The 227,926-nt window shown below is 69.4% G+C and carries 212 protein-coding genes, 9 tRNA genes and 1 other RNA gene (2 of these 222 only partly in view); 139 read left to right on the forward strand and 83 right to left on the reverse strand.

Annotated features, from left to right (window positions below; all coding sequences use genetic code 11):
* Positions 1-143, reverse strand: the beginning of a protein-coding gene (locus ACXJ3V_RS01975; protein ID WP_457098574.1) for a trimeric intracellular cation channel family protein. 556 nt of this gene lie to the left of the window's left edge; only the first 143 of its 699 coding nucleotides appear in the window; its start codon is at positions 141-143; its stop codon lies beyond the left edge, outside the window.
* A gap of 68 nt (positions 144-211) precedes the next feature.
* Between ACXJ3V_RS01975 and recO the strand changes: the two genes are divergently transcribed.
* From recO to ACXJ3V_RS01995, 4 genes are read left to right on the forward strand one after another with little or no spacing between them, the layout of a single operon-like run.
* Positions 212-952, forward strand: a complete 741-nt coding sequence (recO, locus tag ACXJ3V_RS01980) for a DNA repair protein RecO (protein ID WP_457098575.1) — start codon at positions 212-214, stop codon at positions 950-952.
* On the forward strand, positions 949-1,770 hold the full coding sequence (locus tag ACXJ3V_RS01985; RefSeq protein ID WP_457098576.1) for an isoprenyl transferase: 822 nt from the start codon (positions 949-951) through the stop codon (positions 1,768-1,770). The genes recO and ACXJ3V_RS01985 overlap by 4 nt, the downstream gene beginning before the upstream one ends.
* A 6-nt stretch (positions 1,771-1,776) precedes the next feature.
* Positions 1,777-2,442 carry a hypothetical protein gene (locus ACXJ3V_RS01990; RefSeq protein ID WP_457098577.1) on the forward strand — a complete coding sequence of 222 codons (666 nt, stop codon included), beginning with the start codon at positions 1,777-1,779 and terminating at the stop codon, positions 2,440-2,442.
* Positions 2,443-2,449: 7 nt separating this feature from the next.
* A complete protein-coding gene (locus tag ACXJ3V_RS01995) occupies positions 2,450-3,130 on the forward strand; it encodes a DsbA family oxidoreductase (protein WP_457098578.1) in 681 nt (226 codons plus the stop codon).
* Between the two features lie 39 nt (positions 3,131-3,169).
* On the opposite strand, the gene ACXJ3V_RS02000 is transcribed toward ACXJ3V_RS01995, so the two are convergent.
* Positions 3,170-3,676, reverse strand: coding sequence for a glutathione peroxidase (locus ACXJ3V_RS02000; RefSeq protein ID WP_457098579.1), 507 nt, complete (start codon positions 3,674-3,676; stop codon positions 3,170-3,172).
* Between the two features lie 59 nt (positions 3,677-3,735).
* Here ACXJ3V_RS02000 and dusB point away from each other — a divergent pair, with 59 nt between their 5' ends.
* The 5 genes from dusB (at position 3,736) to ACXJ3V_RS02025 (ending at position 9,124) form a co-directional block, all read left to right on the forward strand.
* Positions 3,736-4,926 (forward strand): tRNA dihydrouridine synthase DusB, encoded by a 1,191-nt coding sequence (gene dusB, locus ACXJ3V_RS02005; protein ID WP_457098580.1) that lies wholly within the window; start codon positions 3,736-3,738, stop codon positions 4,924-4,926.
* 7 nt (positions 4,927-4,933) lie between these two features.
* Positions 4,934-6,307: a deoxyguanosinetriphosphate triphosphohydrolase gene (locus tag ACXJ3V_RS02010; RefSeq protein ID WP_457098851.1), complete on the forward strand. Its 1,374-nt coding sequence runs from the start codon at positions 4,934-4,936 to the stop codon at positions 6,305-6,307.
* Complete coding sequence (gene dnaG, locus ACXJ3V_RS02015; protein ID WP_457098581.1) at positions 6,307-8,160, forward strand: DNA primase; 1,854 nt, start codon at positions 6,307-6,309, stop codon at positions 8,158-8,160. Before ACXJ3V_RS02010 ends, dnaG begins: the two co-directional genes overlap by 1 nt.
* Before the next feature lie 49 nt (positions 8,161-8,209).
* Positions 8,210-8,995 carry an ATP-binding cassette domain-containing protein gene (locus tag ACXJ3V_RS02020; RefSeq protein WP_457098582.1) on the forward strand — a complete coding sequence of 262 codons (786 nt, stop codon included), beginning with the start codon at positions 8,210-8,212 and terminating at the stop codon, positions 8,993-8,995.
* Positions 8,996-9,051: 56 nt separating this feature from the next.
* A tRNA-Asn gene (locus tag ACXJ3V_RS02025) sits at positions 9,052-9,124 on the forward strand.
* 99 nt (positions 9,125-9,223) lie between these two features.
* Here ACXJ3V_RS02025 and def read toward each other — a convergent pair.
* Positions 9,224-9,790 carry a peptide deformylase gene (gene def / locus ACXJ3V_RS02030; protein WP_457098583.1) on the reverse strand — a complete coding sequence of 189 codons (567 nt, stop codon included), beginning with the start codon at positions 9,788-9,790 and terminating at the stop codon, positions 9,224-9,226.
* 45 nt (positions 9,791-9,835) lie between these two features.
* Here def and ACXJ3V_RS02035 point away from each other — a divergent pair, with 45 nt between their 5' ends.
* Entirely contained in the window at positions 9,836-10,858 is a 1,023-nt protein-coding gene (locus tag ACXJ3V_RS02035) for a DMT family transporter (protein ID WP_457098852.1), read from the forward strand.
* Between the two features lie 5 nt (positions 10,859-10,863).
* On the opposite strand, the gene ACXJ3V_RS02040 is transcribed toward ACXJ3V_RS02035, so the two are convergent.
* Positions 10,864-11,151 carry a hypothetical protein gene (locus ACXJ3V_RS02040; RefSeq protein ID WP_457098584.1) on the reverse strand — a complete coding sequence of 96 codons (288 nt, stop codon included), beginning with the start codon at positions 11,149-11,151 and terminating at the stop codon, positions 10,864-10,866.
* 91 nt (positions 11,152-11,242) lie between these two features.
* Between ACXJ3V_RS02040 and ACXJ3V_RS02045 the strand changes: the two genes are divergently transcribed.
* Both ACXJ3V_RS02045 and ACXJ3V_RS02050 read left to right on the forward strand, forming a co-directional pair.
* Positions 11,243-11,316, forward strand: a tRNA-Ile gene (locus ACXJ3V_RS02045).
* A gap of 122 nt (positions 11,317-11,438) precedes the next feature.
* Positions 11,439-11,942, forward strand: a complete 504-nt coding sequence (locus ACXJ3V_RS02050; protein WP_457098585.1) for a DUF3145 domain-containing protein — start codon at positions 11,439-11,441, stop codon at positions 11,940-11,942.
* Between the two features lie 202 nt (positions 11,943-12,144).
* Here the strand turns inward: ACXJ3V_RS02050 and ACXJ3V_RS02055 are convergent, their stop codons facing one another.
* From ACXJ3V_RS02055 to aceE, 6 genes are all read right to left on the reverse strand, one after another.
* Positions 12,145-13,383: a beta-ketoacyl-[acyl-carrier-protein] synthase family protein gene (locus tag ACXJ3V_RS02055; RefSeq protein WP_457098586.1), complete on the reverse strand. Its 1,239-nt coding sequence runs from the start codon at positions 13,381-13,383 to the stop codon at positions 12,145-12,147.
* A gap of 57 nt (positions 13,384-13,440) precedes the next feature.
* On the reverse strand, positions 13,441-13,689 hold the full coding sequence (locus ACXJ3V_RS02060; protein ID WP_457098587.1) for an acyl carrier protein: 249 nt from the start codon (positions 13,687-13,689) through the stop codon (positions 13,441-13,443).
* Positions 13,690-13,763: 74 nt separating this feature from the next.
* Positions 13,764-14,765, reverse strand: a complete 1,002-nt coding sequence (locus ACXJ3V_RS02065; RefSeq protein WP_457098588.1) for a beta-ketoacyl-ACP synthase III — start codon at positions 14,763-14,765, stop codon at positions 13,764-13,766.
* Positions 14,762-15,676, reverse strand: a complete 915-nt coding sequence (locus ACXJ3V_RS02070) for an ACP S-malonyltransferase (protein ID WP_457098589.1) — start codon at positions 15,674-15,676, stop codon at positions 14,762-14,764. The genes ACXJ3V_RS02065 and ACXJ3V_RS02070 overlap by 4 nt, the downstream gene beginning before the upstream one ends.
* Positions 15,677-15,761: 85 nt before the next feature.
* Positions 15,762-16,982 (reverse strand): PucR family transcriptional regulator, encoded by a 1,221-nt coding sequence (locus tag ACXJ3V_RS02075; protein WP_457098590.1) that lies wholly within the window; start codon positions 16,980-16,982, stop codon positions 15,762-15,764.
* A gap of 8 nt (positions 16,983-16,990) precedes the next feature.
* Entirely contained in the window at positions 16,991-19,720 is a 2,730-nt protein-coding gene (aceE, locus tag ACXJ3V_RS02080) for a pyruvate dehydrogenase (acetyl-transferring), homodimeric type (protein WP_457098591.1), read from the reverse strand.
* Positions 19,721-19,884: 164 nt separating this feature from the next.
* Here aceE and ACXJ3V_RS02085 point away from each other — a divergent pair.
* The 5 genes from ACXJ3V_RS02085 (at position 19,885) to rnpB (ending at position 23,252) form a co-directional block, all read left to right on the forward strand.
* Positions 19,885-19,957: transfer RNA gene (locus ACXJ3V_RS02085), tRNA-Val, on the forward strand.
* A gap of 1 nt (position 19,958) precedes the next feature.
* Positions 19,959-20,690, forward strand: a complete 732-nt coding sequence (locus tag ACXJ3V_RS02090) for a zinc ribbon domain-containing protein (RefSeq protein ID WP_457098592.1) — start codon at positions 19,959-19,961, stop codon at positions 20,688-20,690.
* A complete protein-coding gene (locus ACXJ3V_RS02095; RefSeq protein WP_457098593.1) occupies positions 20,687-21,130 on the forward strand; it encodes a reverse transcriptase-like protein in 444 nt (147 codons plus the stop codon). Before ACXJ3V_RS02090 ends, ACXJ3V_RS02095 begins: the two co-directional genes overlap by 4 nt.
* Entirely contained in the window at positions 21,114-22,844 is a 1,731-nt protein-coding gene (locus ACXJ3V_RS02100) for a bifunctional 3'-5' exonuclease/DNA polymerase (RefSeq protein WP_457098594.1), read from the forward strand. The genes ACXJ3V_RS02095 and ACXJ3V_RS02100 overlap by 17 nt, the downstream gene beginning before the upstream one ends.
* 45 nt (positions 22,845-22,889) lie before the next feature.
* An RNA gene (gene rnpB / locus ACXJ3V_RS02105) (RNase P RNA component class A) lies at positions 22,890-23,252 on the forward strand.
* 70 nt (positions 23,253-23,322) lie between these two features.
* Here the strand turns inward: rnpB and ACXJ3V_RS02110 are convergent.
* On the reverse strand, positions 23,323-23,562 hold the full coding sequence (locus ACXJ3V_RS02110; RefSeq protein ID WP_457098595.1) for a tyrosine-type recombinase/integrase: 240 nt from the start codon (positions 23,560-23,562) through the stop codon (positions 23,323-23,325).
* 123 nt (positions 23,563-23,685) lie between these two features.
* Between ACXJ3V_RS02110 and ACXJ3V_RS02115 the strand changes: the two genes are divergently transcribed.
* Positions 23,686-24,444 (forward strand): hypothetical protein, encoded by a 759-nt coding sequence (locus ACXJ3V_RS02115; RefSeq protein WP_457098596.1) that lies wholly within the window; start codon positions 23,686-23,688, stop codon positions 24,442-24,444.
* Between the two features lie 254 nt (positions 24,445-24,698).
* Positions 24,699-25,241, forward strand: a complete 543-nt coding sequence (locus ACXJ3V_RS02120) for a hypothetical protein (protein WP_457098597.1) — start codon at positions 24,699-24,701, stop codon at positions 25,239-25,241.
* A 31-nt stretch (positions 25,242-25,272) separates the two neighbouring features.
* On the opposite strand, the gene ppgK is transcribed toward ACXJ3V_RS02120, so the two are convergent.
* Positions 25,273-26,037 (reverse strand): polyphosphate--glucose phosphotransferase, encoded by a 765-nt coding sequence (gene ppgK / locus ACXJ3V_RS02125; protein WP_457098598.1) that lies wholly within the window; start codon positions 26,035-26,037, stop codon positions 25,273-25,275.
* Between the two features lie 66 nt (positions 26,038-26,103).
* On the opposite strand from ppgK, the gene ACXJ3V_RS02130 reads away from it, so the two are divergent.
* From ACXJ3V_RS02130 to ACXJ3V_RS02140, 3 genes are read left to right on the forward strand one after another with little or no spacing between them, the layout of a single operon-like run.
* On the forward strand, positions 26,104-26,334 hold the full coding sequence (locus tag ACXJ3V_RS02130) for an SPOR domain-containing protein (RefSeq protein WP_457098599.1): 231 nt from the start codon (positions 26,104-26,106) through the stop codon (positions 26,332-26,334).
* A gap of 29 nt (positions 26,335-26,363) precedes the next feature.
* On the forward strand, positions 26,364-27,701 hold the full coding sequence (gene glnA, locus ACXJ3V_RS02135; protein WP_457098600.1) for a type I glutamate--ammonia ligase: 1,338 nt from the start codon (positions 26,364-26,366) through the stop codon (positions 27,699-27,701).
* 11 nt (positions 27,702-27,712) lie between these two features.
* Positions 27,713-30,715, forward strand: a complete 3,003-nt coding sequence (locus ACXJ3V_RS02140) for a bifunctional [glutamine synthetase] adenylyltransferase/[glutamine synthetase]-adenylyl-L-tyrosine phosphorylase (protein WP_457098601.1) — start codon at positions 27,713-27,715, stop codon at positions 30,713-30,715.
* Here ACXJ3V_RS02140 and ACXJ3V_RS02145 read toward each other — a convergent pair.
* The gene (locus ACXJ3V_RS02145) at positions 30,706-32,229 is read right to left on the reverse strand and encodes a hypothetical protein (protein ID WP_457098602.1); all 1,524 of its coding nucleotides are present in this window, start codon (positions 32,227-32,229) and stop codon (positions 30,706-30,708) included. The genes ACXJ3V_RS02140 and ACXJ3V_RS02145 overlap by 10 nt on opposite strands.
* Positions 32,230-32,302: 73 nt before the next feature.
* Positions 32,303-33,727, reverse strand: a complete 1,425-nt coding sequence (glnA, locus tag ACXJ3V_RS02150; protein ID WP_457098603.1) for a type I glutamate--ammonia ligase — start codon at positions 33,725-33,727, stop codon at positions 32,303-32,305.
* A 132-nt stretch (positions 33,728-33,859) separates the two neighbouring features.
* Between glnA (ACXJ3V_RS02150) and ACXJ3V_RS02155 the strand changes: the two genes are divergently transcribed.
* Positions 33,860-34,261 (forward strand): RDD family protein, encoded by a 402-nt coding sequence (locus ACXJ3V_RS02155; protein ID WP_457098604.1) that lies wholly within the window; start codon positions 33,860-33,862, stop codon positions 34,259-34,261.
* A 12-nt stretch (positions 34,262-34,273) separates the two neighbouring features.
* On the opposite strand, the gene ACXJ3V_RS02160 is transcribed toward ACXJ3V_RS02155, so the two are convergent.
* Positions 34,274-34,984 (reverse strand): DUF4191 family protein, encoded by a 711-nt coding sequence (locus ACXJ3V_RS02160; protein ID WP_457098605.1) that lies wholly within the window; start codon positions 34,982-34,984, stop codon positions 34,274-34,276.
* 120 nt (positions 34,985-35,104) lie between these two features.
* Between ACXJ3V_RS02160 and ACXJ3V_RS02165 the strand changes: the two genes are divergently transcribed.
* The gene (locus ACXJ3V_RS02165; protein ID WP_457098606.1) at positions 35,105-36,403 is read left to right on the forward strand and encodes a hypothetical protein; all 1,299 of its coding nucleotides are present in this window, start codon (positions 35,105-35,107) and stop codon (positions 36,401-36,403) included.
* 9 nt (positions 36,404-36,412) lie between these two features.
* Here ACXJ3V_RS02165 and sucB read toward each other — a convergent pair whose 3' ends face one another.
* From sucB to ACXJ3V_RS02180, 3 genes are all read right to left on the reverse strand, one after another.
* Positions 36,413-38,179: a 2-oxoglutarate dehydrogenase, E2 component, dihydrolipoamide succinyltransferase gene (gene sucB, locus ACXJ3V_RS02170; RefSeq protein ID WP_457098607.1), complete on the reverse strand. Its 1,767-nt coding sequence runs from the start codon at positions 38,177-38,179 to the stop codon at positions 36,413-36,415.
* A 65-nt stretch (positions 38,180-38,244) separates the two neighbouring features.
* Complete coding sequence (gene lpdA / locus ACXJ3V_RS02175; RefSeq protein WP_457098608.1) at positions 38,245-39,618, reverse strand: dihydrolipoyl dehydrogenase; 1,374 nt, start codon at positions 39,616-39,618, stop codon at positions 38,245-38,247.
* A complete protein-coding gene (locus ACXJ3V_RS02180) occupies positions 39,618-41,093 on the reverse strand; it encodes a leucyl aminopeptidase (protein ID WP_457098609.1) in 1,476 nt (491 codons plus the stop codon). Before ACXJ3V_RS02180 ends, lpdA begins: the two co-directional genes overlap by 1 nt.
* A 150-nt stretch (positions 41,094-41,243) precedes the next feature.
* Here ACXJ3V_RS02180 and ACXJ3V_RS02185 point away from each other — a divergent pair, with 150 nt between their 5' ends.
* From ACXJ3V_RS02185 to ACXJ3V_RS02195, 3 genes are all read left to right on the forward strand, one after another.
* Entirely contained in the window at positions 41,244-42,167 is a 924-nt protein-coding gene (locus tag ACXJ3V_RS02185) for a proteasome assembly chaperone family protein (protein ID WP_457098610.1), read from the forward strand.
* A 211-nt stretch (positions 42,168-42,378) separates the two neighbouring features.
* A complete protein-coding gene (locus ACXJ3V_RS02190) occupies positions 42,379-43,773 on the forward strand; it encodes an RNA polymerase sigma factor (RefSeq protein ID WP_457098611.1) in 1,395 nt (464 codons plus the stop codon).
* The gene (locus tag ACXJ3V_RS02195) at positions 43,770-44,468 is read left to right on the forward strand and encodes a coenzyme F420-0:L-glutamate ligase (RefSeq protein ID WP_457098612.1); all 699 of its coding nucleotides are present in this window, start codon (positions 43,770-43,772) and stop codon (positions 44,466-44,468) included. Before ACXJ3V_RS02190 ends, ACXJ3V_RS02195 begins: the two co-directional genes overlap by 4 nt.
* A gap of 59 nt (positions 44,469-44,527) precedes the next feature.
* Here the strand turns inward: ACXJ3V_RS02195 and ACXJ3V_RS02200 are convergent, their stop codons facing one another.
* Positions 44,528-45,550 (reverse strand): sugar-transfer associated ATP-grasp domain-containing protein, encoded by a 1,023-nt coding sequence (locus tag ACXJ3V_RS02200; protein WP_457098613.1) that lies wholly within the window; start codon positions 45,548-45,550, stop codon positions 44,528-44,530.
* Positions 45,551-45,595: 45 nt separating this feature from the next.
* Between ACXJ3V_RS02200 and ACXJ3V_RS02205 the strand changes: the two genes are divergently transcribed.
* Positions 45,596-46,336: an alanine racemase C-terminal domain-containing protein gene (locus tag ACXJ3V_RS02205; protein ID WP_457098614.1), complete on the forward strand. Its 741-nt coding sequence runs from the start codon at positions 45,596-45,598 to the stop codon at positions 46,334-46,336.
* Positions 46,333-47,373, forward strand: coding sequence for an alanine racemase (locus ACXJ3V_RS02210; RefSeq protein WP_457098615.1), 1,041 nt, complete (start codon positions 46,333-46,335; stop codon positions 47,371-47,373). Before ACXJ3V_RS02205 ends, ACXJ3V_RS02210 begins: the two co-directional genes overlap by 4 nt.
* Before the next feature lie 7 nt (positions 47,374-47,380).
* Here ACXJ3V_RS02210 and ACXJ3V_RS02215 read toward each other — a convergent pair whose 3' ends face one another.
* Positions 47,381-47,605, reverse strand: a complete 225-nt coding sequence (locus ACXJ3V_RS02215; protein WP_457098616.1) for a DUF7455 domain-containing protein — start codon at positions 47,603-47,605, stop codon at positions 47,381-47,383.
* 185 nt (positions 47,606-47,790) lie between these two features.
* On the opposite strand from ACXJ3V_RS02215, the gene ACXJ3V_RS02220 reads away from it, so the two are divergent.
* The gene (locus tag ACXJ3V_RS02220; RefSeq protein ID WP_457098617.1) at positions 47,791-49,893 is read left to right on the forward strand and encodes a DNA gyrase/topoisomerase IV subunit B; all 2,103 of its coding nucleotides are present in this window, start codon (positions 47,791-47,793) and stop codon (positions 49,891-49,893) included.
* 29 nt (positions 49,894-49,922) lie between these two features.
* Here the strand turns inward: ACXJ3V_RS02220 and ACXJ3V_RS02225 are convergent, their stop codons facing one another.
* A complete protein-coding gene (locus ACXJ3V_RS02225; RefSeq protein WP_457098618.1) occupies positions 49,923-52,373 on the reverse strand; it encodes a DNA gyrase/topoisomerase IV subunit A in 2,451 nt (816 codons plus the stop codon).
* An 84-nt stretch (positions 52,374-52,457) separates the two neighbouring features.
* On the opposite strand from ACXJ3V_RS02225, the gene ACXJ3V_RS02230 reads away from it, so the two are divergent.
* Positions 52,458-53,585 (forward strand): alkaline phosphatase family protein, encoded by a 1,128-nt coding sequence (locus tag ACXJ3V_RS02230; protein WP_457098619.1) that lies wholly within the window; start codon positions 52,458-52,460, stop codon positions 53,583-53,585.
* Here ACXJ3V_RS02230 and sepH read toward each other — a convergent pair.
* The gene (gene sepH / locus ACXJ3V_RS02235) at positions 53,582-54,625 is read right to left on the reverse strand and encodes a septation protein SepH (RefSeq protein ID WP_457098620.1); all 1,044 of its coding nucleotides are present in this window, start codon (positions 54,623-54,625) and stop codon (positions 53,582-53,584) included. The two genes, ACXJ3V_RS02230 and sepH, sit on opposite strands and share 4 nt — an antisense overlap.
* Before the next feature lie 216 nt (positions 54,626-54,841).
* Between sepH and ACXJ3V_RS02240 the strand changes: the two genes are divergently transcribed.
* On the forward strand, positions 54,842-55,135 hold the full coding sequence (locus tag ACXJ3V_RS02240) for a DUF4193 domain-containing protein (protein WP_457098621.1): 294 nt from the start codon (positions 54,842-54,844) through the stop codon (positions 55,133-55,135).
* Here ACXJ3V_RS02240 and ACXJ3V_RS02245 read toward each other — a convergent pair.
* Positions 55,110-55,613 carry a DUF3093 domain-containing protein gene (locus ACXJ3V_RS02245; protein WP_457098622.1) on the reverse strand — a complete coding sequence of 168 codons (504 nt, stop codon included), beginning with the start codon at positions 55,611-55,613 and terminating at the stop codon, positions 55,110-55,112. The genes ACXJ3V_RS02240 and ACXJ3V_RS02245 overlap by 26 nt on opposite strands.
* A gap of 12 nt (positions 55,614-55,625) precedes the next feature.
* Here ACXJ3V_RS02245 and dut point away from each other — a divergent pair, with 12 nt between their 5' ends.
* The 5 genes from dut (at position 55,626) to dxs (ending at position 62,439) form a co-directional block, all read left to right on the forward strand.
* The gene (gene dut / locus ACXJ3V_RS02250) at positions 55,626-56,078 is read left to right on the forward strand and encodes a dUTP diphosphatase (protein ID WP_457098623.1); all 453 of its coding nucleotides are present in this window, start codon (positions 55,626-55,628) and stop codon (positions 56,076-56,078) included.
* Positions 56,075-56,680, forward strand: coding sequence for a DUF3710 domain-containing protein (locus ACXJ3V_RS02255; protein WP_457098624.1), 606 nt, complete (start codon positions 56,075-56,077; stop codon positions 56,678-56,680). The genes dut and ACXJ3V_RS02255 overlap by 4 nt, the downstream gene beginning before the upstream one ends.
* The gene (locus tag ACXJ3V_RS02260; RefSeq protein WP_457098625.1) at positions 56,677-57,423 is read left to right on the forward strand and encodes a DUF3159 domain-containing protein; all 747 of its coding nucleotides are present in this window, start codon (positions 56,677-56,679) and stop codon (positions 57,421-57,423) included. The genes ACXJ3V_RS02255 and ACXJ3V_RS02260 overlap by 4 nt, the downstream gene beginning before the upstream one ends.
* A gap of 139 nt (positions 57,424-57,562) precedes the next feature.
* A complete protein-coding gene (gene acnA, locus ACXJ3V_RS02265) occupies positions 57,563-60,391 on the forward strand; it encodes an aconitate hydratase AcnA (protein WP_457098626.1) in 2,829 nt (942 codons plus the stop codon).
* 98 nt (positions 60,392-60,489) lie between these two features.
* Positions 60,490-62,439: a 1-deoxy-D-xylulose-5-phosphate synthase gene (gene dxs, locus ACXJ3V_RS02270; RefSeq protein WP_457098627.1), complete on the forward strand. Its 1,950-nt coding sequence runs from the start codon at positions 60,490-60,492 to the stop codon at positions 62,437-62,439.
* Positions 62,440-62,599: 160 nt separating this feature from the next.
* Here dxs and ACXJ3V_RS02275 read toward each other — a convergent pair whose 3' ends face one another.
* The 4 genes from ACXJ3V_RS02275 to ACXJ3V_RS02290 form a co-directional block, all read right to left on the reverse strand.
* Positions 62,600-64,759 (reverse strand): 3-hydroxyacyl-CoA dehydrogenase NAD-binding domain-containing protein, encoded by a 2,160-nt coding sequence (locus tag ACXJ3V_RS02275; protein ID WP_457098853.1) that lies wholly within the window; start codon positions 64,757-64,759, stop codon positions 62,600-62,602.
* An 11-nt stretch (positions 64,760-64,770) separates the two neighbouring features.
* Positions 64,771-65,997 (reverse strand): thiolase family protein, encoded by a 1,227-nt coding sequence (locus ACXJ3V_RS02280; protein WP_457098628.1) that lies wholly within the window; start codon positions 65,995-65,997, stop codon positions 64,771-64,773.
* Positions 65,998-66,069: 72 nt separating this feature from the next.
* Positions 66,070-67,269, reverse strand: coding sequence for an HRDC domain-containing protein (locus ACXJ3V_RS02285; protein ID WP_457098629.1), 1,200 nt, complete (start codon positions 67,267-67,269; stop codon positions 66,070-66,072).
* A complete protein-coding gene (locus tag ACXJ3V_RS02290; protein ID WP_457098630.1) occupies positions 67,262-67,852 on the reverse strand; it encodes a DUF3000 family protein in 591 nt (196 codons plus the stop codon). Before ACXJ3V_RS02290 ends, ACXJ3V_RS02285 begins: the two co-directional genes overlap by 8 nt.
* Positions 67,853-67,877: 25 nt before the next feature.
* On the opposite strand from ACXJ3V_RS02290, the gene ACXJ3V_RS02295 reads away from it, so the two are divergent.
* Positions 67,878-69,101, forward strand: a complete 1,224-nt coding sequence (locus ACXJ3V_RS02295; RefSeq protein ID WP_457098631.1) for an alpha/beta hydrolase family protein — start codon at positions 67,878-67,880, stop codon at positions 69,099-69,101.
* On the opposite strand, the gene ACXJ3V_RS02300 is transcribed toward ACXJ3V_RS02295, so the two are convergent.
* From ACXJ3V_RS02300 to ACXJ3V_RS02310, 3 genes are read right to left on the reverse strand one after another with little or no spacing between them, the layout of a single operon-like run.
* Positions 69,070-69,786: a dihydrofolate reductase family protein gene (locus ACXJ3V_RS02300; protein ID WP_457098632.1), complete on the reverse strand. Its 717-nt coding sequence runs from the start codon at positions 69,784-69,786 to the stop codon at positions 69,070-69,072. The genes ACXJ3V_RS02295 and ACXJ3V_RS02300 overlap by 32 nt on opposite strands.
* Complete coding sequence (locus ACXJ3V_RS02305; RefSeq protein WP_457098633.1) at positions 69,783-70,235, reverse strand: SufE family protein; 453 nt, start codon at positions 70,233-70,235, stop codon at positions 69,783-69,785. The genes ACXJ3V_RS02300 and ACXJ3V_RS02305 overlap by 4 nt, the downstream gene beginning before the upstream one ends.
* Positions 70,236-70,275: 40 nt before the next feature.
* Positions 70,276-71,181 carry a sulfurtransferase gene (locus ACXJ3V_RS02310; protein ID WP_457098634.1) on the reverse strand — a complete coding sequence of 302 codons (906 nt, stop codon included), beginning with the start codon at positions 71,179-71,181 and terminating at the stop codon, positions 70,276-70,278.
* Between the two features lie 118 nt (positions 71,182-71,299).
* Between ACXJ3V_RS02310 and zapE the strand changes: the two genes are divergently transcribed.
* From zapE to ACXJ3V_RS02325, 3 genes are all read left to right on the forward strand, one after another.
* Positions 71,300-72,328 carry a cell division protein ZapE gene (zapE, locus tag ACXJ3V_RS02315; RefSeq protein WP_457098635.1) on the forward strand — a complete coding sequence of 343 codons (1,029 nt, stop codon included), beginning with the start codon at positions 71,300-71,302 and terminating at the stop codon, positions 72,326-72,328.
* A gap of 170 nt (positions 72,329-72,498) precedes the next feature.
* Positions 72,499-73,773, forward strand: coding sequence for an ammonium transporter (locus tag ACXJ3V_RS02320; RefSeq protein WP_457098636.1), 1,275 nt, complete (start codon positions 72,499-72,501; stop codon positions 73,771-73,773).
* 114 nt (positions 73,774-73,887) lie between these two features.
* On the forward strand, positions 73,888-74,412 hold the full coding sequence (locus tag ACXJ3V_RS02325; protein WP_457098637.1) for a type II toxin-antitoxin system PemK/MazF family toxin: 525 nt from the start codon (positions 73,888-73,890) through the stop codon (positions 74,410-74,412).
* A 39-nt stretch (positions 74,413-74,451) separates the two neighbouring features.
* Here ACXJ3V_RS02325 and ACXJ3V_RS02330 read toward each other — a convergent pair.
* Positions 74,452-74,524 (reverse strand) — tRNA-Val (locus ACXJ3V_RS02330).
* Between the two features lie 148 nt (positions 74,525-74,672).
* Here ACXJ3V_RS02330 and ACXJ3V_RS02335 point away from each other — a divergent pair.
* From ACXJ3V_RS02335 to ACXJ3V_RS02385, 11 genes are all read left to right on the forward strand, one after another.
* A tRNA-Gly gene (locus ACXJ3V_RS02335) sits at positions 74,673-74,745 on the forward strand.
* Positions 74,746-74,812: 67 nt separating this feature from the next.
* Positions 74,813-74,886, forward strand: a tRNA-Cys gene (locus ACXJ3V_RS02340).
* 26 nt (positions 74,887-74,912) lie between these two features.
* Positions 74,913-74,984: transfer RNA gene (locus ACXJ3V_RS02345), tRNA-Val, on the forward strand.
* 159 nt (positions 74,985-75,143) lie between these two features.
* Positions 75,144-77,477 carry a glycoside hydrolase family 5 protein gene (locus ACXJ3V_RS02350; RefSeq protein ID WP_457098638.1) on the forward strand — a complete coding sequence of 778 codons (2,334 nt, stop codon included), beginning with the start codon at positions 75,144-75,146 and terminating at the stop codon, positions 77,475-77,477.
* A gap of 14 nt (positions 77,478-77,491) precedes the next feature.
* On the forward strand, positions 77,492-78,157 hold the full coding sequence (locus tag ACXJ3V_RS02355; protein ID WP_457098639.1) for a DNA alkylation repair protein: 666 nt from the start codon (positions 77,492-77,494) through the stop codon (positions 78,155-78,157).
* A gap of 99 nt (positions 78,158-78,256) precedes the next feature.
* Positions 78,257-80,299 (forward strand): threonine--tRNA ligase, encoded by a 2,043-nt coding sequence (gene thrS, locus ACXJ3V_RS02360; protein ID WP_457098640.1) that lies wholly within the window; start codon positions 78,257-78,259, stop codon positions 80,297-80,299.
* 63 nt (positions 80,300-80,362) lie between these two features.
* Positions 80,363-80,905: an HIT family protein gene (locus ACXJ3V_RS02365; protein ID WP_457098641.1), complete on the forward strand. Its 543-nt coding sequence runs from the start codon at positions 80,363-80,365 to the stop codon at positions 80,903-80,905.
* Positions 80,906-80,981: 76 nt separating this feature from the next.
* Positions 80,982-81,905, forward strand: coding sequence for a pyridoxal 5'-phosphate synthase lyase subunit PdxS (gene pdxS, locus ACXJ3V_RS02370; RefSeq protein ID WP_457098642.1), 924 nt, complete (start codon positions 80,982-80,984; stop codon positions 81,903-81,905).
* Between the two features lie 11 nt (positions 81,906-81,916).
* Positions 81,917-82,513: a pyridoxal 5'-phosphate synthase glutaminase subunit PdxT gene (pdxT, locus tag ACXJ3V_RS02375; protein WP_457098643.1), complete on the forward strand. Its 597-nt coding sequence runs from the start codon at positions 81,917-81,919 to the stop codon at positions 82,511-82,513.
* A gap of 33 nt (positions 82,514-82,546) precedes the next feature.
* A complete protein-coding gene (locus ACXJ3V_RS02380) occupies positions 82,547-83,068 on the forward strand; it encodes a hypothetical protein (protein ID WP_457098644.1) in 522 nt (173 codons plus the stop codon).
* A 1-nt stretch (position 83,069) separates the two neighbouring features.
* The gene (locus tag ACXJ3V_RS02385; protein ID WP_457098645.1) at positions 83,070-83,606 is read left to right on the forward strand and encodes a DUF1697 domain-containing protein; all 537 of its coding nucleotides are present in this window, start codon (positions 83,070-83,072) and stop codon (positions 83,604-83,606) included.
* 9 nt (positions 83,607-83,615) lie between these two features.
* Here ACXJ3V_RS02385 and ACXJ3V_RS02390 read toward each other — a convergent pair whose 3' ends face one another.
* Positions 83,616-84,986: a pyridoxal phosphate-dependent decarboxylase family protein gene (locus ACXJ3V_RS02390; protein ID WP_457098646.1), complete on the reverse strand. Its 1,371-nt coding sequence runs from the start codon at positions 84,984-84,986 to the stop codon at positions 83,616-83,618.
* 126 nt (positions 84,987-85,112) lie between these two features.
* Between ACXJ3V_RS02390 and ACXJ3V_RS02395 the strand changes: the two genes are divergently transcribed.
* The 8 genes from ACXJ3V_RS02395 (at position 85,113) to ACXJ3V_RS02430 (ending at position 93,812) form a co-directional block, all read left to right on the forward strand.
* Positions 85,113-85,871 (forward strand): YebC/PmpR family DNA-binding transcriptional regulator, encoded by a 759-nt coding sequence (locus ACXJ3V_RS02395; protein ID WP_457098647.1) that lies wholly within the window; start codon positions 85,113-85,115, stop codon positions 85,869-85,871.
* Between the two features lie 62 nt (positions 85,872-85,933).
* Positions 85,934-86,494, forward strand: a complete 561-nt coding sequence (gene ruvC / locus ACXJ3V_RS02400) for a crossover junction endodeoxyribonuclease RuvC (protein WP_457098648.1) — start codon at positions 85,934-85,936, stop codon at positions 86,492-86,494.
* Between the two features lie 54 nt (positions 86,495-86,548).
* Positions 86,549-87,169 carry a Holliday junction branch migration protein RuvA gene (gene ruvA / locus ACXJ3V_RS02405; RefSeq protein ID WP_457098649.1) on the forward strand — a complete coding sequence of 207 codons (621 nt, stop codon included), beginning with the start codon at positions 86,549-86,551 and terminating at the stop codon, positions 87,167-87,169.
* Positions 87,162-88,193, forward strand: coding sequence for a Holliday junction branch migration DNA helicase RuvB (gene ruvB / locus ACXJ3V_RS02410; RefSeq protein WP_457098650.1), 1,032 nt, complete (start codon positions 87,162-87,164; stop codon positions 88,191-88,193). The genes ruvA and ruvB overlap by 8 nt, the downstream gene beginning before the upstream one ends.
* A gap of 87 nt (positions 88,194-88,280) precedes the next feature.
* Entirely contained in the window at positions 88,281-88,700 is a 420-nt protein-coding gene (locus ACXJ3V_RS02415; protein ID WP_457098651.1) for a preprotein translocase subunit YajC, read from the forward strand.
* Between the two features lie 35 nt (positions 88,701-88,735).
* Positions 88,736-90,487, forward strand: coding sequence for a protein translocase subunit SecD (gene secD, locus ACXJ3V_RS02420; protein WP_457098652.1), 1,752 nt, complete (start codon positions 88,736-88,738; stop codon positions 90,485-90,487).
* A complete protein-coding gene (secF, locus tag ACXJ3V_RS02425; protein WP_457098653.1) occupies positions 90,487-91,476 on the forward strand; it encodes a protein translocase subunit SecF in 990 nt (329 codons plus the stop codon). The genes secD and secF overlap by 1 nt, the downstream gene beginning before the upstream one ends.
* A gap of 59 nt (positions 91,477-91,535) precedes the next feature.
* On the forward strand, positions 91,536-93,812 hold the full coding sequence (locus tag ACXJ3V_RS02430; RefSeq protein WP_457098654.1) for a RelA/SpoT family protein: 2,277 nt from the start codon (positions 91,536-91,538) through the stop codon (positions 93,810-93,812).
* On the opposite strand, the gene ACXJ3V_RS02435 is transcribed toward ACXJ3V_RS02430, so the two are convergent.
* The 3 genes from ACXJ3V_RS02435 to ACXJ3V_RS02445 all read right to left on the reverse strand — a co-directional run bounded on the left by ACXJ3V_RS02435 (position 93,791) and on the right by ACXJ3V_RS02445 (position 96,222).
* The gene (locus tag ACXJ3V_RS02435) at positions 93,791-94,354 is read right to left on the reverse strand and encodes a type IV toxin-antitoxin system AbiEi family antitoxin (RefSeq protein ID WP_457098655.1); all 564 of its coding nucleotides are present in this window, start codon (positions 94,352-94,354) and stop codon (positions 93,791-93,793) included. The two genes, ACXJ3V_RS02430 and ACXJ3V_RS02435, sit on opposite strands and share 22 nt — an antisense overlap.
* 96 nt (positions 94,355-94,450) lie before the next feature.
* Positions 94,451-95,716 (reverse strand): DUF349 domain-containing protein, encoded by a 1,266-nt coding sequence (locus ACXJ3V_RS02440; RefSeq protein WP_457098656.1) that lies wholly within the window; start codon positions 95,714-95,716, stop codon positions 94,451-94,453.
* An 80-nt stretch (positions 95,717-95,796) separates the two neighbouring features.
* Positions 95,797-96,222, reverse strand: coding sequence for a dioxygenase (locus ACXJ3V_RS02445; protein ID WP_457098657.1), 426 nt, complete (start codon positions 96,220-96,222; stop codon positions 95,797-95,799).
* A gap of 52 nt (positions 96,223-96,274) precedes the next feature.
* Here ACXJ3V_RS02445 and ACXJ3V_RS02450 point away from each other — a divergent pair, with 52 nt between their 5' ends.
* The 13 genes from ACXJ3V_RS02450 to ACXJ3V_RS02510 all read left to right on the forward strand — a co-directional run bounded on the left by ACXJ3V_RS02450 (position 96,275) and on the right by ACXJ3V_RS02510 (position 108,852).
* A complete protein-coding gene (locus tag ACXJ3V_RS02450; RefSeq protein WP_457098854.1) occupies positions 96,275-97,564 on the forward strand; it encodes a replication-associated recombination protein A in 1,290 nt (429 codons plus the stop codon).
* 51 nt (positions 97,565-97,615) lie between these two features.
* Positions 97,616-98,083 (forward strand): NUDIX hydrolase, encoded by a 468-nt coding sequence (locus ACXJ3V_RS02455; protein WP_457098658.1) that lies wholly within the window; start codon positions 97,616-97,618, stop codon positions 98,081-98,083.
* Between the two features lie 161 nt (positions 98,084-98,244).
* Positions 98,245-98,874 carry a 30S ribosomal protein S4 gene (gene rpsD / locus ACXJ3V_RS02460; protein WP_457098659.1) on the forward strand — a complete coding sequence of 210 codons (630 nt, stop codon included), beginning with the start codon at positions 98,245-98,247 and terminating at the stop codon, positions 98,872-98,874.
* Positions 98,875-98,977: 103 nt separating this feature from the next.
* Positions 98,978-99,349 (forward strand): ATPase, encoded by a 372-nt coding sequence (locus ACXJ3V_RS02465; protein ID WP_457098660.1) that lies wholly within the window; start codon positions 98,978-98,980, stop codon positions 99,347-99,349.
* 63 nt (positions 99,350-99,412) lie between these two features.
* Positions 99,413-102,073, forward strand: a complete 2,661-nt coding sequence (gene alaS, locus ACXJ3V_RS02470; protein WP_457098661.1) for an alanine--tRNA ligase — start codon at positions 99,413-99,415, stop codon at positions 102,071-102,073.
* A complete protein-coding gene (ruvX, locus tag ACXJ3V_RS02475; RefSeq protein WP_457098662.1) occupies positions 102,070-102,543 on the forward strand; it encodes a Holliday junction resolvase RuvX in 474 nt (157 codons plus the stop codon). The genes alaS and ruvX overlap by 4 nt, the downstream gene beginning before the upstream one ends.
* Positions 102,544-102,545: 2 nt before the next feature.
* The gene (gene mltG, locus ACXJ3V_RS02480) at positions 102,546-104,171 is read left to right on the forward strand and encodes an endolytic transglycosylase MltG (RefSeq protein ID WP_457098663.1); all 1,626 of its coding nucleotides are present in this window, start codon (positions 102,546-102,548) and stop codon (positions 104,169-104,171) included.
* The gene (locus tag ACXJ3V_RS02485; protein ID WP_457098664.1) at positions 104,152-104,997 is read left to right on the forward strand and encodes a shikimate dehydrogenase; all 846 of its coding nucleotides are present in this window, start codon (positions 104,152-104,154) and stop codon (positions 104,995-104,997) included. Before mltG ends, ACXJ3V_RS02485 begins: the two co-directional genes overlap by 20 nt.
* Positions 104,998-105,001: 4 nt before the next feature.
* A complete protein-coding gene (gene aroC, locus ACXJ3V_RS02490; RefSeq protein ID WP_457098665.1) occupies positions 105,002-106,219 on the forward strand; it encodes a chorismate synthase in 1,218 nt (405 codons plus the stop codon).
* Complete coding sequence (locus ACXJ3V_RS02495; RefSeq protein ID WP_457098666.1) at positions 106,216-106,734, forward strand: shikimate kinase; 519 nt, start codon at positions 106,216-106,218, stop codon at positions 106,732-106,734. The genes aroC and ACXJ3V_RS02495 overlap by 4 nt, the downstream gene beginning before the upstream one ends.
* The gene (gene aroB / locus ACXJ3V_RS02500; protein WP_457098667.1) at positions 106,731-107,807 is read left to right on the forward strand and encodes a 3-dehydroquinate synthase; all 1,077 of its coding nucleotides are present in this window, start codon (positions 106,731-106,733) and stop codon (positions 107,805-107,807) included. Before ACXJ3V_RS02495 ends, aroB begins: the two co-directional genes overlap by 4 nt.
* On the forward strand, positions 107,804-108,352 hold the full coding sequence (locus ACXJ3V_RS02505; protein ID WP_457098668.1) for a GNAT family N-acetyltransferase: 549 nt from the start codon (positions 107,804-107,806) through the stop codon (positions 108,350-108,352). Before aroB ends, ACXJ3V_RS02505 begins: the two co-directional genes overlap by 4 nt.
* A 41-nt stretch (positions 108,353-108,393) precedes the next feature.
* Positions 108,394-108,852 carry a type II 3-dehydroquinate dehydratase gene (locus ACXJ3V_RS02510; protein ID WP_457098669.1) on the forward strand — a complete coding sequence of 153 codons (459 nt, stop codon included), beginning with the start codon at positions 108,394-108,396 and terminating at the stop codon, positions 108,850-108,852.
* On the opposite strand, the gene ACXJ3V_RS02515 is transcribed toward ACXJ3V_RS02510, so the two are convergent.
* Positions 108,830-110,368 (reverse strand): MDR family MFS transporter, encoded by a 1,539-nt coding sequence (locus ACXJ3V_RS02515; RefSeq protein ID WP_457098670.1) that lies wholly within the window; start codon positions 110,366-110,368, stop codon positions 108,830-108,832. The two genes, ACXJ3V_RS02510 and ACXJ3V_RS02515, sit on opposite strands and share 23 nt — an antisense overlap.
* A 71-nt stretch (positions 110,369-110,439) precedes the next feature.
* Between ACXJ3V_RS02515 and ACXJ3V_RS02520 the strand changes: the two genes are divergently transcribed.
* From ACXJ3V_RS02520 to ACXJ3V_RS02605, 18 genes are all read left to right on the forward strand, one after another.
* On the forward strand, positions 110,440-111,039 hold the full coding sequence (locus tag ACXJ3V_RS02520) for a TetR/AcrR family transcriptional regulator (protein ID WP_457098671.1): 600 nt from the start codon (positions 110,440-110,442) through the stop codon (positions 111,037-111,039).
* A 105-nt stretch (positions 111,040-111,144) separates the two neighbouring features.
* Positions 111,145-111,705: an elongation factor P gene (efp, locus tag ACXJ3V_RS02525; RefSeq protein ID WP_457098672.1), complete on the forward strand. Its 561-nt coding sequence runs from the start codon at positions 111,145-111,147 to the stop codon at positions 111,703-111,705.
* A gap of 13 nt (positions 111,706-111,718) precedes the next feature.
* Positions 111,719-112,129 carry a transcription antitermination factor NusB gene (gene nusB, locus ACXJ3V_RS02530; protein WP_457098673.1) on the forward strand — a complete coding sequence of 137 codons (411 nt, stop codon included), beginning with the start codon at positions 111,719-111,721 and terminating at the stop codon, positions 112,127-112,129.
* A 43-nt stretch (positions 112,130-112,172) separates the two neighbouring features.
* On the forward strand, positions 112,173-115,445 hold the full coding sequence (locus tag ACXJ3V_RS02535) for a DEAD/DEAH box helicase (RefSeq protein ID WP_457098674.1): 3,273 nt from the start codon (positions 112,173-112,175) through the stop codon (positions 115,443-115,445).
* A gap of 81 nt (positions 115,446-115,526) precedes the next feature.
* Positions 115,527-117,101, forward strand: coding sequence for a Rieske 2Fe-2S domain-containing protein (locus tag ACXJ3V_RS02540; RefSeq protein ID WP_457098675.1), 1,575 nt, complete (start codon positions 115,527-115,529; stop codon positions 117,099-117,101).
* A gap of 69 nt (positions 117,102-117,170) precedes the next feature.
* Positions 117,171-117,716 carry a bifunctional pyr operon transcriptional regulator/uracil phosphoribosyltransferase PyrR gene (pyrR, locus tag ACXJ3V_RS02545; RefSeq protein ID WP_457098676.1) on the forward strand — a complete coding sequence of 182 codons (546 nt, stop codon included), beginning with the start codon at positions 117,171-117,173 and terminating at the stop codon, positions 117,714-117,716.
* Positions 117,713-118,675, forward strand: a complete 963-nt coding sequence (locus ACXJ3V_RS02550; RefSeq protein WP_457098677.1) for an aspartate carbamoyltransferase catalytic subunit — start codon at positions 117,713-117,715, stop codon at positions 118,673-118,675. The genes pyrR and ACXJ3V_RS02550 overlap by 4 nt, the downstream gene beginning before the upstream one ends.
* Positions 118,672-119,982 carry a dihydroorotase gene (locus tag ACXJ3V_RS02555; RefSeq protein ID WP_457098678.1) on the forward strand — a complete coding sequence of 437 codons (1,311 nt, stop codon included), beginning with the start codon at positions 118,672-118,674 and terminating at the stop codon, positions 119,980-119,982. Before ACXJ3V_RS02550 ends, ACXJ3V_RS02555 begins: the two co-directional genes overlap by 4 nt.
* Complete coding sequence (locus ACXJ3V_RS02560) at positions 119,979-120,506, forward strand: PH-like domain-containing protein (RefSeq protein ID WP_457098679.1); 528 nt, start codon at positions 119,979-119,981, stop codon at positions 120,504-120,506. The genes ACXJ3V_RS02555 and ACXJ3V_RS02560 overlap by 4 nt, the downstream gene beginning before the upstream one ends.
* Positions 120,503-121,660: a glutamine-hydrolyzing carbamoyl-phosphate synthase small subunit gene (gene carA / locus ACXJ3V_RS02565; RefSeq protein WP_457098680.1), complete on the forward strand. Its 1,158-nt coding sequence runs from the start codon at positions 120,503-120,505 to the stop codon at positions 121,658-121,660. Before ACXJ3V_RS02560 ends, carA begins: the two co-directional genes overlap by 4 nt.
* Positions 121,660-124,962, forward strand: coding sequence for a carbamoyl-phosphate synthase large subunit (gene carB, locus ACXJ3V_RS02570; RefSeq protein WP_457098681.1), 3,303 nt, complete (start codon positions 121,660-121,662; stop codon positions 124,960-124,962). The genes carA and carB overlap by 1 nt, the downstream gene beginning before the upstream one ends.
* Positions 124,959-125,804 (forward strand): orotidine-5'-phosphate decarboxylase, encoded by an 846-nt coding sequence (gene pyrF / locus ACXJ3V_RS02575; RefSeq protein ID WP_457098682.1) that lies wholly within the window; start codon positions 124,959-124,961, stop codon positions 125,802-125,804. Before carB ends, pyrF begins: the two co-directional genes overlap by 4 nt.
* Positions 125,797-126,720: a guanylate kinase gene (gene gmk / locus ACXJ3V_RS02580; RefSeq protein ID WP_457098683.1), complete on the forward strand. Its 924-nt coding sequence runs from the start codon at positions 125,797-125,799 to the stop codon at positions 126,718-126,720. The genes pyrF and gmk overlap by 8 nt, the downstream gene beginning before the upstream one ends.
* A gap of 66 nt (positions 126,721-126,786) precedes the next feature.
* The gene (gene rpoZ, locus ACXJ3V_RS02585; protein WP_457098684.1) at positions 126,787-127,044 is read left to right on the forward strand and encodes a DNA-directed RNA polymerase subunit omega; all 258 of its coding nucleotides are present in this window, start codon (positions 126,787-126,789) and stop codon (positions 127,042-127,044) included.
* 117 nt (positions 127,045-127,161) lie between these two features.
* Entirely contained in the window at positions 127,162-128,355 is a 1,194-nt protein-coding gene (gene metK, locus ACXJ3V_RS02590) for a methionine adenosyltransferase (RefSeq protein ID WP_457098685.1), read from the forward strand.
* Between the two features lie 16 nt (positions 128,356-128,371).
* Positions 128,372-130,336 (forward strand): primosomal protein N' family DNA-binding protein, encoded by a 1,965-nt coding sequence (locus ACXJ3V_RS02595; RefSeq protein ID WP_457098686.1) that lies wholly within the window; start codon positions 128,372-128,374, stop codon positions 130,334-130,336.
* 8 nt (positions 130,337-130,344) lie between these two features.
* Positions 130,345-131,268, forward strand: coding sequence for a methionyl-tRNA formyltransferase (fmt, locus tag ACXJ3V_RS02600; RefSeq protein WP_457098687.1), 924 nt, complete (start codon positions 130,345-130,347; stop codon positions 131,266-131,268).
* A complete protein-coding gene (locus tag ACXJ3V_RS02605; protein WP_457098688.1) occupies positions 131,265-132,629 on the forward strand; it encodes an RsmB/NOP family class I SAM-dependent RNA methyltransferase in 1,365 nt (454 codons plus the stop codon). The genes fmt and ACXJ3V_RS02605 overlap by 4 nt, the downstream gene beginning before the upstream one ends.
* 9 nt (positions 132,630-132,638) lie before the next feature.
* Here the strand turns inward: ACXJ3V_RS02605 and glsA are convergent, their stop codons facing one another.
* Positions 132,639-133,811 (reverse strand): glutaminase A, encoded by a 1,173-nt coding sequence (glsA, locus tag ACXJ3V_RS02610; RefSeq protein WP_457098689.1) that lies wholly within the window; start codon positions 133,809-133,811, stop codon positions 132,639-132,641.
* A 20-nt stretch (positions 133,812-133,831) separates the two neighbouring features.
* Between glsA and rpe the strand changes: the two genes are divergently transcribed.
* From rpe to ACXJ3V_RS02685, 15 genes are all read left to right on the forward strand, one after another.
* Positions 133,832-134,521: a ribulose-phosphate 3-epimerase gene (gene rpe / locus ACXJ3V_RS02615; RefSeq protein ID WP_457098690.1), complete on the forward strand. Its 690-nt coding sequence runs from the start codon at positions 133,832-133,834 to the stop codon at positions 134,519-134,521.
* A gap of 47 nt (positions 134,522-134,568) precedes the next feature.
* Positions 134,569-134,832: a phosphoribosyl-ATP diphosphatase gene (locus tag ACXJ3V_RS02620; RefSeq protein ID WP_457098691.1), complete on the forward strand. Its 264-nt coding sequence runs from the start codon at positions 134,569-134,571 to the stop codon at positions 134,830-134,832.
* Between the two features lie 49 nt (positions 134,833-134,881).
* A complete protein-coding gene (gene hisG, locus ACXJ3V_RS02625) occupies positions 134,882-135,724 on the forward strand; it encodes an ATP phosphoribosyltransferase (protein WP_457098692.1) in 843 nt (280 codons plus the stop codon).
* Positions 135,724-136,518 (forward strand): imidazole glycerol phosphate synthase subunit HisF, encoded by a 795-nt coding sequence (gene hisF / locus ACXJ3V_RS02630; RefSeq protein WP_457098693.1) that lies wholly within the window; start codon positions 135,724-135,726, stop codon positions 136,516-136,518. The genes hisG and hisF overlap by 1 nt, the downstream gene beginning before the upstream one ends.
* Complete coding sequence (gene hisI, locus ACXJ3V_RS02635) at positions 136,515-136,874, forward strand: phosphoribosyl-AMP cyclohydrolase (protein ID WP_457098694.1); 360 nt, start codon at positions 136,515-136,517, stop codon at positions 136,872-136,874. Before hisF ends, hisI begins: the two co-directional genes overlap by 4 nt.
* Positions 136,871-137,470, forward strand: a complete 600-nt coding sequence (locus tag ACXJ3V_RS02640) for a Trp biosynthesis-associated membrane protein (protein WP_457098695.1) — start codon at positions 136,871-136,873, stop codon at positions 137,468-137,470. Before hisI ends, ACXJ3V_RS02640 begins: the two co-directional genes overlap by 4 nt.
* A gap of 32 nt (positions 137,471-137,502) precedes the next feature.
* The gene (locus ACXJ3V_RS02645; RefSeq protein ID WP_457098696.1) at positions 137,503-137,733 is read left to right on the forward strand and encodes a DUF6704 family protein; all 231 of its coding nucleotides are present in this window, start codon (positions 137,503-137,505) and stop codon (positions 137,731-137,733) included.
* Between the two features lie 2 nt (positions 137,734-137,735).
* Positions 137,736-138,539: an indole-3-glycerol phosphate synthase TrpC gene (gene trpC, locus ACXJ3V_RS02650; RefSeq protein WP_457098697.1), complete on the forward strand. Its 804-nt coding sequence runs from the start codon at positions 137,736-137,738 to the stop codon at positions 138,537-138,539.
* A 53-nt stretch (positions 138,540-138,592) separates the two neighbouring features.
* Entirely contained in the window at positions 138,593-139,747 is a 1,155-nt protein-coding gene (gene trpB / locus ACXJ3V_RS02655) for a tryptophan synthase subunit beta (protein ID WP_457098855.1), read from the forward strand.
* Positions 139,744-140,556 carry a tryptophan synthase subunit alpha gene (gene trpA, locus ACXJ3V_RS02660; RefSeq protein WP_457098698.1) on the forward strand — a complete coding sequence of 271 codons (813 nt, stop codon included), beginning with the start codon at positions 139,744-139,746 and terminating at the stop codon, positions 140,554-140,556. The genes trpB and trpA overlap by 4 nt, the downstream gene beginning before the upstream one ends.
* Positions 140,557-140,607: 51 nt before the next feature.
* The gene (lgt, locus tag ACXJ3V_RS02665) at positions 140,608-141,591 is read left to right on the forward strand and encodes a prolipoprotein diacylglyceryl transferase (RefSeq protein WP_457098699.1); all 984 of its coding nucleotides are present in this window, start codon (positions 140,608-140,610) and stop codon (positions 141,589-141,591) included.
* A gap of 54 nt (positions 141,592-141,645) precedes the next feature.
* A complete protein-coding gene (gltB, locus tag ACXJ3V_RS02670; RefSeq protein ID WP_457098700.1) occupies positions 141,646-146,232 on the forward strand; it encodes a glutamate synthase large subunit in 4,587 nt (1,528 codons plus the stop codon).
* The gene (locus tag ACXJ3V_RS02675; RefSeq protein WP_457098701.1) at positions 146,225-147,691 is read left to right on the forward strand and encodes a glutamate synthase subunit beta; all 1,467 of its coding nucleotides are present in this window, start codon (positions 146,225-146,227) and stop codon (positions 147,689-147,691) included. Before gltB ends, ACXJ3V_RS02675 begins: the two co-directional genes overlap by 8 nt.
* Positions 147,692-147,744: 53 nt before the next feature.
* Positions 147,745-149,187 carry a pyruvate kinase gene (gene pyk, locus ACXJ3V_RS02680; protein WP_457098702.1) on the forward strand — a complete coding sequence of 481 codons (1,443 nt, stop codon included), beginning with the start codon at positions 147,745-147,747 and terminating at the stop codon, positions 149,185-149,187.
* Between the two features lie 94 nt (positions 149,188-149,281).
* Complete coding sequence (locus ACXJ3V_RS02685) at positions 149,282-149,653, forward strand: PLDc N-terminal domain-containing protein (RefSeq protein ID WP_457098703.1); 372 nt, start codon at positions 149,282-149,284, stop codon at positions 149,651-149,653.
* 62 nt (positions 149,654-149,715) lie between these two features.
* On the opposite strand, the gene ACXJ3V_RS02690 is transcribed toward ACXJ3V_RS02685, so the two are convergent.
* Positions 149,716-149,798, reverse strand: a tRNA-Leu gene (locus ACXJ3V_RS02690).
* A 40-nt stretch (positions 149,799-149,838) separates the two neighbouring features.
* On the opposite strand from ACXJ3V_RS02690, the gene ACXJ3V_RS02695 reads away from it, so the two are divergent.
* A complete protein-coding gene (locus tag ACXJ3V_RS02695; protein WP_457098704.1) occupies positions 149,839-150,453 on the forward strand; it encodes an ANTAR domain-containing response regulator in 615 nt (204 codons plus the stop codon).
* A gap of 51 nt (positions 150,454-150,504) precedes the next feature.
* Here the strand turns inward: ACXJ3V_RS02695 and ACXJ3V_RS02700 are convergent, their stop codons facing one another.
* Positions 150,505-150,936 (reverse strand): hotdog fold thioesterase, encoded by a 432-nt coding sequence (locus tag ACXJ3V_RS02700; RefSeq protein ID WP_457098705.1) that lies wholly within the window; start codon positions 150,934-150,936, stop codon positions 150,505-150,507.
* A 51-nt stretch (positions 150,937-150,987) separates the two neighbouring features.
* Between ACXJ3V_RS02700 and polA the strand changes: the two genes are divergently transcribed.
* From polA to ACXJ3V_RS02715, 3 genes are read left to right on the forward strand one after another with little or no spacing between them, the layout of a single operon-like run.
* Positions 150,988-153,627 (forward strand): DNA polymerase I, encoded by a 2,640-nt coding sequence (gene polA, locus ACXJ3V_RS02705; RefSeq protein WP_457098706.1) that lies wholly within the window; start codon positions 150,988-150,990, stop codon positions 153,625-153,627.
* Between the two features lie 45 nt (positions 153,628-153,672).
* A complete protein-coding gene (locus ACXJ3V_RS02710; RefSeq protein ID WP_457098707.1) occupies positions 153,673-155,358 on the forward strand; it encodes a DUF885 domain-containing protein in 1,686 nt (561 codons plus the stop codon).
* A gap of 13 nt (positions 155,359-155,371) precedes the next feature.
* On the forward strand, positions 155,372-156,073 hold the full coding sequence (locus ACXJ3V_RS02715) for a hypothetical protein (protein WP_457098708.1): 702 nt from the start codon (positions 155,372-155,374) through the stop codon (positions 156,071-156,073).
* Between the two features lie 7 nt (positions 156,074-156,080).
* Here ACXJ3V_RS02715 and ACXJ3V_RS02720 read toward each other — a convergent pair whose 3' ends face one another.
* Positions 156,081-156,722: a phosphoribosyltransferase gene (locus tag ACXJ3V_RS02720; protein ID WP_457098709.1), complete on the reverse strand. Its 642-nt coding sequence runs from the start codon at positions 156,720-156,722 to the stop codon at positions 156,081-156,083.
* 84 nt (positions 156,723-156,806) lie between these two features.
* On the opposite strand from ACXJ3V_RS02720, the gene ACXJ3V_RS02725 reads away from it, so the two are divergent.
* Positions 156,807-157,850 (forward strand): LLM class flavin-dependent oxidoreductase, encoded by a 1,044-nt coding sequence (locus tag ACXJ3V_RS02725; RefSeq protein WP_457098710.1) that lies wholly within the window; start codon positions 156,807-156,809, stop codon positions 157,848-157,850.
* A 31-nt stretch (positions 157,851-157,881) separates the two neighbouring features.
* Positions 157,882-158,646: an SGNH/GDSL hydrolase family protein gene (locus tag ACXJ3V_RS02730; RefSeq protein WP_457098711.1), complete on the forward strand. Its 765-nt coding sequence runs from the start codon at positions 157,882-157,884 to the stop codon at positions 158,644-158,646.
* Positions 158,647-158,675: 29 nt separating this feature from the next.
* On the opposite strand, the gene ACXJ3V_RS02735 is transcribed toward ACXJ3V_RS02730, so the two are convergent.
* A complete protein-coding gene (locus ACXJ3V_RS02735) occupies positions 158,676-159,236 on the reverse strand; it encodes a dihydrofolate reductase family protein (protein ID WP_457098712.1) in 561 nt (186 codons plus the stop codon).
* A 104-nt stretch (positions 159,237-159,340) separates the two neighbouring features.
* On the opposite strand from ACXJ3V_RS02735, the gene ACXJ3V_RS02740 reads away from it, so the two are divergent.
* From ACXJ3V_RS02740 to ACXJ3V_RS02765, 6 genes are all read left to right on the forward strand, one after another.
* A complete protein-coding gene (locus ACXJ3V_RS02740; RefSeq protein WP_457098713.1) occupies positions 159,341-159,715 on the forward strand; it encodes an ArsR/SmtB family transcription factor in 375 nt (124 codons plus the stop codon).
* The gene (locus ACXJ3V_RS02745; protein ID WP_457098714.1) at positions 159,708-160,154 is read left to right on the forward strand and encodes an SRPBCC family protein; all 447 of its coding nucleotides are present in this window, start codon (positions 159,708-159,710) and stop codon (positions 160,152-160,154) included. The genes ACXJ3V_RS02740 and ACXJ3V_RS02745 overlap by 8 nt, the downstream gene beginning before the upstream one ends.
* 102 nt (positions 160,155-160,256) lie before the next feature.
* Positions 160,257-160,520: a DUF6458 family protein gene (locus ACXJ3V_RS02750; RefSeq protein WP_457098715.1), complete on the forward strand. Its 264-nt coding sequence runs from the start codon at positions 160,257-160,259 to the stop codon at positions 160,518-160,520.
* 187 nt (positions 160,521-160,707) lie between these two features.
* Entirely contained in the window at positions 160,708-161,442 is a 735-nt protein-coding gene (locus ACXJ3V_RS02755; protein WP_457098716.1) for a hypothetical protein, read from the forward strand.
* 44 nt (positions 161,443-161,486) lie between these two features.
* Positions 161,487-161,732, forward strand: coding sequence for a type II toxin-antitoxin system Phd/YefM family antitoxin (locus ACXJ3V_RS02760; RefSeq protein WP_457098717.1), 246 nt, complete (start codon positions 161,487-161,489; stop codon positions 161,730-161,732).
* Positions 161,729-161,986 carry a type II toxin-antitoxin system RelE family toxin gene (locus ACXJ3V_RS02765; protein WP_457098718.1) on the forward strand — a complete coding sequence of 86 codons (258 nt, stop codon included), beginning with the start codon at positions 161,729-161,731 and terminating at the stop codon, positions 161,984-161,986. Before ACXJ3V_RS02760 ends, ACXJ3V_RS02765 begins: the two co-directional genes overlap by 4 nt.
* 80 nt (positions 161,987-162,066) lie before the next feature.
* Here ACXJ3V_RS02765 and ACXJ3V_RS02770 read toward each other — a convergent pair whose 3' ends face one another.
* From ACXJ3V_RS02770 to ACXJ3V_RS02785, 4 genes are read right to left on the reverse strand one after another with little or no spacing between them, the layout of a single operon-like run.
* Entirely contained in the window at positions 162,067-162,801 is a 735-nt protein-coding gene (locus ACXJ3V_RS02770) for a phosphotransferase (protein ID WP_457098719.1), read from the reverse strand.
* Positions 162,798-163,073 (reverse strand): DUF6510 family protein, encoded by a 276-nt coding sequence (locus ACXJ3V_RS02775; protein WP_457098720.1) that lies wholly within the window; start codon positions 163,071-163,073, stop codon positions 162,798-162,800. The genes ACXJ3V_RS02770 and ACXJ3V_RS02775 overlap by 4 nt, the downstream gene beginning before the upstream one ends.
* Positions 163,073-163,810 (reverse strand): FAD-binding oxidoreductase, encoded by a 738-nt coding sequence (locus ACXJ3V_RS02780; protein WP_457098721.1) that lies wholly within the window; start codon positions 163,808-163,810, stop codon positions 163,073-163,075. The genes ACXJ3V_RS02775 and ACXJ3V_RS02780 overlap by 1 nt, the downstream gene beginning before the upstream one ends.
* The gene (locus tag ACXJ3V_RS02785; RefSeq protein ID WP_457098722.1) at positions 163,807-164,400 is read right to left on the reverse strand and encodes a sulfite oxidase-like oxidoreductase; all 594 of its coding nucleotides are present in this window, start codon (positions 164,398-164,400) and stop codon (positions 163,807-163,809) included. The genes ACXJ3V_RS02780 and ACXJ3V_RS02785 overlap by 4 nt, the downstream gene beginning before the upstream one ends.
* Before the next feature lie 137 nt (positions 164,401-164,537).
* On the opposite strand from ACXJ3V_RS02785, the gene ACXJ3V_RS02790 reads away from it, so the two are divergent.
* Together ACXJ3V_RS02790 and ACXJ3V_RS02795 are read left to right on the forward strand one after the other, a co-directional pair.
* On the forward strand, positions 164,538-165,458 hold the full coding sequence (locus ACXJ3V_RS02790; protein WP_457098723.1) for an AEC family transporter: 921 nt from the start codon (positions 164,538-164,540) through the stop codon (positions 165,456-165,458).
* Between the two features lie 108 nt (positions 165,459-165,566).
* Entirely contained in the window at positions 165,567-166,127 is a 561-nt protein-coding gene (locus ACXJ3V_RS02795; RefSeq protein ID WP_457098724.1) for an HdeD family acid-resistance protein, read from the forward strand.
* 58 nt (positions 166,128-166,185) lie between these two features.
* Here ACXJ3V_RS02795 and ACXJ3V_RS02800 read toward each other — a convergent pair whose 3' ends face one another.
* Both ACXJ3V_RS02800 and ACXJ3V_RS02805 read right to left on the reverse strand, forming a co-directional pair.
* Positions 166,186-168,162, reverse strand: coding sequence for a S9 family peptidase (locus ACXJ3V_RS02800; RefSeq protein ID WP_457098725.1), 1,977 nt, complete (start codon positions 168,160-168,162; stop codon positions 166,186-166,188).
* Positions 168,163-168,165: 3 nt separating this feature from the next.
* The gene (locus ACXJ3V_RS02805; RefSeq protein ID WP_457098726.1) at positions 168,166-168,939 is read right to left on the reverse strand and encodes an SDR family oxidoreductase; all 774 of its coding nucleotides are present in this window, start codon (positions 168,937-168,939) and stop codon (positions 168,166-168,168) included.
* A gap of 153 nt (positions 168,940-169,092) precedes the next feature.
* On the opposite strand from ACXJ3V_RS02805, the gene ACXJ3V_RS02810 reads away from it, so the two are divergent.
* The 4 genes from ACXJ3V_RS02810 (at position 169,093) to ACXJ3V_RS02825 (ending at position 171,824) form a co-directional block, all read left to right on the forward strand.
* The gene (locus tag ACXJ3V_RS02810) at positions 169,093-169,566 is read left to right on the forward strand and encodes an NfeD family protein (protein ID WP_457098727.1); all 474 of its coding nucleotides are present in this window, start codon (positions 169,093-169,095) and stop codon (positions 169,564-169,566) included.
* On the forward strand, positions 169,563-170,528 hold the full coding sequence (locus tag ACXJ3V_RS02815) for an SPFH domain-containing protein (RefSeq protein WP_457098728.1): 966 nt from the start codon (positions 169,563-169,565) through the stop codon (positions 170,526-170,528). Before ACXJ3V_RS02810 ends, ACXJ3V_RS02815 begins: the two co-directional genes overlap by 4 nt.
* Positions 170,525-171,301 carry a glycerophosphodiester phosphodiesterase family protein gene (locus ACXJ3V_RS02820; protein WP_457098729.1) on the forward strand — a complete coding sequence of 259 codons (777 nt, stop codon included), beginning with the start codon at positions 170,525-170,527 and terminating at the stop codon, positions 171,299-171,301. Before ACXJ3V_RS02815 ends, ACXJ3V_RS02820 begins: the two co-directional genes overlap by 4 nt.
* A 130-nt stretch (positions 171,302-171,431) precedes the next feature.
* Complete coding sequence (locus ACXJ3V_RS02825; protein ID WP_457098730.1) at positions 171,432-171,824, forward strand: RNA polymerase-binding protein RbpA; 393 nt, start codon at positions 171,432-171,434, stop codon at positions 171,822-171,824.
* A 6-nt stretch (positions 171,825-171,830) separates the two neighbouring features.
* On the opposite strand, the gene lnt is transcribed toward ACXJ3V_RS02825, so the two are convergent.
* From lnt to ACXJ3V_RS02870, 9 genes are all read right to left on the reverse strand, one after another.
* A complete protein-coding gene (gene lnt / locus ACXJ3V_RS02830; RefSeq protein ID WP_457098731.1) occupies positions 171,831-173,438 on the reverse strand; it encodes an apolipoprotein N-acyltransferase in 1,608 nt (535 codons plus the stop codon).
* A gap of 9 nt (positions 173,439-173,447) precedes the next feature.
* A complete protein-coding gene (locus tag ACXJ3V_RS02835) occupies positions 173,448-175,955 on the reverse strand; it encodes a DEAD/DEAH box helicase (RefSeq protein ID WP_457098732.1) in 2,508 nt (835 codons plus the stop codon).
* Entirely contained in the window at positions 175,952-176,710 is a 759-nt protein-coding gene (gene tatC, locus ACXJ3V_RS02840; protein WP_457098856.1) for a twin-arginine translocase subunit TatC, read from the reverse strand. Before tatC ends, ACXJ3V_RS02835 begins: the two co-directional genes overlap by 4 nt.
* Before the next feature lie 65 nt (positions 176,711-176,775).
* On the reverse strand, positions 176,776-177,039 hold the full coding sequence (gene tatA, locus ACXJ3V_RS02845) for a Sec-independent protein translocase subunit TatA (RefSeq protein WP_457098733.1): 264 nt from the start codon (positions 177,037-177,039) through the stop codon (positions 176,776-176,778).
* Between the two features lie 78 nt (positions 177,040-177,117).
* Positions 177,118-178,080, reverse strand: a complete 963-nt coding sequence (locus tag ACXJ3V_RS02850) for a helix-turn-helix transcriptional regulator (protein WP_457098734.1) — start codon at positions 178,078-178,080, stop codon at positions 177,118-177,120.
* On the reverse strand, positions 178,077-179,072 hold the full coding sequence (locus tag ACXJ3V_RS02855; RefSeq protein ID WP_457098735.1) for a helix-turn-helix transcriptional regulator: 996 nt from the start codon (positions 179,070-179,072) through the stop codon (positions 178,077-178,079). Before ACXJ3V_RS02855 ends, ACXJ3V_RS02850 begins: the two co-directional genes overlap by 4 nt.
* A 34-nt stretch (positions 179,073-179,106) precedes the next feature.
* Positions 179,107-180,045, reverse strand: coding sequence for an FKBP-type peptidyl-prolyl cis-trans isomerase (locus tag ACXJ3V_RS02860; RefSeq protein ID WP_457098736.1), 939 nt, complete (start codon positions 180,043-180,045; stop codon positions 179,107-179,109).
* A 9-nt stretch (positions 180,046-180,054) separates the two neighbouring features.
* Complete coding sequence (locus tag ACXJ3V_RS02865; protein ID WP_457098737.1) at positions 180,055-181,065, reverse strand: tRNA (adenine-N1)-methyltransferase; 1,011 nt, start codon at positions 181,063-181,065, stop codon at positions 180,055-180,057.
* Positions 181,062-181,757 carry an HAD family hydrolase gene (locus tag ACXJ3V_RS02870; RefSeq protein ID WP_457098738.1) on the reverse strand — a complete coding sequence of 232 codons (696 nt, stop codon included), beginning with the start codon at positions 181,755-181,757 and terminating at the stop codon, positions 181,062-181,064. The genes ACXJ3V_RS02865 and ACXJ3V_RS02870 overlap by 4 nt, the downstream gene beginning before the upstream one ends.
* Positions 181,758-181,857: 100 nt before the next feature.
* Here ACXJ3V_RS02870 and ACXJ3V_RS02875 point away from each other — a divergent pair, with 100 nt between their 5' ends.
* On the forward strand, positions 181,858-182,721 hold the full coding sequence (locus ACXJ3V_RS02875; protein WP_457098739.1) for a PAC2 family protein: 864 nt from the start codon (positions 181,858-181,860) through the stop codon (positions 182,719-182,721).
* 58 nt (positions 182,722-182,779) lie between these two features.
* Here ACXJ3V_RS02875 and ACXJ3V_RS02880 read toward each other — a convergent pair whose 3' ends face one another.
* Entirely contained in the window at positions 182,780-183,607 is an 828-nt protein-coding gene (locus tag ACXJ3V_RS02880; RefSeq protein WP_457098740.1) for an undecaprenyl-diphosphate phosphatase, read from the reverse strand.
* Between the two features lie 9 nt (positions 183,608-183,616).
* Positions 183,617-184,918, reverse strand: coding sequence for a M20/M25/M40 family metallo-hydrolase (locus ACXJ3V_RS02885; RefSeq protein WP_457098741.1), 1,302 nt, complete (start codon positions 184,916-184,918; stop codon positions 183,617-183,619).
* Positions 184,919-185,068: 150 nt separating this feature from the next.
* Here ACXJ3V_RS02885 and ACXJ3V_RS02890 point away from each other — a divergent pair.
* A tRNA-Leu gene (locus ACXJ3V_RS02890) sits at positions 185,069-185,153 on the forward strand.
* A 67-nt stretch (positions 185,154-185,220) separates the two neighbouring features.
* Here ACXJ3V_RS02890 and ACXJ3V_RS02895 read toward each other — a convergent pair.
* Together ACXJ3V_RS02895 and ACXJ3V_RS02900 are read right to left on the reverse strand one after the other, a co-directional pair.
* Positions 185,221-186,309: a VIT1/CCC1 transporter family protein gene (locus tag ACXJ3V_RS02895; RefSeq protein ID WP_457098742.1), complete on the reverse strand. Its 1,089-nt coding sequence runs from the start codon at positions 186,307-186,309 to the stop codon at positions 185,221-185,223.
* Between the two features lie 183 nt (positions 186,310-186,492).
* The gene (locus ACXJ3V_RS02900; RefSeq protein ID WP_457098743.1) at positions 186,493-188,373 is read right to left on the reverse strand and encodes a DEAD/DEAH box helicase; all 1,881 of its coding nucleotides are present in this window, start codon (positions 188,371-188,373) and stop codon (positions 186,493-186,495) included.
* A gap of 132 nt (positions 188,374-188,505) precedes the next feature.
* Here ACXJ3V_RS02900 and ACXJ3V_RS02905 point away from each other — a divergent pair, with 132 nt between their 5' ends.
* Entirely contained in the window at positions 188,506-189,366 is an 861-nt protein-coding gene (locus ACXJ3V_RS02905; protein WP_457098744.1) for an SGNH/GDSL hydrolase family protein, read from the forward strand.
* A gap of 3 nt (positions 189,367-189,369) precedes the next feature.
* Here the strand turns inward: ACXJ3V_RS02905 and ACXJ3V_RS02910 are convergent, their stop codons facing one another.
* The gene (locus ACXJ3V_RS02910; RefSeq protein WP_457098745.1) at positions 189,370-190,179 is read right to left on the reverse strand and encodes a TrmH family RNA methyltransferase; all 810 of its coding nucleotides are present in this window, start codon (positions 190,177-190,179) and stop codon (positions 189,370-189,372) included.
* A gap of 74 nt (positions 190,180-190,253) precedes the next feature.
* On the opposite strand from ACXJ3V_RS02910, the gene ACXJ3V_RS02915 reads away from it, so the two are divergent.
* Genes ACXJ3V_RS02915 through ACXJ3V_RS02925 form a run of 3 tightly spaced genes read left to right on the forward strand, consistent with a single transcriptional unit; the run spans position 190,254 to position 192,163 of the window.
* A complete protein-coding gene (locus ACXJ3V_RS02915) occupies positions 190,254-191,117 on the forward strand; it encodes a Sir2 family NAD-dependent protein deacetylase (RefSeq protein ID WP_457098746.1) in 864 nt (287 codons plus the stop codon).
* A gap of 58 nt (positions 191,118-191,175) precedes the next feature.
* Positions 191,176-191,781 (forward strand): histidine phosphatase family protein, encoded by a 606-nt coding sequence (locus tag ACXJ3V_RS02920; RefSeq protein WP_457098747.1) that lies wholly within the window; start codon positions 191,176-191,178, stop codon positions 191,779-191,781.
* A gap of 7 nt (positions 191,782-191,788) precedes the next feature.
* On the forward strand, positions 191,789-192,163 hold the full coding sequence (locus tag ACXJ3V_RS02925; protein WP_457098748.1) for an iron chaperone: 375 nt from the start codon (positions 191,789-191,791) through the stop codon (positions 192,161-192,163).
* Between the two features lie 12 nt (positions 192,164-192,175).
* Here ACXJ3V_RS02925 and ACXJ3V_RS02930 read toward each other — a convergent pair whose 3' ends face one another.
* From ACXJ3V_RS02930 to ACXJ3V_RS02950, 5 genes are read right to left on the reverse strand one after another with little or no spacing between them, the layout of a single operon-like run.
* Positions 192,176-192,988, reverse strand: coding sequence for an HpcH/HpaI aldolase/citrate lyase family protein (locus tag ACXJ3V_RS02930; RefSeq protein ID WP_457098749.1), 813 nt, complete (start codon positions 192,986-192,988; stop codon positions 192,176-192,178).
* Entirely contained in the window at positions 192,985-193,533 is a 549-nt protein-coding gene (locus ACXJ3V_RS02935; RefSeq protein WP_457098750.1) for a MaoC family dehydratase, read from the reverse strand. Before ACXJ3V_RS02935 ends, ACXJ3V_RS02930 begins: the two co-directional genes overlap by 4 nt.
* Before the next feature lie 10 nt (positions 193,534-193,543).
* Entirely contained in the window at positions 193,544-194,698 is a 1,155-nt protein-coding gene (locus tag ACXJ3V_RS02940; RefSeq protein WP_457098751.1) for an acyl-CoA dehydrogenase family protein, read from the reverse strand.
* 18 nt (positions 194,699-194,716) lie between these two features.
* Positions 194,717-196,777, reverse strand: a complete 2,061-nt coding sequence (locus ACXJ3V_RS02945; RefSeq protein WP_457098752.1) for an ATP-binding protein — start codon at positions 196,775-196,777, stop codon at positions 194,717-194,719.
* Positions 196,778-196,782: 5 nt separating this feature from the next.
* Positions 196,783-198,387, reverse strand: a complete 1,605-nt coding sequence (locus ACXJ3V_RS02950) for a carboxyl transferase domain-containing protein (protein WP_457098753.1) — start codon at positions 198,385-198,387, stop codon at positions 196,783-196,785.
* A gap of 114 nt (positions 198,388-198,501) precedes the next feature.
* Between ACXJ3V_RS02950 and ACXJ3V_RS02955 the strand changes: the two genes are divergently transcribed.
* A complete protein-coding gene (locus ACXJ3V_RS02955; RefSeq protein ID WP_457098754.1) occupies positions 198,502-199,098 on the forward strand; it encodes an SACE_7040 family transcriptional regulator in 597 nt (198 codons plus the stop codon).
* A gap of 39 nt (positions 199,099-199,137) precedes the next feature.
* Here the strand turns inward: ACXJ3V_RS02955 and ACXJ3V_RS02960 are convergent, their stop codons facing one another.
* Genes ACXJ3V_RS02960 through pdhA form a run of 3 tightly spaced genes read right to left on the reverse strand, consistent with a single transcriptional unit; the run spans position 199,138 to position 202,672 of the window.
* Positions 199,138-200,547, reverse strand: coding sequence for a dihydrolipoamide acetyltransferase family protein (locus ACXJ3V_RS02960; RefSeq protein ID WP_457098755.1), 1,410 nt, complete (start codon positions 200,545-200,547; stop codon positions 199,138-199,140).
* Complete coding sequence (locus ACXJ3V_RS02965) at positions 200,544-201,554, reverse strand: alpha-ketoacid dehydrogenase subunit beta (RefSeq protein WP_457098756.1); 1,011 nt, start codon at positions 201,552-201,554, stop codon at positions 200,544-200,546. The genes ACXJ3V_RS02960 and ACXJ3V_RS02965 overlap by 4 nt, the downstream gene beginning before the upstream one ends.
* A 2-nt stretch (positions 201,555-201,556) precedes the next feature.
* Entirely contained in the window at positions 201,557-202,672 is a 1,116-nt protein-coding gene (gene pdhA / locus ACXJ3V_RS02970; RefSeq protein WP_457098757.1) for a pyruvate dehydrogenase (acetyl-transferring) E1 component subunit alpha, read from the reverse strand.
* A gap of 177 nt (positions 202,673-202,849) precedes the next feature.
* On the opposite strand from pdhA, the gene ACXJ3V_RS02975 reads away from it, so the two are divergent.
* The gene (locus ACXJ3V_RS02975) at positions 202,850-203,323 is read left to right on the forward strand and encodes an Lrp/AsnC family transcriptional regulator (protein WP_457098758.1); all 474 of its coding nucleotides are present in this window, start codon (positions 202,850-202,852) and stop codon (positions 203,321-203,323) included.
* Here the strand turns inward: ACXJ3V_RS02975 and ACXJ3V_RS02980 are convergent.
* Positions 203,295-204,287, reverse strand: a complete 993-nt coding sequence (locus ACXJ3V_RS02980; RefSeq protein ID WP_457098759.1) for a DMT family transporter — start codon at positions 204,285-204,287, stop codon at positions 203,295-203,297. The genes ACXJ3V_RS02975 and ACXJ3V_RS02980 overlap by 29 nt on opposite strands.
* 75 nt (positions 204,288-204,362) lie before the next feature.
* Between ACXJ3V_RS02980 and ACXJ3V_RS02985 the strand changes: the two genes are divergently transcribed.
* A complete protein-coding gene (locus ACXJ3V_RS02985) occupies positions 204,363-204,917 on the forward strand; it encodes a CGNR zinc finger domain-containing protein (protein ID WP_457098760.1) in 555 nt (184 codons plus the stop codon).
* Here ACXJ3V_RS02985 and ACXJ3V_RS02990 read toward each other — a convergent pair.
* The gene (locus tag ACXJ3V_RS02990; protein WP_457098761.1) at positions 204,877-205,776 is read right to left on the reverse strand and encodes an alpha/beta fold hydrolase; all 900 of its coding nucleotides are present in this window, start codon (positions 205,774-205,776) and stop codon (positions 204,877-204,879) included. The two genes, ACXJ3V_RS02985 and ACXJ3V_RS02990, sit on opposite strands and share 41 nt — an antisense overlap.
* A 60-nt stretch (positions 205,777-205,836) precedes the next feature.
* Here ACXJ3V_RS02990 and ACXJ3V_RS02995 point away from each other — a divergent pair, with 60 nt between their 5' ends.
* Entirely contained in the window at positions 205,837-206,568 is a 732-nt protein-coding gene (locus ACXJ3V_RS02995; protein ID WP_457098762.1) for an exonuclease domain-containing protein, read from the forward strand.
* A gap of 119 nt (positions 206,569-206,687) precedes the next feature.
* On the opposite strand, the gene ACXJ3V_RS03000 is transcribed toward ACXJ3V_RS02995, so the two are convergent.
* From ACXJ3V_RS03000 to ACXJ3V_RS03010, 3 genes are all read right to left on the reverse strand, one after another.
* Positions 206,688-207,788, reverse strand: a complete 1,101-nt coding sequence (locus ACXJ3V_RS03000) for a branched-chain amino acid aminotransferase (protein ID WP_457098763.1) — start codon at positions 207,786-207,788, stop codon at positions 206,688-206,690.
* Between the two features lie 98 nt (positions 207,789-207,886).
* Positions 207,887-208,951, reverse strand: a complete 1,065-nt coding sequence (locus ACXJ3V_RS03005; RefSeq protein ID WP_457098764.1) for a 3-isopropylmalate dehydrogenase — start codon at positions 208,949-208,951, stop codon at positions 207,887-207,889.
* A 44-nt stretch (positions 208,952-208,995) separates the two neighbouring features.
* Positions 208,996-210,537, reverse strand: a complete 1,542-nt coding sequence (locus tag ACXJ3V_RS03010; RefSeq protein WP_457098765.1) for an MFS transporter — start codon at positions 210,535-210,537, stop codon at positions 208,996-208,998.
* A 67-nt stretch (positions 210,538-210,604) separates the two neighbouring features.
* On the opposite strand from ACXJ3V_RS03010, the gene ACXJ3V_RS03015 reads away from it, so the two are divergent.
* Positions 210,605-211,150 carry a TetR/AcrR family transcriptional regulator gene (locus tag ACXJ3V_RS03015; RefSeq protein ID WP_457098766.1) on the forward strand — a complete coding sequence of 182 codons (546 nt, stop codon included), beginning with the start codon at positions 210,605-210,607 and terminating at the stop codon, positions 211,148-211,150.
* A gap of 30 nt (positions 211,151-211,180) precedes the next feature.
* Here ACXJ3V_RS03015 and ACXJ3V_RS03020 read toward each other — a convergent pair whose 3' ends face one another.
* Both ACXJ3V_RS03020 and serA read right to left on the reverse strand, forming a co-directional pair.
* Positions 211,181-211,813: a hypothetical protein gene (locus tag ACXJ3V_RS03020; protein ID WP_457098767.1), complete on the reverse strand. Its 633-nt coding sequence runs from the start codon at positions 211,811-211,813 to the stop codon at positions 211,181-211,183.
* 39 nt (positions 211,814-211,852) lie between these two features.
* A complete protein-coding gene (gene serA / locus ACXJ3V_RS03025) occupies positions 211,853-213,469 on the reverse strand; it encodes a phosphoglycerate dehydrogenase (RefSeq protein WP_457098768.1) in 1,617 nt (538 codons plus the stop codon).
* Between the two features lie 368 nt (positions 213,470-213,837).
* Here serA and ACXJ3V_RS03030 point away from each other — a divergent pair, with 368 nt between their 5' ends.
* Entirely contained in the window at positions 213,838-214,911 is a 1,074-nt protein-coding gene (locus ACXJ3V_RS03030) for a TolB family protein (RefSeq protein ID WP_457098769.1), read from the forward strand.
* 26 nt (positions 214,912-214,937) lie between these two features.
* On the opposite strand, the gene ACXJ3V_RS03035 is transcribed toward ACXJ3V_RS03030, so the two are convergent.
* From ACXJ3V_RS03035 to ACXJ3V_RS03055, 5 genes are all read right to left on the reverse strand, one after another.
* Positions 214,938-215,780 (reverse strand): peptidoglycan-binding domain-containing protein, encoded by an 843-nt coding sequence (locus ACXJ3V_RS03035; protein ID WP_457098770.1) that lies wholly within the window; start codon positions 215,778-215,780, stop codon positions 214,938-214,940.
* Between the two features lie 81 nt (positions 215,781-215,861).
* The gene (locus ACXJ3V_RS03040; protein ID WP_457098771.1) at positions 215,862-216,212 is read right to left on the reverse strand and encodes a bacitracin resistance protein; all 351 of its coding nucleotides are present in this window, start codon (positions 216,210-216,212) and stop codon (positions 215,862-215,864) included.
* The gene (locus ACXJ3V_RS03045) at positions 216,209-216,691 is read right to left on the reverse strand and encodes a DNA polymerase III subunit gamma/tau (protein ID WP_457098772.1); all 483 of its coding nucleotides are present in this window, start codon (positions 216,689-216,691) and stop codon (positions 216,209-216,211) included. The genes ACXJ3V_RS03040 and ACXJ3V_RS03045 overlap by 4 nt, the downstream gene beginning before the upstream one ends.
* Positions 216,692-216,785: 94 nt before the next feature.
* Positions 216,786-217,253: a hypothetical protein gene (locus ACXJ3V_RS03050; RefSeq protein ID WP_457098773.1), complete on the reverse strand. Its 468-nt coding sequence runs from the start codon at positions 217,251-217,253 to the stop codon at positions 216,786-216,788.
* Between the two features lie 82 nt (positions 217,254-217,335).
* Entirely contained in the window at positions 217,336-217,539 is a 204-nt protein-coding gene (locus ACXJ3V_RS03055; RefSeq protein WP_457098774.1) for a hypothetical protein, read from the reverse strand.
* Positions 217,540-217,659: 120 nt separating this feature from the next.
* On the opposite strand from ACXJ3V_RS03055, the gene ACXJ3V_RS03060 reads away from it, so the two are divergent.
* Positions 217,660-219,042 (forward strand): pyridine nucleotide-disulfide oxidoreductase, encoded by a 1,383-nt coding sequence (locus ACXJ3V_RS03060; RefSeq protein ID WP_457098775.1) that lies wholly within the window; start codon positions 217,660-217,662, stop codon positions 219,040-219,042.
* Between the two features lie 51 nt (positions 219,043-219,093).
* Here ACXJ3V_RS03060 and ACXJ3V_RS03065 read toward each other — a convergent pair whose 3' ends face one another.
* Entirely contained in the window at positions 219,094-219,282 is a 189-nt protein-coding gene (locus ACXJ3V_RS03065) for a hypothetical protein (RefSeq protein ID WP_457098776.1), read from the reverse strand.
* 154 nt (positions 219,283-219,436) lie between these two features.
* On the opposite strand from ACXJ3V_RS03065, the gene ACXJ3V_RS03070 reads away from it, so the two are divergent.
* Entirely contained in the window at positions 219,437-223,660 is a 4,224-nt protein-coding gene (locus ACXJ3V_RS03070) for an nSTAND1 domain-containing NTPase (RefSeq protein ID WP_457098777.1), read from the forward strand.
* A gap of 48 nt (positions 223,661-223,708) precedes the next feature.
* On the opposite strand, the gene ACXJ3V_RS03075 is transcribed toward ACXJ3V_RS03070, so the two are convergent.
* A complete protein-coding gene (locus tag ACXJ3V_RS03075) occupies positions 223,709-224,029 on the reverse strand; it encodes a hypothetical protein (RefSeq protein WP_457098778.1) in 321 nt (106 codons plus the stop codon).
* A gap of 152 nt (positions 224,030-224,181) precedes the next feature.
* On the opposite strand from ACXJ3V_RS03075, the gene ACXJ3V_RS03080 reads away from it, so the two are divergent.
* Positions 224,182-227,926, forward strand: the 5' portion of a protein-coding gene (locus tag ACXJ3V_RS03080; RefSeq protein WP_457098779.1) for an nSTAND1 domain-containing NTPase. Its footprint extends 410 nt past the window's final position; only the first 3,745 of its 4,155 coding nucleotides appear in the window; it begins with the start codon at positions 224,182-224,184; its stop codon lies beyond the right edge, outside the window.

The raw sequence follows: 227,926 nt of genomic DNA on the forward strand, positions 1-227,926 counted from the left end.
ACGATGCCGATGATGGCGACGCCGAGCAGATCGAGCCGGCGTTCCCCCTGGAACCCGGAGGCGAACAGCGCCCCCTGAATGCCGCCGAGTCCCACGGCTACCAGGTCGGCCCAGAGCGGAATCGAGAAGAGCGGCTCGGTCACACGACCATTGTGGATGCCGACCCGCGCCGCGAGCACCGGGGCGCGCGCCCGACCGCGATAATGGATCCGTGCCCACCTACCGCGATGAGATCGTGGTCCTTCGCACCCACAAACTGGGCGAGGCGGATCGCATCGTCACGATGCTGTCGCGGTCCCACGGCAAGCTCCGCGCGGTGGCCAAGGGCGTCCGGCGCACCTCTTCGCGGTTCGGCGCCCGGCTCGAGCCCTTCATGGTCGCCGATGTGCAGCTCTACCAGGGCCGGTCGCTTGACATCGTGCAGCAGGCGGAGTCGATCGGCGCCTATGGCGCCGAGATCGCCGTGCACTACGACCGCTACACCTCGGCGAGCGCCATGGTGGAGGCCGCCGACCGCCTGAACGAGGCGGAGGCGACGCCGAACCAGTACCTGCTGCTCGTCGGCGGGCTACGGGCGCTGTCGCTCGGCGAGCATGCGTCGCGCAGCATCCTCGACTCCTACCTGCTGCGCGCGATGGCGCTCTCCGGGTGGGCGCCGTCGCTGTCGGAGTGCGCGCGGTGCGGCGCACCCGGTCCGCACGACTCCTTCGTCGCGCAGCTCGGCGGTCTGGTGTGCCGCGACTGCGCTCCCATGGGCGCTGCCCGCGTGGACGCCGAGACCGTCTCGCTCCTGCGCGCGCTCATGTCCGGCACGTGGGAAGAGGTGGACGGCGCATCGGAACATGCCACGGCCGCGGCATCCGGTCTCGTCGCCGCCTATACGCAATGGCACCTCGAGCGCGGCATCCGCTCGCTCGACCACGTCGAGTACCTCCCCTGGGTGGCGCGATGACCCCGAAGCCGTACACGCACCGCGATGCCGTGCCGTACCGCCCGATCGACTGGACCGGTCAGCAGCCCCCGGCGTTTCCGCGCGGGGGAGTGCCCGGTCACGTCGCCATCGTGATGGACGGCAACGGGCGCTGGGCCAACCGCAAGGGGCTCACGCGCATCGAGGGGCACCGGGCGGGAGAGGCGGCACTCCTCGACGTCGTCGCCGGGGCGATCCAGGCCGGGGTGAAGCACCTCTCGGTCTATGCCTTCTCGACCGAGAACTGGTCGCGCTCACCCGACGAAGTGCGCTTCCTGATGGGCTTCAACCGCGACGTGCTGCACCGGCGGCGCGACCAGCTCAACGAGTGGGGGGTGCGCATCCGCTGGGCCGGCCGCAAGCCGCGCCTGTGGGGCTCGGTGATCCGCGAACTGCAGTACGCCGAGCAGCTCACCGCGTCCAACAGCGTGCTGACCCTCACGATGTGCGTCAACTACGGCGGCCGGGTCGAGCTCGTCGACGCGGTGCGGTCGATCGCCGACGACGTCGCGTCGGGGCGGATCCGCCCCAGCGCGGTCAGCGAGAAGCTGATCCAGCGGCGCCTCTACATCCCGGACATGCCCGATGTGGACCTGTTCGTGCGGTCGAGCGGTGAGCAGCGCACCTCGAACTTTCTGCTCTGGGAGTCCGCCTATGCCGAGTTCGTCTTCCTCGACACGCTCTGGCCCGACTTCGGCCGCGTCGAGCTTTGGCGTGCGATCGAGCTCTACCTCGATCGCGATCGGCGCTTCGGCGGCGCGGTGGACCAGCCCGATCAGCCAGAGCTCCCGGCACTGTAGGCGACGATGACGCGTACCCGGACTGAGTTCGGCGCGCGGGCGCCGCGGTCGCTGCGTCTGCGACGGGAATCGTGGGGCTTCGCCCTCGGCTCACTGTGCTTCGCGGTCGGAGCCATCCCGTGGTACTTCGCGGCGGTGGGTGCCGTGTGGGGCTCGGCGACGTTCTTCGTGGGTTCGCTCCTGTTCACGTCCGCGGGGCTCATCCAGCTGTTGCTCAGCGGCCGCCGGCCGCCTCGACAGGGCGGAACGCGTGCGGATGCCGCGGACTGGTGGTCGGCGGCCGTGCAGTTCGCCGGCACCCTGCTGTTCAACCTGAGCACCGGGATCGTCCTCATCGCTGCCCTGAACCAGCCGGCCGATCCGTTCACCGGGTGGAAGCCGGATGCCTGGGGCTCGGTCGCCTTCCTCGTCTCGAGTGCCTTCGCGATGGTGGCTGCCGCCCGCCGCCACGAACTCTGGGACCGGCTCGCGCGCACCTGGGCGGGCACGTGGCTCAACATGCTCGGATCGATCCTGTTCGGCGTCTCCGCGGTCGGCGCCTTCGTCCTTCCCTCCACGGGTGATCTCGTGAGCGAGACGTGGGCGAATCTCGGCACGTTCCTGGGCGCACTCTGCTTCTTCTTCGCCGCAGTGCTCGCCCGGCGGAATATCGAACCCGACCCGCGGAGTTGAACCCGACATGACCGACCCGATCAAGATCGACGTGTGGAGCGATATCGCCTGCCCGTGGTGTTTCATAGGCAAGCGCAATCTCGAGAAGGGGCTGGCCGAGGCATCCGCCGATGACGACGCGCCGCTCGTCGAGGTGACTTACCACTCCTACGAGCTGTCTCCCGACACTCCCGTCGACTTCGAGGGCGACGAATCCGCCTACCTTGCGAACCACAAGGGCATCTCTCCTGCCCAGGCCTCGCAGATGCTCGAACGCGTGACAGGCGTCGCGGCGGAGGCCGGCCTCGAGTGCCGGTTCGATCTGCTGAAGCACACGAACACGGTCAAGGCGCACGAGCTGCTGCACTTCGCGAAGCAGAACGGACGGCAGCTCGAACTCGTCGAGCGCTTGATGTCGGCGTACTTCACCGAAGGGCGCCACCTCGGACGTGAGGACGAACTGGTCGCCCTGGCGACGGATGTCGGACTCGACGCCGACGCCGCGCGCGAGGCGCTGAGCAGCGGGCGCTTCCTCGCCGATGTGCACGCCGATCAGGCGCAGGCGCGGGCCTACGGAATCAACGGGGTGCCGTTCTTCGTGATCGACGGACAGTACGGCGTCTCCGGTGCGCAGCCGCCCGAGGCGTTCACGCAGATCACCCGCCAGGTGTGGGCGGAGCACCGCGAAAACGCGGAGTCCGCGGCCTGATCGCCGGGTTTCGCGCCCCTTCGGGGGCGCGAATCGGCGTCAGCGGGCGAGGTGCGACTCGATCAGCGAGACGATCGCCTCGTCGTCGGGCTTGATCTGCGGCGAGAACCGGTGCACGTCGCCGTCGGGCGTCAGCACGAACTTCTCGAAGTTCCACGTGATCGGTCCCGTCACACCCTCCGGATTCGGGGCCGCAGTCAGTGCCGCGTACAGCGGGGCGGCGTCGTCGCCGTTCACCTCGATCTTGTCCTGGATCGGGAAGCTCACACCCCACGTGGTCGTGCAGTACTCGACGACCTCGTCGATCGAGCCGGGCTCCTGGCCGCCGAACTGGTTGCAGGGGAACCCGAGCACGGTGAACCCGCGATCGTCGTACGCCCGCTGCAGCGCCTCCAGCTGCGCGTACTGCGGGGTCAGTCCGCACTTCGACGCCACATTCACGACGAGCAGCACCCCATCGCCGAAATCGCCCAGGGTTCGGGTCTGCCCATCGGCGGTGTGGAACGGGATGTCGCGCAGCGCGATCTTCGTGGACTCAGTCGTCATCTGTCCAGGCTAAGGCCGCATTCAGGTGCCGGTCGCCTTGGATCTGGGAGAATGGTGAAGTGACCCCTACCCTCGCCCCGTCCCGCGCTCTGCGCATCGGACCGATCGAGCTCGACGCACCCGTCGTGCTCGCGCCGATGGCGGGGATCACGAACACCGCGTTCCGCCGCCTGTGCCGCGAATACGGCGCCGGGCTGTACGTGAGCGAGATGATCACGTCCCGTGCTCTCGTGGAGCGCAACGCGACGACGATGCGCCTGATCACCCATCACGAGTCCGAGACGCCTCGGTCGATCCAGCTCTACGGCGTCGACCCGACGACGGTCGCAGAGGCCGTGCGGATCCTGGTGGCCGAAGACCGAGCCGATCACATCGATCTGAACTTCGGATGCCCCGTCCCGAAGGTGACCCGCAAGGGCGGGGGAGCGGCACTTCCCTGGAAGCGCGAGCTCTTCCGCGACATCGTCACGGGCGCCGTCCGCGCCGCGGGAGACGTGCCGCTGACCATCAAGATGCGCAAGGGCATCGACGCCGACCACCTGACCTACCTCGAAGCCGGCCGCATCGCCGAAGACGCCGGCGTCGCCGCCGTCGCCCTGCACGCCCGCACCGCGGCGGAGTTCTACTCCGGGCAGGCGGACTGGTCGGCGATCGCCAAGCTCAAAGAGACCGTGACGTCTGTGCCCGTGCTGGGCAACGGCGACATCTGGTCCGCCGAAGACGCCGTGCGCATGATGGCCGAGACCGGCTGCGACGGCGTCGTCGTCGGGCGCGGCTGCCTCGGCCGGCCGTGGCTGTTCGGCGATCTCGCCCGCGCCCTCGGCGGCCCCCGGTCGTTGAGCGAGCGAAGCGAGACGAAACGCGCCGAAGCCTCCGTCGACGCCACCCTCGGCTTCGTCGCCGCGGCATTCCGCCGTCACGCGGAGCTGCTCGTCGAATTCCTCGAAGACGAAGCCCGCGGCTGCCGCGACATCCGCAAGCACGTCGCCTGGTACTTCAAGGGCTACCCGGTCGGCGGGGAGACGCGAGCCCAGCTCGCGACGGCCTCGAGCCTCGCCGAGATCGATGAGCTGCTGGCCACGATGGAGTGGGATGCCCCGTATCCCGGCGCTGCCGCCGAGGGCCAGCGCGGTCGCGCCGGCACGCCCAAGCGTCCGGCTCTGCCCGATGGGTGGCTGGATTCGCGCGAACTCGGGGCTGAGGCATCCTGCGCGCTCGCCGAAGCGGAACTCGACCACAGTGGCGGCTGACGGCGCTGTGGTGCCCGACGGATCGGGCGCGGTGGGGGTCGCAGCGGAGCGGCCGGAGGGGTACGACGAGACGGATGCCGAGCGCTTCCATCCCGAGCGCCATCGGTCGCTGCGCGATGACTTCGCGCGGGATCGCGCCCGGGTCCTCCATTCCGCGGCACTCCGGCGGCTCGCGGCCAAGACCCAGGTGCTGAGCCCGGCGAGCCCCGCGGACTTCGCCCGCAACCGCCTCACCCACTCCCTCGAGGTGGCCCAGGTCGGCCGGGAGCTGGCGACCGCGCTGCGGCTCGCCCCCGACGTCGTCGACACCGCGTGCCTCAGCCACGATCTCGGGCACCCCCCGTTCGGGCACAACGGCGAGCGCGCGCTGAACGACTGGGCAGAGGACTTCGGAGGCTTCGAGGGCAACGCCCAGACGCTCCGGATCCTCACCCGCCTCGAGCCCAAGGTCGTCGATGACTCGGGTGCGAGCTTCGGGCTCAACCTCACCAGGGCCAGCCTCGATGCCGCCTGCAAGTACCCCTGGACCTTCGAGCACCCCCTCCCCGATGCCGGCGGCCGGCTCAAGTTCGGCGTGTACCCCGACGACGAGGCGGTGTTCCGCTGGCTGCGCGCGGGCGCGCCGGGGCGCGTCAGGTGCATCGAGGCGCAGGTCATGGACCTCTCCGACGACATCGCCTACTCCGTCCACGACTTCGAGGACGCGGTGGTCAACGGCTATCTCGACCCGACCCGGCTGGCGGATGTGGCCGAGCACGACGCTCTGCTCACCGCGATCCAGGCGTGGGTCGGGTTCGACTTCGCCCGCGACGAGCTCGCCGACGCGCTGTACCGGCTCATGCGCCTCCCGGAATGGATCGCGTCGTTCAACGGGACGCGCGCCGATCACGCCCGCCTGAAGAACCTCACCTCCGACCTCATCGGGCGCTTCGCCCGCGCGGCGACCTCGGCCACCCGTGAGGCGTATGGTCTCTCCACCCTCACCCGGTACCGCGCGCACGTCATCGTGCCGAGGGTGGTCGAGGCCGAGATGGCGGTGCTCAAGGGCATCATCGGCGCGGTCGTGGTGTCGATCGAGGGCCGCAAGGCGCTCTATAAGGAGCAGCGGCGAGTGCTGCGGCGCCTCGCCTCGGCACTCTGGGAGAAGCCGGACGCGCTCGATGCGCTGTACGCCGAGGACTTCGCTGTGGCGACGACGGATGCCGCGCGCCGCCGTGTCGTCGTCGATCAGGTCGCGAGCCTGACCGACCAGCTGGCGATCGCGTGGCATGGCCGCCTCGTCGGCGAGATCGATGCGGCGTCGATCGGCGTGTGGGCACCCGGGGCGTCGCGTCCCGGCCACCTCGCGGCATCCGCCATCGCCATCCCGGAGAGGCACTGATGGCCGGGCGCATCCGGCAGGCCGACGTCGATGAGGTGAAGGCCCGCACGAACATCGCCGACATCATCGGCGAGCGGGTCGCCCTGAAATCCGCCGGGGTCGGCGCGATGAAGGGCCTGTGTCCCTTCCACGACGAGCGCAGTCCGAGCTTCAACGTGCGCGCGCAGGCAGGCTTTTACCACTGCTTCGGCTGCGGCGAGTCCGGCGATGTGTACTCCTTCCTCCGGGCGATGGACCACGTGTCCTTCACCGAGGCCGTGGAGCGGCTGGCCGGGCGGATCGGCTACACGCTGCACTACGAGGACGGCGGGGCCGCTCCCGAGAACACCGGTCGCACGCGGCTGTACGCCGCCAACGCGGCAGCGGCGGAGTTCTTCCGGTCGCAGCTGCCGACGGCAGAGGCCGACATCGCCCGCCGCTTCCTCGGGGAGCGCGGGTTCGACGCGGGCGCTGCCGCGCATTTCGGAGTCGGCTTCGCCCCCAAGGGCTGGTCGGCGATGCTCGACGCACTCACCGTGCAGGGCTTCACCCGGGACGAGCTCATCACCAGCGGGCTCGTCTCGCAGGGCCAGCGCGGCGTCTACGACCGCTTCCGCGGTCGCGTGGTCTGGCCGATCCGCGATGTCACCGGCCAGGTGATCGGCTTCGGCGCCCGCCGCCTGTTCGATGACGACAACGGGCCGAAGTACCTCAACACCCCCGAGACGCCGCTCTACAAGAAGGCGGGGGTGCTCTACGGGCTCGACCTCGCCAAGCGCGAGATCTCCCGAAGCCATCGGGTGGTCGTGGTCGAGGGGTACACCGACGTGATGGCCTGCCACCTGGCCGGCGTCACGACCGCCATCGCCACCTGCGGCACCGCCTTCGGCTCAGATCACATCACTGCGCTCCGCCGCGTCATGGGCGACGACTCGACGGCCGGCGAAGTGGTCTTCACCTTCGATCCGGATGCCGCGGGCCAGAAGGCCGCGATCCGCGCGTTCGCCGATGCCAAGCGGTTCAACGCCCAGACCTACGTGGCGGTCGGACCCGACGGGCTCGACCCCTGCGATCTCAGGCTGCGCCGCGGCGACGGCGCGGTCCGCACCATCGTGGACGAGAAGGTGCCGATGGTGGAGTTCGTGCTCGACCAGCGCATCACGGGCTTCGACCTCGCGTCAGTGGAGGGCCGCGTCGGCGCGCTGCGGTCCGCCGCTCCGGTCGTCGCCGAGCTGCGTGACCCGCTCCTGCAGCCGGAGTACGTGCGGGTGCTTGCGCGGCGACTCGGCATGGATACGGAGGATGTCCGGCGCGAGGTCGAACGCGCCGGTCGCGGCGCGCGGCACGCTCCCGAGGCCGCCGTCGAACCTGTCGGCGACGAGTCCGACGGCGCGCCGATCGTCCGCGTGACCATGCGATCGCTGCCTCGGACGGCCGAGGTCGCGCTCGAGCGCGACGCGCTGATGGGCTTCCTGCAGTTCGGGCATCGCCTCGACCCCGAGCTGCGCCGGCAGGCGGTCGACCTGCCGTTCCGGCATCCGGCCCTCGACGCCGTCCGAAGCGCCGTCGCGGCCGCCCCCGACATGGATCGGCCCGGATGGGCGGCGGACGCCGTGGGGACCGTGCGCGAGCCGTTCCGCTCGCTGGCTGCCGAACTGCTCACCTCGGACTTCCCGGCCCGCGACGACGATCACGCCGTCGCCTCGGCCTCCGATCTCGCCCGTCGCCTCATCGCCCGGATGGTTGATCAGGAGAAGAGCGAACTGCTCGGCGCGATCCAGCGCGTTCCTCCGAACTCCGACGAAGGACGACGCATCCGGATCCGCCTGCGCGAGCTCGACGCCCAGCGGCAGCGACTCGTCCTCGACAGCTGATCGCCGCGAGTCGCTGGCGTCAGGAAGGCGCGCACGGCAGGATGAGGGCATGTCCCGCCGTCGCGATGCCGATGTCGCCATCCGCGCCGTCGACCTCAGTGTCGCGCGCACCACCCGCGCCGCGAAGGATGTGCGCGTGGTCGACGGCGTGAGCTTCACGCTTCCGCATGCCGGGGCCCTCGCGATCATGGGGCCGACCGGTGCAGGCAAGTCGAGTCTCGCCACGATCCTCTCCGGTGTCGACGCTCCTGGGTTGGCCGTCGTCGGCGGTGACGCGTATGTGCTCGGCATCCCCGTCCGCCGGCCCGGCCGGGCGCAGCGGGAGCTCACCTACCTGACCGGCTACCTCGCCCAGTCCGCCGGCGCGACCCTGCCCGCCCGGATCACGGTGGGCGATGTGATCGGCGCGCCGATCACTTCACGCGACCACCGGGTCAATCGGCAGGCGCTTGCCGTGCGAGTGGCGACGCTGCTGGACGAACTCATGCTCCCGCTCGGAGCGGTCGCCAAGTATCCCTACGAACTGAGTGCCGGGATGCGTCAGCGTGTCGCCATGGCACGGGCACTGGTGCTGCAGCCACGCCTGCTGATCGCAGACGAGCCATTCGCGAATCTCGACCCCGAAGTGCGAATCGCGACGCGCGATGCCATCCTGCGTCGTCGCGATCGTGGGATGTCGGTGGTCGCGGTGACGAACGATCCCGAGGTCGTCCGCGACCTGGCGGCCGACGTGCTGGTCCTGCGGGCCGGGCACCCCATCGCCTACGGCGGCGCAACGCACGATCTGCTGTGGACACCGAGCGCCGAGGCAGACCGTCGGCTCATCGCGTCGTGAAGTGCCGTCGGGATTTGCTAAGATAGTCGGGTTGCCTTCGCGAAGCGGGGGCGCATTCCTCCATAGCTCAATTGGCAGAGCAATCGGCTGTTAACCGATAGGTTCTTGGTTCGAGTCCAAGTGGGGGAGCGAGAAATCCGCGTCATCTGCGCGGCTCTCAAATGAAGGCCCGGGCTTCCACCCCGGGCCTTTGCCTTTTCCTGCGGCTTTTGCGTCAGGCAGCGGCGGTCACGCCTCGATGTCGTCGATCCCGGGAGTCCAGGCCTGTCCCGGCCGCCCCCAGCCGCGCTTGCGCGCGATCTTCTGCACCGTCTTCCAATCGCCGTCGCTCAGCCGGTCGACGTACAGAATGCCGTCCAGATGATCGAATTCGTGCTGCATGATGCGCGCACGCCAGCCGTCGACCTCGATCCGCACGGCCTCGCCGTCGAGGTCCGTGCCGGTGACCTGCACCGCCTCGGACCGACGCAGCGGGAACCGCTCGCCGGGGAACGACAGGCAGCCCTCCGACTCGTCGTCCGGGTCGGGGTCGCCGGGCTCGAGCGGGCGCATCCACAGTTCTGGGTTGATCAGCACCCCGCGCCATGGCCGGCCTTCGTCGTCCTGATACGAGTAGGTGTAGATGCGCAATGCCACCCCGACCTGCGGGGCGGCGAGCCCCACGCCGGGCGCGGCATCCATCGTCTCGAACATGTCGGCGACGAGGGTGCGCACCTCCTCGGTGATGTCCCCGACCGGCACCGCCGGAGCGTGCAGGACGGGGTCTCCCATGATGCGAATCGGCAGAACGGCCACGCCTTGAGCCTACCGAGGGCTCACTGCGATTAGTGTCAAAGGGTGATCTGGGCGGCCGGGGTGACCCTCAACGACATGACCGATGGCCTCATCGGCTTCTTCAAGGACCCGGCGATTCTCTTCGGCATTCCGCTCGCGCTGCTCGGCGCGGTGTTCATGTCGTTCGGTGCGCAGTATCAGCACCGGGGAGTCGCCAAGGTCGCACGACTCAGCGGCGCATCGGGGGCGACCGGCCTGAGCCTCAGTCAGCTCGGCAGCCTGTTCCGGCGGCCATCGTGGGTGTCCGGCACAGTCATGCTCGGCCTGGCTATCGGCTGTCAGCTGGCCGCTCTCGCCTTCGCCCCCCTGATCATCGTCCAGCCGATCGGCGCCGTCTCGCTGGTGATCACCACCCTGCTCAACTCGCGGGTCACCGGCGTCAAGCCGACGAAGCAGTCGATCCGGGCGATCATCGCCTGTGTCGGCGGCATCTTCATCTTCGTGACGATCGCGGCCTTCTTCGCCGTTGAGAACCCGGTCACCGTCCGCGAGCTCGTCATCATCCTGTCCCTGCTGGGTGTGGTGCTCGTCGTGCTCGCCGGACTCTGGCTGTGGCTGCGCAAGCGCGGCCAGGCGCTGTTCTACATCGTCGCGTCGGGCGTCATCTACGGTTTCGTGGCCACTCTCGCGAAGGTGGTCATCGAGCGGGTCAAGGACGGCGCGTTCGAGTGGCTCACGCTGCTCTGCCTGATCGCCCTGATCGCCGCCGTCGCGATCGGCGCTTACTTCGTGCAGACGGCCTATGCGGTCGGCCCGCCGGATCTCGTGATCGCCGGCCTCACCGTCATCGACCCGATCGTCGCGGTCGCCATCGGACTCACCGTGCTGCAGGAGGCGGCCACGGCGCCGCCGTGGGCCTTCGTCGGCTTCGCCGTCGCCGGGCTGATCGCCATCTACGGCGTGGTCACTCTGGCGAAACACCATCCGATTCTCGAGATCGAGCGGGCCGAGGACGCCGCTGAGGCCGCCGCGGCAGCCGAGGCGAGCGAAACCGGCGGCGCGTCCACCGGGGATGTCACCGACGCTTGACGCGCTCAGTCCGCCCGGGGGGTGTCGATGACGATGCGCCCGTCCGTGAGGCGGCTCTTGTCGCCCGGTGCCGGCGAGGGCGCCGGCACCTCCACCTGGGCCTGCCAATCGGCATGCGCCTCCTCGGCGCTCGGACGCCAGACCGCGTCCATCCCGCCGCCCAATCCGGCCATGCCCCCGCCGCCCGCGAGCTGACGCCTGCGGTGGTCGCGCTTGATGGCCGGCGCGAAGGCGATCAGCACGACGACCGCGACCAGCGCGGCGACGAGGAGAGACCAGGCCCACACATCCACACCGATATTCTCGCATTCCGCTCCGCACAGCGCCTGCGAGGGTGAGGCCGACCACGTTGTAGGCTCGATTCGCGCCGTTTCGACAGTGCACGGGGCGGTGGCCAAGCTGGTCAAGGCAGCGGGCTCATAACCCGACGATCGTGGGTTCAAGTCCCACCCGCCCCACGGAATCACATCCTTGTGATTCGCCAGACCCTGGGCGATAATTGGCCCCAGCACAATCGAACACACGCCGGATCGCTCTGTCAGGTCGTTGGGGAAGACGCACCTAATGAAACGGAGAGACCATGGCGACACCACAGGCGCGTGGAGTGATCTACATTCACTCCGCGCCACGCGCGTTGTGCCCCCACCTGGAGTGGGCGGTCGGCCGCGCGCTGGGCCGCGCAGTGAACTTCGACTGGATCGACCAGCCGGTGCTGAGCGGCAGTCGTCGCGCCGAGTTCTACTGGGAGGCCCCGGCCGGAACCGGCGCAGCTCTCGCCACCGCGATCCGCGGCTGGGAGCACCTCCGCTTCGAAGTGAGCGAAGACCCGACGCCGCGCAGCGACGGCGGCCGGTGGATGCACACCCCGGGTCTCGGCATCCATTACGCGCAGACCGACACCGCGGGCAACATCGTGGTCGGCGAGGATCGGGTGCGCTACGCCCTCGAGGTCGCCGCCGGTGACGCGTTCGAGCTCCAGCGCGAGCTCGAGGTCGCGCTCGGCTCGGCCTGGGACCAGGAGCTCGAGCCGTTCCGGCATGCAAGCGACGAGGCACCGGTCGTCTGGCTTCACAAGGTCGGCTGACCGGATGCCGCGGCCGCGACATCCGATAACTCCATACTTGGGCGGCACGAGGCGCCATTACCGAATCTCGGAGAGTTAATTCCCGGGCGTCGGGACCGCGAATCGTCCGCCTGACACGACAGACGCCCCGGTCGGTCCCTGAGCTTGTCGAAGGGTCCCGGGGCGTCTTCGTGTGCGTCGACCGACTAGCGGCCGGTGGGTGTCAGATGGAGCGGAACGCGACGACGGCGTTGTGGCCGCCGAAGCCGAACGAGTTGCTGATCGCGAGCTGCGGGCCTCCGCCGAGCGGGATCGGCGAGCCCGAGATGCGCAGCGGGATGTTCGGATCCTGCGTCGAGAGGTTGATCGTCGGGGCAGCCTGACGCTCCTTGAGCGCGAGGAGCGTGAAGATCGCCTCGAGCGCGCCGGTGCCGCCGAGAAGATGACCGGTCGAGGCCTTCGTGGCCGAGACGGGGATCTCGTGGATGCGGTCTCCGAACACCGAGCGCAGCGCCTTGTACTCGGCGATGTCGCCGGTCGGCGTCGACGTCGCGTGCGCGTTGATGTGCGTCACGTCGTCTGGTGTCGCATCGGCCTGCTCGAGCGCCTGACGCACGGCGCGGGACGCGCCGAGGCCCTCGGGCTCGGGAGCGGTGATGTGGTACGAATCGGCGGTGACGCCGCCGCCCACGATCTCGCCGTAGATCTTCGCCCCACGGGCCTTGGCGTGCTCCTCGGTCTCGAGCACGAGGCACGCGGCGCCCTCGCCCATGACGAAGCCGTCACGATCGATGCTGTACGGGCGCGAGGCCGTCTCGGGGGAGTCGTTGCGCTTGGAGAGGGCCTGCATCGCGGCGAACGCGGCGATGGCGAGCGGGTGGATGGTGGCCTCGCATCCGCCGGTGATCACGACATCGGCGCGGCCCATCTGGAGGGTCTCGAACGCGTTGACGAGCGACTCGGTGCTCGAGGCGCACGCGGACGCCACAGTCCGCGCGTACGCGCGGGCGTTAAGGTGCATCGAGATCGCCGCGGCCGGCGCATTCGGCATGAGCATGGGGATGCTCATCGGCATGATGCGACGAGGGCCCTTCTCCTTGAGGACGTCCCAGCCGTTCAGCGTCGTCTGCAGGCCGCCGATGCCGGTGGCGAAGTCGACGGCGAGCCGCAAGGGGTCGACGTCGGGGGCGCCGGCGTCCTCCCAGGCCTCCTTCGCCGCCACGAGGGCGAACTGGGCGGAAGGATCGAGGCGATTCGCCACCGGGCGCTCCAGCACGGTGTTCGGCTGAACGACGGCCTCCGCGGCGAAGTGGACCGGAAGCTGGTACTTCTCGACCCAGTCGTATTCGAGCGCGTGGGTGCCCGAAACGCCCTGCAGCAATGCCGACCAGGTCTCGGGGGCGGTCCCACCGATAGGGGTGGTCGCGCCGATGCCGGTCACGACGATGCGCGGTTTGCTCATGTGATGGAGTCCTTGAGTGTTGCCGGTGGGGGCTCAGCGCCCCCACCGGGACAGCTGTTACGCCTGGTTCGACGAGATGTAGGTGACGGCATCGCCGACGGTCTTGAGGTTCTTGACCTCGTCGTCGGGAATCGTGACGCCGAACTTCTCCTCGGCGTTGACGACGATCGTCATCATCGAGATCGAGTCGATGTCGAGGTCGTCCGTGAAGGACTTCTCGAGCGCTACCTCGTCTGCCGAGATGCCCGTCTCATCGGTGACGAGCTCGGCGAGTCCTGCGAGGACCTCGTCGGTGCTGAATGCCATGGTTTTCTCCTGTTCTTCGGGGTTTTCACGCCCGGGGCGGGCCGTGTTCAAGTTTAGGGTTGCGCCGTGCGGCGTCAGGGAAGAACGACGACCTGCGCGCCGAACACCAGTCCGGCGCCGAAGCCGATCTGCAGGGCCAGTCCGCCGCTCAGCTCCGGGTGCTCCTCGAGCAGGCGATGCGCCGCGAGCGGGATCGATGCCGCCGAGGTGTTTCCGGTGGTCTCGATGTCGCGAGCGATGAGCACCGTCTCGGGAAGGTGCAGCTGCTTGGCGAATTCGTCGATGATCCGCATGTTCGCCTGGTGCGGAATGAAGGCGGCGAGATCGGATGCCTCGACCCCGGCGGCCTCGAGCGCCTGTCGGGCGACCTTCACCATCTCCCACACCGCCCAGCGGAACACCGTCGGCCCTTCTTGTCGAAGGGTCGGCCACGGCGCCTCACCGTCGCGGAACTGCGTCAGCGTCGCATCCATCCCGACGGCGTCGGCCTTCGATCCGTCCGAGCCCCACACGGTGGGGCCGATGCCGACGGTGTCGCTCGGGCCGATCACGACGGCGCCGGCGCCATCGCCGAGAAGGAACGAGATGCTCCGGTCGGTCGGGTCGACGATGTCGCTGAGCTTCTCCGCGCCGATGACGACGGCGTAGTGGGCCGCGCCACCGCGGATCAGCGCATCCGCCTGTGCGACGCCATAGGCGAAGCCGGCGCAGGCGGCGTTCAGATCGTACGCGGCCGCGGGGTTCGCACCGACTCGGTCCGCGACGATGGCGGCGACCGACGGGGACTGCTTCGGGTTGCTGATCGTGGCGACCAGCACCGCATCGATGAGGGCAGGGTCGACGCCGGAGCGTGCGATCGCCTCGGCTGCGGCATCCGTCGCGAGCTCGATCGCGGTCGTCTCCTTGTTCGCGCGCACACGCGTGATGATTCCGGTGCGCTTGCGGATCCACTCGTCGCTGGAGTCGATCGGGCCGACGAGATCGTCGTTGGGGACGTAGTTCTCGCCGCGGGCGGCGCCGTACGAATAGATCCGGGTGTGCGCAGGCCCCGTGGGCTGCACGAGCGCGGGAGTCATGCTGTTCCTCCGGTCAGAAGTGCCCCGGCGGCGACGAGGTCGTCCGGGGTCTTGACGGCGACCGCAGGCACACCGCGCAGGGCGCGCTTTGCGAGACCGACGAGTGTTCCGGCAGGGGCGAGTTCGATGATGCCGCTGACGCCCGCCTCGGCGAACGCGGCCATGCACAGATCCCAGCGCACCGGCGAGGCCACCTGCTCCACGAGCAGATCGCGGTAAGCGGCTCCGCTGGAGACCGTGGAGCCGTCGCTGTTGGTCCAGATCCGCCGCGCCGGGTCGTGGGGCTCGACCGCAGCGGCCGCCTGCCGCAGCGTCTCGACCGCCGGGGCCATGAAGTCGGTGTGGAAGGCGCCCGCCACCGCGAGCGGGATGACGCGCGTGCCGGGCGACGGCTCGGCCGCCAGTGCCTGCAGCGCGCCGAGCGCTCCGGCTGCGACGAGCTGGCCGCCGCCGTTGTAGTTCGCGGGGGTGAGTCCGAGCTGCTCGAGACGAGCGATCACGGTGGCCTGGTCGCCGCCGATCACGGCACTCATGCCGGACTCCTGCGCGCCGGCCGCCTCGGCCATCGCGCGGCCGCGGAGACCGACGAGGCGCAGGGCGTCCTCTTCGGAGAGGATGCCGGCGGCCGCGGCGGCGGCGAACTCGCCGACCGAGTGCCCGGCCACCCCGACGATGCTCTCGCGGTCCTCGAGCGCGTTCCAGGAGAGCAGGCTCGCTGCCACGATGAGCGGCTGGGCGACCTGGGTGTCACGGATGCGGTCGGCGTCCCACTCGGTGCCGGCGGCGACGAGGTCGACCCCGGCCCAGTCCGAGTACTGCTGCAGCCGCTGCGCGGCGCCCTCGCGTTCGAGCCACGGTGCGAGGAACCCGGGGGACTGAGAGCCCTGCCCGGGGAACACAGCGATGATCACCATTCCATCCTCCCAATGATCTGAGAGCGTCCTCTGGCGATGAGCGCACAGAAATCGCGCAATCCTTTGTGTGAGTCGGACACATTCATCCGTTTCCGCGGCGTCCGGCCGACGGCCGGCGTCGAGTGGACTCGGTGCCGATCGAGCCGAGGATGAGCGCGGTCTGCAGGATGAGGGCCTCGCGGGGGCCCGTCGCATCCCACCCGATTACCTCGGAGACCCGCTTGAGGCGGTATCGCACGGTGTTCGGATGCACGAAGAGCTCGCGCGCCGTCGCCTCGAGCGAGCGCCCGTTGTCGAGGTAGCTCCACAGCGTCGCGACGAGGTCTGCGCTATGAGCCTGCAGGGGCCGGTAGATGCGCTCCACGAGCGTCTGCTTCGCGAGCGGATCGCCGGCCAGCGCGCGCTCCGGGAGCAGATCGTCGGCCTCCACCGGTCGGGGAGCGTTGCGCCACCCCTTCGCCACCGCGAATCCGGCCAGCGCGGCGCGGGCGCTCTGGCTCGCCTCGACGAGTGCCGGCACGGGCGGGCCGAGCACGAGGTGGCCGCTGCCGAATCCGGGCTCGAGGCGCTTCGCGATCTCGGGGAAGGGGAGCTCGGAGGGCAGCTCTTCGCTGCGGGCGAGAAGTTCGGCACGGCCGATCACGAGGACGAGCCGCGAGCCCTGGACGCCGATCAGCACGTCGACGCCGAGCTTGCGCGCCGTGCGGCGCAGCTGATCGACGTCGAACTGCGGTGGCGTCGTGCCGACGAGCACCGACACCTCGCCATGACCGTGCCAGCCGAGCGCCGCGATCCGGCTCGGGAGCTCCTCGTCGGCTTCTCCGGTGAGGATCGAGTCCACCACGAGCGCTTCCAGCCGGGCATCCCAGAGGCCGCGCGTCTCGGCGGCGCGCGCGTACACATCGGCGGCCGCAAAGGCGACTTCCCGCGAATACAGCAGGATCGCCTCGCGGACGTGCTCGCCCTTGCTCGCCACCCGCTCCTCGGTCACTTCGACCGTCGCGCGGATCAGCTGGAGCGTCTGCTGCAGGCTGACGCTGCGCAGCAGTTCACGCGGGGCAGCGGCGAAGATGTCGGCGGCGATCCACGGTGTCGACTTGGGGTCGTCGTACCACTGGATGAACGCGGCGATGCCGGCCTGCGCCACGAGCCCGACGGCCGAGCGTCGCGCGGGCGGCATGTCGGAATACCACGGGAGCGTGTCGTCGAGGCGCTTGATCGTCGCCGTCGCGAGGTCTCCCGAGATCCTTCGCAGCCATGCGAGAGTCTCGGATTTGTCCATCGGAGTGGAGGTGACCGGCATCCTCCGCGTCAGCTCTCGCCGCCCGCGTTTCCGCTGGTGCCGGCGGACACGTCGTGCAGGCGGTAGCGGTCGATCGCCTGTGCCGCGAGTCCTCGGTCGACGACGCCGTCCTCGGCCAGGGCCTGGAGCGTCCGGACGACGACGGAGGGACCATCGATCTTGAAGAAGCGACGCGCGGCCGCCCGGGTGTCCGAGAAGCCGAAGCCCTCGGCGCCGAGCGTCGCGAACCGGTTCGGCACCCACGGGCGGATCTGGTCCTGCACGGCGTGCATGAAGTCGCTCACGGCGACGACCGGGCCCGCGGCATCCCGAAGCTTGTCGGTGATGTAGGCGGTGCGCGGCTCTTCCTGCGGGTGCAGGAAGTTGTGCTCGTCGACGGCGAGGCCGTCGCGGCGCAGCTCGGTCCAGGAGGTCACCGACCAGACATCGGCCTGCACACCCCAGTCGTCGCGCAGCAGCTTCTGCGCCTCGAGCGCCCACAGCACGCCGACGCCGGACGCCAGGAGCTGGGCACGCGGGCCGTCGCCCTCCGGAGCGGAGATGCGGTGGATGCCGCGCACGATGCCCTCGACGTCGACACCCTCGGGCTCGGCGGGCATCACGAGCGGCTCGTTGTAGACCGTGATGTAGTACATGACGTTCGGATCGGGGTGGTTGCCGCCGTACATGCGGTCGAGGCCCGACCGGACGATGTGCGCGATCTCGTAGCCGTATGCGGGGTCGTACGAGACCGTCGCGGGGTTCGTCGATGCGAGCAGGTGCGAGTGGCCGTCGGCGTGCTGCAGGCCCTCACCGGTCAGCGTCGTGCGTCCGGCGGTCGCGCCGACGATGAAGCCGCGCGCCATCTGGTCGCCGGCGGCCCACTGGGCGTCGCCGGTGCGCTGGAAGCCGAACATCGAATAGAACACGTAGACCGGGATGAGCGGCTCGCCGTGCGTCGAGTAGGCCGTGCCGGCTGCGGTGAACGCCGCGACGGCACCGGCCTCGTTGATGCCGACGTGGATGATCTGACCCTGCGGGCTCTCCTTGTAGGCGAGGAGCAGCTCGCGGTCGACCGACGTGTAGTTCTGGCCGTTGGGGTTGTAGATCTTGGCCGTCGGGAAGTACGCGTCCATGCCGAACGTGCGCGCCTCGTCCGGGATGATCGGCACGATGCGGTGGCCGAAGTCCTTGGCCCGCAGCAGATCCTTGAGCAGCCGGACGAACGCCATCGTCGTGGCGATCTCCTGGGTGCCGGACCCCTTCTTCGGGAGGGCGTACGCCTCATCGCCGGGGAGCGTGATCGGCACGTGGTGCGAGCGACGCTCCGGGAGGAACCCGCCGAGGGCACGGCGGCGCTCCACCATGTACTGGATCGTCTCGTCTTCCATGCCGGGGTGGTAGTAGGGCGGGGCGTAGGGGTTAGCCTCGAGCTGCGCGTCGCTGACCGGCACGCGCATGGAGTCGCGGAAGTGCTTGAGGTCGTCGAGCGTCATCTTCTTCATCTGGTGTGTCGCGTTGCGGCCCTCGAAGTGATGACCGAGGCCGTATCCCTTGATGGTCTTGGCGAGGATGACCGTGGGCTGGCCCTTGTGCTCCGCGGCATTCTTGTAGGCGGCGTACACCTTCTGGTAGTCCAGGCCGCCACGGCGCAGGTCGCCCCAGATCTGGTCGTCCGTGTAGTCCTTGACCAGGTTCGCGGTGCGCTCGTCGCGGGCGAAGAAGTGATCGCGGATGTACTTGCCGTCCTCCGCGCGGAACGTCTGGAAGTCGCCGTCCGGGGTGGTGTTCATCAGGTGCACGAGTGCGCCGTCGGTGTCCCTGGCGAGGAGCTCGTCCCAGCCACGACCCCAGACGACCTTGATGACATTCCAGCCGGCGCCGCGGAAGAAGCTCTCCAGCTCCTGGATGATCTTGCCGTTTCCGCGGACCGGGCCGTCGAGGCGCTGCAGGTTGCAGTTGACGATGAACGTGAGGTTGTCGAGGCCTTCGTTCGCGGCGACCTGCAGCTGGCCGCGGCTCTCCACCTCGTCCATCTCGCCGTCGCCGAGGAAGGCCCAGACGTGCGAGTCGGACACGTCCTTGATTCCGCGGTTCGTCAGGTACTTGTTCGACATCGCCTGGTAGATGGCGTTGATCGGGCCGAGCCCCATCGAGACGGTGGGGAACTGCCAGTACTCCGGCAGAAGCCGGGGGTGCGGGTAGGACGGGATGCCGAGCGGTGCCTTGGACTTCTCCTGGCGGAAGCCGTCGAGCTGGTCGCTGCTCAGGCGTCCCTCGAGGTAGGAGCGGGCGTAGATTCCGGGGGATGCGTGGCCCTGGACGAAGATCTGGTCGCCGCCCGACGGGTCGTCGAGGCCGCGGAAGAAGTGGTTGAAGCCGACTTCGTACAGCGAGGCGGATGACGCGTACGTCGAGATGTGGCCGCCGACCCCGATCCCGGGGCGCTGCGCACGGTGCACCGTGATCGCGGCGTTCCACCGGATCCAGCGGCGGTAGCGGCGCTCGATCTCCTCGTCACCGGGGAATTCCGGCTCGTTCTCCGGCGCGATGGTGTTGATGTAGTCCGTGGTCGGAACCTGGGGGACATTCAGCTGCAGCTCGTGGGAGGTCTGCAGCAGGCTCAGCATGATCTCGCGCCCGCGCCCGGACCCCTTTGCCTGAACGAGCTGCTGGAGGGACTCCTGCCACTCCGCGGTCTCTTCAGGGTCGCTGTCGAGTGGGCCCTGAGAATACGGATCCTGATCGTTGACAGTCACGGGGGACCTTTCGTCATCTGGCAGATCGTGCCAGGCATTCGGCTGCATGGTGTGGTCGGCTTTGTTCGCCATCAACAACACACCGCGCATAAGCCTACCCATGTCGGCGCACACGGGCCGGTGCCTCCGACCAGCCGGTCCCGCCTCGTAGACTGGGCGGGCCAGGGCCTCTAGCTCAGCTGGCAGAGCGCCACGTTTACACCGTGGATGTCGTCGGTTCGATCCCGGCGGGGCCCACGTGAACGCAACCCCCGCCGACCAGCGTCGCCTCCTCGAGGTCGCCGAGCTCGATGCCCGCATCCGCACCGCGGATGCGGCGCGCCGCAACCCGCCCCAGGCGGCGCGGGTGAACGAGCTCCTCGCTCGCCGGCAGCAGCTGTCGCCAGAGCTCTCCACCCGCCTGGGCGCCAGGGACGATCTGCGCCGCGAGCTGGCGCGCATCGAATCGGACGTCGAGATGGTCGACGCTCGCCGCACCAGAGACGCCGAGCGGCTGGCCACGTCGAGCAACACAAAGGAAGTGCAGGGGCTCGAGAGTGAGCTCGCCTCTCTCGCACGCCGCAAGAGCGACCTGGAGGATGCCGAGCTCGATCTCATGGACCGGCTCGAGCAGGCCGACGCCGCCGTGGCCGAGCAGGAGGCGCTTATCGCGGAGAACAACGACGAGGGTGCGCGGCTCAGCGCCGAGGGCAAGCGGGTTGTCGCGGAGGCCACCGCCGCCCACGACCAGGCTGCGCGCGATCGCGCCGCGGTGTCGGCGACCCTCCCGCCAGCGCTCCTCGCGCTGTACGACCGCGCGGCGGTCCGCAGCTCCGGAGCGGCCCTGCTGCGCCGCGGCACCTGCGAGGGCTGCAACATGGTGCTCGCCGGCACCGATCTGCAGGCGATCCGCCAGGCGGCGGACGATGCGATCCTCAACTGCCCGGAGTGCGGGTCGATCCTGGTCCGCACGGAGGAATCCGGCCTGTGAGCCGACGGTTCATCGTCGAGGCCGATGGCGGCTCTCGGGGAAACCCCGGCATCGCCGCCGGCGGCGCGGTGGTGCTCGACGAGGGCAGTGGCGAGCTCCTCGTCGAGGTCGGCACCTTCATGGGCATCGCCACGAACAACGTCGCCGAGTACAGCGGTCTGATCGCGGGGCTGGAAGCCGCCTTCGCGCGCGACCCCGAGGCATCCGTCCGCGTGCGCATGGATTCAAAGCTCGTGGTCGAGCAGCTGTCCGGCCGCTGGAAGATCAAGCACCCGGATATGCAGGTGCTCGCCCACCGCGCGCAGGGCGTCATCGCGGACCGCGAAGTCACGCTCGAGTGGATCCCGCGCGTGGAGAACGCGCGCGCCGACGCGGCCGCGAACGAATCGATGGATCGGTGCGAGAGCTTCCTGCGGGAGCACGATGGCGGAACGGCCTGAGCCCGCGACCTGGATCGCCCTCGGCCGCGCGGGCGGCGACGTCCTCGCCGCTGAGCTGGATGCCGACGGCGCCGAAAGGACGCGCACGCGAATTGCAGGGGCCGATCTCATCGCCTGGGTCGCGTCGCGCGAGGCAGGAAACGCCGCGCGATGGGTCTGGAACGACACGCCGAGCTGGTACCCCGACCTGCTCGCAGGAGGTGTGCGGGTCGAGCGCTGCCACGACCTGCGGCTCTGCCACGCGATCCTGAGGGATTCCGCGCTCGCCGGCGCCGCGGAGTTGCTGCGGAATGCGACGGAGTGGGATGCCGCGACCTCATCGCTCCCGGCGCGTGCGCCCGCATTGTTCGAACTGGACGACACATCGCTGCCCGACGGACCCCCGGTGGACCTGGACCGCGCGCTCCTCGAATTCGCGCGGCAGCGCGAAGCTCTGGCGTCCGCGGTAGAGCCGGTCCGGCTGCGGCTGCTGCTGGCGGCGGAATCCGCCGGAGCCCTCGTGGCCGAGGAGCTCCGCGCCGCCGGGCTGCCCTGGGATATCGCCGAGCACGATCGGCTGCTCGCCGACGTCCTCGGTGAGCGCCCCGATCCGGGCCGCCTGCCCGCCAAGCTCGAAGCGTCGGCGCAGCGCGTCCGCGAGGCCCTGGGGGATCCCACGGCGAGCCTGGACTCGCAGCCGAAGCTGCTGCGTTCGCTGCACCGGGTCGGAATCCTGGTCGAATCCACCAGCCGATGGGAGCTCGCCGAGCAGACCCACCCGGTGATCGAGCCGCTGCTCGAGTACAAGAAACTGTCCCGCCTGCTCTCGGCGAACGGGTGGAACTGGCTCGACGAGTGGATCGATCGGGGCAGGTTTCGTCCCGTCTACGTGCCGGCGGGGGTCATCACCGGCCGCTGGGCCTCGTCCGGCGGGGGCGCGCTCCAGCTGCCCCGGCAGCTGCGCACCGCGGTCCGCTCCGATCCGGGCTGGCGCCTCGTGGTCGCCGACGTGGCACAGCTCGAGCCGCGCGTGCTCGCCGCCATGGCGCGCGACGAGGCGCTCGCCGCGGCCGCGCGCGGCCGCGATCTGTACACCGGCATCGTGGACACCGGGGCGGTAGCCACCCGCGCCGAGGCGAAGATCGCGATGCTCGGCGCCATGTACGGGTCGACGACAGGCGACAGCGGGCGCCTCGTGCCTCGGCTCCGCCGCACCTTCCCGCGCGCGATGGCGATGGTCGACGACGCAGCCCGGATCGGCGAGGCGGGCGGGATCGTCACGACCTGGCTCGGGCGCAGCTCCCCGCCCCCCGATCTGCTCTGGCACGCCGCGCAGGCGCACGCGAGCGAGCCAGGCGCCTCGGGCGCCGATGAAGCGCGAGCCCGCCGGCGGGCGGGGGATCGCGGCCGGTTCACCCGCAACTTCATCGTCCAGGGCACGGCGGCGGAATGGGCGCTGGCATGGCTCGCCGACCTGCGCCTTCGGCTGGCGGCACTTCCGCCTGTTTCGCAGACGGATGCCGCGCCCCAGTCTGGCGCAGCGTTCGAGCGGTCGCCGCACCTGGCGTTCTTCCTCCACGACGAGATCATCGTGCACACGCCCGCCGCGTTCGCCGAACAGGTGGCCGCCGAGGTGCGCGCCTCCGCGGCATCCGCCGGTCGCCTGCTGTTCGGCGGCTTCCCGATCGACTTCCCGCTCGATCTGCGCATCGCGGAGTCGGCCGACAAGGTCTGACGCGCACCGCATCGTCAGGTGCGGCGGCTAGACTCGGCCCGCGAATGGGTCGGCTGGACGGCCGCGTGGCGGGGTTTCCCGCACCGAGGAACGTCCGGGCTCCATAGGGCAGGGCGGTGGGTAACACCCACCCGGAGTGATCCGCGAGACAGTGCCACAGAGAACAGACCGCCGCATCTTCGGATGCGGTAAGGGTGAAACGGCGGTGTAAGAGACCACCGGGGTCGCGGCGACGCGACTCGCAAGGTAAACCTCGCCCGGAGCAAGGCCAGACAGGGGATGATGACGCGGCCCGCCGAGTCCCCGGGTAGGCCGCTGGAGCGGCACGGCAACGTGTCGCCGAGATAGATGACCGTCGAAGGGGCTTTCGCCCCGGAACAGAACCCGGCGTACAGGCCGGCCCATTCGCCTTAGTACCTCTGACCTGGGATTTCTCTTCGGGACACCCGCTCCAGGACACGAGTGGGACACAGGACGGTCAGCGCACCGCGCCCAGGGCACCGCGCGATCCGCCAGCGAGCACGCTGTCCACGGCGTCCCGCGTGCGGTCCTCCGCGTCGTGCCACAGGTGCGAGTAGGTGTCCAGCGTCTCCGCGGCGCTCGCGTGACCGAGCCGGGCCTGCACCGTCCTGACGCTCTCGCCGTACCGGATCAGCAAGCTCGCGTAGTAGTGCCGCAGTGCATGCTGGTCCGCGCCTGCAGCGGGGCCGTGAAGCATGGGTCCCTTCGCGGCGCCGCACTCTCACCGCCCGTCCCGGCTCGTCCGAGGCGGGCGGTGTGCCGTCTGAGTGACAATCATTTCTCTAGCTACAGATGGGCCACTGATGCCAGGCTGTCGCCAATGAACCTCGCAGCCAAGATCACCTGGGGCTTGTCAGCCCTCACCGTCGTCGGACTAGCCGCGCTCGCGGCCCCGGCTGTCGCATCCACCGTCCAGGCAGTCACGCCGGTCGTCGAGACAGCTGCCGCCGCTGCAGTCGAGCCCGACCCCGAGCCGAAGACCGACCCGGTCGGCGAGAAGATGCTCGAAGAGCTGGGCGACGGCTACGTGTACGTCGGGAACGGGACTGCGATCCCGAAGAACAGTCCTGCCGGATGCGAGAACCCGGCCTGGCTTCACGAGTATCCGATGGGCGCGGGCCTTCACGGGGAGCTGGTGGACCGGGGCGCACGCGACCTCGCCGCGGGGACCGTGGGCCTGGACGACGAGGGCAGGGTCAAGACCTACACCGTCGCGCCCGGCGATGCGCTGTTCGCGATCGGTGACCGGTTCTGCATCGCGAACGCGCTGCAGATCGCGACGCTCAACCACACGCGGACGATCCAGCCCGGCGAAGTCCTGCTGCTGCACCCTGACAGCTCCATCCCGTGGATTCCGTACTTCAACCCGCACGACGCGCCTGCCGGTTACCAGCAGATCCCGTACCAGAACGCGATCGAAGCGATGAGCACCGCAGCCGCTGCGGGCGACGTCGACTCCATGCGCGCGATCTTCGAGGACCGCCTGTCGAGCCTGTTCCCGAACCCGGCCGACGCTGACGTGATCGCGAAGGCGCTCGACGCGGGCGACCTCGACGTTCTGCGCCAGATGTTCGCGTAACAGTCGCGAGGCTCTGACCAGGACACGAGTAGGACACAAGAAGTCACGCCAAGCCCCAAACGGCCAGCAATCGCCACGAGTTCGACGGGTGAGAAATAAGGCTCTGACCAGGGGATAACACACGAATCCCTCAACGACCCGCAACGGCCCGACACGCCGTGAGTTATACCCGGCGTACAGGCCGGCCCATTCGCTTATCTCCACGTGACCTGCCAGTTGGCCTCGAGTCGGTCGCCCTGAGTAGGTTGTCGATGATGAATCGCACAGCCAAGATCACGACCGGGGTAACCGTGGCCATTGTCGCCGTGGGGCTTGTCGCCCTCGCCGCTCCCATCGTCGTCCCGTTCCTGCCTGACCGCGTGCAGGTCGCGCTGGCCGGCACCGTCGAGCCGATAGATACCGTCCCCGGTACCGTGGACGACCTGTTCCGCGCGAACGGCCTCGGCGAGCACGAGGTGCTCGACTCCCACGTTTCGCACGCCGACGTCGAAGCGCTCTACGTCGCCTCCGCGAAGATCTGGCCGTGGACCCTCCCGACCGGCTTCATGTTCCCCGGCCGCCGCGGGGTCGCTGACACCCCCGGTCCCCATAACCGGGCGATGGGCCTGCAGGCCGCGTTCTCGAAATGGGCGATCGCGTCGCTCGACGAGGTGCGCTCCGGCGACCTCGGCGCTGCCGCCGGGGCGGACCGACTCAACGAGGTCGAGGCCGCGTACCGCGTCCTGTTCGACGCGGGCGTGCTCGGCGACAGCCACTTCATCGAGAACGCCGTCGACCCGCTGCGGACCGGCGACTAGGTGGTTCCCGCCGAGCAGCAGCTCGGTGTGGTCAGCCGAGCGCGAGGGCGGCAGCCCCGATGATGCCCGCGTTGTTGCGATGCACCGCGGGAACGATCGGAGTCCGCAGGTCAAGCAGCGGCAGGAACTGGTCGGCGTGCTTGGACACGCCGCCGCCCACGATGAACAGGTCGGGGCTGAACAGGAACTCGACGTGGCTGTAATACCACTGCAGACGTGCCGCCCACTCCTCCCAGCTCAGGTTCTCGCGTTCCATCGCCGAGTACGCGGCGAACGCCTCCGCGTCGGTCTCGGCACCGGCGCGCTGCAGGTGACCGAGCTCGGTATTCGGCACCAGCACGCCGTTGTAGAGCATCGCGGAGCCGATGCCGGTGCCCAGCGTGGTCAGGATCGTGAGCCCGTCGCGTCCGGCCGCCGCGCCGTAGCGCAGTTCGGCGACACCGGCCACGTCGGCGTCGTTCGCGAAGTGGATGTCGCGTCCGAGCCCCTTCGCGAAGAACTTCTCGGCTTTGAACCCGATCCAGTCCTTCGAGACGTTGGCCGCGGAGAGCGTGCGACCGCCCTTGACGATCGCGGGGAACGCGACCCCGAGCGGGACGTCGTGGTCGTCTGCGACGCCGAGCGCCTCCAGAACGGTGCGAACGGCCTCCAGGACGTCGCTCGGCTGCGCGCCGACGGGAGTCGGAACCTTGACCCGGTCGCTGGCGAGCACGCCGCCGACCAGGTCCACGATGCCGGCTTTGATGCCCGTGCCGCCGATGTCCACTCCGACTGCACGTTTCGCCTTGGAAGCCATGCCCTCAGCCTATCCAGCGGCACGCGGCCGGTCGGTAGGATCGAACGAGGATCGAAGGGGGCAGCAGTGTCGAGCGACAGCGAGAAGTACTGGTACAACCTGACGACGGGCAAGGTCGAGTTCGGATTCGTATCTCCGGCGGTCGATCGAGCGGGCCCGTTCGAGACGGCCGAGGAGGCTGCGAATGCTCCCTCGATCCTTCGCGAGCGCTCGCGGGCATGGGCGGAAGCCGATGCACGCGAGGATGACTGGGGGAGTTCCCCGCGCCCGGACGACGACGTCGACGGCGAAGACTGACCAGGCCGACTGGGCCCGGAGAGGATGCGATGGACAAGCAGCGTGACTTCGTACTGCGAACGATCGAGGAGCGGGGGGTCAAGTTCATCCGGCTCTGGTTCACCGACGTCGTCGGAACGCTGAAGTCTGTCGCGATCGCGCCGGCCGAGGTCGAGGGGGCTTTCAGCGAAGGCCTCGGCTTCGACGGGTCGGCGATCGAAGGACTCACCCGGTCATACGAGTCCGATCTGCTGGCCCACCCCGACCCGACGACGTTCCAGATCCTGCCCTGGCGGGGCGAGATCGACCCGACGGCGCGGATGTTCTGCGACATCACCACCCCGGACGAGCAGCCGGCGGTGGCGGACCCGCGGCACGTGCTCAAGCGCGCCCTCGCCAAGGCCGCCGACTCCGGGTTCACGTTCTACACGCACCCCGAGATCGAGTTCTATCTCCTCAAGTCGTCGTCGTTCGGCGCGGACGGTCCTGAGCCGGTGGATTCCGCCGGCTACTTCGACAACGTGCCAGGCGGCACCGCCCACGACTTCCGCAGGCGCTCGGTGCGCATGCTCGAGGATCTCGGCATCTCGGTCGAGTTCAGCCACCACGAGGGTGGTCCCGGCCAGAACGAGATCGACCTGCGCTACGCAGACGCCCTCGCGACCGCCGACAACATCATGACGTTCCGCACCGTCATCAAGGAGGTGGCGATCGAGCAGGGCGTCTATGCGACCTTCATGCCGAAGCCGCTGAGCGGCAAGCCCGGCAGCGGCATGCACACGCACATGTCGCTGTTCGAGGGCGACATGAACGCGTTCTACGAGGAGGGCGCGCAGTACCAGCTCTCCAAGGTCGGCCGTCAGTTCATCGCCGGACTGCTGCGGCACGCGAACGAGATCTCCGCGGTCACCAATCAGTTCGTGAACTCGTACAAGCGGCTCTGGGGCGGCGACGAAGCCCCGAGCTTCATCACGTGGGGTCATAACAACCGCTCGGCGCTGGTGCGAGTACCGCTCTACAAGCCCAGCAAGGGCCAGAGCTCGCGCGTCGAGTATCGCGCGCTCGACTCGGCTGCCAACCCGTACCTCGCCTACGCGCTTATGCTCGCGGCCGGACTCAAGGGCATCGAGGAGGGCTACGACCTTCCGCCCGAGGCCGAGGACAACGTCTGGTCGCTCACTGATTCGGAGCGGCGCGCGCTCGGCTACGCGCCGCTGCCCGCGAGTCTCGACCACGCCCTCGAGTACATGGAGGAGTCGGAGCTCGTCGCCGAGACGCTGGGGGAGCAGGTCTTCAACTACGTCCTGCTCAACAAGCGCAAGGAGTGGCAGGAGTATCGCACGCAGGTGACGCCCTTCGAGCTGAAGAGCAATCTCGAGATGCTCTGACCGGGCGCCCCATGGTGTCCTCGAACGAGCGCACGTCCGCCCTGACCGGGCTCGCCCGGATCGGCTTCAGCCAACTGGCGGATGCCGAGTCCGGCCTGGGCGAGCTCCAGGAGGCACTCGGGCTGCCTCGGGAGGCGTTCACGTCGGAGGCGGCCTCCGCAGCAGACCCGGATGCCGCCTTGACCGCCCTCGTCAGGATCGTGCGGCGGGACCCCGCTCCCGTCCGAGCTCTGCAGCGCGACCCGCAGGGGTGGCACGCCCTCTGGGCGCTGCTCGGGGCGTCGACGGGATTCGCAGACTTCTACCTGCGTCACCCGGATGAACTCGCGCATCTCGAAGGCGCCGGCCGAGCCCTTCCCGCCCCGGAAGAGCTGCGTGTCGGCCTCTTGGACTCGGTCGGAGCCGTGGACGGCTTCGCGGAGGAGGCCGGCGAAGCGGCGTGGGTCGCCCTGCGCACCCGCTACCGACGCCTGCTCGCGCGCATCGCCGCCTACGATCTGCTGAGCGCGGACCCGGTCGAGGAGGTCCCCGCGGTGGCGGCGATGCTCGCGGATGCCGCGGGCGCGGCCCTCGAGGCATCGCTGAGCGTGGCACGCACCCGCGTCAGCGGGGGAGCGGGCGGCGCGCTGTTCCCGCGGGAGCAGGTCGCACGGACCCAGCTCGCGGTAATCGGGATGGGCAAGACCGGTGCTCGCGAACTCAACTACGTGAGCGACGTCGATGTCATCTTCGTCGCGGGCGGCGACCCTGAACTCATCGATGAGATCGGCGAGAGCCGCGTCGTCGACATCGCGACCCGGCTCGCCGTGCAGCTGATGCGGGGAATCTCGTCCGTGGAGATCGAGCCGCCGCTCTGGGAGGTCGATGCCAACCTCCGACCGGAAGGCAAGCAGGGCGCGCTCGTGCGAACTCTCGCGTCGCACCTGTCGTATTACGACCGCTGGGCCAAGAGCTGGGAGTTCCAGGCGCTGCTGAAGGCCCGCCCGATCGCCGGAGACCTGGAGCTCGGCGAGGCGTACGTGGCCGCGGTCCAGCCCAAGATCTGGACGAGCGCGGCGCGGGAGAACTTCGTCGACAGCGTGCAGCGCATGCGCGAGCGGGTCACCGAGCACATTCCCGCCGGCGAGGTCGCCTACCAGATCAAGCTCGGCCCCGGCGGCATCCGTGACATCGAGTTCACCGTGCAGCTCCTTCAACTCGTCCACGGGCTGACAGATGACCAGATCCGCCAGCGTGGCACCCTCTCAGCGCTGGACGCCCTCGTCGCGGAAGGCTACATCGGCCGACCCGAGGCCGCCGCGTTCGCCCGCCATTACCGCGCCCTGAGGCTCCTCGAGCATCGGATGCAGCTGCGAAATCTGCGACGCACCCACCTGATGCCCTCCCGACCGGAGGAGCTGAGGACCCTTGCCCGCAGCACCCGGCTGGCCGACACCGGTGAGGCGCTGTGGGAGGTCTGGGAGTCGATCAAGCGCGAGGTCCGCGACATCCATGTCCGCCTCTTCTATCGCCCGCTCCTCTCGGCGGTCGCGGCGCTGCCTGCCGAGGAGCGTGCGCTCTCGCCCGGGCAGGCGCATGATCGGCTCGCCGCGATCGGGTTCGCCGACCCGGCTGGCGCCCTGCGCCACATCGCGTCGCTCACGAGCGGCCTGAGCCGCAAGGCGGCCATCCAGCGCCACCTGATGCCGGTCATGATCCGCTGGTTCGCGGACGGCGTCGACCCGGACTACGGGCTGCTTGCTTTCCGGCGCATCAGCGAGCGACTGGGCAGCACTCCGTGGTTCCTGCGGATGCTGCGGGACTCATCGGCGGGCGCGGAGAGTTTGACCCGCGTGCTGTCGGGGTCTCGCTACGTCGGCGAGCTCATGGAGTGGACCCCCGAGTCGGCCGCGTGGCTCGACGATGACGAGCTGCTGACACCGCGCTCCGGGCACGCGCTCCAGGAGGAGGCACGTGCCATCCAGACGCGCCATGCCACGATCGCGGACGCGATGCGCTCCGTGCGGGCGCTGCGGCGACGCGAACTCCTCCGCACCGCGATGGCCGCGCTGCTGGGCACGGTCAGCATCGAGCAGGTGGCGGAGTCGCTCACCACGATCACAGATGTCACGATCCAGGCGACGCTTCGGGCCGTGCGCCGCGAGGTGGTGCCCCCGGAAGATGCCGCGCTGGACTTCGCGGTCATCGCGATGGGCCGATTCGGCGGTCGGGAACTCGGCTTCGGCTCCGACGCCGATGTCCTCTACGTCTATCGGGCCAATGGCATCGAGCCGCAGCACGCCAACGAACTCGCCAACAAGATCGTGGCTGGCCTGCGCAAGCACTCCGAGGATCACCGCGTCCCGCTCGATCTTGACGCCGACCTGCGACCGGAGGGACGCAACGGCCCGATCGTGCGATCCCTCGACTCGTACGCGGAGTACTACGGCCGCTGGTCGCTGTCCTGGGAGGCGCAAGCGCTGCTGCGGGCGCGGGGTGTCGCGGGCAGCGTCAAACTGCTTCGGGCGTTCACCGAGCTCGCCGACCGGGTGCGGTATCCGGCGGCAGCAGACCCGCAGGGCGTGCGCGAGATCAAGCGAATCAAAGCCCGCGTCGAGAACGAGCGCCTTCCGCAGGGAGCGGACCCCGCGCGCCACCTGAAGCTCGGACCGGGCTCGCTCAGCGACGTCGAGTGGCTCGTGCAGCTGCTGCAGCTGCAGCACGCGCATGCCGTTCCCGCCATGCGCACGACCTCGACGATGACCGCGCTTCGTGCTGCGCAGGACGCCGGCCTCATTCCCGAGTCGGCCGGTGCTCGACTGGCGGCTGCGTGGCGCCTGGCCAGCCGGCTCAGGTCCGCCAATACCCTTCTGTCGGGGCAGACCAGCGACATCCTTCCCACCGACCGCCGCCGGCTCGATGGGATCGGCCGGCTCCTCGAGTACCCGCCGCGCTCGGCATCGCAGGTCGAGGAGGACTATCTCGGCGCGACGCGGCGGGCCCGCCGCGTGTTCGAGAAGCTCTTCTACGGGTGACTGTCGTCCCCCGCCGCAGACCACAGCGTGCGGACCAGTGCCTCCGGATCCGCCGCGGCGATGATGACCGAAAGCCATTCCCGGTCACCGTCGAGCACCTCGACCGAAGGATGCCGGTCGAGGTGCTCCTCGAACCGACCTCTGACGGGGTGGTGGGCGCCTTCCTCGTCGAAGACGAGCATGAACGACGAGCCCTCGCGCTGGACCGACGGCGGCGGCCACGTCAGGAGTTCCTCGGACGGCGGCTCTGACGGCTCATCGTCCGCGGCTGCGGCCACCGGAACGAGCTGAGGATGCTGTCCCGATACCCATGCGCGCATATCGTCGGACAGGCGCGGCCAGCGCGCCGTGAGATCGTCGAGCGCCTCTCGGGCAACGGGGTGGTCGCGGTATCGGATCAGAAGGTTCACGATGGCGCTGCCCCGGGGTGGCGATTGCGACATCCCGTGCCGAAGCCGGAGCAGCATGGCGAGGTGGGAGGCCGCATCAGGGAGGTCCTCCTCAGTGCCGCACTCACCCATGACAGTCTCGGCCATCTGCCGCAGCGGCGCGGAGTTCGACTCCAGAAACCGGCGCCACACCGGCCGTGCGTCGCCTGGCCAGTGGCGCGCGAGCAGGGCGAGGCCCGCCGCCCGAGTGTTCGCGTCGTCCGAGGAGATTGCGGCCTCAGAGGTGGCGCGCACCCGTGCCGTCGGCGCCGCGTTGCCGAGCGCCCGCAGCGCGGTGAGCGCTGCGTCGCCGCCGCGATCGGCCAGGTTGCACAGTGCGGCGGCGACGACGGCATCCAGGTGAGCTGGCAGCAGCGCAGTCAGCGCCGCGGCGCGCTCGGCGACGACGCCGCGGCGACCAAGCGCCGCCGCAATGCTCTCTGCCGGCACGTCGATCACGAGGCCGCCCAGGCGCGCCAGCTGCACGCGTTCGGCTGCGGCACCCACCAGCTTTTCGGCGACGCGATCGTCGCTGGAGATGGCCTCGTCGATCAGTCGCACCTCGGCGCCCGGTGTGTTGAAGGCGACGCACCGCACAGCGAACCACCACGCCGCGGCATCCGTGTCTCGAGTCGCCTGTGCCGTCCCCGCAGCGGCGAGACATCGGTCGAGGAGCGTCGGTCCAGCCAGACGCTCGACTCGGCGCCGATAGGGTCCCGTGTTGCCGTGGACGGCCCAGTCGTGGACGATACTGCGGAGCGCCCCGTCGGTGATCTCCGTGACGATGTCCGCCAACTCCAGGTCGGCGACCGCGATGCCCGCCTGATCCAGGACGTTCAGCGGGCGAAGGACGGCAGCGTCTCCGGGTTGGAATGTGGAGGCTATCCGCAGCAGTCGCGCGTCCGGGTGGACGGTCAGCTCCGTCCCCAGGCGCTCGGCCAGCACCTCACATGCCTGCGCTTCCTGGCCCGGATCGGCGAGAGCGAGGGAGAAGCGCCGCGGGGCGTTGGCGCCGATCTCTCGGAGCACCACCGGCAGGGCGGACTGCCGACCCGCCGGCCGGTCCTGTCTGTGGAACGGCCACATGCGGCCATGTTATCGACCGCGGTGAACGAAAGAAGGGCCCCGGTCGCCCGGGGCCCTTCTCCAGCGCGACGTATTACACGCCGAAGTACAGCTCGTATTCGAACGGGTGCGGGCGGGCCGCGATCGGCTTGATCTCGTTCTCGATCTTGTACTCGATCCACGTCTCGATGAGCTCGGGCGTGAAGACGCCGCCTTCGAGGAGGAAGGCGTGGTCGGCCGCGAGGGCGTCGAGCGAGTCGAGCAGCGAGTTCGGAACCTGCGGGATGTTCTTCGCCTCCTCGGGGGGAAGCTCGTAGAGGTCCTTGTCGACCGGCTCGTGCGGCTCGATGCGGTTCTTGATGCCGTCGAGACCGGCCATGAGCTGCGCCGCGAATGCGAGGTACGGGTTGCCCGAGGCATCCGGCGCGCGGAACTCGAGGCGCTTCGCCTTGGGGTTCGAGCCCGTGATCGGGATGCGGATGGCTGCCGAGCGGTTTCCGGCCGAGTAGACCAGGTTCACCGGCGCCTCATACCCCTTGACCAGGCGCTTGTACGAGTTGATCGTCGGGTTGGTGAACGCGAGCACCGCGGGAGCGTGCGCCAGCAGGCCGCCGATGTACCAGCGGGCGACGTCCGAGAGGCCGCCGTAGCCCTTCTCGTCGTAGAAGAGGGGCTTGCCGTCGAGCCACAGCGACTGGTGCACGTGCATGCCGGAGCCGTTGTCGCCGAACAGCGGCTTGGGCATGAAGGTCGCGACCTTGCCCCACTGCTCGGCAGTGTTCTTGACGATGTACTTGAACTTCAGGATGTCGTCGGCCGCGTGCAGCATCGTGTCGAAGCGGTAGTTGATCTCCTGCTGACCGCCCGTGCCCACCTCGTGGTGCGAGCGCTCGAGGATGAAGCCCGCCTCGATGAGGTTGAGCGTGATGTCGTCGCGGAGATCGGCCGTCTTGTCGACGGGGCTGACCGGGAAGTAGCCGCCCTTGAAGGGGGTCTTGTTCGCCAGGTTGCCGCCTTCTTCGACGCGACCGCTGTTCCAGGCGCCTTCTTCGGAGTCGACGAAGTAGAAGCTCGAGTTCTGCTTCACTTCGAAACGCACGTCGTCGAAGATGTAGAACTCCGCCTCGGGAGCGAAGAACGCAGTGTCGGCGATGCCGGTCGACGCGAGGTACTTCTCGGCCTTCTTGGCGACCTGACGCGGGTCCTTGTGGTAGATCTCGCCGTTGCGCGGGTTGTAGATGTCGAAGATCATGACGAGCGTCTTCGCCTCGCGGAACTGATCCAGGTACGCGGTCGACACGTCGGGGATGAGCTGCATGTCCGACTCGTGGATGTTCGCAAAGCCTCGGATCGAGGAGCCGTCGAACAGCTGGCCGACGGTGAAGAACTCCTCATCGACGGTCGAGGCGGGAATGTTGAAGTGCTGCTGAACACCAGGAAGATCCGTGAAGCGGATGTCGAGGAACTTGACGTCCTCGTCCTTGATGAACTTCAGCACCTCGGATGAATCTTTGAACATTAAGGCTCCAGAGGTAGGGCTTCGGGCAGTGCCGCCCGCCGTGGCGGTCTTGATGACCGTACCGAAAGGGCGTGTCCCGACAGTATCTCCCATGTTTCCGGGATGTTACTTGTGCGCGGATAGGCTGGTGCGGTGCCCGGAACCCAGCCAGAAAACGACTATGCGGGGCAGCGCCTCGGCCTCGCGCCCGCGGGTTCGGGCAGCATCGCGAAGCTCGGCCGCCGCGCCGCGGCGCTGGCGATCGACTGGGCCTGCGCCGTCCTGATCTCGATCGCGTTCTTCGACTACGATCCGCTCGCGACGACTGTCGTGTTCGCCATCGTGCAGATCCTCTTCATCCCCACGCTGGGCGGCAGCCCGGGACACCGGATCATGCGCCTGCGCGTCATCCGTCTCGGCGGCGGCTGGACCGGTCTGTGGCGGCCGATCGTGCGCACCGCACTGCTCGTGCTCGTGATCCCCGCCGTCATCTGGGACGCCGACAACCGTGGGCTGCACGACAAGGCCGCGGGCACGGTGCTGATCCGCGCCTGACCGGCCCGCGGGTCAGCGGGGTCGCGGCGCGCGTGCCTTCGTGGGATCGATGCCCTTGGGGATCGGCAGCGACGCCAGCGACTGCGACACGGAGTCGACCCGCTTGATGACCGCCGACTGGGTCGTCTTGTCGATCTTCTTCGGCAGCGCCTTGATGGTCGGGGCGAGCTTCGCGATCGTCACGTCGCCCTCGCCATGACCGATGTAGATGACCGTCACGGGCACGCCGGAGGCAACCCGCTGCACCTTCGAGCGCTCGTCGTTCACGAGGCGCGTCAAGCGCCCGCGGGCGCCTTCCGCGACGATCACGACCCCGCCTCGACCGACGACGCGGTACACGGCGTCCTGGGTCTTCGGGTTGACGCCCACCGGAGTGTCGTTCGCGGACCAGTTGCGCCCGAGCGAAGTCGAGAGGATGTGACCGGCTGCGCCGGGCATCCCGTCGATCTGCTTGTACATCGCCGAGGTCGACAGCCGGGTCATCGTCATGAGGGAGATGAGGATGCCGAGCATGACGCCGGTGATTCCCCAGATCGTGACGCTCCACCACGCGACGGGCGGGATCAGCAGACCCACGGCAACGCCGGCACCGATGCTGAGCACCAGGATTCCCGCGAGCAGCCAGGGGAGCCAGCGGTACGCCTTCTGCGTGTACGTGTAAAGGGTGCGCAGCTGACGGAAGAAGTTCGGTCGCTTCTCGGGTGCGTTGGTGCGGGCGGACATGCCTCCAGGATACCTTTCGGGCGGCTCCGCCCGTTCCTCCCCAGTGAGCGGGATCGCGGTTCCGTGCGCGGATGAGAAACCAGGGCGGTGCGCGGACTGCTCGCTTGCGACACTCGGCGGGTGTCGATCGAATCCCCCCTCGCGAGCTCCTACCGGATCCTCCGCTCCGTGGCGGCGCCCGCCGACTCGCCGTGGCCCGGCGTCCTCGCGAGTGCACCGGGCGCCGGCAGCGTCCTCCTCGTCGACGCGGAGCTGCTCCCTGACGATTGGCCGGGTTGGAGGGCGGCCCGCGATGGACACGTGCTCGGTCCGGCGGACATCGTCCGACGTGCGGACGGTCACGACGTAGCCCTGCCGGTCTGCACGGAGCGGCTCAGCGATTTCCTCATGCGCCGTGCGGCGACCCCGCTCAGCGCCGGTGAACGGCTCACGCTCGCGGTGAGCGTCGCGCGCGGCGCGCACGAGCTCGCCGCCGGCGGCGCGGATGCCGATTGCCCTGGGACGTGGTGGCTCACCGAGGGCGGTCAGCCCATGCTCGCTGCGCACGAAGGTGGGGAGTCGGCCGTACGCGGGTCGTCTGGCGTCCTCAGCGCCCTCCTCGATGGGGCGGGGAGGATGGCGGAGCCGATCGAGGAGCTCATCGCCGCGCTGACCGATCCCGCGCTGCTCGCCCACACGCTGCCGCGCATAGAGGAGCGGCTGTTCGGCTTGGCCGATCCCGAGCCGCTCGCCACGGCCGTCCTCGCGCCGCGCAGGGTTCGCGACCTCGACGGCCGCACACAAGATCTCCGTCCGGCGACGCCCGGCCACGCCGAGCGCACGGGGCTCGGGCAGACCCTCGCACGGCACATCGATGCGGACTTCGCCGACCTGCTTTCCCGCGTGACCACCGGACTGTGGCGCCGCGTGCAGTCTGCGCCGACGGGGCGGAGCAGACGACCGATCATCGTCTCGCTGTGCATCGCCGCTGCCGTCCTCGCGGCGGGGCTGATGTGGCCGGCGGGTGGCGAAGGACCGGCCACCGCCGAGGTGCCGGCCCATGCAGCGACGGATGCCGCGACCCTTGGCGCGACGGATGCCGCGACCCTTGGCGCGACGGAGACCCCGATCACGACGGCGCCTGCGCCGCTGGATCTTGCGGCCGTCACGTCCGACCTGCTCGCGGAGCGCATCGCGTGCGCCGGAGACGACGCCTGCCTCGCGGGCATTCTGGAGGATCCGTCTGCGGTCACCGCTGCAGGGGCGATCGACCTCCCGACCGATCAGCGCACGGTGACGCTGCTGGACGACTTCGGCGGGGCCGCCGTGCTGCGCGTCGAACCGGTCACCGCGGGTCCGGTCGCGCAGCTCGTCCTGGTGATCCGCACAGATGGAAAATGGCTGCTCCGCGATGTGCACGACATCGCGGAGCAGCCATAGTCAGTTCGGTCAGATGCCGAGATCGGCCTCGAACTGCGCGGCCTCGAGACGGGCCTTGACCGCACCGAGGAAGCGTGCCGCGTCGGCGCCGTCGATGATGCGGTGATCGTACGAGAGCGCGAGGTACACGTAGGAGCGCACCGAGATCGCATCCTTGCCATCGACCTGCACGACACCCGGCTTCTTGACCACGGCGCCGAGGCCGAGGATCGCCGACTGCGGCAGGAACACGATCGGGGTATCGAACAGCGCGCCGCGCGAGCCGGTGTTGGTCAGGGTGAACGTTCCGCCGGCCAGCTCATCGGGCTTCAGCTTGTTGTCCCGGGTGCGCGCAGCGAGATCGGCGATCTCGCGGGCGAACTGCGCGAGATTCTTGCCCCCAGCATCTTTCACAACCGGCGTGAGCAGGCCGCGCTCGGTGTCGACGGCGATCGAGATGTTCTCGCTCGCCGGGTAGACGATGTCGCTGCCGTCGACGGTGGCGTTGACGATCGGGAAGGCCTGGAGAGCCTCGACCGCCGCCACCGCGAAGAACGGCAGGAACGACAGCTTGTCGCCCGTCTTCGACTGGAAATCAGCCTTGACCTTGTCGCGGTACGAGGACAGCTTGGTCACATCGACCTCGACGACAGTCGTGAGCTGCGCGGTCGCCTGCATCGAGGCCACGGCGCGCTCCGCGATGACCTTTCGCAGTCGCGACATGGGCTGGGTGGTCCCGCGCAGCGGCGAGATCTCCACCGGCGCCGGTGCGGCGGGAGCGGGCGCCGCCTCGGCAGGGGCCGGAGCAGCGGCGGCTGCCGCCGCCTGCAGGACGTCTTCCTTGCGGATGCGGCCACCGACGCCGGTGCCGCTGACGGTGCTCAGGTCGACACCCTGCTGCTGCGCGAGGCGGCGCACCAGCGGAGTGACGTAAGAGACCGAGTCCGCGTCGTCGCCCAGTCCATGGGCGGACGGACCAGAGGCAGCGGGCGCTGCCGGCGCAGCCGGAGCGGCGGGGGCGGGTGCCGGGGCAGCAGCGGCCGGAGCCGGCGCGGGAGCGGCGGGTGCGGGAGCGGCGGGTGCCGGAGCGGGAGCGGCGGGTGCCGGAGCGGCGGGTGCCGGTGCCGCGGCCGGAGCCGGTGCGGGCGCTGCCGGAGCGGGCGTCGCGGCGGCATCGCCGATGCGAGCCAGTGCGGAGCCGACGGCGACCGTCTCGTCCTCCTGCACGAGGATCTCCTGGAGCACGCCGGCGAACGGCGAGGGGATCTCGGTGTCGACCTTGTCGGTCGAGATCTCCAGCAGCGCCTCATCGACGGCGACCTCGTCGCCGACGCTCTTGAGCCAGCGGGTGACCGTGCCCTCGGTGACGCTCTCGCCCAGTTCGGGCAGGAGCACCTCCTTGCCGCCGGCGGATGCCGCGGGGGCGGCCTGTGCTGCCGGCTCGGGCTGTGCGGCGGGGGCGGCCTGTTCGGCCGGCTCGGGCTGGGCCTCCGCGGGGGCCGCGGCCGGGGCGGCGGCTTCCTCAGCGGCGGGCGCGGGTGCCTCGGCAGGCGCCGCGGATCCATCGCCGATCTTGGCCAGAATGGCGCCGACCTCGACGGTCTCGTCCTCCTGGACGAGGATCTCCTCGATCACGCCGCTGATCGGCGAAGGGATCTCGGTGTCGACCTTGTCCGTGGAGATCTCGAGCAGCCCTTCGTCCGCCTGGACGGTGTCGCCGACCTTCTTGAGCCAGCGGGTGACCGTTCCCTCGGTGACGCTCTCGCCGAGCGCGGGGAGGACCACGGATGTGCTCATGGGTGTGTCTCCTTCGGAATGCAAATGTCGTGTCTAGCTTAGTGATGAGCTTCAGGGCTCGGGGATCACAGGGCGTGCAGGGGTTTGCCCGCGAGGGCGAGGAAAGCCTCGCCGAGCGCTTCGCTCTGGGTCGGGTGCGCGTGGACGAACGGGGCGATGTCTTCGGGGTGGGCCTCCCACGCGACGGCCAGCTGCCCCTCGGTGATGAGCTCGCCGACTCGATCGCCGATCAGGTGCACGCCCACGATGGGACCGTCCTTGACCCGCACTACCTTGACGATCCCGGAGGTGCCGAGGATCTCGCTTCGGCCGTTGCCGGCCAAGTTGTACTCGTAGGCGACGGTGTGCTCCGCGCCGTGCAGCGCCACCGCCTGCGGCTCGGTGAGTCCCACCGAGGCGAGCTCTGGGCTGCAGTAGGTCACGCGGGGGATCTGCGAATCGGGCACGACCACCGGCGTGCGGCCGGCGATCTCCTCGGCGACGAAGATGCCCTGCTGGAAGCCGCGGTGCGCCAACTGGAGGCCAGGGACGATGTCGCCCACCGCCCAGATGTGCGGGGCGCTGGTGCGCAGCCGCTCGTCAGTGACGACGAATCCTCGTTCGAGCCCGACGCCGGCGGCCTCGTAGCCGAGCCCGTTGGTGGCCGGCCCGCGGCCGACCGCGACGAGCAGATAGTCGGCCTCGAAGGTCTTGCCGTCCTCGAGGGTCACTGTGACGGCCTCGTCCGTCTGCGTCGCCGCGGCGAACCGCACGCCCAGCGAGAAGGCGATCCCGCGCTTGCGGAACGCACGCTCGAGGCCCTTGGACAGCGCGGGGTCCTCGGCGGGGGCGAGATGGGGGAGCGCCTCGATGATGGTGACCTCGGCGCCGAACGATCGCCAGACGCTCGCGAATTCGACACCGATGACCCCGCCGCCGAGCACGATGACCCGGGCGGGGATCTCGTCGAGTTCGAGCGCCTGCTCACTCGTGAGGATGCGGCCGCCGATGTCCAGCCCCGGGAGCGTCCGGCTGTACGAGCCCGTCGCGAGGACGACATCCGTCCCCACGTAGCGATCCTCGCCCACCCGCACGGCCAGCCCGGCCTCGAGTGCTCCCTCGCCGGTGACCGTGGTGATCCCGCGAGCCTTGACCAGCCCTTCGAGCCCGCGGAACTTCTTCGCGACGATGCCCTCGCGGTAGGCGCGCAGGCCGGCCGGGTCGATCGACTCGAACGTGGCGCGAACGCCGACGGATGCCGCGGACCGCGCGTTCTCGGCCACTTCGGCGGCGTGCAGCAGCGCCTTGGTGGGGATGCAGCCGCGATGCAGGCACGTTCCGCCGACCTTCTCCTTCTCGATCAGCGCGACGGTCTTGCCCAGTTCTGCGGCGCGCAGCGCGGCGGCGTACCCGCCGCTGCCGCCCCCGAGCACGACGAGATCGAAACGGTGGTCGACCATCAGACGGCCTGCCCCTCGGTGAAGCGGATCAGCGACCGCACGGTCGCCGCGGTCGGACCCTTGTCGGTGAATCCGAACGGGCCGCCCTTGTTCATGCCGACTCCGGCGATGTCCAGATGCACCCACGGAATGCGCGGCGCATCCGCATCGGCGGAGGTGCGGCCGACGAAGTGCCGGAGGAAAAGGCCGGCGAACAGCGATCCGCCGGCCGGATCGCCGATCTTCGCGTTCGCCAGGTCGGCGATGGGGGAGTCGAGGTCGTCGACCATGTGCGCGGGCAGCGGGAGCTGCCAGGCGAGCTCGCCCGTGTCGCGTGCCGCCTCCAGGTACGTCGCGACCGTGGCGTCGTCGCCCATGACCCCGGCGGTGCGGGTGCCCAGGGCGACCGTGATGGCGCCGGTGAGGGTGGCGACGTCCACGATGACATCGGGATGCTCGCGACTGGCCGCCACGAGGCCGTCGGCGAGCACCAGCCGACCCTCGGCATCCGTATTGAGGACTTCGACCGTCGTGCCGTCGAGCTGCCGGAGGACATCGCCCGGGCGGATCGCACGACCGGACGGCATGTTGTCCGCGATGCACAGCCACGCCGTGACGCGGACCAGGAGCCCGCGCTCGGCGATCGCCCGGAGCACCGCGAGAGCAGTCGCTGCGCCGCACATGTCGTACTTCATGCCGACCATTCCGGCCGCCGGCTTCAGCGAGAGGCCCCCGGTGTCGAACGTGATGCCCTTCCCGACGAGCGCCACGTGGCGCTCCGCACCGGCGGGGGCGTAGTCCAGGCGGACCAGCCGAGGGGGACGGTCCGACCCCTGCCCGACACCCAGGATGCCCCCGTAGCCGCCCTCGGCGAGGGCATGCTCGTCGAGCACCTCGACCTCAACGGGAAGCCCGGCGACCGCCTCGACGGCGCGCGCTGCGAAGTCCGCCGGTCCGAGCCACTCCGCCGGGGTGGAGACCAGATCCTTGACGAGTGCGGCGGCGGAGGCGGCGGAGGTTGCCGCGGCCAGCGCTGCGGGCTCGATCTCCGTCGCAGAGTGCACGATCACCGTGGTCGCCCGAGCCTTCGGCGCCTCCGACTTGTAGCCGCTGAAGCGGTAGCCGCCCAGGGCGGCGCCCTCCGCGGCGGCGAGGGAGAGTTCGGGCGTCGCGTCGACGACGGCGACCGACACTCTCGCGAACCCGGTCAGCAGCCGGATGCCGGCACCGACGGCGTCACGGACGGCTGCGGCATCCGGATCCGCGCCGGTGCCCACGACGGCGAGGGGGAGCGCTGTGCTCTCCGGCGCGTAGACGCGCTGGAACGACGACGCCGCACCGGTGAAGCCGGTGGAGAGGAGCGCTTCGCGCACTCCCGGCCAGTCGGCCAGCGCTGCGGGCGAATCGGAATCGAGGACCGGGAGCGCCAGCAGGATCGCGTCGGCGTCGGAGGATTGAATCGGGACGGTGCTGACTTCGAGGTCGGGAAACGACATGATCTCCATCCTAGGTTTCGATACGCGCCCCTTCGGGGATAACACCATGCCCGCCCCGTGGGGGCGCTACTCAACCCAACGGATACGGGTGTTCGCTGTGAGCGGGACGCCGGTGACCCGCCCGTCGGATGCGCCTCGTACCATGGAGGCATGCCATTGTCCGTGCCCCTCTTCGAGCGTGCCGTGTCGGCGCCGCCGGTACCTGCCGGGCTGCCCCTCGTAATGGCGCTTACGGGCTTCACGGACGCCGGCAGCGCCGTCAGCGGGGTTGTGGACTATCTGCGCGAAGAGCTCGATCCCACCCCGCTCGCCGTCTTCAGCAACGATGTGCTCCTCGACTATCGCGCGCGCCGGCCGGTCGTCTCCTTCGATCAGGACCACCTGACCGACTATCGGCCGCCCCGGCTCGAGCTGTCGCTCGCACACGACGCGCTCGGGCAGCCGTTCCTGGTGCTCGCCGGCTACGAGCCTGATTTCGCCTGGGACGCCTTCACGGCCGCGGTGATCGACTTCGCCACGTCCTACGCCGTCTCCACGATCACCTGGGTCCACGCCATCCCGATGCCGGTGCCGCATACCCGCCCGATCGGGACGACGGTCAGCGGCACCCGGGGGGATCTCACGAGACTTCATTCGGTGTGGCAGCCGCGGACCCAGGTTCCCGCGACCGCCGGCCACCTGCTGGAGTACCGACTCGCCGAGTCCGGCTTCGCCGTCGCCGGGTTCGTCCTGCTCGTGCCGCACTACCTGGGCGACACGGAGTACCCCGCGGCGACTCTTGCCGCGTTCGACAGCATCACCGTGGCGACCGGGCTGGTCTTCTCCGGCGACGACCTGCGCGACCAGAACCGCGAGTACCTCACCAAGGTGGACGAGCAGCTGTCGAACAGCGATGAGCTCGCGCGGATGCTCGTCGGCCTGGAAGAGCGCTACGACGCCTACATGGCCGGATCCACGCTCGCGACCCCGATCATCCACACCGGGGATCTGCCGAGCGCCGATGAACTCGCCGCAGAACTCGAGCGCTTCCTCGCGGGGCATCAGGCGGGCGACGAGGACAAGCGCGGGTCCTGAGCGGAATGCACGGGCCGCCTCGTGCGTTATCACTGATTCATCCCCTCAAGTCCGTTGTGCGCTGACGGATGTGAGATACTGGATGTTCTGACCCGTTGTCAACGTGGTCCTCGAGGCATCTCGTTGGGCTGCGGACTTGACAAGGGTCTTACTAGTGTCCGAAATCCGATCGGGGGGCGTGGGACACGCGCCCGCCGGCGAAAGGCGAAACGTGACCCCGAGCACGAAGACACCCCCCACCCTCGCGGAGGACACTGAGTCCGACGTGACCGGGCAGGCGGAGGTGACCGCCACGGCTGCGAAGCGTCCTACCAGGGCCGCGGCAGCCAAGAAGGCTCCGGCCAAGGCCCCGGCTAAGGCCCCCGCGAAGGCCCCCGCCTCGCGAGCCAAGAAGGCCGTTGCCGACGAGCCAGACGAAGACATCGAGATCGACGCCGAAGTCGAGCTCGAAGACGTCGAGATCGACGCCCCCGACGAGGACGACACCCCCGTGACCCGGCCCGCTGCGCGCGCCAAGGCAGTCGCCGCCGCTGAGAGCGACGCCGAGACGGAGGCCTCCGACGCCGAAGAGGACGACGACGACGAGGACGACAAGAAGCCATCGTTGAGCGAGCCGCTCCCGACCGGTGCGATCGTCATCTCGTCCTCCGACGACGAAGACGTCCCCGTCTACTCGACGATGATCACGGGTGCCACCGCTGACCCGGTCAAGGACTACCTGAAGCAGATCGGCAAGGTGCCGCTGCTGAACGCGGCCGAAGAGGTCGAGCTGGCGATGCGCATCGAGGCGGGTCTGTTCGCCGAAGAGAAGCTGTCGCACATGACGGCTGCCGAGAAGTCGAACCAGCTGGGCCTTGACCTGCAGTGGGTCGCTCGTGACGGGCAGCGCGCCAAGTCGCACCTGCTCGGCGCGAACCTGCGCCTCGTGGTCTCGCTCGCCAAGCGCTACACCGGTCGCGGCATGCAGTTCCTGGACCTCATCCAGGAGGGCAACCTCGGCCTCATCCGTGCCGTCGAGAAGTTCGACTACACCAAGGGCTTCAAGTTCTCGACCTACGCGACGTGGTGGATCCGTCAGGCGATCACCCGTGCCATGGCCGACCAGGCCCGCACCATCCGCATCCCCGTCCACATGGTCGAGGTCATCAACAAGCTCGCCCGCGTGCAGCGGCAGATGCTGCAGGACCTCGGTCGCGAACCTACGCCCGAGGAGCTCAGCCGCGAGCTCGACATGACCCCTGAGAAGGTCATCGAGGTGCAGAAGTACGGCCGCGAGCCGATCTCGCTGCACACTCCGCTCGGCGAGGACGGCGACAGCGAGTTCGGCGACCTCATCGAGGACACCGAGGCGGTCGTTCCGGCCGACGCGGTCGGGTTCACGATGCTCCAGCGCCAGCTCGAGTCCCTGCTCGACTCCCTCTCGGAGCGCGAAGCCGGCGTGATCCGCATGCGCTTCGGCCTCGGCGACGGGCAGCCCAAGACCCTCGACCAGATCGGCGACACGTTCGGCGTCACCCGCGAGCGGATCCGCCAGATCGAGTCCAAGACGATGGCCAAGCTCCGGCATCCGTCCCGCTCGCAGTCACTCCGGGACTACCTCGAATGACCGGCGAGGCCAACGCCGGCAAGGCGCTGACCGTAGACCTCGAAGGCACGACGTTCGCGCGCATCCCGATCAAGACGAGCGTCGTCATGCCCGGAGACGACCTGGACGCGTTCGTGCGCGAATACGCCCAGGACGTCATCCAGCCCGGTGACACGCTGTTCGTGACCGAGAAGATCGTCGCGATCACACAGGGACGCTCGTTCCCGATCGACTCGATCACGCCGCGCAAGCTCGCCTTCTTCCTGTCGAAGTACGTCGTGAAGACTCCGTACGGCATCGGCCTCGGCATGCCCGAGACGATGGAGATGGCGATCCGCGAGTGCGGCACGCTGCGGATCCTCTTCGCGGCCGCGGTCGCAGCGGTGACGAAGGCTTTCGGGCGCAAGGGCGACTTCTACCGGATCGCCGGCGACAAGGCCCGCGCGATCGATGGGCCCACGAGCGGCACGATCCCGCCCTACAACAAGGCAGTCGTGCTCGGGCCGGACCGTCCTCGCGAGGTTGCCCAGCGACTCAAGGCGCTCCTCGGCGGCAAGACCGAGGTCGCCGTCGTCGACATCAACGACATCGGCGGCAACATCCTCGGCTCCACGCTCGACAAGGCGGGGGAGCGGCGGCTCGTGGCGATCCTGAAGGACAACCCGCTCGGTCAGGGCCACCAGTCGACGCCGCTCGGCGTCGTGCGCCCGGCTTAGAACCAACTCCGAAAGGGCAGATTCGCGCCGCGCGAATCTGCCCTTTCGCGTTGCTGGACCTAGAAGCCGATCGCGGCGCGGTAGCGCGCCTTGTGCCCGGTGCGGATGCCGGTTGCGCTCGGCTTGTTCTCGTACACCCCGGCCGCCCAGTTGCCTTCGACGAGCACCGGCCCGTCGGGCGTCACGACGATGTCCCAGCCGACGTACTGGATCTGCGGCACGACCCGGGCGACCTGGTCGACGAACGCGACAACTTCGGCCATGAGCGGCAGCTGGAAGTCCGCGATCCGCACTCCGGACTCCGGGTGGAACTCGTGGATGTGGCCGTGCGAGTCGTAGCCCGCGCCGACGGAATGCCCGTCGTCATCGAGCATCGTGTAGAAGCCGCCGTAGGTCATCTGGTCGCTCACCGCGCCGCGACCGAATTTCTGCGCGACAGCGAGGATGTGCGTCTGCTCGCCGTCGAAGAAGGCCGTCACGCGGGTCGTGTTGACCGTTCCTGGGCACACGGCCGCGAGGTCGGCGTGCTGGACGATGACCTCCTCGATGAGCAGTTCGCCGCGCGTCAGCAGGCCGCGGTGGAAGGCATCCCAATCCTCGATTTCGGCCGCGTGGTAGCGGTGCACCCCGGTGCCGGCCTGTCCGACGGGCTCCTTAGTGACGATGGTGCCCTGGCGCTGCGCGAACGCGCGCACCGCGTCGGCATTGCCGTCTTCGACGACCATCCACTCGCGCCGCAGGTAGTCGGAGAACACCCGGTCGAACTCGACCTTGTCCTGGAAGAGCCCGCGGAACGCAGGGTCGTCGTACTTCTGCGACAGCTGGTTCGACACCGGGTGGGTCATGTACGTCGCACGCTCCGCGCGACCCAGGATCGCGAAGTCGTAGTCGATGTAGTCCTGGAAGCCCACGTTGCGCAGGCCGGCCTGCCAGAGCATGTCGACGACGATCGCCGGAGTCCACTTGCCGTGCTCGACCGACGCCTCCTTGGCACGCTCGAACACGGAGCCGACATCGATGCGACGGGCGCGTCCGGCGAGATAGCGAAGGCGGGGCGCGAGGCCGAGGCCCTGAGAAGGCATGCATGCTCCGGGGTGGGGGACGGGGTCCCGGATAGTCTAGATGGCGTGACTGCGGCGAACCCCGAGACGGCTGCCCCGGCGGCGCATGGGCGACGCAGCGCCCCCGCCGCACGGGTTTCGCGCCGCGCTGTCGCGGCCAACATCGCCCTCGCGATCGCCGGGCACACCGGCCCAGGTCCTCTCCTGGGGGAGGCGCGAGCGGATGCCTGGGGTCATGGCGCGGCGGAGACCATCGCCGCGCTGCACGCGGCCGGCGTCCGCGAGGTACGGGTGGACGCGTCCGCCATTGCGGCGCTCACCGACGCCGGATGCACCGGGCTGACCGTCTCCGGCGAGCCGAACGTCGACCCCGTCACCGTCTTCGGCCTGCCCGGCGGCGCTTCCGGCTCGCGGCCGGCCTTGCGTCTGGGCGGACGGGTGCTCTCGACGAAGCCGCTCCTGCGCGGCGAGGGGGTTTCCTACGGTTACCTGCACCGTGCGGTGGCGGACACCCGCATCGCGCTCATCACGGGCGGCTACGCCCAGGGCATCTCCCGCAGCCTCGGGGGGCGTGCCTCGGTCGTGATCGGCGGAGCGCGCCACCGCATCGTCGGAAGGGTGGCCATGGACGTCTGCGTCGTCGACATCGGCGCTGCGGACATTCCGAGGGGCGCCGAGGCGGTGTTCCTCGGCGACCCGGAAGCGGGCGCGCCGGGAATCGCCGAATGGGTGACCGCGACCGGCCTGAGCGCACCGGAGCTCGTGACGGTCGTCGGACAGCGATCCGTCCGGGGGTGGGCCCCGTGAGCGTCCTCACCGTCGACCTCGACGCGTTCTCGGCCAACCTGCGGACGATCGCCGCGCGCGTCGCTCCGGCGACCCACATGCTCGTCGTGAAGGACGATGCGTATGCGCACGGCCTCGTGCCGATCGTCCGGCGCGCCTGGCGCGACGGCGTCCGCTGGTTCGGCGCCTTCGATGTGAGCACGGGCCGCGCGGTGCGCGAGGAGCTCGGGCCCGATGCCCGGATCTTCGTGTGGGTGATCGGCACGCCCGAGGAGGCCGCATCGGCGGTCGCGGCTCGGCTCGACGTCGGTATCGGCGATGCCACGCTCCTCGAGGACGTGGCAGGAGCGGCGACGGATGCCTCGGCCACCGCGCGCGTGCACCTGAAGATCGACTCCGGGCTGCACCGCAACGGCGTGCGACCCGAGGAGTGGCCGGCGTTCGTGGCCCGCGCACGCGAGCTCGAGCAGGCGGGATCGATCGAAGTCGTCGGGGTGTGGAGCCACATCGCGGAGGCGTCCGACGACGACGATGATGCCGCCCGTACGGTGTTCGATGCGGCGTGCGATGCCGCGCACGCGGCAGGGCTCCGTCCCGCACAGCGGCACCTGGCGGCCAGCGCCGCTGCCTTCGCCCGACCTGAGTTCCGCTGCGACCTCGTCCGCGTCGGAGCGTTCGCCTACGGCATCCGTCCCGCGGACGGCCCGACCGATGCGGACCTGGGCATCCGGCCGATCGGCCGCCTCGAGACGGGGGTGGTCGCGGTCGGCGACGGCACAGCGACGATCGGCATCGGATCGCTCGACGGACTGCCCTCGCCGCTGGCCGGACTGGTCATGGTCTCGACTCCGCAGGGACGACGCCCACTCGTGGACGTCGGTCTCTATGCGAGCACGATCGGCGAATGGGGGGCGGCCCGCGTAGGCGACCTCGTCACGGTGTACGGCGACGCCGACTCAGGGGCGATGTCGGCGACGGACCTCGCCGAGACGATCGGCACCATCGGCGAGGAGATCGCGCTGCGAATCTCGCCGCTGGTGCCTCGGAACTACCGCTGACGTCGGATCAGGCCGATTCGAGCAGGCGAGCGGTCTCGTCGTGCCAGCTGGTGGCGATCGAGCGGAGCTTCTCTTCGTACTTGCGACCGTGGTGAGCGCAGAACAGCAGCTCGCTGCCGTTCACCTCAGCGGCGATGTAAGCCTGGGCGCCACAGGAGTCACAGCGATCGGCAGCGCTCAGACGGTGCTCGAGGACGACACCCGGCTCTGTCGGTGTGGATAGCGTGTTCATCTCTGTGCCCCCTCGGTTGTGCAGAACTCTCGTCAAGATAGAACTCCGTTGCGTGTACTAGATACAACCATGCCCATGTTTCGAGAATGCCGCGAACGGGTGACATTTCGCTGTGCGCGTACCGTGAGCCGTGCGAACGCGTGTCCACCGTGCGCTGTCCTGACCCCCGGATACGCTTGAGGATTGTGACCGCCGAGTACTCCGCTCATCATCTGCAGGTGCTGGAAGGCCTGGAGGCGGTCCGCAAGCGCCCGGGCATGTACATCGGCTCCACCGACTCCCGCGGCCTGATGCACTGTCTGTGGGAGATCATCGACAACTCCGTCGATGAGGCGCTCGGGGGCCACGGCTCCCGGATCGATGTCATCCTGCACACCGACGGCAGCGTCGAGGTGCGCGACAAGGCCCGCGGCATCCCCGTCGACATCGAGCCGCGCACCGGTCTGTCCGGCGTCGAGGTCGTCTTCACCAAGCTGCACGCCGGCGGCAAGTTCGGCGGGGGGTCGTACGCGGCCTCCGGCGGTCTGCACGGGGTCGGGGCATCCGTCGTGAACGCGCTCTCCGAGCGACTCGACGTCGAGGTCGACCGCAACGGCAAGACCTGGTCGATGTCGTTCCACCGCGGCGAGCCCGGTGTGTTCTCGAACGGATCGCCCGACTCCACCTTCACGCCGTTCGAGACGAAATCCGAGCTGCGCGTCACCGGGCGGGCCGCGAAGGGCGTCACGGGCACGCGCATCCGCTACTGGGCGGACCGGCAGATCTTCACGAAGGATGCCGCCTTCAACGTCGACGAGCTGGCGCAGCGCGCGCGGCAGACCGCCTTCCTCGTGCCCGGACTCGAGCTCGTCGTCCGCGACGAACGCCCTTCGACAAGCTCAGGGACCGCAGCGTCCGAGAGCGGCGAACCGCTCGACACGAGCTACCGGTTCGACGGCGGCATCTCGGAGTTCGTCGAGTTCCTGGCCCCCGACTCCGCGGTCACCGACACCTGGCGACTCACCGGCTCCGGCACCTTCACGGAGACGGTCCCGGTGCTGCAGCCGACCGGTGCGATGGTGCCGACCGAGGTCGAGCGCGAATGCCAGGTCGACATCGCCCTGCGCTGGGGAACCGGCTATGACACCGTCTCGCGCTCGTTCGTCAACATCATCGCGACGCCCAAGGGCGGCACACACCAGCAGGGCTTCGAGCAGGGCCTCATGAAGGTGCTGCGCGCCCAGGTCGACCAGAATGCGCGCCGCCTGAAGGTCGGCAACGACAAGCTCGAGAAGGACGACATCCTCGCCGGCATGACCGCCGTGCTCACGGTGCGCGTGCCCGAGCCGCAGTTCGAGGGCCAGACCAAGGAAGTGCTCGGCACCCCGGCGGTGCGCCAGATCGTGAACAACGTGCTCACGAAGGAGCTCACGGCGCGCTTCACCTCGCCCAAGCGCGACGACAAGAACCAGACCGCCCTGCTGCTCGACAAGGTCGTGGCCGAGATGAAGGCGCGCATCTCCGCGCGCACGCATAAAGAGACCCAGCGGCGCAAGAACGCGCTGGAGTCCTCGTCGCTTCCCGCGAAGCTCGTGGACTGCCGATCATCGGATGTCGCGCACTCCGAGCTCTTCATCGTCGAGGGCGACTCGGCTCTCGGCACCGCGAAGCTCGCGCGCAACAGCGAGTTCCAGGCGCTGCTGCCGATCCGCGGCAAGATCCTGAACGTGCAGAAGGCGTCGGTGAGCGACATGCTCTCCAACGCCGAGTGCGCATCGATCATCCAGGTGATCGGTGCCGGCTCCGGCCGCTCGTTCGATCTCGACGCGGCGCGCTACGGCAAGGTGATCCTGATGAGCGACGCCGACGTCGACGGCGCCCACATCCGCACGCTGCTGCTGACCCTCTTCTTCCGCTACATGCGGCCGCTCGTCGAGGCGGGCCGCGTGTTCGCCGCCGTTCCGCCGCTGCACCGGGTGATCGTCATGAACCCCGGCACCAAGCCGAACGAGACGATCTACACCTACAGCGAACCCGAGCTGCATACGCTCCTCGCGAAGGTCACCAAGTCCGGCCGGCGCTGGCACGAGCCCGTGCAGCGATACAAGGGCCTGGGCGAGATGGACGCGGATCAGCTCGCGACGACCACGATGGACCGGGGCGGTCGGCTGCTGCGCCGAGTGCGCCTCGAGGATGCCGAGGGCGCCGGCCGCGTCTTCGAGCTCCTGATGGGCAACGAGGTCGCGCCGCGCCGCGAGTTCATCGTCGAGTCCTCGCACCGCCTCTCGCGGGAAGCCATCGACGCGTAGCACCCCGCCCGCGGGGCTGCCGCGGCCGGTCAGGCGAGCGGGCGGCCGATTGAGCCGATGACCGCGTCGAGGAGCTGCCCCGACGCATCCCGTTTCGCCGTCGCGGCCGGCAGCGTGCGCGTCGAGCCGTCCGGTCCGACCGCGAGTGCGGGAGCTCGGCCGACCCAGGCCAGGGTGAGGCGGCTCTCGCCGCGCAGGAAGGTGTGCGCGCGCACGCCGCCCGTGGCGCGGCCCTTGGCCGGGAACTCCTCGAACCGCGATACCTTGACGCGTCCGGCATCCGTTCCAGGCAGCACGCCGTCGGCGCCGGAGATGGTGACGGCCACGAGATCCTCGCCCTCGGTCACCGCGAAGTGGATGACCGTCGCGCCTGCCGACAGGTTGACGCCCGCCATCCCGCCCGCCGGCGCGCCTTGCGGGCGCACGGCAGCGGCCGGGAAGCGCAGCAGCTGGGCGTCGCTGGTCACGAAGACGAGCTCAGAGCCGTCCGGAGCGGATGCCGCGCCCACGAGCGCATCGCCGGCCTTGAGTCCGATGATCTCCAGCTCAGGCCGCACCGCGAGCGCCGACGGCACGATGCGCTTGACCACGCCGTCGCGGGTGCCGAGGGCGACCGGCGCGTCGTCGTCGAACCGGATGATGCCGATCACACGCTCGTTCTTGTCCTGGATCCCGAGGTAGTCGCGCAGCACGACACCGGCACCGAGCTGCACCGACGCGGGGGGCACCGACGGGAGGTCGACAGGGGTGAACCGGAGCACTCGCCCCGCGGTGGTGACGGCGCCGAGATCGCCTCGGGTCGTCGAGGAGGCCGTGGCCAGGATCGCATCGTGCTTGCTGCGACGCGTCGCCGCGCTGAGCTCCTGCCCCTCGGTGAGGTCGACCCGCACCGCGCGGCCGGTGGTCGACAGCACCACGACGGTGGGGGAGTCCGCGATCTGCAGATCGGGGACGGGCGCACCACGGGTCGGGCGGGGTGTTGCGGGCTTGGCGTTCGTCAGCATCGTGCGCCGGGGCGTGCCGTGCGCGTCGGCGGCCGCTTCGAGCTCGCGGGCGACCTGCGCGCGGATGAGCGCTTCGCTGCCGAGCAGGGTCTGCAGCTCGGCGATCTCCGCCTTGAGCGCGTCGCGCTCGGTCTCGAGCTCGATGCGCGAGAACTTCGTCAGCCGCCGCAGGCGCAGCTCGAGGATGTACTCCGCCTGGACCTCGCTGAGGTCGAAGACCTCACGCAGGCGGGTGCGCGCCTGCTCGCTGTCGTCCGAGGTGCGGATGACCTGGATGACCTCGTCGATGTCGAGGATCGCGATGAGCAGGCCCTCGACGAGATGCAGCCGCTCTTCGCGCCGCGCGAGCCGGTAGCGGCTGCGCCGGGTGACCACCTGGATGCGGTGATCGAGGTAGACCCGCAGCAGCTCCTTGAGCCCCAGCGTCTGCGGCTGGCCTTCGACGAGTGCGACGTTGTTGATGCTGAACGAGTCCTCGAGGGGCGTCAGCCGATACAGCTGGTCGAGCACGGCCTGCGGGTCGAAGCCCGTCTTGATGCCGATGACCAGTCGCAGACCGTGATTGCGGTCGGTGAGATCGGTGACGTCGGCGATGCCGGTGAGGCGTTTGGCCTGTACCGCGTCCTTGATCTTCTCGATGATGCGCTCGGGGCCGACCTGATACGGCAGCTCGGTGACGACGAGGCCGGTGCGTCGGGGTCCGAGCGACTCGATCGCCACCTTGCCGCGCACCTTGAAGGCCCCGCGACCGCGGGTGTAGGCATCCTTCACACCCTCGAGGCCCAGCACGATCCCGCCGGACGGGAAGTCCGGACCCGGCACGAACTCCATCAGGTCGTCGACGGTCGCATCCGGGTTCTCGAGCAGATGGATCGCCGCCGCGACGACCTCGATGAGGTTGTGCGGGGCCATGTTCGTCGCCATGCCGACCGCGATGCCGGTGGCGCCGTTGACGAGCAGGTTCGGGTAGGCCGCGGGCAGCACGGCGGGCTGCTGGAACTGGCCGTCGTAGTTGGGGATGAAGTCGACGACATCTTCGTCGAGGTTCTCGGTGAGGGCGAGCGCCGCGGGCGCGAGCCGGGCCTCGGTGTACCGCGGCGCGGCCGGGCCGTCGTCGAGCGAGCCGAAGTTGCCGTGACCGTCCACCAGCGGCACGCGCAGCGAGAACGGCTGGGCCAAGCGCACCAGGGCGTCGTAGATCGGCGCGTCGCCGTGCGGGTGCAGCTTTCCCATGACCTCGCCGACGACGCGCGCGCTCTTCACGTGCCCGCGGTCGGGACGAAGGCCCATATCGGCCATCTGGTACAGGATGCGTCGCTGCACCGGCTTCAGCCCGTCACGAGCGTCCGGAAGCGCCCGGGAGTAGATCACCGAGTAGGCGTACTCGAGGAACGACCCCTGCATCTCGGTCGAGACGTCGACGTCTTCGATGCGCTCTTCGATGGGGGGAGTGGAGTCGGTGCGGGATGCGGGCATGGCAGTCGGGCCTCGGGTGACGACAGGCCGGCGTCGGAGATTCAGCCGGCGGGGGCCTCCCGCAGGTGTGCGAGACTGGCCCGGATGTCCCTCAGCCTACCCGCGGAGCCGTCCAGGGCCCGGAGCCTCACCCGTGTCGTCCCCGAGCTGATCGCGGCGCTCAACGGGCGTTCGGAGTGGTTCGCGCCGGCCACCAGCGCCGTGCTGTTCGTGGTCGACGGACTCGGCGCCCGCAACCTCGCCGCCCGCGCCGGACACGGCCGCTTCCTCGCCGCAGCGGGATCGAAGAAGGACACCGTACGCACGGTCTTCCCGTCCACGACGGCCGCCGCGCTGACGTCGCTGCTCACCGGGACCGACCCAGGCGTGCATGGCATCGTCGGCTATCGGGTGCGCATTCCCGGCACCGACTCCGCGCCGAACCAGCTGAAGGGCTGGGAGACCGACGGGCTCGACCCGCACGCATGGCAGCGCGCCCAGCCGCTCCTGGAGCGTGAGTCGCTCACCGGTCGGCCGTGCTTCGTCGTGTCCCGACGGGAGTATGTCGGCTCCGGGTTCACCGAGGCGACCCTCCGCGGGGCCACCCTCGTGTCCGCCGACACCATCGCCGAGCGTGCTGAGCTCGCCGCCGACATCGCGGCGCGGCATCCGGGCGCTCTCGTGTATCTGTACGCGCCTGAGCTGGACACGGCGGCGCATCGATACGGCTGGGAGTCCGATGAGTGGGCCTCAGCGCTGGAGACGGTGGATGCCGCGGCCCGCTCGCTCTCTCAGGCTCTCGGAGCGCGCATCGGGGCGGTCGTCACGGCCGACCACGGCATGGTCGACGTGCCACGCGTGAAGCACCTCCTGCTGAGCGACGGGGATGGGCTCACCGACGACGTGCGCATCTTCGGCGGGGAGCCGCGGATGCTGCACATCTACGCCGAGCCCGGCCGCGAGGGCGAGGTGCTCGAGGCGTGGCGCGCATCCGAATCCCATCGCTCCTGGGTGGTCTCACGCGACGAGGCGATCGCGGCGAATCTCTTCGGTGCGGTGGATGCCGGGATTCGCGAGCGCATCGGCGATGTCATCGTGGCTGCTCGGGCCGGCGTCGCCTACTACGACGATCGGCTCGCCGACAAGGCCGCGCAGCGGATGATCGGCCAGCACGGTTCGCTCACGGACGAGGAACGAACGGTGCCGCTCCTCCGCCTGGGCGCGTTCGCCTAATCGTCGCCGCGGGCTCCGAAGACGATCTCATCCCACGAGGGCATCGACGTGCGCCCCTTGCGACGACCGGCGACCTCTGCGACAGCAGGCTGCTCCATGCCGTAGTCGGCCTCGACCTCGAGTTCCCTGGACTGCTCGTCGTAGCCCGGTTCGAGGGCATCGAAAAGCGCCACTGGGGTCTGCCCGCGCGGCTGCGTCAGCTCTTCGACGCCGGGGAGCGGTTCACGCTGCCCGCGGCGGCGGCGCAGGGCCTCGAGGAGGTCTGCGGTCTCCGGGGAGGTGAAGTTCGGCTCGTCCGCGCGCTTGATCGCCGCCTGCTGCACAGCCTGGGTCGTCGGAGCGGGCATGTCGGGACGCTCGAGATCCGCTTCGGGGTCGGGCAGCCGGCGTGGGCCGAACGCGCCGCTGTCGAAGCGGGACTCGTCCTTCTGGGCCGTGGCGTCGAGAGCTCGAAGACGAGGGATGAGCCCGTCCGGGAGGGAACCCTGCCGGGAGAGCTGAATCGCGTCGGCGTTGAGCGGCGAGAGCGTCGACCGCCGAGGCTCGAATCCCCAGCGCGCATCGTGATCGATCTCGTTGGCGGTGAACTCGAGTTTGACGATCCAGCCGGTGGACTCTTTCCAGCTCGTCCAGCGCTCTCCGGAGGAGCCCGCCTCGGCGAGCTTCGACCGCACCGCGGTGCCGAAAGTCGGGTGGCTGTCGCCATCGAGGTCGACGCCGAGCAGCACAGGCACCGCAAGCGCCTGGCCGACGATGTGCTCGCGTTCGGCGAGCACCGGTCCTTCGAATCGCACGATGTCCTCGACGCGCGCACCGAGGAGGCTTGCGACCTCTTCGGCGGACAGGCCCGCACGGATGTGCGCCTGGATCTCGCGCGGACTCGGTCGTTCCGTGGCGCGATCGACGCCGTCGCGTTCTCGACGCACCTTGCGCAGCTCGGCGCGCAGCACGTCGTCGATGGGGAGCGAGAAGCGCTCGCCCGCCTCGGTCGCGAGTACGATCGCTTCGTCCTCGGTTCCGATCACTTTGAGCTGTTCCATGCGAACCGCCCTTCCCGATCCAGCCGTGTGGCCCCATGCTTACACAGCACGTCCGCGCCGACCGGGAATAACCCGGGCGCGCCGCGAGTTTCACGGGTCGCACGGTCAACATCGGACGAGAGCGCATTTGCCAAATGCGCCGAGGTCGTGCAAACTATCGCCCGCCCGCAAGGGCAGGTGACACCAGGATCTCCCGGAAGTAGAGACTTTTACGCAATGGCTACCGATTACGACGCCCCCCGCAAGACCGAAGACGACAGCGAGTCGATCGAGGCTCTCAAGGAGCGTGTTCCCGACAAGCTGTCGGGTGCGGTGGATGTCGAGGACGCCGACAACCCCTCGGGGTTCGAGCTTCCCGGCGCGGACCTCTCCGACCTCGAGCTCGACGTCGTCGTCCTCCCGCCGCAGGAAGACGAGTTCACCTGTGTGAACTGCTTCCTCGTGAAGCACCGCTCGCAGCTCGATCACGAGCGCAAGGACGGACCTATCTGCGCGGAGTGCGCGGCGTAGCAACGGACTGGGCCCGCCGCACCGCCGCCGCAAGGCGGTCGGGCGTGCGGGTCGACAGCGTCCACGCGGGCGTCGGATCGTCGGGATCGGTCACGGGAATCGTGACGAGACCGTCGATCCCGCCGCGGATCACGTGCCACGACCTCGGATCGAGGCCGACCCCGCGCCCTTGGCGCGCGTCGTCTCCGTCGAACGCCGTCGGCTCGCCCAGCAGCTCCACGGGGATGCGGGCTCGGCCGGCGCGAAGCGTGCCGTCCGCCACCGCGATGACGGGGGAGAGGCCGACCAGGAGTGCCACGGTGAGCACGCCGACCGTGATCCCGATGGCCAGCGAGAGCGTGTGATCGATGGGCACGAACACGAGTCCGGCCATGGGGGCGACGACCGCTGCACTGGCGAGAACCCAGAGCGACGGACTCAGTCGCTCGCGGTACCCGGTGCCGGCGATCGTGCCGTCGTTGCGCGCTGTCTTCTGCATTACCCTCGTTGAGTGACTGAAACCGTGGATGTCCTCATTATCGCGCCCGAGGCTCCCGTCTACGCCCACCCCGGCGACGCCGGCGCTGATCTCACCGCGGCCGAGGCGCTGCGTCTCGAGCCGGGCCAGCGTGCCCTCGTCGGCACGGGCGTGCGGATCGCGCTGCCCGATGGCCACGTCGCCTTCGTCGTACCGCGCAGCGGTCTGGCGACCAAGCACGGCATCACGATCGTGAACGCGCCTGGGACGGTCGACGCGGGCTACCGCGGCGAGATCAAGGTCACACTCTTGAACACGGATGCCGAGCACGCGTACGACATCGCCGTCGGCGATCGCATCGCACAGCTGATCGTCATGCCGGTGCCGAGGGCCCGCTTCATCCCGGTGGAGGAGCTGCCCGACAGCTCGCGGGGCGAAGGCGGATTCGGCTCGACCGGCTACCAGAAGGACGGAGCACAGTCATGACCGACGCCACTTCAGGGGGAGTGCCGGATCCGGACGAGAGCCCCGTCGCCCTCGACCGGGAGCAGGCCGGACCTTTCGACGAGTCGGAAGCGAATCCCGTCCGCCCCTACATCGACCTCGGCGGCATCAAGATCCTTCCCCGTGAGGGGCTCAACCTCCGCCTCGAGGTGGAGGAGCAGACCAAGCGCATCGTCGCGGTCGGCCTGGACTACGCCGGTTCGACCCTGCAGGTGCAGCCCTTCGCGGCACCCCGCACGACCGGTCTGTGGGACGAGACCCGAGATCAGATCCGCCAGCAGATCCGCCAGCAGGGCGGCCGCGTCGAGGAGCGGGAGGGCCCCCTGGGCGCCGAACTGCTCGCCGAGGTTCCGGTCGCCGGCGCGGACGGTTCCAGCGGCAAGCGGCTCGCCCGCTTCATCGGCGTCGACGGCCCGCGGTGGTTCCTGCGCGGAGTGATCGGCGGCGCCGCGACGGCGGACGTGGATGCCGCGGCTCAGGTCGAAGACCTGTTCCGGTCGATCGTGGTCGTGCGCGGCGGCTCGCCGATGCCGCCACGGGACCTCATCCCGCTGAAGATGCCGGCCACTCCGGGGACGGCGTGACCGACGACCCGAGCCGCGACGCCGGTTCGGACGCGGAAGCCACCCCGGCAGCCTCGGAGCTGATCGGCGCCGCGCTCGGCGGGGCGGCGCGGCGGGCCGGCCTGGATCCGGCATCCGAAGCGAGCACCGGCCACGTCGTATGGCGGTCGATGGGCGGTTGGCGCGGGGTGCTGGAGTCGGTGCTGCCGACCCTCGTCTTCGTCGTCACCTACACCGTCACGATCGACCCGGAGACCCACCAGGGCGACCTGTGGCTCGCCCTCATCCTCTCGGTCGGCCTCGCGGTGGTCTTCACCGCCATCCGTCTCATCATGCGCTCGCCCGCGAGCGCCGCCATCGGCGGGCTGATCGCAACGGGAGCGGCGGCCGGACTGGCACTGTGGACCGGTCGCGCGGCCGACAACTTCCTCTTCGGGCTCGTCACCAATGCGGTGTACGGCACGGCCTTCCTGGTCTCGGCGATCATCGGCTGGCCGCTCATCGGCCTCATCGGCGGATGGCTCATGGGCGAGGCGACCGCGTGGCGCGAAGACCGCCGCAAGCGCCGGGTCTACTTCTGGCTCACGATCGCCTGGGCGGGCCTGTTCTTCCTGCGCCTCGCCGTCGAGCTGCCGCTCTACCTCGCGAACGACGTCACGACGCTCGGAACCATGAAACTTATCCTGGGGCTGCCCCTCTTCGCGCCGCTCGTCGCGGTGACCTGGCTCGCGGTGCGGGCGCTCTATCCCCGCGCCAAGGACTGATACATTTATCTTGACATCAAGATAAATTCTCCCGTCGCGGATAAGGCCAGCCTCACTAGCCGAGGGTGCACCAGCGGGGGAAGATGGGGAAGGTCGGATCCGGAATCCGACCACTCCGCCGCCGACGAAGGAGACACGCGTGTCCACGGTTGACAGCTTCGGTGCCAAGAGCACCCTGACGGTCGGCAGCACCGACTACGAGATCTTCCGCATCGACAAGGTCGCGGGCTACGAGAAGCTGCCCTTCAGCCTCAAGGTCCTGCTCGAGAACCTGCTGCGCACCGAAGATGGCGCGAACGTCACGAAGGAGCAGATCGAGGCGCTCGGATCGTGGGATGCCGCGGCCGAGCCGAACACCGAGATCCAGTTCACGCCCGCCCGGGTCGTGATGCAGGACTTCACCGGCGTTCCCTGCATCGTCGACCTCGCCACCATGCGTGAAGCCGTCGCCGCACTGGGTGGCGACGCCACCAAGATCAACCCGCTCTCGCCGGCCGAGATGGTCATCGACCACTCCGTCATCGCCGACCTGTTCGGCACCGAGAACGCCCTCGAGCGCAACGTCGAGATCGAGTACGAGCGCAACGGCGAGCGCTACCAGTTCCTGCGCTGGGGCCAGACCGCGTTCAACGACTTCAAGGTCGTCCCCCCTGGAACGGGCATCGTCCACCAGGTCAACATCGAGCACCTCGCGAAGGTCATCTACGACCGGACCGTCGGCGGCGCGCTCCGCGCCTACCCCGACACCTGCGTCGGCACCGACTCGCACACCACGATGGTCAACGGACTCGGCGTGCTGGGCTGGGGCGTCGGCGGCATCGAGGCCGAGGCCGCCATGCTCGGCCAGCCCGTCTCGATGCTCATCCCGAAGGTCGTCGGCTTCAAGCTCTCCGGTGCGATCCCGACCGGCGTCACCGCGACCGATGTCGTGCTGACGATCACGGACATGTTGCGCAAGCACGGTGTGGTCGGCAAGTTCGTCGAGTTCTACGGCGAGGGCGTGGCATCCGTCCCGCTCGCCAACCGCGCCACCATCGGCAACATGAGCCCGGAGTTCGGCTCCACGGCGGCGATGTTCCCGATCGACAGCGTGACCGTCGACTACCTCCGCCTGACCGGCCGTGACGAGCAGCAGCTCGCGCTCGTCGAGGCGTACGCCAAGGAGCAGACGCTCTGGCACGACGCGTCGCGGGAGCCCGTGTTCAGCGAGTACATGGAGCTCGACCTCTCGACGGTCGTCCCGTCGATCGCCGGTCCGAAGCGCCCGCAGGACCGCATCGTGCTCTCGAACGCCAAGCAGCAGTTCGAGAGCGATCTCCTGAACTATGCGGAGGTCGACCACGACCTGGTCGATCTCGAAGGCTCCGAATCGTTCCCGGCATCCGACCCCCCGGGCAACTCGCCCGAGGAGGAGTACAGCCAGCACCAGCATCACCACCACAGCCATGCGCCGGCCACGGCGTCGAAGCCGACGCCGGTGACGCTGGCGGACGGCGAGAAGTTCGTGCTCGACCACGGCGCGGTCACGATCGCGGCGATCACCTCGTGCACCAACACGTCGAACCCCTCCGTCATGCTCGCCGCGGGCCTCCTCGCCCGCAACGCGGTGAAGAAGGGCCTGAAGGCCAAGCCGTGGGTCAAGACCACCCTCGCGCCGGGCTCCAAGGTCGTCACCGACTACTACGAGAAGGCCGGCCTCACCCAGGACCTCGAGGACCTCGGGTTCTACACGGTGGGCTACGGCTGCACCACGTGCATCGGCAACTCGGGACCCCTCATCGAGGAGGTCTCGGCGGCGATCAACGAGAACGACCTCGCCGTGACCGCCGTGCTCTCGGGCAACCGCAACTTCGAGGGCCGGATCAACCCGGACGTGAAGATGAACTACCTCGCCAGCCCGCCGCTCGTGATCGCGTACTCGCTCGCGGGCTCGATGAACTTCGACTTCGAGGTCGACGCGCTGGGCACCGACCAGGACGGCAACGACGTGTTCCTGCGGGACATCTGGCCCGACTCGGCCGAGGTGCAGGCGACGATCGACTCGTCGATCAACAAGGAGATGTTCACGCACCAGTACGCGAGCGTGTTCGAGGGCGACGAGCGGTGGCGCACGCTGCCGACGCCGACCGGCGACGTGTTCGAGTGGGACGACGCGTCCACCTATGTGCGCAAGCCCCCGTACTTCGACGGCATGACGATGGAGCTGACCCCGGTCGCCGATATCGCCGGTGCCCGCGTCATGGCCACGTTGCTGGACTCGGTCACCACCGACCACATCAGTCCGGCCGGCAACATCAAGGCAGACAGCCCCGCCGGTCAGTATCTGGCCGAGCACGGCGTCGACCGCAAGGACTTCAACTCGTACGGCTCGCGCCGTGGCAACCACGAGGTGATGATCCGCGGCACGTTCGCGAACATCCGCCTAAAGAACCAGCTGGTGCGCGCGGTCAACGACGGCGCCGAGGTCGAGGGTGGACTCACCCGCGACTTCACCCAGGCGGGCGGTCCGCAGTCGTTCATCTACGACGCGAGCCAGAACTACCAGGCTGCCGGCGTCCCGCTCGTGATCTTCGGCGGCAAGGAGTACGGCTCCGGCTCGTCGCGTGACTGGGCGGCGAAGGGAACGAGCCTGCTCGGCGTCAAGGCCGTCATCACCGAGAGCTTCGAGCGCATCCACCGCTCGAACCTCATCGGCATGGGCGTGGTGCCCTTGCAGTTCCCTGCGGGGGAGAGCTGGGCTTCGCTCGGCCTCGACGGCACCGAGATCGTCTCGATCGCCGGCCTCGAGGAGCTCAATGAGGGCGTCACGCCGAAGACCGTCACGGTCACGGCCGCCCCCAGCGAGTTCTCGGCGCCCGGCAAGGAGACTGTCGAGTTCGAGGCTGTCGTGCGAATCGACACGCCCGGCGAAGCGGACTACTACCGCAACGGGGGCATCCTCCAGTACGTCCTGCGCAGCCTGGTCTGAGCACACCAGCGAAGGGGCCGGGGGCATCCCCGGCCCCTTCACCATGCAACCGCCCAGGTAGACTGGGACGTGAATCGTCGGCGGGGAAGGGAGCAGGGATGTCGCTTCTCTCGTCGATCTCCGGCCCGCGCGACCTCGACGCGCTGTCGATCGAGCAGCTGACCCAGCTCTCCGGCGAGGTGCGCGAGTTCCTGATCGAGAACGTCGCGCGCACCGGTGGCCATCTCGGCCCCAACCTGGGCGTGGTCGAGCTGACGATCGCCCTGCACCGAGTGTTCGACTCGCCGAACGATCCCATCATCTTCGACACCGGGCACCAGTCGTACGTCCACAAGCTGCTCACGGGCCGCCAGGACTTCTCGCAGCTCCGTGCCCGCGGTGGCCTCGCCGGGTACCCGCAGCGCTCCGAGAGCCCGCACGACGTGGTCGAGTCATCGCACGCGTCGAGCTCACTGAGCTGGGCGGACGGAGTCTCGCGCGCGCTGATCCGCACGGGCCGGCGCGACCGCCACGTCGTCGCGGTGGTCGGCGACGGCGCCCTCACGGGCGGCATGACGTGGGAGGCGCTCAACAACATCTCCGATGACAACGATCGCAACCTCGTGATCGTCGTCAATGACAACGGCCGCTCGTACGCTCCGACGATCGGCGGCATGGCGCGGTATCTCAATCGGGTCCGCACCGCAGGCGGCTACGAGCTGCTGCGCCGAAACTCCGACACGCTGTTCGGCAAGTTCGGCCCTGCGGGACGCGCGATGTACCGCGGCGTCCGGGGTGGAACGCACGGCTTCCTCAGCCGCTTCACGAACAACGAAGCCCTCTACTCCAACCTCGACATCAAGTACCTCGGTCCGGTCGACGGCCACGACCTGCGCATGCTCATCGAGACGCTCGAGCTCGCCAAGGAGTATGGCGCTCCCGTCATCGTCCACGCCATCACCGAGAAGGGGAGGGGCTACGAGCCCGCTCTGCTCGATGAGGCCGACCAGTTCCACGCCGTCGGGCGCATCGACCCGGTGACCGGCGGCGCGCTCGGCGCCGCTGCCGGCACCTCCTGGACCGACGTCTTCGCCGAGGAGCTTCCGCTGATCGCGGAAGATCGCGACGACATCATCGCGATGACCGCGGCGATGCTCCGCCCGACCGGGCTGCTGCCCTTCTCCCAGCGCTTCCCCGACCGCGTCTACGACGTCGGCATCGCCGAACAGCACGCCGTCGCTTCGGCCGCCGGCCTGGCCTATGGCGGCCTGCATCCCGTCCTGGCGATTTATGCGACGTTCATGAACCGTGCCTTCGATCAGGTGCTGATGGATGTCGCGCTCCACCGTGCCGGCGTGACGTTCGTGCTCGATCGGGCCGGTGTGACCGGCCCGGATGGCCCGAGTCACCACGGCATCTGGGATCTGGCGATGCTGCAGCTCGTCCCGCACATCCGCATCGCCGTGCCCCGCGACGCGGAGCGGCTTCGCGAGGAGCTGCGCGAGGCCGTCGCGGTCGGCGACGCCCCCACGGTGATCCGCTTCCCCAAGGGCAGCGTCAGCCCCGACCTGCCCGCTGTGGAGCGCCTCGCAGACGGTGTGGACGTGCTCGTTCGTTCCGATGCGCAGGACGTCCTGATCGTGGGCATCGGCCCGATGGCGCACCTCGCCGTCGACGTCGCCGAGCGGCTGCGTGCGCAGGGCATCGGCGCGACCGTCGTCGACCCGCGCTGGGCCATTCCGGTGCAGCCGTCCATCGTGCAGCTCGCGGCATCCCATCGCCTCGTCATCACGATCGAGGACGGCATCCGAGTCGGCGGCATCGGCACACGCGTGCGTCAGGTGCTGCGCGAAGCCGGCGTCGACACCGCGGTGGACGAGCTCGGCGTGCCCGACGAGTTCATCGCCCACGCATCCCGGGAGCAGATCCTCGCGGATGCCGGACTGACGGCGGCGAAGATCGCCCAGGACGTCGTGGCTCAGGTACTCGGCACCCGCATCCCGGTGGCGCGGCCGACCACCAGCGAGCTGTCGACGCTGTCCGAATGGGCCGCGCGCCGCGACGGCTGACGCTGCCGGCGTCCCTGAGTGTCCCGGGCAGTCCGTGAGTGTCCCCGGCGGTCCCTGAGTCTCCCAGGCGGTCCCTGAATGTCCCAGGCGGTCCCTGAGCTTGTCGAAGGGCCGCCGGACGCTTCGACAAGCTCAGCGACCGGCGGCCCTTCGGGGGGACTCAGCGCGCGATGCCGCGGATCGGGGGATGGTGGAAGGTGTCGCCGGTCGCGCGCTCGGAGGCGCCCTCACGGTCGAGGTAGGGCGATGCCCCGCCGTCGATGAACGGCCACCCGGCACCGAGGATCAGGCAGAGGTCGATGTCCTCGACGGCGGGCACGACGCCCTCCTCGAGCATGATCGAGATCTCCTTCGCGAGACCGTCCTGCACGCGGTGCAGGATCTCCGTCTCCGACGCCGGCGATGAGCCGACGGCGCCCTTGAGCACCTTCTCAGCGGCCTTCGACCAGCCGGTGACGCGGCCGCTCTTGTCCTTCTCCACGACCTCGGTCAGCTCGGCGAGCTGGTGGAAGTTCTCCGATGCGAAGAACCGCTCGGGGAACGCGTGCGCCATCGTGTCCTGCACGTGGGCGGCGACCTTCCAGCCGACCAGATCGATGAGCTGGAACGGCGTCATCGGCAGCCCGATCGGCGCGAACGCCTTCTCGACGGTCAGCAGGGGAGTGCCTTCGTAGACCGCCCGCGCCGCTTCGCCCATGACCTTGGCGAGCAGCCGGTTCACGACGAAGCCCGGCGCGTCGGCCGTGAGCACGGCGTTCTTGCCGAGACCCCTCGCGACGACGAAGGCGGTCGAGAGCGCGGCATCCGTCGTCTGCGGCGTCTTGACGATCTCGATGAGCGGCATGACGGCGACCGGGTTGAAGAAGTGGAAGCCGACGAGACGCTCGGGGTGAGCGAGCTTCGCGCCGATCTCCTCGACCGACAGCGACGAGGTGTTGGTCGCGAGGATCGCGTCCTCGCGGATGATCCCCTCGATCTCGCCGAACACCTGCTGCTTGACGCCGACCTCTTCGAAGACGGCTTCGATGACGAAGTCGCAGTCCGCGTATTCGCTCTTGTCGGTCGTGCCGCGCACGAGGGCGCGGAGCCGGTTGGCCGCGTCAGCGTCCAGGCGCCCCTTGGCCTCGAGCGACCCGATCTCGTCGTGGATGTAGGCGAGGCCCTTGTCGACGCGGGCCTGGTCGAGGTCGGTGATCAGCACCGGCACCTGCAGCTTGCGGACGAACAGCAGCGCGAACTGGCTCGCCATCAGACCGGCGCCGATGATCCCGACCTTCGTGACCTTCGTCGCCAACGCCTTGTCGGGGGCGCCGACGGGCCGCTTCGCGCGCTTCTGCACGAGATCGAAGGCGTACATGGATGCCGCGAACTGATCGCCGGTCACGAGTGCGGCGAGGGCTTCGTCTTCACGCGCGAACCCTTCGGCCTTCGTGCCGCTCTTGGCCTTGTCGAGCAGCTCGAGCGCGGCGTACGGGGACTTGGGCATCGTGCCGATGCGGCTCTCGAGCATCGAACGGGCCATCTTGATCGCGATGGGCCACTTCGTGAGGCGCTCGATCTTGCCTGGTTCATTCCTGCGAACAACCCTCACGGAGCCGCTCAGCACCCCGTCGGCCCACTTCAGGGAGTCCTCGAGGTAGTTAGCCGCAGGGAAGATCGCGTCGAAGATGCCGAAGTCGAACGCCTGCTGCGGCTTGAGCATCCGGTTCTGCTTGAGCGGGTTCGAGATGACGACCTCGAGCGCATTCTCGATGCCGATGAGGTTCGGCAGCAGGTACGCGCCGCCCCAGCCCGGGATGATGCCGAGGAACACCTCGGGAAGCGCCACCGCCGCGGCCGAGGCATCCACCGTCCGATAGCTCGAGTTCAGGGCGATCTCGAGCCCGCCACCCAGTGCGAGTCCGTTCACGAAGGCGAACGACGGTACGCCGAGGCCCTCCAGCTTGCCGAACACGTGGTGGCCCAGCTGGGCGATCAGTCGGGCGTTGTCGGCCGAACCGAGGCGCGAGATGTCGCTGAGGTCGGCGCCGGCGGCCAGGATGTACTGCTTCCCGGTGATGCCGACGGCCTGGATCTCGCCAGCGGCCGCGCGCGCCTTGAGGATGTCCAGCGCCGCGCCGAGCTCTTTCAGGGTGGTCGGGCCCAGCGTGTTCGGCCTGGTGTGGTCGCGGCCGTTGTCGAGGGTGAGCAGCGCCAGGACCTTGCCGGAGGCGAGGCGGATGTCGCGCACGCGCGAGTGGGTGATGACCTCTCCCTCGGCGAGGGCGGCGAGGGGCGAGAAGTCGATGTCGGAGTACTGGTCCGCAGGGGTGTTGGTCATTGCGGGCGCGCTCACTTCTTCTTCTTGCCGTTGTAGTGGGGCTTCTTGCCGTTGTAGTGGGGGTTCTCCCAGATGACCGAGCCGCCCTGGCCGAGTCCGACGCACATCGCGGTGAGGCCGTAGCGGACGTCTGGGCGCTCGGCGAACTGCGCGGCGAGCTGGATCATGAGCCGCACGCCGGAGGCTGCGAGCGGGTGTCCGAGGGCGATGGCCCCACCCCACTGGTTGACGCGCGGATCGTCGTCGGCGATGCCGAAGTGGTCGAGCAGCGAGATGACCTGGATCGCGAAGGCCTCGTTGAGCTCGAACAGGCCGATGTCGTTGATCGTGAGGCCGGCCTTGGCCAGCGCCTTCTCGGTCGAGGGGATCGGTCCGATGCCCATGATCTCGGGCTGCACACCGGCGAAGGCGAACGACACAAGCCGCATCTTGGGCTTCAGCCCGAGCTCCTTGACGGCGCTGCTGCCGGCGAGGAGCGACATCGTCGCGCCGTCGGTGAGCGGGGACGACGTGCCCGCCGTCACCCGACCGTGCGGCCGGAATGGCGTCTTCAGAGCGGCGAGGTCGTCCATGGTGGTCTGCGGTCGGCGGCCCTCGTCCGCGGTCGCGAGACCCCACGCGCCCTCGGCATCTTTGATCGCGACGGGGACCAGGTCGGGCTGGAACTTGCCGTTGTCGTACGCCGCCTGCGCCTTGTGCTGGCTGAGCATGCCGAAGCGGTCGGAGCGCTCCTTGGTGAGGTGCGGGAAGCGGTCGAAGATGCGCTCGGCGGTCACGCCCATGTTGAGCGCCCCCGGGTCGACCATGCGCTCCGCGACGAAGCGGGGGTTGGGGTCGGCGTTGGTGCCGATCGGGTGATGCCCCATGTGCTCCACACCGCCGGCCAGGGCGATGTCGTACATGCCGACGCCGATGGATGCGGCCATCGTGGTGACGCTCGTCATCGCACCCGCGCACATGCGGTCGATCGCGAACCCGGGCACGGTCTGGGGGAGACCCGCGAGAATCGCCACGCTGCGGCCGAGGGTGAGTCCCTGATCGCCGGTCTGCGACGTCGCCGCGATGGCGACATCGTCGATGCGCTCCTTCGGCACGCCGGAATTGCGCTCCATGAGTCCGATGGTGGCCTTGACGGCCAGGTCATCCGATCGCGTGTTCCAATACATGCCCTTTTCGCCGGCGCGCCCGAACGGTGTGCGCGCGCCATCGACGAAGAAGACGTCCGAGATCTCGGCCACTCTGCCTCCAGAAGTTGTTGTGTCGAAAGCCTAGGAGGGCGGTGACAGGCCCCGGAATCGGGTGGCGGAAACCTACGACGGCGGTTCGAGCGCCTCCGGAACGGCTTGCACGGATTCGACAAACGCATCGGCGATCATCTGTGCAGTTTCCGCAATCTGCCAAGGGCGGGCGCCGAGGTCGGCGAGTGCCTGTCCGACCCCTTCCGCGGTCACGGGCTCAGGCGGACTCCACGCCACACGGCGCAGCAGCTCCGGCGTGAGCAGATTCTCGGTCGGCATCGCAAGCTGCTCCGCGTGCGCCTCGACGACGGGCCTCGCGGCCTTCAGCCGCTTGTCGGCGGCCGGGTTGCGGTCGGCCCACGCCCTCGGCGGCGGGAGGGAGTCGCCCCCGGTGCCGCGCTCCGGGGGAAGATCGGTCGCGGCGCGACCCTCCTCGAAGGCGGCCCACCAGCGATCCAGCTGGCTGCGGCTCGCGCGGCCGTTGAACTCCTTGACGCGGGCGAGATCCTGTTTGGTCGCGGGGTCGGCGAGCACCGCGGCCACGAGTGCACGGTCGGGCACCAGACGACCCGGTGCCACGTCCTCGGCGCGGGCGAAATCCTCCCGGGAGATCCACAGGGCACGCGCCACGGCCAGGGCTCGACGACCGCGCACCGTGTGCAGGCCGCTGAGCCGACGCCACGGGTCGGCGGGAACGGGTTTGGGGAGGCGGGTGCGGACCGCCTCGAACTCCTCGGCGGCGAAAGCCACCTTGCCCTGCTCGACCAGGTCGGCCGCCAGCACGTCACGGACGTCGATGAGGTGTTCGACATCGAGCGCGGCGTATTCGAGCCAGGCCTGCGGCAGGGGACGCGTCGACCAGTCGGATGCCGAGTGCGCTTTGGCGAGCGTGATGCCGAGAGTCTCCTCGACGACGGCCCCGAGGCCGACCCGCTCGCGTCCCAAGAGGCGCGACGCCAGCTCGGTGTCGAAGATCGACGGCGGCAGCAAACCGATCTCACGCAACGACGGGAGGTCCTGGCTCGCGGCGTGCAGCACCCACTCCACGTCGCCGATCGCGGCCTGAAGCGCGGTGAAATCGCCGATCGCCGGCGGGTCGAACAGGAAGCCGCCTGCCCCGCGCCGGAAGACCTGCACGAGGTACGCACGCTGGGAGTACCTGAAGCCCGAGGCGCGTTCGACATCCACCGCGACCGGACCGGAGCCGGCAGCCAGCAGCTCCGCGGCCGCGCGCAGCCCCTCGACGTCGTCGATGACCAGATATTCAGCCACGTGCGACCCTGCGTGAACCCAACACGGTGATCCCCTCCGACCCCGGCGGGAGACCCGCCAGCATGCAGACCAGTTCTGCCCAGGCCTGCACATGGGCGACGACGTCGCCCGATGGCGACCACGATGCCCGCAATTCGATCTGCGCGCCATCCCCTTCGGATGCCAGCGAGCCGAACCCCTTGGAAAGGGTCTTGGTCGCTGTTCCCGATGCAGCATCGTAGCCCGCGCCGCGGGAGGCGAGCGCGTCGACGAGCCACGACCACGCCACATCCGCCAGCAGCGGGTCCACCCCGATGTCGGGTTCTAGGGGCGCCTGGGCGAAGCAGACGATGCGCCACGGACCTCCCCACTGCGGTGGTTCGGCGGGGTCGTTGAGGAGGATGAACCGGCCGGTGCCGTATTCCGAATCGGCGCCCGAGGCGTCCGGACGAACGTCGGCGGCGAGGGCGAGGGCGAACGGCGCGAGGCCGGTCGGCGCGGGGATCTCACGCACCACGAGATCGTCGCGGAACTGCGTCTCCTTCACCAGCGCAGCGGCACGCTCGAAGGCGGCGGGTGCCGCCGGAGGAGGATGCTCAGCCACGCGGACAGACTAGAGTGAGGGCTCGATGGTCAATCCCAGGCGCGCCGAGGCCCGCGGCGCATCCGCCTCTCTCGAGGCGGGAATCCGGGCCGCGCTCGTCACGATCGGTTTCGGTCTGACCGGCGTGCTCGCCGTCTTGAGCGTCCTGTCGGTGCGGATCGCACGGAAGGTCGTGACGCCCGGCGGTCGCGTCTCCGACACGAAGATCGTGTCGCTCGACACCGCTGCTCAGACGATCACGCTGTCCCGTACACCCGACACCGCGCTGCCCGGGCGATACGGCCTCTTCACCGATGGCACCGCCTCGTATGTGAAGCTCGGCTCGGTGCTCGCTCAGGACGGCGACACGGTCAAGCGGAAGCTGCTCACGCACATCGGGGTCGACGCGAGCATCTCGTCGGAAGCCGCCTTCAGCGGCTGGTACTACGCCGATCCAGAGGAGCTGCAGCTTCCGTTCACCCCCGAGCTGATCGGCTCCGCCGTGGGTCCGTGCCCGGCCTGGCTCTTCCCGGCGGGAGACTCCAGTGACCTCTGGGTGATCCAGGTGCACGGCCGCGGTACGACCCGCAGCGAATGTCTCCGCGCCGTCCCGGTGTTCCACGCCCTCGGGATCACGACCCTGGTCGCGTCCTACCGCAACGACGGCGACGCCCCGCGCAGCCGAACGGGGACCTACGCACTCGGCGCGACGGAGTGGCGCGACATCGATGCCGCCGTGGGGTTCGCCCGGCGGCGGGGGGCGCGGCGGGTGATCCTCATGGGCTGGTCCATGGGCGGTGCCATCGTGCTGCAGGTCGCACTGAACTCGGCTCATCGCGACATCCTGGTCGGGCTGATCCTCGAGTCGCCCGTCATCGATTGGCGCGTGGTGCTCGACCATCAAGCGCGCCTGCTGAGGCTTCCCCACCTGGTCGCCGGCATGGCCATCGGCGCATTGCGGTCGGAGTGGGCAACCCCGGTGGTCCGCACCGGCGCGGCCATCCCTTTCGACCGGCTCGACGTGGTCGCGCGCGCCGCCGAGCTGCAGCATCCGATCCTCATCCTGCACAGCGACGACGACGGATTCGTGCCGTCGGATGCCTCGCACGACCTGGTCGTCGCGCGGCCGGACCTCGTCGAGATGCAGGTCTTCGACGTCGCCCGGCACACGAAGCTGTGGAACTACGACCAGGCGCGCTGGTCGACGAGCATCGGCTCCTGGCTGGAACGCCAGGGGATCACCGCCGTGCCCGCAGACGCAGATAGCTGAACCCGGCCTCGTCGACCAGCACGCCAGTCGGCTCGGTGTCCGGCCGCGCGTCCAGTCGCAGGAACGGCTGTGCGACCGGCTCGATCGACGGAGCGACAGTGATGCAGTATTCGTCGATCACGCCGGCTGCCGCGAACTGGGACGCCAGAGAAGGGCCGCCCTCGCACACGACCCGCCGAAGGCCGCGCTCGGCCAGTGCGGCGAGGATCGCCGAGGGCGACATCCGCTCGTCTCCCGGTACCGCCACGATCTGCACGCCATGCGACACCGCGTCGGCGCGGAGCGCGTCGGCTCGGGACGCCGGGCAGACGATCAGCACCCGATCGGGCGAGGCGCCCTCAGCCAGCGTGAGCCGGTGACCCTCGAGGTCTCCCGACGCGGTGACGATCGCGAGCCGGGTGCTGCGCGGGACGATGTAGCCCTCCGCGCGCACACTCTGCGCGCCCACCACGACGACATCGGCGGCCGCGCGGATCACGCCGAGGATGGTCCGGTCGGTGCGGCTGGTCAGTGTGTCGCTCGTACCGTCCGACCCGGACGCCGCCCCGGTCAGGCTCGTGATCATATTGAGCCGCACGTATGCCTCGTCGGCGCGCGCGTACCGATCGGCGAGCCACGCGCGGCCCGCCTCGGTCGCGACATCCTGGCGATCGAGTGTCGCCGGACGCACCTCGGTGACGATCATCGCGTCGGGGGAGTGGGCTGCTTGGCCCGAACCTGCCGCTTGGCCCTCAGCAGCATGCCGGTCATCCCCGAGATGCGCAGGGGGCTGACGGCACGGGTGAGGCCGATGCTCTGCGGGAAGTCGTCGGGGATGCCGAGCACCTCCGAGACGGTGAGGCCCGAGATGCCCTGGACGAGGATGCTCGCGAAGCCCCGGGTCGTCGGCGCCTCCCGAGGCGCCGTGGCGTGCATGGCGACCCGCCCGTCCGCGTCGACATCGATCACGATGTAGACGGGAGACTGGCACTCCACGACGCGTTCACACAGTTCCGGGTGGCCGTCGTACTCCGCCGGGATGGCCGGGAGCTCCTCGGAGAATTCCAGCAGGAGCTGCAGCCGGTCGGGCTCATCGAGCTCGAGGAAGTCGTCGCGGATGCCGGCGAGGGAGTCGGGAAGGTGTGATTCGGACATCACCTTCAGTTTCCCATGACCAGGAACCCGCCGGACGATGTCAGCGCTGAGCGGGAACCTCGCCGGGTGCGTCGCCGGTGACGATCGGCACCCGGACGGCGCTGCCCCACTCGGTCCACGATCCGTCGTAGTTGCGCACGTTCTCGAAGCCCAGCAGGTGCTGGAGGACGAACCAGGTGTGGCTGGAGCGCTCGCCGATCCGGCAGTACGCGACGATGCGGTCGCCGTCCTTCAGTCCGGCACCGTCACGGTAGACGGCGTCCAATTCCGCACGCGTCTTGAAGCCGCCGTCGTCTCCCACGGCCTTCGCCCAGGGCACGCTCTGCGCCGACGGGATGTGCCCGGCGCGCAAGGCGCCCTCTTCGGGGTAGGCGGGCGCCGAGGTGCGGGTGCCGTTGTACTCCTCGGGCGAGCGCACGTCGATGAGCGGATCGCCGAAGTGGGCGAGGACGTCATCCTTGTAGGCCCGCAGCCGCGAGTCATCGCGCTCCACCACCGGGTAGTCGGTGGTCGGGCGGACGGTGGGTTCCCTGGTGATGGGCCGGCCATCGGCGATCCACCGGTCGCGACCGCCGTCGAGCAGGCGCACGTCCTCGTGCCCGAAGAGCGAGAACACCCACAGTGCGTAGGCCGCCCACCAGTTGCTCTTGTCGCCGTAGATCACGACGGTGTCGTCCCGCGAGATGCCCTTCGCGCTGAGCAGCGCCGCGAAGCCTGCGCCGTCCACGTAGTCGCGCACGACGGGGTCGTTCAGCTCGGTGTGCCAATCGACCTTGACGGACCCCGGGATGTGGCCGGTCTCGTACAGCAGCACGTCTTCGTCTGACTCGACGACGACGAGGCCGGGTTCGCCCAGCCGGGCTTCGAGCCACTGCCCGGTGACGAGCCGTCCTGGATCGGCGTACTCGGCGAACTTGGCGGACGAGGTGTCGGTTTCGACAGGCATGAAGGCTCCTCGGGAAGGGCCGGCGGATGCGACGGCGTAGGGTTGAACCGGCCTCTTCGACCATAGATTCCCGGGCAGAGCGACGCACCGCCCTGGTAAGACAGCGACACAGGATCACATGACCTCCACGGCAGCCGGAATCGTGCACCTCACCGAGCGGGCGCCGGTGGTGACGGGGCTCGAGATGGTCGCCTCCCTCGTGCCGCCGCCGCAGTTCGATGACGCGACCTTCGAGTCTTATCGGGCGGATGCCGCGTTCCCGTCCCAGCAGGAGGCCAAGGACCTGCTCCTCGCGTTCGCCGGCGCGGGTGGCGCGGCGCCGAAGGGCGGGCTGTTCCGCCGGGCGAAGAAGGAGCCCGAGCTCAAGCCCGGGGTCTACCTCGACGGCGGCTTCGGCGTCGGCAAGACCCACCTGCTCGCGGCGATCTACCACGCGATGCCCGTGCGCCGGAAGTACTTCGGCTCCTTCATCGAGTACACCGCGCTCGTCGGCGCGCTCGGCTTCCAGAACACCGTGGAGCTCTTCCGCGGCGCGGACCTGCTGTGCATCGACGAGTTCGAGCTGGACGATCCGGGTGACACGATGGTCATGACCCGCCTGCTCGGCGAACTCGCCGCCGGCGGCACGCGCATGGCCGCGACATCCAACACTCCGCCCAATGCGCTCGGCGAGGGCCGGTTCGCGGCCCAGGACTTCCTGCGCGAGATCCACGCGATGGCGGCGAACTTCCAGACGCTCCGCATCGACGGCACCGACTACCGCCACCGCACCGTCGACGGTCACGCCAAGGTGCTCACCGATGACGAATACGAGCGGGCGATCTCGGATGCCGCGACCCGCGGTGTCATCTCGGACGACGCCTTCCCGACTTTCATCGCGCACCTCGCCCAGGTGCATCCGAGCCGCTACCTGCGCCTGATCGACGGTCTCACGGAGATCGGACTCCGCGATGCGGTCGAACTCGACGATCAGTCTGCGGCGCTCCGCTTCGTCGCCTTCATCGACCGTGCCTATGACGCGCAGCTTCCGATCCGGGCCACCGGGGTGCCGCTCGACCTCGTGTTCGCACCCGAGATGCTCACTGGGGGATACCGCAAGAAGTACCTCCGCGCCATCTCACGGCTGCTGGCCCTCACGCACGACTGAAGCCCATCTGCGCGGATGACTCGCGGCAGCGCGAAACGTGATGTTTACCGGACGGGCCTTCGCGTAACCAATGCGAAACACCACTTCGAACCGACGGTAACGGTGGCGGGTGAGACTGGGCGCACCCGACGCTGATTCACCTGCGTCCCTGCAGAGAGGTTCTCCCCGAGATGGATCAAGGCAACACCGCATTCCTTCTCCTATGCGCAGCGCTGGTGCTGCTCATGACACCTGGACTCGCGTTCTTCTACGGCGGCCTCGTCAAGGCCAAGAGCGTCATCAGCATGATGATGCTGAGCTTCGGCGCGATGGGACTCATCGGAGTCCTCTGGGTGCTCTACGGCTACGCGATCGCGTTCCCCAGCACCGCTGAAGGAACCATCCAGTCCCCCTGGACCATCGACCTCGGCGAGGTTGGCCTCACCAGCCTGCTCGAGACACCGGATGGCGCGGCCTATCCGCCGCTCGCCTTCGTCGCGTTCCAGGCCACCTTCGCCATCATCACCGTCGCGCTCGTCTCGGGCGCGATCGCCGACCGCGCCAAGTTCGGCTCGTGGATGATCTTCGCCACGATCTGGGCGACGATCGTCTACTTCCCGGTCGCGAGCTGGGTGTTCAACTTCGGCCTCGCCGAGGATGGCAGCTTCGCTTACGGCGGCTGGATCACCTACGGCCTCCAGGAATGGCTCGGTGCCGGAGCGATCGACTTCGCCGGCGGCACCGCGGTGCACATCAACGCCGGTGCTGCGGCCCTGGCCCTTGCGCTCGTCCTCGGCAAGCGCGTCGGGTTCCAGAAGGGCATCGCCGTTCCGCACAACCCGCCCTTCGTCCTCCTCGGCGCCGGCCTCCTGTGGTTCGGCTGGTTCGGCTTCAACGCCGGTTCCGAGCTCGCCGCCGACGGCACGGCTGCTCTCGCGTTCGTCAACACGATCGCAGCTCCCGCAGCGGCGCTCCTCGCGTGGCTCGTCGTCGAGAAGTTCAAGGACGGCAAGCCCACCTCGGTCGGCGCGGCGTCCGGTGCCGTCGCGGGTCTCGTCGCGATCACTCCGGCTTGTGCGTCGCTGACGCCCGGCTGGGCGATCGTCCTCGGCCTCATCGCGGGTGCCGTCTGCGCACTGGCGATCGAGCTCAAGTTCAAGTGGGGCTTCGACGACTCGCTCGACGTCGTGGGCATCCACCTCGTCGGCGGTCTCATCGGAACCCTGTTCATCGGGTTCTTCGCGACCAACGTCGGCCTGTTCACGGGTGGTGACGGCACGCAGCTGCTCGTCCAGGCGATCGCGGCCTTCTCGGTCCTGGCCTACTCGTTCATCCTCGCCTACGCCATCGGCTGGATCATCCAGAAGACGATCGGCTTCCGCGTGAAGAACGAGGACGAGATCGCCGGCATCGACACGGTCGTGCACGGCGAAGAGGGTTACGTCCTGCTCGACGCAAAGGCCTAGTCAGGCTTCGCACAGCAGCGGAGGGGGGTCGCGCAAGCGGCCCCCCTTTCGCGTGCCAGCCGCACTGTGGCGGCTGCTCACGGCGCATGATCCACCGGCCGATATCGTGACCCTGTGACGAAACGCCAGGGCATCCTCGCCCGCATCGCGGACTTCTTCTCTCCTGCTCCCCAGACCGTGCCTCGATCCACCGTCGCCACTCCGGACACCGCCGGCCGGGTCGGGGACACCGCGACGATCGAGGTCGCCTCGCCTGGACCCGCTGGGCTGACGATCACCTACGCACCGAAGACCGACGCCGATCCCGATGCGGGCGAGATCGTCTGGACCTGGGTCCCGTATACGGAGAACGACGGACGCGGCAAAGACCGTCCGGTGCTGGTCATCGGGCGTCAGGACGCGCAGCGCGTCTATGCGGTGCGACTGACCAGCAAGCCGCACGACGGCGACCACGACTTCCTGGCCCTGGGAACAGGCGCCTGGGACTCGCGGGGGCGACCCTCATGGGTCGACATCGAGCAGCTCTACAGCGTGCACGCCGCAGGCATGCGTCGCGAGGCATCCGCTCTCGATCTGAAGCGATTCGTGAAGATCGCCGACGCGCTGCACCGACGTTATGGCTGGGCAGTCGGCAACTGACGTCAGATCGTCGGGGGGAGTGACGCGCATGCGTCGGGGTGGGCGATACCGGACTCGAACCGATGACCTCTTCCGTGTGAAGGAAGCGCGCTACCAACTGCGCCAATCGCCCATGACCCTGCGGGGCCGAGTCACGATCTTACCGGATGCCGCGACCTCCCACGAATCCGCAAATCCGAGACACGCGCGGGCTGCCTGAGTTTGGCGCTTGTCGATTCGTCGGCTAAAGTCGTTCAAGTGCCCGGAGCGATTCGGGTCACGCGGATGTAGCGCAGTTGGTAGCGCATCACCTTGCCAAGGTGAGGGTCGCGAGTTCGAGTCTCGTCATCCGCTCGAGTGCGAAGATCGCCACACGGAGAAATCCGAAAGTCGATCACGACGCGTGGGTCGAACCACACACGGTGGCGTGGCCGAGCGGCTAGGCACCGGCCTGCAAAGCCGTTTACACGGGTTCGAATCCCGTCGCCACCTCCACTCCTTCAACTGAAAAGCCCTCACGGGCGCGATTGGCGCAGCGGTAGCGCGCTTCCCTGACACGGAAGAGGTCACTGGTTCGATCCCAGTATCGCGCACAGGAAAACCCCCGGAAATCCGGGGGTTTTTTCGTTTCGCCAGGTATCTGTCGATGGACCGCGCTGCCCCAGATAGAACCGAGCGGCGTTCGGTTTGACTTGCGACCCCTGATAACGGATGCTGTGCTGGCCCCCCGCACCTTGTCACGATGGAGTGTCATGAAGTCCGTCCGCCGCCCTGCCGTCGCGCTCGGCACCATGCTGGTCCTGGTCCTGATCCAGGCGATCGCCGACCCCACCGGACTGCTGGCCCTCGTCGGCTGGTCCGGGGCGATTCCGACGCTCGCTGTCGGCATCTGGCAGTTCGCGCCCTACGTGGTGTACCTGCCCGTCCTGCTGGGCGTCGTCTGGTGGGTGGCCGTCCGAGCGGGCGACCGGTACTGGACGCTCGTTGCCGGAGTGGTGCTCGCCGTACTGCTCGCGCAGGCTGCCGCGTGCCTGGTGATGTCGTGGGATCTCTCGGTCGCCGGCTGGGCAGCGGGCTATGTCACGGCCAAGGCGGTGCCGGCGGCGCTCATCGTCGCCGCGGTGACGCGCTGGTTCGGCGGCAAGAGTGAGCGAGTGCGCCGTGCGCCCGGCGCGATCTGGCTTCCGGCGGCCCTGTTCGCGGCGGTCACACCGCTCCTAGCCGGCCTGTGGTGGACCGGCGTCGTGTACGCACCTGGTGTTCCCGCTGCCCGGCCGGATCGCGGCATCCTTTCCGTCCTCGTGGCGATGGTGCTCATCGCCGTCGTGACCGCGCTCAGCCTGCGGTGGATGCGGGTTCGCGTGCCCGGTGTGCTCGGCGGATGGCTTGCGGCGCTCGTCGCGGGTGGAATCGTGGGCGTCGTCCAGGCGATCGTGGTCGTCGTGGTCGACGGGATCCAGAGCGACATCTGGCCGCTCATGGCCGCGTACATCGCCGTCGCCGACGGTCTCGCCTATGGCGCGTGCCTCGGCTGGATCGTCGGACTGACCGCAATCTTGGCGGATCGCATGCGCACACGTCGAGGCACCCGCGTGCTTCAGCTGGCAGCCGGGGTCGTCGCGGTGCTCGCGGTGACAGTCACGCTCATCGCCCCTGTGCCGGGAGCGGCCGCCACCCCGCAGGCACCCGCCGAAGACGTCCCGGTCGGCTTTCTGCGCGCTGACGACGATGTCATCGCCGACGGAAACGGCAACGAGGTGCTGCTGCGCGGCGTGAACGTGAATCAGCTCGTGGACTTCTACCGTCCCCGTGCCGACGTCGAGGACACCCGGCCGCTCACCGAGGACGACTTCGCCGCCATCGCCGAGCAGGGCTTCAACGTCGTGCGGCTGGGGCTTTCGTGGTCGGCGCTCGAGCCCGAGCGCGGCGAATTGGATCAGACCTACGTGGACCAGATCACCGAGGCTGTCGACTGGGCGAAGAAGTACGGGATCTACACCGTGCTCGACATGCACCAGGATGGCTGGTGGAACGAGGGCACGCCGGAGGGGACGCAATGCCGACCGGGCACCGACCCGATGTGGGGCTACGACGGCGCACCGGTGTGGGCGACTCGCACGGATGGGGCTCCGCGCTGCCAGTTCCAGGGCCGCGACATCTCACCGGCCGGTGACCGGGCGTTCCAGAACTTCTACTTCGACACCGACGGAGTTCAGGGTTCCCTCGTCGCGACCTGGGCGAAGCTCGCGGCGCTGTTCCACGACGAACCCGCCGTCGCCGGATACGACCTGCTGAACGAGCCCGGGTTCGGCGAGACCGCGCCGGTGACGACATCCTTCCTGCTCGGCCGCTTCTACGACCGGGCGATCGACGCGATCCGCGCCGAGGGCGCCCCGCAGATCGTCTTCATCGAGCCGAGCATCCTGTGGTCGGGGCTGGGGTTCGACAGCGGCCCCACACCCGGGTTCACCAGCGACACCAACCTCGTGTACTCGCCGCACATGTACGCCGAATCGATCACGATGGACCGCTCGCTCGGCTTGCCGCCGATCGTCTCGATGGAGCGCCAGTTCGAGCTGGCTACGCGCGCGGCGGACAGCTTCGGCATGCCGCTGTGGTCGGGCGAGTACGGCTACTGGGGTGACGACGCCGATCGCGTGCAGCGCCTCACTCGCTACGCCGACCTCGAGGACGAGTACATCCTCGGCAGCGCCTACTGGGTGTGGAAGCAGGCCTGTGGTGACCCGCAGGGCGGCATCAACGACATGACCGATTCGCTCATGCGCCAGGACTGCACCACCGGCGACGACGCGCCCGCCCGCGACGACCTGCTCGAGATCCTCAGCCGCGCCTACCCGCGCAGTGCCCCCGGGGTGCTCACGTCGCTCACCGCGGAGGGAGCGGATGTCGCGCTCTCCGGCACCACGGACGACGGGGGCTGCGGACTCGAGGTGTGGGTGCCCGGCTCGACGGAGCCGAACGTCGAGACCACCGGTGTCACCGAGGTCGAGACGACCAAGGTCGCGGGCGGCTGGAGCGTGACCGGCTGCGCCGAGGGCGACTACACCCTGTCCACGGACGGGTAGCAGGCGGCGTCGTCATGCCGGGGATCGTCGAGGTCGTCAGAGAGGCGCTGCGGGCAGCGGCGGATCCTGCGCGGGCGCCGGGCCAGCAGGCCTACATGAAGTCCGAGATGCCCTTCCTTGGCGTCACTCTTCCGGAGGTGCGACGCCTCGTCCGCTCGGCGGCTTCGCAGACAGCGGATGCCGCCATCCTGCGGGCCGCGGCATCCGAACTGTGGGATGACGCATCGCACCGCGAAGAGCGCTACGCGGGCATGCTGCTGCTCGGACTGCGCCCGACGAGAGCGCAGTGGGAGAACGTCACGCTGATTGAGTACATGGTGCGCACCGGCCGGTGGTGGGACATCACCGACGAGCTCGCCCATCGCCTCGCCGAACTGCATGACGTGCTGCCCCGCGAGACCGCCGACCTGGTGCGCCGCTGGAGCACGGATGCCGAGCTGTGGGTGCGGCGGATCGCGATCCTCTCCCAGCTGGGGCGCCGCGACCGCGTCGACCGCGAGCTGCTGGCCGGGCTCATCGAGCCGAATCGGCCCGACAGCGACTTCTTCATCCGGAAGGCGATCGGCTGGGCGCTCCGCGAGTACGCACGCGTAGATCCGGACTGGGTCCGCGACTACGTCGCCACACACGAGCTCAGCCCGCTGAGCCGTCGTGAAGCACTCAAACACCTGACGCCATGATGTGACGAAGGCTTCGCAGCCGCGCACGCAGGAGATCTGCATGTCCGCATGCCCCGCGGAGGATAGCCTGGAGGTCGAGCCAGCTTCTGGAGAGCCCCCTTGACTGACGCCCCCATCTCGTCGGATGTGTCCTATCCCGCCGACGGATTCGCCCTGTTCCCCGACCGATCCGTCATCGCTCTGCGCGTGAACGGCGAACTGAAAGACCTCGCGACGACTGTCGCCGCGACGGATGCCGTCGAACCGGTCACGATCGACAGCCCCGACGGTCTCGGCATCCTGCGCCACTCGACGGCGCACGTGCTCGCGCAGGCCGTCCAGCGGATCAATCCGCAGGCGAACCTCGGCATCGGCCCGCCGATCACCGACGGCTTCTACTACGACTTCGGCGTCGAACAGCCCTTCAGCACCGATGACCTCAAGGTGATCGACAAGGAGATGGCGCGCATCGTCCGGGAGGGCCAGCGCTTCGTGCGCCGGGTCGTCACCGACGAGCAGGCCCGTGCCGAGCTCGCCGCCGAGCCGTTCAAACTCGAGCTCATCGGTCTCAAGGGCCCTTCGACAGGCTCAGGGACCGACGGCGCAAGCTCAGCGACCGCAAAGGTCGAGGGCGCGTCTGTCGAGGTCGGCGCCGGCGAGCTGACGATCTACGACAACGTGAACCGCGATGGCGAGACGGTCTGGAAGGACCTCTGCCGCGGCCCGCACGTGCCCAGCACCCGCATGATCGGCAACGGCTGGGCGCTCACCCGCGTCGCCGGCGCCTACTGGCGGGGGAGTGAGAAGAACCCCCAGCTCCAGCGCATCTACGGCACCGCCTGGCCGACGAAAGACGAGCTGCGTGCCTACCAGCAGCGGCTCGAAGAGGCGGCGAAGCGCGATCACCGCAAGCTCGGGCGTGAACTCGACCTCTTCTCGTTCCCGGAGGAGATCGGCTCCGGCCTGTCGGTGTGGCACCCTCGCGGCGGGATCATCCGCGGCGAGATGGAGCAGCATGCTCGTCGGCGCCACATCTCCGGTGGCTACACCTACGTGTACACCCCGCACATCGCGAAGCGGGATCTGTTCCTGCAGTCGAACCACCTCGTGACGTACAAGGAGGGCATGTTCCCGCCGGTTCACCTCGACGAGGAGCGGGACGAGCACGGCGAGATCACCAAGCACGGCGTCGATTACTACCTGAAGCCGATGAACTGCCCGATGCACATCCTCATCTACAAGGAGCGCGCCCGCAGCTACCGCGACCTGCCGATGCGCCTCGCCGAGAACGGCACCGTCTACCGCAACGAGCTCTCCGGAGCGCTGCACGGCCTCACTCGCGTGCGGGGCTTCACGCAGGACGACTCGCACCTGTTCGTCACCCCCGAGCAGCTCGAAGGCGAGGCCACCCGCGTGCTCGACTTCGTCATCTCGATGCTGCGCGACTTCGGTCTCGAGGACTTCGAGCTCGAACTCTCGATGCGCGACGACGAGAAGGCGAAGTGGATCGGCAGCGACGAATTCTGGGAGTACTCGACGAACGCTCTCCGCAATGTGGCGATCGCCAGCGGCCTCAAGCTGACCGAAGTCCCGGGTGAGGCAGCCTTCTACGGGCCGAAGATCGACCTGAAGACGAAGGATGCGATCGGCCGCACGTGGCAGCTGTCCACCGTGCAGGTCGACCCCAACCTGCCCGAGCGGTTCGAGCTCGAGTACACCGATCGCGACGGCCAGAAAAAGCGGCCGATCATGATCCACCGTGCCCTCTTCGGCTCGATCGAGCGGTTCTTCGCGATCCTCCTCGAGCACTACGCAGGTGCATTCCCGGTGTGGCTGTCGCCCGTGCAGGTCGTCGGCATCCCGGTCGCCGAGGAATACGCGGACTACCTCGGCGCGGTCGTCGACCGGCTCAAGGCCGAGGGCGTGCGCGCCGAACTCGACCACAGCGACGATCGGATGCAGAAGAAGATCCGCACGCACACGACGCAGAAGGTGCCGCTGCAGCTCATCGCGGGGGAGCAGGACCGTGCCGGCGGAACCGTCTCGTTCCGCTTCCGCGACGGCACCCAGCAGAACGGCGTGCCGATCGACGAGGCCGTCGCGCGCATCCTCGGCGCGATCAGCACGCGTGCGCTGGTGGACACCGCGGAGGATCTGGCGTGACCCTTCGACAGGCTCAGGGACCAGTCGGCGCACAGGGACCGGTTGCGGCTCAGGGACCGGCAGGTGACTGACGACGCGGAGCTCATCTCCGCCGCCGAGCTGCCTGGTGTCCCCGACGAATTCCAGCGACTGTGGACCCCGCACCGGATGGCCTACATCCAGGCGGGACCGGAGCCGCTGCGCAAGACGTGCCCGTTCTGCGCAGCCCCTGGGCTATCCGACGAGGACGGCCTCATCGTGCATCGCGGCCGCACCGCCTACGTGCTGCTGAACCTCTTTCCGTACAACTCCGGCCACCTGCTGGTGTGCCCGTATCGCCATGTCGCGCTGTACGACGAGGCGACCACTGAGGAGGTCGCCGAGATCGCCGCGCTCACCCAGCGCGCGATGCAGGTCGTGCGAACGACATCGCACTGCGACGGCTTCAACATCGGCATGAACCAGGGCCAGGTCGCGGGTGCCGGCATCGAAGGCCACCTGCATCAGCACATCGTGCCGCGCTGGGCCACCGACGCGAACTTCTTCCCGATCATCGCGAAGACCAAGGCGCTTCCTCAGCTGCTGGGTGACGTGCGTCGAGCCATCGCCGACGCGTGGCAGGACTGAAACCCGGTCCAGTCGTCTCCCATCGGCCCGCCCGCACGGCGGGCGCGGCATCCGGCGCGAACTAGAATCGAGAGTTATGACCGACAGCACCTCCCGCAACCCCCAGTCCGGCTCCACCTCCGCCACGGGGTCCAGCCGGGTCAAGCGCGGCCTCGCCGAAATGCTCAAGGGCGGCGTCATCATGGACGTCGTGACCGTCGAGCAGGCGAAGATCGCCGAAGACGCCGGAGCGGTCGCCGTGATGGCCCTCGAGCGCGTGCCGGCCGACATCCGCGCGCAGGGCGGCGTCTCGCGGATGAGCGACCCCGACATGATCGACGGCATCATCGAGGCCGTCTCGATCCCGGTGATGGCGAAGGCCCGCATCGGGCACTTCGTCGAGGCGCAGGTGCTGCAGGAGCTCGGCGTCGACTACATCGACGAGTCCGAGGTGCTCTCTCCCGCCGACTACGTGAACCACATCGACAAGTGGGGCTTCACGGTCCCCTTCGTCTGCGGGGCGACCAACCTCGGCGAGGCGCTCCGCCGCATCAACGAGGGCGCGGCGATGATCCGCTCCAAGGGCGAGGCCGGCACCGGCGACGTCTCCGAGGCCACCAAGCACATCCGCAAGATCCTCGGCGAGATCAACGTGCTGCGTTCGCTCACGAAGGACGAGCTGTACGTCGCCGCCAAGGAGCTCCAGGCGCCCTACGACCTCGTCGCCGAGATCGCCGAGACCGGCAAGCTTCCCGTGGTGCTCTTCGTCGCCGGTGGCGTCGCGACGCCGGCGGATGCCGCGATGATGATGCAGCTCGGCGCGGACGGCGTGTTCGTCGGCTCCGGCATCTTCAAGTCGGGCAACCCGGCTGAGCGTGCCGCCGCGATCGTGAAGGCCACGACCTTCTACGACGACGCCAAGGTCATCGCCGACGTCTCACGGGGCCTGGGCGAGGCGATGGTCGGCATCAACGTCACCGACCTCGCCGCACCCCACCGCCTCGCCGAGCGCGGCTGGTAACCGCCCTGAGCATGTCGAGGCGGGTACACGTCGGCATCCTCGCCCTCCAGGGAGACGTGCGCGAGCACGCCCAGGTCCTTCGGGGACTCGGCGCCGAAGTCTCCCTGGTGCGGCGGCCGGCCGAATTGGCGGCCGTCGACGGCCTCGTGATCCCGGGCGGTGAGTCGAGCGTCATCGACAAGCTCGCTCGCGCGTTCGACATGCAGGCGCCCGTCCGGGCGGCGATCGCCGCGGGAATGCCGATGTACGGCACGTGCGCGGGGCTGATCATGCTCGCCGACCGCATCACCGGCGCGATCGACGGGCAGGAGACCTTCGGGGGCCTCGACGTCGTCGTCGCCCGCAACGCCTTCGGCAGCCAGATCGACTCGTTCGAGACGGAGGTGTCGGTCGACGGATTCGACGGCGCTCCGGTGCAGGCGACCTTCATCCGCGCACCCCTCGTCACCGAAGTGGGTCCGCGCGCGACGACGCTCGCCGCGCTTCCGGGGATCGGCGTCGTCGCCGTCGAGCAGGGGAGCCTCCTCGGCACGTCCTTCCACCCCGAGGTTTCCGGCGAGACGCGCTTCCACGAAAGATTCCTCGCCCGAGTCCGCGCGGCCGCGTGATCTGACGGCATAGACAGCGACTACATTTCACACATGGCGATCAACGAGTGGTGGGGCGAGCACCCGGAAGAGCGCTACTGGATGATCGCGCCGTCCCGCGGAATCGTGGGTGACGCCCTCAGCGCGCCGAAGGCCTCCGACGACCGGCGGTTCGAGTGGTCGCACGAACTCGTCGGGTTCACCGAGCCGGGCGACACGCTCTTCGTCTGGGACCGCACCCTTGCGACGCCTGGTATCGGCGCGTGGGGCCGGGTGCTCGGACCGATGGGCGAGAGTGTGCTGTCACGGCACGGAACCGCAATGCCGCACTGGCGGATGCCGGTCAGCGATGCGCTGCGCCTGGCCTCGCCGATCTCGCTGCGGTCGCTGCGGCGGATCGGCTCGGAGATCGTCGCCGTGCGGGATCAGATCGAGGCTACGACCGAGGGGCCGATCTACTTCCCGTTCATCGGGTCGGCGGAGACCCTCGCACCGGCGCCCGCCTACCTCACGAAGATGCCGCGCGACCTCGTCGCGCTGCTGTCGTCGCGGTTCGGCTTCGAATTCGCCCTCTGACATGACCCGCTGGGTCGCGCTCCTGCGCGGGGTGAACGTCGGCGGCATCACGATCCGCAGCGCCGATCTCGCCACGCTGTTCCGCGACTCGCTCGGCTTCGCCGAGGTGCGCACCTTCCTCGCGAGCGGCAACGTCAGGTTCGAGACGGACGCAGCCACCGGCGCCCGCGCGGCGCTCAAATCGTCGATCGAGACGGCGCTGCGCGAGCGATTCGGGTACGACGCGTGGATCGTGCTCGTCACCCTCGCCGAACTCGAGCGGGCGATCGCGAAGTTCCCGTTCGACGAGGCGGATGCTGCTCGCCAGCCCTGGGTGGTGTTCTGCGTGGACACGGCCACACGCGACGAGCTGGCCGAGGCCGCGGCATCCGTCGACCGTGCCATCGATCCTGTCGCACCCGGACCCGGTGTCGTGTACTGGAACCCGCCCAAGGGCTCGTCGACCGACACGGCGTTCGCGAAGGTGCTGGCCAAGGCCGCCTACAAGTCCCGCACCACCAACCGCAACCTGCGCACGCTGGTCAAGATCGCCGCGTGACCCGTGGCGTCAGCCGGCGCCGATCAGCCGACGGAACGCCTCCAGGGTCCGGTCGATGTCCGACGTCGTGGTCGCCCACGACGACATCGAGCAGCGCAGCACCGCGTGCCCCTGCCACTCCGCGCCGGTGAGCGCCGCCGTCCCCTCGGCGAGGATCGCGGCGCCGAGCTCGCGCGTCGCGGCGTCGTCGTCGAGCCGGAACATGACCTGGGTGTACGGGACGTCATTCACGACCGTCACGCCGTCGATCGCGCGCAGCCCAGCCGCCATCGCCAGGGCGTTGTCGTGCAGCCGTTCGACGAGGTCTGACACGCCCGTCCGGCCGAGGCTCCGCAGGGCCGCCCAGACCGGCACGCCGCGCGCCCGGCGGGAGAGCTCGGGCGTGACGTCCCACGGGTCGAGCCCGGTGTACATCAGGTAGTCCCCGCCGGTGCGGAACATCGCGATCGAGTCGGCGGGGTCGCGCACGATCGCCATGCCGCAGTCGTAGGGCACGTTGAGGGTCTTGTGCGCGTCGGTCGTCCACGAGTCGGCGGCCGCGACACCCGTGACGAGTGGGCGGAGGCGAGCGGATGCCGCGGCCCACAGCCCGAACGCACCGTCGATGTGCACCCACGCGTCGTGTGCGCGCGCGATCGGGATGAGCTCGTCGAACGGGTCGAACGCGCCGGTGTGCACCTCACCGGCCTGCAGGCACACGATCGTCGGGGAGGTCTCGGATCCTTCCAGCGCCGCCGCCAGCGCGGTCGGGATCATCCGACCCTGATCGTCGGCCGCGACGACGACCAGCTCCTGCGAGCCGATCCCGCAGAACCGCGCCCCACGGTCGATGGATGCGTGACGGTGCTCGCCGACGACCAGTCGCACGTGAGGTGCCTCGCGAAGCCCGCGCTCGGCGAGATCCCAGCCCACCCGGCGCAGCACCGCGTGCTGCGCGACGGCGAGGCAGACGAAGTTCGACACCTGCGCGCCGGTCACGAACCCCACCGAGGCGCCCGTCGGCAACCCGAGGAGCTCGCACAGCCACTGGCCGGCAACGCGTTCCAGCGCCACCGTGGCCGTGGTCATCGTGCTCGATCCGCTGTTCTGGTCCCAGGCGGACACCAGCCAATCCGCTCCGAGCGCCGCCGGAAGGGTCCCGCCGATCACGAATCCGAAGAACCGCCCGCCTGGGATCGCGACCAGGCCTGGGTCGGCACGCCTCGCGAGGTCGGCGACCAGCTGCGCGGCATCCGTCCCCGCCACAGGGAAAGGGCCACCGAACTCGGCGAGCATCTCGTCCAGGCTCGCTCGCGGCCATACCGGCCGATCGTCGAGGCCGGCGAAGAAGTCGGTGGCACCCCGGCGCGCTGCATCCAGCGCGCGCTCACGCTCATCCATGGGGCCAGTGTTCTCCCGGCCGCGCCCGGGCACAACAGACCGCATCGCACGAGGACGCGTGCAGCACGGTGCGTGCGGGCTCCCGCGCACCGGACGCTGCCGGATCGGCATCGTAGACTGGACTCCATGTCCGGCCACTCCAAGTGGGCGACGACGAAGCACAAGAAGGCCGTCATCGACGGGCGCCGTGCGAAGTCCTTCGCCAAGCTCATCAAGAACATCGAAGTCGCAGCCAAGATCGGCGGTGCCGATCTTGCTGGCAACCCCACCCTTCAGGATGCGGTTCAGAAGGCGAAGAAGACTTCGGTCCCGATCGACAACATCAACCGCGCCGTCAAGCGCGGCGCCGGCCTGACCGGCGAGTCGGTGGACTACCAGACGATCCTCTACGAGGGCTACGGTCCCAATGGCGTCGCCCTGCTGATCGAGTGCCTCACCGACAACCGCAACCGCGCGGCAGCCGAGGTGCGCACGGCCATGTCCCGCAACGGCGGTGCGATGGCCGACCCGGGCAGCGTGGCGTACAACTTCCAGCGCAAGGGCGTCATCGTCGTCGCCGGCGAGGGCACCAGCGAAGAGGACGTCATGCTCGCCGTCCTCGAGGCCGGTGCAGAGGAGATCGAGCCGCACGCCGTCGGCTACGAGGTCATCACCGATGCGTCCGACCTCGTGAAGGTGCGCTCCGCGCTGCAGGAGGCCGGGATCGACTACGAGTCTGCGGACGTCGAGTTCGTCCCGAGCCTCAAGGTCGAGATCGATGCCGACACCGCGCGCCGGATCTTCCGCCTGATCGATGCGCTCGAGGACAGCGACGACGTCCAGAACGTGTTCAGCAACTTCGACCTCAGCCCCGAGGTGCAGGCCGAGCTCGAGACCGAGGACTGACCAGCGGGCCCTCGCGGGCGCGCCTGGGCCTCGCTGCCCGCACCCGCGCTTAGCGTGGGGGAGTGGCATCCCTTCGCGTCCTCGGCGTCGACCCCGGGCTCACCCGCTGCGGCGTGGGCGTCGTCGACGTCGCCGGCAACCGCTCGGCCACGCTGGTGCACGTGGGCGTGATCCGCTCCGACCCGGCACTGCCGATCGAGCAGCGCCTCGCGCTGATCGCGGCCGGGATCCGCGACGTGCTGGCACGCCATCAGCCGGATGTCGTGGCCGTCGAGCGGGTCTTCGCGCAGCAGAACCGGCACTCCGTGATGGGCACCGCGCAGGCGAGCGGCATCGCCCTTCTGCTGGCCGCCGAGCACGGGCTTCCCGCCGCGACGCACACACCCTCCGAGGTCAAGGCGGCCGTCACGGGCTACGGCACCGCCGACAAGAGTCAGGTGCAGACCATGATCGCGCGCATCCTGCGGTTGGACGCCCCGCCCGAGCCCGCAGATGCCGCCGACGCCCTCGCGATCGCGCTCTGCCACGCGTGGCGCGGCGGGGGAGCAGCTACGGCTCCCGCGGCCGCGCTCACGCCTGCACAGCGGGCCTGGGCCGACGCAGAGCGGTCCGCGCGGCGCTGACACGCCTGCGTGTCGGTCGAACAAAACTGCGAACCGCCTCCGTAGGCTCGAACCATGATCTCGTCTGTCCACGGTCGCGTGGTGCACATCGACACCGACCTCCTCGTGGTGGAAGTCGGCGGCGTGGGACTCAGCGTCTCCGTCACCCCGCAGCTCTCCGCCGCGGCACACCTGGGCGACCAGCTGAGACTGCACACGACCCTCATCGTCCGCGAGGACGCCCTGTCGCTGTTCGGCTTCGACACCCGCGACGAGCTGGGCGTGTTCACCCAGCTGCTCGGCGTGACCGGCGTCGGCCCGCGGTCTGCGCTCGGCATCCTCTCGACCCTGACGGTCGGACAGATCGCCGCCGCGGTGACCGCGGACGACGACGCCCCGTTCCGCCGCGTGTCGGGCATCGGCCCGAAGACCGCGAAGCTCATTGTGGTCCAGCTGGCCGGCAAGCTCGCGCCGTCGCTCGCCACCGTGCCCACGCGACCGGATGCCGCGCCCGCTGTCTCGGCGCAGGTCACGCAGGCCCTCGTCGGGCTGGGCTGGTCGGAGCGGACCGCCGCCGAAGCCGTGGCATCCGTCGCCGATGACGCCTCTGAGACCGACCGCGCCTCGGTGCAGACGCTGCTGCGACTGACGCTGGCCATGCTCGGACCGGCCCGTCGGGAGCCCGCCGGTGGATGACTTCAGGGAGACCGGCGAGCCGGTCGACGAGGTGGAGCTCGCGATCGAGGGCGCACTGCGCCCCACCTCGCTCGCCGAGTTCGTCGGGCAGCAGAAGGTGCGGGGTCAGCTCCAGCTTCTGCTGGACGCGGCGCGCATCCAGCAGCGCTCACCCGACCACATCCTGCTGTCGGGTCCGCCAGGCCTCGGCAAGACGACGCTCGCCATGATCGTGGCGCATGAGAGCGGCCGGCCGCTCCGGATGTCGAGCGGTCCGGCGATCCAGCACGCCGGCGATCTCGCGGCGCTGCTGTCCAGCCTGACGCCGGGCGAGGTGCTCTTCATCGACGAGGTGCACCGCATGGCCCGCTCCGCCGAGGAGATGCTCTACCTCGCGATGGAGGACTTCCGGATCGACATCATGGTCGGGAAGGGCGCAGGGGCCACGAGCATTCCGCTCGACCTCGCTCCGTTCACCATGGTGGGCGCCACGACGCGATCCGGGATGCTCCCGAACCCGCTCCGCGACCGATTCGGGTTCACCGCGCACCTGGAGTACTACGAGCCGGAAGAGCTCGAGCGCGTCGTCGAGCGGTCTGCGGCGATGCTCGGCGTGGTCCTGCCGCCCGCGGCCCGATCCGAGATCGCCCGACGGTCACGCGGCACTCCGCGCATCGCCAACCGCCTGCTGCGCCGCGTGCGCGACTTCGTCGTCGTGCATGGCACATCGTCCGGCCACGCCGACATCGAGGCCGTGAGAGCCGCGCTGGAGCTCTACGACGTCGACCGGATCGGTCTCGACCGGCTCGACCGTGCGGTGCTGGACACCATCGTCCGCCGCTTCCGCGGCGGCCCGGTCGGCCTCAGTACGCTCGCCGTCTCGGTGGGCGAGGAAGCCGACACCATCGAGTCCGTGGTCGAGCCCTACCTGGTGCGCATCGGGTTCCTCGGCCGCACTCCGCGCGGCCGCGTCGCAACCGCAGCGGCGTACGCTCATCTGGGCGTTCCGCATGCCGAATCGGTGCTCCGATTCGATGACTTATAATCGCTGAAGGCTTTCGCCGACCCTCCCTCCTTACAAAGGCACCGCCGCCACTGGCGTGCGCCTCACCCGAAAGGTGCTCAGACCGCCATGGACTTCACCAAACTCCTCTCCGATTACGGACTGATCATCCTTCTGGTCGTGCTCCTCGTCTTCATGTTCTGGAGCTCGCGCCGCCGTCAGGCGAAGCAGAAGCTCGAGCAGGAGGCCAAGGCGCGTCAGACCGTGCCCGGGGCTGAGGTGCTGCTCCAGGGCGGCCTCTTCGGCACGATCGTCGAGTACGACCCGACCGATCTCGACAAGCCCGCGATCGTGGAGATCGCACCGGGCGTCGACATCAAGGTGCACAGCCAGGCCATCCTGCGCGTCGTGACCCCGGGCGAAGAGACGGTGCCTGGTGACGACTACCTCGGCTCCGAGTCCGCCGAGACCGAGCCCGAGACCGCGGCCGAGGCCGTGACCGACACGTCGGACCCGGACTCCGACGCGGACGCCAAGCCCAACGCCTGAACCTCGCCTTCGGGCACCCGAGAAAGCTGACCCTCGTGGCGACATCCTCCCCCGTCCGGCATGCCTGGCGTGCGCTGATCGGCCTTGCGGCCATCATCGCCGTCCTGTTCGGAATCAATGCGCTCGGCGTGTACGTGTTCCAGGCGTCCTCCTGGACGCCCGCACTCGCACTCGACCTCCAGGGCGGCACCCAGATCATCCTGGAGGCGCAGACCGCCGACGGCTCTGACCCGACGACCGACCAGATGAACCAGGCCGTCACGATCATCCGTCAGCGCGTCGACGCCTCGGGCGTCGGCGAGGCCGAGGTGACGACCGAGGGCGGCAAGAACATCGTCGTCCAGATCCCGGGCGAGGCAGACGACGAGACCCGCCAGCGCATCGAGGCATCCGCCCAGCTGCAGCTGCGCCCCGTGCTGTACGCCGGAGCGCCCGCGAACACGTTCGCCGGCGAGGATGGCAAGGAGACCCCGTACCCGACGCCCGACCCGACGCTGAATTCGACGCCCACCGCGGCACCGACCAATGCGAGCGACCCGGCGTGGATCACGGAGGCGCTGCAGGCGGAGTTCCTCGCCTACGACTGCGCGGATCCGGCGAACGATCCGGCGAGTGAGCCGACCGACGAGCCGCTGGTGACCTGCGACGTCACCGGAACGGTCAAGTACATCCTCGGTCCGGTCGAGCTCGACGGCTCCTCGATCTCGGACGCCAGCTACGGCCTCCAGCAGAACAACGGGCAATGGGCCGTCACCCTGAAGTTCGATGACGGCGGCACCACGACCTTCGGCGAGATCAGCCAGCGCCTGTACGGCCAAACGGCGCCGCTGAACCAGTTCGCGTTCGTCCTGGACGGGCTCGTGCTCTCGGCGCCCGCGATGCAGGGCGTCATCCTCGACGGTCAGCCGAGCATCACCGGCGACTTCACCCAGGTGACGGCGAAGACGCTCGCCGATCAGCTCAAGTACGGTGCTCTGCCGCTGAGCTTCGAGGTCGTCTCGGCGGACACGATCTCGGCGACCCTCGGCTCGCAGCAGCTCGCCATCGGCCTCATCGCGGGGCTCATCGGGCTCGCGCTGGTCGCGATCTACTCGATCATCGTCTACCGGGCGCTTGGCTTCGTGATCATCGCGTCGCTCGTGGTCATGGGCGTGCTGACCTACATCACGATCTGCATCCTGGCATGGCGCATGGGCTTCCGCCTGTCGCTTGCCGGTGTGGCCGGTCTGATCGTCTCGATCGGCTTCACGGCGGACTCGTTCATCGTGTACTTCGAGCGCATCCGAGACGAGCTCCGCGACGGCAAGTCGATCACCGGCGCCGTCGAGGACGGCTGGGGTCGCGCCAAGCGCACCATCTACATCTCGAAGTCGATCAACCTCCTCGCGGCCGTCGTGCTGTACATCCTCGCCGACGCCACGGTGAAGGGCTTCGCGTTCACGCTGGGACTCACGACCGTCATCGACGTGGTGATCTTCATCCTGTTCACCCACCCGGTGATGCAGCTGCTCGCCCGGACGAGGTTCTTCGGGTCGGGGCATCCGCTCTCCGGACTCGACCCGGATGCGCTCGGTGCGGTGTACCGCGGACGTGCGCAGTTCCGCGCCCCGGTCGCCGAGGCGAACACGCCCTCAGGCCGGCGCAATGCGAAGTCGCGCGGCGAGGCTGAGCGACGTCAGACGATCGCCGAGCGGAAACAGGCCCAGCTGTCCGGGGGAGACCCCGCCAAGACCAAGACCGCGGTCGCGGACAAACCGGGCACGCCCGGCACGGAGGGGGACGACTGATGCGCTCCATGAGTCAGATCGGCAACGACCTCTACACCGGAAAAACCTCGCTCCCGTTCGTCGGGCGGCGGAACCTGTGGTTCATCATCGCCGCGCTGCTGGTGCTCGGCTCGCTGCTGGTGCCGCTGTTCCGCCCCGTCCAGTTCTCGATCGAGTTCACCGGCGGATCGCAGTTCACGGTTTCGGGCGTCTCGACGACCGATCAATCCGTCGCGACGGATGCTGTGCACACCGTGGTGCCGGATGCCACGACCAAGGTCACCACGATCGGCACGGACACGATCCGCGTCCAGACCGACCAGATGAGCGCCGACGAGACGCGACAGGTGAGCGTGGCCCTCGCGGACGCGTACAACGTGGCCGAAAGCGAGGTCACGGCCTCGTTCATCGGTCCCAGTTGGGGGGCCGACGTCACCCGCCAGTCCCTGTGGGGCCTGGTGATCTTCCTCGCGCTGACCTTCCTGATCCTGGGCCTCTACTTCCGCACTTGGAAGATGTCCGCCGCGGCGATCATCGGCCTCGTGGACGTGCTCGTGATCACGATCGGCGTATACGCGCTCTTCGGCTTCGAGATCTCACCGGCGGCCGTGATCGGATTCCTCACGATCCTGTCGTACGCGCTGTATGACACCACTGTCGTCTTCGACAAGATCCGCGAGAACACCAGCGAGGACGGCGAGATCTCCGGTCGCACCTTCGGCGAGTCCGTCAACCTGGCGGTGAACCAGACCCTGATCCGCTCGATCAACACGACAGTGGTGGCGATCCTGCCCACCGGGGCGATCCTGTTCATCGGTGCACTGTGGCTCGGTGCTCAGACGCTGACCGACATCTCGCTGGCGATCTTCGTGGGAACGATCGTGGCCGCGTACTCGACGATCTTCGTCGCCTCCCCGCTCTACTCGCTCCTGCGTGAGAACGAGCCGGGAGTCAAGGCGCGCGACCAGCGTGCGCTCGAGACGAGGGCGAAGGCGGGCGTTCCGGCCTGACCGGCGCGGTTTCCCGCGGGCGTAGGATTGATGGATCCAGCGGAGGGGGGACGACGGCCATGACCGAGACCGTCCCCACGCCCTCGGCCGCCGCCCAGGCACCGTCGGCGCAGTCGTCGTCATTGCGACGGCTGGTGCCGCGGATCTTCTCCCGCTCGGCCCGTCGCGACGACGTCGAGCAGCTGATGCGGACGGTGCGCACACACCATCCGAAGGGCGATCTGACGATCGTCGAGCGCGCCTACGCGGTCGCGGAGCGCGCGCACTCCGGGCAGGTCCGCCAGAGCGGCGAGCCGTACATCACGCACCCGCTCGCGGTCGCGCAGATCCTGGCCGATCTCGGTCTGGGGCCGCGGGCGATCGCGGCGGCCCTGCTGCACGACACGGTCGAAGACACCGACTACTCGCTCGAGACGCTCACCGCCGAGTTCGGCGACGAGGTCGCGATGCTCGTCGACGGCGTCACGAAGCTCGACAAGGTCAAGTACGGCGAGAGCGCCCAGGCCGAAACGGTCCGCAAGATGATCGTCGCGATGTCGCGCGACATCCGTGTCCTGCTGATCAAGCTCGCCGACCGACTGCACAATGCGCGCACGTGGGGCTTCGTGCCTCCGGAGAAGGCCCAGAAGAAGGCCACCGAGACCCTCGAGATCTACGCGCCGCTGGCGCACCGGCTCGGCATCCAGACGGTGAAGTCCGAACTCGAGGATCTCTCCTTCGCCGTGCTGCACCCCAAGCTGTACGCCGAGATCGAGAGCCTCGTCCGGCAGCGCACTCCGCAGCGTGAGCAGTACGTGCAGAACGTCATCGACTCGGTGGACGCCGACCTCCGCGAGCTGCGCATCCGCGGCCGCGTCATGGGCCGTCCGAAGCAGCTGTATTCCGTTTACCAGAAGATGGTCGTTCGCGGTCGCGAGTTCGACGACATCTACGACCTGATCGGCATCCGCGTGCTCGTGGGGAGCGTGCGCGACTGCTACGCGGTGCTCGGCTCGATCCACGCCCGCTGGACGCCGCTGCCCGGTCGATTCAAGGACTACATCGCGACCCCGAAGTTCAACCTCTACCAGTCGCTGCACACGACGGTGATCGGACCGGGCGGCCGCACCGTCGAGATCCAGATCCGCACGAACGAGATGCACCAGCAGGCCGAGTACGGCGTTGCGGCGCACTGGAAGTACAAGGAGCAGATGGCGGGCGGCAAGGCCGACCCGAAGTCGGTGGACGCCGACATGGCCTGGCTCGCGCACATCTCGGACTGGCAGGCCGAGACCGCCGACCCTGGTGAGTTCCTGGATTCGCTCCGATTCGAGATCGGCGCGAAGGAGGTCTACGTCTTCACGCCCAAGGGCCGCGTGATCGGGCTGCCCGCCGGCGCGACGCCCGTCGACTTCGCCTACGCCGTCCACACCGAGATCGGCCATCGCACGATGGGCTCCAAGGTGAACGGACGGCTCGTGCCGCTCGAATCCGAGCTGAAGAGCGGCGACGTGGTCGAGGTGTTCACCTCGAAGAATCCGGATGCCGGACCCAGCCAGGACTGGCTGGGCTTCGTGCGCAGCACCCGCGCACGCAGCAAGATCCGCGGCTGGTTCACCAAGGAGCGTCGCGAGGAGGCCATCGAGCAGGGCAAAGAGGCGATCGCACGCGCGATGCGCCGGCAGAACCTCCCGCTGCAGAAGCTGATGAGCCAGGACTCGTTCTCGGAGGTCGCGCAGAGCCTTCGCTACGAGGATGTCTCGGCGCTCTACGCGGCGGTCGGCGAGGGCAACGTCTCGACGCAGTCGGTGATCGAGAAGGTCACTGCGCTGGTCAGCGCGAACGACACGAGCACGGGCCCCATCGATCTCCCGTTCCTCGGCAAGCCCCGCCAGCCGCGCGGCGGCGACTCCGGGATCCTCGTGCGCGGGGCGCCCGACATCCTGGTCAAACTCGCGAAGTGCTGCACGCCGGTGCCGGGCGATCCGATCGTCGGCTTCGTGACCCGCGGCAGCGGAGTGTCGGTGCACCGTGGCGACTGCACGAATGTGAAGTCCCTGAAGGACAGCCCCGAGCGCCTGATCGACGTCGAGTGGGCGCCGACGACCAAGAGCATCTTCCTGGTGCAGATCCAGGTCGAAGCGCTCGACCGCTCCGGGCTGCTCAGCGACGTCACCCGCGTGCTCAGCGAGCACCATGTGAACATCCTTTCGGCGACGGTGTCGACCACCAACGATCGGCTGGCGCTCAGCCGGTTCGTCTTCGAGATGGGCGACATCGTCCACCTCGACCGCGTGCTCAACGCCGTGCGGCGCATCGACACCGTCTACGACGTCTACCGCGTCACGTCGTCCTGACCTTCGCGCGCGGCGATGCCGCGGAGGAAGGCCACGGCCGTCCGCTTGTTCGGTACGACGCCGCGGATGCCGAACCACTCGATCGCGTGGGCCGCGAGACCCGGCTCCGCATCGCTGAGCAGGCGGGCTGCCTCGGCGTAGGTATCGTCTGGCACTCGTGCGAGGTCGGCCAGCGTGCGCTGGGGCGAGGTGACGAGCACCCCGCCGATCCGCTGCAGATCATCGTCGTCGACCTGCGGATCGCGATAGACCACGCGGCGGTCGATCACCTGGTGGACGCGTCGCGACACGGCCCGCTGCACGGTGTGGCGCGCAGGGGGCTCGTGCAGGGCACCGTGGACCCAGGCGGCGCTCAGATGCGTCGCGGCGAGGGTCTCGCCGAGGAGGATCCGCAGGGAACCCGCGCGCAGCGCCGCCGTTTCGACGGCGTCCGCCGGGATGTAGGCGTCGCCGAGCTCGACCAGGTGTCCGTCGAGCCTCGCCGCGGACAGTTCTGCCGGCGAGAGGCGATCGTCGGTGAAGTACAGGAACGGGGAGCGCATGACACGAAGTGTGCGCCACCGTGGTCGTGCCGGCGCTCCGCCGGGGCGGAGCTGTGGACAACCCGCTCCGAGGACGGCACCGCGGAGGAGGACGCCTCAGCCGCCGAGCGCCCGCAGCCAGCTCTTGCGTGCCTCGAGCGCCTCGCTCGCCTTCGCCACCGCTGCCTTGTTGCCGGTCTTCTGTGCGGCCGCGAGTTCTTCTTCGAGCTTCTCGATGGCGTCCGTCAGCTGACGCGTCATGTCGTTGGCGCGCGCCTTGGTCTCGGGGTTGTTCCGCTTCCAGTCGGCCTCCTCGCGCGTGCGAAGGCCGGTCTCGACCTTGCGGAGCTCGTCGTCCAGCCCACGCTCGGTGTCGCGGGGGAAGATGCGGCCGATCTCATCCCAGCGACGCTGGATGCCGGTGAGCAGGGCGCGCGCTTTGACGATGTCGGCCTCGTCGGCGACGGCCTTCGCCTCGCTGAGCAGTTCGCGCTTGGCCACGATCTTCTCGCGGGACTCCTCGACGTCCGCGGCCTCTCGCTCGATGCGCGCGCCGTAGAGCGCGTCACCGGCGGCCTTGAACCGCGCCCACAGCGCGTCGTCGACCTTCTTGCCCGCGCGACCGGACGTCTTCCACTGGTCGAGCAGCTCGCGGTACGTCGCGATGCCGTCCTCGCCCTTCGGTGCGAGCGCTTCGGCCTTCTCGACGAGCGCGGTCTTGCGGTCGCGGACGACCTTGTGCGCCTCGTCGAGCTCGGCGTAGAACTCGCGACGGTGCTTGTCGACCGTCGCCCGGGCGTCGCGGAACCGCTTCCAGAGCTGCTGGGCTGCGGCCTTCGGCAGCCGGGGACCGTTCTGCTGCTGGGACTGCCACTGATCGAACAGCGTGCTCATCTCGGCCGACGCCTGATTCCACTGCACGCCCTTGGGATCGCGTGCGGCGAGGGCCTCAGCCTGCTCCACGAGCGCGGTGCGCACCTGGACGGCCTCATCGACGGCCTCGCGCGCCGCGGCTGCCTCGGTCTCGGTCGCGGCGGAGAGCGCCGCCGTGAGCAGGGCGACCCGCGCTTCGAGCGCGGCCAGGTCGCCGACCGCGGAGGCGCCGGAGATCTTGCCGGCCACCGTGCGTGCCGTGGACCGCAGATCTGCGGCCGACGCCCCTCCGCGGCGGTGACGCACTTCGAGAAGCCCGACCTCGCCCGCCAGATCGGCGTACTTGCGCTCGAAGTAGGCGAGCGCCTCTTCCTTCGACCCGTCCGGGTATTCACCGACGACGCGCCAGGCATCGCCCTCCCGCACCGATACGGTGCCGTCGTCGTCGACGCGGCCCCACGGCTGGGGTTCGACGGTGGTCGGGGGAGTGGATTCTGCTTCGGCAGTCACGGGTGCACCTCATGCGCGGCTCTCTTGCCGCCTGGGGGAGATTGGACGGCTTCAAGCCTAGTACGGGCGGCGCGAGCCGATCAGGGAGTCGGAGTCGGAGTCGGGGTGGCGGACGGCGCTGCGCTGGGCGACTCGGTCGGCGCCGGGGTGGAGGTCGGGCTCACCGACGGCGAAGGCGACGGCGCAGGCTCCGGTGCGCCGGGGCCCATCGTGAAGTACGCGACCTGACCGCCGAGGACGGCGAGGATGAGGGCGCCGCCGACGATGCCGGCGAGGAGATTGTCCCGCCGCCTACGGCGGGCCTGGTCGTCGTGGAACTTCCGGCGGGCCTGATAGATCCGCGACCGCTCCCGCGTCTCGCGTGTCCCACGGTCCTTGCCACCTGCCGCCACGAGATCTCCCTTGTCATCCGGCCGCTCCCGGGCCGGGTTGATCCTATGACCGCGCACTCGACCGTCCAAACCCGATCCGGCCGCCGGGTCGCATGCCGCGACTAGCCTGGACATCGTGACGACTCCGACCGCCCTCTTCCAAGGGCAGACACCGCTTGCGGTGCGGATGCGTCCGATGTCTCTCGCCGAGGTCGCCGGCCAGGGGCACCTGCTTCGTCCTGGCTCTCCGCTGGTCACGCTCGCGGATCCGGATGCCGCGGCCGGGGCGACCTCGGTGATCCTCTGGGGGCCGCCCGGCACGGGCAAGACGACGCTCGCCCAGGCCGTGGCCCGCTCCTCGGGCCGGCGCTTCGTCGAGCTCTCCGCGGTCACGGCGGGGGTGCGAGATGTGCGCGAGGTCATGCAGGAGGCGCTGACCCAGCGCGACCTGTACGGCCAATCCACGATCCTCTTCCTCGACGAGATCCACCGGTTCACGAAGGCGCAGCAGGACGCCCTGCTGCCGGGTGTCGAGAACGGCTGGGTCGTGCTGATCGCCGCCACCACCGAGAATCCCTCGTTCTCGGTGATCTCACCGCTGCTGTCACGCTCCCTGCTGCTGACGCTCAAGCCCCTCACGGACGACGACCTCGGGCTGCTCATCGATCGCGCTGTCAGCGACCCGCGGGGCCTCGCTGGGCGCGCCGTGCTGCAGCCGGAGGCTCGCGCCGCGCTCGTCCGCCTCGCCTCCGGCGACGCCCGCCGCGCGCTGACGGCGCTCGAGGCCGCGGCATCCCTCGTCCCGGCCAGTGCCGCAGGTGACGATGATGACGCGGCAACGCCGCAGATCGATGCGGATCAGGTCGCCTCCGCGGTCGATCGGGCACTGCTGCGCTACGACCGGCAGGGCGATGAGCACTACGACGTCATCAGCGCCTTCATCAAGTCGATCCGAGGCTCGGATGTGGACGCTGCGATGCACTACCTCGCGCGCATGATCGAGGCGGGGGAGGACCCGCGGTTCATCGCCCGCCGGCTCATCATCTCGGCGGCCGAAGATGTCGGCCTGGCCGACCCCGCTGCCCTTCCGCTCGCCGTCGCGGCCGCGGACGCGGTGCAGTTCATCGGCATGCCGGAGGGTCGCATTCCACTCGCCGAGGCCACGGCGTATCTCGCGACGACCGCCAAGTCGAACGCGGCGTACCTCGCGATCGACAAGGCCATCGCCGATGTCCGCGGCGGCGGGTTCGGGCGCGTGCCACCGCCGCTGCGCGATGCGCACTACCCGGGAGCGAAGCGGCTCGGGCACGGCAAGGGCTACGTCTACCCGCACGACAGCGAGGTCGGCGTCGTCGCGCAGCAGCACCTTCCCGACGAGCTGCGCGGCCGCCGGTACTACGAGCCGACGAACCACGGGCAGGAGCGCGACGTGCAGGCGCGGCTGGAGAAGATCCGCCGCATCCTCGACGGCAAGTAGGGCCAGGCGATTGCGCGAGCGAACCTGCCATCCCGCTGACACCATGGGAGGGTGACCCCTCCACCTGACCGCATCCGCAACATCGCCGTGGGCCTCGTGGTCCGCGATGGCCACGTCCTTGTGGAGATCTACCCCGCAACTGCTCGGCACGGTGTGTTCGCACGTGTGCCAGGCGGCGGAATCGAGTTCGGGGAGACAGCGCTGCAGGCCGTGCATCGTGAGTTCGCAGAAGAGCTCGCGGCCGAATTGGCGGTCGCGGATCCGATCGCGATCACCGAGAACATCTTCACGTCGGGCGCGGTGTCCGGTCACGAGGTCGTGCACGTCTTCGCGATCGAGAGTCCCGAACTCGACGAACTGCCCCTCGACGGCGAACTGCGCGTGCTGGACAATCACACGACGGTCCGCTGGGTGGCGCTGAGCGCGCTGCGATCCGACGACCCACCGCTCTACCCGGCCGGAATGATCCGCTACGCGGAGGCGCTCGACGCGGCCGCGCGCCCGCAATCGGGAGCCTGACCCCGGTCTGATAGACTTGACCGGCTCGAAACACAGTTTTCGGGCATCCTCTTCCCCCACATAACCATCGGCATGCCCCGACGTGCGCGCCGATCGGCAGGGAAATCGATACGTCCGTGAGCCGCGAAAGACGCGGCCACGTAGTTCGGAAGGACACCTTCGTGCCCACGAAGTCCCAGGACCGCCGCAAGGTCCGCCTCTCCCGCGCGCTAGGCATCCCGCTGACGCCCAAGGCCGCCAAGTACCTCGAGAAGCGTCCGTACGCTCCGGGTGAGCACGGCCGCACCAAGCGCAAGCAGGACAGCGACTACGCCGTCCGTCTCCGCGAGAAGCAGCGTCTGCGCGAGCAGTACGGCATCCGCGAGAAGCAGATGCGCAACACGTTCAACGAAGCCCGCCGCAAGGACGGCCTGACCGGTGAGAACCTGGTCGAGCTGCTCGAGATGCGTCTCGACGCCCTCGTCCTGCGCTCCGGCTTCGCCCGCACCACGGCACAGGCACGCCAGCTCGTCGTGCACCGCCACATCCTCGTCGACGGCCAGACCGTCGACCGCCCGTCCTTCCGCGTGAAGCCGGGTCAGCTCATCCACGTCAAGGGCAAGAGCGAGGGCCTCGAGCCCTTCCAGGTCGCCGCAGCCGGCGGTCACGCCGAGGTGCTGCCCCCGGTCCCGAGCTACCTCGAGGTCGACCTCTCCACCCTGCACGCAACGCTCGTGCGTCGCCCCAAGCGCGCCGAGGTCCCGGTCACCGGTGACGTGCAGCTCGTCGTCGAGTACTACGCCGCGCGCTAGTCGCCCGTAGAACGATACGAAGGGCGTCGGGGCAACCCGGCGCCCTTCGTCGTTTCCGCATACCATGGAGGGATGCCGCGCCCGGCGGCCGAGGAGAAATGACATGAAGAACGCCCTGTGGTTCTTGATGGGGGTCATCGGCGGATTCGTCATCGCGCATCTTGTGAACAAGGATCCCCGCGGCCACGAGCTTCTGGCTGAGGTGGACGCCCGCATCGGCGAATTCACGGACCGCATCGGCGACGCATACCGCGAGCAGGAGGCGCGTCTCTCCGACGTCGTCGACGCCGCCCGCGATGCCGCGTCCGAGGTCGTGGCCAATGCCTCCGAGGCTCTCGAGACCGCCAAGGATGCGGCATCCGATGCCCTCGGAACTGCGAAGGATGCGGCATCCGACGCCCTGAGTACAGCGAAGAGTGCCGCTGCCGACGTCGTCGATACGGCCACCGACGCCGCCAAGAAGCTCACCGACTGACTTTTTTCCGCGCCCGCGACCCTTCAGGGTCGTGACGCTCTTGCATCGAGGAATCCCACACGTATGAAGACCGCTGAGATCGCGCAGCGCTACCTGGCCTATTTCGAGAAGAACGACCACGTCATCGTGCCGTCGGCGTCGCTCGTCAGCGACGACCCGACGCTGCTGTTCACGGTCGCCGGTATGGTGCCGTTCATCCCGTATCTGACGGGCGTCGTTCCCGCGCCGCATCCGCGGATCGCCGACGTGCAGAAATGCATCCGAACCAACGACATCGAAGAGGTCGGAAAGACCGCGCGCCACGGCACCTTCTTCCAGATGCTGGGCAACTGGTCGTTCGGCGACTACTTCAAGGAAGGTGCGATCCGTTACGCGTGGGACCTCCTGACAACCTCCGAAGCGGATGGCGGGCTCGCCTTCGACGAGAAGGATCTCTGGGTCACCGTGTACGAGACCGACGACGAGGCGGAAGCGATCTGGCGCGACGTCATCGGGCTCAAGCCCGAGCGGATCCAGCGGCTCGGGCGCGCCGACAACTACTGGCACACCGGGCAGCCGGGGCCCGGCGGTCCCGACTCCGAGATCTTCTTCGACCGTGGCCCCGCGTACGGCCGCGATGGCGGTCCCGCCGCCGACGACAACCGGTTCACTGAGATCTGGAACCTCGTGTTCATGCAGGACCTTCTCTCCAACGTGCGATCGAAGGTCGACTTCGACATCGTGGGCGAACTGCCGGCGAAGAACATCGACACCGGCATGGGCCTGGAGCGCATCGCGTTCATCAAGCAGGGTGTGGACAACATCTACGAGACGGATCAGCTGCGTCCCGTTCTGGACCGCGCCGTCGAGCTGTCGGGTCGCCGCTATGGCGCCGTCCATGAAGACGACGTGCGCTTCCGCGTGATCTCCGACCACGTGCGCTCCTCGCTGATGCTCCTCTCCGACGGGGTGACGCCTTCCAACGAGGGTCGCGGGTACATCCTTCGTCGCCTCATGCGCCGATCCGTGCGCGCGATGCGCCTGCTCGGCGTGGACGGCGCGACGTTCCCCGAGCTGTTCACGGCATCGCGAGACGCGATGAAGTCCGCCTACCCGGTCGTCGCCGACGACTGGCAGCGCATCTCGCAGTACGCCTTTGCGGAAGAGGAGACCTTCCTGCGCACGCTCGCGTCGGGCTCGACGATCCTCGACCTCGCGGTGGAAGACACCAAGCGCAGTGGCGGATCGAGCATTCCCGCCGCGGAGGCGTTCCTCCTCCACGACACGTATGGCTTCCCGATCGACTTGACGCTCGAGGTGGCCGAAGAAGCCGGTCTCACCGTCGACCGCGCGGCGTTCGACACCCTGATGCAGGAACAGCGCCAGCGGGCGCGCGCCGACGCCAAGGCGCGCAAGCGCGCGATCGCCGACCAGAGCGTGTACCGCGAGTTCCGCGCCAAGGGCGAGACGGTCTTCACGGGCTACACCGACCTCGAGTCCGAGTCGGCGATTCTCGGCGTCCTCGTCGACGGTGTGTCCGTCGACCGCGCGTACCAGGGCCAGATCGCCGAGGTCATCCTCGCCGAGACCGCCCTCTACGCAGAGTCCGGGGGCCAGGTCGCCGACAAGGGCGTGATCGTCGGTCCAGGCTTCGAACTCGAGGTCCTCGACGTGCAGAAGCCCGTGCCGGGGCTCGTCAGCCACACTGTCGAGGTCACCACGGGCGAAGTCGGCGTCGGGCAGCCGGCGACAACGGTCGTCGATGCCGTGAACCGTCGCGCCGCCCGCCAGGCGCACTCCGCCACGCACCTCGTGCACGCGGCCCTGCGCGACACGCTCGGCCGCACCGCCACTCAGGCCGGCTCGCTCAACCGCGCGGGGTACATGCGCTTCGACTTCAGCTGGGGCCAGGCGCTCTCCGACGCGACCAAGTCCGAGATCGAGGAGATCGCGAACAACGCGGTGCGCGACAACCTCGAGGTGACGACCCGCGTGCTGCCGCTCGACGAGGCGAAGTCCCTCGGGGCGATGGCGCTGTTCGGCGAGAAGTACGGCACCACCGTGCGCATGGTCGACATCGGCGGTCCCTGGTCGCGCGAGCTCTGCGCCGGCACGCACGTCGGCGCGAGCGCCGAGATCGGACTGATCAGCCTCGTCGGGGAATCCTCCGTGGGTGCATCCAGTCGCCGCGTCGAAGCCCTCGTCGGTCTGGACGCGTTCCGGTCGCTCGCCGCCGAGCGCGCGATCGTCTCGCAGCTCACCTCGACGCTCAAGACCCCCCGCGACGAGCTGCCTGCCCGCATCGCCGAGCTCACCGCGAGCCTGAAGGCCGCCGAGAAGAAGATCGCCGCCTTCGAGTCGAAGGCACTCGGCGATCGACTGCCCGCCCTGGCCGACACGGCCACGCGCGTGGGGGCACACCGGATCGTCGCCCAGTCGCTCGGTATGGCCTCGTCCGCCGACGACGTGCGGTCACTCGCCCTCCAGGTGCGCGATCGACTCGGCTCCGACGCGGCGATCGTCGCGCTCGGTGCCGACGTCGGCGGCCGGCCCCTCGTCGTGGTCGCGACCAACGAGGCGGCGCGTGCCGCCGGAGCGAAGGCGGGCGTGCTCGCGAAGGCCGCGGCAGTCGCCCTCGGTGGCGGTGGCGGTGGTCGCGACGACGTCGCTCAGGGTGGCGGAACGGATGCCGCGGCCCTGCCGGCGGCATTGACCGCTGTGAAGGACGCCCTCGAGGCCGCGTGACCGGGTTCCGCCGTGGATCGCGACTCGGCATCGATGTGGGCAAGGCCCGCGTCGGGGTGGCTCGCTCCGACCCTGACGGGATGCTGGCCACCCCGGTCGAGACCGTGGCGCGCGATGAGAGGTCCGTCGCGCGGATCGTGGAGCTCTCGGCAGAGCACTCCGCCATCGAGCTCATCGTCGGTCTCCCGCTCAGCCTGAGCGGCGGCGACACTCCCTCGACCACCGATGCGCGGGAGTTCGCCGCGGCGCTGGCCGAGGCATCCGGACTTCCCGTCCGTCTCATCGACGAGCGTCTCAGCACGGTCACCGCGCACTCGGCATTGCGGGGTTCGGGGAGATCTCAGCGAAACTCTCGTAGCATTGTGGATCAGGTCGCCGCCGTGATCCTGCTTCAGCAGGCGCTCGATGTCGAGAAGAACAGCGGCCGCCCACCCGGAACACCCGTCCCTCCGGCCCAGGAGCTCGCCTGACCATGCCCGATTCGCCCATCGATGATCCGTTCGCGGATCTGTTCGGCAAGCTGCCCGACCCCCGCACGCGCGGCACGGGAGCGGTCCCGTCGAACTCGACCGACGGCGCCGGCGCAGCGGTGACACCCGATCAGGCCACCCCGGCGGTCCCCAGCTCGCGTCGCGCGGCCCGCGCGGCCGCGGCAACCGGCGCGACCTCGATGTCGCCCCCTCCCATCTCCGCTCCGATCGATGTGCCCGCTCACGCCGGCGCGGCAGGCCCGACGGCCGCCGCAGGCACCGCGCACGCCGCAGCCGCGGCCCGCACGGCCGCACCCCAGTCTGCGACGACCACGGTGCTGTCGACCGAGTCCGACCCGGACGATTGGCCGTTCGCGGGCGCGAACGGCGCAGCGCCTGCGCTGCCGTACAGCCGGACCGGCGGGAACCGCGTCATCACGGAGCAGGCGCCCGACGCGACGCCGCACCGCGACGACTTCGACGATCTGTTCAACGGCACGGGTTCTTCGGATACCCTCGGCCAGGTGCCACCCCGTCCGAACAAGCGACGCCGCCGGATCGGCGGATGGATCGCGCTCGCGGTCGTGCTGATGCTCTTCGGCGGCGTGGCCGCGGGCGGCCTCTGGGTATGGAACACGTACGAGGCCAAGATCCGCGAGTTCATGGGCTGGGAAGAGCCGAAGGACTATGCCGAGGGGCAGGCCAATGGCGAGGCCCTCGTCACGATCGCCTCAGGCGACAACGGCAATACGATCTCGAACTCGCTGTACGAAGCCGGGGTGACCAAGACGCCCGACGCGTTCTACGCGATGCTCGTCGACACCGCGCAGAATCCGACCTTCTATCCCGGCGTCTACACGCTGCAGAAGCAGATGACGTCCGCTGCCGCCCTCGCGGCGCTGCAGGATCCTGCGAACAAGATCGACAACACCGTCGTCATCCCCGAGGGGCTCATCGCGGCCGATGCTCTGCAGCGGATCGCCGATGTGACGGGAATCTCCCTCGACGAGCTGACGGCCGAGGCCGCCAACTACACCCAGTTCGGCGTTCCGGCCGAGGCGCCGAGCATCGAGGGCTTCCTCTTCCCTGCGACCTACACCTTCGATCCGGGCGTCACCGCGCACGATGTGCTCGCCCGGATGGTGAATGAGACGTTCGCCCGTCTCGATGCCCTCGGGGTGCCGGAGTCCGACCGGCTCCAGGTGCTCACTCTCGCTTCCGTGATCCAGAAGGAATCCGGCCCCGACACGGCTGACATGAACAAGATCGCCCGGGTGTTCCTCAACCGCATCGACGAGGGAATGCCGTTCCAGTCCGACGCGACCGTCGCCTACGGGGCTGGGGTGACCGGCACGGTGTGGACGACCGACGAGCAGCGCGCCGACGAGTCGAACATCTACAACACGTACGTGCACCTCGGGCTACCGCCCGGGCCGATCAGCAACCCCGGTGAGGATGCCATCACGGGCGCCCGCAACCCGGCCGACGGCAACTGGCTGTACTTCGTCGCCGTCAACCTGGCCACGGGTGAGACGATCTTCTCCGACACGTACAACGAGCATCTCAAGGCCGTCGATCAACTGCGGGAGTGGTGCGCGAAGAGCGAGAATGCCTCCTACTGCGCGTAGGCGGCAGCTCGAGGTATGGGGCGACCCGATCCAGCACAGCCGGTCGCCCGCCCTGCACGCCGCCGCCTACGCGGTTCTCGACATGCCGTGGTCGTACGCCCGGCGACGGGTGTCCGCCGACACCTTCGACCGTGAGCTTGCGGGCCTCGACGCATCGTTCCGCGGGCTGTCGCTGACGTATCCGCTCAAGGCCTGCGCCTTTGCGGCATCCGGCATTCGCGACCGTCGCGCCGAGCTCACCGGCGCGGTCAACACGCTGCTTCTCGAGCCCGAGGGCTTCCGCGGCTTCAACACCGACATCGGCGGCATCGTGCGCGCACTCGGCGAGGCGGGCATCGAGAGCGTCGATCGGGTGCGGGTCGTCGGCGCCGGTGCGACGGCATCCTCCGCCATCGTGGCGGTCGCCGAACTCGGCGCCCACCACGTCGAGGTGGTGGCACGCAGACCCGCCGCCGTCGCGCCGCTGCAGGCGCTGGGCGACGCGCTCGGCGTCGTCGTGCTCGCAGTGCCCTTCGCCGCGCCCGGGCACGCGCCGGTGCCCCTCACGATCTCGACCGTCCCTGGTGATGCGGAGATCCCGGATGCCGCGGCCGGCGCGCTGGCAGACTCCGGTGGACTGCTGCTGGACGTGGTGTACGGACACTGGCCGACGGTGCTCGCCCAGGCGTGGCAGCGCGCGGGCGGCACCGCCCACTCGGGTCTCGGAATGCTGGTGCACCAGGCGCTCCTGCAGGTGCGCATCTTCGTCGGCGGCGAGGTCGATGTTCCGCTCGATGACGAGTCGGCCGTCCTGGCCGCGATGCGCCAGGCGGTCGTGGGAGACTAGAGCAATGCTCCGCGTGCTCACGGCCGGCGAATCCCACGGCCCCGAACTCGTCGCCATCATGGAAGGCCTGCCCTCCGGCGTGCCGATTTCCCGTGCCGCGATCCAGGCCGACCTCGCTCGTCGCAAGCTCGGCTACGGCCGCGGCTCGCGCATGAAGTTCGAGGAGGACGAGCTCACGATCTCGAGCGGCGTCCGCCACGGACTCACCCTCGGCAGCCCGATCGCGCTGCGCATCGGCAACACCGAGTGGCCCAAATGGGTCGAGGTGATGAGCGCCGAACCGGTCGAGCTCACCGAGAAGTCCCGCGGACGCAGCGCCGCCCTCACCCGGCCGAGGCCGGGACATGCCGATCTCGTCGGCATGCAGAAGTACGACTTCGACGAGGCGCGGCCCATCCTCGAGCGTGCGAGCGCCCGCGAGACCGCCGCGCGCGTCGCGCTCGGCGCCGTGGCGCGCGCGTTCCTGGCCGAGCTCGGCATCCGTCTCGTCAGCCACACCCTCTCGATCGGCCCCGTGCGCGTCCCCGAGGACTCCGCCCTGCCAGGGCCGGATGATGTCGACGCGCTGGACGCCGATCCGCTGCGCTGCTTCGACGCCGCGACGAGCGCGCTGATGGTCGCCGAGGTCGATGCCGCACGCAAGGACGGCGACACGCTCGGCGGCGTCGTCGAGGTGCTCGCGTTCGGACTCCCGCCCGGACTCGGCTCGCACGTGCACTGGGATCGGCGCCTCGACGGCAAGCTCGCGCAGGCGCTCATGAGCATCCAGGCGATCAAGGGCGTCGAGGTCGGCGACGGCTTCCTCACCACCACGCGCCGAGGCTCCCAGGCGCACGACGAGCTGTTCGCGACCGACGGCGGCATCACGCGCTCGTCCGACCGCGCCGGCGGCACCGAGGGCGGCATGTCGACCGGGACCGTCCTGCGCGTGCGCGCCGGGATGAAGCCCATCGCGACCATCCCGCACGCCCTGCGGACGGTGGATGTCGCGACCGGCGACACCGCGGCCGCCCATCACCAGCGGTCCGACGTGTGCGCGGTGCCCGCGGCGGGCGTGGTCGCGGAGGCCATGGTCGCCGTCGTCCTCGCCGAGTCCGTGCTGGAGAAGTTCGGCGGCGACAGCGTCGGTGAGACCCGCCGCAACCTCGAGTCGTACCTCGCCGCGATCCCGGAGAGCCTGCGCACGGCCACGGTCAGCGACACCGCGCTCACCGAGGCATGACCGCGCGAGCCCTCGTGCTGATCGGTCCCATGGGCGCCGGCAAGACGAGCATCGGCCGCAAGGTCGCCAAAGCGCTCGGCGTCGGCTTCTTCGACACCGACATCGCGGTAGTCCGCGCCCACGGACCGATCGAGGCGATCTTCGCCGAGCACGGCGAAGCTCATTTCCGGGCCCTCGAGCGGGCGGCCGTCACGCAGGGTCTCGCCGCCGGCGGTGTGGTCTCGCTCGGCGGAGGCGCCGTCCTCGACCCGCAGACGCAGGCCGACCTGGCCACGCACCGGGTCGCGCTGCTGACGGTCGACGCGAAGGTCGTCGCCGGCCGCATCCACGCCACCGACCGCCCGCTGCTGCAGGCAGAGGATGCCCTCGCGCGGTGGAGCGAGATCGCCGCAGCGCGTCGCCCGATCTACGAGCGGCTCGCCGGCGCGACGTTCGATACCTCGCACGGACCGCTGCAGCACGTCGTCGAGGCGATCGTCGCCTGGGCCCAAGAGGATTCAGGGGAACGCGCATGAGCGATGCGACCACGATCTCGGTGAGCGGCGATGCCACCTACGACATCACGGTGGGACGCGGCATCCTCTCGTCCCTCGGGGAGCTCCTCCCGCCGGCTGCCCGCAAGGTGCTCGTCATCCATCCGCCGACCCTCGCCGTGCAGGCGGAAGCGCTGCGCGCCTCGCTCGCCGGTGACCGCGAGGTGCTGCTGGCCGAGATCCCCGACGCGGAGCAGGGCAAGCGCATCGAGGTCGCCGCCTTCTGCTGGCAGGTCATGGGCCAGGCGGACTTCACGCGCACCGACGCGGTCGTCGGCTTCGGCGGGGGAGCCGTCACCGACCTCGCCGGTTTCGTCGCCGCCACCTGGCTGCGCGGTGTCGCGGTCGTGCAGGTGCCGACGACCGTGCTCGGCATGGTCGACGCGGCCGTGGGCGGCAAGACCGGGGTGAACACTGCCGAGGGGAAGAACCTCGTAGGCGCTTTCTGGGCCCCCCGCGCCGTGCTGTGCGACCTCGACCTGCTCGACTCCCTCTCGGCACACGAACTCGTCGCCGGGTTCGCCGAGGTCGTCAAGGCCGGGTTCATCTGGGCCCCCGAGATCCTCGAGCTCATCGAGGCCGACCCGGTGGCCGCGGTGGACCCGCACAGCGCCGCGTTCCGGCGCAGCATCGAACTCGCGATCGGGATGAAGGCGCACGTCGTCGGGCAGGATCTCCGTGAGGCGGGGCTCCGCGAGATCCTCAACTACGGGCACACACTGGGCCACGCGATCGAGCACGCCGAACGATATCGCTGGCGCCACGGTGCGGCGATTTCGGTGGGCATGGTCTTCGCCGCCGAGCTGTCGCGCCTGGCCGGGCGACTGCCGGATGCCGCGGCCCAGCGGCACCGCGACATCCTCACCCTCCTCGGCCTGCCCACAACCTACCGCGCCGGCGCATGGCCGACGCTGCTCGCGTCCATGCAGCGCGATAAGAAGAGTCGAGGCGGGATGCTCCGCTTCATCGTGCTCGACGACATCGCGCGCCCCACCGTGCTCCCGGCGCCGGACGAATCGCTGCTGTTCGCGGCGTACCAGGAAGTCGCGGGATGACTCCGCAGCCCGACCCGTCGCTCTCAGTGCGGCGGGTCCGGTCAGACGAGTGGGAGCTCGTGCGGGCGCTCCGCCTGGAGGCGACCGCCGATCCGGATGCCGCGATCGCGTTCCTCGAGGATCACGACGAGGTCGCCACGCGGCCGGAGTCGTTCTGGCGCGAGCGGACCCAGACAGCCGCCGAGAGCGAGACGGTCGCTCAGCTCGTCGCGGAGATCGAGGGTGCTGCGGTGGGCAGTCTGTCGGTCCTGATCAGGGCGACCGGGCAGAAGGATCACCTGGGCCGGTACGTGGACGACCGGCGTGGCTTCGTGGTCGGCGTGTGGGTCCGGCCCGATCGCCGCGGCTCTGGGGCCGTGGATCTGCTGCTCGCCGCCGCGGCGGATTGGGCGGCGGCGCAGGGGCTGGATCAGCTCCACCTCGACGTGCATCGCGACAACCTGCGGGCCCAGGGCGCGTATCGCCGGGCGGGCTTCCTGCCGACCGGCGAGACCCTGACCGGGCCCATCGGGCCGGAGATCGTGATGTCGCGGCCGTTGCCATGACCGCGGCATCCACTCATACCGGCGCTGATATCGTGCGAGACATGAGTGCTCCCCGCCGCCTGCTGCTCGTCAACGGGCCGAATCTCAACCTTCTCGGCATCCGCGACCCCGCCACCTACGGCACCCAGTCGCTGCAGGATGTCGAGGCGCTCGCGATCGAGACGGCCGCCGCTTTCGGATTCGAGATCCGCGCGGTGCAGAGCAATCACGAAGGCGTGCTGATCGATGCGATCCACGCGGCGCGGACGGACTGCGCAGGCATCGTCATCAACCCCGGAGGGCTCACGCACACCTCGGTCGTGCTGCGCGATGCGCTGTTGAGCGTGTCCCTGCCGGTCGCCGAGGTGCACATCTCCGACATCAAGGCGCGCGAGCCGTTCCGGCAGCTCTCCTATGTCGAAGACGTCGCGGTCGTGCACGTCGTGGGCGAGGGCGTGCCCGGCTATGCCGTGGCGATCACCCGGCTCATCGAGGTCGTCACCGGGCACGCGGAGGGCTGACCGGAGCGCTCTCGCTCGCTGACGCGCTTTCGGTCCCTGAGCTTGTCGAAGGGTCCGCGGATGCTTCGACAGGCTCAGCAGCCGCGGGGGGCTCAGCAGCCGCGGGGGGCTCAGCGACTGCAACGGGCTTGGCCGGCAGCGCGACGCACACGCCGATCGCCACCACGGTGAAGCCGACCGCACACCAGAACGCGACGGCGAAGCCGGCGGTGACGCTCGTCAGGTCTGCGGCACCGCCCACGGCAGTCTCCAGGATGACGGCGAGCAATGCGACGCCGAAGGCGCCGCCGACCTGCTGGGCCAGGCGGGTGATGATGCTCGCGTGCGGGACCTCGTCGCGTTCCAGCCCCAGGAAGGCGACCGACATCACCGGAATCATGACGGCGCCCATCCCGAAGCCGCGCACGAGGAGGACAGCGGCGAGCCACCAGTCGCTGGTGGACGCGTCCGCCAGCGCGAACGGCACGGTTGCGAGCCCCATGACGATGAACCCGCCGATCGCGACGACGCGCGCGCCGAGGGAATCTGTGAGGCGCCCCGCCAGGGTGCGGCTGAACAGCGCACCCACGCCCTGCGGAATGAGCACGAGCGCCGCAGCAAGCACATCCAGCCCGCGCACGGTCTGGAAGAACAGCGGGAGCAGCAGCATCGAGCCGTAGAGGGAGGCGCCGGACAGGAACAGCACGGCCGACGATGAGGCGACCGGCCGGCGCTTGAGCAGTCGGATGTCGACCAGCGCGGTGCCCGGCCGCCGCGTCTCGACCAGCACGAACGCCACAAACAGCGCGACGCCGGCAGCCACGGGAATCCAGACATCGGGCCGCGAGAAGCCGCCTTCCTGGCTCACGTTGGTGAGGCCGTAGAGGATCCCGACGAGGGCGGGGGAGACGAGAAGCAGCCCGGCGAGATCGAGCTTGGGTCGACCGGTCGGCGGATCCGCCGGCAGGAAGCGCCAGGCCAGGGCGAGGCCGACCAGGCAGAACGGCACATTCACCCAGAACAGCCAGCGCCAGTCCAGCCAGTTGAGGATGAGTCCGCCGATCGTGGGGCCGAGGATCGGCCCGAGTGCCGCTGGCAGGCTGACCACGGCCATCAAGCGGCCGAGGCCCACTCCGCGGGGCACCTGCTGGATCGCGAGGGTCGCCATGAGCGGCATCATGAGGCCGCCTCCGACGCCTTGGAGCACCCGGAAGGCGATGAGGCTCGGTGCGCTCCACGCGAGGCTGCACGCGATCGAGGCCGCGAGGAAGATCGTGAGCGCGATCATCCACAGCCGCTTGCCCCCGATGCGCGCCTGGGCCCAGCCGACCACCGGGATCGTGACGCCGAGGGCCAGCAGATAGGCCGTGCTCACCCACTGGATCGTGCTCACCGGAACGGCGAGCTCCTGAGCCAGCGTCTTCAGCGCGATGCTCACGATCGTGCTGTCGAAGATCACGGCGAGGCCGCCGACCATCAGGACGAGGGCGGTGATGATCGCCGCGCGGGGAACGGCTGGGGCTGATGTCGAGCTCATCCTGATCCTTCGTTCAAGATACGCATGTGTATCTAATCGCCGAGTGTAGGCCGACCCGATAAGATACACAAATGACTCTTGAAAAGCCGGCTCGCCGTCGACGCGGCCAGGAGCTCGAAGATGCCATCCTCGAGGCCGCATGGCAGCAGCTCGTCGACGGGGGCTACGGCAACTTCACGGTGGATGCTGTCGCCGAGCGCGCGGAGACCAGTCGGTCGGTCGTCTACCGCCGATGGGAGCACCGCGACACGCTCGTCAGCGCGGCCATCGCATTCGGCCTGCGCCGGAGTCGGGTGGAAGCGGCCGACACAGGCTCGCTGCGAGGAGATGTCATCGAACTGCTGCGGCGCTCGAGCGGCGCCCGCGCACCGCTCGCCCCGCTGCTGAGCGTGATGGTAGGCACCTACTTCTCGGAGACGGGGGTCTCGTTCGCCGACATCCGCGCGCAGATGCTCGGCGGTGGCCGCACCCATGGAGCGATGGACGAGATCATCGAACGCGCGATCGTGCGGGGCGAGATCGACCCCGCCCGGCTGACCTCTCGCGTGCGCACCGTCGCATTCGATCTGTTCCGTCACGATCTGCTGATGACCCTCAAGCCCCTGCCGGACGCGGACATCATCGAGATCGTGGATGAGATCTTCCTGCCGCTGGTGCGCCCGCTGTCTTAGATCCCGGCACGGGACGCGGCATCCCGTAGAATCGAATGTCGGCGCTTCGACACGCTCAGCGATCAAGCAGCCTGACCCCCTGACACGAAACGGAACTCTTCAGCCATGGCATCCACCTCAGACATCAGGAACGGCGTCGTCCTCAGCATCGACGGACAGCTGTGGAACGTCATCGAGTTCCAGCACGTCAAGCCCGGCAAGGGCGGTGCGTTCGTCCGCACCAAGCTCAAGAACGTCGTCTCCGGCAAGGTCGTCGACCGCACCTACAACGCCGGCGCCAAGATCGAGATCGAGAATGTCGACCGCCGCGACTTCACGTACCTGTACAACGACGGCGACGGCTTCGTCTTCATGGATGTCGCGGACTACGACCAGATCACCGTCGGCTCCGCCACCGTCGGCGACGCGGCGAACTTCCTGCTCGAGAACCAGCAGGTGCAGATCGCGCTCAACAACGGCAACCCGCTGTACGTCGAGCTGCCGGCCTCCGTCGTCCTCGAGATCACCTACACCGAGCCGGGCCTGCAGGGCGACCGCTCGTCGGCCGGCACCAAGGCCGCCACGGTCGAGACCGGCTACGAGATCCAGGTGCCGCTGTTCGTCGAGACCGGCACCAAGGTCAAGGTGGACACCCGCACGGGCGACTACCTCGGCCGCGTGAACTGAGCGCTGCGAGCCGATGAGCGCACGTACGAAGGCCCGCAAACGCGCGCTCGACATCCTGTTCCAGGCTGACGTCCGCGGCGACGACCTCGGCGCGATCCTCGCCGCCGAGGCGAAGCGCGCCGCCAACGAGCCGTCGCGCGAATCGTCCTGGCTGTATGCCCGCGAGATCATCGACGGCGTCATCGACAACCGCGACGAGATCGACGAGCAGATCACGACCTTCGCGAAGGACTGGTCGCTCGCGCGCATGCCCGCGGTCGACCGGGCGCTGCTGCGCATGGGCGTCTGGGAGATCCTCTTCAACGACGAGGTGCCCACCGGCGTGGCGATCGACGAGGCCGTGGAGCTCGCCAAGGAGTTCTCGACGGACGATTCCGGCGCGTTCGTGAACGCCGTGCTCGCGAAGATCGCCCGCTCGTCCTGACGCCCATGACCAGGCCTCGCGGAACCTTGCGAGGATGGTGAGCATGACCCCGCCGTTCGTCGACGCCGAGCACATCCGGCGCCGGGCCGATGGCGGCGCGTACGAACGCGGGATGGCGTACTTCCGCGACGGGGCCGTGCAGTCCGTGGCGTGGGATCCGGTCGCGGCGGTGCTCGAGTCGGTGGTCGAGGGCAGCGGCAGGACCGCCTATCGATGCCGGATCCGCCTCGACCCGGCCCGAGGCGACCAGCCGATCGTCTCGACCTTCTGCACCTGCCCGGTGGAGCGCGACTGCAAGCACACGGTGGCGACCCTGCTCGCGAGCAATCGGCTCGCGGATCGCCCGGTCGCCGACGGCCCGGCCGCCGCCGCGCAGCCGGCCACGTGGCGCGCGCTGCTCGCGCCACCGAGCACCGGATCGGCCCCGCCGACCGCCCTCGCTCTCGGGGTCGAGCTGCGCCAGCGCGTGCGGCGCAGCAGCTCGCAGTGGGCACCGACCCGCGTCGAGAGCGCGTCGCCGCGGGGTCTGCATCTGCACGGCTCCGATGTCCTGGTCGGGCTGCGACCGCTGGAGCGCAGCGCGCGCAGCGACGCCTGGATCAAGGGCACCGTCTCGTGGGAGGCGGTCCGGCGGCTGGGGCACCCGTACGTGCCGACCCAGGCGCGCTGGTTCGCCGAGTTGTACAGCATCGCGCGGGACATGCGCCTGTTCGGAGCGTTCTCGGACATCTCCGAGTGGGTCACGCTCGACGACATCCAGTCCCACCTGCTCTGGCCGCACCTGGCGACCGCGGCAGAGCACGGCATCGCCGTCGTGCCCACCAAGAAGCACACCACCGTCGCCATCGCCGGGGCGGCGGATGCCGTCGTGCGCGCCGAGCAGACGCCCGATGGGCTCACGCTCGCCGCGCGCCTCTCGATCGGCGAGGACCCCGTCGCCGCCGACGAAGCTCGTCCGATCGGCCACATCGGGATCTACCGCTTCCAGGTGCGCCGCGACCGGATCGAGCTCACCCTCGCCCCGGTGCCGCTTCCCGTTCCGGTGCACGCGCTCGTGACGGCCCGCGCCGCGATCACCGTGCCTGTCGAGGACACCCCGGAGTTCCTGACCCAGCACCTGCCCCGGCTCCTGCGGCAGGTCGTCGTCGAGGCACCCGGGATCGCCCTGCCGGCGCCCGAACGCCCCGCCCTCGTCGTCACGGCGCGATTCTCACCCGCGCACCGCCTCGACTTCGCTCTTCACTGGCGCTACGGCGAGCGCGAGCCGATGCCGTATCGGTCTCCGATGTCCGACGACCGGGACGCTGAGACCGAAGATGCGATCCGCACACGGGTCGAAGCGGTCTGGGAGGATGCCTCGCCCGTCGCCTTCGCGGCTTCCGGTCAGCTTTCCGGGATCGACGCCGCCGAGTTCGCCTCCCGGCTGCTGCCCGCCCTCGAGGCGCTCCCCGATGTCGTGGTCGAGATCGAGGGGGAGCGGCCGCGCTATCGCGAACTGACCGCGGACCCGCACGTGACGGTCTCCACGCTCGAGACCACCGATGCGGACTGGTTCGATCTCGGGGTCATCGTGACGATCGACGGGCGGATGATCCCGTTCGCGCCGCTGTTCACCGCCCTCACCAGGGGGCGCCGCAAGCTGCTGCTCAGCGACGGGCGCTACTTCTCGCTCTCGCACCCCTCGCTGCAGCGGCTGCGCGATCTCATCGAGGAGGCGGGGGAGCTCACCGAGTGGGAGACCGGTCCGCGCATCAGCCGCTACCAGACCGCACTCTGGGCCGACTTCGAAGACGTCGCCGACCAGTCCGAGCCCGCGGTCAGCTGGCGGGCCACCGCGGAGGCACTCCGCGACATCGACCGGATCCCGCCGACCCCGCTGCCGGCGGGGCTGCTGGCGGAACTGCGCCCCTACCAGCGCACCGGCTTCGAGTGGCTCGCGTTCCTCTGGCAGCACCGCCTCGGCGGCATCCTCGCCGACGACATGGGTCTCGGCAAGACGATCCAGATGCTGGCGCTGATGGCGCACACGCGCGAGGCCGGCGAACGGCGGCCGTTCCTCGTGGTGGCGCCGACGTCCGTGCTCTCCACCTGGCGCACCGAGGCCGCGCGATTCACCCCGGGCCTGCGGGTGGCGGTCGTGGACGCCACGCGCGCGAAGCGGGGGATCACGGTGACGGATGCCGCGGCATCCGCAGATCTCGTCATCACCTCGTACACGCTCCTGCGTCTCGACGAACCGGAGTTCGCCGCCGTGGAGTGGGCGGGGCTCGTGCTCGACGAGGCCCAGTTCGTCAAGAACAGCCAGACCAAGGCCTACCGTGCGGCGCGGGACCTGCGGGCGGATGTGACGTTCGCGATCACCGGCACGCCGATGGAGAACAGCCTGACCGAACTGTGGGCGCTGCTCTCGCTCGCGGCGCCCGGGCTGTTCCCCTCGGCGAGACGCTTCCGCGAGGAGTACGTCGGCCCCATCGAGCAGGGGAAGGTGGCCGAGAACCAGGAGGGCGCGCCGCAGCGCGCCGTGCGACTCGCCCGGCTGCGACGGCGGATCCGTCCGCTCGTGCTGCGCCGCACGAAGGAGCTGGTGGCCGCGGACCTGCCACCCAAGCAGGAGCAGGAGGTGCAGGTCGAGCTCGGCGCCGCGCATCGGACCCTGTACGACGCGGTCCTGCAGCGTGAGCGGCAGAAGGTGCTGGGCCTCCTCGACGATCTCGACCGCACCAGGTTCATCGTCTTCCGCTCGCTCACCCTGCTCCGGATGCTGAGTCTCGCCCCCGAGCTCATCGATCCGGAGTACGCGCACATCACCCCGAGCAAGCTGACCGCGTTGTTCGAGCAGCTGGACGAGATCCTCGCCGAGGGGCACCGCACCCTGGTGTTCAGTCAGTTCACGTCGTTCCTGGGGCTTGTGGCGGCGCGGCTGGAAGAGCGCGGCATCCGCTACGCGTACCTCGACGGCTCGACCCGGGACCGGGATGCCGCGATCGCGTCCTTCCGTGAAGGCGACGCGCCGGTGTTCCTCATCAGCCTCAAGGCGGGAGGATTCGGGCTCACGCTCACCGAAGCCGATTACGTCTTCCTCCTCGACCCGTGGTGGAACCCGGCGGCCGAGTCCCAGGCCGTCGATCGGGCGCACCGCATCGGGCAGACCCGCCCGGTCAACGTCTACCGGCTCATCGCCGCCGGCACCATCGAGGAGAAGGTGATGGCCCTGCAGCAGCGCAAGGCGCGCCTGTTCGGCGCCGTCATGGACGACGACGCGCTCTTCTCGCAGGCCCTCACCGCCGATGACATCCGCGGCCTGTTCGACGCCTGATCCGGTTTGACGCGGCGGCCCGCACGGGTCAGGCTCGGGCCACGTCGTAGACTCGAAAGCCGTTCGACACGGGAGGAATCCATGCGCATCACGGGTCTCGGCCACGCCGGCATGTTCATCGAGACGGCGGGTGGCAGCATCCTCTGCGACCCGGTCATCGGACCGACGTTCTTCGGCTCGTGGTTCCCGTTCCCCGACAACCGAGGCCTCGACTGGGAGCGCTTCGGCAAGGCCGACTTCCTCTACATCTCGCACCGGCACCGCGATCACTTCGACCCGGCGCTCATGCAGCGATTCGTCCCCAAGGACATCAAGGTCCTGCTGCCGGACTACCCGACCGACGACCTCGAGCAGGACCTGCGACGACTCGGCTACGACAACATCGTCTTCACCCAGGCGGGTGTGCCGCTCGAGTTCGGCGACCTCACGCTCATGGTCACCCCGCTGCGGGCCCCGAGCGACGGCCCGATCGGCGACTCGTCGCTGAGCGTCGACGACGGCACCGCCAGCATCCTGAACCAGAACGACTCGCACCCGCTCGACCTCGACAAGCTCCTCTCCTTCAGCAAGCCCGAGGCCTACTTCACGCAGGTGTCCGGCGCGATCTGGTGGCCGATGGTCTACGACCTGCCGCAGGAGTCGAAGCAGAACTTCGCGAAGCTCAAGCGCGACGCGCAGAACAAGCGGGCGATGTACTACATCGAGAAGGTGGATGCCCCGCACGTCTTCCCGATGGCAGGTCCGCCCATGTTCCTGCGCGACGAACTGTTCCGCTACAACGGGCTGGGGCTGGAGAACGACTCGATCTTCACCGATCAGCGCCAGTTCCTGGAGCACATGCACGAGGTGCGCCCGGAGCAGCAAGGGCACATGTTCCTCCCCGGCACGGTGGTCGAGGTGAACCACGGCGAGATCTCGGTCGAGCAGTCGCTGTACACGGATGCCGAGATCGAGCACATCTTCGGCGACAAGTGGACCTACCTCGCCGAGCAGCGTGACTCCCGGCAGGACGAGATCGCCGCGGAAGAGGCATCCCGCGCTCCAGTCCTGCAGCCGGACGAGATGCTGGCCGCGCTCAAGGAGTGGTGGGAGCCGCTGCTGCGGCGCGGCCGCATCTTCCGTGACGGCGTCGGCGGGAATGTGCGCTTCCGCATCGGCGAGCTCGACATGGTCGTCGACTTCCCCAAGGCGAAGGTGCGGGAGTACGCGGGGGAGGAGTGCATCTACTGGTACACGATTCCGGCCGACCTCGTCTCGACGAACATCGCCGACCACGAGATCGACTGGTCCAACTCGATCTTCCTCTCGATGCAGTTCGAGGTCGGGCGCAGCGGCAAGTTCAACGAGTTCCTCACGACGTTCCTCAAGTGCCTGTCCCGAGACCGGATCGAGTACGTCGAGAACTGGTACGCCGAGCAGTCCGATGTGTCCGAGGACGTGCAGCTCGGCGACTGGGTCGTGCAGCGCCGCTGCCCGCACCTGCGTGCCGACCTGTCCAAGACCGGCAAGATCGAGGACGGCGTACTGACCTGCAGCCTGCACGACTGGAAGTGGGACCTCGCCAGCGGCAGCTGCATCTCGAGCCAGGGGCACCCGATCCGGGCGTCCCAGGTCGAGGGCGACCTGGCCATGGAGGCACTCGCCCCCGCGAGCTGATCGGCTAGGCTGGGAGCGAACCACAGCAACCTTTAACCCCGTCCTGTGAGGCGGAGAAGGGAGCAGCGGATGAGCACGCGCACTGTGCTGAACGCAGCCGACATCACCCGGGCCCTGACTCGGATCTCCCACGAGATCCTCGAGTCCAATCGCGGCCCGCAGGATCTGGTGCTTCTGGGCATCCCCACCCGCGGCGTCGCCCTCGCCCATCGCATCGGCGCACTGATCGGCGAAATCGCGTCAGTCGAGCTCGACGGTGCGGCGATCCCGGTCGGGGCGCTCGACGTCACGATGTACCGCGACGACCTGCACCGCAATCCCACCCGCACGCCGCAGCGCACGCAGATCCCCGCCGGCGGGATCGACGGAAAGGTCGTCGTTCTCGTGGACGACGTGCTGTTCTCGGGTCGCAGCATCCGCTCCGCCCTCGACGCCCTGCAGGACATCGGACGTCCGGCAGCCGTGCGTCTCGCGACGCTGGTGGACCGCGGACACCGCGAACTGCCGATCCGGCCCGACTTCGTGGGCAAGAACCTGCCGAGCTCGCGCGACGAGCGCGTCAACGTGCGCCTCGACGAAGTCGACGGCGCCGAGGAGGTGACGATCGAGTCATGAGGCATCTGCTCGACACCAAGACCCTCGACCGCGAGGCGGCCCTGCGCATCCTCGATGTCGCCGAGGACATGGCCGACACCCAGCAGCGCGAGGTGAAGAAGCTGCCGACGCTGCGCGGCAAGACCGTCGTCAACCTCTTCTTCGAGGACTCGACCCGCACCCGCATCTCGTTCGAGGCGGCCGCCAAGCGCCTGTCCGCCGACGTCATCAACTTCTCCGCGAAGGGCTCCAGCGTCTCCAAGGGGGAGTCGCTGCAGGACACCGCGCAGACCCTGCAGGCGATGGGAGCGGATGCCGTGGTCATCCGTCACGGCGCGTCCGGTGCACCACGCACGCTCGCCACAAGCGGGTGGATCAGCGCGGGCGTCGTGAACGCGGGGGACGGCACCCACGAGCACCCCACCCAGGCGCTCCTGGACGCCTACACGATCCGCAAGCGCCGGTTCGGCGCCGACAGCCGCGGCCGCGACCTCGCCGGTCTTCGCGTCACGATCGTCGGCGACATCCTGCACTCCCGTGTCGCCCGCTCGAACGTCTGGCTCCTCAACACGCTCGGAGCGGACGTCACCCTCGTCGCGCCGCCGACCCTGGTGCCGCAGGATGTCTCGCACTGGCCGGTGCGCGTGCGCTACGACCTCGACGAAGCGGTCGCCGAGCAGCCGGACGCGCTGATGATGCTGCGGATCCAGCTGGAGCGCATGAACGCCGCATATTTCCCCACTGAACGGGAGTATTCCCGTCGATGGGGGCTCGACGCCGGGCGGCTCGCGGCGCTCGGTCCGGATAGCATGGTGATGCACCCCGGACCGATGAACCGCGGTCTCGAGATCTCGGCGCAAGCCGCCGACTCGCCCCGGTCGACCGTGCTCGACCAGGTGACCAACGGCGTCTCGGTGCGCATGGCCGTGCTGTATCTGCTGCTCGCGGGAGCAGCAGACGAGAAGGAGGACAGACGATGAGCGAGGTCTTCCTGTTCCAGGGGGCACACCTTGAGGGCGGCGAGGCCGCAGACCTCATCGTCGAAGACGGCCTCATCGCCGAAGTGGGCACCGGGCTGAGCCGCGCCGGCGCGACCGTGGTCGATGCTGCCGGCCTGATCGCACTGCCCGGTCTGGTCGACCTCCACACGCACCTGCGCGAACCCGGGTACGAGGCATCCGAGACGATCCTCTCCGGATCGCGTGCCGCTGCTGCCGGTGGCTTCACGGCGGTCTTCGCGATGCCGAACACCTCGCCGGTGGCGGACACCGCTGGTGTCGTCGAGCAGGAGCTCGCGCTCGGTGAAGCTGCCGGATACGTGACCGTCCAGCCGATCGGCGCGGTCACGGTCGGGCAGAAGGGCGAGCGGCTCGCCGAACTCGGCGCGATGGCGTCTTCGCGTGGCCGCGTCCGGGTGTTCAGCGACGACGGCTTCTGCGTGTGGGACTCGCTCATCATGCGCCGCGCGCTCGAGTACGTGAAGGCGTTCGACGGCGTCATCGCCCAGCACGCCCAGGACCCCCGGCTCACCGAAGGCGCGCAGCTCAACGAGGGCTCGGTCTCCGCGGAGCTCGGCCTCGCCGGCTGGCCCGCCGTGGCTGAGGAGTCGATCATCGCCCGCGACGTGCTGCTCGCCGAGCACGTCGGCTCGCGGCTGCATGTCTGCCACCTCTCGACCGCCGGATCGGTCGACATCATCCGGTGGGCCAAGCGCCGTGGCGTCAACGTCACCGCCGAGGTCACCCCGCATCACCTGCTGCTGACCGACGAGCTCGCCCGCGGGTACGACGCCCGGTTCAAGGTGAACCCGCCGCTGCGCCGTGACGAGGACGTGCTGGCGGTCCGCGAAGGACTCGCCGACGGCACGATCGACATCGTCGCGACCGACCATGCCCCGCATCCCGACGAAGCGAAGTCGTGCGAGTGGCAGGCCGCGGCCAACGGGATGGTCGGGCTCGAGAGCGCGCTCCGGGTGGTGCACGAGGCGATGATCGACACCGGCCTGCTGGTGTGGGCTGATGTCGCGCGGATCATGTCCCGCACCCCCGCGCGGATCGGGCGGCTCGACGGCCACGGCACGCCGCTGAGCGACGGGCACCCGGCATCGTTCACCCTCTATGACCCGGCGCCGGTGCGCACCTTCTCGGTCGCCGACCTGCACGGTCGCAGCGTCAACTCGCCCTACCTCGGGCGCGAACTGCCCGGCGAGGTGCGCTGGACGGTGCACCGCGGCCGGCCGACCGTGGTCGACGGCGTGCTCCAGGACCTCTCGGGGGTGCGCGCATGACCACCGAAGGAGCCCTCCTGGTGATGATCGGGGTCGCCGCTCTGATCATCGCGCTCGTCGTGTGGGGCTGGGTGCGCCGCACGCGGCGCGACGCCGCCCTCACCGCCCCGACCGATGCCGCACCCGCCGACGCCCAGGTCCGTGCGTCGTTCTCGGGGCTGTACGTCGCCACGACCCGCCACGGTGAGCCGCTCGAGCGCCTCGCGATCCGCGGGCTCGCCTTCCGCTCCCGCGCCGACCTCTTCGTCACCGACGCCGGGGTCGCCCTCGACGTCACCGGAGCGCCGCGCGTGTTCCTGGCCGCTGACCGCCTGGTCGGCGTCGCGCAGGCGACCGTCGCGATCGACCGGGTCGTCGAGCCCGGCGGCCTCGTGCGCCTGGAATGGCGCACCGACGACGTGACGATCGTCGACTCCTACTTCCGACCGCAGGATGCCTCGACCCGTGCCGTCGCGGATGCGATCGCGCCGCTCTGCATCCCCACTTCGACCTCGACCTCGACCCCGATGGGATCCGACGCATGACCTCCCAGTTCCACGCCGACCCTGCCGTCCTCGTTCTCGAGGACGGCACCCGCCACCCGGGTCGCGCCTACGGCGCGCGCGGCACGACGCTCGGCGAGGTGGTTTTCGCCACCGGCATGACCGGCTACCAGGAGACGCTCACCGACCCCTCCTACGCCGGACAGATCGTGCTGCAGACCGCACCGCACATCGGCAACACGGGGATGAACCGTGAAGACCCCGAATCCCGCCGCATCTGGGTGTCGGGCTACATCGTGCGCGACCCCTCGCGCGTGGTCTCCAACTGGCGGGCGGATGCCTCGCTCGACGACGCTCTCGTGGCGGACGGCGTCGTCGGCATCAGCGGCATCGACACGCGCGCGGTCACCCGTCACATCCGCTCGGCGGGCAGCATGCGCGGCGGGATTTTCTCCGGCGCCGCGGCCGGCGTCGGAGAGGCCGAACAGCTCCGGCTCGTCCGGGAGGCGCCGCAGATGGCCGGCCGCAACCTCTCGGCCGAGGTCTCGGTCGCGGCAACCGAGGTCACCGTGGCGACGAGCGAGCGGATCGGCAGCCTCGCCGTGCTCGACCTCGGTGTGAAGCAGTCCACGATCGACAACCTCGCCGCCCGCGGCTTCGACGTGCACGTGCTGCCGCAGGACGTCACGATCGAGGGCATCCGAGAGGTCGACCCCGTTGCGGTCTTCTACTCGAACGGCCCTGGCGACCCCGCGGCCTCGGACGGTCACGTCGCGCTCCTGCGCAGCGTGCTCGACGACGGGCTGCCGTTCTTCGGCATCTGCTTCGGCAACCAGCTCCTCGGCCGGGCCCTCGGACTCGGCACCTACAAGCTGCCGTTCGGGCACCGCGGCATCAACCAGCCGGTGCTCGACAAGGCCACCGGTCGCGTCGAGATCACCGCGCACAACCACGGCTTCGCGGTCGAGGCTCCGATCGCGGGCGAGTTCGACAGCCCCGCCGGCTACGGCCGCGTCGAGGTGAGCCATGTCGGGCTGAACGACGACGTCGTCGAGGGGCTCCGTGCCCTCGACATCCCGGCGTTCTCGGTGCAGTACCACCCCGAGGCGGCCGCCGGCCCGCACGACGCCAACTACCTCTTCGACCGATTCCGCGACATGGTCATCGCGCACCTCGACAAGAAGGACGCCGAGTAATGCCCAAGCGCGACGACATCAAGAGTGTCCTGGTCATCGGCTCCGGCCCGATCGTCATCGGTCAGGCCTGCGAGTTCGACTACTCCGGCACCCAGGCCTGCCGGGTGCTCCGCGAAGAGGGCGTGCGCGTCATCCTCGTCAACTCCAACCCGGCGACCATCATGACCGACCCGGACTTCGCCGACGCGACCTACATCGAGCCGATCACGTGGCAGGTCATCGAGACGATCATCGCGAAGGAGAAGCCCGACGCGATCCTGCCGACCCTCGGCGGCCAGACCGCGCTGAACGCGGCGATCGACCTGCACAATCACGGCATCCTTCAGAAGTACGACGTCGAGCTCATCGGCGCGAGCTTCGAGGCGATCAACAAGGGCGAGGACCGCCAGATCTTCAAGCAGCTCGTGCTGGACGCGGGAGCGGATGTCGCGGCATCCCGCATCGCCCACACGATGGACGACTGCCTCGCCGCCGCCGAACAGCTCGGCTACCCGCTCGTCGTCCGCCCCTCCTTCACGATGGGCGGCCTCGGTTCCGGGTTCGCGTACGACGAGCGCGACCTCCGTCGCATCGCCGGCGCCGGCCTGCGCGACTCGCCCACCACCGAGGTGCTCCTCGAGGAGTCGATCCTCGGGTGGAAGGAGTACGAGCTCGAGCTCATGCGCGACACGGCCGACAACACCGTCGTCGTCTGCTCGATCGAGAACGTCGACCCCGTCGGCGTGCACACCGGCGACTCGATCACCGTTGCCCCGGCCCTCACGCTCACCGACCGCGAGTACCAGAAGCTCCGCGACATCGGCATCGACATCATCCGCGCCGTCGGCGTGGACACCGGCGGCTGCAACATCCAGTTCGCCGTCGACCCGTCGAACGGCCGCATCATCGTCATCGAGATGAACCCGCGCGTCTCGCGCTCGTCGGCGCTCGCCTCGAAGGCGACCGGGTTCCCGATCGCCAAGATCGCCGCGAAGCTCGCGATCGGCTACCGGCTCGACGAGATCCCGAACGACATCACCAAGGAGACGCCGGCGAGCTTCGAGCCCACGCTCGACTACGTCGTCGTCAAGGTGCCCCGGTTCAACTTCGAGAAGTTCCCGGCGGCCGACACGACGCTGACCACGACCATGAAGTCGGTCGGCGAGGCCATGGCGATCGGCCGCAACTATGCGACCGCGCTGCAGAAGGCGCTGCGGTCACTCGAGAAGCGCGGCTCCTCGTTCCACTGGGAGCCTTTGACAGGCTCAGGGACCGAGGCGTCGGTGGAGGAGCTCATCGAGCTGTCGAAGACCCCCACCGATGGTCGGATCATCCACGTGCAGCAGGCGCTGCGCGCCGGCGCGACGATCGAGCAGCTCTTCGACGCGACCGGCATCGACCCCTGGTTCCTCGATCAGATCGTCCTCATCAACGAGGTCGCCGAGTTCGTCCGCACCGCGGGGGAGCTGGATGCCGCGACCCTCCGCGTCGCGAAGGAGCACGGCTTCAGCGACACCCAGATCGCACAGCTCCGCCGAGTCAGCGAGATCGAGGTCCGCGGCATCCGTCACGCGCTCGGTGTGCGGCCCGTCTTCAAGACGGTCGACACCTGCGCGGGCGAGTTCCCTGCACTGACGCCGTACCACTACTCGAGCTACGACTTCGAGACCGAGGTGCGGCCGTCCGAGCGCACGAAGGTCGTCATCATCGGCTCCGGCCCGAACCGCATCGGCCAGGGCGTCGAGTTCGACTACTCCTGCGTGCACGCGTCGTTCGCGCTGTCCGAGGCCGGCTACGAGACCGTCATGGTCAACTGCAACCCCGAGACGGTCTCGACCGACTACGACACCTCGGATCGCCTCTACTTCGAGCCGCTGACCCTCGAGGACGTCCTCGAGGTGCTGCACGCCGAGGCGCAGTCGGGTGAGATCCTGGGCGTCATCTGCCAGCTCGGCGGCCAGACGCCGCTGGGGCTCGCGAAGGGGATCCAGGATGCCGGCTACCGCATCCTGGGCACCAGCCCCGAGGCCATCGACCTCGCCGAAGAGCGCCAGCTGTTCAGCGACATCCTCGACGCCGCCGGTCTCATCGCCCCTCGGCACGGCACCGCGACCGACCCGGACGGCGCCGTCGCGGTCGCCGAGGACATCGGGTACCCCGTCCTCGTGCGGCCGAGCTTCGTGCTCGGCGGGCGCGGCATGGAGATCGTCTACGACACCGCCGCCCTGCGCGACTACTTCGTCCGCACCGCCGGCGAGGTGATCGTCGAGCCCGGCAAGCCGCTGCTCGTCGACCGCTTCCTCGACGACGCCGTGGAGATCGACGTCGACGCCCTGTACGACGGCGACGAGCTGTACATCGGCGGCGTCATGGAGCACCTCGAGGAGGCCGGCATCCACTCCGGCGACTCCAGCTGCACCCTGCCGCCGATCTCGCTCGGCCGCACCGAGATCGACCGGGTGCGCGACGCGACCCTGGCGATCGCGGCAGGGGTGGGGGTGCGGGGCCTGCTCAACGTGCAGTTCGCGGTGAGCGCCGGCGTGCTCTACGTCATCGAGGCGAACCCGCGGGCGAGTCGCACGGTGCCGTTCGTCTCGAAGGCGCTCGGCATTCCGCTCGCCAAGGCGGCCGCCCGGATCATGGCCGGCGAGACGATCGCCGAGCTGAAGGAGAACGGCCTTCTGCCGCCGTCCGACGGTTCGCGCGTGCCGCTGGATTCGCCGGTCGCCGTCAAGGAGGCCGTGCTGCCGTTCAAGCGGTTCCGCACGAAGGAGGGCCTCACCGTCGACTCCGTGCTCGGACCCGAGATGCGCTCGACCGGCGAGGTCATGGGCATCGACCGCGACTTCCCGACCGCCTTCGCGAAGAGCCAGGAAGCCGCCTACGGCGGCATGCCGCTGACCGGGACCGTGTTCATCTCGGTCGCCGACTCCGACAAGCGCGCCGTCATCCTGCCCGCCCACCGGCTGCAGGAACTCGGCTTCACCCTCGTGGCGACCGAGGGCACCGCCGAGATTCTCGCCCGCAACGGCATCGCCGTCGAGGTGGTGAACAAGTACTCCGCCACGCAGGAGAGCGGGGCGACGAACATCGTCGACCTGATCAACGCGGGCGAGATCGACATGATCGTGAACACCCCGAGCGGCGGCTCCGCGCGCGCCGACGGCTACGAGATCCGCGCGGCGGCCGTCGCGGCCGACAAGGCGCTCTTCACGACGATGGCCGTCCTCGGCGCCGCAGTGAGCGCCCTTCCGGTGCTCCGCCAGGGCTTCGCCGTGCGGAGCCTGCAGGAGTACGCCGCCGATCGGGCGGCGCGCGCATGAGCGGAGGGTTCGGGGAGCGGCTGCGCGCAGTGATCGCCGAGCGCGGACGCCTGTGCGTCGGCATCGATCCGCACGAGCATCTGCTGACGCAGTGGGGATTGGATGCCTCGGCCGCCGGCGCCCGGGAGTTCGGGCTGCGCGTCGTCGACGCGGCCGCGGGTCGGGCCGGCATCGTCAAGCCGCAGGTGGCCTTCTTCGAGCGGTACGGCTCCGCCGGGTACGCGGCCCTCGAGGATGTGCTGGCCGCCTCCCGGGCAGCCGGCCTGATGGTGATCGCGGACGCCAAGCGCGGCGATATCGGCTCGACCATGGACGCGTACGCGCGCGCCTGGCTGACCCCTGGCTCGTCGCTCGAGGCTGATGCCCTGACGGTCAACCCGTACCTCGGCGTCGGATCCCTCGGCGACACCGTGACGCTCGCCCTCGCCCACGGCAAGGGTCTGTTCGTCCTCGCCGCCACCAGCAACCCGGAGGCAGCCGAACTGCAGACCGGACGGGTGGGAGCACAGACCGTCGCCGGCCGCGTCGTCCACGACGTCACCGAGGTCAATGCCAGGAACACCGCACCGGGGGAGTGGGGGAGCGTCGGGCTCGTCGTCGGCGCGACCGTCGACCGTGCCACATTCGGGCTCCCTGAGACCATCACGCCCCCCGCGCCGATCCTCGCGCCGGGCTTCGGCCACCAGGGCGCGACCCTCTCCGACCTCGCCGCGCTCTTCGGGTCGCTCGCTCCGGCGGTCGTCGCCAGCGAGAGTCGCGGCATCCTCGCCGGCGGTGCGGCCGAGGTCGCCGATCGAATCCAGGCACGTCTCGACCAGCTCGAGGAGGCAGCCCATGGCTGACGCACAGCACCCACCCGAGGTCGACCGCGCCGCGGCATCCCGTCGCGCCGTCGCAGCGCGGCGCGCCCGCGCCGCGCTGAAGAAGGACATCGCCATGCGCGTCGTCACGCCCCAGGAGGTGCTGCGGCGCGCGTTCGCCGATGCCGCATCCCCGTCCGGGACGATGCGAGTGACGGAGTTCCTCACGAGCATCCCGGCGATCGGCGAGGGCAAGCGCGACCGCCTGCTGGCCGAGCTCGCCATCTCACCGGTGAAGCGACTCGGCGGACTGGGTGCGCGGCAGCGACGTGCGCTGACCCACCTGCTCGACGAGCGCTGGCCCGAGCTGCAGCCGCGCGGCGCGCGAAGCCGGCTGGTCGTCCTCGCGGGGCCGACCGCGGTCGGCAAAGGCACCGTGGCCGCGCAGATCCGCGACCACCACCCGGAGATCCACCTGTCCGTCTCGGCGACGACGCGCGCGCCGCGACCGGGCGAGGTCGACGGCGAGCACTACTACTTCGTCGACGATGCCGAGTTCGACCGGCTCATCGCCGAGGGCGAGCTCCTCGAGCACGCGACGGTGCACAACCGCTTCCGTTACGGCACGCCGCGGGGCCCGATCGAGGCGGCATTGGACGCCGGCCGGCCGGTGCTTCTCGAGATCGATCTGCAGGGTGCGCGCCAGGTGCGCGCGGCCGAGCCGTCCGCCACTCTGGTGTTCCTGCTGCCCCCGAGCTGGGACCAGCTCGTGCAGCGCCTGGTGGGCCGCGGCACCGAGGAAGCAGAGGAGCGCCACCGGCGCCTGCGCACCGCGAAGGTCGAGCTCGCGGCCCAGAACGAGTTCGACTTCCGTGTCGTGAACGACGATGTCGCCCAAGCGGCCCAAGAGGTCGTAGAATTGGTGATGGCGCCTGCGCTTCCGTCTGCGCGCGCCTGAGCGGAGTCCTCGACGCATTCCGCGCTCCCACCGACATCCGTCGCCTAACCAGGAGGTTTCTTCGCTATGGCCGGAACGAACCAGGGCATCATCGAGCCCCCCATCGACAGCCTGCTCGAGAAGGTCGACTCCAAGTACCAGCTCGTCATCTTCGCGTCCAAGCGTGCGCGCCAGATCAACGACTACTACTCGGATCTGCACGAGGGCAACCTCTTCGACAACGTCGGCCCGCTCGTCGACTCGACGGTCGAAGACAAGCCGCTGACCATCGCGCTGCACGAGATCCACGAGGACAAGCTGCGCCTGCGCCCCGTCGCAGAGTAAGTCCTCCGTTCCGAACGGTCGGCCTGATCCCGCTGTGTCGCCACGAGGCGGCCCACCGGGGCGGTGTCGGCCGTTTCGGGCATACTGGTGCGCGTCCGCACCCGACTTGGAGACATGATGTCCGAGCTGCGCCTGTTCACGTCCGAGTCCGTCACCGAGGGGCACCCCGACAAGATCTGCGATCAGATCTCGGACAGCATCCTCGACGCGATCCTCACCGATGACCCCCGCGGGCGGGTCGCGGTCGAGACGCTCGTCACGACCGGTCTCGTTCACGTCGCGGGCGAGGTCTCCACCAGCGCGTACGTCGAGATCCCCGCGATCGTGCGGGCCGTCGTCAACCGGATCGGCTACAACTCGAGCGACACCGGCTTCGACGGCAGCTCGTGCGGCGTCAGCATCTCGATCGGCGCGCAGTCCTCCGACATCGCCGCCGGCGTCGACAAGGCGTTCGAGCGGCGCGAAGACGGCTCCGAGGATCCGCACGATCTCCAGGGCGCGGGCGACCAGGGCATCATGTTCGGCTACGCCACGACCGAGACGCCGCAGCTCATGCCGATGGCCATCTGGACGGCCCACCGCATCGCCGAGCGCCTCGCCGAGGTGCGCCGCGACGGCACGCTGCCGTTCCTCCGGCCCGACGGCAAGACGCAGGTGACGCTCGGCTACGACGGTGCTGTGCCGAAGACGGTCGACTCGGTCGTGCTCTCCACGCAGCACCACCCCGATATCTCTCAGGCCGACCTGCGCGCCCAGGTGCGGGCCGACGTGATCGACCCGATCCTGGCCGAGACCGGCCTCGACCTGCCCGGCGTGAAGTACTACATCAACCCGGCCGGTCCGTTCGTCGTCGGCGGGCCCAAGGGCGACGCAGGACTCACCGGTCGCAAGATCATCATCGACACCTACGGCGGTGCGTCCCGGCACGGTGGCGGGGCGTTCAGCGGCAAGGACCCATCGAAGGTCGACCGCTCCGCCGCGTACGCGATGCGCTGGGTCGCCAAGAACGCCGTCGCCGCCGGCCTCGCCGATCGGCTCGAGGTGCAGGTCGCCTACGCGATCGGCAAGGCCAAGCCGGTCGGTCTCTATGTCGAGTCCTTCGGCACCGGGCACGTGGCGGACGACGTCATCGTCCGGGCGATCCGGAGCGTCTTCGACCTGCGCCCCAAGGCGATCATCGAAGACCTGGATCTGCTGCGCCCGATCTACGCGAAGACCGCCGCCTACGGTCACTTCGGCCGAGAGCTGCCCGAGTTCACCTGGGAGCGCACCGACCGCGTCGACGACCTGCGCGCGGCCGCCGGTCTCTGAGGTGATCGCGCGGCCGGTGGCCCGCGTGCTGCTCGACTCGCCGCTGCCGCAGCTCGACCGGCTGTTCGACTACGCGATTCCGGAACACCTCGAGGCCGTCGCGCAGCCGGGCGTGCGCGTGCGCGTGCCGCTGCGCAGCGCCGGCCGCGTCGTCGACGGGCTCATCGTCGAACGAGGGGAGCCGGATGCCTCGGATCGGCCGCTCTCCGAGGTCGACGCCGTCGTCTCGACGCAGCCCGTCCTGACGCCTGCACTGTACGCACTGGCCCGTCGGGCCGCCGATCGTGCCGCCGGGTCGGCATCCGACATCCTCCGCCTCGCCCTGCCCAAGCGGATGGTCCGTGCCGAGAAGGCGTGGCTGGCCCGTGGACCGCTCGAGACGCCCGTGGTCGATGCGACCGCGCTCGACGACGCGAACCGCGTGCTCGGCGAATTCGCCGGGCTCGCCGACGCCATCGACGATCGAGGTCGAGTGGCGGTGGATGCGCCGCCACGGCTGGCCCGCGCCGCCGACGGCGCCGTCATCGGCGCGTGGGCGGAACTGCTCGCGGCGGCCGCGGTGCGCACGCTCGCCGCGGGCGGCAGCGCGATTCTGGTCGTTCCAGACCATCGCGACCAGAGCCAGCTCGAAGCAGCGCTGACCGGCCGCGTGCCCGCCGACGCGCTGCTGCGGGTGGATGCCCGGCAGAGTTCTCCGGCGCGGTACTCGGCGTTCCTGCGCGGTCTCGCCGATGTTCCGTGCATCGTGATCGGCAATCGCTCGGCGGTGTACGCGCCGGTGCACGCCCTCGGCCTCCTCGCCCTGTGGGACGACGGCGATCCGCTGCTCGCCGAGCCCTTGAGCCCCGGGGTGCACGCACGCGACGCCGCGCTGCTGCGGCAGGAGCTCGACGGCTGCGCCCTGATCTTCGCCGGCCACACCCGCACGACGGATGTCGAGCGCCTCGTCCAGGTCGGCTGGGTGCGCGAAGTGACCACGGCGCGTCGCGTCAGCCCGCGCGTCGTGCTGAGCGCCACCCGGGAGGGGGAGTCGCGCGGCGCTCGCGTCCCCTCTGCGGCCTTCGCCGCCGCACGGACGGCGCTTGCCGCGGGGCCCGTGCTCGTGCAGGTGGCGCGACCCGGCTACGCCCCCGTGCTCGTGTGCGCAGAATGCCGACGGCCCGCGCGTTGTGCGCACTGCGCGGGTCCGCTGCATGCGAAGCGACCGGGGGCGGTCCCGCACTGCTCGTGGTGCGGACGCACGGCCACCGCCTGGACCTGCCCGCACTGCTCCAGCGAACGGGTGCGGATGGCCGCCTCGGGCAGCGAGCGCACGGCCGACGAGCTCGGCCGCGCCTTCCCCGGAGTGCGGGTGATCGTCGCCGACGGCGAGCACCCGGTCGCTCGGATAGACGCGCGTCCCGCGCTCGTCGTCGCGACGCGCGGTGCCGAACCCATCGCCGACGGCGGCTACCGTGCGGTGATCCTCCTGGACGGGGAGCGGATGCTGCTCGCCGAGGATCTGCGGATCGGCGAGTCGTGCCTGCGGTGGTGGTCGAACGCCGCCGCGCTGGCCGCCCCGGATGCGCCCGTCCACCTCGTCGGGGTTGCAGGCGCGGTCGCCCGCGCCCTCGCCACCTGGACCCAGGCGGCCTACGCGCGCGCCGAGCTGCAGGACCGCGCGCCGCTGCGGATGCCTCCCACCGTCCGGGTCGCGGCGCTCGAGGGCCCGCCCGCCGTCGTCAGCGCGGCGCTGGCCGCTCTCCGCGGGGCGGTGCCGGAGCTCGACGACGAGGCGGTCCTTGGCCCGGTCGCGACCCCGGAGGCGGCTGCCCGCGCACTCGTGCGGTTCGACTACGCCCGCGGACCGCACGTGGCCGAAGCCCTGCGCGCGGCGGTCGTCCAGCAGTCCCTCAGCGCCCGCGCCAAGGCGAAGGGAAGGGCGCCGGGCGCGCGCAATACACTCAGAGTGCGGGTGGATGTGCCCGATCTCGACCTGTGAGGAGCCCCATGCGTCTCGTCTTCGCCGGGACGCCGGACGCAGCGGTTCCCTCGCTGCACCGGATCGCGGCATCCGCGCACGACATCGTCGCCGTCGTCACGCGCACCGACGCTCCGCTGGGCCGCAAACGGATCCTGACTCCATCGCCGGTGGCCGTCGCCGCCGAGGACCTCGGTTACGCGACGATCAAGACCGATCGCCTGGATGCCGATGCCACCGCCCGGATCACCGCCCTGCGGCCGGATCTCGGGGTGATCGTCGCCTACGGCGGTCTCGTGCGGGAGCCGCTGCTGTCGGCACCGCTGCACGGCTGGATCAACCTGCACTTCTCGCTGCTGCCGCGCTGGCGCGGGGCGGCGCCCGTGCAGCACGCGCTGATCGCGGGGGATGCCGAGACCGGCGCCGCCGTTTTCCAGCTGGTGCCCGAGCTCGATGCGGGCGACGTGTTCGCTCAGCTGCGCCGCGAGATCCCCGCCGATGCGACCAGCGCGTCCCTACTCGCGCTGCTCGCCGATGAGGGCGCGGACCTGCTTCTCGAAGTCGTCGAGGCGATCGCGGCCGGCACCGCCGTCGCCGTCCCGCAGGTCGGCGCGCCGACCCTCGCGCCGAAGCTCGGCCTCGAAGACGGCCGGATCCGGTGGGATGAACCGCGCGAGAGCGTGCTCGCCCGCATCCACGGTGTGACCCCGGAGCCCGGCGCGCACACCACCCTCGACGGCGCACGCGTCAAGGTGCTGAGTGCCGCGCCTGCCCCCGACGCAGCACCCGCTCTCGCTCCCGGAGCCCTCGCGCTGCACGAGAAGGCCGTGATCGCGGGCACCGCAACCGCCCCGATCGCCCTGCGGACGGTGCAGCCGGCCGGCAAGGGTGCGATGGCCGCCGCCGACTGGTGGCGCGGGCTACGCAGCGACGCGCCGGTGGCCGGCTCATGAGCGCGAGCGCGCCACGCCAGGTCGCGTACGACGTCATCCGCGCCGTGCACGAGTCCGATGCCTACGCGAACCTGCTGCTGCCGAGGACGATGGAGCGCGCCGGACTCACCGGGGCCGACGCAGCGCTCGCGACCGAGCTGACCTACGGCACCCTCCGCAAGCAGGGCACCTACGACGCGATCATCGCGATCGCCGCGGATCGTCCCATTGCCGAGATAGACCCGGCCGTGCGTGACGCGCTGCGCCTGGGCGTGCACCAGCTGCTGTCGACGCGGGTCGCCTCCCATGCCGCGGTGCATGAATCCGTCGAACTCGTCCGGAATGCGGGGCGTGGCGCCTCGGGCTTCACCAACGCCGTGCTGCGGCGCATCTCCCGCGACACGCCGGGGGACTGGATGACGCGGGTCGAGCAGTCCGCCCGCTCCGACGACGAGCGGCTCGGCGTGGTCTTCTCTCATCCGGTCTGGATCGTCCGGGCATTCCGGCGCGCGCTGGCCGCCGAGGGCCGCGCCGACGAGCTGGAGGCCCTGCTGACCGCCGACAACGCGTCGCCCCGGGTGACCATGGCAGCGCTTCCCGACCTTGCGGACGTGCCGGAGGAGGCCCGCCGCACCCCGTACTCTCCGATCGGCTTCCGCCTCGGCGGTGGAGATCCCGAGTCGATCATCCGCGAATCGGACGGGCTGCTGCGCGTCCAGGACGAAGGCTCGCAGCTCGCCGCACTCGCCCTGTCGCGCGCGGAGCCGGTGCGACCCGGCGAGCGGTGGCTCGACCTCTGCGCCGGTCCGGGCGGCAAGACGGCCGTGCTCGCTGCCGAGGCGCTGGCTGGGGGAGCGATCCTCGAGGCCAATGAGGTCTCGCCCGCACGCGCCGGTCTCGTTCGGCGTGCGATCGCGGGGATTCCGCTCGACGTCGACGTCTCCGAGGAGGATGGCCGGCTGCGTGCCATGGAGTCTCCCGGCCTCTACGACCGGATCCTCGTCGACGCCCCCTGCACAGGGCTGGGCGCGCTGCGTCGCCGGCCCGAAGCACGCTGGCGCAAGTCACCCGCCGACGTGCCGTCGCTCGTCGAGCTGCAGACCGAGCTGCTGAGCGCCGCCGTCGTGGCGCTGCGGCCGGGCGGCATCGTGGCCTACGTGACCTGCTCGCCCCATCTCGCCGAGACCGTCGGCGTCGTCGCCGAAGTGCGCCGGGCATTCGGCGACGTGATCGAGGAGCTCGACACGCGGGCCGTGATCGAGTCGCTGTCGGAAACCTCCCCGAACCTCGTGCCGGCGGCGGACGGCTCCGGGCGGGCCCAGCTGTGGCCGCACCGGCACAACACCGACGCGATGTCGATCAGCCTGCTTCGGCGGGTGTGACGCCCAGGCTCACTCCAGGATCCGGAATCCGGGGGCAGCCAGGTCGAACTGCGTGCGCAGGGCGACGAGTGCGGCGGGGTGCGAGCGCGCGAGCGCGCGCACGTCCAGCAGCAGTTCCGCGCCGGGCGGGGCCGACGCGGCAAGTTCGCTCAAGACCGCCAGCACCTGCTCGGTGCCCGCGAAGCCCAGCTCACCGCCCAGTCGGATGACGCGCCCGGCCGGTGTGTGCTCGACCGAGATCGCGGGCTCCGAGAAATTCTCGTGCGGCTCGAGCAGATGCATCCCGAACTCTGTGGACAGGGCGCCCACGATCGCGCTTCCGCGGACGGTGTTGCCGTGCGCGTCCAGCCGTGGGCTGAACGCGGCCACTCCGAACTGCGACGGAGCGACGGCGAGGATGCCGCCCGCGACCCCGCTCTTGGCGGGCAGGCCCACGCGCAGCATCCACTCGCCGGAGAAGTCGTACATGCCGCAGCTGGACATGAGCGAGATGACGTCTCGGGCGACCCGCTCGCTGACGACTCTCTCGCCCGTCACCGGGTTCACCCCGCCGAACGCGAGCGTGCCGGCCATCGTCGCCAGATCGCGCACCGTGACCAGCACCGAGCACTGCCGGAAGTAGGTCTCGACCGCGAGCTCGACCGGTGCATCGACGATGCCGTGCGATCGCATCAGATACGCCAACGCACGGTTGCGATCGCCCGTCGCGGACTCCGACGCGTATACGGCCTCGTCGATCCAGAGCGACCTGCCCGCGAACGCCGACATCGTCGCGACGATCCGGGATGTGCGCTCCTCGATGTCCATGCCGCGGATGAGACCCGTCGTGGCGATCGCGCCCGCGTTGACCAACGGGTTGGACGGACGCCCCGTGCCCGCCTCGAGACTGATCGCGTTGAACGGCTCTCCGCTGGGCTCGGCGCCGACGCGTTCGAGGACCTTGTCGAGCCCGAGGTCGCTGAGCGCGAGCGCGAGCACGAACGGTTTCGAGATGGACTGGATCGTGAAGTCGCTGTGGTCGTCGCCGACCGACCGCACCCGACCGCGTGAACCGACGATGGCGAGCGCGAGGCGCTCCGGGTCGGACTCGGCGAGTTGCGGGATGTAGCTGGCCGGAGCCCCACCCCCGAGCGGACGGGCGTCTTCGAGCACACCGTGCAGCAGCGACATGATGGGGTCCACGGCTCGACCATAATGGACGCGTGCTAACGGAACACGGCTCGGGCGGCGTCCGCATCAACCCGAGCGTGCTCGCCGCGGACTTCGTGAACATGCAGGCCGCCCTCGCCCGCATCGCCACCGCCGATTTCGTGCACGTGGACGTCATGGACAACCACTTCGTGCCCAACCTCACCTTCGGCCCGCAGATGGTCGAGCGCATCCAGGCCACCAGCCCGATTCCGCTCGACGTGCACCTGATGATCGCCGATCCCGATCGCTGGGCGCCGGAGTACGCCGACCTCGGCGCCGCCTCGGTCACGTTCCATCTCGAGGCCGCCACCGAGCCGGTCGCCCTTGCCCGGCGGCTGCGCGCGATCGGTGCGCGAGCCGGCGTCGCCGTCAAGCCGGCCACCCCGGTCGAGGGGCTGTTCGACCTTCTCGACGATTTCGACCAGATCCTCGTGATGACGGTCGAGCCCGGCTTCGGCGGGCAGTCGTTCATGGCCGAGACCATGCCGAAGCTCCGCCGCCTGGCCGACGAGGCCCGTCGGCGCGGATCCGCGGTGTGGCTGCAGGTCGATGGGGGCATCTCGGCCTCGACGATCGAGCAGGCCGCTCTGGCCGGTGCCGACACCTTCGTCGCCGGCTCAGCCGTCTTCGGCGCCGCAGACCCGGGTGAAGCGATCGCCGCTCTGCGGTCGACCGCACTGGCCGCTCGTCACAGCCACTGAGGCGCCCCGCGGACCGCGCCGAGCCGAGGGTTCGATACCCTGGAACGGTGAAGACGTTCGATGCCCTGTTCGCCGAGCTCACCGCCAAGGCGGCCGAGCGCCCCGAAGGGTCGGGCACGGTGGCGGAGCTCGACGCCGGCGTCCACGCCATCGGCAAGAAGGTCGTCGAGGAAGCCGCCGAAGTGTGGATGGCCGCCGAGTACGAGTCATCGGATGCCGCAGCCGAGGAGATCTCGCAGCTGCTGTACCACCTGCAGGTCCTGATGATCGCGAAGGGGCTCACGCTCGAGGACGTGTACCGACATCTCTGAGCGTCACCCCCGTTCCTCCGGCCAACCCCACACCGAAAGCCACGCCGTCATGCTGCGAATCGCCGTGCCGAACAAGGGATCGCTCGCCGAGACCGCCGCGGAGATGCTCTCCGAGGCCGGCTACGTGGGTCGGCGCGACCCCAAGGACCTGCACATCATCGATCCTCAGAACGAGGTCGAGTTCTTCTATCTGCGCCCCAAGGACATCGCGACGTACGTCGGGTCCGGCGCCCTCGATGTCGGCATCACGGGCCGCGACCTGCTTCTGGACGCACGGATGCCGGGCGCCCGCGAGATCGAGGCTCTCGGGTTCGCCGCCTCCACGTTCCGCTTCGCCGCGCCCCCAGGACGCTTCGCTGACGTCTCCGATCTCGACGGCGTGCGCATCGCGACCTCGTACCCGGGCCTCGTCGACAGGTTCCTCGATGAGCACGATGTCGCGGCCGATCTCGTGCCGCTCGACGGCGCCGTGGAATCCGCTGTCCGGCTGGGTGTGGCGGATGCCATCGCCGACGTCGTCGAGACCGGCACGACCCTGCGGCAGGCAGGCCTCGAGATCTTCGGCCCCGTCATCCTGCAGTCCGAGGCCGTCCTGATCGGCTCTCCGGCCGAGGTCGACGGCGCCGAGACCCTCCTGCGGCGCCTGCGCGGCGTCATGGTCGCGCGGCAGTACGTGCTGATCGACTACGACCTTCCCGCCGATCTCGTCGACACAGCGGTCGCGATCGCTCCCGGCATCGAGTCGCCGACCATTTCGCCTCTCCGCGATCCGAAGTGGGTGGCCGTGCGGGTGATGAGTCCGCGCAAGGGCGTCAACCAGGTCATGGACGCGCTCTACGCGATCGGCGCGCGCGCGATCCTCGTCAGCGCCATCCACAACGCGAGGCTCTGATGGCCGTCGTCTGCCGCGTCATCCCGTGCCTGGACGTCGCCGCCGGACGCGTCGTCAAGGGCGTGAACTTCGAGAACCTGCGTGACATGGGCGACCCGGTCGAGCTTGCCCGGATCTACTACGAGCAGGGCGCCGACGAGCTGACCTTCCTCGATGTGACGGCGACCGTCGACGACCGCGCGACGACCTACGACGTCGTGCGCCGCACCGCCGAAGAGGTCTTCATCCCCCTGACCGTCGGCGGCGGAGTCCGCACGACGGACGACGTCGCCCGGCTGCTGTCCGTCGGCGCCGACAAGATCGGGGTGAACTCGGCGGCGATCGGCCGCCCCGCCCTCATCGACGAGATCGCCGACCGCTTCGGAGCGCAGGTGCTGGTGCTCTCGCTCGACGTCAAGCGTGCGACCGGGCCGCTCCGCGAGCGGATCCCCTCGGGCTTCGTCGTCACCACGCACGGCGGCCGCACCGAGACCGAGCTGGACGCGCTGGCGTGGGCACGCGAGGCGATCGAGCGCGGGGCGGGGGAGCTCCTGGTCAACTCCATCGACGCGGACGGCACCCGGCAGGGCTTCGACCTCGAGCTGGTCTCCCTCATGCGGGAGATCTCGAGCGTCCCGGTCATCGCGTCGGGTGGTGCAGGCAAGGTCGGCGACTTCGCGCCGGCGATCACGGCAGGCGCCGACGCGGTGCTCGCGGCATCCGTCTTCCACTCCGGTCAGCTCACCGTGGGCGATGTGAAGGCCGCACTGCTCGCCGACGGGATCCCGGTGCGCGAAGGTCAGGCGGCGACGTGAGCGAGACGATCGAGCAGCGCATCGCGCAGGTGACCTTCGACGCCCACGGGCTGGTCGCGGCGATCATCCAGCAATGGGACACGCACGAGGTGCTCATGCTCGGATGGATGGATGCCGAGGCCCTGCGCCGGACGCTCACCTCCGGCCGCGTCACCTTCTGGTCGCGGTCGCGGCAGGAGTACTGGCGCAAGGGCGACACCTCCGGCCACGTCCAGTTCGTGCGAGGCGCGCGGCTGGACTGCGACGGCGACGCCATCCTGGTGCAGGTGGAGCAGGTCGGCGTGGCCTGCCACACCGGCACGCGCACGTGCTTCGACACCACCGACCTCGAGCCGGTGACCGGACTGGACCGATGACCGCACGGGCACGTCTGCTGTGCGTGGCGGCCATCGTGCTCGCCGGGGCGATCGGCGTGATCTCGTCGACCCAGACCTGGCTCGTCGTCACCCTCGCGGACGCCGAGCACGAGCTCACCGTGGCGGGAGCCGCCGCGGTTCCCGTCCTCGCGCCGCTCAGCCTGGCCGTGCTCGCCCTCGGCGGGGCGCTGTCGATCGTGGGACTCGTGCTGCGGTACATCTTCGGCGTGCTCACGGTCGCGATCGCCCTCGTGCTCGGTGTCCTGACCGCGCAGATCGCCTTCGCCCAGCCGCTCGACGCCGCCGCCCGCACCGTGACCGACGCGACCGGGATCACCGGCACGGCCGCGATCTCCGAACTCGTGTCGGGCATCTCGGCGACCCCGTGGCCGATCTGCACCCTGATCGCCTGGGTGCTGCTCCTCGCGGCCGGCCTGTTCACGATCGTGACCGCGCGCGGCTGGCGAGGCAGCGACCGGCGCTACCGATCCGACGCCGTGCCGCCGGCCGGCCCCGCACCATCCCGTCCGCGTGATGCCGTCGACTCGTGGGACGACCTGTCCCGCGGCGACGATCCGACGGCGGCGCCCCGCTAGACTTGCCGAACTCGCGTACTCGGAGGAAATCCATGAGCAATCCCATCGGCGATCCCGGCCACGGACACTCGCCGGCCGCGTGGACGGCCATCATCATCATGCTGGTGGCCATCGCCATCGGCACCTTCTTCTTCTTCCTGGAGATCCCGGCCATGGTGTGGGTCTCGGCCGGACTCCTCGTGGTCGGGCTGCTCGTCGGCTGGGGCATGAAGAAGGCCGGATACGGCGTCAACGGGCCGAAGTACGCGCCGAAAGAGCATTGAGCATGCTCGCCGACCTCACGGCCGGCGCGGTGGAGGATGCCGAGGCACGCGCCTCGCTGCGGCCGCTCGCGGTCGTCGAGTCTCTTGCGCTCGCGCGCCCGGCGGCCCGCGATGCCCTGGCTGCGCTGGCTCCGGCCGATCGGGTGAAGATCATCGCCGAGGTCAAGCGCGCGAGCCCCTCGCGCGGTGACCTGGCCGCGATCCCCGACCCGGCCCTGCAGGCCCGCCGCTACGAGCAGGGCGGCGCATCCGCGATCTCGGTCCTCACCGAGGGCCGGCGATTCAAGGGCAGCCTCGCCGACCTGGAGGCGGTCCGTGACGCGGTCTCGCTGCCCGTGCTGCGCAAGGACTTCATCGCGACCGAGTACCAGGTGCTCGAGGCGCGGGCATCCGGCGCCGACCTCGTGCTGCTGATCGTGGCCGCGCTCGAGCAGGACGTGCTCGCGCGGCTGCACGCATTCACCCTCGACCTCGGCATGACGCCCCTCGTCGAAACGCACTCGGCGGACGAGGTCGATCGCGCCGCAGACGTCGGCGCGCGGCTGATCGGCGTCAATGCCCGGGACCTGTCGACCTTCGCGCTCGACCGGGATCTGTTCGGCCGACTCGCTGAGCGCATTCCCGCCGGCGCCGTCCGCATCGCCGAGTCAGCAGTGCTCGTCCCGGAGGATGTCGCGCACTATCGCGCCGCGGGCGCCGACGTGGTGCTCATCGGCGAGGCCCTTGTCACCGGGGACCCGGTGGCGACACTCGGCGCGTTCCTGGCGGCCGGGGCATCCGAAGTATCGAGGAGCGAGTCGAAGTGAGCAGTCTGCGAGATGTCACCGGGCCCTTCTTCGGGGAATTCGGCGGCAGGTACATGCCGGAGTCGCTGATCGCCGCGATCGACGAGCTCACCGCCGCCTACGAGGCCTCCAAGTCCGACCCCGCGTTCCAGGCGGAGTTCCTCGGTTTGCTGCGCTCCTACGCGGGGCGACCGTCGGTGCTGACGGAGGTGCCGCGATTCGCGGCGCACGCCGGCGGCGCCCGGGTGTTCCTCAAGCGCGAAGACCTCAACCACACCGGATCGCACAAGATCAACAACGTGCTCGGCCAGGCGCTGCTGACCAAGCGTCTGGGCAAGACGCGCGTGATCGCAGAAACAGGAGCCGGCCAGCACGGCGTCGCGACCGCGACAGCGGCAGCCCTCTTCGGCTTCGACTGCACGATCTACATGGGCGAGGTGGACACCCAGCGCCAGGCGCTCAACGTCGCCCGGATGCGCCTGCTCGGGGCCGAAGTGATCCCCGTCCGCACGGGTTCCCGAACCCTCAAGGACGCGATCAACGATGCCTACCGTGACTGGGTCGCCACCGTCGAGACGACCAATTACATCTTCGGGACGGCCGCAGGACCGCATCCGTTCCCCGCCATGGTCCGCGACTTCCAGAAGGTGATCGGCGAAGAGGCCAGGGCGCAGCTCCTGGAGGAGATCGGTCGACTCCCGGATGCCGTCGTGGCATGCGTCGGCGGCGGTTCGAACGCGATCGGCATGTTCGACGCCTTCCTCGATGACGCAGACGTCAAGCTCTACGGTGTGGAGGCCGCCGGCGACGGCGTGGACACGCCTCGGCACGCGGCATCCATCGAACGCGGCCGACCCGGCGTGCTGCACGGTGCGAAGACCTTCGTGCTGCAGGACGAAGACGGCCAGACCGTCGAATCCCACTCGATCTCAGCCGGGCTGGACTACCCAGGGGTCGGACCCGAGCACGCCTGGCTCGCCTCCATCGGCCGTGCCGAGTACATCCCGGCCACCGACGACGAGGCGATGCAGGCACTGCGACTGCTGAGCGAGACCGAGGGGATCATCCCCGCCATCGAGTCGGCGCACGCGCTCGCCGGCGCGCTGCGGCTCGGCCGAGAGCTCGGACCCGACGCCGTGCTCGCGGTGTGCCTGTCCGGGCGCGGCGACAAGGACATGGACACCGCCGCCCAGTACTTCGGCCTCTACGACCAGGAGGAGCAGGCATGACCTCCCGCGTCGCCGCGGCCATCGATGCCGCCAAGGCGGAAGGCCGCGGCGCATTCGTCGGCTACCTTCCGATCGGCTTTCCCGACCTCGCCACGAGCATCGAGGCTGCCGTCGCCCTCGCCGAGAACGGCGCCGACATCCTCGAACTCGGGCCGCCCTACTCCGATCCCGTGATGGACGGCACCGTCATCCAGGAGGCGACGCAGACCGCTCTCGCCGCCGGCTTCCGGCTGCGTGACACGTTCACGGCCGTGCGCGCGATCACCGAGCGCGTCGACGTGCCCGTGGTCGTGATGACCTACTGGAACCCGGTGCTGCAGTACGGCGTCGACCGCTACGCGGACGACCTCCTCGCGGCCGGCGGCGCCGGCATGATCACACCGGACATCACGCCGGACGCCGCGGGCGAATGGGTCGCCGCGAGCCGTCGAACCGGGCTCGACCGGATCTTCCTCGCCGCCCCGACCTCGACCGACGAGCGACTCGCGCTCATCGCCGCGAGCAGCACGGGTTTCGTCTACACGGTCTCCACGATGGGGATCACCGGCGAGCGGGCCGAGTTGGATGCCGCGGCCCGCACCCTCACCGCACGTCTGCGGGAGCACCGGGGATCGGACGGCGAGGCGATCCGCGCCTGCGTCGGGATCGGCATCTCCACCGCCGACCAGGTCAGCTCGGTGCTCGCCTACTCCGATGGCGCGATCGTCGGAACGGCCCTGGTCCGGGCGCTGCGCGACGGCGGGGTCGAAGGTCTCGCTGAGACGACCAGGGCGCTCGTCGCGGGCACGCGTCCGACGCACCCGAACTAGACTTCTCAGGTCGTCGCGACCGCCGCCCCCGCACTGAAGGACACCACCCCCATGATGAACGCCGCCCTGAGCGTGGTCGCCAGCATCCCGAGCCCGCCCGATAGCTCGTTCGACGTGCAGATCCTCGCGTGGACCTTCACGATCCACTACTACGCGCTGTGCATCATCGCGGGGATCATCGTCGCGACGCTGCTGACCAACCGCCGCCTCACCAAGCGCGGCGCCGAGCCGTGGGTCGTCATCGACATCGCCCTGCTCGCCGTGCCGCTCGCGATCATCGGCGCACGGATCTACCACGTGGCCACCCATCCTGGCTTCTACTTCGGGCCGGGCACGAACCTCTGGGCGATCTTCTACATCTGGGAGGGCGGCATCGCGATCTACGGCGCCCTCATCGGCGGCGGGATCGGCGCCTGGCTCGGCTGCCGGTGGACCGGCATCCGGTTCACCGCGTTCGCGGACGCCCTCGCGCCCGGTCTCCTCATTGCGCAGGCGCTGGGACGCTTCGGCAACTGGTTCAACCAGGAGCTGTTCGGCCTTCCCACGGATGTGCCGTGGGGCCTCGAGATCTCCAGCACCAACCCCGCCTTCCCGCCGGGACTGGCCGACGGAACCCTGTTCCACCCCACGTTCCTGTACGAGGTGATCTGGAACCTGCTCGGCGCCGCGGTGCTCCTGTGGGCCGGCCGACGCTTCACGCTCCAGTGGGGCCGCCTCTTCGGCCTCTATCTCGTCTGGTACAGCGGCGGACGGATCGTGTGGGAGTCCATCCGCATCGACCAGAGCGAGATCTACCTCGGCCTGCGCACGAACGTGTGGGCAGCGATCCTCGGCGTCATCCTTGGTCTGGTCATCCTGATCGTGCAGAGGCGCCGGCACCCCGGGCTCGAGCCCTCTCCGTACGTGCCCGGCCGCGAGTGGACGGCCCTCGGGGCTGTACAATCGCAGGACACCGACGACTTCGTCGACGTCAGCGAGCCGCCGACGGACGACGTCGCCGAGGGCACCGCCACAAGCACACTCGCCGCGAAGTAACAGCAGCCGGGCCGACGTCGTCCCATCTTGAGCATCAATGTGAGGACGGTAGGAATGCTTTCGAGCCCCCACCGCGGCGCCGGTCCATCGGACCTTGGCGCCTTCCCGCCGAAGCAGGGGATGTACAACCCTGCGTTCGAAAAGGACGCCTGTGGTCTGGCGATGGTCGCGACACTTCGCGGCGAGCCAGGGCATGACATCATCGCCCTGGCGCTGACGGCCCTGCGCAACCTCGAGCACCGCGGCGCGATCGGGTCCGACTCGGGCACCGGCGACGGCGCGGGCATCCTCACGCAGATGCCGGATGCCTTCCTCCGTGCGGTGGTGGACTTCGACCTTCCTCCCGTCGGCGAGTACGCCGCAGGCATGGCCTTCCTGCCGCACGACGCCGAAGAGCGCGCAGCGCTCAAGGCCGGCGTCGAGCAGATCGCGGCGAGCGAGAACCTGGTCATCCTCGGCTGGCGCGCGGTGCCGGTCGATGAGACCCACCTCGGCAAGCTCGCCTACGCCGCGCGCCCGGTCTTCGAGCAGCTGTTCGTCGCACGCCCGGGCTTCGGCGCCGAGCCCGCTCTGTCGGGCATCGCTCTGGACCGGCGCGTCTACCGGCTGCGCAAGCGCGCCCGCCGCGAATTCGGCGCGTACTTCGTGTCGCTGTCGTGCCGCACGCTCGGCTACAAGGGCATGGTCACGACCCTGCAGCTCGAGCCGTTCTACCCCGACCTCTCCGATGAGCGCTTCGCCTCGGAGCTCGCGGTCGTGCACTCCCGCTACTCGACCAACACCTTCCCGTCCTGGCCGCTCGCCCAGCCCCTGCGGATGCTCGCCCACAACGGCGAGATCAACACCGTGAACGGCAACCGCAACTGGATGCGCGCCCGCCAGTCCCAGCTCGAGTCGGAGCTGCTGGGCGACATCCGCCCGCTCCTCCCGATCTGCACGGAGGGCGCGAGCGACTCCGCCTCGTTCGACGAGGTGCTGGAGCTGCTCACCCTCACGGGCCGCAGCCTGCCGCACGCGATCATGATGATGGTGCCGGAGGCCTACGAGAAGCAGGTCGACATCGACGGCGACCTCCGCGCGTTCTACGACTACCACTCGATGCAGATGGAGCCCTGGGACGGTCCGGCGGCGCTCATCTTCACCGACGGCACCGTCGTCGGCGCGACGCTCGACCGCAACGGGCTGCGCCCCGGCCGCTGGACCGAAACCACCGACGGCCTGATCGTCATCGGCAGCGAGACCGGCGTGCTCGACTTCGAGCCCGAGCGCATCAAGCGCCGCGGACGCCTTCGCCCCGGGCGCATGTTCCTCGTCGACACCGCGCAGCAGCGCATCGTCGAGGACGACGAGATCAAGGCGGACCTCGCCGCCCTCCAGCCGTGGCAGGAGTGGCTCGACGCCGGGCGCGTGCGCCTCGCCGACCTTCCCGAGCGCGAGCACATCGTGCACCCGATCGCCTCGATCACCCGGCGCCAGCGCACCTTCGGCTACACCGAGGAGGAAGTTCGCATCCTCCTCACCCCGATGGGCCAGAACGGCGCGGAGCCGCTGGGCGCCATGGGAAGCGATACACCCCTGGCGGTGCTGAGCGAGCGCCCGCGTCTGCTCTTCGACTACTTCACGCAGCAGTTCGCGCAGGTCACGAACCCGCCGCTCGACTCGATCCGTGAAGAAGTCGTCACCTCGCTGTCGCTCGGCCTCGGCCCGGAGCGGAACCTGCTGGCGTGGGGTGCCGACCACACGCAGAACGTCACGCTCGACTTCCCGGTGATCGACAACGACGAGCTCGCGAAGATCCAGCACATCGACACGGCTCTGCCTGGCCGCTCCTCGGTGACGATCCGCGGCCTCTACCGCGTCGAGGCCGGCCACAAGGGCATGCAGAAGCGCCTGGCGCAGATGTGCCAGGAGGTCGACCACGCGATCGAGGACGGCGCAGAGTTCATCGTGCTCAGCGACCGAGACTCCAACAAGGACCTCGCCCCGATCCCGTCGCTGCTCATGCTCGCGGCCGTGCACCACCATCTCATCCGCAACGAGACCCGCATGAAGGTCGGGATCGTCGTCGAGGCGGGCGACGTGCGCGAAGTGCATCACGTGGCGACGCTCATCGGGTACGGGGCATCCGCCGTCAACCCGTATCTGGCGATGGAAACGGTGGAATACCTCGTCCGCGCCGGCTTCATCACGCACATCACGCCCGAGAAGGCCGTCCGCAACCTGATCTACGCGCTCGGCAAGGGCGTCCTGAAGATCATGTCGAAGATGGGCATCTCGACCGTGTCGTCGTACGCGGGCGCGCAGGTCTTCGAGGCCGTCGGCCTCGCGCCGGAATTCGTCGCCCGCTACTTCACGGGCACCGAGTCCAAGCTCGGCGGAGTCGGACTCGACGCCATCGCCGAGGAGAACGCTGCGCGCCACGCGTACGCGTATCCCGAGGACGCCGCCGTCCGGGCGCACGAGCGCCTGTGGACCGGTGGCGAGTACCAGTGGCGCCGCGACGGCTCGCCGCACCTCTTCAACCCGGACACGGTGTTCCGCCTGCAGCACGCCACCCGCACGCGTCGGTACGACATCTTCCGCGAGTACACGAAGCTGGTCGACGACCAGGCCGGCGAACTCAAGACGCTGCGCGGCATGTTCGCGCTGCGCACCGGCGTACGCCCGCCCGTGCCGATCGACGAGGTCGAGGAGGTCGCGTCGATCGTGAAGCGATTCTCGACTGGCGCGATGAGCTATGGCTCGATCTCGCGGGAAGCGCACGAGACGCTCGCTATCGCGATGAACAGCATCGGCGGCAAGTCGAACACCGGCGAGGGCGGCGAGGACGTCGACCGGCTCCTGGACCCCGAGCGGCGCAGCGCCATCAAGCAGGTGGCGTCGGGCCGGTTCGGTGTGACGAGCCTGTACCTGACCCACGCGACCGACCTCCAGATCAAGCTCGCGCAGGGCGCCAAGCCCGGTGAGGGTGGCCAACTGATGTCGACCAAGGTGTATCCGTGGATCGCGCGCACGCGGCACTCCACGGCAGGCGTCGGGCTGGTCTCGCCCCCGCCGCACCACGACATCTACTCGATCGAAGACCTCAAGCAGCTCATCTTCGACCTCAAGCGCGCCAACCCTGACGCGCGAGTGCACGCGAAGCTCGTGAGCCAGTCCGGGATCGGCGCGGTCGCAGCCGGCACGGCCAAGGCCCTGGCCGACGTGATCCTCGTGTCGGGACACGACGGCGGCACCGGCGCGAGCCCGCTCAACTCGCTCAAGCACGCCGGAACGCCGTGGGAGCTCGGCCTCGCCGAGACGCAGCAGACCCTCATGCTCAACGGCATGCGCGACCGGGTCGTCGTCCAGGTGGACGGCCAGCTCAAGACCGGCCGCGACGTCATCATCGGAGCCCTCCTGGGCGCCGAGGAGTTCGGCTTCGCGACGGCCCCGCTCGTCGTCTCGGGCTGCGTCATGATGCGCGTCTGCCACCTCGACACGTGCCCCGTCGGCGTCGCGACGCAGAACCCCGTCCTGCGGGCCCGCTTCAACGGCAAGCCCGAATTCGTTGTGAACTTCATGGAGTTCATCGCCCAGGAGGTTCGCGAATACCTCGCCGAACTCGGATTCCGCAGTCTCGAGGAGGCGGTGGGTCATGTCGAGCTGCTCGACGTGAACGGCGCGATCGACCACTGGAAGGCGAACGGGCTCGACCTGTCGCCGATTCTGGAGGGACCTGAATTCGCCGATGACGAGCCGCGTCGCAACCTGCGCGGTCAGGAGCACGAGCTCGACCAGCACTTCGATGTGGCGCTCATCGAGCGCGCCCGCGACGTCATCGAGCACGGCGGCCACGTCACGATCGACCTCCCGATCCGCAACACGGAGCGGGCCGTCGGCACGCTGCTCGGCCACCACGTCACGCTGGCGCACGGTGAGAACGGACTGCCGTCCGGCTCCATCGTGGTGAACCTCACCGGCTCGGCCGGCCAGTCGTTCGGCGCCTTCATGCCGGCGGGCATCTCGCTGCGCCTCGAAGGCGACTCCAACGACTACGTCGGCAAGGGTCTCTCCGGAGGCCAGATCGTCGTGCGTCCGCCCCGTGGAGCGAACTTCGAGGCATCGCAGAACGTCATCGCCGGAAACGTCATCGGGTATGGCGCCACGCAGGGCACCCTGTTCCTCAGCGGCGTGGTGGGGGAGCGGTTCTTCGTCCGCAACTCCGGCGCGACCGCCGTGGTCGAGGGCGTCGGCGACCACGCGCTGGAGTACATGACGGGTGGCCTCGCGGTGATCCTCGGCGCCACCGGCCGCAACCTCGGCGCCGGGATGTCCGGCGGGACGGCCTACGTCTACCGACTCGACCGCGCGCTGGTCAATCGGGAGGCGCTCGCCACCGGGGAACTGGTGCTGGGCGAGCTGGGATCGGGGGATGCCGAGATCTTGCGCGACCTGCTGGAGCAGCATGTCGCCGAAACCGACTCGGCCCTCGCGTCGTCGATGCTCGCCGACTTCGATCGCGTGCTCGATGACTTCGTGCGCGTACTGCCGCGCGACTACGCAGCGGTGCTGCAGACCCGCCAAGACGCGGTCGCCGAGGGGCTGGACCCCGACGGCGACGTCGTCTGGACTCGCATTCTGGAGGTGACGGGTGGCTGACCCGAAAGGTTTTCTGAAGGTTACGGATCGCGAGCTGCCCCCGCGGCGGCCCATTCCGGTGCGCATCATGGACTGGAAAGAGGTCTACGAGCCCGGTGACGGGGCGGTGCTGCGTCGGCAGGCCGGACGCTGCATGGACTGCGGCATCCCGTTCTGCCACAAGGGCTGCCCGCTCGGAAATCTCATTCCGGAGTGGAACGACCTCACGTGGCGGGGGGAGGGGCGTGCCGCGAGCGAGCGGCTGCACGCGACCAACAACTTCCCCGAGTTCACCGGGCGCCTGTGCCCTGCGCCGTGCGAGAGCTCGTGCGTGCTGGGGATCAACCAGCCCGCCGTCACGATCAAGCAGATCGAGGTGTCGATCGTCGACGAGGCGTTCGGCCGCGGCTGGGTCGAGCCGGAGCCCCCGGGTCGCCTGACCGGCAAGACCGTCGCTGTGGTCGGGTCCGGGCCTGCCGGCCTCGCCGCCGCGCAGCAGCTCACCCGAGCCGGTCACACCGTCGCGGTCTACGAGCGCGACGACCGCATCGGCGGGCTCCTCCGCTACGGCATCCCGGACTTCAAGATGGAGAAGCGCCACATCGAGTCGCGCCTGCGGCAGATGCAGGATGAGGGCACCAGATTCCGCGCCGGAGTCGAGATCGGCAAGGACATCTCGTGGAGCGACCTGCGCGCTCGCTACGACGCGGTGGTCATCGCGACCGGCGCGACGGTGCCTCGTGAGCTCACCATTCCCGGCCGGGACCTCGCGGGCGTCCACTTCGCCATGGAGTACCTGGTCGAATCGAACCGCGCGACCGCCGGCGACTCCGTCGCCAACCAGATCACGGCGGAGGGAAAGCACGTCGTCGTCATCGGCGGCGGCGACACCGGGGCCGACTGCATCGGGACGGCGCACCGCCAGGGTGCGCTCAGCGTCACCAACCTCGCGATCGGCCGCCGCCCCCCAGGGGAGCGCCCCGACCACCAGCCCTGGCCGATGTCGCCGACGCTCTTCGAGATCCAGTCCGCGCACGAAGAGGGTGGAGAGCGCTCCTACCTCTCCTCGACCGTCGAGTTCGTCGGCAACGAGGTCGGCGAGGTCCGTGCGCTGCGGGTCGCCGAGACGGAATTCGTCGACGGCAGGCGCGTGCCCAAGAGCGGGACCGAGCGGGACATCCCGGCCGATCTGGTGCTCATCGCGATGGGCTTCACCGGTCCGGAGCGCGAGCTTCTGGAAGGTCAGCTCGGTGCGCAGTTCACCGACCGCGGTGCGGTGCAGCGCGAGGACGACTTCCACACCACGGCACCCGGCGTCTTCGTTGCCGGCGATGCCGGGCGCGGTCAGTCGCTCATCGTCTGGGCGATCGCCGAAGGCCGTGCAGCAGCCGCGCACGTGGACACGTACCTGATGGGCGAGACCGCGCTGCCGGCGCCGGTGCGGGCCTCCGAAGTCGCGATCGGGTTGCAGCCCGCGTAGGCTGGGACCGGTCCTTCGACCCACTTTCCCCCGACTTCACGGAGCACACACGGATGAGACGCGCCAAGATCGTGGCCACCCTCGGGCCTGCAACATCGACCTACGAGACGGTCCGAGCGATCATCGATGCAGGTGTCGACGTCGCGCGGCTGAACCTCAGCCACGGGGACTACTCCGTGCATGAGAACAACTTCGCCAACGTCCGCAAGGCAGCTGAGGACTCCGGCCGCGCCGTCGCGATCCTCGTCGACCTGCAGGGCCCGAAGATCCGCCTCGGCAAGTTCGCCGACGGCCCCCACGACCTCGCAGTCGGGGACATCTTCAAGATCACCATCGACGACATCGCCGGCACCAAGGAGATCTGCTCGACGACGTTCAAGGGCCTCACCGCCGACGTCAACCCCGGCGACTTCCTGCTCATCGACGACGGCAAGGTCCGCGTCGAAGTCATCGAGAAAGACGACACCGTCGTCACGACCAAGGTCATCGTCGGCGGTCCGGTCTCCAACAACAAGGGCATCAACCTGCCCGGCGTCGCGGTCAACGTGCCCGCCCTGTCGGAGAAGGACGAAGAAGATCTGCGCTGGGGCCTGCGCATCGGCGCCGACCTGATCGCGCTGTCGTTCGTGCGCAGCGCCAAGGACATCCAGCGCGTCCACGTCATCATGGCGGAGGAGAACCGGTACATCCCGGTCATCGCGAAGATCGAGAAGCCGCAGGCGGTCGACAACCTCGAAGAGATCATCGACGCCTTCGACGGCATCATGGTCGCCCGTGGCGACCTCGGCGTGGAGCTGCCCCTGGAGGCGGTCCCGATCGTCCAGAAGCGCGCCGTCGAACTGTGCCGCCGCATGGCCAAGCCGGTCATCGTCGCCACCCAGATGCTCGAGTCGATGATCGAGAACCCGGTGCCCACCCGCGCCGAGACGAGCGACGTCGCCAACGCTGTGCTCGATGGCGCCGACGCGGTCATGCTCTCGGGCGAGACGAGCGTGGGCAAGTACCCGGTCGTGGTCGTCGAGACCATGGCTCGCATCGTCGAGTCGACCGAGGACCACGGCCTCGAGCGCATCCTGCCGCTCACCGCCAAGCCCCGTACCCAGGGCGGCGCGATCACGCTCGCCGCCGTCGAGGTCGCCGACTTCGTCGACGCGAAGTACCTCTGCATCTTCACCGAGTCGGGTGACACCGCACGCCGCCTGTCGCGCATCCGCTCGAAGATCCCGATGCTCGCCTTCACGCCGCTGCCCGCGATCCGTCGCCGCATGGCCCTCACCTGGGGCGTGAAGTCGACCCTCGTCGAGCACGTGACGCACACCGACAAGATGTTCATCCAGGTCGATGACTATCTGCTGACCAACGATCTCGCGAAGGTCGGCGACAAGGTCGTGGTGATCTCCGGTTCCCCTCCCGGAATCGTCGGCTCGACCAACGACATCCGGGTGCACAAGGTCGGCGACGCGGTGCACGGCGCAGCTCCCGTTTACCGCGAGTAGCCGGTTCACCTGCAAAGGACGACACGCACCGCTGGGCGGCTCCGGATGTCACTAGGCTGAGCACGGCTCAAGCCGCTGACGAAAGGTTCGTGCAATGTTCTTCTGGTGGATTCTCTGGGCGTTCTACTTCTTCGCCTACCTGTATGTCATCATCTTCGTGGTCAGGGACCTGTTCCGCGATGACTCGGTAAACGGGTGGCTGAAGGCGCTGTGGATCATCGCGCTCGTCTTCGTACCGTTCCTCACGGGCATCATCTACGTCCTCGTGAACGGCAAGGGCATCGCCGAGCGTGAGTACGCGACGCGTGTGCGGGCACCCGAGCAGGACGATTACAAGCCCTCCGCGTCGGCGAGCCCGTCCGAGGACATCGCTCGCGCGAAGGCGCTGCTCGATGCAGGGTCGATCTCGCAGGGCGAGTACGACGCGCTCAAGAGCAAGGCGCTCGGCAACCAGTACTTCGGCTGACCAGCCGGCATGAGAAAGCGGATGCCTCGACTCGAGGCATCCGCTTCTCCCTGTCCAGATCGTGCCGGTGGTGGGAGTCGAACCCACACGCCCTTGCGGGCAACCGAGTTTGAGTCGGTCGCGTCTGCCATTCCGCCACACCGGCCCGGCACGTTCCGCGAACGACCATACCGTAGGATTCAAATGTGACTGAGCAAGAGCAGGCCTCCTCGGCCACCGCCCCGCGTCGCGTTGTCGTGGCGGAGGACGAATCCCTTATCCGACTCGACATCGTCGAGATCCTTCGAGACAACGGCTTCGACGTCGTCGGCGAAGCCGGCGACGGTGAGACCGCTGTAGCGCTCGCTACGGAGCTGCGCCCCGACCTTGTCATCATGGATGTCAAGATGCCGCTTCTCGACGGCATCAGCGCCGCCGAGAAGCTGAGCAAGAACCACATCGCACCGGTGGTGCTCCTCACGGCGTTCAGCCAGAAGGAGCTCGTCGAGCGGGCGAGTGAGGCGGGAGCGCTGGCGTACGTGGTCAAGCCGTTCACGCCGAACGACCTCCTGCCGGCGATCGAGATCGCCCTGGCCCGCTACGAGCAGATCATCACGCTCGAGGCTGAGGTCGCCGACATGGTGGAGCGGTTCGAGACGCGCAAGCTCGTCGACCGCGCCAAGGGCCTGCTGAACGAGAAGATGGGCCTCACCGAGCCCGAGGCGTTCCGCTGGATCCAGAAGGCATCGATGGACCGCCGGCTCACGATGCAGGACGTCGCGAAGGCCATCATCGAGCAGCTGGCGCCCAAGAAATCGTAAGCCCCCTTACTTCGAACGGATGCCGTGGCCCTGGGCCGCGGCATCCGTTCCTCATTGTGCGGGCTGAGCCTTTATCAGGTTGGTGATCCGGATCGTGGAGAGGCGGCGGCCCTGATCGTCGCTGACCGCGATCTCGTGCACTGTCATGCTGCGTCCGAGGTGGATCGGCGTGCAGACGCCGGTCACGACGCCGGAGGTCGCGGCCCGCGTGTGGGTGGCATTGATGTCGACACCGACTGCGAGGCGTCCAGGGCCGGCGTGCAGATTCGCCGCCATCGACCCGAGCGATTCGCCGAGCACGACGTACGCGCCGCCGTGCATGAGCCCTACGGGCTGGGTGTTCCCCTCGACCGGAAGGGTCGCGACGCAGCGGTCGACGGAGAACTCGAGGAACTCCATGCCCATCTTCTCGGCGAGGGCGCCCATGCCGCGGCGGGCCGCCCATTCCATGCCGTTGACGTGTGCGGGGGGCTGGTCTGTCATCGCAAGCTTCCGGGAGGTGTTGGGGTCTGAACCCCCGTCTAGGCTGACAGGGTGACGGACTCCGCAAAGCCTACCCTTCTCGTCGTCGACGGCCATTCGCTCGCATATCGGGCGTTCTTCGCCCTTCCGGTCGACAATTTCACGACGAAGGACGGGCAGCACACGAACGGGATCTACGGGTTCCTCGCGATGCTGATCAACCTGCTCAAGGCCGAGAAGCCCACCCACCTCGCGGTGGCGTTCGACACCTCTCGGCAGTCGTTCCGCACGCGCGCCTACGACCAGTACAAGGCCAATCGCTCCGAGAGCCCGTCCGAGTTCAAGGGGCAGATTCCGCTGCTGCAGGAGTGCCTCGCGGCGATGAGCATCACGGTCCTGCAGAAGGAGGACTTCGAGGCGGACGACATCCTCGCGACACTCGCGACGCAGGGCGCCGAGCAGGGCTTCGATGTGCTGGTGTGCTCCGGCGACCGCGACACGATCCAGCTCGTCACCGACGATGTCACGCTGCTCTACCCGAACGTCCAGGGCGTGTCGCAGCTGAAGCGGTACGACCGTGCGGCCGTCATCGAGCGCTACGGGGTGCCACCCGAGCAGTACCCCGACATCGCCGCGCTGGTCGGCGAGACGAGCGACAACCTCCCCGGCGTGCCGAAGGTGGGGGAGAAGACCGCCGTCAAGTGGCTCGGTCAGTTCGGCACCCTCGACGCGCTGCTCGAGAACGCCGACAAGATCGGCGGCGTGGTGGGCGGCAACCTCCGCGAGCACCTGGATGACGTCCGCCGCAACCGCACGCTCAACCGGCTCCTCCGCGACGTCGAGCTGCCGGTGACGATCACCGAGCTCGAAGTGAAGCCGATGGACGCCCAGGGCGTGCGCGACATCTTCGCGCGCCTCGAGTTCAAGACCTTGATCCCGCGGGTCGCCGAGCTGGCCGGCATCGAGCAGCAGATGGCCGCCGTGACCTCCGCCGCCGCGCAGCTGGCGCCGGTGGCGAGCGAACTCACGCCGGAGCAGCTCGCGGCCTGGCTCGCGAAGGCCGACGGCGAGGTGGCCGTCACCATCGCCATCGACGGCGACACGCCGCGACGCATCGGATTCGCGTCGAGGGATGCCGCCGCCGAGGCGACGTGGACCCCCGAGGTCGAGGCATCCGTCGGTGGATGGCTCGCCTCCGACGCACCGAAGGTGCTGAGCGATGCGAAATCGCAGGTCAAGGCGCTGCGCCGGGCGGGCGTCACGCTCGGCGGCCTGACCTTCGACACGATCGTCGCGGGCTGGCTGCTGCGTCCGAGCTTTCCCGACAAGACCCTCGCGCACCTCGTGGATCGGTACCTCGACGAGAAGCTCCCCGAGGCCGATCCCACCCAGCTCATCCCCGAGACCGAGGGTGCGACTCCCGGTCAGCTGTCCTGGTACACGCTCCGGGTGGCGACGGCGCTGCGCGCGGAGCTGCCGCCGAGCGTGGCGTCCGTCCTCACCGACATCGAGCTGCCGACGCTCCTCGGCCTCGCCGACATGGAGCTCGCCGGAGTCGCCGTCTCGCACGAGAAGCTCTCCGGGTTCTCCGGCGAGCTCGCCCAGCGCGCGGACCTCATCGCCCAGGAGGCCTATGCGGCCATCGGGCGCGAGGTCAACCTCGGCTCGCCCAAGCAGCTGCAGGAGGTGCTCTTCGAAGAGCTCCAGCTGCCCAAGACCCGCAAGACCAAGACCGGCTATTCGACCGATGCCGCGGTGCTGGCCGACCTGCAGGAGACCAGCCCGCATCCGTTCCTGGATCTGCTCCTGCAGCACCGCGAGGCGACCAAGCTGCGTCAGATCATCGAATCGCTCGACGTCGCCATCGCCACGGATGGCCGCATCCGCACGACCTACGTGCAGACCGGCAGCCAGACCGGCCGCCTGTCCAGCACCGACCCCAACCTGCAGAACATCCCGGTCCGCACCGAAGAGAGCCGTCGCATCCGCGAGGCCTTCGAGGTCGGGGCAGGCTACGAGACGCTGCTGACCGCCGACTACTCGCAGATCGAGATGCGCATCATGGCGCACCTCTCCGAGGACCCAGGGCTCATCGAGGCGTTCAACTCGGGGGAGGACCTGCACCGCTTCGTCGGCGCCCGCGTCTTCGGGGTCGACCCGCACGAGGTGACCTCTGCGATGCGCACCAAAGTCAAGGCGATGTCCTACGGCCTCGTGTACGGCCTGTCGGCGTTCGGCCTCTCCAAGCAGCTGCGGATCGAGCAGTCGGAGGCGAAGCAGCTCATGATGGAGTACTTCGCGCGGTTCGGCGCCGTGCGTGACTACCTGCGGTCGTCCGTCGAGCAGGCGAAGATCGACGGCTACACCGAGACCATCTTCGGCCGGCGCCGGCCGTTCCCGGATCTCGCCAGTCCCAACCGTGTGCTGCGTGAGAACGCGGAGCGTGCCGCGTTGAACGCGCCCATTCAGGGGAGCGCGGCCGACATCATGAAGATCGCGCTCTACCGCATCCACGACGACTTCCGCTCGCACGCTCTGCAGTCCCGGGTGCTCATGCAGATCCACGACGAACTGGTCGTCGAGATCGCGCCGGGGGAGTGGGACGAGGCCGAGCGCATCGTGCGGGCCCGGATGGGGGATGCCGCCGACCTCACGGTGCCGCTCGAGGTGCAGATCGGGCGCGGGCAGGACTGGAACGAGGCCGGACACTGAGATCCGGATTGGCCGACACCGCGTCGCTTGCCTAGGCTCGATGACATGACTGACGCACTGCGCGCCCCCGCCCGCACGGCCACTCCGATCGACACGATCGCCGACGCGTGGGTGGACACCCTCGCCGAACTGGATCCGGCGCTGGCGACGTACATCGGCCGGTTCGAGCACAACGACCGATACGCCGATTTCACCCCGGAGGGGCACGACCGGGTCGCCGAGGAGGCGCGCCGGACGCTCCACGCGCTGGAGGCGACCGCGCCGGCAGACGCGATCGACGAGGTGACGAAGCTCGACCTCACCCGGGAGCTGAAGCTCGCCCTCGACCTGCACGACGCGCGCTGGAACCTGCGCAACCTGAACGTGATCGCCTCGCCCGCGCAGGACGTCCGTGCGGTCTTCGACCTCATGCCGACAGCGACCGCCGATGACTGGTCCGTCATCTCACGGCGACTCAAGGCTCTCCCCGCCGCGCTGGACGGGTACGCCGCCTCGCTGCGCGAGGGCATCGCCTCCGGCATCGTCCCTGCACGTCGGCAGGTCGAGGAGGTCGCGACCCAGATCGCCCGCTACTCCGCCGACACCGGCTTCTTCGCCACGTTCACCGGCGAGGCTGCGCCCGCGGAAGGTCAGCTCCCGGCATCCCTCGCCCGCGAACTGGCAGACAACTCCAATGCCGCGCGGGTTGCCTACGACGAATTGGCCGCGTTCCTCACCGGTGAGCTGGCGCCGGCGGCGACGGAGACGGATGCCGTGGGCCGTGAACTGTACGCTCTGCACTCGAGGCGCTTCCTGGGGGCGACCATCGACCTCGACGAGACCTACGAGTGGGGTATCGAGGAGCTCGCCCGGATGGTCGCCGAGCAGGAGTCGATCGCGCACGAGATCAAGCCCGGCGCCTCGGTCGAGGAAGCCGTCGCCTTCCTGGAGCAGGACCCCGCGCGCAAGCTGCACGGCACGGCCGAGCTGCAGCGCTGGATGCAGGAGACGAGCGACCGGGCCGTCGCGGAACTCGGGCGCACTCACTTCGACATCCCGGAGCCGATCCGCCGCCTGGAGTGCATGATCGCCCCGACGAAGGAGGGTGGGATCTACTACACGGGGCCAACCGACGACTTCTCGCGGCCCGGCCGGATGTGGTGGTCGGTGCCCGAGGGTGTCACCGAGTTCGACACCTGGCGGGAGCTCACCACCGTCTACCACGAGGGTGTACCGGGCCATCACCTCCAGATCGCCCAGGCGGTCTACAACCGCGCGGAGCTGAACTCCTGGCGCCGGCTGCTGGCCGGCACGTCGGGGCACGCCGAAGGCTGGGCGCTGTACGCGGAGCGGCTCATGCAGGGGCTCGGCTACCTCGACGACCCGGCAGACCGGCTCGGCATGCTCGACGGTCAGCGGATGCGCGCCGCGCGCGTGGTGCTCGACCTCGGCGTGCATCTGGGCAAGCCGCGCCTGGACGGCAGGGGCGTGTGGGATGCCGAGTACGCGCTCGACTTCATGCGCCACAACGTCAACATGCCCGACGAGTTCATCAAGTTCGAGGTGAACCGCTACCTCGGGTGGCCCGGACAGGCCCCGGCGTACAAGGTCGGCCAGCGCATCTGGGAGCAGGTCCGCGACGATGTGAAGGACGCGCAGGGCGACGCCTTCTCGATCAAGGACTTCCACAAGCGCGCGCTCGAGATCGGCGGGGTCGGACTCGACACGCTGCGCGCCGCGCTGATCGGCTGAGTAGCAGCGCGTGGTGAGCGATCCTCTCGGTGGTCGGGGAGACGACGCACGACGGCGGCCGGTCATCCGGCGTCCGCTGACCCCGGCCATCCTGGCCGCACAGCAGACGGCCGACGAAGTGCGCTTCTGCACCGACGCCGTGGACCTGGTCCAGGCGAACAGGAGAGCGCTCGTGTCGCGCCTGGTCTCCGACGACATCGGTCGAGTACAGCAGCACGACGTGCTCACCCAATGGACGCCGGGCGCCGCCCCCAATCGGGGCACCGTCGACTTCGAGGGGAACGCGGCGCAGTTCGATCAGCGGATCGTTGACCTCGACCGCGTGATCGACGACGTCCGGGGCTCGCTCGCGCTCACGGCGACCTTGCTGCTGGGCGATTTCACGGCGATCGATCGCGGGCGCTTCTTCCGGGCCGCGCTCGTGCTGCTGACGTCCGATGTCGCAGCGCTGCGGGCGATGCGGCCTTTCATTCCGGCCCTCGCGCCGGTGCAGCTGCATCGCGTCGAGACCACCTGGTCGTTCGGCAGCTCACCGGATGCCGGTGCAGAGACGCTCACGGGCGACCATGCGGCGGTCATCGCAAGGCTGACGGCCTGTAACGATCTCCTGCGCGACCTGCTGATCCGCATCGAGAGATTGGCGCCGAACGAAGAGCGGCCCACCAGCGATGTGCAGTTCCCCGAGAATCCGATCTCAGGGACCGTCGGTCGCTGAGCCGGGCTCAGGGATCCTCGGTCGCTGAGCCTGTCGAAGCGTGCCGGAGGAGCCGCGCAACCTCTTCGTCGGTCGTCTGGGTGAAGTCCTCGTAGAACTGGCCGACCGCCCAGAAGTCGCGCATCGGATGCGGGCAGACGAAGGCATCCGCCGCCGCCGCTTCCGGCCGCCAGTGCGCGGGCGCGACCGGAACAGCGAGCACGATCTGTGCCGGTGCCGCCGCGCGGATCGCGCGGCAGGCGGCGGTGGCCGTCGCTCCGGTCGCGACGCCGTCGTCGACGATCACGGCGACACGTGCGGTGAGTTCGATCGACACCGGCGCGAAGAGCCGGGTGCGCCGGCGCAGCTCGATCCGCTCGAGGTCCTCGACGACCGCAAGCTCCTCGGGCGTCACGCCCCGGATCGCGTCGGGATTGACGACCCGCACGCCCTCCGCGATCGCGCCGATGGCGTACTCCTCCTGCGTGGGCGCGCCGAGTTTGCGCACCACCGCGACGCCGAGCGGAAGTTTCATCGCACGGGCGACCTCGGCCGCCACCACCACACCGCCGCGCGGGATGCCGAGGACGACCGCGTCCTGACCGCGCCAGGCCTCGAGCGCGGCGGCGAGCTGTCGCCCGGCATCCGCTCGATCGACGAAAATGGCCACGGGCACACGCTACGCCGCGGGACTCCCGCCGGGAATGGACCACTGGGCCCCGCGGTTTCATGCAGGTGAATAGGAAGGGATCCCATGCCTCACGACGCGCTATCCGCCATCGAGCTCGGACTCGACACCTTCGGCGATGTCACCCGCGACGAGTCGGGCGCCCTGCTCAGCGACGCGCAGACGATCCGCAATGTCGTCGACCAGGCAGTCCTCGCCGACGAGGTGGGTCTGAAGTTCTTCGGGGTGGGGGAGCACCACCGTCCCGAGTTCGCGGTGTCGAGCCCGGAGATCGTGCTCGCGGCGATCGCCGGCCGGACGAAGGACATCCACCTCGGCACCGCGGTCACGGTCCTCTCCAGCGACGACCCGGTGCGCGTGTACGAGCGTTTCGCGACACTCGACGCGGTCTCCCACGGACGCGCCGAGGTCATCCTCGGGCGAGGCTCGTTCGTCGAGTCGTTTCCGCTGTTCGGCTATGACCTGCGCGACTACGAAGTGCTCTTCGAGGAGAAGCTCGACCTGTTCTCGCAGCTGCTGACCGAGAACCCGGTCACCTGGCAGGGGACGACGCGGGCCGCCCTCGACGGCGCCGACGTCTTCCCGAAGACCGAGTCCGGCCTGAAGGCGTGGGTCGGTGTCGGCGGCACGCCCGAGTCGGTCGTGCGGGCAGCCCGCTACGGGTACGGGCTCATGCTCGCGATCATCGGCGGACCTGCCCACCGGTTCCGCCCGTTCGTCGACCTGTACCACCGCTCGCTCGCATCGTTCGACCGAGACGTGCTCCCGGTGGGCGTGCACTCGCCCGGGCATATCGCCGCGACCGATCAGCAGGCATGGGACGAGGCGTACCCGGGCTTCGAGGCGATGAACAACACCATCGGTCGCGAGCGCGGCTGGCCGGCGTACAGCCGGATGCGCTTCCAGCACGACGTCGGACCCGAGGGCGCGCTGTATGTCGGGTCGCCCGAGACCGTCGCGCGGAAGATCGCCGAGACGGTGCGGTCGCTTCAGGTCCAGCGGTTCGACCTCAAGTTCTCGACGGGCACCCTCTCGCACGCACACATGATGCGCTCGATCGAGCTCTACGGCACCCAAGTCGCCCCGCTCGTGCGGGACATGCTCGGCTGAACCCGGTCGCACGAGATCGTAGGCTTGCCGGATGGGTACAGTCCGCTACGTCGCGATCGGCGACTCCTTCACCGAGGGCGTGGGCGACGACCTTCCCGACGGCCGTGTTCGAGGCTGGGCGGATCTCGTCGCGCAGGGATGGGCGGATGCCTCGGGGGAGGCGATCGAGTACGCCAACCTCGCGATCCGGGGAAAGCTCATCTGGCCCATCGTCGAGCAGCAGCTCGAGCCTGCGCTCGCACTGAAGCCCACCCATCTGTCGTTCAACGGCGGCGGCAACGACATGCTCCGGCCCAAGGCCTCGACCGCGCATATCGTCGCGGCCTGGGAACGGGTGCTGGAGCGGTGCGCCGAAGAAGGCGTGACCCTCATCGCGCTGTCCGGTGCGAACCCGTCCGACCATCTGCCGCTGAGCCGAGTCTTCCAGCGTCGCGGAGATGTCTTGAGCGCCGAGGTGACCGCGCGGCTGGATTCGCGCCCCGAGGTGCTGCGCGCCTTCAACTGGCCGGACAAGGAGCTCTCCACGATCGGCTACTGGTCCGACGATCGTCTCCACATGAATGTGCGAGGACACCACCGCGTCGCGGCGCGCGTGCTCAACACGCTGGGGATCGAGCCGCCTTCGTCGTGGTGGTCGCTGCCGGCGCTCGCAGAGCGGGAGCGCACCTCCACGCGCGCCTACTACCGCGAGCATGTCGGCCCCTGGGTGCAGCGCAGGCTGAAGGGCACTTCGTCCGGCGACGGCCGCGAGCCCAAGTTCGCCGAGTGGACCCGATTCGAGCCGCAAGCGCACTGACGCGCACCGGATGCCGTGCCTGAGGCGGCTCAGCCGTGCCGGCGCACTGAATAGACGAGTTCGGCAAACTGCCCGGCCTGCCGCACCGACTCCAGCCGGAGCCGGTCCGACTCGAGGCGGCGGGGGAGCAGCGGCCGACCGGATGTGAGAGTTACAGGAGCCACCGAGACCCGCACCTCGTCGAGCAGCCCGGCATCCGCGAACTGCCCCACGAGGTCTCCGCCGCCGACGAGCCACACATCGCGGTCTTGGGCGGCGCTGAGGATCTCGAGCCAGAGGTCGGCCACGTCGCCGACGCGCAGCCTGACGTCGGCTCCGGGCACGACCGGCAGTGGGCGTGAGCTCAGCACGAAGGCCGCCTTGCCGGGATAGAACCACTTCTCCGGGTGCTCCAGGAGGTTCTCGTGGTCTAGCAGCCACTGGTAGGTGGTGGAGCCCATCACGATCGAACCGATGCCCTCGAGAAACCGGCCGAACTCGCTCTCGGCGGTGTCGGCCCCCGGCACGGCGAACAGCCAGGAGAGCGAGTCCTCGTCGTCGGCCAGGAAGCCGTTGAGGGTCGTCGCGGTGTTGTAGATGACCTTGGTCATGGCGATACCGTAACGCAGGCGACAGACACCGTCGGCGGAGACTGTTGACGTTTATTCAACCGACTGGTATTGTACTGATAGGTTGAATACAAAGGAGCGCCGCAATGACCACCGACCTGCTCAGTGCGACGTTCTCCGCCCTGGCCGATCCGACCCGTCGGGCGATCCTGGCGCGGCTCAGTCAGGGCGAGGCGACGGTGGGGGAGTTGGCCGCACCGTTCGACATGACATTCGCCGCCGTCTCGAAGCATCTTCGCGTGCTCGAGGGGGCCGGGCTGGTCACGCGCGGACGCGATGCGCAGTTCCGTCCCGCGCGCATCGCCGGGAGACCCCTGGCCGAGGCATCCCGCTGGATCAAGGGCTACGAGCGCTTCTGGAACGACAGCGCCGACGCCCTCGACGCGTACTTGAACACACTGCAGCAGCTCGACCCATCCACCGAAATACATCCACACGACAAGGAGAATCCCCATGGCTGACTACTTCACGATCACGCGCGAGCTGACCGCTCCGCGCGAGCTCGTCTTCGAGGCCCTGACCGCGCCCGAGCACTTCGCCGTCTGGTTCGGCACCGCCGCGGTCGAGGTGCCGCAGGACACGCTCTCGATGGACGTGCGACCGGGCGGCGGGTTCCGCGCGGTCATGCACCTGCCGGACGGCAATCGCATCAACTGGGCGGGGGAGTACATCGAGGTCGACCCGCCGGCGCACCTCGCGATGACCCTCACCGACAATCCGGACGCCTACGCGGGGCTGCCCGTCCTCTTCGACCTCGAGGAGATCCCCGGCGGCACACGCCTCACCATCCGGCAGGACCGCGCGGACTTCAGCGACGAGCAGGTCGCCGCCACGATCGGCGGCTACAACGCCTTCATCGACGAGATCCAGAACATCCTGACGCGCATCCAGGCATCCTGACCTCGCTGGTCGTTGTCAACCCCCTGCCTCGCAGGGGGACCCGCTGGCACGATTCCTGGAGTGGGGATGCCCGTTCCCCGCACCCGCTGAAAGGAATCATCCATGAGCATCGGCGCAGGAATCGTCCTCTTCGTGATCGGAGCAATCCTCGCGTTCGCCCTGAACGTCCAAGTGGACTGGGTGAACATCCAGCTCGTCGGCTACATCCTGATGGGCGCCGGCCTCGTGGTCGCTCTGATCGGCATCGTGCTGCTTGCGCGGCGTCGCCGGACTGAGGTCGTTACGCGGAGCGCGGTCGACCCGGTCGCGAACGAGCGGGTCACGCGCTCGGCATCCAGCACGACGGATGACACCGCAGGACTCTGACCGTCAGTTCACCGAAGGCCGGTACGGCGCTCCTCGAGGGAGTTGCTGTGCCGGCCTTCGTCCGTGACGCGGACGATTACTCGGAAATGCCGCCCCGCTCGCCTCCTCAGGCGGCACACCTACGGAGCTCTCAACAGATCAGCACCCATCGCCTCGCGTTCAAGTGCCGCCCGTTCACAGTGGCCGCATGCTCCCACCTTCTGGCGCCACTTCGGATGGCATCTTCCATCTCCCCGCTGTAGACGAGACGGTCAGCGCGGAGGTGGTGGATCAGTTTCTCCGAATCGTGGACGCATTGCCCATGCGCAGCGTCCCCGTGTCGATGCGTCAGGTAACGGCGTTCGATTTGGACGAGGTTCCTCCCCATGTCGAGGCTTTCGCGCTGATCGTCCCCCTGCTTGAGACGTGCCTGGAAGACGTACCGGAAGCACTCTCGCCGGCATTGGTCGCGCAGGTCGCCTCCATGGGCACTTTCCCGGCGATACCCGAGACGATCGCTCTGCAGATCGCGTTCGGACGGGAGGCCGGCGAGGAGCAGATGCGGGAGATCGCACGCCTGATCGCACGCGCGACTCGGCGCGGGCTCAGCGCCGACGAATACATCGCCGAACTCGCTGCGGCCGACGCAATACCGCGCGGGAAGATCATCCGACTGTTCCATGGCGAGACGCGACGGACACCGGACGTCCAGCGGATGGCGCAGGGGATCGCTCTGCTGCGCAGGATCGCATCGCTCGTGCCGCCGCCGTTGCGACCTCCGTTGCTCTGCGCGATCGCGTGGCTGCAGTGGGCCCGCGGAAAGCGGGCGATCGCGATGGGCTATCTCGCGGAGGCCGCACGCATCGAGCCCGAGCACATCCTCGCCTTCGGATTGAGCTGGCTCGTCTCCACCAAGACCCCAACGTGGATTGCAGGGAGTTAGGCCAATTTATGTACAAAAGAGTGCCAGTTGTGTACAGTTTGAGCATGACTTCGATGAACATCACCGATGCGCGAGCTCGCTTGCGCGAGGTCATCGATGCGGCGCGGCAGCAGCCGGTGTTCCTGGAGCGTCACGGTGAAGTCCAGGCTGTGGTCGTGGCGCCTGCCCAGTATGCGCGGATGGTCGAGGCTCTTGAGGATGCCGAAGATGTCCGAGAGTTCGACGCAGCGATGGCGGAGGAGGGGGACAACATCCCCTGGGAGCAGGCCAAGGCGGACCTCGGCTGGTGAGCCAATACCGGATCGAGTTGCGCCCAGCGGCGCTCAAGGCGTTGCGCGGAATCCACCCACAGGACCAGAAGCGCATCCATGGTGCGATTGCGTTGCTTGGAGTTGATCCGCGACCGCCGAGCGCCAAGGCACTGCTGGGGCGGCCCGGCTACCGGGTGCGAGTCGGTGACTACCGGATCATCTACACGATCGAGGATGATCTGCTCCTGATCGTCGTCGTCACGCTAGGGCATCGGAAACACATCTACTCGTAGCGGTCGGAAGCGCGGCAGCCGACCGAGTTGACATAATGTGCATTATCGGCGATTCCGAGTGGGGTGATCGGGGCGGTCTCTCACGACTCCAGTTCCCACAGCGCGCGGTAGTAGCGGATCCGCTCCTCGTCGGGAGCGATGCCGTAGGCGGCGAAGAACTCGTCCTGGTGACCTTCGCCGAAATTCCAGTCCAGACTCAGCGACGCGATCGCAAGGTCGGCCCACCGATCTCCGACGGCGAGGTCGCCGAAGTCGACGTTTCCCGTCCAGTGACCGGATGCCGAGATGAGCGTGTTCGGCGCGCACGCGTCGCCGTGCACGAGCACCGGGTCGACCACCGATGGCCGCGCACCGAGCGCCTGCGGACTCCGCCCGACCCAGGACTGCGCGGTGAAGGCCGCCGGAAAGTCGTCGATGGGAATCGCGTGGATCGCCCGCAGCCCCTGGGCGATCGCCCGGATCGCCTCGGGCCGTCGCGCCCGCCATTCGTCGCCCACAGCGCAGACGCCAGGCAGTGCGGCCGTCACCAGCCACTGCGCGTCCTCGGACGCGCCGTACGAGAGCACCCGAGGAGCTGGATGCCGCGTCCCGATCCACTCGAGGCGCTCCCGCTCCCGCGCCAGGTCGATGCCGGTGCGACGCGGATTCCACTTCACGAAGCGGGATCCGATCTGAAAGGTCAGCCCGCCGAGTTCGTTGCGCCAGACCAGGTCGGGCTCGTCTGCGCCGGCGATCTCGGATACGACCGGTGGGATCGGGTCTTCGCCGAGCGCATGAAGCTGCGCGAGATGGGCGAACTCGGTCTCGTCCGTCACTCTGCCTCCGGCACGTCCAGGCGCCCCAGTGCCCCGAAGGTCAGCCGTACGCCGTCCCGGTCGCGCATGACGGTCAGGAGCGTATGAGTGCAGCCTCGGCAGAGGACGATTGCGCACAGGTCATCGAGCTCGACGACCGCCTCGGCGAGCGGGGCCGTCGAGCCGCACTCCCGGCACCTGCCCACGATCGACGTGACTTCACCCGCGAACACCGGCGCGAGGATCCCGGCCAGTGCATTCCCGTCCACGCGCACCACCTCATGCAGCGCCATCACGCACCCCCGAATCGTTCCGTCTTGATGCGCAGCGGCGGATGCCCGCGCGCGACGAGTGCTTTCGCGACAGTCTCGACGAATCCGGTCGGGCCGCACACGAAAACCAGTGGATCGTCGGCGACCGGCCAGACCGCGGCTTCCAGCGCCTGCGCATCCAGCCGCCCGACGCGACCAGGCCATCCGGACGGAGCCGACCGGGTGTACGCCCACGCCACCTCGACTCCCCCATCGTCCACGGCCTCGAGCTCTTCGCGATATATCGCGTTCTCCTGCGACCTCGTGGAATACAGGAGCCGGAAAGGCGCCGCATTCGGCGCAGACAGCCGCGCGCGAACCATGGCGCGGAGTGGGACGATGCCGGAGCCGCCCGCGATGAGCTGCACCGGCGAGGGATCGTCCGCGTGCCAGACGAAGTAGCCGCCGAGCGGGCCCAACACCTCCAGGGCGTCGTCGGGGCGCACATCATGGACGAGGTACGGCGACACCTCGCCGTCCGGCACCTCGTCGATGCCCAGCTCGATCACGTCGCCCGTTCCGGCCAGCCCGAGCGAGTAGGAGCGAACGGCTTGGTAGCCGTCCTCCGCGGTGAGGCGCACGTCGACGTGCTGTCCCGGCAGGCTCCCAGGCCAGCCGGGTGCCGCGATGCGCAGGATGCGAGCGTGCGCGGTCACGGGGACCGACTCCAGGACCCGCGCCTCGCGCCATGTCACACCGCTTGCGGCCACGGTGCTCACCAATACCGCTCCTCGGTCCACGGGTCGCCGTGCAGGTGGTAGCCGTTCTGCTCCCAGAACCCTGGGTCGTCGCGCTTCTGCAGGACGAGCGCCCGGATCCACTTCGCGCTCTTCCAGAAGTACAGATGCGGAACGAGCAGCCGCGCCGGGCCGCCGTGCTCCGGATCGAGGGGCTTGCCGTCGAATTCGAACGCGATCCAGGCCTTCCCGCCCAGCAGATCGGCGAGCGGCACGTTCGTCGTATAGCCGCCGTAGCACTGGGCCATGGCATAGGCGACGTCGCTGTCGACGGCTTCGAGCAGCGTGTCGAGCGACACCCCGCGCCAGGACGTTCCGAGCTTCGACCAGCGCGTGACGCAGTGGATGTCGGTGTGCACGTCCTCGATCGGCAGCGCCTGGAACTCATCCCACGTCCAGGTCGTGTCGAGCCCTTTCTCGGTGCGGATCGTGAACCGCCAGTCCCCCAGGTCGATCCGGGGCGTCGGGCCCGCCGACAGTACAGGGAAGTCCTCGGTGAGGTACTGGCCGGGCGGGATGCGCGGGTCGGACTCGCGGCGTCTGGCGCCGAATCCGCGGGTGAATATCGCCATGGCAGCTCCTCGGTCGTGGGGCACTCGCGTTCAGGCTAGCGAAGCGTGGTGCGGCTGCGACAGATCGCGGCTGATGGCGAGTGGATGCCTCGCTACCCTGGGACCGTGGCATCCGTCCTGGTGAAAGCGCGCTCGGCATGATCGAATCGCTCACCGGGTTCGCAGTCGTCGGCTTCGCGATCCTGGTCGGCTGGATCATCGGCCGGATCGATCTGCTGGGCGAGCATGCCCGGCCGGTGCTCAGCCGCTTGACCTTCTTCGTGCTCTCTCCCTTCCTCCTGTTCGTGGTCCTCTCGCAGGCTGACGTGCGGACGCTCTTCTCGGCGCTGCTCCCGGTGTCGGCGATCGCGGCGGCAATTGTCATCGCCGTGTTCGCGGTGTTCGCCAGGCTGCTCTGGAGGCGCCCCCTCGGCGAGACGGTCATCGGGGCGGCGTCGGCGGGCCTCGTGAACGCCAACAACATCGGCATTCCGCTGTCGCTCTACCTGCTCGGCTCGGCCGCCTTCCCGGCGCCCGTGATCCTCATGCAGATACTGGTGTTCACCCCGATCCTGATGACCCTGCTCGAGGCGGCGACGTCCGGGCAGGGGTCGCTGGGCCGCTCCGTCCTGCGGACACTGCGCAACCCGATCGTGATCGGTGCGGCGCTCGGAACGCTCGTGTCGGTGTCCGGTATCGACCTGCCCCCGATCGTTCTGCAGCCGGCGATCCTCATCGCGAACGCGTGCGTGCCGGTGCTGCTGATCTCCTACGGCATCTCGCTCCATGGGCAGCGCGTGCTCGCCGCGTCGGGCCGTCGTCGTGACGTCGTACTGGCGACGGTCCTCAAGCTCGTGGTGATGCCCGCCATCGCGTGGGCATTCGGCACGTTCGTGTTCGGCATGCCTCGGGATCAGGTGCTCATCGTCGTCGTGCTCGCAGCCCTTCCGACGGCCCAGAACGTCTTCAACTACTCCCAGCGCTACGGCGTCGGCGAGACGATCGCCCGCGACACCGTGTTCCTCACCACCCTCGGCTGCGTGCCCGTTCTGCTGCTCGCGACGCTCCTGCTGGGGTGATGACGGAGGGTGACACCTCGCGCAACACTCCCCCGATCGTCCGAGGGGTATCGCGCGGGAGGTCTAGGCTGGTTCCAACCTCCCAGGGAACTTTCAGAAAGGGACTCCATGTCCACCTCATCATCTGCCGAGAAGTCGGCGATCAACGGCATCCGCACCGCTTTCGGTGTGGGTGGCGTCCTCTCCATCATCTTCGGAATCCTCATCCTCGCCTGGCCGGGCAAGACTGCAATCGTCGTCACGGCGATCGTGGCGATCTACGCGATCGCCGCGGGACTCGTCTACGGCGGGCTCGGCATCTTCTCGAAGTCCAAGGGCGGGTGGGCCCGCATCGGCCACATCGTCCTCGGACTGCTCTTCATCGTGGCCGGCATCTACGCCTTCCTCAACCTGCAGGCCGCCACGGCCTGGTTCGGCGTGTTCCTCGGCATCCTGATCGGCATCCTGTGGATCGTCGAAGGAGTCGTGTCGCTGTCGACGCTCGGCGACGCCGCGTCGAAGGGCTGGACGATCACCTTCGCGATCATCAGCATCATCGCCGGTATCGTCCTGCTGTTCACGCCGCTCTACGGTGTCGCCGTCCTCTGGTGGCTCCTGGGCATCGCGCTCATCGTGCTCGGCATCATCCAGGTCGTCCGCGCCTTCAAGTTCTCGGGCCGCGACCTCTAGATCGACGCATACGAAAGGGGCTCCGGATTCGTCCGGAGCCCCTTTCGCATGTCTGCCGTCAATTCACCGGAAGGTGCCGCTGCCACCAGTCCAGCACGGCGTCGAACCGCTCGATGCGGTGCCGCGGCTGTCCCGACCGGGTCAGCTCGTGGTTCTCACCGGGGAAGACGAGCAGTTCGGCAGGGGTTCCCTGGCGCTTGAGGGCCGCGTAATAGCGTGTCGCCTGCTCGAGCGGGCAGCGGTAGTCGAGCTCGGAGTGGATGACGAGGGTCGGGGTGGTGACCTGCTCCACGACGGCCATCGGACTCTGCCGCATGATGTCGTCCGCCGCGGTTCCGACGTACTCGTCGCCGAAGAACGAGCCGATGTCGCTGGTGCCCTGGAATGAGATCGGATCCAGGAAGCCGCGCTCCACGATGGCGCCGGCGAACCGGTGATCGTGGGCGATGATCCACGCGGTGAGATAGCCGCCGTACGACCCGCCCATGATCCCGACCCGGCCGCCGTCCAGCGATGGGTCGTCGCCGATCGCGCCTTCGAGGAAGTCGATCACGTCGGTGAAGTCGACAGTCCCCATGGCCTGGCGAATGGCGCGTCCGTGTGCGGGACCGTAGCCCGCCGAGCCGCGCGGGTTGCTGTAGACCACGGCATAGCCGGCGTCTACCAGCACCTGCGTCTCGTCGAAGAGATGAATGCCGTAGGAGGCGAAGGGCCCACCGTGGATCTGCAGGATGACGGGGAACGGCCCCTCGCCCTCCGGGCGGGCGACCCAGCCGTGCACGGGATAGCCGTCCCGGCCGGTGACGCTGAGCTCGCGAGGGATGACGATCCCGGATGCCGCGGCCCCGGCGCCGAACGCCGTCAGCGTGCGGCTGCCATCGCCCTCGACCAGCACGAGCTCGCCGAACGAGTCAGGTCGTGCCAGCGCCGCGACGATCCGGCCCGCGGCGGCGGCATGGCCGTTCACCTCGACATCGCCGCCGAGCACCTCGTTCACCTCGCCAGTGCGGGAGACCCTGATGAGCGGCACGCGGCCGCGGCTGCTGTGCTGGACGAGGAAGTCATCGCCGACCGGGGTGATGTGGCTATCACCGAGATCGAGCGCTTCGGGATCGGTGATCAGGCGGACGCCCTCGCCGTCGATCAGCCAGAGCGCGGTGCTCGACGCAACGAAGTCAGTGCCCTCTGGTCCGGCGTCATGGGCGAGCAGGGCGATGGTGCCGTCTGCGGCGATCGCGAGATCCTCGACCGAGAGATCGGCGCTCAGCGGCACGAGCTCACGCTCGCCGCTGCCGTCGACCGCGATCGCGATCACCGGGGTGCGCAGGTCGCGGCGCCCGATCTCGAGCTCTTTCCGGATCGTCACGATCTCGGCGCCGGCGAAGGCGATACCGGAGTGCGAGGCGTTCCCCGTGGTCAGCTGGCGGGGCTCATCGGCGATCACCGGCTTCTTCGGGGCGGTGTCGCCTTCTGGCTGCACCCGCGCTGCGGGCTCGTAGAACGGCTCGGCGTCCGTCGCAGGAGCGGCAACGATGAACAGCTGCGCGGGCCGGTCGGCGAGGTAGCCGAGTCCGTTGGCATGCCAGCGCACCGCGGTGATCCGTCGCGGTGCCTCGGCCGAGGCATCGAGGCCCTCGACGGATCCGTACCGCCCGCGCTCGGCGACGCGCGCGATGAAGCCGATCGCGGCGCCGTCAGGTGACCACGCGAATTCGCTGACCCCGAGCGGGGCGTCGGTGGCCTGCACCGGCTCCCCTCCCCCGGCGTCCACGACGAAGACCTGGCTCTTGTCCTTGCCGTCGCCCCGCAGGAAGGCGAGGCGGGTGCCGTCCGGCGACAACCGGGGCGCGGAGTCCGAGATTCCTCTCGTGAGCCGGCGCGGAGCGCCAGCCGGCAGCTCGACACGCCACAGCTGACCCACGGCGCGGTTGGCGGCCACGTCCGGTCGCGAGCATGCGAACACGGCGAACGAGCCGTCCGGTGCGATCTCGGGCCGTCCGACCGAGATGAGGGTTTCGATGTCCTCAGCGCGCATGACTCACTCCGCGGCGAACGAGCCGGTGTCGCCGACCAGACGGGTGTTGTCGGCGGGCACGGGGTCGAGCGCGGCACGCGCGACCTCGGCGGCGAATTCGCCGACGTTGTAGAGCTTGCCGGCCTCTTCGCGCCGGGTGGCGATCGCGCCCGGGTTCGCGCGCTCGAGCAGGGTCGCGGTGATGGTGCCTTCGATCATGTCGCCGGAGACGACGACGAAGCCCACGCCGCGGCCGGTGAGGCCGGGGATCCGCTCGCGCAGGGCGTCTTCGCCGGCGCGCTTGGACAGCGCCACCGGCAGGTACTCGGGCATGGTCGGCGTCGTGCGGATGAAATGCGCCTGGTGGCTCGTGACGAACACTACCCGCGAGCCCTCGTGCAGCAGCGGGCCGGCCGCCTCGAGCACGTTCACCTGGGCGTCGCGGTTGAGCAGCAGCGCATAGTCCTCGGCCATGCCGGACTCCATGCCGCCGGAGGCGTTGAGGACGAGGATGTCCAGGCCGCCGTAGGTGCGCTCGACCTCGTCGAACATCGCCTTGACCGACTCGGGGTCGGTGAGATCGGCTCCGATGACGAGCGCCTGCACGCCGAGCTCGCGCAGCTCCGCGCCGAGCTTCTCGGCGCGGGGCGCCTTGTTGCGGTAGTTGATCACGACGTCGGCGCCGGCCTGTGCGAAGTACCGCGCGGTATCGGCGCCGATGCCGCGCGAGGAGCCGGTGACGAGCGCGGTCTTGCCGCTGAGCGATCCGGGGGCCAGGGGAACGAGGGATTCGGACACGGGTACTCCAGGGTGTTGCGGGGCGACTGTGGGCGGAGGTTCCGCGCCCGCCGCGCGGGATCGCGTGGCGCCACTCGACCCTACCAAGCAGCCCCTTCTCGGCCCGGATCCAGGGCCCACCACGCGTGATAAGTTCAAGCCAGGAGGCACATCGTGGAGCTCATCCAGACGATCGAGGACTGGTCATGGATCGCATGGGTCGTCCTGATCCTTGCGTTCCTGGTGATCGAGATGCTCACGCTCACGTTCACCTTCCTGATGCTCGGCATCGGCAGCGTCGCGGGGCTCGTCGCCGATCTGCTCGGCGCTCCGCTGTGGCTGCAGGCGGTGGTCGCGGCCGTGGTCGCCGCAGTGCTGGTGCTCATCCTGCGGCCCCCGCTCCTGCGCCGGCTGCAGCGCGGCGAGGATCCGACGCCCTCGAATGTCGCGGCGCTCATCGGCCTCGCCGGTCGCGTCGTATCGACCGTCTCCCCCGACGGCGGGCAGGTCAAGCTGACGAACGGCGACATCTGGACCGCACGGTCCGAAGCCCTGCGGACGCTCGACCCCGGCACGCCGATCCGGGTCTCTCGCATCGACGGCGCGACCGCGTTCGTCCGGCCCGAATCCGAGGAGTCCAATTCATGAATGTCGGGCAGATCGTTCCCACCGCGATCGGCTGGATCCTCGCGATCGCGGTCTTCGTCTTCGTGCTGGTGATCATCGTCCGCTCCATCCGGATCATCCCGCAGGCGAGCGCGGGGGTCGTGGAGCGCCTCGGCCGGTATCACAAGACCCTTATGCCCGGCTTGAACCTCCTGGTGCCCTTCATCGACCGGGTCCGGCCGCTCATCGACATGCGCGAGCAGGTGGTGTCCTTCCCGCCGCAGCCGGTGATCACCGAGGACAACCTGGTCGTCTCCATCGACACCGTGGTCTACTTCCAGGTCACCGACGCGCGCGCCGCGACCTACGAGATCGCCAACTACCTCGGTGCGGTCGAGCAGCTCACCACCACTACGCTCCGCAACGTGGTGGGCAGTCTCAACCTCGAAGAGGCGCTGACGAGCCGAGACAACATCAACGGCCAGCTCCGTGTCGTACTCGATGAGGCCACCGGCAAATGGGGTGTCCGGGTCGGTCGCGTCGAGCTGAAGGCGATCGATCCGCCGCACTCGATCCAGGATTCGATGGAGAAGCAGATGCGGGCCGAGCGCGACCGCCGCGCGCTCATCCTCACCGCCGAGGGCACGAAGCAGTCCGCGATCCTCGAAGCCGAAGGCCACCGCCAGGGCGAGATCCTGCGGGCCGAGGGCGACAAGCAGGCTGCCGTGCTGCGCGCGCAGGGCGAGGCCGAGGCGATCGCCACCGTCTTCCAGGCGATCCACGCCGGCAATCCCGACGAGAAGCTCCTGGCCTACCAGTACCTGCTGACCCTGCCGAAGATCGCCGAGAGCGCCTCCAGCAAGCTCTGGATCATCCCGAGCGAGTTCACCGACGCACTCAAGGGCATGAGCGGCGCCTTCGCCGGCTCGGTCAACGACATGGCACGACGGACGGATGCCGCGATCCCGCCGGCGCCGTCACCCGCTCCCACCGACCAGTCGTGACGCACCCCTGGTTCGCGCGCGCCGCGACACCGCGGGTGCTCGCGCACCGTGGCCTTGTGACGGCGGAGGGCAAGTCCCACGGCGTCGCCGAGAACTCCTTCGCAGCCGTCGCGGCCGCGGAAGCCGCCGGGGCGACCTATGTCGAGTCGGACTGCCACCTGACCCGCGACGGTGCCGTGGTGCTCTTCCACGACGACGATCTCTCCCGCGTGACCGGTGATGCGCGTCGCGTCGACCAGGTGACGGTCCGCGAGCTGGAGGGCATCATGGCCGGCCATGGCGGCCTGATCACCCTCGCGCAGGCCCTCGACACCTTCCCCGTGCTGCGCTTCAATCTCGACGTCAAGGCGACTGCCGCCGCCGTGCCCGTGGGCCGCGAGGTGGCGGAGCACGGCGCTCGCGTGCTCGTCACGAGCTTCTCGGACGACCGCCGCCGCGCGGCGCTCGACGCGGCCGCTGCGGCGGCTCCCGGCATCCGTCCCGCCACGTCGCCTGGGACTTCCACGATCGCCCGTCTGATCGGCGCTGTGTCGATGCGATCGGAGCGGATGGTGCGGCGCGCGCTCGCCGGAATCGACGCGGTCCAGGTGCCCGAGCGGCACGGCCGTGTGCGGATCGTGACCCCGAGATTCATCGACCTGACCCACCGCGCCGACGTTGAGGTCCACGTGTGGACGGTCAATGATCCGGCGGACATGAAGCGCCTCGTGGCGATGGGCGTCGACGGTGTCGTGACCGATCGAGCGGACGTCGCGCTCGCCGCCCTGCGCTGACGTTTCATAGCAGGAAACGGGCACAGCTCGGCCCTGTGCATCCACTGTGAATGCCGCCGTGCATCGCCTACTTCGGATGAGATGCCCAGGTCACTTCGTTATACCTGAGAAGCGACGAGAGGACCCCACAATGGCAGACCGCAGTCTTCGCGGCATCCGACTCGGCGCCCAGAGCTTACAGAGCGAAGAGGGCGTCGTGTTCCATGAACGCGCACAGCACACCTACACCTGCACGGCGTGCGGGCGTGACACCACCATGACCTTCGCGGCCGACGCCGAAGTGCCCGACGCTTGGGAATGCCGCGTCTGCGGCGCCGAGTCTCTGCTGCGCATCGGCGAAGGCACCGCGACAGTCGACCACAGCGGCGACAAGGTCGCCCGCAGTCACTGGGACATGCTGCTGGAGCGGCGCACGCTTCCCGAGCTCGAGGAGCTCCTCGAAGAGCGCCTCGCCTACGTCCGGGCGCGCCGTGGCGCCGGCGAGGACGTCAGTGCTCAGAAGGTCGACAAGATCAGCGCCTGACGCCCGTCAGCCGACTTCGACGGCGCCTGTTCCTTCGGGAGCGGGCGCCGTCTTCGTGTTGCGACGCCGGATCCAGGCGAAGACGCCGAGCGCGCTGATCGCGACGAGGCTTCCCCAGCAGAGCAGCGCCTGCAGCGCCTGCCCGATGACCACAGCGGGCGTCAGCCCGGTGCGCAGCGGCACCGTCGTGAGCATCTGACCGGCGGTGTCCGCCGGGAGGCCGTCGATCGTCGTGCCGTCCGGTGAGATCACCTGGCTCGTGCCGACCGTCGACAGGTTCACCACTGCTCGGCCGGTCTCGAGGGCGCGCATCCGCGCGAACGCCAGCTGCTGCAGATTCTCGTCGGTGCCGCGGAAGTCGGCGTTGTTCGTCTGGAACATGTAGACCTCGGCGCCGTCGCGCGCCCCGGTCCAGATGACGTCGTCGTAGATGACGTCGAAGCAGATCGCGAGTCCCACGCCGGTGCCGTCGATGTCGAAGAACGGCGACGAGCTGCCTGGGGTGTAGCCGCGACCGATCAGACCGATGAGGTCGGGGGCGAGCAGATTGTAGAACCAGCGATCAGGGACGTACTCCCCGAACGGCACCGGATGCCACTTGTCATAGGTCTGCGTCGGATTGGCGGCACCCTGCTCCCACAGCAGCGATGAATTGAAGTACTCCTCGCCCCGGGTGGTGACCGCGCTCACGAGCAGCGGTGCGTTGATCCGCCGGGCGAGGTCGTCGAGCACCGCCGCGGTCCTGGCATCGGTCGTCGGGTCGGAGTCGATCCCGCCTTCGGGCCACAGCAGCACATCCATTTCCTGTCCGACGAGGGGCTTGGTCGCCTCCAGCTGGGCGTCCAGCACGGCGTGCGGCGCGCGCTCGTCGAAGTAGCCGGCGGGTCCATTGCCCTGCACCGCGCCGACGCGGATGGTGCCGGCATCCGTGGTCGGGAACTGCGGCACGAGCAGGAGGAGCAGCGCGAAGACGATCGTGGGGATGGCGTACCGGATGCTGCGGAACTGGCGCAGCCGCACGAACTCGATCGCGGCAGCACAGCACAGCACGATGAGGAAGGTCAGGCCCGAGATCCCGACCCACGACGCGAGGTGGCCGAGGATGCTCGTCGACTGCGTCACGCCGACGCGCCCCCAGGGGAAGCCACCGTAGGGCCAGGAGCCCACCACCTGCTCGCGCATCGTCCAGAGCCCGGCGACCAGCATCGGCAGCAGGATGAGGCGCGCCCAGCGCCCGGGGATCGCGCGCGGCAGCCAGCGGTAGGCGAGCGTGATCGGTATGGCGAACACCGCCGTGATGACGGCCTCGAGCATCGACAGCGCGAGCCACGGCACCGGCCCCAGGTACCGGGCGGTGAACGAGACGTTCACGAGGTAGAAGGCCGCACCGAACGCGAATCCCACGAGCAGCGCGCTCCACGTCCGACGGCCGATGAGGGCCATGAGCGCCATCGGGACGGCGACGAACACGGTCGGCCACCAGCCCAGTGCCGGGAAGGCGGTCGTCAGCACCAGCCCGCCCGCGGCCGAGACGAGCAGCGCGGCCCAGAGCGGCAGCAGGGCCGCGGGGCCGCCGATGTCGGGTCGGCGCGCGGAGGCGACGGGCTCGGGCACGGATCAACCCTAGACGGACGAATACGAGACGATGCCCCGGCGGACGGCGTCCAGCGCCTTCCGCGCCACCGTTGCGAGCGGGGCGTCGGCCACGAGCGAGAGCTGGTCGAGGAGGTCGATCGTCTGCTTCGTCCAGCGCACGAAGTCGCCGGCGGCCATGTCCGCCTCGATCAGCACGCGGTCGAGCGCCATTCCGCGCGCCCACGAGTGCATCGCGCCGGCCAGACCCGCGGCGATCGGCTCAGTGCCGGGGAGGCTGTGTGCCCGCTCCAGGTCGTCGAGGTGCTGCCACAGCTCCTGCGTCTGGCCGAGTGCGGCGCGGAACGCACCGCGCGGAAGTCCGTGCTCCGTCGGACCGGCGTCGTCGCGACGGGGTTCGTACACGAGGCTGCAGGCGAGGGCGGCGAGGGACGCGGCATCCAGCCCGTTCCACAGACCCTGCCGCAGCGACTCCGCCACGAGCAGATCGCGCTCGCCGTAGATGCGGCGCATGATCCGCCCGGCTGAGGTGAGCGACGTGGTCCCGTCGTCCTTCAACTCGACGTACGCCAACTCGTCGAGCACGTCGACGACGCGGTCGAAGATCCGGGCCACGGTGCCGGTGCGGTTGTCGATCTGGCGACGCAGCCCCTCGACGGTGCGGTGCAGCCGCCAGTATCGCTCGGCCCAACGGGCGTGCTGCTCCCGGTCGGGGCACTGATGGCAGGCATGGCGCTGCATGCGCCGGCGCAGCGAGGCGATCTCGCTCTGGCGCTTCTCGCGGGTGCCCCGTGACGCGTTCGCGTCTTTGCGGTGGAGCTTCTCGAGGTCGCTCAGGTCGCGCCGGATCTCCGCGTAATCGGTGAAGTCGCCGCGGTCGCAGGTCATCGCGGTGCGATAGCCCTCCAGCGACGCCTCCTGCTCGCGCACCTGGCGGGCAAGACCTACCACCGCACGGTCGGCCTGGAACTGCGCGAACGACGACTCGAGGATCTCGCGCGCCTTCGGCCGGCCGAACTGGTCGATGAGGTTCACGGCCATGTTGTAGGTGGGCCGGAAGCTCGAGTTCAACGGATAGGTGCGGCGCGAGGCGAGTGCTGCGACGGCCTGCGGATCCAGCCCCTCGGTCCACTGGATGACCGCATGGCCCTCGACGTCGATCCCGCGCCGTCCGGCGCGTCCGGTGATCTGGGTGTACTCCCCCGACGTGATCGCGACGCGCGCCTCGCCGTTGAACTTCTCCAGCTTCTCGAGCACGACGGTGCGGGCCGGCATGTTGATGCCGAGCGCGAGGGTCTCGGTCGCGAAGACGGCCTTGACGAGCTTGCGTCGGAAGAGCTCCTCGACGACCTCCTTGAAGGCCGGGAGGAGGCCGGCATGGTGGGCCGCGACGCCGCGCTCGAGGTTGTCCAGCCACTCGAAGTAGCCGAGCACCGCGAGGTCCTCGTCAAGCAGGGCCCTGGTGCGCTCTTCGACGACCGCGCGGATCTCGGTGCGCTCCTCGGGGGTGGTGAGTCGGATGCCGGACCGCCGCACCTGCTGCACGGCGGCGTCGCACCCCACGCGACTGAAGATGAAGAAGATGGCCGGCAGGAGGTTGGCGCGCTCCAGGAGCTTGACGACATCCGGGCGGTCGAGCCGCTCAATGCGCTGCACGTTCGCCGAGCGCACCGGGCGGGTGCCGCCCTTGTTCGGGCGGTGCCGCGCGGCCTCGTAGCCGCCGTTTCGGTTCGCGGCGCTGCGCATCGCCTGGGTGCGCCGGTTGTTCTCGAAGTTCGCTCCCTTGAACGACCGGATGCGCATGAGCTCCTGGTTGACCTGCGCGGTGGCGATGCCGGCGCGGTCGTCGAACAGCGGCAGCAGGTCGCCACGCACGAGCACATGCTGCTCGAGGGGCACGGGGCGGATCTCGGAGACGATCACCTCGGTGTCGCCGCGGACCGTGTCGAGCCAGTCGCCGAATTCCTCGGCGTTGGAGACGGTGGCGGAGAGGGAGATCAGGCGCACGTCCGCGGGCAGGTGGATGATGACCTCTTCCCACACCGCGCCGCGGAAGCGGTCGGCGAGGTAGTGCACCTCGTCCATCACCACGTAGCGCAGACCCTTCAGCGCCGACGATCCCGCGTACAGCATGTTGCGCAGCACCTCGGTCGTCATGACGACCACCCGCGCGTTGCCGTTGATGTTCGTGTCGCCGGTGAGCAGGCCGACCTGATCCGCGCCGTACACCTCGACGAGCTCGCGGAACTTCTGGTTCGACAGGGCCTTCATCGGGGTCGTGTAGAACGCCTTGGGCGGGTGCGGATCGGCGGCGGATTCGCGCATCGCCAGATGGATCGCGAACTCCCCCACGATCGTCTTGCCCGCACCTGTAGGCGCTGCGACCAGCACACTGCCGCCGTCCTCCAGGGCGTGGCATCCGGCGATCTGAAAGGGGTCGAGAGTGAACTTCTGGGATGCCGCGAACGCGGCCGTGATCGGATGTCGCTGATCCTCCCGTGCTCGCGCATATCGTTCGGCGGGCCCGGGTTCGCTCACGCGCTGGCCTCGGACGCCAGGAAGGCGGCGGTGCGTTTCGCTTTGCGGCGATCGAACAGGAGCGAGAGCCCGGCGGCGGCGAAGTACAGCACGATCATGATCCCCATGAGCAGGAGCATCGAGGTGACATCGGCCGCGGGAGTGGCGAGGGCGGCGAACGTCGCGGCGATGAGCACCGCGACCCGCCAGCCCTTCACGATCGCCCGCCCGCTGATGATGCCGGCGACGTTCAGCGCCACCAGGAACACCGGAAGCACGAAGGCGACGCCGATCACGATGAGGAACTTGAAGACGAAGTCGTAGTACACGTCGTACTTGTAGAACTGCGCCGTGCCCGCGGGCACGAACTGGGCCATGAGCTCGATGACGTGCGGAATGATGAAGAATCCGACGACGCAGCCGGCGAAGAAGAGCGGAATGGCCGCACCGAGGAAACCCCAGGTGTAGCGGATCTCCTTGCGGGTCAAGCCGGGCATGAAGAACGCCCAGATCTGCCACATCCACACCGGCGCCGAGATCAGCAGGCCGATCGCGAAGGCGATGCGCATCCGCAGGTCGAAGCCGCCGGTCACCGTGTCGATGTTGAGCGCGGTGTACTCGCGGCCCTCCTGCGAGGCGATCGTCGTGATGGGGACGCTGAGCAGTTCGATGATCGGTCCCGTGATGAAGAACGCGACCACCATGCCGATCACCAGCGCGGCCGCGGCGATCACGAGCCTGCGGCGCAGCTCCATGAGGTGCTGCGCGAGCGACATGCGCTTGTCGCGCTTCGGCGTGTCCGGCCCCTCGATGCGCGGCGGTCCGGTCGTGACCACGAGAACTAGGGCTTGTGCTCTGCGGTGCCGTCCGCCGGCGCGGGCGGCGCCGAGGCGGTCACCGCCGGGTCGGCGACCACGGAGGCGGCGGTCGCATCGGCGGTCGCCGTCTTCTCGTCTTCGTCCTTCATGGCCTTCATCTCGCCCTTGAAGACGCGTGCGGACTGGCCGACGCTCTTGGCCAGTGCGGGAAGCTTCGCAGCACCGAAGAGGAGGAGGATGACGGCGAGCAGGATGAGGAGGTGCCAGCCGTTCAGGTTTCCGAACATTTTGCGCTCCGTCGTATCAGGTGAAAGGTCAGCTCAGTCTACCCCTGGCCACCGGCCAGATCTCGGCGGAGCGGTGGGTCAGCGGTATTGCGCGAGTCCGGCCGCCGCCCATTCGGCGGCCGCGCGGCGGGCGCCCTCGGGCGCGAGGATCTCCAGCTCGCCGCCTCGCCGAGCGGCGAGCCGCCGAAGGCTCACTTCATCGGCGACGTGCATGGTCGCGGTCGACTCGCCGTTGACCGTCTCCACGTCGGCGCGGTCGAGATAGTCCCCCAACAGGGACGTGACCGCGTCGGGGAACCGCACGCGCGCGACGATGTCGGTGTCGACGGACTCGAACCAGCCGTTCACCGCATCCCCTGCGTGGGTGATGGGGATGTCGGTGAGTCGCAGGTCGCTCACCCGGTCGAGGTGGAAGGTGCGCATCGCCTGACGGAGGTGGCACCAGCCCTGCAGGTACCACTGCCCCGTCGCGATGTGCACCTTCACCGGGTCGACGGTGCGCGTCGTGGCCGGGGCATCCGGAGCCTTGTAGGTGAACGAGACCGCCACCCGCTCGCGGAGGGCCTCCGACACGGCGTTGCGCGCCTCATCCACCGGCGCCGACGCGAGGATCATCTCGGCCGGAGCGCTGGACGCCCCGCGCGCGAGTTTCGCGAGCAGCCCGGCGAAGAGATCGGTGTCGCCGACGCCCGGAATCGTACTGGCGAGCTGCAGACCGGCGAGCAGCGCGGCGGCCTCGCGCGCGGTGAGCCGCGGCGACCGTTCCAGGCCGACCGAGTTGGTGATGACGATGATGCCGCGCTCATCGAGCAGGTCCCAGTCGATGTCGAACAGGTCGTTCGCCATCTGCCAATAGCCGCCGTCGCCGGGCAGTCCGATGACGGTCAGCTTCTCGACCATCCCGCGCATCTGGTCGGGCGTCACCTCGAACTCGTCGGCGGCCTCCTCGACCGAGACCTCGCCCTTGCCGATCAGGTAGGGCACGAGCTGCAGGATGAGGGCGGCCCGGTCGGTGGCGATGAGCGGCTTGCGCGCGGTCATGCGGCACCTCCGTGCAGGTCCAGCGTGGCCTGCAGCCGCGCGATGACGTGCTGCCGGAGGTCATCCGGTGCGACGACGCGCACCTCGGGACCGTACGAGGCGAGCTCGTCCGCGAACACATGGACGTCGACATACGGCACGTGGATGCCCTGGTCCGCGGGCGTCGCGCGGCGGCTGAGGCGCAATGCGGCCTCGGTGCCGGGGTCGACCTCCAGGAGCGCCCGCTGGCGGGCGGCGAGCTCCTCGAGCCCGGCGAGCGCGTGCTCGCCGGCGTCCTCGCGCAGCGCGGTGTCGAACGAGTCGCGGGTCACGGTGACGTCGCCGACGATCCGCGAAAGCAGGAAGGTGCGTTCAGCCGCGGCATCCAGATCCCGGCCGAAGACATGCCAGCGCGTCTCGTACTCGACGAGGGCCAGCGGCTGGATGCGACGCGTGCGCGGCTTCTGCCCGCCGGGCTTCAGATAGGGAAAGGTGACCGCCCTGCTCTGCTCGATCGCCAGCTGCAGGGCGGGGAAGGCGGGGTCGCGGAGGCTGATGCGCGGCGAGTAGCCGATGATCGGCTCGTCGACCGGGATGCCGAGCGCGCGGATCTTGCGCAGCCCGCTGCGCGCCTGCGCCGACATCGAGCTCTCGCTCCAGACGCCGCCGGCGAGGTTGAGCAGCGCGATCTCCGCGGGGGTGAATTCGATGTCTTCGGGGAGGGCGTATTCGGCGGTCGGCACGCGATAGCGGGCTTCGCGCAGGTCGTCGGGGTCGGCCCAGTCGCCGATCGTGTCGATGGGCACGCCGAGGCCGCGGAGACTCTCCTTGTCGCGCTCGAACATCTTCTCCAGCGCGTCCTTCGATGCGCCGGCTTCGCTCTGCTCGCGGTACCCCGAGACCGAGGACAGGATGGTGTCCTTCGTCAGCCCCTGCTCGGTCGCCATGAGGGCGACGACGAGGTTGACGAGACGCTCCTCGGGCGGGCTCTTCGGGGGGGAGTTGGCGGGCACTCCCTCATCCTAGGCGGAGCGCAATCCGCTGGATTCAACCGGCCGAAGCCTCGACCAGCCCCAGGATGTCGACGACGTAGACGTGCGCCGGGCCGTCCGCTCCTTCAGCGGGCGGAAGCACGACGAGAACCTGCGAGCCGACGGTGGCGCCCTTCAGGGCATCGGCGAACTCGGGGGCATCGTCGCCGAAGGAGATCGATGCGGGGGTCGCGTCCCACGTGGTGTCGATCACGCTATGGTCGTCCCAGTTCACGCCGGTGTACGCGACGAACGCCGCCTGGTCCCCCGTGACCTCGGGGCCGTCGCCCTTGATCAGGGTCTGCACCACGAGGTCCTTGGGCGGGTCATTGTCCGGGATGATGACCCCAGGGCGACCATCCGGTGCGCGCACGACGGTCGGCAGGCCGAGCGCGTCGTTGTAGACGAGCGAGCCGGTCGCGCGCGGGAGGTACACCTTGTGGAGGTCGACCACCGCGACGGCGGACTCGTCCTCTGCGATGCCCAGACTCGTGGCGGTCTCGGCAGCGATGCCGCCGGGCGGAATCGCGACGACGGTGCGGGAGCCCTCGGTGGCGCATTCCAGAGCGGTCTTGAACGCCGGGATCGTGCTCGTCCAGCCGTCGAAGGTGCCGACCTTGGACAGATCGCCGGTGTAGCCGGTGTCGACAGGCTTGGCGTCCGGTTCGCCGCCCACGATGTAGATGTCCACGACCATGAGCTGTCCGCTGGAGACCAGCGCCGGACCGGTGCCGGTGACGACGTCTTCGAAGGCGACCTCGTCGGTGTGGAACGGGGTGCTCACCGAGACGGTGGGCTTGTCGCCGATGTCGCCCGACACGCTGACCAGATCGGTCACGGCCGAGTCGGTCGATGCCGGTCGCGGGCAGGCTTGGGACGGGGCCGGGATCGCACAGCCGGCGAGTCCGACCGCGGTCAGTCCGAGGACCGCGAAAACAGCGGGGATCTTGCGCACCGGAACAGTCTAGGCGGTGGCTTCGTCGTCCCCGGACGCCTGTGCGGCGGTGCGTGCGCCGTCCGCGGCACGCTGTGCTTCGCGCACCCGCTTGCGCAGGTTCTTGTCGGTGATGTCGCGGTCGCCGACCGCTCCAGGCGTCCACAGCTCGACATCCTCGTCGCCGTAGCTGGACTTCGATGCCCGCCGCTTGACCTCGGGCGCGACGGCGCCCGGCGCCAGCCGGCGAGCCCAGAGGAGGAAGCCGGTGTGCGCGATCATCCGGTGGTCGGGGCGCACCGCGAGGCCCTCGACGTGCCACCCGCGCACCATGGTCTCGTTCGCCTCAGGTTCGGTGAACAGCCCGGTGGCGCGGATGTACTCCGCGACGCGGCTCAACTGGGTGGCGGTCGCGACGTAGCAGAGCACGACGCCGCCGGGCACGAGCGCGTCGGCCACGACGTCGATGCACTCCCAGGGCGCGAGCATGTCGAGCACGACACGATCGACGGATGCCTCGCCCGTCGCCGCGGCGAGGCCCTCGCCGAGATCTCCGACGCGGACATCCCAGTTGGTCGGAACCTCGCCGAGGAACGTCTCGACGTTGGCCTTCGCGACCTCGGCGAAGTCGGCACGCCGCTCGAACGAGGTGAGTCGCCCTTCCGTGCCGATCGCCCGCAGCAGCCACAGCGAGAGGGCACCCGAGCCGACACCGGCCTCGACCACGACCGCGCCGGGGAAGATGTCGGCCTCGGCCAGGATCTGCGCCGCGTCCTTGGGGTAGATGATCGCCGCCCCGCGCGGCATCGACATGACGAAGTCACGCAGCAGCGGGCGCAGCGCCAGGTACTCGTGGCCGGCGCTGCCGGTCACGACCGATCCGTCGGGCTGGCCGATGAGGGACGTGTGCTTGAGCACGCCGTGATGGGTGTGCAGCTCGCCGTCCGCTTTGAGGGTGATCGTGTGCAGCCGGCCCTTGGGGCCGGTCAACTGCACGCGGTCGCCGATCCGGAAGGGCCCGCTCGGTCGGTCGACGGTCATCGCGCGGTCCTCCGCTGTTGGGTGCGCGCGGTGTGCGCGGCGTGGAAGGCCGCGACATCCGCGGCAGTTCGTCCTTCGAGGGTCGGCCAGACGGCATGGGCGCCGGCCCCGGCGATCGACACCATGAGCGGCACACCGATGACCGCGGCGCCGGACGCCACGGCGGAACGCAGCCCGTTGGGCGAGTCCTCGATGGCGACCGTGTCGACCGGGTCCACCCCGAGTGCCTCGCACGCCTGCAGGTAGGGATCGGGGAAGGGCTTGGGGCGGGTGGCGTCGTCGCCGGCGATGATCAGGTCGAAGGCGTCGAAGTCGATGAGGTCGACGACCGTGGTCGCCATCCGGCGCAGCGACATCGTCACGAGCGCGGTCGGGACGCCTGCGGCGCGCAGGCTGGCGAGCAGTTCCTTGGCGCCCGGCCGGAAGGGAATCCCCTTGGTCGCGAGCTGTCCCATCACATCGTCGGTGAGATGGTCGACGATCGCACCGACCCCCATCCGGACGCCGGCGTCCTGAAAGATGCGCGCGGAGTCCTCGAGGCCCATGCCGACCAGCTGGAGTGCCTGCTCGTGCGACCAGGTGCCGCCGAACCTCTCGACGAGGGGTGTCTCGGCGGCCATCCAGTAGGGCTCTGTGTCGACGAGGGTGCCGTCCATGTCCCACAGAACGGCGGCTGGAGCTGGCGGAGTCACTGCTCCATCGTACCGAGGCCCCTGCGCGTGCCCGTCGCCCGTCCGCCGGACTGGGCGCCTATCCTGGAATCAGCTCACCGCGAGGTCATGAGGAGGCTGTGTGGACGGACTGGGACGCCGAGTGCTCGTGGCCGCGTTCGACGGCTGGAACGACGCGGGCGAGGCTGCCTCGGCCGCATTGGCACAGCTGCGCGAGGGCGGATCCTACGAACCCGCGTTCTCGGTCGACCCCGAGCTGTACTTCGACTACCAGTACACGCGCCCGCAGATCGCCGCCGAGGCCGATGGGCGGCGGCTGCTGCAGTGGCCCGAAGCGACCCTTCATCGCCCGGTCCGCTCCGCACGCGGCACCCAGCTGTGGCTGCTCACCGGCGTCGAGCCTGCCCGTGCCTGGCAGGCGTTCGCTGCGGAGTTCATCGACTTCGCGTTGAGCGAGGACATCACCGGCTTCGTGGCGATCGGGTCGATGATGTCGGACGTTCCGCACACCCGGCCGATCTCGATCTTCGCCGGCAGCGAGAACGAAGAGCTGCGGCAGAGCCTCAAGCTCGAGCGCAGCACGTACGAGGGCCCGGTGGGCATCCTCAGCGTCATCGCCAACGCGGCAGAGGCCGCCGGCATCCCGACCGCGAGCTTGTGGGCGAGCGTGCCGCACTACGTGGCCGGACACACCCCCTCGCCCAAGGCGACGCTGGCTCTGCTCGACCGGCTCGAAGACCTCACGAGCGCCAAGATCGACCGCGGCGACCTCGCCGCGGAGTCCGTGACGTGGGAGGCATCCATCGACGCGGCCGCGGCCGACGACGAGGAGATGACCGAGTACATCCGGCAACTCGAGCGGACGCGGGACACGTGGGACTCTCCGGAGGCCTCCGGGGATGCGATCGCGCAGGAGTTCGAGCGGTACCTCCGCCGCGGCGGCGACGGGCCGACCAAGCCCGGTCGGGACGAGCCGCGCCGGTGACGCCACCGGTCGCTGAGCTTGTCGAAGCGCCCTTCGACAAGCTCAGGAACCGCGTGGCTCAGTAGGGCTGGAGCACGCCCAGTGCCAGCAGCACGATGAGCGTCGTGCCCAGTGCGAGCCGGTAGATGACGAACGGCAGGAAGCTGTGCTTGGAGATCCAGCTCATCAGGAAGGCGATGATCCCGAGCGCCACGACGAACGCGACTCCGGTCGCCACCGCGGTCTCGCCGAGGGTGAAGACGGTCGGCTCGCCCAGGCTCTTGGCGAGCTGGTAGAGGCCGCTGCCGAACACCGCGGGGATGGCCAGCAGGAACGCGTAGCGCGCGGCGGCCGCCCGCTCGTAGCCGAGGAAGAGGCCGAGGGTGATCGTGCCGCCCGAGCGTGAGACGCCGGGGATGAGCGCGAGCGACTGCGCCAGGCCGTAGAAGATGCCGTGCGAGAGGGTGAGGTCCTCGAGCTTGCGTCGCTTGGCTCCCACCCAGTCCGCGACCCCGAGCAGGATGCCGAACACGATGAGGGTGCCTGCGATCAGCCACAGTGACCGGAACGTCGTCTCGATCTGGTCCTGGAAGAGCAGTCCGAGCACGACGATGGGGATCGTTCCGATGATGATGAGCCAGCCGATCCGGGCGTCCGGATCGTTGCGCGGGATGCGACCGACGAGCGCGCGGAACCAGTGCCCGACGATGCGGACGATGTCGCGCCAGAAGAACACCACGACCGCAGCCTCGGTGCCGAGCTGCGTGATCGCGGTGAACGCGGCGCCGGGATCCTGGGCGCTCGGCAGGAGCTCGCCGAGGATGCGCAGGTGCGCGCTCGAGGACACCGGGAGGAATTCGGTCAATCCCTGGACGAGTCCGAGGATGATCGCCTCGATGAGGTGCATGGAAGCCTTTCAGTAAGTGCGGATGAGGTCGGTCAGCACGCGCTGCCCGAAGATGAGCGCGTCCAGCGGCACCCGCTCGTCCACGCCGTGGAACATTCCGGTGAAGTCGAGATCGGCCGGCAGCCGCAGCGGTGCGAAGCCGTAGCCCGCGATGCCGAGCGCCGCGAGCGCCTTGTTGTCTGTGCCGCCGCCCATGAGATACGGGATGACCGGCACGCCGGGATCGTGACGCCCGAGAGCCGCCACCATCGCGTCGACAAGATCCCCTTCGAACGGCACCTCGAGCCCGATGTCCCCGTGCACGACCTCCACCTCGACATCGGCTCCGACGATCTGCCGGATGTCCGCGAGCACCTGCTCCTCGGTGCCGGGCAGCGCCCGCACGTCGATGAGGGCCTCAGCGCGGTCGGGGATCACGTTGTGCTTGTAACCGGCGGTGAGCCCGGTCGGGTTGGTGGTCGTCCGCAGCGTCGAGCGGAGGAATCCGGATGCCGCGCCCGTCGCATCGGCGAGCGCGTCAGGTTCGCCGGGGTCGCCGCCGGTGAGCTCGGCGAGCCCGTCGAGCAGCTGGCGCGTCGTGTCGGTGAGGCGGACGGGCCACTCGGTGCGTCCGAGGGCGGCGACGGCCTCGGCGAGGCGGGTCACCGCGTTGTCGGGGTGGTACCGGCTCCCGTGGCCCGCCTGACCGCGCGCGACCAGGCGGATCCACACCAGCGCCTTCTCGCCGACCTGCAGCAGGTACGCCCGACGGTCGCCCGCGAAGATCGAATAGCCGCCGACCTCGCTGATCGCCTCGGTCGCACCGGCGAACCATTCCGGCCGGTCGCGGACGACGAGCGCGGAGCCTTCGATGCCGCCGTTCTCCTCGTCGGCGAAGAACACCAGCACGAGATCGCGCTCCGGCTGCTCCCCCGCACGCAGCAGTTCGGCCACCGAGGCCAGGATCATGGCGTCCATGTCCTTCATGTCCACGGCGCCGCGTCCCCACAGCAGTCCGTCGCGGATCTCGCCGCCGAACGGGTCGACGCTCCAGTCCTCGGCGATCGCCGGGACCACGTCGAGGTGCCCGTGCAGGACGAGCGCAGGCTTGCTCGGGTCGCGTCCGGGAACGCGGGCCATGAGGTTCGTCCGCCGCGGAATCGGCTCGTAGAACTCGACTGTCAGGCCCAGGGCTTCGAGGTAGGCGCCGACGTATTCCGCGGCCTCGCGCTCGCCGTGCGCGCGCCCTCCGCCGAAGTTCGTCGTGTCGAAGCGGATGAGGTCCTGCGCGATCCGGACGACCTCGGGAAGGTCGGTTTCGGGCGTGGGCATGCGGACCAACCTACCGGTCTCACGTTGCCGCTCCGTTTCGCCGGGATGCCGCGAAAAGCGCTCCGTCGAGGTCGGTTCGGCACCCGCGGTTCGGAGCCCCGCGCGGAACGTGATAAAGTCGGTCCTCGGTTGCGAAACCGAAAAACCCATGCGCGGGTGGCGGAATAGGTAGACGCGCTAGCTTGAGGTGCTAGTGCCCGTATAGGGCGTGGGGGTTCAAGTCCCCCCTCGCGCACAGATGAAGAAAGCCCCGGTTATCCGGGGCTTTCTTCATTTCCGGGCTCAGCCGGGATCAGCCGGGCTCAGCCCAGCGTGACGTCGAACAGCAGGCCCAGCCCGTACGTGACGGCTGCGGCGCCGTAGCCGATGGCGAGCTGACGCAGCGCCCGTTTGAGCGGCGGGCCGCCGGACAGCAGCCCCACCATCGCGCCGGTCGCCATCAGGGCGATTCCGACGAGGACGAGTGCGATCAGCACCGCGGGCGCGCCGGACAGCCCGAAGATCCACGGCAGCACCGGGATGATCGCGCCCGAGGCGAAGAACAGGAAACTCGACAGCGCGGCGCCCCAGGCTCCCCCGACGACCTCGTGGTCCTCTCTCGCCTCGCTCTCGCGGCGATAGGGCTCGGAGCGGTCCGCGGCGTGCGCCGCGGCGACGACCTGCTGGGCGCGCTCCAGTGCCTCCTCGACGGGCATGCCGCGCGTGCGATAGACGAGGGCGAGTTCGTTCGCGTCGAGATCGAGATCGGGGAGCACGTCGTCGGCGAAGTTGTTCGGCTCGGTCGACTCGAGCAGTTCGCGCTGTGAGCGGACCGAGACGAACTCCCCCGCCCCCATCGACAGCGCGCCGGCGAGCAGCCCGGCGATGCCGCTGAACAGCACGAACTGGGGTGTCGCGCCGGCCGCGCCGATGCCCATGACGAGGGCGAGGTTGGACACCAAGCCGTCGTTCGCCCCGAAGACGGCGGCGCGGAAGGTCCCGGAGAGCCGCCGCCGGCCGCGGGCGGCGAGCCCGCGCACGACCTCGTGATGGATCTTCTCGTCGGCCGCCATCGCGGGGGTCGCGAACGGCTCGTCACTGTACGGTGAGCGCCCCTCCGAGTTCTGGGCGAGCGCGAGTACGAAGATCGACCCGAAGCTGCGCGCCATCCAGGCGAGGAGCCGCGTGCCGAGTCCCGGATGCGGCAGCCGGGACGGCTCGCCGCCGAGCAGACCGAGCCAGTGCGCCTCGTGGCGCCCCTCGGCGTCCGCCAGCGCGAGGAGGATGTCGCGCTCCTCACCGTCGCGCCGCGTGGCGAGTTCGCGGTAGACCCGCGCTTCCGCGCGTTCGCTCACCAGATAGCGGGCCCAGCGACGACGGTCGCGGGTGGTGGGTTCGGCGGGCGCGCTCAATGAAGCCTCCGGGCGGCGGTATCGGGAAACCATTCCACGCTAGCCAGAGTCCGGATGCCGCCCCTCATCCGGGCACGGATTGCCAGCATTTCGGACCCCCGAACGGGGCTCACCCCAACGCGGTGCGCAGCCCGCGCTCGCCCTCCGCCATCACCCGGGAGTGGGCCCAGGTGAACGCGGCGGCTAGGCCCTGACCCGCCCGCGCAGCAGGTCGATGCGGGCCTGCAGCTGCGCGACGGTGGCCTGCGCGACTGCCGGTCCGCCGCAGACCCGGCGCAGCTCCGCGTGCACCGCACCGTGCGGCTCGCCGGACTGGCGCGCATAGACGCTCACGAGGCTGTTGAGCAGCTGCCGCTGCTCCTTCAGCGTGCGGTGCAGCGCAGGCGGCGGCGCGGCCGCGGCATCCTCCTCGCTCGTTCCGACGCGTGCCTCGCGCACCGTGCGATGGCGGGTCTGCCGCGCCTGGCGCTGCAGGAGGAGCTCGTGCACGTGCTCGGGTTCGAGCAGGCCGGGAAGGCCCAGGAACTCCTCCTCCTCGGGCGTGCCGGGCACCGCGAGCTGCCCGAATTCGCGGCCGTCGAAGAGCACGCGGTCGAAGTGGGCCACCGAGCCGAGCGCCTGGTAGGTGAACTCGTCGGTCAGGGCATCCGAGGCGGAATCGCCGCGCTCGGCGGCGGCGAGCAGGTCATCGTCGAGCGCCCATTCGTCGTCGCCCTCCGAGTCGCGGTCGAGCGCATGGTCGCGCTCGCGCTCGAGTTCGTTCGCCAGGCCGAGCAGGGCCGGGACGTTGGGCAGGAAGACGCTCGCGGTCTCGCCGCGGCGGCGGGCGCGGACGAAACGGCCGATGGCCTGAGCGAAGAACAGCGGTGTCGACGCGCTGGTCGCGTAGACCCCCACCGCCAGCCGAGGCACGTCGACGCCCTCCGACACCATTCGCACCGCGACCATCCAGCGAGAAGTGCCCTGGGCGAAGGTCTCGATCCGCGAGGATGCCTCGGCTTCGTCGGAGAGGACGATCGTGGGCTCTTCCCCAGTGATCGTGCGGAGGATCGTGGCATACGCCCGCGCGGCGGTCTGGTCGGTCGCGATGACGAGCCCGCCGGCATCGGGCACCTGGGCGCGCACCTCGGTGAGCCGCCGGTCCGCGCCGCGCAGCACCGCCGGGATCCACTCGCCCTCGGGGTTGAGCGCGGTGCGCCACGCCTGGGCGGTGATGTCCTTGGTGTTGTCCTGGCCGAGCTGCGCTTCCATCTCGTCGCCCGTGCGCGTGCGCCACCGCATCGTGCCCGCGTAGACGAGGAAGATCACCGGGCGCACGACGCCGTCTTCGAGAGCGCGGCGATACCCGTACGCGTAGTCCGTGCGCGAGATCCGGATCCCCTTCTCGTCGGGGTGGTACTCCACGAACGGGATCGGAGCGGTGTCGCTGCGGAACGGCGTCCCCGACAGGAGCAGGCGCCGCGTCGCCCGCTGGTACGCCTCGCGCAGCGAGTCGCCCCAGCTGAGCGCGTCGCCCCCGTGGTGCACCTCGTCGAGGATCACGAGGCTGCGGCGGTCTTCGACCAGTCGCTGGTGGACGGATGCCTTGACCGCGACCTGCGCGTAGGTCACCGCGACGCCGTGATAGTGGCGGGCGGGGGCGACGTGCCGATTGCTGAACGACGGATCGAGCCGGATGCCGACGCGGGCAGCCGCGTCCGCCCACTGCGTCTTGAGATGCTCGGTCGGCGCCACGACGACGATGCGCTCGATCACCCGCCGCCGCATCAGCTCGCTGGCGAGTCGCAGCGCGAAAGTGGTCTTGCCGGCGCCGGGGGTGGCTGCGGCGAGGAAGTCGCGCGGTCCGTTTCCTGGACCGTCCGGGCCGTCGAGCGCGAAGTACCGGTCGAGGGCCTCGGCCTGCCAAGCCCGCAGCCTCTGGGCCGTGCCCCACGGGGCGCGCTGCGGGTACGACGGCGAGAGGTGCTCGGCGGCGAAGCCGCCGATATGGCCATCGTCGGTGCCGTCTGGGCGATCGGATTCGATCGCCGTGGCGGGATCCGCGAGGAGCGCGTCGTCGTCCATCGTCCCCTCCGCCCGCAACGCCGTGCACCCGCCGCACACAACGAGTCACCACCCTAGACGAGCCCGCTGACACGGACCGGGTCCTTCGGTGCGCGATAGCCTGAAGGACGGTCGCGAACCGAGGAAGAACCCATGACGACGAACGACGAACACCCCGACCCGTACTTCGAGAACCCGCAGCCGCACCCCTGGCGCCGCATGGTCGCCCTCGGCGACTCGTTCACCGAGGGCATCGGCGACCCCGAGCCTGACTCTCCCGGTGGTCACCGGGGTTGGGCCGACCGCGTCGCGGAGGTCCTGTCGCAGCAGGTCGTGGACTTCGCCTACGCGAATCTCGCGGTGCGCGGGCGGCTGATCGGGCAGATCGTCGCGGAGCAGGTCGATGCCGCGCTCGCCCTGAAGCCCGACCTCATCACGTTCTCCGCCGGAGGCAACGACGTCATCCGGCCGGGCAGCGACCCGGACGCGGTCGCACAGCAGTTCGAGGATGCCGTCGCGCGCCTGGTGAGCGGCGGCGCCACCGTCGTCGTGTTCACCGGCATCGACACGAACTTCACCCCGGTCTTCCGCAACCTCCGCGGCAAGGTCGCGATCTACAACGAGAACATCCGCGGCATCGCCGACCGCTATGACTGCGTCGTCGCCGACCAGTGGGCGCTCAAGGAGGTGCAGGACATGCGGTTCTTCGACGACGATCGCCTGCACATGAATCCGCTCGGCCACCACGAGGTGGCGCGTATGGTGCTGCGGACGCTCAACGTGCCCAACGACCTGCTGCCCATGCAGCCCGACCCGCTTCCCACGCGGACGTGGCGCGAGGCGCGCGCAGTCGACCTGGTGTGGGCGCGCGAGTACCTGGTGCCCTGGGTGCTGCGCCGCGTGCGCCACGAGTCCTCCGGCGACCTCATCACCGCCAAGCGCCCTGACCCGCTGCCGGTGCACCGTGCGGTCGCAGAGGCGGATGCCGAGCCCCACGTCCCGGACGCTCCGTAGCCGTCAGGCGCGACTGCCCAGCGCCCAGAGCGCCACAGCGCTCGCGGCGGCGACATTGAGCGAGTCCACTCCCCCGGTCATCGGAATCGTGACCACGCTGTCCGCCGCGGCCAGGGCATAGCGGCTCAGGCCGTCGCCCTCCGCGCCGAGCATCAGCGCGACGCGCTCCGGCCGATCCGCCGCGAACGCCTCGAGCGACACCGCGTCGTCGCTGAGGGCGAGGGCGGCGAGGTGGAAGCCGTGCTCGTGCAGGATGGTGCGGGTCTGCCGCCACTCCGGCAGCCGGGTCCATGGCACCTGGAACACGGTTCCCATGCTGACACGCACGCTCCGGCGGTAGAGCGGGTCGGCGCAGCGTGGACTCACCAGCACGGCGTCGGCGCCGAGACCGGCGGCCGCCCGGAAGATGGCGCCGATGTTCGTGTGGTCCATGATGTCCTCGAGCACGACGACGAGCCGGGCATCCGCGATCACCTCCGCGACGGTCGCCGGAACGGGCCGATGCATCGCAGCGAGCGCGCCCCGGTGCACGGCGTAACCGGTCAGTCCCTCAGCGACCTCGGCCGACACGACGTACACGGGCACCTCGGGGTGCTCAGCGAGCAGGACCTCGGCATCCGCTGTCCACTTCTCCTGCACGAGCACCGAGCGGGGCAGATGCCCGGCACCGAGCGCACGGGAGATGACCTTGGCCGACTCCGCGATGTAGAGACCGCCGGCGGGCTCGAGGATCCGGCGCAGCGCGATGTCGGTCAGGTCACGGTAGTCGCGGAGACGCGGGTCATCCGCCGCTTCAATCCGCTCGATCCGCACGGGACCACTCTTACACGGCATTCGTAACATGCCGGAAAAGCCGCTGGGCTACTCTCTGACCCAGGAGCAGAGCCGTGACGACAGTGACAGCGTTCGACCAGGCGACCGCCGCCTCCATCGAGGAGGCGCTGGACGCCCTTGCGGGGCGCCGCATCGCCGTGCTGACCGGTGCCGGCGTGTCGACGGATTCCGGTATCCCGGACTATCGCGGCAAGGGCGCACCCACCCGCACGCCGATGACCGCCGCGCAGTTCCTCGCCGACGAGCAGTCCCGCCGGCGTTATTGGGTGGGGAGCCATCTGGGCTGGCGAGCCTTCGCGGCCGCGCAGCCCAATGCCGGCCATCGCGCCCTCGCCGACCTCGAGACCAGCGGCGTCGCGGCCGGAGTCATCACGCAGAACGTCGACGGCCTGCACGTGCGTGCCGGCAGCCGGCGGGTCGTCGAGCTGCACGGCACCATGCGCCGGGTCTTCTGCACCCACTGCGGTCAGGTCTTCGATCGGCGGGATCTCGCCACCCGCGTCGAAGCAGACAACCCCTGGATCGCGATCCCCGACAGTGTGGCCCTCGGTCCGGACGGCGACGTGCTGCCCGAGAGCACGGACGGATTCCGCGTCCCCGCGTGCTCCGTGTGCGCCGGGATGCTCAAGCCCGACGTGGTCTTCTTCGGCGAGTTCATCCCGGCCGAGAAGTTCCGCGAGGCCGAGCAGCTCGTCGGTGCCGCGGACGCCCTCGTGGTCGCGGGCTCGTCGCTCGTGGTCAATTCCGGCATCCGTCTCGTCGAGCGCGCTCGACGGCGTCGACTCCCGGTCGTGATCATCAATCGCGGCGCCACCCGCGCCGATTCAAAGGCGACAGTCAAGATCGACTCGGGTACCAGCGAGGTGCTCCGTGCCTTCGCGGACGCACTGCCGGACACGCACGGACCCGCCCACTAGCGACGCTCGCGCCTCGAGCGTTCGGCCGAGGCACAGGCGCCCCCGCTAGGCTCGAAGAGTGACCGCGCTGACATTGATCCGCCACGGCGAGACCGACTGGAACCTCAATCAGCGCATCCAGGGGTCGACGGATGTTCCCCTCAACGACACCGGCCGCCGTCAGGCGAAGGATGCCGCAACCGCCCTCCGCGCTCATCTCGACTTCGACTCCCCGATCGTCGTGGTCTCCAGCGACCTGTCCCGTGCCCGGGAGACCGCCGAGATCATCGCGGACGAGCTCGGCGTGCGGGTCTCGCAGGTGTACCCGGGCCTGCGCGAGCGGTCCTACGGCGAGGCCGAGGGCGTCGGCGCCGAGGAGTTCCTCGCTCGGTGGGGGAATTGGCGAAGTGCCGAAGTGCCAGGGGCGGAGCCGTGGGCGCACCTGCGTCGCCGCGGACTGCGCGCCCTGCACGATGTCGTCCGCGACGCGCGGCGCGGGACCGCGCCGGCTGCGGCATCCGTCATCGCCGTCACGCACGGCGCGATGATCCGCGAGCTGCTCCGCCATGCCACCGCCGGCGAGCTCCCGGTGGACGGCGAGCGACTCGCCAACGGCGCCGCCTTCACGATGCGCTACGAGCGGGAGCGGCTGCAGCTGCTGTCGTATGCGCAGGCAACGGCCTAGGTCCGCCATGGCTGCCACGACGGTCGACGAGTACATCTCGGGCTTTCCGCCCGAGGTGGCAGGGCGCCTGCAGCGGATCCGGGAGATCATCGTCTCCGCGGTCGCCGCGGGGTCGGATGCCGAGCCCGAGGAGCGCATCCGCTATGGCATCGCCGCGGTCATGCTCGGCGGCCGGTATGCGCTGCACTTCGCGGGTTGGAAGAAGCACATCGGGCTCTACCCCGTGCCGCAGCTCGAGCCCGGGCTCGAGGCCGAGATCGCCCCGCATCGGGCCGAGAAGGACTCCGTCGTGTTCCCGCACGCGCAGCCGGTGCCGTACGAGCTGATCGGGCGGGTCGCCGAGGCGATCGTCGCCATGCGCCGCGACGGCGCAGCGGACTGACCCGGGCTCGACTCAGCGCTCCGCGCGGGAGAGCACGGCACGGGCGTGCCGCAGGACCGGCTCGTCGACCATCCCGCCCTCGTAGGCGAAGACACCGCGCTCGCCCACCGCGGCGGACAGCACGGCGTGGGCCCACGCCACTGTCTTCTCGTCCGGCCGATACGCTGTGCGAACGACCTCGACCTGGCTGGGGTGGATGCACGCGGTCGCCGTGAAGCCGGAGGCCGCGGCATCCGTCGCCTCGATCTTCAGGCGCCGCACGTCGTCGATGGCGAGATGCACGGTGTCGATCGCAGCCTTGCCGGCGGCGCCCGCCGCCAGCAGCACGCGCGCCCGGGCGAAGCGTGCGACATCGCGGTAGCGGCCGCTCGGCTTGCGGCTCGAGGTGCCGCCGAGGCCCGCGACGAGATCCTCCGCCCCCCACATCAGCGCGGTCACATTGCGGAGTTCGGCGATGCGCTCGGCGTGCGCGACGCCTCTCGCCGTCTCGAGGAGCGCGATGACCTCGAACCGCGAGTCCACGCGGCGGATCCGCTTGGCCGACTCGGCCTTGGCGACCATGATGCGCCGGAAGTCGGTCTGCGAGAGGGTCGCGAGGTCGGCGGCGATCTGATCCCCGTCGAGCGGGTTCACGCGCACGATCACGCGCTCGGGATCGAGGTCGGTCTCGATCAATGCGCCACGTGCGGCGCGCTTGGCCGCGGGAGCCACAGCGTCCTCGAGATCGAGGATGACCCCGTCGGCCCGCTCCAGCGCCTTGGCGTACCGCTCCGGGCGATCGGCGGGACAGAACAGCAGCGCCGGACCGAGGGTGAAGGTGCTCATGCCGGCGCCTCGCCGTTGGTTGCGGCCGCCGGATCGAGTGGCGGCGCAGCCGCTGTATCGAGATCGTCCGCGCACCACATCAGGGCGATGCGGGATGCCGTCGCCACCACCACCCCGTCTTGATTGCGGCCGGTGTGGGCCATCGTGACGAGCCCCTGTCCCGGACGAGAGGCGGACAGGCGCTTCGCGACGATCTCGGTCTCGCAGTAGAGCGTGTCGCCGTGGAACAGCGGATGCGGAAAGGCGATGTCGGTGAGCCCCACCTGCGCGACGAGGGTTCCCTGCGTCAATTGGGAGACGGATGCCCCGACCATGGTCGCCAGCGTCCACATCGAGTTCATCAGGCGCTGGCCGAAGGGCTGGGTCGCAGAGAAGGCCGCGTCGAGATGGAGTGCCTGCGCGTTCATCGTGAGCGACGAGAACAGCACGTTGTCAGCCTCGGTCGCGGTGCGCCCCGGTCGGTGCACGTAGCGGGCACCGACCTCGAACTCCTCGAAGTACAGCCCGCGCTGCACGATCTCCACCGCCGGCATGTCATCGCCCATGGCCGTCACGCTACCCGTGCAGTCCGAGCGCCCGCGAGATCACGAGCAGCTGCACCTCGGAAGTGCCCTCGCCGATCTCGAGGATCTTCGAGTCGCGGTAGTGCCGGGCGACCGGGTACTCGTTCATGAAGCCGTTCCCGCCGAACACCTGCGTGGCGTCGCGGGCGTTGTCCATCGCGGCGTCGCTCGCGGTCAGCTTCGCGATGGCCGCCTCGGTCTTGAACGGCTTGCCTGCGTCGCGCAGCCGCGCCGCGTGGTGCCATGCGAGGCGGGCGTTGTGCACCCGCACCTGCATCCGCGCGATCGTGAACTGGATGCTCTGCCGCGTCGAGAGCTGCTCGCCGAAGACGATCCGCTTCTTGGCGTAGTCGACGGCCGCTTCGAGGCATCCCTCTGCGGCCCCCGTGGACAGCGCGGCGATGGCGATGCGGCCTTCGTCGAGGATGTGCAGAAAGCTCGCGAAACCCCGTCCGCGCTCGCCGAGGAGGTTCGCCTCCGGCACCCGCGCGTCCTGGAAGGTCAGCGGGTGCGTATCGGAGGCGTGCCAGCCGACCTTGTCATACGGCGCCTCCACGGTGAAGCCGGGCGTGCCGTTGGGGACGATGATCGTCGAGATCTCCTTGCGGCCATCCGTTTCGCCGGTCACGGCGGTGACCGTGACGAACCGCGTGATGGCGGTGCCGGAGTTGGTGATGAACTGCTTCGAACCGTTGATCACCCATTCGCCGCCGTCCAGGCGCGCGGTCGTGCGGGTGGCTCCGGCATCCGATCCCGCCTCCGGCTCGGTCAGACCGAATCCGGCGAGAGCCGTGCCGGCGAGCAGGTCTGGGAGCAGCCGCTGCTTCTGCTCGTCGGTGCCGAAGCGGAACACCGGCATGGCGCCGAGGCTGACGCCCGCCTCGAGGGTGATGGCGAGCGACTGGTCGACCCGGCCGAGCGCCTCGATGGCCAGGCACAGCGCGAAGTAGTCGCCGCCCTGTCCGCCGAACTCCTCGGGGAACGGCAGGCCGAACAGCCCCAGCTCCCCCATCTGCGCGACGACGTCGAGCGGCAGGGTCTTGGTGCGATCGGCCTCGTACGACCGGGGCGCGACGACTTCGTCGGCGAACTCGCGCACCAGGGCTGCGAGCTCGCGCTCGTCGTCGGTGAGGGTGTACTGATCCATGGAGTGCTCCTCAGGGGGTCAGGAGGGTAAGGCGCCGGCCGGGGTCGGCGGGTCGTCGTGGCCAGTGCCGACAGGGGTCGTGTCGGCGACGACGTGGGCGAGGATCTGATCGCGGCGCACTTGAGCGCCCACTGCGACGTCGACGCGGACGATCCCGCCGTGGGGGGCGATGACGGGGTGCTCCATCTTCATGGCCTCGATCGTCACGATGCGGTCGCCCGCGGCGACGCGCGCCCCCGGTGCGACATGCACGGCGACGACCGCGCCGGGCATCGGCGACCGCAGCTCGGGAGCGGCGGCCGCTTCGTCGCGGCCGAGGGCGGCGAGCCGGCGCTCCATGGCCGCGCGGCGGCTCAGCGGGACCAGCCGGTGCGTGTCGCCGTCGGCGTGCACCCAGATCGCGCCCTCGGCGTCGGTCACGGTGGAGGTGGCGGATGCTGCTCGTTCCTGGGCTTCGATGCGGCCAGAAGTGACACCTTCAGGCGGGGCTTCGACGGTGTGGAGGTGGCCCGCGTCGTCGGCGAACAGCGCCTGCGCCCGGTCGGGCGATCCGCCCAGCCGCCAGCCGGTGCGCGCGAGCCAGAGCGGCGAAGCATCGCGGTGACGGGAGACCGGATGCCGCGGCGCGAGCAGCGCGGCAGCCTCCAGGGCGGCGGGGGTCGGAGCGGGAGCAGCGAAGGGCGGGAGCCGGTCGATGATCCCGGTGTCGAGATCGCCCGCGCGGACCGCCGGGTCGGCCAGGAGAGCCCGGAGGAACGCGATGTTGGTGTCGACGCCGAGCACGACGGTGTCGCCGAGCGCGGCATCCAGGCGCGTCAGCGCCTCAGCGCGGTCGGCGCCGTGGGCGATGACCTTCGCGATCATCGGGTCGTAGTCGCCCGTCACGGCCGAGCCGGTCTCAACCGCGGAGTCCGTTCGTGCGTCCGGTGCGGCCCGGAACAGCAGGATGTCGCCGGTCGACGGGAGGAACCCGCGCGCCGGGCTCTCGGCGTAGACCCTCGCCTCGATGGCGTGCCCGTCGAGCCGCACGTCCCCCTGAGCGATCTCCAGCGGCAGTCCGGCTGCTGCCCGCAGCTGCTGCTCGACGAGGTCGATGCCGGTGACGAATTCGGTGACGGGGTGCTCCACCTGCAGCCGGGTGTTCATCTCGATGAAGAAGAACTCGTCGGGGCGGTCTGCGGCGACCAGAAACTCGACGGTCCCGGCCCCGACGTAGTCGACACTCGCGGCGGCCGCGCACGCGGCGGCGCCCAGTCGTTCTCTGGTCGCGGGGTCGATGATCGGTGATGGTGCCTCTTCGATGACCTTCTGGTGGCGCCGCTGCAGGGTGCACTCGCGCTCGCCGAGGTGGATCACCGTGCCGTGCGCGTCGGCGAGCACCTGCACCTCGATGTGGCGCGGTCGATCGATGAGCCGCTCCAGGAGCAGGGTGTCATCGCCGAAGGCGGCGGCGGCGACCCGTCGGGCGGTCGCGAGCGCCTCCGGCAGCTCGTCCGCCGCACGCACGATCTGCATGCCCTTGCCTCCGCCGCCCGCGGAAGGCTTCACCAGGAGCGGGTATCCGGTGACGGCCGCGGCGGCGGCGATCTCGGCATCCGTCATCGCGGTGCCGTCTGATCGGACAGCGCTGAAACCGGGCACGACCGGCACGCCGTACGCCGCGACATGATCTTTCGAGCGGATCTTGTCGCCCATGACGTCGAGCGCGCGCTCGCCCGGACCGATGAAGACGATCCCGGCGTCGGCGCACGCGCGTGCGAACTCCGCGTTCTCAGAGAGGAAGCCGTAGCCCGGGTGGATCGCCTGCGCGCCCGCCCGGAGTGCGGCGTCGATCACGGCGTCGCCGTCGAGGTACGAGCGTGCGGCCGGCGCTGGTCCGATACGGACCGCGACGTCGGCCTCGCGCACGTGTGGCGCGTCGGCGTCGGCGTCGCTGTAGACGGCGACGGAGCGGATGCCGAGCCGCCGCAGGGTGCGGATGACCCGGCGGGCGATCTCGCCGCGATTCGCGACGAGCACAGTGTCGAAGAGCGAGCCCACCGGTTGGTGAGCTTGTCGAACCACAGGGGCCAATGGCATGGCGCTCACATCCGGAAGACGCCGAAGCGCGGCTCGGGGAGGGATCCGCGGGAGACGACGTCGAGGGCGAGGCCCAGAGTGTCGCGGGTCTCGGCGGGGTCGATCACACCGTCGTCCCACAGGCGGGCCGTGGCGTAGTAGGGGCTGCCCTGCTCTTCGTAGCGGGCGCGGATCGGCGCCTCGAAGGCCGACTGCTCCTCCGAGGTCCACGCGTCGCCGCGGGCGTCGAGCTGGTCGCGCTTCACGGTCGACAGTACGGACGCCGCCTGCTGTCCGCCCATGACCGAGATGCGGCTGGCGGGCCAGGTCCACAGGAACCGCGGCGAATACGCGCGGCCGCACATCGAGTAGTTGCCCGCGCCGAACGATCCGCCGATGACCACGGTGAGCTTCGGAACCCGCGTGGTCGCGACCGCCGTGACCATCTTGGCCCCGTCCTTCGCGATGCCCCCGGCCTCGGCATCCGTTCCGACCATGAAGCCCGAAATGTTCTGCAGGAACATGATCGGCGTCTCACGCTGGTCGCACAGTTCGATGAAGTGCGCGCCCTTGAGCGCCGACTCGCCGAACAGCACGCCGTTGTTCGCGACGATCCCGACCGGATGGCCATGGATGTGCGCGAAGCCCGTGACGAGGGTCGTGCCGTACTCGCGCTTGAACTCGTGGAACTCGCTCCCGTCGACGAGGCGCGCGATCACCTCTCGCACGTCGTAGGGCTGGTTGACGTCCACCGGCACCACGCCGTACAGGTCTGCCGGGTCGGCGACCGGGTCGACCGCCTCGCGCACGCGGACGAAGGGCTCCGCCGGAGGCGGGAAGGTCGCGACGATGTCGCGGACGATCTCGAGTGCCTGTTCGTCATCGTCGGCGAGGTGGTCCACGACGCCCGAGCGGCGCGCGTGCAGCTCTCCCCCGCCGAGCTCCTCGGCCGTGACGATCTCGCCGATCGCGGCTTTGACCAGGGGTGGTCCGCCGAGGAAGATCGTGCCCTGATTGCGGACGATGACCGTCTCATCGCTCATCGCGGGCACGTATGCCCCGCCGGCGGTGCACGATCCGAGCACAGCGGCGATCTGCGGGATGCCCACCGCCGACAGCCGGGCCTGGTTGTAGAAGATCCGGCCGAAGTGGTCGCGATCGGGGAACACCTCGTCCTGCATGGGAAGGAATGCGCCGCCGGAGTCGACCAGGTACACGCACGGCAGCCGGTTCTCGAGCGCCACTTCCTGGGCGCGGAGGTGCTTCTTCACCGTCAGCGGGTAGTAGGTGCCGCCCTTGACCGTCGCATCGTTGCAGACCACCATGACGTGTCGACCGTGGACCAGCCCGATCCCGGTGATGAGACCCGCGGCGGGCGCCTCGCCGTCGTAGAGTCCGTCGGCGGCGAGGGGCGCCAGTTCGAGGAACGGACTGCCCTCATCGAGCAGGCGCGCGACACGATCCCTGGGCAGCAGCTTGCCCCGTGAGACATGTCGCTCGCGTGAGCCGACGGGCCCGCCTTCTGCCGTCCGGGCGCGCTTGTCGCGCAGCGCCCCGGCCAGCGCACGCTGGCCCTGATCGTTCCGTTCGAACGCCTCGTCGCGGGTCGCGACGCTGGGCAGAGCGCTCATCACACCTCCGACGTCGACATCGACGTCACGATCGGATCACATCGGTTGATCGATCCCACACGGACTGGTTAGTGTTCACTAACTGGGTCACCAGGTTAGCGAGGATTAACTGAAATGACAAGTGGTCTCACCGAGCGTGATCGCGCGAAAGCCGACCGCCATGCGGCGCTGCTGCACGAGGCTTCGCGACTGTTCGCCGAGCGCGGCTTCAGCGGCGTGAGCCTCGAAGACCTCGGCGCCGCCGTCGGCGTGAGCGGTCCGGCCGTCTATCGCCACTTCGCGAACAAGCAGGCGCTCCTCGGGGCGATCCTGGTCGGCGTCAGCGAACGCCTCCTCGCCGGCGGCCAGGAGGTCGTCGGAACGGATGCCGCGGCCGCGACTCAGCTGAACGCCCTGGTGCGCTTCCACGTCGACTTCGCCCTGAGCGATGCCGACGTCATCCGCGTGCAGGACCGTGATCTCGCAAGCCTGAGCGACGCCGATCGCAGCACGGTGCGGCGGCTGCAACGGGCGTACGTCGAGCTGTGGATGGGCGTCCTCGCGCGGCTGCACCCGACCCGGGCGGTCAGCGACCTCCGCGTGCGCGCGCACGCGTGCTTCGGCCTCATCAACTCGACGCCGCACAGCGTGCGCGGCGGGCGCGATACGCCCGCAGACAGCACCGTGCGCGGCATCCTGGAGACGATGGCCCTCTCGGCGCTCGAGATCTGAGTTCCAGATCTCGAGCGCCGAGATCCCCAGCACCTGCCCTCAGCCCAGCAGCATCGCCCGTCCGGGTTCGCGCAGGACTCCCCCGAGATCGGTCAGGAATCGCGCGCCCTGCGCACCGTCGACCAGGCGATGATCGAACGACAGGCTCAGTGTCATGACGTCGCGCAGCGCGATCTCGCCGCGGTGCTCCCACGGCTGACGACGCACCGCGCCGAGGGCGAGGATGCCCGCCTCCCCCGGATTGATGATCGGGGTGCCCGCGTCGACGCCGAAGACGCCGACGTTGGAAATCGAGAACGTGCCGCCCATCATGTCCACCGGAGGCGTCTTGCCTGACCGGGCCAGCTCGGCGAGACGGCCGATGGCGCCAGCAAGTTCGACGAGGTTGAGCTGATCGGCATCGCGGATCACCGGAACGATGAGACCGCGGTCGGTCGCCGCCGCGATGCCGAGGTTGACGTACGTCGGTTCGACGATCTCGCCGGCTTCGGCATCCCACCGCGAATTGAGTCCGGGCGTGCGCTGGAGCGCGAGGCAGGTCGCCTTCGCGGCGATGGCCATGACGCCGATGCGCTGATCCTGCAGGCTGCGATCGGCCTTGAATGAGGCGACCAGTTCCATGGTCGCTGTCACGTCGACCGTGAGGAACGTCGTGACGTGCGGGGCGGTGAACGCGGAGCGCACCATCGCCTCGGCGGTGAACTTGCGCACGCCGCGGATCGGGATGCGGCGCTCTCGCGGCCGATCGGCGGCGAGCGCCGCCGGCGACGCGGGAATCGCCTCGTGTGGCTCTTCGCCACTGGCGACGCCCGCCGTGCCGACGCGCTCGGCGTAGGCCTCGACATCCGCCCGCGTGATCAGTCCGGTCTCGCTGGACGGCTCGATCAGCGCGAGGTCGACCCCGAGGTCTTTGGCGAGCTTGCGCACCGGCGGCGTGGACCGACGCCGCTCGGTCGGGGCATCCACGATCTCCGGCGCGTGCAGCACGTCGTGCGGAGCGGCCTCGAGCACCGCGGTGTCGGCGGAGCCGGCAGGGACGGATGCCGCGAACGTGCGGGCCCGTCGCTGCGGACGTCCGGCGGCACGAGGTGCGGCGCCATAGCCGACGAGGTTCGGGGTCGCCTTCTCGGCCGGGGCATCGGCGTGGTCTGCGGGCGCACTCGCCGCCGCGACGGCGACGTCCGGCGGCGGGGCGGACGCGGCATCCGCTCCGGCCACCTCGAAGGCGATGAGCACCGCTCCGACCTCGACGACGTCGCCCGCCTGGGCGTGCAGCGCCGACACCGTGCCCGCGAACGGCGAAGGCAGCTCGACGATCGCCTTGGCGGTCTCGACCTCGGCGATGGTCTGGTTCAAGGTGACGGTGTCGCCCTCGGCCACGAGCCACTGGACGAGCTCCGCCTCGGGGAGTCCTTCACCGAGGTCGGGCAGTCGGAATTCCTCGATCACAGGTCCACCCCCGCCAGGCTGTTCGGCCGGTCGAGGACGCGGTCGACCGCGTCGAGGATCCGGTCGAGGTCGGGCAGATGGTACTTCTCGAGCTTCGCCGGCGGGTAGGGGATGTCGTGTCCGGTCACTCGCACCGGGGCCGACTCCAGGTAGTTGAAGCACTTCTCGGTGACGCTCGCGATGAGCTCTGCCCCCACGCCCGCTTCCCGCGCGGCTTCGTGCGTGACGACGACGCGCCCGGTCTTGCGCACGGAGGCGGTGACGGTGCGGTAGTCCACCGGCGAGATCGAGCGCAGGTCGATGACCTCGATCGAGATCCCGTCGTCTTCGGCCGCGGTCGCGGCGTCGAGTGCCGTCGCGACCTGAGCGCCGTAGGTGAGCAGCGTCACGTCCGAACCCTCGCGGGCGATGCGCGCGAGGCCCATCGGGGGCGCATCGGCGAGATGGATGTCGAGTTCGACGTCGCCCTTGGTGTGGTACAGCCGCTTCGGCTCGAAGTAGACGACGGGGTCGTCCGAGGCGATCGCCTGGCGGAGCATCAGGTACGCGTCCTGAGGATTAGACACCGCCACCACGCGCAGCCCGGAGGTGTGCACGAAGTACGCCTCCGGCGACTCGGAGTGGTGCTCGGCCGCACCGACTCCGCCGGCCCAGGGAATCCGGATGGTGATCGGCATCTTGACGTTGCCGCGCGTGCGGTAGTGCATCTTCGCGACCTGGCAGACGATCTGGTCGAACGCAGGATAGACGAAGCCGTCGAACTGGATCTCGACCACCGGGCGGAAGCCGCGGAACGCGAGGCCGACTGCCGCGCCCATGATCCCGGACTCCGCGAGCGGGGTGTCGATGACGCGGGCGGCGCCGAACTCATCGAGGAGCCCATCGGTGACACGGAAGACGCCGCCGAGCTTGCCGATGTCCTCGCCCATGACGAGCACCTTGGGGTCGTCGGCCATCGCGCGTCGCAGGCCCTCGTTGACGGCTTTCGCCATGGTGAGCTGAACCATGATCAGGCCTCCACGGACTGGAAGCCGGCCAGGTACGCCGCGAACGCCGTGCGCTGCTCGTCGAGGCCGCTGTGCGGCTCGGCGTAGACATGGTCGAGCACGCCGATCGGCTCGCGGGAGCGCGCACCGAGGGCTGCTCCCCGCACCGCTGCGGCCAGGCGATCCGCCTCGGCATCGACATCCGCGCGGAAGTCGTCGGGGAACTCGCCCTGCGCGCGGAGGAGCGCTTCGACACGCAGGATCGGATCGCGCCGACGCCACCGCTCCACCTCGTCCTTGTCGCGGTAGCGGGTCGGGTCGTCGGAGGTCGTGTGCGGGCCCATCCGGTAGGTCACGGCCTCGATGAAGGCGGGACCACGGCCGTGCCGAGCGTGGTCGAGCGCCCAGCGCATCGCCGCGAGGCTCGCGAGGGCGTCGTTGCCGTCGATGCGCAGGCTCGGGATGCCGAAGCCCGGCGCTCGGCCGGCGATCGGGAACTTCGCCTGAACGGTCACGGGCTCGGAGATCGCCCACTGGTTGTTGGTGCACACGAACACCGCCGGTGCGCGGAACGAGGAGGCGAACACCATCGCCTCGTTCACATCGCCCTGGCTGGTGGCGCCATCGCCGAAGTACGCGACGGCCACCTGGTCGGTGCCATCGCGCTGGATGCCCATGGCATAGCCCACCGCGTGCAGCGACTGCGCGCCGATGATGATCTGGGGCGTCGCGGTGTTGATGTCGTAGGGGTTGTAGGTGGAGTGCTCCTCCCCCCGCCAGGCCAGCACGAAGTCGGCGGGCTTTGCGCCTCGGACGAAGTTGACGCCGATCTCGCGGTAGCTGGGGAAGACGAAGTCGTCCCGGCGGAGCGCGCGAGCGGTGCCGACCTGCACGCCCTCCTGACCCTGGCAGGGCGCCCAGAGTCCGAGCTGGCCCTGCCGCTGCAGGGCGACGCCCTCGGTGTCGATGCGGCGGACCAGCGTCATGTCGCGGTATAGGCTGCGGAGCACCTCGGCGTCGACGTCGGCCACGAATCGGTCGAGGTCGGGATCGGAGATGCGCTCGCCGTCCTCGGTGACCAGTCGGGCCACGTGCTCGAGGTCGCCTGCCACTTCGGTTCTCGGTGTGAGGGTGTACATCGTCGTTTCCCTTCGTCGCGGCGGTCAGCCCTCGTGAGGCGGCCCGCCGTTCCAGGCGCCGGCAACGTCGCCGACAGCTGAAGAATACGTCGCTGAAGCACCTCGCTCAACCATTGGTGATCCGCTTGAGCATGTTGACCAGCATCAGCGGGTAATGGCGTGCTAAAGTTTCGCACTATGAGCACTCTCGACCGATTCGACTTGGAACTGCTCGCGGCCCTCTCGGCAGACCCGCGTGCCACGGTCGTCGCGCTCGCAGAACGTCTCGGACTGTCCCGCAACACGGTGCAGGCGCGCATGGCGCGCCTCGAGCGGGCCGGTGTCTTCCTCTCCTACGAGCGGGCGATCTCCTCGTCGGCGCTGGGCTTTCCGATCGAGGCGTTCATCAGCGCCATCGTGCGCCAGGCAGATCTTCCGCGCATCACCGCCGAGCTCGCGAACGTTCCGGAGATCGTCCAGGTGCACGGACTGAGCGGGCAGGTCGATCTGCTCATTCGCGTCGCCTGCCGCGACACACAGCATCTCTTCGACACGGATGCCCGCATCCTCGCGATCGACGGGATCGAGCGTACCGAGACCTCACTCGTGATGGGCGAAGTGATCGGCTATCGCGTGACGCCGCTCATGGAATTGGCACAGCAGGAGGAGTAGGCCTCTCGGCCGTTCCCTCGGTGCCGGCATCGGCTCGCACGAGCACGACGCCGACCAGGATGAGCGCGCCGCCGACGAACTGGATCGGTGCGGGCACCTCGCCGAGCAGCAGCCAGGCGAACCCGAGGGCGAACAGCACTTCCGAGAGGCCGACGAACGACGCCACCCGCGACCCGATCCGAGGCACGGCCATGACGCCGAAGGCATAGCCGATCGTCGTCGCGACGCCGGCGACCCACAGCATCGGCACGATCGATGGCATGACCATTCCGCCCAGGACGACATCCACCGCCGGTGCCTCGAACGGCAGGACGCCGATCGCGCAGAGGACCGCCATGAGCACCGCGCCGGTGAGCAGGCCGCCGGACGCAAGCGCGAGTGGCGGCAGGTCATCGCCGGCGCGCTCGGAGATCAGGAAGTAGGCGCCGACGCAGACCGCGGCTCCGAGCGCGAGCAGGGTTCCGATGAGGTCGAAGTGCGCGCCCGCGATGTCGACGACGAGCACGAGGCCGATGACGGCGACCGCGGATCCGATCAGGACCAGTCGCGAGGGGGCGCGTCGTGTGCGCACCCAGGCGAGGCCCACGAGCAGAACGGGTGCGAGGTACTGGATGAGCAGGGCGATGGCCACGGGCATCCGCTGCATCGCGGAGAAGAAGAGCAGCTGGCACCCGGCGACCGCCGTCAGGCCGAACCCGAGGATGAGCATCCCGTGGCGGCGGAGGAACGAGCGTTCCCGCACGATCGCGACGATCAGCGCGGGCGACAGCAGCAGGCCGGAGATGCCCATGCGGATCAGCAGCGCGGCGCCGAGCGACCAACCTTCGTCCAGGAGCGGCTTGACGACCGGACCGCTCGAGGAGAACGCCAGGGCGGACGCCACCGCCAGGGCGAGTCCCGCCGTTCGGATCCGCGAGGCCGACGCGACCTGGGGCAGCGTGAGCGAAGCGGTCGATGTGCTCATGGCGGGAATCCGGACTGTCAGGAGTGTTCTATCAGTACACTGGTGACACTATCGATCGGGCAGTCAGGAGTCAACATGGTCTTCATTCATGACACGCAGCGATCGCTCGCGGCCACGGTCGACCTGGTGAACACCCTCCCCGGCTTCGACGATCCCGACCGGCTGCAGACGCTCGACGATCTCAATGCGTACCTCGCCGCCAACCCCTACACCGGGCGCATCCGACGCGACAGGGCCGAGCTGGCCGCGATGCGCGGCATCCGTCTTCGTCTGCGGGCGCTCTGGGATGTCGACCGCGACAGCGCGGTCCCGCTCGTGAACGCGATGCTCCGCGACGGCGGCGCACTCCCCCAGCTCACGATCCACGACGGGTACGACTGGCACGTCCACGCGACTTCGGATGACGCGCCGCTCGCCACTCGGATCCTCGTGGAGGCCGCGATGGCCTTCGTCGATGTGATCCGCGCGAACGAGTACGACCGGGTGCGCGTCTGCTCCGCAGACGACTGCGCCTCGGTCTATGTCGACTACTCGCGCAACGGCTCCAAGCGATACTGCGACACCGGCAACTGCGGCAACCGGATGAACGTCAACGCGTACCGGGCGCGGAAGGCGCGAGAAACCGTCTGATCGCATCGGCTGCCGGCGCGGGCGTCTCGTAGTGGATGAGGTGCCCGACCTCGGGGATCTCGACCAGCTCGGCGTCAGGGAAGATGCCCGCCAGGACGCGTTCGGCTTCGATGGGCGTGATGTCGTCCTTCTGCGCAGCCACGAGCAGCGTGGGCTGCGCGATCTGCGCCGCGAACTCGCTGACATCATGTGAGACGGATGCCACGAAGGCGTCGTGCAGCACATCCCGGTCGGCGAAGCGCGAGAAATAGGTGTCGTGCTGGTCATGGATGAACCGGCGCAGCTCGGTCTCTCGGGTCTTCGCCATCGACACGCTCATGACGCGCACGATGAGGCCACTGCGCAGCAGGGCGTCGCCCATACGCTCGGGAAGCTTCGCGCCGGCCCAGTAGTAGAAGACCGCCAGCCGGGTGAGGATGCCGCGGGGACCTTCGAGCGCCGGAGCGCCGATCGGGTTCACGAGGATGACCTGCGGCGTCGCCAGGCCGCGCGCGACCGCCGCCGATACGACGATCGATCCGAACGAGTGGCCGAGGATGATCGCTCCCGGCGCCACCGCCGCGACGAAGGCCTCGAGCCAGTCGGCATAGGCGTCGAGGTCGTGGCGTCTGCCGGGCAGCGGCGGTGTCTCGCCGAAACCGGGCAGGTCGGGCGAGATGATGCGCAGCTCGGGCAGATGGGCGACCACCGGTTCGAGTCCGTGGTGCTCGCCGCGGAAGCCGTGGACTGCGACCACGACGGTGGCGGCATCCGCCGGACCGTAATCCCAGTACGCGGTCGTGCCGCCGAGCACCGCGGCTTCGCGGCGCACGACCGGGACGCGCTCGACGAGCGCGGCGTAGGGACTCACAGTGGGCATCACCCGAGTCTACGGAGCGCCTCGACCCCGATGTCGGAGGTCGCACATACCGTGATCGGCATGGACCACTGGCAACCCGAGCAGCTCGAGTTGTTCGATCGGCCCGAGTGGACCAGGGTGGTCGGCGTGTTCGATCTCGAGACGACTGGCATCGATGTGACCTCCGACCGCATCGTCACCGCCCATGTCGGAGTGCTGGATGCCTCGGGCCGGGTGATCAGCGCGCGCGACTGGCTTGCCGATCCGGGCGTCGAGATTCCCGAAGGCGCGGCGGCGATCCATGGCGTGACGACCGCCCACGCCCGCGCGCACGGGGCTCCAGCGGCGCAGGTCGTCGCCGCCGTGGTGCTGGCCCTTCGGGCCCTCCTCGACGAGGGGATCCCGGTCGTCGCGTACAACGCCCCGTATGACTTCTCGCTGCTCAAGCACGAGGCGATCCGGCATGGCGTCGACCCGATCCTCTCCCCCGCGCCGGTCATCGATCCGCTCGTCGTCGACAAGGCGTTCGACCGCTGGCGCCGAGGCAAGCGCACGCTCACCCATGTCGCCGAGCACTACGCGGTCCGCCTCGACGGTGCGCACGAGGCATCCGCCGATGCCGTTGCTGCCGGCCGCGTGGCCCAAGCCCTCGCCGACCGGTTCGCCGGATCGCTGCCGGTCACGGCTCAGGAGCTGCACACCCGGCAGATCGCGTGGGCGCGTGCCCAGGCTGCGAGCCTGACTGACTACTTCATCCAGATCGGCCGCCTCGAGCCCGACGACCACCTCGACGGCAGCTGGCCCATTCGCTGACCGCGGTCCGGCCCGAAGCCCGGCTCGCGCTGCCGAAACCGCCTCACGCGCCCGAACGAATCGGCCGCGAATGGCGGTTTGGACAGCGCGAGTATCCCGGCGCCGCCGACGCGAACGCGTCAGGCGTCGAGGCGGACGAGCCAGCCGTGCTTGTCTTCGCGGCGGCCGTACTGGATGTCAGTGAGCTCCTCGCGCAGCGACAGCGCGAGTTCGCCGACTGGCTGCTCGTCGAGGAAGTCCTTGCCCTTGAGCACGCCGATCGGGGTCACCACGGCGGCGGTGCCGCACGCGAAGACTTCGACGATGTCGCCGGATGCGACATCCGTCCGCCACTCGTCGAGCGAGATCGCCCGGCGCTCGACCTTGTGACCGCGGTCCTCGGCGAGCTGCAGGATCGAGTCGCGCGTGATGCCCTCGAGGATCGACGGGGAGTGCGGGGTCACGATCGTCCCGTCCTTGTAGACGAACAGCACGTTCATGCCGCCGAGCTCTTCGACGTTGCGGTCCTGGTCGAGGAAGACGACCTGGTCGCACCCGTTCTCGTACGCCTCTGACTGCGGCAGCAGGCTCGCGGCGTAGTTGCCGCCGGTCTTCGCCGCGCCGGTGCCGCCCTTGCCGGCCCGCGCGTAGTCCTCGGAGAGCCAGATCGTGACCGGGTTCACGCCGCCGTGGAAGTAGGCGCCGGCGGGGCTGGCGATCAGGTAGTAGGCGACCTTCTGCGCGGGGCGCACCCCGAGGAACGCCTCCTTCGCGAACATGAAAGGCCGCAGGTACAGGCTCTGGTCGACGCCGGACGGCACCCAGTCGCCGTCGACGGCGATGAGCTCGCGCAGCGACTGCAGGAAGTACGGCACCGGAAGCTCCGGCAGAGCGAGACGACGGGCGCTGCGCTGCAGGCGACGCGCGTTCTGCTCGGGACGGAACGTGTGGATCGAGCCATCGGCGTGCCGATAGGCCTTGATGCCCTCGAAGATCTCCTGGCCGTAGTGCAGCACCGCGGCGGCCGGATCGAGCGTGATCGGGCCGTAGGGCTGCACTCGCGGACGATGCCAGCCTCCTCCGGCCGACCAGCAGACATCGACCATGTGGTCGGTGAACTTCTGCCCGAAGCCGGGGTTCTGGAGGATCTCCTCGCGCTGCGCGGGGTTCTTCGCTGCGAGGTTCCTGGTGACGGCGAACTCGAGCGGAGCGAGAGCGGTGTCGGTGTCGATGAGGGTCATAGTCACGCCTGTGTTCTGTGACCGCACTCGCGTGCGGGGTGGAGGGTGCCGGCGACGGCGATCGCGTTCTCCCAGGTTACGCCCGGCCGGTGCCGGGTTCACCCGAGACGGGATGCGATCGCATCGCCGATCTGAGCTGTGGTGCGGACAACGGTGCCGCGAGCGGCGATGTCGTCCTCGACCGCGCGGGTGACACGGTGCGCTTCGTCTTCCAGCCCGAGGTGATCGAGCAGGAGGCTGATGGACAGGATCGCGGCCGTGGGGTCGGCCACCTGCCTGCCCGCGATGTCCGGCGCCGAGCCGTGGACGGGCTCGAACATCGAGGGGAACGCGCCGTCCGGGTTGATGTTGCCCGAAGCGGCGAGGCCGATGCCACCGGTGACGGCGCCTGCCAGGTCCGTGAGGATGTCGCCGAAGAGGTTGTCGGTGACGATCACGTCGAAGCGACCGGGGTTCGTGACCAGGAAGATGGTCGCTGCATCGACGTGCAGGTAGTCTACGGCGACCTCCGGGTGCTCCAGCGCCACGGCGTCGACGATTCGCTGCCAGATGCCACCGGCGTGCACGAGCACGTTCGTCTTGTGCACGAGGGTGAGCTTCTGCCGGCGACGCTCGGCGAGCTCGAAGGCATAGCGCACGACGCGCTCCACGCCGAAGGCGGTGTTGACCGACGTCTCGTTGGCGATCTCGTGCGGAGTGCCCTTGCGGATGGATCCGCCGTTGCCGACATACGGCCCCTCCGTGCCCTCGCGGACGACGATGAAGTCGATCTCGCCCGGCTCGGCGAGCGGGCCGGGCACGCCCGGGTACAGCTTGGAGGGCCGCAGATTCACGTAGTGGTCGAGCTCGAACCGCAGCTTCAGCAGCAGTCCGCGCTCGATGTTCGCGTTCTTCAGGCGCGGGTCGCCAGGTACCCCGCCGACAGCGCCGAGGAGGATGGCGTCGTGCCCCTTGATCGCGTCGAGATCGGCATCCGTCAGCGTGTCGCCGGTCTCGAGGAAACGTGCCGCTCCCAGCGAGAAATGGGTCTTTTCGAAGCGGATGCCGCTGCCCGCCGTCGCGGCATCCAGCACCTTCTCCGCCTCGGCGATGACTTCAGGACCGATGCCGTCACCGGGGATGACGGCAAGCTTCACGGTCCTGGTCTCATGCGCACTCGACATGCCTCTCAGCGTACCGGCGCTCGGGAGCGCGACTCGTCGCGGCGTCAGTGGTCGCGGGCGCCGCGCAGCGTGACGGCGGCGATCACCGCGGCCACGGCGACGAGCGCCGCGCCGATGAGCGCCGTGACCGTGACGCCTCCGTCGAACGCGCGCGCCGCGGCATCCCGGATTGCCGTGCCGAGCTCTCCCCCGACCGTGTCGGCGGCGTGCACGGCCCCTGCCAGCGTCTCCCGCGCGGCATCGGCCGCCTCGGCCGGGATCCCGGCCGGGAGCTGCAGATTCAGGCGATAGAGCGCCGTCAGGAGACCCCCGAGGACGGAGGTGCCGAGCACCGCGCCGAGCTCGTACGCGGTCTCCGACACCGCGCTGGCCGCGCCCGCCTTGTCCGGCGGCGCGCTGGAGAGGATCAGCTCGTTCGACACGGTCTCGGCCATGCCGATCCCGATGCCGAGGGCCATGAACGCGGCGATCATCGCCACGAGGCTGTCGTTGCCCGCCACCAGCGCAACGGTGACGTACCCACCGATCGAGAGTGCCAGTGCAGCCGGCACCACGATCCGCGGCGAGAAGCGCTTCGAGATCGGCACGACGATGAGCCCGGCCACGATCATCGCGACCAGGCCGGGCAGCAGCGCCAGCCCGGCCGCCATCGGGCTGAGGCCGACGATCAGCTGGAGGTGCTGGGCGATGAAGTAGAGGAATCCGACGAGTGCGACCACGCTGAGCAGGTTGACCAGCAGGGCGCCGGAGAAGGTGGCTCGGCGGAACAGGCGCATGTCGAGCATGGGCTGCTCGGTGCGCAACTGGCGTCGGACGAAGAGGATGCCGAAACCGATCCCGATCGCGATCCCCGCGGCGATCGGCGCGGTGACACCGTGGACGGCGACTTCCTTGATGCCGTACACGATCGGCACCATGGTGCCCAGCGACAGCAGGATGCTGATCGGATCGATGCGTCCAGGGTTCGGGTCGCGGCTCTCCGGCACGAGCAGCGGTGCGAGCACCAGCAGCGGCACGAGCACCGGCACCGAGAGGAGGAACACCGAACCCCACGCGAAGTGCTCGAGGAGCACTCCACCGACGATCGGGCCGAGCGCGGAGCCCGCCGAGAACCCGGCCGCCCAGACCGCGATCGCGAGGCGGCGCTGATTGCGGTCGGTGAAGATGCCGCGCAGCAGCGAGAGCGTCGACGGCATCAGCATCGCGCCGAAGACGCCCATGCCGGCGCGTGCGGCGATGAGCAGGGCCGCGGTCGGCGCGAAGGCCGCGAGCACGGACACCGCGGCGAAGCCGGTCGCGCCGATCAGCAGCATCCGTCGTCGTCCGAACCGGTCGCCGAGCGAGCCCATGGTCACGAGCAGGCTCGCGAGGACGAGCGGGTAGGCGTCGATGATCCAGAGCTGCTGGATGCTCGTCGGGGCGAGGTCGAGCGAGATCGCCGGCAGGGCGAAGCTCAACACCGTGTTGTCGACGGACACGAGCAGCACGGGCAGCATGAGCACCGCCAGCGCGGCCCAGCCGCGCCATCCGACGCGGCGCCCCTGTGCGTCAGCGAGCGCGAGATCTTGAGTGAGTGTTGTCGTCATGAGTTAGTAAACCGTCCAGCCGGTATAGTATCACGTTCATGCCACCCCGCTCGATACGATCAAGCCCATGAGCCGTCCCCCGCGTGCCCGCGAGAGCGTCCTCGATGCCTTCGAGGGACTCCTCATCGACGACGGCGGACGCGCAGCGACGATGGATGCCACGGCTCGCGCCGCCGGCGTCTCCAAGGGCGGCCTGCTCTACCACTTCGCGTCGAAGGACGCCCTCGAAGCGGGGCTCGTGGAGCGCCTCGGGCGGCTCGTCGACGAGGACATCGCGGCGATGACCGCGGCGCCGGAAGGGCCGATCGCGTTCTTCCTGAGAACCTCCGTCATGGACGACGACCCGCTCGACCGCGCGATCATCTCCGTGTCACGCCTGGCCCAGGGCGGCTCCGCGAGCGCGAGCACCGCACTGCGCGACATGCGCGAGCGCTGGCAGAGCGCGCTGCGGCCGCATGCGCGCGGTGCCGCGGCGCTCGATCTCGTGATGCTCGTGAGCGACGGCCTCTACTTCAACAACGCGCTCGAGGGCGACGGCGTACCAGGTTCGGTGCCGGTAGGCACCGAACTTGATGCGCTCATCGCGCTCGTGCTCGAGGTCGCGGCGCGCTGACCGCGCGGGGGCGCCGACCCCCGGCATCCGTCAGCCTGCCGACGCCGCGCGGAACATCAGCACTCCCAGCCACGCTCCGATGACGATCATCGGGAGCGACAGGCCGAGCGCGACCGCCCAGTCGGCCGGGCTGTCGGGGATGGGCTCCTCCCCCGCGCGCCGGCCCCAGCCCGTGAAGAGGATCATGGGGCGACCGCGCTCGACGAAGGCTTCATCGCGCGCGTTCGTGGCTCCGATGAGCAAGGGCCGCGCGCCGGCCCGCACGACGAACAGCAGCGGTGCCAGCCCCATCACGATGAAGACGATGGCGATCACGAGGTTGGTCACCCCGCCGGGGAGAAACGAAGCCAGCAGGAAGTCGACCCCAAGGCCGACGAACAGGATGGGCCATGCCCAGATCATGAGCGGTGTGCCGAAGCCGCGCGCGAACACCAGCCCGATCCCCACCGCGAGCAGTCCCCCGTAGATGCTGAGCGGCGCGAAGAGCGCGACCGCGTCGGGGCACGGGGTCGCGATGACGTATGCACCGCCGGAGGCGCAGAAGCCGCCTAGCCCCATGACGACTGCGCCGGCCTGATACAGCAGCGTGAAGCTCGCCGTGAACAGGAGCCAGGAGATCGCCGAACCCAGCACTCGAGAGACCGGGTTGTTGATCACACGCATGGGCTCACCGTAGCGGTCGGGCCCCGTGCGGAACGGGCGCTACGGCTCCGTGATCTCGATCTGCCGGAACAGGTCGGCGCCGACCGCGGCGCGCATGTCGTCGAGGATGTCCTCGGGAACCGGCGAGTCCACGGTGAGCACCGAGAGGGCGCGCCCGCTGGCGTCCGGGTGCGCCACCTGGAGGCTCTCGATGTTGATGTTCGCTGCTCCGAGTCGCTGACCGTAGATCGCCACGATTCCGGGCCGGTCGGCGTACCGCATCACGACGTGGTGCCGAGCGATCGCGACCTCGATCTCGTAGTCGTTGATCCCGACCACCTTGGGCACCATCCGCGTGCCCGCGAGGGTGCCCGCGACGGTCAGCACGCTGCCGTCAGACAGCGTGCCGCGGAGGATCGTGATGTTGCGGTAGAGCGGGCTCTCGGCTTCGACGATGAGGCGGGTTTCGATCCCACGCTGCTCCGCGAACAGCGGCGCGTTCACGTACGACACGTTCTCGCTGACGATGTTGGTGAAGATGCCCTTGAGCGCGGCGAGCCGGTAGACGCTCACGTCATACGCCGCGAGCTCGCCGCGCACCTCGATGTCGAGGGCCGTGAGAGCGCTCGGCGCGAGCGCCGTGAAGAACTGACCGAGCTGCTCGACCAGGGCGATGCCCGGGCGCACGAACGGGTCGATCACACCACCGGCGACGTTGACGGCATCCGGAACGAGGTCGCCCTCGAGCGCGAGTTTGACCGAGCGGGCGACCGAGACGCCCGCCTTCTCCTGCGCTTCTTCGGTCGACGCTCCCAGGTGCGGGGTGACCACGACGTTCGGCAGTCCGAGCAGCCGGTGCGCGGAACCGCCCTCGGCCGGCGGCTCGCTCGTGAAGACATCCAGACCCGCGCCGGCGATCACCCCGGTCGTGAGGGCTTCGTACAGCGCGTCCTCGTCGATGAGCCCACCGCGCGCGACATTGATGACGTAAGAGGTCGACTTCATCGCGGCCAGCTGCGCGGTGCCGATCATGCCCGTCGTCTCGGGGGTCTTCGGCATGTGCACCGTGACGAAGTCGCTCTGACGCAGCACCTCGTCGAAAGACAGCAGCTCGACCTGGAGCTGCTGCGCGCGTGCGGGGGTGACGTACGGGTCGTAACCGACCACGCGCACCCCGAAGGCGCGCAGGCGCTCGGCGATGAGGCCGCCGATGCGGCCGAGACCGAGGATGCCGACGGTCTTCTCGAACAGCTCGGCACCCGTGTAGGAGCTGCGCTTCCAGGCGCCGCCCGCGAGCGACGCGTTGGCGGCGGGGATGTGGCGAGCGAGGCTCAGGATGTGCCCGATGGTCAGTTCTGCGGCGGAGATGACATTGGATGTCGGGGCGTTCACGACCATGACGCCCGCGGCGGTCGACGCCTTGATGTCCACGTTGTCGAGCCCGACACCGGCGCGCGCGACGACCTTGAGCTGCGGTGCGGCCGCCAGTGCCTCCGCATCGATCCGGGTCGCCGAGCGGATGAGCACGGCGTGCGCGTCGGCGAGGGCCGCGAGAAGGGCAGGTCGGTCGGTGCCGTCGACATTGCGCACGTCGAAGTCGGGACCGAGCGCATCGATCGTGGCGGGCGAGAGCTCTTCAGCGATCAGCACCACGGGCTTCGACGCGGAATTCGACACAGGGGCAGGGTTCGTCACAGGGAGGGACCTTCGGTGCGGGTGCGCGAGGCGCGTGAATCGGGAGCCGATGCGCCGCACACCAGCGGGGGCGCGATCACGGTCAGTCTACCGGCTCGCCGTTCCGCGCCCCGCACTGTGACGGTGGGAGCGGATGCCTCGGCATGGCAGCTGACCCTGCCCATTGACGTCCGGTGCGGCCGGGAGGAAAATCCGGACTGGGGGCGACTTTGGGGGTCGTTCGGTCGCAGCATCGGCTCGCGCGACCCAACGTTCAGTGCGGTGCGACACCGTGCTGATACCGCCGCCTGAGAGACATGGACTGCGCCGTGACGGGGGTCACGGCATCCGATGTCGATCAAGGAGTCGTCATGGGGAATCCGCACCGTCGTCGAGGCATCGCCGTCGCGGCCGGTGCGCTCCTCATGCTTGCCGGCGTCGTGGGGGCCTCCGGGGCGGCGTGGGCGACCCCGGCGGATCCGAGCGCCGGCCGCATGCGCGAGAACCCGCTGCCCAAGGTCGCGATCGTGTTCTCGCAGATGAGTCCGGCGGGCGACGGGGTCCAACTCAGGATCGGCGACCCGCTGGGACTGATGTCGCGCGGACTCACCGCGCGATCCCCCGGCGTGGTGGACGACCACGCCAGCAGGTCTCCTGACGGGTGGCTCGTCCTCTTCGAGCGCACCACCGACCAGGGCAGCGACATCGGGATCGTCCACATCGCCGAGCCCGGAGTCGTCACCATCGTCGACACCGGATGCCGGACCACGCCCGACTGCGCAGGTGCGGTGCGGCCGACCTGGTCGTTCGACGGTTCTCGTGTGCTGTTCACCCGGGTGATGGCACCGATCGATGGGAGCGGAGTGGCGGCGTCTGCGGCGCTCTATTCGGTCAACCTGGATGGCAGCGATCTGCAGCGGGTCTCGTCCCCTGACCTTGCGCAGGGCACGGAGGAGGGTGAGGTGAAGTTCTCGCCCGACGGCCGGAGGAGGGTGTTCGTGCGGGTCACGAGCATCGGAGGCGTCCGAATGTTCGCGATCTTCAAGAGCGACGCGGACGGCTCCCATGCGCGGCAGATGACGCCGTGGGAACTCGACGCCGGCCGGCCCTCCATCTCACCGGCCGTATCGGGGTCGACGGCCGGACTCGTGGTGTTCGACGTGGCGGATGACCGCTCGGTTGGCAGCCGCGATGTCGCGCTCATGCCGCTCGCGTGCGACCGGATCGATGAGTGCACGCGATGGACCCGCTATGTCACGCACGATCACCCCGGACCTTGGAGCGCGTTCGGCGCATCGTGGTCACCCGATGGGCGGTCTCTGAGCTACGCAGTCGAGACCGCCCGCGGCGCCTGGGCGACAATCTGGACAGCGACCTGGGATGGCACGTGGACCCACCCCATGACGGGATGGACGAACTCGTTCTCCCCCTCCTGGGGACAGTGAGCGGATGCCTCGCCCAGGCCGCGTCGTCACTCGAAGGCGCGCAGCACCAGTGCGTGCCAGGTGACCGGCCCCGCGATTCCGTCCGCGGGTGGCAGGAAGACTCCTTGGAATTCCCGCACTGCAGCCTCCGTCAGCGGGCCGAAGTCGCCATCGACCACCAGTCCGCCCGGCACCAGGGTCTGCACGGCCTTCACTGCCTCGCCGTGGTCGCCGTGCCGAACCGTGATGATCAGGTGCGGCCAGTCGAGCTGCCCGAGGGTCGTCGAGATCTCGGTCGCGCGCAGGCCATGCTGGAATGCCTGCACAGCCGCCCCGCTCGCCGGCCCGAACGCACCATCCGGGACGATCGACGAGCCGTGCGCCCGCAGCAGATGCTGCGCCGCGAGCACGCGCCAGTTGGTCGCCTGCGTCGCGCCCTGCTTCACCAGCGGCCACGGCCGCGGCCCGGGCACGAAGGTGCTGAGGAAGGACCAGGTCTCGGCGCCGGCCTGGCCGTCGAGGGTGAGCCCCCAGGATTCCTGGAAGAAGCGGACGCGCTCGGCGGTGATCGGCCCATAGGAGCCGTCCACGACGAGCTCGGGCAGGCCGGGCGATGGGACGAGGCCGAACTGCTGCACGGCACGCACGGCATCGCCGGATGAGCCGGAATGCGTCGCGACGACAAGCGCCTCCCAGGTCTGCGGGCCGACGACTCCATCCGCGGTCAGACCTGCTCCGGACTGGAAGGCGGTGACGGCGGCAGCGGTCGCCGGGCCGTAGATTCCATCGGCGGCGACCGCCTGTCCGCGCGCTCGCAGCAGGTATTGGATTCCCTTCACGACGGGGAAGTTCGACCCCGGCCCCACGGTGCTCCACGGCTTCACGTTCACGATGCGCTCCTCTCATACCCCCGAGTCGTGACGCTACTCCGGCAGTGCGTGCCTGCGACAGGTGGTCGCGTGCCGAGAGGGTCAGCTGAGCAGGGATGCCGTGTTCGTCGTCGCGTAGGCCACGACGTCGAGCCAGAACACCGCGGTGATCGCGAGCCCGGTCAGCAGCACGAGCGCGAAGAGCAGCGGCGGGCGCCGGAATCCCACGGCGAATGCGAGCCCGAACGCCACGATCGGGAACACCGTGGCGAACACCCACAGGAACCATCCGAGCGCGTTCAGCCCGAGAGGCGCCGCTGCGATCAGGTTTCCGAGCGCGTTCCACACCGCGTAGGCGTAGAACAGCCCGAAACCGCCGGCGATCGTCGCCACGAGCCACGTGGGGTTCCTGCGGGGAGCGGATGCCGCGGCATCCGTGATCGTGTCGCTCACTGTCCCACCGCCCCGACCATGACGAACGGCCACGGCACCAGCAGGATCGCGCCGACCACGAGCCACAGCAGGCGCACCCAGGAGTCCGAGTGGCGCGTCAGCAGATACACCGTGCCGAACCAGAGTGCCGGCGCGAGCACCGAAAGCCAGAGCGGACCTTGGAATGCAACGTCGGCGACGGCATAGTGCGCCGCATCGCGCAGGCGCAGTCCCCCGATCACCCATCCGATCGTGAAGATCGCGTAGAAGCCGGCCAGCACGCCGATCGCGATGAGCATCGCGTTGCCCATCGGCGCACGCTCTTCTTCGGCCGGAGGCGAAGCCTCGCCGATCGCGGGCGCCGTGGTCGCGGCATCCGGCGAAGGTGGCGTGGAGGTGTCAGCGGCGGGCTTCGCGACGGGTGCCGGAGTGCCGGTGTCGAGCGTCGGATCGTCGTCGCCGTCCCAGCTGAGTGCGTCGTCGTCCGGTCGGGCCATCATGGTCTCACCCTAGCCGCGGCCCCCGGCGGGCACGCGGAAGGGGACTGCCTCCTGATGGGAGACAGTCCCCTTGCCGTTCTCGAAATGCGTGCCTTCACTCCATGCGCAGATGGGGCTGGTTGGCGCGGTACTCGAGTTCGGCGGTGATGCGGTCAGTCCACGAGCCGACGTTCGGCGCTGCGTTGGCCTGCGCGTCGGCCAGCTGCTTCGCGATGCTCTCCTGCTCCATTGCGACGGCGCTGGTGCTCTTCGGGACCGTGCCTGCTTCTCGGGCGAGCTGTTCCTCGACGCGATCGGCGGGCACCCCCTTGAAGCGTTCCGCGTTCGCCTTGGCCTCCGCAGCGTCGCGCTGCAGCTGCTCTTCGATCCGGTCGGCCGTCTTGTTCAGGTCGACGCCTACCGGTGCCTGCACGCTGTCGACCTTGTGTCCGGTCGTTTCGGTGTCGCCTTGCCGAGGTGTCTGGCACGCCCCCAACCCGATCGTCAGTACGGCGATCGCGAAGACGGGAAGCGCCCGACGCGCGAACTTCGCTGTCCGCGGCGTGTGGGTGTTGCTGTCCATTGTCTTTCTCTCCCTTGTTTCGACCCGAGACGGGTCCTTTCCCTGTGGTGCGGTGTGCGGCCGGATGACCGGCCACGAGTGTTCAGTACGAGACCCGGACATGGCCCGAGTCCTTGAGTCCGCGGAACCAGACCCCGATCACGCGTCGCGGGTTCACCGCAGGACGTGTGGGCGTGATGGTCGTTCCGCGGTCGCTGATCCGGCGCCGCAGCTCGATCTCACGATCCAGAGCGGACGCGCGATCGTGCTCGAGCCGGCTTGCGGCCACGACAGTCGAGTAGTTCATTTCCGACTCCTCCCCATCCCCGATCCCCGGTCGGGATCTCTCACCGGGAAAGAGCGTGAATCCGGCGGACTGATACACGTGGGCCTTGACCGAGGGACCCCCGGTTGGTGTGATGGGGCCGTGCCGGTCGAGGTGGACGTCGACTACGTGGTGGTCGGGGCGGGAGCCATGGGGATGGCCTTCACCGACGCGCTCGTGCACCACTCGGACGCCACCGTCGCGATCGTCGATCGAAGGGTGGCGGCCGGCGGGCACTGGCTCGACGCCTACCCCTTCGTGCGGCTTCACCAGGCCTCGTCGTTCTACGGCGTGGCGTCCACGCTCCTCGGGGCAGGGCGGATTCAGGCGACTGGACCGGAAGCCGGCCTGCATGAGCGAGCGACCGCCCCGGAGATAGCGGTCTACTACTCGCGGGTCATGGAGGCGCTTGTCGACACCGGGCGGGTGGCCTTCTTCTCCGGGTGCGAGTACACCGGCGACGGGACGTTCCGTTCGCGTCTGAGCGGCACGGAGCATCGAGCGATCCGGGCGCGGATCGTCGACGCCGGCTACCTCGCACCGACCATTCCGCTCCTCAGCGCTGCGCCTTTCGCCGTCGAGGACGGCGTGCGGGTGATCCCGGTGAACGACCTCGCCCGCCTCGACGAGCCGCCGGATCAGTACGTGATCGTGGGATCAGGGAAGACCGCGACGGATGCCTGTATCTGGTTGCTGCAGCATGGCGTGGATCCGGAGGACATCTGCTGGATCCGTCCGCGCGATCCGTGGATGTTCAATCGTGCAGTGGTACAGCCCGATCCGGCTGTCTTCCTCGGCATGGCCGCCGACACGATGGTGGCGGCGGCCGAAGCCACCTCTCCCGACGACCTCTTCCTCGGACTCGAGGCGCGCGGGGTCATGCTCCGCATCGATCGAACTGTCACACCGACCATGGCCAAGGCCCCGACGATCGCGACGTGGGAGATCGATCAGCTGCGCACGATCTCGAACGTCGTCCGGCGTGGGCACGTCCGCTCCGTGGCGCCGGGCCGCGTCCGCTTCGACGACGGCGAGGTCCAGGTCCCGCGTGGGGCCCTCGTCGTACACTGCGCGGCCTCGGGCCTGGCTTATCCCAGGCTCGTGCCGATCTGGCTTCCGGACGCCATCCGGCCGCGGCCGACACGAGTCGGGTTCCCGTGCTTCGGCGCCGCGCTGACCGGGTACGTCGAGGCGACCCGCACCAGCGACCAGGACAAGAACGATGCCTGCCGCCCGAGCCCCTACTCCGACACTCCTGTCGACTGGGTGTCGATGCAGCTCATCGGCGGCGACGCCTCCCTCGCGATGTCCCGGCACTCCGACCTCAAGGACTGGGCGAATACGACGAACCTCAATCCGGCGCGGGTCCCGCCCGATCGCGCCGCGGACCCGCTCGTCCTGGATGCCGCACGGCGCTTGCGCGAGACGATCGGTCCCGGACGGGCCCGTCTCGCCGCTCTCGCCACGCAGCAAGCTCTGGGGTGATCGTCACTGGATGCGCGATCCTCCCCGAGCTGCATGACATGCTTCGGATGCTCAGTGCACCCAGCGGGGCGCCACGTGCCAGCGCACGAGAGACCGGTGCCATGCCGACTCGCTTCGGGCTGCCTGGAGAGGCTCGGTCGTGGGGCGCTCTTTCTGAAGCAGGATGATCTGTCGGGCGCGTGCACGCTCGGCGGCGTGCTGGCGTTCGAGGTGAATGGCGGCATCTGTGATGTACAGCATCGGGGCTTCCTCCCTGGGATCAGCCGACGAGCGTCAGCTCGAAATCCACGGTCGCAGTGGGCGGTACTCGCACTCTTGAGGTGCGGTACTCGTCCGGTACTCGCCCGTGACCTCCCGCATTGACGAGCAAGCCGCGCGGTCCCACACTTCGGATATGACCGTTCGGGTGCTCGGGCCCCTCGAAACGGGATCCGAGGAGCCACTCAGCCCGCGAGAGCGGGCGATCTTCAGCGCCCTCATCGTGCGGGCCGGCGCGTCGATGTCATCGGATGAGCTTGCGGAGGCGTATTGGGGTGGGACTCCCCCGCTGACGTGGCAGCAGCAGGTGAAGACATCTGTCGCCCGCATCCGCGGCCGGCTCGGTCCGGATGCGGTGGTGACGCGTGGCTCGCACTACGCGCTCGGCATGGACACCAGCGTGATCGACGCCTTCGAGTTCGAGCGGCTCGTGTCGAACGCGCGCCAGCACGCGCTCCATACCGATCACGATCGCGCGATCGACGCGTACCGTCGGGCACTCGGGCTGTGGCGCGGGCAGGCCTTCCCTGAGCTTGCGGATTGGGAGCCGGCGCGACATGCGGCAGGCCGCCTTGCCGAGATCCGGCGCAGCGCCGAGGAGGAGCTGCTCGAAGAGCGCCTCCACATCGGCGCGCACCGGGAGATCATCGCGGAGGCAGAGCGGGCGGTGCGTGCCGAACCCCTCCGGGAGGAACGTTGGGCGATCCTCGCCATGGCGAATTACCGTGCCGGCCGTCAGATCGAGGCTCTCGCCGCGATCCGCCACGCGCGTGAGCGGCTCGCCGATGACTTCGGCGTCGAGCTGTCACCTCGGCTGCGTCAGCTGGAGACCGCGATGCTGAGGCAGGATCCCACCCTCGACGCCGTCCCTCAGCCGCCCCCGGCGAATGATCTGTGCCCCTACCGCGGGCTGGCACCTTTCGGCCCCGATAACGCCGACGATTTCTTCGGTCGACAGGACGTCATCGAGGCGATCCTCTCCCGCATCCACCCCGGGACGATCCTCACCATCGTTGGACCGTCGGGATCTGGGAAGTCATCGCTGGTGCTCGCCGGGGTGCTGCCGAGAGAGCGAGAGAGTGGCCGCCAGGTGGAGATCCTGCGCGGCGGTCCGACGCTCATCGACGCTCTGCGTACCGCCCTCCACCATTTCGGCGCGCCGGAGATCATGGTCATCGACCAGGCCGAGGCGATCCTCCAGCTGGACGAAGCCGAAGTCGAGACCATTGGCGCTCTGTTCGAGGAGGCATTGAGTCTCGGCGGCGCGCTCGTCCTGACGCTTCGGTCGGACTTCCTCGATCGCGCCATCGCACTGCCGCGCATCGGAGCCGACGTGGCGCGTGGCCTGTACGCCCTCGGCCCGCTGTCCGACGAGGGCCTTCGTCTGGCGATCATCGAGCCGGCTGCGCGCGCCGGACTGCGGCTGGAGCCGGGCCTCGTAGAGCTCATCGTTCGCGATGCCGTCGACCGCCGGACGACTCTCCCGCACGTTTCGCATGCTCTGCTGGAGACGTGGGTCCGTCGTGAGGGCAGCACGCTCACCGTCGATGGCTACGAGGACGCGGGCGGAATCGCCGGAGCGATCGCGCAGTCTGCCGAGAACCTCTATCAGTCGATGGATGCCGCGGATGCGGTCGTCTGCCGCGCGCTGATGCTGCGGTTGATCCAGCGCGATGCCGGTGGCCGGTCGGTTCGGCAGCCGGCTCAGCTGGCACCGCTGCTCGGCGATCAGCAGCGCCGCCGCGTCCTCGAGCAGCTGGTTGCCGCGCGCCTTCTGACCCTGGACGGCGAGACTGTGCTGGTCGCACACGAGGCGATCGCCACAGCATGGCCGCGGCTCGACGGCTGGCTCGAAGAGGATGCCGAGGGTGCGCGACTCGTCTCGACTGTCGCCGCGGCGGCCGACCTGTGGGATGCATCGGGTCGCCGCGAAGAGGACCTCCTTCGCGGCGCACGGCTGCAGTCGGCGCTCGACTGGCAGGAGCGATCGGGGCCAGACCTCACAGCGGTCGAGCAGGACTACCTCGCCGCGTCCGCCGAACGGGAGCGCAGCGAGGTGCGCGAGCTTGCCGACCGCGCGGCGCGAGACAAACGGAACAACCGGCGCCTGCGGTGGGCGCTCGCCGGTGCCGGCGTGCTGCTCGTCGCGGCGATAGTCGGAGGCGGGCTCGCCGCCGTGCGAGGCAGGGAAGCCGAGCTCTCCGCCGAAGACGCGCGCGTCGAGGCGCTCGTCGCGACATCCCTCTCGCTGCTGGACAACGACCGCGAGGCAGCCGCACTGCTCGCGGTCGAGGCGTTCCGGCGCTGGCCCGAAGATGCCCGGGTGCGTTCCGCGCTGTGGGGCGTCATGACGGGCAGCGGTGGCCTCATAGACGTGCACCACGATGAGGGAGCTTGGCTGCCCTCGATGAGCATGATCCCGGGCACGAACACGGCGCTGCGTGTCGCGGCCCGCGAAGATCGTCCGGATGAGCGCACGGTCGATGTGATCGACATCGTGACGGGCGCCGTCGCCCACTCGTACGAGCTGGATCTCCCGACTTCCCTTGTGGACGGTGGGTCCACCGTCGCGGTGAGCCAGGATGGCTCGACGGCGGCGGTTCTCTCGCAGGTCGCCCGGGACCCATCGGCAGGTTCCGAGTGCTGCTGGAGCCGCCTCACCGTCTTCGACCTCGCGACGGGCGAGACTTTGGTCGAGACCCGAGTCATACGGGCGGTGCTCTCCCGTCATCTGGTCTTCGACGACGACGCGCGGACGCTGTACGCCACGCATGCGGTCACGGCCGACTTGATCGCGATTGACACTGCGACCGGCAAGGTCCGCGCGTCGAGCGCCGCCGCTTTCGGCGACTATCCTGCGCCGGACATTCGCGATCCGGGCGTAGGGATCATCGACGATCGTGTCGTCGCGGTGGGCGGAGGAGACCATATCCGCCTGTACGATCGCGCGACGCTCGCACTGATCGGGACCATCCCGCTCGAGGGCGATGTGGCGGGCCTCGATCTCATCGTCGACGGACAGGGAGGCGTCGTGACGACCGGGTGGGACGGAACCGTGCGCGTGGATCTCGCGACCGGACAGACTCTCTGGAGGCGCTTCCCCGATCAGACGCGGAACTGCGACTCGCTGTATCTTGCGACGCAGACCGACATCGCATGCGGATCATATGACGGGCTCGCGCTCGTGGATCTCGTGACAGGCGAGACCAGGGGCACCACAGTCCCCGTGGAGCTCGGCTTCTTTCCGGTGTTCGACGCGATCGACGGGCAGACCCTTCTCGCTTCGGTTGGCCCGTCATCGATCTGGATGCGATGGCGGGTCGACGGCGGGAGTGCCGGCGCCGACGTCGTCGCAAGGGGCCGTGAGCTCGTGACCGGACCTGAGCAGGGCGGCTCGCTCGCCGTGACGCAACCGGTCGGGGGCGGGCGCATGCAGCTCTGGGACCTGGAGATCGATGTCGCCGTCGGGGGAGAATCCGACCTGATCGTTCCCCTCGGTTCCGGTGTCGTCGCCCGCTACGAGCAATATGACGGAACGGGCGAGCCGCGGCTGGAGCGCATCGCGACGGGCGAGGAGATACCGCTCAGCATCCCCGGGTTTCCGGCGAAATTCGAAGTCGCCCCCGGCTCCTGGGCGGCTCCGGCCTTCGCATGGTGGCCGGAGGGCAAGATCGTCGCGTTCGACCCCTCGACCGGACAGCCGCTGGGGCCTCCCCTGGCCATGCCGAGCGAAGTCGAGAGGTACGAAGCGGTGAGCGAGTCGCCCGACTCCACTCGTGCAGTGGTCACCTGGTTCACCCCGACTGGGGGCCCGCCGGAGACCGCCGTGTTCGACCTCACGACCGGGGCGCTCTTGGTCCGGGGCCTGTTTGGCCTCGACTTGAGCCTTGCGATCGACGACGATCAGGTGGTGGGGATCGCCAATCACTCCGCGCGCCGATATGACATTCGTACACTCGAGCCGACCTCCGCGCTCGCCAGGGCGGTCGGCGCGGGCTTCTATACCTCGGCCAGCGCCGACGGTCGCACCTTCTTGAACGTCGGCGCCAACAACGCGATCACGCTGTACGACCTCACTGCGGGCATCCCTCTCGCGTCACCGCTGGACAGTCCGGCCTCGACTTTGCGACTGCTCGAGGGACTCCAATCCGCAGTGCGCGCGCCGGGCGGCTACCTCACCGCTGATGGCGAGATGCTGCTCGAGGCGCTCCTCGACGGCATCGCCGTCTGGGACCTGCGCCCCGAACAGCAGGCAGCCAAGGCCTGCGCTCTCGCCGGACGCGAACTGTCGGTCGAGGAGTGGTCGACATACTTCCCCGGCGAGGTGCAGATCGACACGTGCGCAACGCTGGCGGACTGATCGGCTGAGTCCGACCGTCGTGTGGAGTCGACGAAGCGTGCACGCGCCTCAATCGCGCACCTGCACACACACGAGGTGATATCCGCCTGCAGGGTGCTCCGTGACGTGATGGCTGAGGCAGTCGGGCGACGGCAGCTGCCCACCACGGATCGCCCGATCGATCTCCTCGGCGACCCGATCGGCGGGTCGACCGCCGTACCGCTCGATCAGCATCCGATCGAGCAGGCGCGGGGCTGTCACGCCAACCGGTGCCGGTGCCGCGGGGGCCGGTGCGGTTTGGCAGGCGGTGAGCCCGATCGCGGCGGTGGTCCCCAGCAGAACGATGGCAAGAGCGCGACCTGCTCGGTGGCCGATGATGTTCATATTCACTTCAGTTCTCCTTCATCAACCGGCCGCTGGTCGGCCGTCGATACCCACGTTGACGGGAGCGGATATCCAGATCCGGACAGGTCGATATCCAGCTGATATCCGTCTCCGCCCGCACTGTTGACCGCGCCTTCTCGCGGGTCGACACTTCAGTCATGGTGCTCAAGGTGCTGGGCCCTCTCGACACGGGGACTGCGCCGCTCAGCCCTCGCGAGCGGGCGATGCTCGCGGCGCTGGTCGTGCGCCTCGGCAGCACTGTTCCGCCCGGCGACCTCGCGGAGGCGTGGTGGGGTGAGGTGCCGCCCCGCACCTGGGAGCAGCAGGTGCGCAACTCGGTCGCTCGCATCCGCTCACGACTCGGTCGTGACACCATCGAGACGGTCGGGTGGGAGTACCGGCTCGCAATGGACCCCGACACTATCGACTCCGTGCGCTTCGAGCGTCTGGTGTCGGCCGCTCGCGGCCACGAGCTGCGCGGGGAGCACGACCGCGCAATCGACGTCTACACACGTGCCCTCGCGCTCTGGCGCGGTGCGGCTCTGCAGGATGTCGCGAACTGGCAGCCCGGGGTCGTCGAAGCGCTCCGGCTGCACGAGATCCGCACGAGCGTGGAAGAAGAGCTGTTGGACGCGCGCCTGGCGACCGGCGAGCACCGCTCACTCATCGCGGACGCTGAGCGTCTGCTGCGCGAGGAGCCGCTGCGCGAGGAGCGTTGGGCGATCGTCGCGCTCGCGAACTACCGCGCCGATCGGCAGGCTGAAGCGCTCGCTGTGCTGCGAGCCGCGCGCGAGCGGCTCGCCAACGAGCTGGGGATCGAGCCCGGCCCCCGGCTCGTGGCCCTCGAGCTCTCGGTGCTGCGCCAGGATCCCGACCTCACCGCGCCCTCGCCCGCCCTTGCGGTCGCCTCGCTCTGCCCCTACCCCGGTCTGCGGGCCTTCGGCCCTGACGATGCCGATGTGTTCTTCGGACGCGAGGCCGACGCGGAGTCGGTGCTGGAGCGGGTGAGCCCCGGCACCGTCGTCACGATCGCGGGCGCCTCCGGCACGGGCAAGTCGTCGCTGCTCCTCGCGGGAGTCCTGCCGCGCCTCCGCGCGCGCGGCCGGCACGTCGAGGTCGTGCGACCCGCGTCTGGTGGCGCCGATGCTCTGCGCGGAGCCGATGCGCGTGCGAACGTGCTTGCGATCGACCAGGCGGAGGAGGTGCAGGGACTGACGGATGCGCAGCGGGAAGCATTCGCGGAGACCGCTCGCGCCTTTCTCGACGGCGGCGGGACGATCCTGATGACGGCGCGTTCGGACGCGCTCGACCGCCTCCGCGGGATGCCCCTCATCGGAGATGCGATCGGACGCGGCGTGTACCTGCTCGGCCCCCTCTCCGCCGTCGCGTATCGCGGAGCCATCGAAGAGCCCGCACGCCGTGCCGGGCTCACCCTCGAGCCCGGGCTCGTCGAGCTTGCCGTGCGCGACGCCGGGGACCGGGCATCCACCCTCCCCCATCTCTCCCATGCGCTCCAGGAGACCTGGGCACGGCGGGAGGGGTCGACACTGACGGTGGAGGGGTACCGCACGTCCGGCGGCATCCCCGGGGCGATCGCACAGTCCGCCGAGCGGGTCTTCCGCTCCCTGCCCCCGCAGGAGCAGGAGATCTGTCGCTCCCTTATGCAGCGGCTCCTCGACCGCAGCGCAGATGGCACCTCGACGCGTCGACGCGTCCCAGCTGACCCGCTGCTGGCAGAGGCCGGCCGTCGCCGAGTGCTCGAGCAGCTGACCCAGTCGCGTCTCGTGACACTTGATGGCGACGCCGTCGTGATCGCGCACGAGGCCGTCGCCACGGCGTGGCCGCGCCTCGACGCGTGGCTCGAGGAGGATGCGGAGGGCGCGCGCACGCTGCGGGCCGTCGAGTCCGCGGCGGCCGCGTGGCAGGCCGGAGGGCGCGATGACGACGACCTGCTGCGGGGCGCCCGGCTCCACAGTGCGCTCGACTGGCGAGACACGGCACACCCCGACCTGACCGGGATCGAGGACGATCTGCTCATCGCATCCGTCGATCGGGAACAGGGTCAGCTGCGGGATCTCTCCGCGCGCGCGACCCGGGACCGCACGCGCAACCGCGTCCTGGGAGCCGCGCTCGGCGGCGCGGGGATCCTCCTCGTGGCCGCCATCGTCGCGGGCGGCATCGCGGCCGTCCGCGGTCAGGAGGCCGCGGTCTCCGCCGAGGATGCCCGCACCGAGGCGCTCGTCGCGACCTCGCTCGCCCTGCGTACGTCGGATCGCGAGCTCGCGGCGCTGCTCGCGGCCGAGGCCTACCGTCGCTGGCCGGACGACGCGCGAGTGCGCTCGGCCCTGTTCGGTACGATGACCGCTGCGCATGGGCTTGTCGACACCCACCACCTGGATGATGCGACGTGGTCGGTCATGACCTTCATTCCTGACACGGGTACCCTCATCCGCGTCGCGGAGGTGCCAGACGCCGCGACGATCGAGATCGTGGATCCCTCGAGCGAGACCGTCATACGGAGCTTCGACGTGGATCTGCCGGCCCCCACGCTGTACGGCCGAAACCTCAGCGTCAGCCGCGACGGAACCGTGGCCGCCATCCAGACCGCACGGTTCGTCGATTCCGAGGACCTCACGACATGCTGCTGGAACCAGCTCACCTTCATCGACCTTGCGTCGGGAGAGGTTCTGCCCGGGTCGCAGCTGCTGAAGATGCGGACAAGCGACGTCATGGACCTCGGCGAGGACGGATCCGTCGTGTACCTGCAGCATCCGGTCACGGGCGATCTCGTCGCTGTCGGCACCCGCACCGGAGAGGTCCGGGCTTCGGCCGCGGGCGCCTTCGACGACTACACCGGAGTCGGCGGCAGACACGGGTCGGTCACCGTCGTCGACCGCGAGCGGGTGGCGACGAGCATGGGTGACCGCATCGACGTCTTCGACCGCGACACTCTCGGCATTCGCACCACGATCCCTCTCGGTGACGATCAGGAGGCATTTTCACTCCTCGCGGACGGCGCCGGGGGTGTGCTTGTGGGCCTCGCGGCCGAGCTCCTCCGAGTGCGGATCGATACGGGTGCCGTGGAGTGGCGCCGCCCTCTCCGAGCTTCCGAGTCGTGCTGGGGTCTGATCGTCACGCCGCGCGCGACCATCGCCTGCTCCTCTTTCGTCGCGGTCACCGAGTTCGAGCTCTCAACCGGGCTGCCGACCGGAAAGGCGATCGAAATGCAGCTCGACACCCTCCCCGACATCGGCGTCCTTGATGACGCGACGCTTCTGCTCTCTTCGGCGGGCTACAGCCTCTGGATGCGCTGGCGCATCGACGGGAGCGGCGCCGGCTCGCGAATCGTCGCGGCGGGGACTGTCGCCGCGGGCGGGCCGGATCGCGACGGCGGGTTCGTCTCCGCGCGACCTGTGGCAGGCGGACCCTCCCAACTGTGGAACCTCGATTCCGATGCCCCGGGCGGCACAGAGTCCGACAGCCTGGTGCTGCTCGGCGCGGGCATCGTCCAGCGGTGGGACGAAGGCGTGGGATATCGACTCGAGGACACCGCTACCGGAGAGGTCTTCCCCTATCGCATTCCGGGGCTACCCGAAACCTTCGACCTGATCCCGGCTGGCTTGGGGCGGTTGGCGTTCGTCGAGTTCGAGGGACGGCTCGTGGCGTTCGATCCCGCAACCGGCGAAGCCGTTGGGGAGCCGATGAGCGTGCCCGGTTGGCGCGTCGACGAGGCGCGCTCTGCGAGCACCACTCCCGACGAGAGACGAGTCGCGTTCACCTGGTGGGACGGCGAGCGCAATGCCACCGAGACGGTGGTGTTCGATGTCCTGACCGGAGAGCCCCTCGTGAGCGGCCTTTCTGGCGTCGACGAGACGCTCGTCGTCGGGCCGGACGAGCTCATCG

It is taken from the genome of Microbacterium sp. P5_E9, from assembly GCF_054049175.1.

Coding starts and splice junctions, on each gene's coding strand:
- ACXJ3V_RS02320 (WP_457098636.1), top strand. CDS start 72,499: ATGGATCAAGGCAACACCGCATTCCTTCTCCTATGCGCAGCGCTGGTG.
- ACXJ3V_RS02745 (WP_457098714.1), top strand. CDS start 159,708: ATGGCTGACTACTTCACGATCACGCGCGAGCTGACCGCTCCGCGCGAG.
- ACXJ3V_RS02430 (WP_457098654.1), top strand. CDS start 91,536: ATGACCGAGACCGTCCCCACGCCCTCGGCCGCCGCCCAGGCACCGTCG.
- ACXJ3V_RS02395 (WP_457098647.1), top strand. CDS start 85,113: ATGTCCGGCCACTCCAAGTGGGCGACGACGAAGCACAAGAAGGCCGTC.
- aroB (WP_457098667.1), top strand. CDS start 106,731: ATGAGCGATGCGACCACGATCTCGGTGAGCGGCGATGCCACCTACGAC.
- ACXJ3V_RS02775 (WP_457098720.1), bottom strand. CDS start 163,073: ATGGCGCTGCATGAGGTGGTGCGCGTGGACGGGAATGCACTGGCCGGG.
- carB (WP_457098681.1), top strand. CDS start 121,660: ATGCCCAAGCGCGACGACATCAAGAGTGTCCTGGTCATCGGCTCCGGC.
- ACXJ3V_RS02965 (WP_457098756.1), bottom strand. CDS start 201,554: ATGGTTCAGCTCACCATGGCGAAAGCCGTCAACGAGGGCCTGCGACGC.
- ACXJ3V_RS02955 (WP_457098754.1), top strand. CDS start 198,502: ATGACAAGTGGTCTCACCGAGCGTGATCGCGCGAAAGCCGACCGCCAT.
- tatA (WP_457098733.1), bottom strand. CDS start 177,039: ATGTTCGGAAACCTGAACGGCTGGCACCTCCTCATCCTGCTCGCCGTC.
- ACXJ3V_RS02640 (WP_457098695.1), top strand. CDS start 136,871: ATGACCGCACGGGCACGTCTGCTGTGCGTGGCGGCCATCGTGCTCGCC.
- carA (WP_457098680.1), top strand. CDS start 120,503: ATGACCTCCCAGTTCCACGCCGACCCTGCCGTCCTCGTTCTCGAGGAC.
- ACXJ3V_RS02310 (WP_457098634.1), bottom strand. CDS start 71,181: ATGCCTGTCGAAACCGACACCTCGTCCGCCAAGTTCGCCGAGTACGCC.
- ACXJ3V_RS02305 (WP_457098633.1), bottom strand. CDS start 70,235: ATGTCCGAATCACACCTTCCCGACTCCCTCGCCGGCATCCGCGACGAC.
- mltG (WP_457098663.1), top strand. CDS start 102,546: ATGCCCGATTCGCCCATCGATGATCCGTTCGCGGATCTGTTCGGCAAG.
- gmk (WP_457098683.1), top strand. CDS start 125,797: ATGGCTGACGCACAGCACCCACCCGAGGTCGACCGCGCCGCGGCATCC.
- ACXJ3V_RS02990 (WP_457098761.1), bottom strand. CDS start 205,776: ATGCCCACTGTGAGTCCCTACGCCGCGCTCGTCGAGCGCGTCCCGGTC.
- ACXJ3V_RS02230 (WP_457098619.1), top strand. CDS start 52,458: ATGTCCCTCAGCCTACCCGCGGAGCCGTCCAGGGCCCGGAGCCTCACC.
- ACXJ3V_RS02295 (WP_457098631.1), top strand. CDS start 67,878: ATGGTCAATCCCAGGCGCGCCGAGGCCCGCGGCGCATCCGCCTCTCTC.
- glnA (WP_457098603.1), bottom strand. CDS start 33,727: ATGTTCAAAGATTCATCCGAGGTGCTGAAGTTCATCAAGGACGAGGAC.
- ACXJ3V_RS02520 (WP_457098671.1), top strand. CDS start 110,440: ATGACTCTTGAAAAGCCGGCTCGCCGTCGACGCGGCCAGGAGCTCGAA.
- ACXJ3V_RS02515 (WP_457098670.1), bottom strand. CDS start 110,368: ATGAGCTCGACATCAGCCCCAGCCGTTCCCCGCGCGGCGATCATCACC.
- ACXJ3V_RS02445 (WP_457098657.1), bottom strand. CDS start 96,222: ATGTCCAGGCTAGTCGCGGCATGCGACCCGGCGGCCGGATCGGGTTTG.
- ACXJ3V_RS02700 (WP_457098705.1), bottom strand. CDS start 150,936: ATGACAGACCAGCCCCCCGCACACGTCAACGGCATGGAATGGGCGGCC.
- ACXJ3V_RS02560 (WP_457098679.1), top strand. CDS start 119,979: ATGACCACCGAAGGAGCCCTCCTGGTGATGATCGGGGTCGCCGCTCTG.
- ACXJ3V_RS02940 (WP_457098751.1), bottom strand. CDS start 194,698: ATGGATCAGTACACCCTCACCGACGACGAGCGCGAGCTCGCAGCCCTG.
- ACXJ3V_RS02195 (WP_457098612.1), top strand. CDS start 43,770: ATGACCGGCGAGGCCAACGCCGGCAAGGCGCTGACCGTAGACCTCGAA.
- ACXJ3V_RS03055 (WP_457098774.1), bottom strand. CDS start 217,539: ATGAACTACTCGACTGTCGTGGCCGCAAGCCGGCTCGAGCACGATCGC.
- ACXJ3V_RS02255 (WP_457098624.1), top strand. CDS start 56,075: ATGACCGACGCCACTTCAGGGGGAGTGCCGGATCCGGACGAGAGCCCC.
- ACXJ3V_RS02760 (WP_457098717.1), top strand. CDS start 161,487: ATGACTTCGATGAACATCACCGATGCGCGAGCTCGCTTGCGCGAGGTC.
- ACXJ3V_RS02110 (WP_457098595.1), bottom strand. CDS start 23,562: ATGCTTCACGGCCCCGCTGCAGGCGCGGACCAGCATGCACTGCGGCAC.
- ACXJ3V_RS02485 (WP_457098664.1), top strand. CDS start 104,152: ATGCCTCCTACTGCGCGTAGGCGGCAGCTCGAGGTATGGGGCGACCCG.
- ACXJ3V_RS02740 (WP_457098713.1), top strand. CDS start 159,341: ATGACCACCGACCTGCTCAGTGCGACGTTCTCCGCCCTGGCCGATCCG.
- ACXJ3V_RS02880 (WP_457098740.1), bottom strand. CDS start 183,607: ATGCACCTCATCGAGGCGATCATCCTCGGACTCGTCCAGGGATTGACC.
- ACXJ3V_RS02815 (WP_457098728.1), top strand. CDS start 169,563: ATGAATGTCGGGCAGATCGTTCCCACCGCGATCGGCTGGATCCTCGCG.
- ACXJ3V_RS03070 (WP_457098777.1), top strand. CDS start 219,437: ATGACCGTTCGGGTGCTCGGGCCCCTCGAAACGGGATCCGAGGAGCCA.
- ACXJ3V_RS03065 (WP_457098776.1), bottom strand. CDS start 219,282: ATGCTGTACATCACAGATGCCGCCATTCACCTCGAACGCCAGCACGCC.
- pyrR (WP_457098676.1), top strand. CDS start 117,171: ATGAGCACGCGCACTGTGCTGAACGCAGCCGACATCACCCGGGCCCTG.
- ACXJ3V_RS02985 (WP_457098760.1), top strand. CDS start 204,363: ATGGTCTTCATTCATGACACGCAGCGATCGCTCGCGGCCACGGTCGAC.
- ACXJ3V_RS02115 (WP_457098596.1), top strand. CDS start 23,686: ATGAACCTCGCAGCCAAGATCACCTGGGGCTTGTCAGCCCTCACCGTC.
- ACXJ3V_RS02605 (WP_457098688.1), top strand. CDS start 131,265: ATGAGCGCGAGCGCGCCACGCCAGGTCGCGTACGACGTCATCCGCGCC.
- ACXJ3V_RS02750 (WP_457098715.1), top strand. CDS start 160,257: ATGAGCATCGGCGCAGGAATCGTCCTCTTCGTGATCGGAGCAATCCTC.
- ACXJ3V_RS02065 (WP_457098588.1), bottom strand. CDS start 14,765: ATGACTCCCGCGCTCGTGCAGCCCACGGGGCCTGCGCACACCCGGATC.
- metK (WP_457098685.1), top strand. CDS start 127,162: ATGTCCGAGCTGCGCCTGTTCACGTCCGAGTCCGTCACCGAGGGGCAC.
- ACXJ3V_RS02450 (WP_457098854.1), top strand. CDS start 96,275: ATGCGTCCGATGTCTCTCGCCGAGGTCGCCGGCCAGGGGCACCTGCTT.
- ACXJ3V_RS02385 (WP_457098645.1), top strand. CDS start 83,070: ATGACCCGCTGGGTCGCGCTCCTGCGCGGGGTGAACGTCGGCGGCATC.
- ACXJ3V_RS02240 (WP_457098621.1), top strand. CDS start 54,842: ATGGCTACCGATTACGACGCCCCCCGCAAGACCGAAGACGACAGCGAG.
- ACXJ3V_RS02685 (WP_457098703.1), top strand. CDS start 149,282: ATGTTCTTCTGGTGGATTCTCTGGGCGTTCTACTTCTTCGCCTACCTG.
- ACXJ3V_RS02435 (WP_457098655.1), bottom strand. CDS start 94,354: ATGCGCTCCCCGTTCCTGTACTTCACCGACGATCGCCTCTCGCCGGCA.
- ACXJ3V_RS02905 (WP_457098744.1), top strand. CDS start 188,506: ATGACGACGAACGACGAACACCCCGACCCGTACTTCGAGAACCCGCAG.
- ACXJ3V_RS02225 (WP_457098618.1), bottom strand. CDS start 52,373: ATGCCCGCATCCCGCACCGACTCCACTCCCCCCATCGAAGAGCGCATC.
- ACXJ3V_RS02000 (WP_457098579.1), bottom strand. CDS start 3,676: ATGACGACTGAGTCCACGAAGATCGCGCTGCGCGACATCCCGTTCCAC.
- ACXJ3V_RS01995 (WP_457098578.1), top strand. CDS start 2,450: ATGACCGACCCGATCAAGATCGACGTGTGGAGCGATATCGCCTGCCCG.
- pdhA (WP_457098757.1), bottom strand. CDS start 202,672: ATGTACACCCTCACACCGAGAACCGAAGTGGCAGGCGACCTCGAGCAC.
- ACXJ3V_RS02505 (WP_457098668.1), top strand. CDS start 107,804: ATGACTCCGCAGCCCGACCCGTCGCTCTCAGTGCGGCGGGTCCGGTCA.
- ACXJ3V_RS02550 (WP_457098677.1), top strand. CDS start 117,713: ATGAGGCATCTGCTCGACACCAAGACCCTCGACCGCGAGGCGGCCCTG.
- ACXJ3V_RS02510 (WP_457098669.1), top strand. CDS start 108,394: ATGAGTGCTCCCCGCCGCCTGCTGCTCGTCAACGGGCCGAATCTCAAC.
- ACXJ3V_RS02730 (WP_457098711.1), top strand. CDS start 157,882: ATGGGTACAGTCCGCTACGTCGCGATCGGCGACTCCTTCACCGAGGGC.
- hisF (WP_457098693.1), top strand. CDS start 135,724: ATGGCCGTCGTCTGCCGCGTCATCCCGTGCCTGGACGTCGCCGCCGGA.
- ACXJ3V_RS02020 (WP_457098582.1), top strand. CDS start 8,210: ATGTCCCGCCGTCGCGATGCCGATGTCGCCATCCGCGCCGTCGACCTC.
- ACXJ3V_RS03000 (WP_457098763.1), bottom strand. CDS start 207,788: ATGACCCTCATCGACACCGACACCGCTCTCGCTCCGCTCGAGTTCGCC.
- ACXJ3V_RS02980 (WP_457098759.1), bottom strand. CDS start 204,287: ATGAGCACATCGACCGCTTCGCTCACGCTGCCCCAGGTCGCGTCGGCC.
- ACXJ3V_RS03010 (WP_457098765.1), bottom strand. CDS start 210,537: ATGACGACAACACTCACTCAAGATCTCGCGCTCGCTGACGCACAGGGG.
- ACXJ3V_RS02055 (WP_457098586.1), bottom strand. CDS start 13,383: ATGAGCAAACCGCGCATCGTCGTGACCGGCATCGGCGCGACCACCCCT.
- dxs (WP_457098627.1), top strand. CDS start 60,490: ATGTCGCTTCTCTCGTCGATCTCCGGCCCGCGCGACCTCGACGCGCTG.
- ACXJ3V_RS02945 (WP_457098752.1), bottom strand. CDS start 196,777: ATGCCATTGGCCCCTGTGGTTCGACAAGCTCACCAACCGGTGGGCTCG.
- ACXJ3V_RS02060 (WP_457098587.1), bottom strand. CDS start 13,689: ATGGCATTCAGCACCGACGAGGTCCTCGCAGGACTCGCCGAGCTCGTC.
- ACXJ3V_RS02300 (WP_457098632.1), bottom strand. CDS start 69,786: ATGATCGTCACCGAGGTGCGTCCGGCGACACTCGATCGCCAGGATGTC.
- glnA (WP_457098600.1), top strand. CDS start 26,364: ATGGACAAGCAGCGTGACTTCGTACTGCGAACGATCGAGGAGCGGGGG.
- sucB (WP_457098607.1), bottom strand. CDS start 38,179: ATGAGCACATCCGTGGTCCTCCCCGCGCTCGGCGAGAGCGTCACCGAG.
- efp (WP_457098672.1), top strand. CDS start 111,145: ATGGCATCCACCTCAGACATCAGGAACGGCGTCGTCCTCAGCATCGAC.
- ACXJ3V_RS03050 (WP_457098773.1), bottom strand. CDS start 217,253: ATGGACAGCAACACCCACACGCCGCGGACAGCGAAGTTCGCGCGTCGG.
- pyrF (WP_457098682.1), top strand. CDS start 124,959: ATGAGCGGAGGGTTCGGGGAGCGGCTGCGCGCAGTGATCGCCGAGCGC.
- ACXJ3V_RS02800 (WP_457098725.1), bottom strand. CDS start 168,162: ATGCGCGCTGAGGACATCGAAACCCTCATCTCGGTCGGACGGCCCGAG.
- ACXJ3V_RS02930 (WP_457098749.1), bottom strand. CDS start 192,988: ATGAGCACCTTCACCCTCGGTCCGGCGCTGCTGTTCTGTCCCGCCGAT.
- pdxS (WP_457098642.1), top strand. CDS start 80,982: ATGACCGACAGCACCTCCCGCAACCCCCAGTCCGGCTCCACCTCCGCC.
- trpC (WP_457098697.1), top strand. CDS start 137,736: ATGCTCGCCGACCTCACGGCCGGCGCGGTGGAGGATGCCGAGGCACGC.
- ACXJ3V_RS01985 (WP_457098576.1), top strand. CDS start 949: ATGACCCCGAAGCCGTACACGCACCGCGATGCCGTGCCGTACCGCCCG.
- ACXJ3V_RS02785 (WP_457098722.1), bottom strand. CDS start 164,400: ATGGCGATATTCACCCGCGGATTCGGCGCCAGACGCCGCGAGTCCGAC.
- hisG (WP_457098692.1), top strand. CDS start 134,882: ATGCTGCGAATCGCCGTGCCGAACAAGGGATCGCTCGCCGAGACCGCC.
- ACXJ3V_RS02975 (WP_457098758.1), top strand. CDS start 202,850: ATGAGCACTCTCGACCGATTCGACTTGGAACTGCTCGCGGCCCTCTCG.
- ACXJ3V_RS03020 (WP_457098767.1), bottom strand. CDS start 211,813: ATGCGTGTGATCAACAACCCGGTCTCTCGAGTGCTGGGTTCGGCGATC.
- ACXJ3V_RS02200 (WP_457098613.1), bottom strand. CDS start 45,550: ATGCCTTCTCAGGGCCTCGGCCTCGCGCCCCGCCTTCGCTATCTCGCC.
- pdxT (WP_457098643.1), top strand. CDS start 81,917: ATGTCGAGGCGGGTACACGTCGGCATCCTCGCCCTCCAGGGAGACGTG.
- ACXJ3V_RS02865 (WP_457098737.1), bottom strand. CDS start 181,065: ATGACCGTCGACCGACCGAGCGGGCCCTTCCGGATCGGCGACCGCGTG.
- rpoZ (WP_457098684.1), top strand. CDS start 126,787: ATGGCCGGAACGAACCAGGGCATCATCGAGCCCCCCATCGACAGCCTG.
- zapE (WP_457098635.1), top strand. CDS start 71,300: ATGACCTCCACGGCAGCCGGAATCGTGCACCTCACCGAGCGGGCGCCG.
- lgt (WP_457098699.1), top strand. CDS start 140,608: ATGATGAACGCCGCCCTGAGCGTGGTCGCCAGCATCCCGAGCCCGCCC.
- ACXJ3V_RS02390 (WP_457098646.1), bottom strand. CDS start 84,986: ATGGATGAGCGTGAGCGCGCGCTGGATGCAGCGCGCCGGGGTGCCACC.
- ACXJ3V_RS02995 (WP_457098762.1), top strand. CDS start 205,837: ATGGACCACTGGCAACCCGAGCAGCTCGAGTTGTTCGATCGGCCCGAG.
- ACXJ3V_RS02950 (WP_457098753.1), bottom strand. CDS start 198,387: ATGAGCGCTCTGCCCAGCGTCGCGACCCGCGACGAGGCGTTCGAACGG.
- ACXJ3V_RS02465 (WP_457098660.1), top strand. CDS start 98,978: ATGAAGAACGCCCTGTGGTTCTTGATGGGGGTCATCGGCGGATTCGTC.
- ACXJ3V_RS02415 (WP_457098651.1), top strand. CDS start 88,281: ATGGACTTCACCAAACTCCTCTCCGATTACGGACTGATCATCCTTCTG.
- ACXJ3V_RS02925 (WP_457098748.1), top strand. CDS start 191,789: ATGGCTGCCACGACGGTCGACGAGTACATCTCGGGCTTTCCGCCCGAG.
- ACXJ3V_RS02540 (WP_457098675.1), top strand. CDS start 115,527: ATGCGCATCACGGGTCTCGGCCACGCCGGCATGTTCATCGAGACGGCG.
- ACXJ3V_RS02100 (WP_457098594.1), top strand. CDS start 21,114: ATGGCGGAACGGCCTGAGCCCGCGACCTGGATCGCCCTCGGCCGCGCG.
- ACXJ3V_RS02725 (WP_457098710.1), top strand. CDS start 156,807: ATGCCTCACGACGCGCTATCCGCCATCGAGCTCGGACTCGACACCTTC.
- alaS (WP_457098661.1), top strand. CDS start 99,413: ATGAAGACCGCTGAGATCGCGCAGCGCTACCTGGCCTATTTCGAGAAG.
- fmt (WP_457098687.1), top strand. CDS start 130,345: ATGCGTCTCGTCTTCGCCGGGACGCCGGACGCAGCGGTTCCCTCGCTG.
- ACXJ3V_RS01990 (WP_457098577.1), top strand. CDS start 1,777: ATGACGCGTACCCGGACTGAGTTCGGCGCGCGGGCGCCGCGGTCGCTG.
- ACXJ3V_RS02495 (WP_457098666.1), top strand. CDS start 106,216: ATGACCGCGCGAGCCCTCGTGCTGATCGGTCCCATGGGCGCCGGCAAG.
- ACXJ3V_RS02180 (WP_457098609.1), bottom strand. CDS start 41,093: ATGTCGTTTCCCGACCTCGAAGTCAGCACCGTCCCGATTCAATCCTCC.
- ACXJ3V_RS02160 (WP_457098605.1), bottom strand. CDS start 34,984: ATGTCCGCCCGCACCAACGCACCCGAGAAGCGACCGAACTTCTTCCGT.
- ACXJ3V_RS02790 (WP_457098723.1), top strand. CDS start 164,538: ATGATCGAATCGCTCACCGGGTTCGCAGTCGTCGGCTTCGCGATCCTG.
- ACXJ3V_RS02120 (WP_457098597.1), top strand. CDS start 24,699: ATGAATCGCACAGCCAAGATCACGACCGGGGTAACCGTGGCCATTGTC.
- ACXJ3V_RS02555 (WP_457098678.1), top strand. CDS start 118,672: ATGAGCGAGGTCTTCCTGTTCCAGGGGGCACACCTTGAGGGCGGCGAG.
- ACXJ3V_RS02795 (WP_457098724.1), top strand. CDS start 165,567: ATGTCCACCTCATCATCTGCCGAGAAGTCGGCGATCAACGGCATCCGC.
- tatC (WP_457098856.1), bottom strand. CDS start 176,710: ATGTCGCTCGCGCAGCACCTCATGGAGCTGCGCCGCAGGCTCGTGATC.
- trpB (WP_457098855.1), top strand. CDS start 138,593: ATGCCGGAGTCGCTGATCGCCGCGATCGACGAGCTCACCGCCGCCTAC.
- ACXJ3V_RS02140 (WP_457098601.1), top strand. CDS start 27,713: ATGGTGTCCTCGAACGAGCGCACGTCCGCCCTGACCGGGCTCGCCCGG.
- ruvA (WP_457098649.1), top strand. CDS start 86,549: ATGATCTCGTCTGTCCACGGTCGCGTGGTGCACATCGACACCGACCTC.
- nusB (WP_457098673.1), top strand. CDS start 111,719: ATGAGCGCACGTACGAAGGCCCGCAAACGCGCGCTCGACATCCTGTTC.
- ACXJ3V_RS02275 (WP_457098853.1), bottom strand. CDS start 64,759: ATGACCAACACCCCTGCGGACCAGTACTCCGACATCGACTTCTCGCCC.
- ACXJ3V_RS02710 (WP_457098707.1), top strand. CDS start 153,673: ATGACTGACGCACTGCGCGCCCCCGCCCGCACGGCCACTCCGATCGAC.
- sepH (WP_457098620.1), bottom strand. CDS start 54,625: ATGGAACAGCTCAAAGTGATCGGAACCGAGGACGAAGCGATCGTACTC.
- ACXJ3V_RS02535 (WP_457098674.1), top strand. CDS start 112,173: ATGACCCCGCCGTTCGTCGACGCCGAGCACATCCGGCGCCGGGCCGAT.
- ACXJ3V_RS02850 (WP_457098734.1), bottom strand. CDS start 178,080: ATGACCGCGCGCAAGCCGCTCATCGCCACCGACCGGGCCGCCCTCATC.
- ACXJ3V_RS02355 (WP_457098639.1), top strand. CDS start 77,492: ATGCCGGGGATCGTCGAGGTCGTCAGAGAGGCGCTGCGGGCAGCGGCG.
- secF (WP_457098653.1), top strand. CDS start 90,487: ATGCGCTCCATGAGTCAGATCGGCAACGACCTCTACACCGGAAAAACC.
- ACXJ3V_RS02755 (WP_457098716.1), top strand. CDS start 160,708: ATGCTCCCACCTTCTGGCGCCACTTCGGATGGCATCTTCCATCTCCCC.
- aroC (WP_457098665.1), top strand. CDS start 105,002: ATGCTCCGCGTGCTCACGGCCGGCGAATCCCACGGCCCCGAACTCGTC.
- ACXJ3V_RS02735 (WP_457098712.1), bottom strand. CDS start 159,236: ATGACCAAGGTCATCTACAACACCGCGACGACCCTCAACGGCTTCCTG.
- ACXJ3V_RS03005 (WP_457098764.1), bottom strand. CDS start 208,951: ATGTCGAGTGCGCATGAGACCAGGACCGTGAAGCTTGCCGTCATCCCC.
- ACXJ3V_RS02050 (WP_457098585.1), top strand. CDS start 11,439: ATGGCGACACCACAGGCGCGTGGAGTGATCTACATTCACTCCGCGCCA.
- ACXJ3V_RS02900 (WP_457098743.1), bottom strand. CDS start 188,373: ATGGACGACGACGCGCTCCTCGCGGATCCCGCCACGGCGATCGAATCC.
- ACXJ3V_RS02380 (WP_457098644.1), top strand. CDS start 82,547: ATGGCGATCAACGAGTGGTGGGGCGAGCACCCGGAAGAGCGCTACTGG.
- ACXJ3V_RS02145 (WP_457098602.1), bottom strand. CDS start 32,229: ATGTGGCCGTTCCACAGACAGGACCGGCCGGCGGGTCGGCAGTCCGCC.
- ACXJ3V_RS02185 (WP_457098610.1), top strand. CDS start 41,244: ATGCCATTGTCCGTGCCCCTCTTCGAGCGTGCCGTGTCGGCGCCGCCG.
- ppgK (WP_457098598.1), bottom strand. CDS start 26,037: ATGGCTTCCAAGGCGAAACGTGCAGTCGGAGTGGACATCGGCGGCACG.
- ACXJ3V_RS02935 (WP_457098750.1), bottom strand. CDS start 193,533: ATGGGCGATGACATGCCGGCGGTGGAGATCGTGCAGCGCGGGCTGTAC.
- ACXJ3V_RS03030 (WP_457098769.1), top strand. CDS start 213,838: ATGGGGAATCCGCACCGTCGTCGAGGCATCGCCGTCGCGGCCGGTGCG.
- ACXJ3V_RS02245 (WP_457098622.1), bottom strand. CDS start 55,613: ATGCAGAAGACAGCGCGCAACGACGGCACGATCGCCGGCACCGGGTAC.
- lpdA (WP_457098608.1), bottom strand. CDS start 39,618: ATGGTCGACCACCGTTTCGATCTCGTCGTGCTCGGGGGCGGCAGCGGC.
- pyk (WP_457098702.1), top strand. CDS start 147,745: ATGAGACGCGCCAAGATCGTGGCCACCCTCGGGCCTGCAACATCGACC.
- gltB (WP_457098700.1), top strand. CDS start 141,646: ATGCTTTCGAGCCCCCACCGCGGCGCCGGTCCATCGGACCTTGGCGCC.
- ACXJ3V_RS02215 (WP_457098616.1), bottom strand. CDS start 47,605: ATGAACACGCTATCCACACCGACAGAGCCGGGTGTCGTCCTCGAGCAC.
- ACXJ3V_RS03015 (WP_457098766.1), top strand. CDS start 210,605: ATGAGCCGTCCCCCGCGTGCCCGCGAGAGCGTCCTCGATGCCTTCGAG.
- trpA (WP_457098698.1), top strand. CDS start 139,744: ATGACCTCCCGCGTCGCCGCGGCCATCGATGCCGCCAAGGCGGAAGGC.
- ACXJ3V_RS02645 (WP_457098696.1), top strand. CDS start 137,503: ATGAGCAATCCCATCGGCGATCCCGGCCACGGACACTCGCCGGCCGCG.
- ACXJ3V_RS02075 (WP_457098590.1), bottom strand. CDS start 16,982: ATGCCGGTCACCTCCACTCCGATGGACAAATCCGAGACTCTCGCATGG.
- ACXJ3V_RS02350 (WP_457098638.1), top strand. CDS start 75,144: ATGAAGTCCGTCCGCCGCCCTGCCGTCGCGCTCGGCACCATGCTGGTC.
- ACXJ3V_RS02825 (WP_457098730.1), top strand. CDS start 171,432: ATGGCAGACCGCAGTCTTCGCGGCATCCGACTCGGCGCCCAGAGCTTA.
- ACXJ3V_RS02885 (WP_457098741.1), bottom strand. CDS start 184,918: ATGCCCACGCCCGAAACCGACCTTCCCGAGGTCGTCCGGATCGCGCAG.
- ACXJ3V_RS03045 (WP_457098772.1), bottom strand. CDS start 216,691: ATGATGGCCCGACCGGACGACGACGCACTCAGCTGGGACGGCGACGAC.
- dnaG (WP_457098581.1), top strand. CDS start 6,307: ATGGCCGGGCGCATCCGGCAGGCCGACGTCGATGAGGTGAAGGCCCGC.